208 protein-coding genes and 3 pseudogenes (2 of these 211 only partly in view) are annotated in these 230,686 nt (G+C 66.2%); 111 read left to right on the plus strand and 100 right to left on the minus strand.

Features of this window, described 5'->3' with window-relative positions; translation table 11 throughout:
* From IBX18_RS06515 to IBX18_RS06530, 4 genes are all read right to left on the minus strand, one after another.
* Window positions 1-373: the 5' end (the start) of a hypothetical protein gene (locus tag IBX18_RS06515; RefSeq protein ID WP_194832829.1), read on the minus strand. Its footprint begins 521 nt before the window's first position; only the first 373 of its 894 coding nucleotides appear in the window; the start codon lies at window positions 371-373; its stop codon lies off the left edge, out of view.
* Entirely contained in the window at window positions 370-681 is a 312-nt protein-coding gene (locus tag IBX18_RS06520) for a type VII secretion target (protein WP_194832830.1), read from the minus strand. Before IBX18_RS06520 ends, IBX18_RS06515 begins: the two co-directional genes overlap by 4 nt.
* Complete coding sequence (locus tag IBX18_RS06525; RefSeq protein ID WP_194832831.1) at window positions 671-1,237, minus strand: hypothetical protein; 567 nt, start codon at window positions 1,235-1,237, stop codon at window positions 671-673. The genes IBX18_RS06520 and IBX18_RS06525 overlap by 11 nt, the downstream gene beginning before the upstream one ends.
* A gap of 757 nt (window positions 1,238-1,994) precedes the next feature.
* Window positions 1,995-2,360, minus strand: coding sequence for a helix-turn-helix domain-containing protein (locus IBX18_RS06530; RefSeq protein ID WP_194832832.1), 366 nt, complete (start codon window positions 2,358-2,360; stop codon window positions 1,995-1,997).
* Window positions 2,361-2,427: 67 nt separating this feature from the next.
* On the opposite strand from IBX18_RS06530, the gene IBX18_RS06535 reads away from it, so the two are divergent.
* The gene (locus IBX18_RS06535) at window positions 2,428-2,802 is read left to right on the plus strand and encodes a VOC family protein (protein ID WP_194832833.1); all 375 of its coding nucleotides are present in this window, start codon (window positions 2,428-2,430) and stop codon (window positions 2,800-2,802) included.
* 85 nt (window positions 2,803-2,887) lie between these two features.
* Here the strand turns inward: IBX18_RS06535 and IBX18_RS06540 are convergent, their stop codons facing one another.
* Window positions 2,888-3,346, minus strand: a complete 459-nt coding sequence (locus IBX18_RS06540) for a nuclear transport factor 2 family protein (RefSeq protein ID WP_194832834.1) — start codon at window positions 3,344-3,346, stop codon at window positions 2,888-2,890.
* 9 nt (window positions 3,347-3,355) lie between these two features.
* Complete coding sequence (locus tag IBX18_RS06545; RefSeq protein WP_194832835.1) at window positions 3,356-3,940, minus strand: NADPH-dependent FMN reductase; 585 nt, start codon at window positions 3,938-3,940, stop codon at window positions 3,356-3,358.
* 133 nt (window positions 3,941-4,073) lie between these two features.
* Between IBX18_RS06545 and sigJ the strand changes: the two genes are divergently transcribed.
* Entirely contained in the window at window positions 4,074-4,964 is an 891-nt protein-coding gene (gene sigJ / locus IBX18_RS06550; RefSeq protein WP_194832836.1) for an RNA polymerase sigma factor SigJ, read from the plus strand.
* A 42-nt stretch (window positions 4,965-5,006) separates the two neighbouring features.
* Here sigJ and IBX18_RS41945 read toward each other — a convergent pair.
* Window positions 5,007-5,417, minus strand: a pseudogene (locus IBX18_RS41945) (nuclear transport factor 2 family protein); the annotation flags it as partial.
* A gap of 223 nt (window positions 5,418-5,640) precedes the next feature.
* On the opposite strand from IBX18_RS41945, the gene IBX18_RS06555 reads away from it, so the two are divergent.
* On the plus strand, window positions 5,641-6,090 hold the full coding sequence (locus IBX18_RS06555; RefSeq protein WP_194832837.1) for a nitroreductase family deazaflavin-dependent oxidoreductase: 450 nt from the start codon (window positions 5,641-5,643) through the stop codon (window positions 6,088-6,090).
* 16 nt (window positions 6,091-6,106) lie between these two features.
* On the opposite strand, the gene IBX18_RS06560 is transcribed toward IBX18_RS06555, so the two are convergent.
* Window positions 6,107-6,733 (minus strand): histidine phosphatase family protein, encoded by a 627-nt coding sequence (locus IBX18_RS06560; RefSeq protein WP_306796172.1) that lies wholly within the window; start codon window positions 6,731-6,733, stop codon window positions 6,107-6,109.
* A gap of 116 nt (window positions 6,734-6,849) precedes the next feature.
* Between IBX18_RS06560 and IBX18_RS06565 the strand changes: the two genes are divergently transcribed.
* The 5 genes from IBX18_RS06565 (at window position 6,850) to IBX18_RS06585 (ending at window position 11,403) form a co-directional block, all read left to right on the plus strand.
* Complete coding sequence (locus IBX18_RS06565) at window positions 6,850-7,710, plus strand: LLM class flavin-dependent oxidoreductase (protein WP_228540569.1); 861 nt, start codon at window positions 6,850-6,852, stop codon at window positions 7,708-7,710.
* A 296-nt stretch (window positions 7,711-8,006) separates the two neighbouring features.
* Window positions 8,007-8,561 (plus strand): GNAT family N-acetyltransferase, encoded by a 555-nt coding sequence (locus IBX18_RS06570; RefSeq protein WP_306796173.1) that lies wholly within the window; start codon window positions 8,007-8,009, stop codon window positions 8,559-8,561.
* Window positions 8,562-8,808: 247 nt separating this feature from the next.
* Window positions 8,809-9,204 carry a VOC family protein gene (locus IBX18_RS06575; RefSeq protein WP_306796174.1) on the plus strand — a complete coding sequence of 132 codons (396 nt, stop codon included), beginning with the start codon at window positions 8,809-8,811 and terminating at the stop codon, window positions 9,202-9,204.
* A gap of 243 nt (window positions 9,205-9,447) precedes the next feature.
* Window positions 9,448-10,584, plus strand: coding sequence for an alkaline phosphatase PhoX (locus tag IBX18_RS06580; protein ID WP_194832840.1), 1,137 nt, complete (start codon window positions 9,448-9,450; stop codon window positions 10,582-10,584).
* A 363-nt stretch (window positions 10,585-10,947) separates the two neighbouring features.
* Window positions 10,948-11,403, plus strand: a complete 456-nt coding sequence (locus tag IBX18_RS06585) for a PASTA domain-containing protein (RefSeq protein ID WP_194832841.1) — start codon at window positions 10,948-10,950, stop codon at window positions 11,401-11,403.
* A 192-nt stretch (window positions 11,404-11,595) separates the two neighbouring features.
* Here the strand turns inward: IBX18_RS06585 and IBX18_RS06590 are convergent, their stop codons facing one another.
* A complete protein-coding gene (locus IBX18_RS06590) occupies window positions 11,596-11,823 on the minus strand; it encodes a hypothetical protein (RefSeq protein WP_194832842.1) in 228 nt (75 codons plus the stop codon).
* Window positions 11,824-11,880: 57 nt separating this feature from the next.
* Complete coding sequence (locus tag IBX18_RS06595) at window positions 11,881-12,327, minus strand: hypothetical protein (protein ID WP_194832843.1); 447 nt, start codon at window positions 12,325-12,327, stop codon at window positions 11,881-11,883.
* 460 nt (window positions 12,328-12,787) lie between these two features.
* Between IBX18_RS06595 and IBX18_RS06600 the strand changes: the two genes are divergently transcribed.
* From IBX18_RS06600 to IBX18_RS06610, 3 genes are read left to right on the plus strand one after another with little or no spacing between them, the layout of a single operon-like run.
* A complete protein-coding gene (locus IBX18_RS06600) occupies window positions 12,788-13,804 on the plus strand; it encodes an iron ABC transporter permease (RefSeq protein WP_194832844.1) in 1,017 nt (338 codons plus the stop codon).
* On the plus strand, window positions 13,801-14,838 hold the full coding sequence (locus tag IBX18_RS06605) for an iron chelate uptake ABC transporter family permease subunit (protein WP_194832845.1): 1,038 nt from the start codon (window positions 13,801-13,803) through the stop codon (window positions 14,836-14,838). The genes IBX18_RS06600 and IBX18_RS06605 overlap by 4 nt, the downstream gene beginning before the upstream one ends.
* Window positions 14,839-14,849: 11 nt before the next feature.
* Window positions 14,850-15,689, plus strand: coding sequence for an ABC transporter ATP-binding protein (locus IBX18_RS06610; RefSeq protein ID WP_194832846.1), 840 nt, complete (start codon window positions 14,850-14,852; stop codon window positions 15,687-15,689).
* 22 nt (window positions 15,690-15,711) lie between these two features.
* On the opposite strand, the gene IBX18_RS06615 is transcribed toward IBX18_RS06610, so the two are convergent.
* On the minus strand, window positions 15,712-16,908 hold the full coding sequence (locus IBX18_RS06615) for an IS110 family transposase (protein WP_306796175.1): 1,197 nt from the start codon (window positions 16,906-16,908) through the stop codon (window positions 15,712-15,714).
* A gap of 241 nt (window positions 16,909-17,149) precedes the next feature.
* Between IBX18_RS06615 and IBX18_RS06620 the strand changes: the two genes are divergently transcribed.
* Window positions 17,150-18,169 (plus strand): ABC transporter substrate-binding protein, encoded by a 1,020-nt coding sequence (locus IBX18_RS06620; protein ID WP_194832847.1) that lies wholly within the window; start codon window positions 17,150-17,152, stop codon window positions 18,167-18,169.
* A 101-nt stretch (window positions 18,170-18,270) separates the two neighbouring features.
* Here the strand turns inward: IBX18_RS06620 and IBX18_RS06625 are convergent, their stop codons facing one another.
* From IBX18_RS06625 to IBX18_RS06650, 6 genes are all read right to left on the minus strand, one after another.
* On the minus strand, window positions 18,271-19,779 hold the full coding sequence (locus IBX18_RS06625) for an NAD(P)/FAD-dependent oxidoreductase (RefSeq protein WP_306796176.1): 1,509 nt from the start codon (window positions 19,777-19,779) through the stop codon (window positions 18,271-18,273).
* A 482-nt stretch (window positions 19,780-20,261) separates the two neighbouring features.
* A complete protein-coding gene (locus tag IBX18_RS06630) occupies window positions 20,262-20,660 on the minus strand; it encodes a hypothetical protein (protein WP_228540570.1) in 399 nt (132 codons plus the stop codon).
* A gap of 166 nt (window positions 20,661-20,826) precedes the next feature.
* The gene (locus IBX18_RS06635) at window positions 20,827-21,339 is read right to left on the minus strand and encodes a hypothetical protein (protein WP_194832849.1); all 513 of its coding nucleotides are present in this window, start codon (window positions 21,337-21,339) and stop codon (window positions 20,827-20,829) included.
* An 86-nt stretch (window positions 21,340-21,425) separates the two neighbouring features.
* On the minus strand, window positions 21,426-22,022 hold the full coding sequence (locus IBX18_RS06640) for a hypothetical protein (RefSeq protein WP_194832850.1): 597 nt from the start codon (window positions 22,020-22,022) through the stop codon (window positions 21,426-21,428).
* A gap of 56 nt (window positions 22,023-22,078) precedes the next feature.
* Window positions 22,079-22,657 carry a hypothetical protein gene (locus IBX18_RS06645; RefSeq protein WP_194832851.1) on the minus strand — a complete coding sequence of 193 codons (579 nt, stop codon included), beginning with the start codon at window positions 22,655-22,657 and terminating at the stop codon, window positions 22,079-22,081.
* A 617-nt stretch (window positions 22,658-23,274) separates the two neighbouring features.
* The gene (locus tag IBX18_RS06650) at window positions 23,275-23,922 is read right to left on the minus strand and encodes an MspA family porin (RefSeq protein ID WP_228540571.1); all 648 of its coding nucleotides are present in this window, start codon (window positions 23,920-23,922) and stop codon (window positions 23,275-23,277) included.
* Window positions 23,923-24,397: 475 nt separating this feature from the next.
* Between IBX18_RS06650 and IBX18_RS06655 the strand changes: the two genes are divergently transcribed.
* On the plus strand, window positions 24,398-25,345 hold the full coding sequence (locus tag IBX18_RS06655) for a D-alanyl-D-alanine carboxypeptidase family protein (RefSeq protein ID WP_228540572.1): 948 nt from the start codon (window positions 24,398-24,400) through the stop codon (window positions 25,343-25,345).
* 23 nt (window positions 25,346-25,368) lie between these two features.
* Here IBX18_RS06655 and IBX18_RS06660 read toward each other — a convergent pair whose 3' ends face one another.
* Window positions 25,369-25,851: a sigma-70 family RNA polymerase sigma factor gene (locus IBX18_RS06660; RefSeq protein ID WP_228540573.1), complete on the minus strand. Its 483-nt coding sequence runs from the start codon at window positions 25,849-25,851 to the stop codon at window positions 25,369-25,371.
* A gap of 240 nt (window positions 25,852-26,091) precedes the next feature.
* On the opposite strand from IBX18_RS06660, the gene IBX18_RS06665 reads away from it, so the two are divergent.
* Both IBX18_RS06665 and IBX18_RS06670 read left to right on the plus strand, forming a co-directional pair.
* Complete coding sequence (locus IBX18_RS06665; RefSeq protein ID WP_194833772.1) at window positions 26,092-26,664, plus strand: AraC family transcriptional regulator; 573 nt, start codon at window positions 26,092-26,094, stop codon at window positions 26,662-26,664.
* A 142-nt stretch (window positions 26,665-26,806) separates the two neighbouring features.
* Window positions 26,807-27,262, plus strand: a complete 456-nt coding sequence (locus IBX18_RS06670; protein WP_194832853.1) for an ATP-binding protein — start codon at window positions 26,807-26,809, stop codon at window positions 27,260-27,262.
* A 9-nt stretch (window positions 27,263-27,271) separates the two neighbouring features.
* Here the strand turns inward: IBX18_RS06670 and IBX18_RS06675 are convergent, their stop codons facing one another.
* From IBX18_RS06675 to IBX18_RS06690, 4 genes are all read right to left on the minus strand, one after another.
* Entirely contained in the window at window positions 27,272-27,637 is a 366-nt protein-coding gene (locus IBX18_RS06675) for an STAS domain-containing protein (RefSeq protein WP_194832854.1), read from the minus strand.
* Window positions 27,638-27,710: 73 nt separating this feature from the next.
* Window positions 27,711-28,037 (minus strand): DUF3618 domain-containing protein, encoded by a 327-nt coding sequence (locus IBX18_RS06680; protein WP_194832855.1) that lies wholly within the window; start codon window positions 28,035-28,037, stop codon window positions 27,711-27,713.
* Between the two features lie 140 nt (window positions 28,038-28,177).
* Complete coding sequence (locus IBX18_RS06685) at window positions 28,178-28,603, minus strand: hypothetical protein (RefSeq protein WP_194832856.1); 426 nt, start codon at window positions 28,601-28,603, stop codon at window positions 28,178-28,180.
* Window positions 28,600-29,412 carry an Imm49 family immunity protein gene (locus IBX18_RS06690; RefSeq protein WP_194832857.1) on the minus strand — a complete coding sequence of 271 codons (813 nt, stop codon included), beginning with the start codon at window positions 29,410-29,412 and terminating at the stop codon, window positions 28,600-28,602. Before IBX18_RS06690 ends, IBX18_RS06685 begins: the two co-directional genes overlap by 4 nt.
* A 177-nt stretch (window positions 29,413-29,589) precedes the next feature.
* Here IBX18_RS06690 and xylA point away from each other — a divergent pair, with 177 nt between their 5' ends.
* Both xylA and IBX18_RS06700 read left to right on the plus strand, forming a co-directional pair.
* Complete coding sequence (gene xylA, locus IBX18_RS06695) at window positions 29,590-30,771, plus strand: xylose isomerase (protein WP_194832858.1); 1,182 nt, start codon at window positions 29,590-29,592, stop codon at window positions 30,769-30,771.
* A gap of 115 nt (window positions 30,772-30,886) precedes the next feature.
* A complete protein-coding gene (locus IBX18_RS06700; protein WP_228540667.1) occupies window positions 30,887-32,017 on the plus strand; it encodes an ROK family protein in 1,131 nt (376 codons plus the stop codon).
* Between the two features lie 850 nt (window positions 32,018-32,867).
* On the opposite strand, the gene IBX18_RS06705 is transcribed toward IBX18_RS06700, so the two are convergent.
* Window positions 32,868-33,224, minus strand: a complete 357-nt coding sequence (locus IBX18_RS06705; RefSeq protein ID WP_194832860.1) for a hypothetical protein — start codon at window positions 33,222-33,224, stop codon at window positions 32,868-32,870.
* A 463-nt stretch (window positions 33,225-33,687) separates the two neighbouring features.
* Between IBX18_RS06705 and IBX18_RS06710 the strand changes: the two genes are divergently transcribed.
* Both IBX18_RS06710 and IBX18_RS06715 read left to right on the plus strand, forming a co-directional pair.
* Complete coding sequence (locus IBX18_RS06710; protein ID WP_194832861.1) at window positions 33,688-34,905, plus strand: hypothetical protein; 1,218 nt, start codon at window positions 33,688-33,690, stop codon at window positions 34,903-34,905.
* Window positions 34,906-34,917: 12 nt separating this feature from the next.
* Entirely contained in the window at window positions 34,918-35,409 is a 492-nt protein-coding gene (locus tag IBX18_RS06715; protein WP_228540574.1) for a hypothetical protein, read from the plus strand.
* Here the strand turns inward: IBX18_RS06715 and IBX18_RS06720 are convergent.
* A complete protein-coding gene (locus tag IBX18_RS06720) occupies window positions 35,380-36,831 on the minus strand; it encodes an MFS transporter (protein ID WP_194832863.1) in 1,452 nt (483 codons plus the stop codon). The genes IBX18_RS06715 and IBX18_RS06720 overlap by 30 nt on opposite strands.
* A gap of 248 nt (window positions 36,832-37,079) precedes the next feature.
* Between IBX18_RS06720 and IBX18_RS06725 the strand changes: the two genes are divergently transcribed.
* From IBX18_RS06725 to IBX18_RS06735, 3 genes are read left to right on the plus strand one after another with little or no spacing between them, the layout of a single operon-like run.
* Window positions 37,080-38,036 (plus strand): isopenicillin N synthase family oxygenase, encoded by a 957-nt coding sequence (locus IBX18_RS06725; protein ID WP_194832864.1) that lies wholly within the window; start codon window positions 37,080-37,082, stop codon window positions 38,034-38,036.
* Entirely contained in the window at window positions 38,033-38,773 is a 741-nt protein-coding gene (locus tag IBX18_RS06730; RefSeq protein WP_194832865.1) for a hypothetical protein, read from the plus strand. Before IBX18_RS06725 ends, IBX18_RS06730 begins: the two co-directional genes overlap by 4 nt.
* Window positions 38,758-39,687, plus strand: coding sequence for a methionyl-tRNA formyltransferase (locus tag IBX18_RS06735; RefSeq protein WP_194832866.1), 930 nt, complete (start codon window positions 38,758-38,760; stop codon window positions 39,685-39,687). Before IBX18_RS06730 ends, IBX18_RS06735 begins: the two co-directional genes overlap by 16 nt.
* A 529-nt stretch (window positions 39,688-40,216) precedes the next feature.
* Here the strand turns inward: IBX18_RS06735 and IBX18_RS06740 are convergent.
* The 7 genes from IBX18_RS06740 to IBX18_RS06770 form a co-directional block, all read right to left on the minus strand.
* Window positions 40,217-40,834, minus strand: a complete 618-nt coding sequence (locus IBX18_RS06740) for a hypothetical protein (RefSeq protein ID WP_194832867.1) — start codon at window positions 40,832-40,834, stop codon at window positions 40,217-40,219.
* Window positions 40,835-40,952: 118 nt separating this feature from the next.
* Window positions 40,953-41,366 (minus strand): hypothetical protein, encoded by a 414-nt coding sequence (locus tag IBX18_RS06745; protein WP_194832868.1) that lies wholly within the window; start codon window positions 41,364-41,366, stop codon window positions 40,953-40,955.
* A complete protein-coding gene (locus tag IBX18_RS06750; protein WP_194832869.1) occupies window positions 41,363-48,178 on the minus strand; it encodes a putative T7SS-secreted protein in 6,816 nt (2,271 codons plus the stop codon). The genes IBX18_RS06745 and IBX18_RS06750 overlap by 4 nt, the downstream gene beginning before the upstream one ends.
* A 2-nt stretch (window positions 48,179-48,180) precedes the next feature.
* On the minus strand, window positions 48,181-48,801 hold the full coding sequence (locus tag IBX18_RS06755; protein WP_194832870.1) for a type VII secretion target: 621 nt from the start codon (window positions 48,799-48,801) through the stop codon (window positions 48,181-48,183).
* A 21-nt stretch (window positions 48,802-48,822) separates the two neighbouring features.
* Window positions 48,823-49,209: an SseB family protein gene (locus tag IBX18_RS06760; RefSeq protein WP_135231533.1), complete on the minus strand. Its 387-nt coding sequence runs from the start codon at window positions 49,207-49,209 to the stop codon at window positions 48,823-48,825.
* 220 nt (window positions 49,210-49,429) lie between these two features.
* Window positions 49,430-51,382: a GMC family oxidoreductase gene (locus IBX18_RS06765; protein WP_194832871.1), complete on the minus strand. Its 1,953-nt coding sequence runs from the start codon at window positions 51,380-51,382 to the stop codon at window positions 49,430-49,432.
* A 218-nt stretch (window positions 51,383-51,600) separates the two neighbouring features.
* Window positions 51,601-52,482, minus strand: coding sequence for a M23 family metallopeptidase (locus tag IBX18_RS06770; RefSeq protein ID WP_194832872.1), 882 nt, complete (start codon window positions 52,480-52,482; stop codon window positions 51,601-51,603).
* A gap of 692 nt (window positions 52,483-53,174) precedes the next feature.
* Here IBX18_RS06770 and IBX18_RS06775 point away from each other — a divergent pair.
* The 3 genes from IBX18_RS06775 (at window position 53,175) to IBX18_RS06785 (ending at window position 54,956) form a co-directional block, all read left to right on the plus strand.
* The gene (locus tag IBX18_RS06775; protein WP_194832873.1) at window positions 53,175-53,639 is read left to right on the plus strand and encodes a hypothetical protein; all 465 of its coding nucleotides are present in this window, start codon (window positions 53,175-53,177) and stop codon (window positions 53,637-53,639) included.
* Between the two features lie 131 nt (window positions 53,640-53,770).
* Window positions 53,771-54,175 (plus strand): hypothetical protein, encoded by a 405-nt coding sequence (locus IBX18_RS06780; protein ID WP_228540576.1) that lies wholly within the window; start codon window positions 53,771-53,773, stop codon window positions 54,173-54,175.
* Window positions 54,176-54,518: 343 nt separating this feature from the next.
* On the plus strand, window positions 54,519-54,956 hold the full coding sequence (locus tag IBX18_RS06785; RefSeq protein ID WP_373889179.1) for a (2Fe-2S)-binding protein: 438 nt from the start codon (window positions 54,519-54,521) through the stop codon (window positions 54,954-54,956).
* A gap of 29 nt (window positions 54,957-54,985) precedes the next feature.
* On the opposite strand, the gene IBX18_RS06790 is transcribed toward IBX18_RS06785, so the two are convergent.
* Entirely contained in the window at window positions 54,986-55,429 is a 444-nt protein-coding gene (locus tag IBX18_RS06790) for a nuclear transport factor 2 family protein (RefSeq protein ID WP_194832876.1), read from the minus strand.
* Between the two features lie 549 nt (window positions 55,430-55,978).
* Between IBX18_RS06790 and IBX18_RS43040 the strand changes: the two genes are divergently transcribed.
* Entirely contained in the window at window positions 55,979-59,263 is a 3,285-nt protein-coding gene (locus IBX18_RS43040; protein WP_194832877.1) for an MMPL family transporter, read from the plus strand.
* A gap of 46 nt (window positions 59,264-59,309) precedes the next feature.
* On the opposite strand, the gene rph is transcribed toward IBX18_RS43040, so the two are convergent.
* Window positions 59,310-61,898, minus strand: coding sequence for a rifamycin-inactivating phosphotransferase (gene rph / locus IBX18_RS06800; protein WP_194832878.1), 2,589 nt, complete (start codon window positions 61,896-61,898; stop codon window positions 59,310-59,312).
* Between the two features lie 411 nt (window positions 61,899-62,309).
* Here rph and IBX18_RS06805 point away from each other — a divergent pair, with 411 nt between their 5' ends.
* Both IBX18_RS06805 and IBX18_RS06810 read left to right on the plus strand, forming a co-directional pair.
* Window positions 62,310-63,209, plus strand: coding sequence for an acetoacetate decarboxylase family protein (locus IBX18_RS06805; protein ID WP_194832879.1), 900 nt, complete (start codon window positions 62,310-62,312; stop codon window positions 63,207-63,209).
* A gap of 87 nt (window positions 63,210-63,296) precedes the next feature.
* Window positions 63,297-64,841, plus strand: coding sequence for a GMC oxidoreductase (locus IBX18_RS06810; RefSeq protein ID WP_194832880.1), 1,545 nt, complete (start codon window positions 63,297-63,299; stop codon window positions 64,839-64,841).
* A 394-nt stretch (window positions 64,842-65,235) separates the two neighbouring features.
* Here the strand turns inward: IBX18_RS06810 and IBX18_RS06815 are convergent, their stop codons facing one another.
* Both IBX18_RS06815 and IBX18_RS06820 read right to left on the minus strand, forming a co-directional pair.
* Entirely contained in the window at window positions 65,236-66,441 is a 1,206-nt protein-coding gene (locus IBX18_RS06815; RefSeq protein WP_194832881.1) for a glycoside hydrolase family 76 protein, read from the minus strand.
* Between the two features lie 109 nt (window positions 66,442-66,550).
* Window positions 66,551-67,411, minus strand: coding sequence for an SGNH/GDSL hydrolase family protein (locus IBX18_RS06820; protein ID WP_194832882.1), 861 nt, complete (start codon window positions 67,409-67,411; stop codon window positions 66,551-66,553).
* A gap of 100 nt (window positions 67,412-67,511) precedes the next feature.
* On the opposite strand from IBX18_RS06820, the gene IBX18_RS06825 reads away from it, so the two are divergent.
* From IBX18_RS06825 to IBX18_RS06860, 8 genes are all read left to right on the plus strand, one after another.
* Complete coding sequence (locus IBX18_RS06825) at window positions 67,512-68,081, plus strand: QsdR family transcriptional regulator (RefSeq protein ID WP_228540577.1); 570 nt, start codon at window positions 67,512-67,514, stop codon at window positions 68,079-68,081.
* Between the two features lie 147 nt (window positions 68,082-68,228).
* On the plus strand, window positions 68,229-68,813 hold the full coding sequence (locus IBX18_RS06830) for a dihydrofolate reductase family protein (RefSeq protein ID WP_194832883.1): 585 nt from the start codon (window positions 68,229-68,231) through the stop codon (window positions 68,811-68,813).
* Window positions 68,814-69,696: 883 nt separating this feature from the next.
* Window positions 69,697-70,740 carry a ParB/RepB/Spo0J family partition protein gene (locus IBX18_RS06835; RefSeq protein ID WP_194832884.1) on the plus strand — a complete coding sequence of 348 codons (1,044 nt, stop codon included), beginning with the start codon at window positions 69,697-69,699 and terminating at the stop codon, window positions 70,738-70,740.
* A 290-nt stretch (window positions 70,741-71,030) separates the two neighbouring features.
* On the plus strand, window positions 71,031-71,909 hold the full coding sequence (locus IBX18_RS06840) for a CoA ester lyase (RefSeq protein WP_194832885.1): 879 nt from the start codon (window positions 71,031-71,033) through the stop codon (window positions 71,907-71,909).
* Window positions 71,910-73,145 (plus strand): aminotransferase class I/II-fold pyridoxal phosphate-dependent enzyme, encoded by a 1,236-nt coding sequence (locus tag IBX18_RS06845; protein WP_194832886.1) that lies wholly within the window; start codon window positions 71,910-71,912, stop codon window positions 73,143-73,145.
* A gap of 23 nt (window positions 73,146-73,168) precedes the next feature.
* Window positions 73,169-73,699, plus strand: a complete 531-nt coding sequence (locus tag IBX18_RS06850; protein ID WP_194832887.1) for a MaoC family dehydratase — start codon at window positions 73,169-73,171, stop codon at window positions 73,697-73,699.
* Between the two features lie 156 nt (window positions 73,700-73,855).
* Entirely contained in the window at window positions 73,856-74,827 is a 972-nt protein-coding gene (locus tag IBX18_RS06855; protein ID WP_194832888.1) for an ornithine cyclodeaminase family protein, read from the plus strand.
* Window positions 74,824-76,212 carry an MFS transporter gene (locus tag IBX18_RS06860; protein ID WP_194832889.1) on the plus strand — a complete coding sequence of 463 codons (1,389 nt, stop codon included), beginning with the start codon at window positions 74,824-74,826 and terminating at the stop codon, window positions 76,210-76,212. Before IBX18_RS06855 ends, IBX18_RS06860 begins: the two co-directional genes overlap by 4 nt.
* A 141-nt stretch (window positions 76,213-76,353) precedes the next feature.
* Here the strand turns inward: IBX18_RS06860 and thiL are convergent, their stop codons facing one another.
* Both thiL and IBX18_RS06870 read right to left on the minus strand, forming a co-directional pair.
* Window positions 76,354-77,403: a thiamine-phosphate kinase gene (thiL, locus tag IBX18_RS06865; RefSeq protein ID WP_228540673.1), complete on the minus strand. Its 1,050-nt coding sequence runs from the start codon at window positions 77,401-77,403 to the stop codon at window positions 76,354-76,356.
* A 2-nt stretch (window positions 77,404-77,405) separates the two neighbouring features.
* Window positions 77,406-77,990 (minus strand): HIT domain-containing protein, encoded by a 585-nt coding sequence (locus IBX18_RS06870; protein WP_194832891.1) that lies wholly within the window; start codon window positions 77,988-77,990, stop codon window positions 77,406-77,408.
* 435 nt (window positions 77,991-78,425) lie between these two features.
* Here IBX18_RS06870 and IBX18_RS06875 point away from each other — a divergent pair, with 435 nt between their 5' ends.
* Both IBX18_RS06875 and IBX18_RS06880 read left to right on the plus strand, forming a co-directional pair.
* Window positions 78,426-79,049, plus strand: coding sequence for a hypothetical protein (locus tag IBX18_RS06875; RefSeq protein WP_194832892.1), 624 nt, complete (start codon window positions 78,426-78,428; stop codon window positions 79,047-79,049).
* Window position 79,050: 1 nt separating this feature from the next.
* Window positions 79,051-79,656 (plus strand): class I SAM-dependent methyltransferase, encoded by a 606-nt coding sequence (locus IBX18_RS06880; RefSeq protein WP_194832893.1) that lies wholly within the window; start codon window positions 79,051-79,053, stop codon window positions 79,654-79,656.
* On the opposite strand, the gene IBX18_RS43380 is transcribed toward IBX18_RS06880, so the two are convergent.
* Window positions 79,653-80,171 carry an HIT domain-containing protein gene (locus IBX18_RS43380; RefSeq protein WP_194832894.1) on the minus strand — a complete coding sequence of 173 codons (519 nt, stop codon included), beginning with the start codon at window positions 80,169-80,171 and terminating at the stop codon, window positions 79,653-79,655. The genes IBX18_RS06880 and IBX18_RS43380 overlap by 4 nt on opposite strands.
* A gap of 138 nt (window positions 80,172-80,309) precedes the next feature.
* Here IBX18_RS43380 and IBX18_RS06890 point away from each other — a divergent pair, with 138 nt between their 5' ends.
* Window positions 80,310-80,999, plus strand: coding sequence for a d(CMP) kinase (locus IBX18_RS06890; RefSeq protein ID WP_194832895.1), 690 nt, complete (start codon window positions 80,310-80,312; stop codon window positions 80,997-80,999).
* Between the two features lie 23 nt (window positions 81,000-81,022).
* Here the strand turns inward: IBX18_RS06890 and IBX18_RS06895 are convergent, their stop codons facing one another.
* From IBX18_RS06895 to IBX18_RS06910, 4 genes are all read right to left on the minus strand, one after another.
* A complete protein-coding gene (locus IBX18_RS06895; RefSeq protein WP_194832896.1) occupies window positions 81,023-81,295 on the minus strand; it encodes a hypothetical protein in 273 nt (90 codons plus the stop codon).
* Window positions 81,296-81,447: 152 nt separating this feature from the next.
* Window positions 81,448-82,131 (minus strand): DUF2306 domain-containing protein, encoded by a 684-nt coding sequence (locus IBX18_RS06900; protein ID WP_228540578.1) that lies wholly within the window; start codon window positions 82,129-82,131, stop codon window positions 81,448-81,450.
* 55 nt (window positions 82,132-82,186) lie between these two features.
* Complete coding sequence (locus IBX18_RS06905; RefSeq protein WP_194832898.1) at window positions 82,187-82,993, minus strand: SDR family NAD(P)-dependent oxidoreductase; 807 nt, start codon at window positions 82,991-82,993, stop codon at window positions 82,187-82,189.
* 158 nt (window positions 82,994-83,151) lie between these two features.
* Window positions 83,152-83,838, minus strand: coding sequence for a helix-turn-helix domain-containing protein (locus IBX18_RS06910; RefSeq protein ID WP_306796177.1), 687 nt, complete (start codon window positions 83,836-83,838; stop codon window positions 83,152-83,154).
* A gap of 140 nt (window positions 83,839-83,978) precedes the next feature.
* On the opposite strand from IBX18_RS06910, the gene IBX18_RS06915 reads away from it, so the two are divergent.
* Together IBX18_RS06915 and IBX18_RS06920 are read left to right on the plus strand one after the other, a co-directional pair.
* On the plus strand, window positions 83,979-85,415 hold the full coding sequence (locus tag IBX18_RS06915) for an MFS transporter (RefSeq protein WP_194832900.1): 1,437 nt from the start codon (window positions 83,979-83,981) through the stop codon (window positions 85,413-85,415).
* A gap of 262 nt (window positions 85,416-85,677) precedes the next feature.
* Entirely contained in the window at window positions 85,678-86,436 is a 759-nt protein-coding gene (locus IBX18_RS06920) for an LGFP repeat-containing protein (RefSeq protein ID WP_194832901.1), read from the plus strand.
* A 101-nt stretch (window positions 86,437-86,537) separates the two neighbouring features.
* Here IBX18_RS06920 and IBX18_RS06925 read toward each other — a convergent pair whose 3' ends face one another.
* The gene (locus IBX18_RS06925; RefSeq protein WP_194832902.1) at window positions 86,538-86,990 is read right to left on the minus strand and encodes a MarR family winged helix-turn-helix transcriptional regulator; all 453 of its coding nucleotides are present in this window, start codon (window positions 86,988-86,990) and stop codon (window positions 86,538-86,540) included.
* 63 nt (window positions 86,991-87,053) lie between these two features.
* Here IBX18_RS06925 and IBX18_RS06930 point away from each other — a divergent pair, with 63 nt between their 5' ends.
* The 4 genes from IBX18_RS06930 (at window position 87,054) to IBX18_RS06945 (ending at window position 90,412) form a co-directional block, all read left to right on the plus strand.
* Window positions 87,054-87,422, plus strand: coding sequence for a VOC family protein (locus IBX18_RS06930; RefSeq protein WP_194832903.1), 369 nt, complete (start codon window positions 87,054-87,056; stop codon window positions 87,420-87,422).
* 95 nt (window positions 87,423-87,517) lie between these two features.
* Window positions 87,518-88,165: a hypothetical protein gene (locus IBX18_RS06935; RefSeq protein WP_228540579.1), complete on the plus strand. Its 648-nt coding sequence runs from the start codon at window positions 87,518-87,520 to the stop codon at window positions 88,163-88,165.
* A 175-nt stretch (window positions 88,166-88,340) separates the two neighbouring features.
* The gene (locus tag IBX18_RS06940) at window positions 88,341-88,964 is read left to right on the plus strand and encodes a TetR/AcrR family transcriptional regulator C-terminal ligand-binding domain-containing protein (protein ID WP_194832905.1); all 624 of its coding nucleotides are present in this window, start codon (window positions 88,341-88,343) and stop codon (window positions 88,962-88,964) included.
* Window positions 88,961-90,412, plus strand: a complete 1,452-nt coding sequence (locus IBX18_RS06945; RefSeq protein WP_194832906.1) for a hypothetical protein — start codon at window positions 88,961-88,963, stop codon at window positions 90,410-90,412. The genes IBX18_RS06940 and IBX18_RS06945 overlap by 4 nt, the downstream gene beginning before the upstream one ends.
* 11 nt (window positions 90,413-90,423) lie before the next feature.
* Here IBX18_RS06945 and IBX18_RS06950 read toward each other — a convergent pair whose 3' ends face one another.
* Together IBX18_RS06950 and IBX18_RS06955 are read right to left on the minus strand one after the other, a co-directional pair.
* Window positions 90,424-91,305, minus strand: coding sequence for a HAMP domain-containing sensor histidine kinase (locus IBX18_RS06950; RefSeq protein WP_306796178.1), 882 nt, complete (start codon window positions 91,303-91,305; stop codon window positions 90,424-90,426).
* A 186-nt stretch (window positions 91,306-91,491) separates the two neighbouring features.
* Window positions 91,492-92,187 carry a response regulator transcription factor gene (locus IBX18_RS06955; protein ID WP_194832907.1) on the minus strand — a complete coding sequence of 232 codons (696 nt, stop codon included), beginning with the start codon at window positions 92,185-92,187 and terminating at the stop codon, window positions 91,492-91,494.
* Between the two features lie 89 nt (window positions 92,188-92,276).
* On the opposite strand from IBX18_RS06955, the gene IBX18_RS06960 reads away from it, so the two are divergent.
* Entirely contained in the window at window positions 92,277-92,963 is a 687-nt protein-coding gene (locus tag IBX18_RS06960) for a M15 family metallopeptidase (RefSeq protein ID WP_194832908.1), read from the plus strand.
* On the plus strand, window positions 92,960-94,297 hold the full coding sequence (locus IBX18_RS06965; RefSeq protein WP_194832909.1) for a DoxX family protein: 1,338 nt from the start codon (window positions 92,960-92,962) through the stop codon (window positions 94,295-94,297). Before IBX18_RS06960 ends, IBX18_RS06965 begins: the two co-directional genes overlap by 4 nt.
* Window positions 94,298-94,319: 22 nt before the next feature.
* Here IBX18_RS06965 and IBX18_RS06970 read toward each other — a convergent pair whose 3' ends face one another.
* Together IBX18_RS06970 and IBX18_RS06975 are read right to left on the minus strand one after the other, a co-directional pair.
* On the minus strand, window positions 94,320-94,919 hold the full coding sequence (locus IBX18_RS06970) for an isoprenylcysteine carboxylmethyltransferase family protein (protein ID WP_194832910.1): 600 nt from the start codon (window positions 94,917-94,919) through the stop codon (window positions 94,320-94,322).
* Between the two features lie 46 nt (window positions 94,920-94,965).
* Window positions 94,966-96,405 (minus strand): hypothetical protein, encoded by a 1,440-nt coding sequence (locus tag IBX18_RS06975; protein WP_194832911.1) that lies wholly within the window; start codon window positions 96,403-96,405, stop codon window positions 94,966-94,968.
* Window positions 96,406-96,864: 459 nt separating this feature from the next.
* Between IBX18_RS06975 and IBX18_RS06980 the strand changes: the two genes are divergently transcribed.
* On the plus strand, window positions 96,865-97,344 hold the full coding sequence (locus IBX18_RS06980) for a hypothetical protein (RefSeq protein WP_228540580.1): 480 nt from the start codon (window positions 96,865-96,867) through the stop codon (window positions 97,342-97,344).
* A gap of 77 nt (window positions 97,345-97,421) precedes the next feature.
* Here the strand turns inward: IBX18_RS06980 and IBX18_RS06985 are convergent, their stop codons facing one another.
* On the minus strand, window positions 97,422-98,366 hold the full coding sequence (locus IBX18_RS06985) for a GlxA family transcriptional regulator (protein WP_194832912.1): 945 nt from the start codon (window positions 98,364-98,366) through the stop codon (window positions 97,422-97,424).
* 183 nt (window positions 98,367-98,549) lie between these two features.
* On the opposite strand from IBX18_RS06985, the gene IBX18_RS06990 reads away from it, so the two are divergent.
* From IBX18_RS06990 to hppD, 3 genes are all read left to right on the plus strand, one after another.
* Window positions 98,550-98,951, plus strand: coding sequence for a hypothetical protein (locus tag IBX18_RS06990; RefSeq protein ID WP_194832913.1), 402 nt, complete (start codon window positions 98,550-98,552; stop codon window positions 98,949-98,951).
* Window positions 98,952-99,115: 164 nt separating this feature from the next.
* Window positions 99,116-99,658 carry an EF-hand domain-containing protein gene (locus IBX18_RS06995; protein WP_194832914.1) on the plus strand — a complete coding sequence of 181 codons (543 nt, stop codon included), beginning with the start codon at window positions 99,116-99,118 and terminating at the stop codon, window positions 99,656-99,658.
* Entirely contained in the window at window positions 99,655-100,788 is a 1,134-nt protein-coding gene (hppD, locus tag IBX18_RS07000; RefSeq protein ID WP_194832915.1) for a 4-hydroxyphenylpyruvate dioxygenase, read from the plus strand. The genes IBX18_RS06995 and hppD overlap by 4 nt, the downstream gene beginning before the upstream one ends.
* A 58-nt stretch (window positions 100,789-100,846) precedes the next feature.
* Here hppD and IBX18_RS07005 read toward each other — a convergent pair whose 3' ends face one another.
* Together IBX18_RS07005 and IBX18_RS07010 are read right to left on the minus strand one after the other, a co-directional pair.
* Window positions 100,847-102,232, minus strand: coding sequence for an FAD-binding oxidoreductase (locus IBX18_RS07005; RefSeq protein WP_228540581.1), 1,386 nt, complete (start codon window positions 102,230-102,232; stop codon window positions 100,847-100,849).
* Window positions 102,233-102,384: 152 nt separating this feature from the next.
* Entirely contained in the window at window positions 102,385-102,756 is a 372-nt protein-coding gene (locus IBX18_RS07010; RefSeq protein WP_194832916.1) for a hypothetical protein, read from the minus strand.
* A gap of 240 nt (window positions 102,757-102,996) precedes the next feature.
* Here IBX18_RS07010 and IBX18_RS07015 point away from each other — a divergent pair, with 240 nt between their 5' ends.
* From IBX18_RS07015 to IBX18_RS07025, 3 genes are all read left to right on the plus strand, one after another.
* Window positions 102,997-104,220, plus strand: coding sequence for a cytochrome P450 (locus IBX18_RS07015; RefSeq protein WP_194832917.1), 1,224 nt, complete (start codon window positions 102,997-102,999; stop codon window positions 104,218-104,220).
* A gap of 560 nt (window positions 104,221-104,780) precedes the next feature.
* Window positions 104,781-105,764 carry a LysR family transcriptional regulator gene (locus IBX18_RS07020; protein ID WP_194832918.1) on the plus strand — a complete coding sequence of 328 codons (984 nt, stop codon included), beginning with the start codon at window positions 104,781-104,783 and terminating at the stop codon, window positions 105,762-105,764.
* Between the two features lie 107 nt (window positions 105,765-105,871).
* On the plus strand, window positions 105,872-107,020 hold the full coding sequence (locus tag IBX18_RS07025; RefSeq protein WP_194832919.1) for an MCE family protein: 1,149 nt from the start codon (window positions 105,872-105,874) through the stop codon (window positions 107,018-107,020).
* A gap of 16 nt (window positions 107,021-107,036) precedes the next feature.
* Here IBX18_RS07025 and IBX18_RS07030 read toward each other — a convergent pair whose 3' ends face one another.
* From IBX18_RS07030 to IBX18_RS07040, 3 genes are read right to left on the minus strand one after another with little or no spacing between them, the layout of a single operon-like run.
* On the minus strand, window positions 107,037-108,410 hold the full coding sequence (locus tag IBX18_RS07030; protein ID WP_194832920.1) for a serine hydrolase: 1,374 nt from the start codon (window positions 108,408-108,410) through the stop codon (window positions 107,037-107,039).
* Between the two features lie 21 nt (window positions 108,411-108,431).
* Entirely contained in the window at window positions 108,432-109,877 is a 1,446-nt protein-coding gene (locus tag IBX18_RS07035; RefSeq protein WP_194832921.1) for an AarF/ABC1/UbiB kinase family protein, read from the minus strand.
* A gap of 50 nt (window positions 109,878-109,927) precedes the next feature.
* On the minus strand, window positions 109,928-110,602 hold the full coding sequence (locus tag IBX18_RS07040) for a TetR/AcrR family transcriptional regulator (protein ID WP_194832922.1): 675 nt from the start codon (window positions 110,600-110,602) through the stop codon (window positions 109,928-109,930).
* 186 nt (window positions 110,603-110,788) lie between these two features.
* On the opposite strand from IBX18_RS07040, the gene IBX18_RS07045 reads away from it, so the two are divergent.
* From IBX18_RS07045 to IBX18_RS07080, 8 genes are read left to right on the plus strand one after another with little or no spacing between them, the layout of a single operon-like run.
* The gene (locus IBX18_RS07045; RefSeq protein WP_194832923.1) at window positions 110,789-111,646 is read left to right on the plus strand and encodes an SDR family NAD(P)-dependent oxidoreductase; all 858 of its coding nucleotides are present in this window, start codon (window positions 110,789-110,791) and stop codon (window positions 111,644-111,646) included.
* Window positions 111,643-112,503, plus strand: coding sequence for an SDR family NAD(P)-dependent oxidoreductase (locus IBX18_RS07050; protein WP_194832924.1), 861 nt, complete (start codon window positions 111,643-111,645; stop codon window positions 112,501-112,503). The genes IBX18_RS07045 and IBX18_RS07050 overlap by 4 nt, the downstream gene beginning before the upstream one ends.
* Before the next feature lie 7 nt (window positions 112,504-112,510).
* Complete coding sequence (locus tag IBX18_RS07055) at window positions 112,511-114,055, plus strand: NAD(P)/FAD-dependent oxidoreductase (protein WP_194832925.1); 1,545 nt, start codon at window positions 112,511-112,513, stop codon at window positions 114,053-114,055.
* Window positions 114,052-115,107: an alpha/beta hydrolase gene (locus IBX18_RS07060; protein ID WP_194832926.1), complete on the plus strand. Its 1,056-nt coding sequence runs from the start codon at window positions 114,052-114,054 to the stop codon at window positions 115,105-115,107. The genes IBX18_RS07055 and IBX18_RS07060 overlap by 4 nt, the downstream gene beginning before the upstream one ends.
* Before the next feature lie 28 nt (window positions 115,108-115,135).
* Entirely contained in the window at window positions 115,136-116,689 is a 1,554-nt protein-coding gene (locus IBX18_RS07065; protein WP_194832927.1) for an NAD(P)/FAD-dependent oxidoreductase, read from the plus strand.
* A 27-nt stretch (window positions 116,690-116,716) separates the two neighbouring features.
* The gene (locus tag IBX18_RS07070; RefSeq protein WP_194832928.1) at window positions 116,717-117,346 is read left to right on the plus strand and encodes an SRPBCC family protein; all 630 of its coding nucleotides are present in this window, start codon (window positions 116,717-116,719) and stop codon (window positions 117,344-117,346) included.
* Window positions 117,343-118,959, plus strand: coding sequence for an NAD(P)/FAD-dependent oxidoreductase (locus IBX18_RS07075; protein WP_306796179.1), 1,617 nt, complete (start codon window positions 117,343-117,345; stop codon window positions 118,957-118,959). Before IBX18_RS07070 ends, IBX18_RS07075 begins: the two co-directional genes overlap by 4 nt.
* Window positions 118,960-119,018: 59 nt before the next feature.
* Window positions 119,019-119,807: a nucleotidyltransferase domain-containing protein gene (locus IBX18_RS07080; protein ID WP_228540582.1), complete on the plus strand. Its 789-nt coding sequence runs from the start codon at window positions 119,019-119,021 to the stop codon at window positions 119,805-119,807.
* Window positions 119,808-119,826: 19 nt separating this feature from the next.
* Here the strand turns inward: IBX18_RS07080 and IBX18_RS07085 are convergent, their stop codons facing one another.
* Entirely contained in the window at window positions 119,827-120,423 is a 597-nt protein-coding gene (locus IBX18_RS07085) for a TetR/AcrR family transcriptional regulator (RefSeq protein ID WP_194832930.1), read from the minus strand.
* 144 nt (window positions 120,424-120,567) lie between these two features.
* On the opposite strand from IBX18_RS07085, the gene IBX18_RS07090 reads away from it, so the two are divergent.
* Together IBX18_RS07090 and IBX18_RS07095 are read left to right on the plus strand one after the other, a co-directional pair.
* Complete coding sequence (locus IBX18_RS07090) at window positions 120,568-122,142, plus strand: carboxylesterase/lipase family protein (RefSeq protein ID WP_194832931.1); 1,575 nt, start codon at window positions 120,568-120,570, stop codon at window positions 122,140-122,142.
* 48 nt (window positions 122,143-122,190) lie between these two features.
* On the plus strand, window positions 122,191-123,195 hold the full coding sequence (locus tag IBX18_RS07095) for an alpha/beta fold hydrolase (RefSeq protein WP_194832932.1): 1,005 nt from the start codon (window positions 122,191-122,193) through the stop codon (window positions 123,193-123,195).
* Between the two features lie 76 nt (window positions 123,196-123,271).
* Here IBX18_RS07095 and IBX18_RS07100 read toward each other — a convergent pair whose 3' ends face one another.
* The 4 genes from IBX18_RS07100 to IBX18_RS07115 all read right to left on the minus strand — a co-directional run bounded on the left by IBX18_RS07100 (window position 123,272) and on the right by IBX18_RS07115 (window position 128,369).
* Window positions 123,272-124,603: a UDP-glucose/GDP-mannose dehydrogenase family protein gene (locus tag IBX18_RS07100; RefSeq protein ID WP_255528032.1), complete on the minus strand. Its 1,332-nt coding sequence runs from the start codon at window positions 124,601-124,603 to the stop codon at window positions 123,272-123,274.
* A 113-nt stretch (window positions 124,604-124,716) separates the two neighbouring features.
* Entirely contained in the window at window positions 124,717-125,859 is a 1,143-nt protein-coding gene (locus IBX18_RS07105; RefSeq protein WP_306796180.1) for a hypothetical protein, read from the minus strand.
* A gap of 73 nt (window positions 125,860-125,932) precedes the next feature.
* Window positions 125,933-126,952, minus strand: coding sequence for a Gfo/Idh/MocA family oxidoreductase (locus tag IBX18_RS07110; RefSeq protein ID WP_194832935.1), 1,020 nt, complete (start codon window positions 126,950-126,952; stop codon window positions 125,933-125,935).
* A gap of 1 nt (window position 126,953) precedes the next feature.
* Entirely contained in the window at window positions 126,954-128,369 is a 1,416-nt protein-coding gene (locus IBX18_RS07115) for an FAD-binding protein (protein WP_228540583.1), read from the minus strand.
* A 336-nt stretch (window positions 128,370-128,705) separates the two neighbouring features.
* Here IBX18_RS07115 and IBX18_RS07120 point away from each other — a divergent pair, with 336 nt between their 5' ends.
* Window positions 128,706-128,879, plus strand: a complete 174-nt coding sequence (locus IBX18_RS07120) for a hypothetical protein (RefSeq protein WP_194832936.1) — start codon at window positions 128,706-128,708, stop codon at window positions 128,877-128,879.
* Between the two features lie 201 nt (window positions 128,880-129,080).
* The gene (locus tag IBX18_RS07125) at window positions 129,081-130,097 is read left to right on the plus strand and encodes an RICIN domain-containing protein (RefSeq protein ID WP_228540584.1); all 1,017 of its coding nucleotides are present in this window, start codon (window positions 129,081-129,083) and stop codon (window positions 130,095-130,097) included.
* Between the two features lie 46 nt (window positions 130,098-130,143).
* On the opposite strand, the gene IBX18_RS07130 is transcribed toward IBX18_RS07125, so the two are convergent.
* Complete coding sequence (locus IBX18_RS07130; protein WP_194832938.1) at window positions 130,144-131,520, minus strand: AarF/ABC1/UbiB kinase family protein; 1,377 nt, start codon at window positions 131,518-131,520, stop codon at window positions 130,144-130,146.
* A gap of 106 nt (window positions 131,521-131,626) precedes the next feature.
* Between IBX18_RS07130 and IBX18_RS07135 the strand changes: the two genes are divergently transcribed.
* The gene (locus tag IBX18_RS07135) at window positions 131,627-132,262 is read left to right on the plus strand and encodes a TetR/AcrR family transcriptional regulator (RefSeq protein WP_194832939.1); all 636 of its coding nucleotides are present in this window, start codon (window positions 131,627-131,629) and stop codon (window positions 132,260-132,262) included.
* 256 nt (window positions 132,263-132,518) lie between these two features.
* Window positions 132,519-133,727, plus strand: coding sequence for a CdaR family transcriptional regulator (locus IBX18_RS07140; RefSeq protein ID WP_194832940.1), 1,209 nt, complete (start codon window positions 132,519-132,521; stop codon window positions 133,725-133,727).
* A 40-nt stretch (window positions 133,728-133,767) separates the two neighbouring features.
* Here IBX18_RS07140 and IBX18_RS07145 read toward each other — a convergent pair whose 3' ends face one another.
* The 3 genes from IBX18_RS07145 to IBX18_RS07155 all read right to left on the minus strand — a co-directional run bounded on the left by IBX18_RS07145 (window position 133,768) and on the right by IBX18_RS07155 (window position 136,342).
* The gene (locus IBX18_RS07145; protein WP_194832941.1) at window positions 133,768-134,457 is read right to left on the minus strand and encodes a hypothetical protein; all 690 of its coding nucleotides are present in this window, start codon (window positions 134,455-134,457) and stop codon (window positions 133,768-133,770) included.
* A gap of 96 nt (window positions 134,458-134,553) precedes the next feature.
* Entirely contained in the window at window positions 134,554-135,519 is a 966-nt protein-coding gene (locus IBX18_RS07150) for an alpha/beta hydrolase (RefSeq protein ID WP_194832942.1), read from the minus strand.
* Between the two features lie 265 nt (window positions 135,520-135,784).
* Window positions 135,785-136,342: a helix-turn-helix domain-containing protein gene (locus IBX18_RS07155; protein ID WP_306796181.1), complete on the minus strand. Its 558-nt coding sequence runs from the start codon at window positions 136,340-136,342 to the stop codon at window positions 135,785-135,787.
* 134 nt (window positions 136,343-136,476) lie between these two features.
* Between IBX18_RS07155 and IBX18_RS07160 the strand changes: the two genes are divergently transcribed.
* Window positions 136,477-137,727: an oxygenase MpaB family protein gene (locus tag IBX18_RS07160; RefSeq protein WP_194832944.1), complete on the plus strand. Its 1,251-nt coding sequence runs from the start codon at window positions 136,477-136,479 to the stop codon at window positions 137,725-137,727.
* On the opposite strand, the gene IBX18_RS07165 is transcribed toward IBX18_RS07160, so the two are convergent.
* The 3 genes from IBX18_RS07165 to IBX18_RS07175 all read right to left on the minus strand — a co-directional run bounded on the left by IBX18_RS07165 (window position 137,627) and on the right by IBX18_RS07175 (window position 140,570).
* Window positions 137,627-138,961 carry an MFS transporter gene (locus IBX18_RS07165; RefSeq protein WP_194832945.1) on the minus strand — a complete coding sequence of 445 codons (1,335 nt, stop codon included), beginning with the start codon at window positions 138,959-138,961 and terminating at the stop codon, window positions 137,627-137,629. The genes IBX18_RS07160 and IBX18_RS07165 overlap by 101 nt on opposite strands.
* Window positions 138,958-140,070: a PLP-dependent cysteine synthase family protein gene (locus IBX18_RS07170; protein ID WP_194832946.1), complete on the minus strand. Its 1,113-nt coding sequence runs from the start codon at window positions 140,068-140,070 to the stop codon at window positions 138,958-138,960. Before IBX18_RS07170 ends, IBX18_RS07165 begins: the two co-directional genes overlap by 4 nt.
* Before the next feature lie 101 nt (window positions 140,071-140,171).
* Window positions 140,172-140,570: a hypothetical protein gene (locus tag IBX18_RS07175; protein WP_194832947.1), complete on the minus strand. Its 399-nt coding sequence runs from the start codon at window positions 140,568-140,570 to the stop codon at window positions 140,172-140,174.
* A 189-nt stretch (window positions 140,571-140,759) separates the two neighbouring features.
* Between IBX18_RS07175 and IBX18_RS07180 the strand changes: the two genes are divergently transcribed.
* Together IBX18_RS07180 and IBX18_RS07185 are read left to right on the plus strand one after the other, a co-directional pair.
* Window positions 140,760-141,440, plus strand: a complete 681-nt coding sequence (locus IBX18_RS07180) for an ATP-binding cassette domain-containing protein (RefSeq protein ID WP_194832948.1) — start codon at window positions 140,760-140,762, stop codon at window positions 141,438-141,440.
* Complete coding sequence (locus tag IBX18_RS07185) at window positions 141,437-143,380, plus strand: YhgE/Pip domain-containing protein (RefSeq protein WP_194832949.1); 1,944 nt, start codon at window positions 141,437-141,439, stop codon at window positions 143,378-143,380. The genes IBX18_RS07180 and IBX18_RS07185 overlap by 4 nt, the downstream gene beginning before the upstream one ends.
* 71 nt (window positions 143,381-143,451) lie before the next feature.
* Here the strand turns inward: IBX18_RS07185 and IBX18_RS07190 are convergent, their stop codons facing one another.
* Together IBX18_RS07190 and IBX18_RS07195 are read right to left on the minus strand one after the other, a co-directional pair.
* Entirely contained in the window at window positions 143,452-145,002 is a 1,551-nt protein-coding gene (locus IBX18_RS07190; RefSeq protein WP_194832950.1) for a matrixin family metalloprotease, read from the minus strand.
* Between the two features lie 255 nt (window positions 145,003-145,257).
* Window positions 145,258-146,187 (minus strand): alpha/beta hydrolase family protein, encoded by a 930-nt coding sequence (locus IBX18_RS07195; protein WP_194832951.1) that lies wholly within the window; start codon window positions 146,185-146,187, stop codon window positions 145,258-145,260.
* Window positions 146,188-146,374: 187 nt separating this feature from the next.
* Here IBX18_RS07195 and IBX18_RS07200 point away from each other — a divergent pair, with 187 nt between their 5' ends.
* Window positions 146,375-147,226 (plus strand): phytanoyl-CoA dioxygenase family protein, encoded by an 852-nt coding sequence (locus IBX18_RS07200; protein ID WP_194832952.1) that lies wholly within the window; start codon window positions 146,375-146,377, stop codon window positions 147,224-147,226.
* Here the strand turns inward: IBX18_RS07200 and IBX18_RS43385 are convergent.
* Window positions 147,210-147,335, minus strand: a pseudogene (locus tag IBX18_RS43385) (DUF6374 family protein); the annotation flags it as partial. The gene IBX18_RS07200 and the pseudogene IBX18_RS43385 sit on opposite strands and share 17 nt — an antisense overlap.
* A 140-nt stretch (window positions 147,336-147,475) precedes the next feature.
* Here IBX18_RS43385 and IBX18_RS41955 point away from each other — a divergent pair.
* Entirely contained in the window at window positions 147,476-147,772 is a 297-nt protein-coding gene (locus IBX18_RS41955) for a DUF6300 family protein (protein ID WP_228540587.1), read from the plus strand.
* A 31-nt stretch (window positions 147,773-147,803) separates the two neighbouring features.
* On the opposite strand, the gene dnaE is transcribed toward IBX18_RS41955, so the two are convergent.
* From dnaE to IBX18_RS07215, 3 genes are all read right to left on the minus strand, one after another.
* Entirely contained in the window at window positions 147,804-151,364 is a 3,561-nt protein-coding gene (gene dnaE, locus IBX18_RS07205; protein ID WP_194832953.1) for a DNA polymerase III subunit alpha, read from the minus strand.
* Between the two features lie 188 nt (window positions 151,365-151,552).
* The gene (locus IBX18_RS07210) at window positions 151,553-152,428 is read right to left on the minus strand and encodes a LysR family transcriptional regulator (RefSeq protein WP_194832954.1); all 876 of its coding nucleotides are present in this window, start codon (window positions 152,426-152,428) and stop codon (window positions 151,553-151,555) included.
* Window positions 152,429-152,713: 285 nt separating this feature from the next.
* Window positions 152,714-152,851, minus strand: a complete 138-nt coding sequence (locus IBX18_RS07215; protein ID WP_194832955.1) for a hypothetical protein — start codon at window positions 152,849-152,851, stop codon at window positions 152,714-152,716.
* A gap of 48 nt (window positions 152,852-152,899) precedes the next feature.
* Here IBX18_RS07215 and IBX18_RS07220 point away from each other — a divergent pair, with 48 nt between their 5' ends.
* The 3 genes from IBX18_RS07220 to IBX18_RS07230 all read left to right on the plus strand — a co-directional run bounded on the left by IBX18_RS07220 (window position 152,900) and on the right by IBX18_RS07230 (window position 156,280).
* A complete protein-coding gene (locus IBX18_RS07220) occupies window positions 152,900-154,294 on the plus strand; it encodes a M14 family zinc carboxypeptidase (RefSeq protein WP_306796231.1) in 1,395 nt (464 codons plus the stop codon).
* A gap of 212 nt (window positions 154,295-154,506) precedes the next feature.
* Window positions 154,507-155,703, plus strand: a complete 1,197-nt coding sequence (locus IBX18_RS07225; RefSeq protein WP_194832957.1) for a diguanylate cyclase — start codon at window positions 154,507-154,509, stop codon at window positions 155,701-155,703.
* Between the two features lie 37 nt (window positions 155,704-155,740).
* Window positions 155,741-156,280 (plus strand): biotin/lipoyl-containing protein, encoded by a 540-nt coding sequence (locus tag IBX18_RS07230; protein WP_194832958.1) that lies wholly within the window; start codon window positions 155,741-155,743, stop codon window positions 156,278-156,280.
* Window positions 156,281-156,312: 32 nt separating this feature from the next.
* Here IBX18_RS07230 and IBX18_RS07235 read toward each other — a convergent pair whose 3' ends face one another.
* Together IBX18_RS07235 and IBX18_RS07240 are read right to left on the minus strand one after the other, a co-directional pair.
* A complete protein-coding gene (locus tag IBX18_RS07235) occupies window positions 156,313-157,062 on the minus strand; it encodes a cyclase family protein (protein WP_194832959.1) in 750 nt (249 codons plus the stop codon).
* Window positions 157,059-157,901: an aromatase/cyclase gene (locus IBX18_RS07240; RefSeq protein WP_107657108.1), complete on the minus strand. Its 843-nt coding sequence runs from the start codon at window positions 157,899-157,901 to the stop codon at window positions 157,059-157,061. Before IBX18_RS07240 ends, IBX18_RS07235 begins: the two co-directional genes overlap by 4 nt.
* Window positions 157,902-158,169: 268 nt before the next feature.
* Between IBX18_RS07240 and IBX18_RS07245 the strand changes: the two genes are divergently transcribed.
* Window positions 158,170-158,556 (plus strand): helix-turn-helix domain-containing protein, encoded by a 387-nt coding sequence (locus IBX18_RS07245; RefSeq protein ID WP_194832960.1) that lies wholly within the window; start codon window positions 158,170-158,172, stop codon window positions 158,554-158,556.
* A 19-nt stretch (window positions 158,557-158,575) separates the two neighbouring features.
* Here IBX18_RS07245 and IBX18_RS07250 read toward each other — a convergent pair whose 3' ends face one another.
* The 6 genes from IBX18_RS07250 to IBX18_RS07275 form a co-directional block, all read right to left on the minus strand.
* On the minus strand, window positions 158,576-159,331 hold the full coding sequence (locus IBX18_RS07250; RefSeq protein WP_194832961.1) for an AfsR/SARP family transcriptional regulator: 756 nt from the start codon (window positions 159,329-159,331) through the stop codon (window positions 158,576-158,578).
* A 328-nt stretch (window positions 159,332-159,659) separates the two neighbouring features.
* Complete coding sequence (locus IBX18_RS07255) at window positions 159,660-160,586, minus strand: alpha/beta hydrolase (RefSeq protein WP_194832962.1); 927 nt, start codon at window positions 160,584-160,586, stop codon at window positions 159,660-159,662.
* Window positions 160,583-160,972 (minus strand): lipocalin-like domain-containing protein, encoded by a 390-nt coding sequence (locus IBX18_RS07260; protein ID WP_194832963.1) that lies wholly within the window; start codon window positions 160,970-160,972, stop codon window positions 160,583-160,585. Before IBX18_RS07260 ends, IBX18_RS07255 begins: the two co-directional genes overlap by 4 nt.
* 5 nt (window positions 160,973-160,977) lie before the next feature.
* Window positions 160,978-162,342: an acetyl/propionyl/methylcrotonyl-CoA carboxylase subunit alpha gene (locus IBX18_RS07265; protein WP_194832964.1), complete on the minus strand. Its 1,365-nt coding sequence runs from the start codon at window positions 162,340-162,342 to the stop codon at window positions 160,978-160,980.
* 3 nt (window positions 162,343-162,345) lie between these two features.
* Window positions 162,346-164,091 carry an acetyl-CoA carboxylase, carboxyltransferase subunit beta gene (accD, locus tag IBX18_RS07270; protein WP_194832965.1) on the minus strand — a complete coding sequence of 582 codons (1,746 nt, stop codon included), beginning with the start codon at window positions 164,089-164,091 and terminating at the stop codon, window positions 162,346-162,348.
* Window positions 164,088-165,254 (minus strand): acyl-CoA dehydrogenase family protein, encoded by a 1,167-nt coding sequence (locus tag IBX18_RS07275; RefSeq protein WP_194832966.1) that lies wholly within the window; start codon window positions 165,252-165,254, stop codon window positions 164,088-164,090. Before IBX18_RS07275 ends, accD begins: the two co-directional genes overlap by 4 nt.
* 180 nt (window positions 165,255-165,434) lie before the next feature.
* Between IBX18_RS07275 and IBX18_RS07280 the strand changes: the two genes are divergently transcribed.
* Entirely contained in the window at window positions 165,435-167,327 is a 1,893-nt protein-coding gene (locus tag IBX18_RS07280) for an NAD(P)/FAD-dependent oxidoreductase (protein WP_194832967.1), read from the plus strand.
* Between the two features lie 22 nt (window positions 167,328-167,349).
* Here IBX18_RS07280 and IBX18_RS07285 read toward each other — a convergent pair whose 3' ends face one another.
* On the minus strand, window positions 167,350-168,894 hold the full coding sequence (locus tag IBX18_RS07285) for an FAD-binding protein (RefSeq protein WP_306796182.1): 1,545 nt from the start codon (window positions 168,892-168,894) through the stop codon (window positions 167,350-167,352).
* Window positions 168,895-169,124: 230 nt separating this feature from the next.
* Here IBX18_RS07285 and IBX18_RS07290 point away from each other — a divergent pair, with 230 nt between their 5' ends.
* A complete protein-coding gene (locus IBX18_RS07290) occupies window positions 169,125-169,550 on the plus strand; it encodes a nuclear transport factor 2 family protein (protein WP_194832968.1) in 426 nt (141 codons plus the stop codon).
* Here IBX18_RS07290 and IBX18_RS07295 read toward each other — a convergent pair.
* Window positions 169,545-170,849 (minus strand): LuxR C-terminal-related transcriptional regulator, encoded by a 1,305-nt coding sequence (locus IBX18_RS07295; protein ID WP_194832969.1) that lies wholly within the window; start codon window positions 170,847-170,849, stop codon window positions 169,545-169,547. The two genes, IBX18_RS07290 and IBX18_RS07295, sit on opposite strands and share 6 nt — an antisense overlap.
* Before the next feature lie 175 nt (window positions 170,850-171,024).
* Here IBX18_RS07295 and IBX18_RS07300 point away from each other — a divergent pair, with 175 nt between their 5' ends.
* The 6 genes from IBX18_RS07300 (at window position 171,025) to IBX18_RS07325 (ending at window position 175,847) form a co-directional block, all read left to right on the plus strand.
* On the plus strand, window positions 171,025-172,293 hold the full coding sequence (locus IBX18_RS07300) for a beta-ketoacyl synthase (protein ID WP_194832970.1): 1,269 nt from the start codon (window positions 171,025-171,027) through the stop codon (window positions 172,291-172,293).
* Window positions 172,290-173,582, plus strand: a complete 1,293-nt coding sequence (locus IBX18_RS07305) for a ketosynthase chain-length factor (RefSeq protein WP_194832971.1) — start codon at window positions 172,290-172,292, stop codon at window positions 173,580-173,582. The genes IBX18_RS07300 and IBX18_RS07305 overlap by 4 nt, the downstream gene beginning before the upstream one ends.
* On the plus strand, window positions 173,567-173,827 hold the full coding sequence (locus IBX18_RS07310; protein ID WP_206055172.1) for an acyl carrier protein: 261 nt from the start codon (window positions 173,567-173,569) through the stop codon (window positions 173,825-173,827). The genes IBX18_RS07305 and IBX18_RS07310 overlap by 16 nt, the downstream gene beginning before the upstream one ends.
* A gap of 12 nt (window positions 173,828-173,839) precedes the next feature.
* On the plus strand, window positions 173,840-174,322 hold the full coding sequence (locus tag IBX18_RS07315; RefSeq protein WP_147128372.1) for a flavin reductase family protein: 483 nt from the start codon (window positions 173,840-173,842) through the stop codon (window positions 174,320-174,322).
* A gap of 89 nt (window positions 174,323-174,411) precedes the next feature.
* Window positions 174,412-175,632, plus strand: coding sequence for a cytochrome P450 (locus IBX18_RS07320; RefSeq protein ID WP_194832972.1), 1,221 nt, complete (start codon window positions 174,412-174,414; stop codon window positions 175,630-175,632).
* A 26-nt stretch (window positions 175,633-175,658) separates the two neighbouring features.
* On the plus strand, window positions 175,659-175,847 hold the full coding sequence (locus tag IBX18_RS07325) for a ferredoxin (RefSeq protein ID WP_107657095.1): 189 nt from the start codon (window positions 175,659-175,661) through the stop codon (window positions 175,845-175,847).
* A gap of 8 nt (window positions 175,848-175,855) precedes the next feature.
* Here the strand turns inward: IBX18_RS07325 and IBX18_RS07330 are convergent, their stop codons facing one another.
* The 3 genes from IBX18_RS07330 to IBX18_RS07340 all read right to left on the minus strand — a co-directional run bounded on the left by IBX18_RS07330 (window position 175,856) and on the right by IBX18_RS07340 (window position 179,299).
* Window positions 175,856-176,725, minus strand: a complete 870-nt coding sequence (locus IBX18_RS07330) for a universal stress protein (protein WP_194832973.1) — start codon at window positions 176,723-176,725, stop codon at window positions 175,856-175,858.
* A gap of 106 nt (window positions 176,726-176,831) precedes the next feature.
* A complete protein-coding gene (locus tag IBX18_RS07335; protein WP_194832974.1) occupies window positions 176,832-178,577 on the minus strand; it encodes a GAF domain-containing sensor histidine kinase in 1,746 nt (581 codons plus the stop codon).
* 59 nt (window positions 178,578-178,636) lie between these two features.
* Complete coding sequence (locus IBX18_RS07340; RefSeq protein ID WP_194832975.1) at window positions 178,637-179,299, minus strand: response regulator transcription factor; 663 nt, start codon at window positions 179,297-179,299, stop codon at window positions 178,637-178,639.
* Between the two features lie 259 nt (window positions 179,300-179,558).
* Here IBX18_RS07340 and IBX18_RS07345 point away from each other — a divergent pair, with 259 nt between their 5' ends.
* The 5 genes and pseudogenes from IBX18_RS07345 (at window position 179,559) to IBX18_RS07365 (ending at window position 184,207) form a co-directional block, all read left to right on the plus strand.
* Window positions 179,559-180,356, plus strand: coding sequence for an NAD(P)H nitroreductase (locus IBX18_RS07345; protein WP_194832976.1), 798 nt, complete (start codon window positions 179,559-179,561; stop codon window positions 180,354-180,356).
* Window positions 180,357-180,632: 276 nt separating this feature from the next.
* A complete protein-coding gene (locus IBX18_RS07350; RefSeq protein ID WP_194832977.1) occupies window positions 180,633-182,336 on the plus strand; it encodes a SulP family inorganic anion transporter in 1,704 nt (567 codons plus the stop codon).
* A gap of 66 nt (window positions 182,337-182,402) precedes the next feature.
* Entirely contained in the window at window positions 182,403-183,302 is a 900-nt protein-coding gene (locus IBX18_RS07355) for a universal stress protein (RefSeq protein ID WP_194832978.1), read from the plus strand.
* A gap of 99 nt (window positions 183,303-183,401) precedes the next feature.
* A pseudogene (locus IBX18_RS07360) lies at window positions 183,402-183,722 on the plus strand (ArsR/SmtB family transcription factor); the annotation flags it as partial.
* A complete protein-coding gene (locus tag IBX18_RS07365; RefSeq protein ID WP_194832980.1) occupies window positions 183,719-184,207 on the plus strand; it encodes an SRPBCC family protein in 489 nt (162 codons plus the stop codon). The pseudogene IBX18_RS07360 and the gene IBX18_RS07365, both read left to right, overlap by 4 nt.
* Before the next feature lie 180 nt (window positions 184,208-184,387).
* Here IBX18_RS07365 and IBX18_RS07370 read toward each other — a convergent pair whose 3' ends face one another.
* Window positions 184,388-185,377 (minus strand): hypothetical protein, encoded by a 990-nt coding sequence (locus tag IBX18_RS07370; protein ID WP_194832981.1) that lies wholly within the window; start codon window positions 185,375-185,377, stop codon window positions 184,388-184,390.
* Between the two features lie 244 nt (window positions 185,378-185,621).
* Here IBX18_RS07370 and IBX18_RS07375 point away from each other — a divergent pair, with 244 nt between their 5' ends.
* The 3 genes from IBX18_RS07375 (at window position 185,622) to IBX18_RS07385 (ending at window position 188,643) form a co-directional block, all read left to right on the plus strand.
* On the plus strand, window positions 185,622-186,581 hold the full coding sequence (locus tag IBX18_RS07375; RefSeq protein WP_194832982.1) for an acyl-ACP desaturase: 960 nt from the start codon (window positions 185,622-185,624) through the stop codon (window positions 186,579-186,581).
* A 243-nt stretch (window positions 186,582-186,824) separates the two neighbouring features.
* Window positions 186,825-187,661: an alpha/beta fold hydrolase gene (locus IBX18_RS07380; RefSeq protein ID WP_194832983.1), complete on the plus strand. Its 837-nt coding sequence runs from the start codon at window positions 186,825-186,827 to the stop codon at window positions 187,659-187,661.
* A gap of 49 nt (window positions 187,662-187,710) precedes the next feature.
* Window positions 187,711-188,643, plus strand: a complete 933-nt coding sequence (locus IBX18_RS07385; RefSeq protein WP_194832984.1) for an alpha/beta fold hydrolase — start codon at window positions 187,711-187,713, stop codon at window positions 188,641-188,643.
* Between the two features lie 61 nt (window positions 188,644-188,704).
* Here the strand turns inward: IBX18_RS07385 and IBX18_RS07390 are convergent, their stop codons facing one another.
* Entirely contained in the window at window positions 188,705-189,598 is an 894-nt protein-coding gene (locus IBX18_RS07390; protein WP_194832985.1) for a LysR family transcriptional regulator, read from the minus strand.
* 286 nt (window positions 189,599-189,884) lie between these two features.
* Between IBX18_RS07390 and IBX18_RS07395 the strand changes: the two genes are divergently transcribed.
* Together IBX18_RS07395 and IBX18_RS07400 are read left to right on the plus strand one after the other, a co-directional pair.
* Window positions 189,885-191,546, plus strand: a complete 1,662-nt coding sequence (locus IBX18_RS07395; RefSeq protein WP_194832986.1) for a protein-arginine deiminase domain-containing protein — start codon at window positions 189,885-189,887, stop codon at window positions 191,544-191,546.
* Window positions 191,547-191,909: 363 nt separating this feature from the next.
* The gene (locus IBX18_RS07400) at window positions 191,910-192,416 is read left to right on the plus strand and encodes a hypothetical protein (protein ID WP_194832987.1); all 507 of its coding nucleotides are present in this window, start codon (window positions 191,910-191,912) and stop codon (window positions 192,414-192,416) included.
* On the opposite strand, the gene IBX18_RS07405 is transcribed toward IBX18_RS07400, so the two are convergent.
* Window positions 192,403-193,044 carry a TetR/AcrR family transcriptional regulator gene (locus IBX18_RS07405; protein WP_194832988.1) on the minus strand — a complete coding sequence of 214 codons (642 nt, stop codon included), beginning with the start codon at window positions 193,042-193,044 and terminating at the stop codon, window positions 192,403-192,405. The two genes, IBX18_RS07400 and IBX18_RS07405, sit on opposite strands and share 14 nt — an antisense overlap.
* A 108-nt stretch (window positions 193,045-193,152) precedes the next feature.
* Between IBX18_RS07405 and IBX18_RS07410 the strand changes: the two genes are divergently transcribed.
* Window positions 193,153-194,208: a medium chain dehydrogenase/reductase family protein gene (locus tag IBX18_RS07410; protein ID WP_194832989.1), complete on the plus strand. Its 1,056-nt coding sequence runs from the start codon at window positions 193,153-193,155 to the stop codon at window positions 194,206-194,208.
* A 54-nt stretch (window positions 194,209-194,262) separates the two neighbouring features.
* Window positions 194,263-194,862, plus strand: coding sequence for an ABC transporter permease (locus IBX18_RS07415; RefSeq protein WP_194832990.1), 600 nt, complete (start codon window positions 194,263-194,265; stop codon window positions 194,860-194,862).
* 57 nt (window positions 194,863-194,919) lie between these two features.
* Here the strand turns inward: IBX18_RS07415 and IBX18_RS07420 are convergent, their stop codons facing one another.
* From IBX18_RS07420 to IBX18_RS07430, 3 genes are read right to left on the minus strand one after another with little or no spacing between them, the layout of a single operon-like run.
* Window positions 194,920-195,816: a 2-dehydropantoate 2-reductase gene (locus tag IBX18_RS07420; RefSeq protein ID WP_306796183.1), complete on the minus strand. Its 897-nt coding sequence runs from the start codon at window positions 195,814-195,816 to the stop codon at window positions 194,920-194,922.
* A 20-nt stretch (window positions 195,817-195,836) separates the two neighbouring features.
* Window positions 195,837-197,108 (minus strand): glutamate synthase-related protein, encoded by a 1,272-nt coding sequence (locus IBX18_RS07425; protein WP_194832992.1) that lies wholly within the window; start codon window positions 197,106-197,108, stop codon window positions 195,837-195,839.
* Complete coding sequence (locus tag IBX18_RS07430; protein WP_194832993.1) at window positions 197,105-198,097, minus strand: asparagine synthetase A; 993 nt, start codon at window positions 198,095-198,097, stop codon at window positions 197,105-197,107. Before IBX18_RS07430 ends, IBX18_RS07425 begins: the two co-directional genes overlap by 4 nt.
* Before the next feature lie 564 nt (window positions 198,098-198,661).
* Between IBX18_RS07430 and IBX18_RS07435 the strand changes: the two genes are divergently transcribed.
* From IBX18_RS07435 to IBX18_RS07465, 7 genes are all read left to right on the plus strand, one after another.
* Window positions 198,662-199,771, plus strand: a complete 1,110-nt coding sequence (locus IBX18_RS07435) for an LLM class flavin-dependent oxidoreductase (protein WP_194832994.1) — start codon at window positions 198,662-198,664, stop codon at window positions 199,769-199,771.
* Window positions 199,772-199,866: 95 nt separating this feature from the next.
* Window positions 199,867-201,141, plus strand: coding sequence for an MFS transporter (locus IBX18_RS07440; RefSeq protein WP_306796184.1), 1,275 nt, complete (start codon window positions 199,867-199,869; stop codon window positions 201,139-201,141).
* Window positions 201,138-201,626 (plus strand): cobalamin B12-binding domain-containing protein, encoded by a 489-nt coding sequence (locus tag IBX18_RS07445; RefSeq protein WP_147128393.1) that lies wholly within the window; start codon window positions 201,138-201,140, stop codon window positions 201,624-201,626. The genes IBX18_RS07440 and IBX18_RS07445 overlap by 4 nt, the downstream gene beginning before the upstream one ends.
* On the plus strand, window positions 201,626-202,864 hold the full coding sequence (locus IBX18_RS07450; RefSeq protein WP_194832995.1) for an ATP-grasp domain-containing protein: 1,239 nt from the start codon (window positions 201,626-201,628) through the stop codon (window positions 202,862-202,864). Before IBX18_RS07445 ends, IBX18_RS07450 begins: the two co-directional genes overlap by 1 nt.
* The gene (locus IBX18_RS07455; RefSeq protein WP_194832996.1) at window positions 202,861-204,348 is read left to right on the plus strand and encodes a hypothetical protein; all 1,488 of its coding nucleotides are present in this window, start codon (window positions 202,861-202,863) and stop codon (window positions 204,346-204,348) included. Before IBX18_RS07450 ends, IBX18_RS07455 begins: the two co-directional genes overlap by 4 nt.
* A 1-nt stretch (window position 204,349) precedes the next feature.
* A complete protein-coding gene (locus IBX18_RS07460; RefSeq protein ID WP_194832997.1) occupies window positions 204,350-205,597 on the plus strand; it encodes a methylaspartate mutase in 1,248 nt (415 codons plus the stop codon).
* A 20-nt stretch (window positions 205,598-205,617) separates the two neighbouring features.
* On the plus strand, window positions 205,618-206,859 hold the full coding sequence (locus IBX18_RS07465) for an ATP-grasp domain-containing protein (protein WP_194832998.1): 1,242 nt from the start codon (window positions 205,618-205,620) through the stop codon (window positions 206,857-206,859).
* A 25-nt stretch (window positions 206,860-206,884) separates the two neighbouring features.
* Here the strand turns inward: IBX18_RS07465 and IBX18_RS07470 are convergent, their stop codons facing one another.
* From IBX18_RS07470 to IBX18_RS07485, 4 genes are all read right to left on the minus strand, one after another.
* Window positions 206,885-208,990: an AMP-binding protein gene (locus IBX18_RS07470; RefSeq protein WP_194833690.1), complete on the minus strand. Its 2,106-nt coding sequence runs from the start codon at window positions 208,988-208,990 to the stop codon at window positions 206,885-206,887.
* A gap of 315 nt (window positions 208,991-209,305) precedes the next feature.
* Window positions 209,306-210,703: an aminotransferase class I/II-fold pyridoxal phosphate-dependent enzyme gene (locus tag IBX18_RS07475; protein ID WP_194832999.1), complete on the minus strand. Its 1,398-nt coding sequence runs from the start codon at window positions 210,701-210,703 to the stop codon at window positions 209,306-209,308.
* A 63-nt stretch (window positions 210,704-210,766) separates the two neighbouring features.
* The gene (asnB, locus tag IBX18_RS07480; RefSeq protein ID WP_194833000.1) at window positions 210,767-212,755 is read right to left on the minus strand and encodes an asparagine synthase (glutamine-hydrolyzing); all 1,989 of its coding nucleotides are present in this window, start codon (window positions 212,753-212,755) and stop codon (window positions 210,767-210,769) included.
* A gap of 52 nt (window positions 212,756-212,807) precedes the next feature.
* Window positions 212,808-214,112, minus strand: a complete 1,305-nt coding sequence (locus IBX18_RS07485) for a glutamine synthetase family protein (protein ID WP_194833001.1) — start codon at window positions 214,110-214,112, stop codon at window positions 212,808-212,810.
* A gap of 422 nt (window positions 214,113-214,534) precedes the next feature.
* Between IBX18_RS07485 and IBX18_RS07490 the strand changes: the two genes are divergently transcribed.
* The 4 genes from IBX18_RS07490 to IBX18_RS07505 all read left to right on the plus strand — a co-directional run bounded on the left by IBX18_RS07490 (window position 214,535) and on the right by IBX18_RS07505 (window position 218,591).
* Window positions 214,535-216,004, plus strand: coding sequence for a cytochrome P450 (locus tag IBX18_RS07490; protein ID WP_194833002.1), 1,470 nt, complete (start codon window positions 214,535-214,537; stop codon window positions 216,002-216,004).
* Between the two features lie 174 nt (window positions 216,005-216,178).
* Window positions 216,179-216,748 (plus strand): hypothetical protein, encoded by a 570-nt coding sequence (locus IBX18_RS07495; RefSeq protein WP_194833003.1) that lies wholly within the window; start codon window positions 216,179-216,181, stop codon window positions 216,746-216,748.
* Window positions 216,729-217,664 (plus strand): hypothetical protein, encoded by a 936-nt coding sequence (locus IBX18_RS07500; RefSeq protein ID WP_194833004.1) that lies wholly within the window; start codon window positions 216,729-216,731, stop codon window positions 217,662-217,664. The genes IBX18_RS07495 and IBX18_RS07500 overlap by 20 nt, the downstream gene beginning before the upstream one ends.
* A 372-nt stretch (window positions 217,665-218,036) precedes the next feature.
* Window positions 218,037-218,591, plus strand: coding sequence for a hypothetical protein (locus IBX18_RS07505; protein ID WP_194833773.1), 555 nt, complete (start codon window positions 218,037-218,039; stop codon window positions 218,589-218,591).
* Window positions 218,592-218,697: 106 nt separating this feature from the next.
* Here the strand turns inward: IBX18_RS07505 and IBX18_RS07510 are convergent, their stop codons facing one another.
* From IBX18_RS07510 to IBX18_RS07525, 5 genes are all read right to left on the minus strand, one after another.
* Window positions 218,698-219,117, minus strand: coding sequence for an anti-sigma factor antagonist (locus IBX18_RS07510; RefSeq protein ID WP_194833005.1), 420 nt, complete (start codon window positions 219,115-219,117; stop codon window positions 218,698-218,700).
* Between the two features lie 259 nt (window positions 219,118-219,376).
* Window positions 219,377-220,120 carry a metallophosphoesterase gene (locus tag IBX18_RS07515; protein WP_194833006.1) on the minus strand — a complete coding sequence of 248 codons (744 nt, stop codon included), beginning with the start codon at window positions 220,118-220,120 and terminating at the stop codon, window positions 219,377-219,379.
* Window positions 220,121-220,125: 5 nt separating this feature from the next.
* The gene (locus IBX18_RS41960; protein ID WP_228540589.1) at window positions 220,126-220,395 is read right to left on the minus strand and encodes a BON domain-containing protein; all 270 of its coding nucleotides are present in this window, start codon (window positions 220,393-220,395) and stop codon (window positions 220,126-220,128) included.
* The gene (locus IBX18_RS07520) at window positions 220,396-220,959 is read right to left on the minus strand and encodes a nucleotidyltransferase family protein (RefSeq protein WP_228540590.1); all 564 of its coding nucleotides are present in this window, start codon (window positions 220,957-220,959) and stop codon (window positions 220,396-220,398) included.
* 28 nt (window positions 220,960-220,987) lie between these two features.
* Entirely contained in the window at window positions 220,988-225,586 is a 4,599-nt protein-coding gene (locus IBX18_RS07525; RefSeq protein ID WP_194833007.1) for a cation-translocating P-type ATPase, read from the minus strand.
* Between the two features lie 132 nt (window positions 225,587-225,718).
* Between IBX18_RS07525 and IBX18_RS07530 the strand changes: the two genes are divergently transcribed.
* Together IBX18_RS07530 and IBX18_RS07535 are read left to right on the plus strand one after the other, a co-directional pair.
* Window positions 225,719-226,483, plus strand: a complete 765-nt coding sequence (locus IBX18_RS07530) for a beta-phosphoglucomutase family hydrolase (protein WP_194833008.1) — start codon at window positions 225,719-225,721, stop codon at window positions 226,481-226,483.
* A 4-nt stretch (window positions 226,484-226,487) separates the two neighbouring features.
* Window positions 226,488-228,833, plus strand: coding sequence for a glycoside hydrolase family 65 protein (locus IBX18_RS07535; RefSeq protein WP_194833009.1), 2,346 nt, complete (start codon window positions 226,488-226,490; stop codon window positions 228,831-228,833).
* Between the two features lie 90 nt (window positions 228,834-228,923).
* Here IBX18_RS07535 and bla read toward each other — a convergent pair whose 3' ends face one another.
* On the minus strand, window positions 228,924-229,844 hold the full coding sequence (bla, locus tag IBX18_RS07540; RefSeq protein ID WP_194833010.1) for a class A beta-lactamase: 921 nt from the start codon (window positions 229,842-229,844) through the stop codon (window positions 228,924-228,926).
* A gap of 125 nt (window positions 229,845-229,969) precedes the next feature.
* On the opposite strand from bla, the gene IBX18_RS43045 reads away from it, so the two are divergent.
* Window positions 229,970-230,686, plus strand: partial view of a LysR family transcriptional regulator gene (locus IBX18_RS43045; RefSeq protein WP_194833691.1) — the 5' portion only. It continues 165 nt past the right edge of the window; the window shows 717 of its 882 coding nt (coding positions 1-717); the start codon lies at window positions 229,970-229,972; its stop codon lies beyond the right edge, outside the window.

The following is a 230,686-nucleotide window of genomic DNA, read 5'->3' on the forward strand; positions in this document are numbered from 1 at the left end:
TGGTGTCGGCGAAGTCGCTTCCTGCGGCGATCACATTATTCTTGAGGTTGCGCCAATCGTTCGCGACGTCGATGAACTTCACTGGAACATCCAGATCTGGTTCGAGCGCCTTGAGTTTTTGCCAGGTTTCTCGAATGGCAACATTTGCCTTGTCGCGTTCGGCCCAAATCTCGTCGACCATATCTTCTACGCCCCCGGTCAATACCCCCACCGGATTGACAACGACGCCGGCATACCCGTTCGCCCGAACGAGCTTGACAAGGTGTCCGCAGGCTGAGTCGACCTTTGCCGGCAGGTCTCCCACTTCGATTACCTTTGCGCGCAGATACGATGACTTTTCGAGCAAGCTTCGCTTGTCATCTGCGACCGTCATAATTCCCCCTCGATTTTCGCCAGCTTTCCTTTATTGGCGAGGTCTTCCGCTTCATATGTGTCGGCTGCAGTTTTCAGGACCTTGCCGATGTCCTCGAAAACGGTGACACCTTCATTCAGCCTGTCTCGGAAGTATCCGGGGGCTGGTTGATACTTCGACAGGGCTTCTGCGAATGTGCCTGCTTCTGACGCGGTGATTTCAAGTCTTTTTGTTGTCTCAACTCCGGCCTCGAGGTTTACGGCGGCTTCACCCCAGCTCGTGGCGGCCAACCTCATCGCTCTCAGGTTCAGTGTCAGCTTATCTGCCATTGCCCATCCGTTCTTCTAGGAGCCGCAGCCGATGGTGGTCCAGCTGATATTCCAGATCACCGTCCGAAGAACGCGAATGGTCTCCCCGTACGATGTACTTCGGTCGCATGGAACGGATTTGATCGGCGCACCACATGATTTCGTCTACGATCCGATCAGGCTCCGCAGTCGCTGCCCACTCATTTTGCACCTCGATCGACAGCAGTCGGGATACGTCAGCGGTGATCCTGACGGGATGTTGTCCGTGAAATATGACTTGACCTGACGCTTCGAAATGGCCGCTGTTGATCATACTGCTGGACACGATGCTGTATTCATCCCAGGTTCGCGTCTCGAGCAATACCATCAGCATTGTCCGGTGATCCGGGATCGCTGCCTCCGAAATCTCTTGCGGACTCGGCCGACGACCAGATGCGTACAACTGGTCCAGGCGCCTCTCCACGGCAGCTCTGTAGGCCGCCATAAGTTCGTCGCCTACCTCTTGCGGGGCGACATAGCGGCTCCACTGTGGACGTATCAGAATGCGGATCGGGAGGCATCCTCGGTCGAGTTCCATCGAGGCGAAGGATGACCCGGGACGGGTGGGTGTTGCGGATGAGTCGGCCACCGCGAAGGAGTCCTCAGCCGGTGGCGGCGTCGGCCTGGTGACGGCCGGCGCTGGTCTCAGCTCGACCGGGGATGGCACCGAAGCGGGCCTGGCGGCGTTGGGCCTCGTCGGTACAAGTGGCTCTTCGTCCCAGTACTCATCGGGATCGTCGTAGTGATTGAAGTATCCCCCGGCCGCCCTCACATCACCGCATAGCCTTCTGACCACAGTGCGGGACTATGCCCTGCTGTGGTTGGTAATGACATCGAAACCCCTCCTGCAGTTGGCCACGCCCCACGGTGACGACTGCCTGCCACCCTCTCGGGCGTCGTCCTGTTTGTCAAGATGACGATGATCTTTCTCATCATTGAAATTACTTGGCCACCAGATTAATTGCGACTCCAGCTGGGTACCTGAAACGCTGAGCCATCATTGTGACGTTAGCCGTTCGGGCGTTTGGCAGTGGTCCGGCGCGGCACGTCGCGCCGTTGCTTAATTCGGTGACCGAGTTGTTGTCCTCGATGAAGGTCCGGCCTCGGGTCGTCGTGCTTAGCCGGCCTCACCGCCGAGCTCGGGCACAACCGGGCCTACAGTTCGGCCAGTCACTCGAGCAGTCGGCTATGCACAGTCGCGTGCGGGTCGATCAGATCCACACTCGAACATCGCCGATGCAGGGCTTTAGACATGATTACAGAGCGGGGCAAGGTGTCTGCGCGGTAGGCACAGGTCAGCCGGCTGCCGGTGCGTCGGACCGATGTGCGGGGGCGGCGAGTAGCTGGTCCAGGTGGGCACCGGACCATCTACACAACCCGTGGATGGTCTGCACGAGTCCTTCCCCTGCCGCGGTGAGGGTGTAATCGACCCGCGGATTGGCGGTGTGGTGGTCGTATCGAGTTACGAGACCGTGGTTTTCGAGTTCGCGCAGCGTCTGGGTGAGCATCTTGTAGCTGATGCCCTCGACGGCACGGTGCAGCTCGCGGAAGCGATACCGGCCCGCACCTATTTCCTCGAGGACACGCAAACCCCACTTCGTCGACACCGCGACGAACACCCGCCACGCGACGTCTCGCCCGAGTTGCTCCGCATCGCCCATCGACAACCACCGCTCACCTTCAAGTGCGTACTGCCGCTTCCGCCAACTCCACCGTAACTTCGCCTTCGTGCAGATATTGAAGACCTACGCCCGCCTGTTCGTAGCCGATCTCGACGCGGCGCTACCGACCTACGAGAAACTCGTCGGCACGTCCGCCGATCTCCGATTCGTCTTCGAGCAAGCCGAAATCGCCGCGATCGGTGACTTCCTGCTCATCGCAGGCGCACCCGAGCACACCGACCGATACCGCGCGACGATCGGCCCGGTGGTCGTCGACGATCTCGACCAGGTGATCGCCGAACTCACCGCCTCCGCGGCCACCATTGTCGACGGTCCCCTCCACAGCGAAACCGGACGATTCGTATACCTCCGCCACGCCGACGGAGCGGAAGTCGAATACGTGCAATGGTCCCCACAGGTGCGGGCCCGAGTACTCGGCTGAAAGCTCGGCGGACTGGTCGAGATCGACGGCGACGAGTTCGTCGTCCCGCCGTCTGACGATCCGGCGCCGGTGGCCTGGTGGCGTTTCAGGGTTCGAGGTCGACCACGCCTCTGCCACTGTGCATCTCGAACGGAACCGAGGCCTGGTCGTGCGCGATCAACCAGGTGGAGTCGATTTTTCGCATGCCGAACGTGGCCCGGACCCACATTCCTGTCGTTGTCGCCCCGTTCGCCAGCGTGCCGTGCAAACGTGCGAAGGCGTGACCGAACGCCACGTCAGCTCCTACGGTGAACGTGAGGTCGCGGATCTCGTAGTCCACTGTCTCGAAGAGCAGAAATACTCTCGCCCAGTTCTCGAGTTTGGCGGCGATTCCGACATGCTGGAGCGGCGGTTCGACATCGAAGGACACGACATCGGTCGTGTACTGCCGTTTCACGCCTTCGAGATCCTTGGCGCACAGCGCTTCGACCAGCTTGTCGATTTGCCGGCGAAGCTCTACTTCATCGAGCTCAGCGTTGGACTTAAAGGTGTTGGGAATAGTCATGTCCGCTCCTCAGGAATCGATGAGAGTGGTTTCGGTGGCCTCGCGCAGCGGCGCCAGCGCGGTGCTCCAGGAGACGACCTGATCGAGCATGGTGCCCAGCGCAGCGCGGTGGTGGTCGCGCGGTGTGAAGGTGGTGTGGTTCTCGAAATCGGTGAGCACCGAAATCTCCACCGGGCGGCTCACATCGGCCATCCCCAGCGTGCTGCACACCATCCGCAGCTGCACCACGGCGCGAGCACCGCCGCTCACGCCGTAGGAGACGAAACCGACCGCCTTGTCGGCCCATTCCCTGCACAGGTGGTCGATCGCGTTCTTCAGCACTCCCGGTGCGCCGCCGTTGTACTCCGGGGTCACGAACACGAAGCCGTCGAATGGGGTGATCCGCTCCGCCCATTCGCGGGTGTGCGGATGAATCGACGGTCCATGCATCGGCGGCATGGGCTCGTCCAGATGCGGGAGGGGGTGGTCGCGCAGATCAATCAGTTCGAACTCGGCGTCGCCGCGCTGCGCTGCCGTATTCAGGACCCACTGGGCGACCTGCGCACCCTTACGGTTGGGCCGGGTACTGCCGAGGACGATGCCGATTCTGCTCATGGCCGGAACTCCTGGTTCGCTGAAAATGTCATGACCTTCCGACGACACAGCCGCCCGGAATGTCAGGCCGCCTCACAAATCGGGTCGCTGATTCGTCGATTCGGTGAGCGCGCACAGACCGAAGGAGCCGAACATGACCGACCCGCACCTGCCCGAGGTGATCAAGGAGCGCCGTCAGCTGATCAATGTGGCCTACCGGCTGCTCGGCTCGCTGGCCGAGGCCGAGGATGTGGTGCAGGAGACCTACGCGCGCTGGTACGCCCTCGCCGAGCGGCAGCGAGCCGAAGTGACGGTGCCGGGTGCGTGGTTGACGACAGTCGCAAGCCGCATCTGCCTCGACCTGCTCGGCTCGGCCCGTGCCAGGCGGGAAAGCTATGTGGGCGAATGGATTCCGGAGCCGCTACCCGACCGGTCCGAATCGAGCAATGGTGGCGCCTGCGTCGATCCGGCCGACCGGGTCACCCTCGACGAGTCGATCGGCATGGCCTTCCTCGTCGTGCTGGACTCCATGACGCCGGCCGAGCGAGTGTCGTTCGTGCTGCACGACGTCTTCCGCTATTCCTTCGCCGAGGTCGCCGCCATCGTCGGGCGCTCCCCGGCGGCTTGCCGCCAGCTCGCCTTCAGTGCCCGCCGCCGCATCGATACCTCGCGAAGACCATCGGGCACCGAGCGTGCCGAGGTCGTGCGTGATTTCAAAAAAGCTTGGGAGACAAAGGATATCGAGGCACTGATCGGCCTGCTCGACCCGCAGGCGATCGCCACCGCCGACGGTGGCGGCCTGGCACTCGCCTTCCGCGACCCGATCAACGGCGGCGACCAGATCGCCCACGCGTTCATGGAAATCGCCACCTACGGTCCCGCCGTCACCCTGCTGGAACGAACGGTCAACGGCCAGCCCGGTCTAGTGGCGCAACTCGACGACACCATCGTCTCGGTCTACGCCTTCGACATCACCCACGACCGAATCAGTCGCATCTGGGCGATCCGGAACCCGGAGAAGTTGCGTTCCTGGACGGCCCCCTGAACCGAAGGATCGCACAGCCCTGATGCGTTTTCGGTGAGATCGGGCAGGTCTCATGGTCGCCATGGTGCGCTCGCTCTCCCAGAAGGCGCGCACGGCGAGGATCTTGCCCGACTCGTCGACTTTATAGATGAACACGCCCACGGCGTCGATCACTTGACCGCCGGCGTGGCTGCGGACCTTGCCGGTGTAGGCGACTTCGTTCCCGCAGGCGAACGAGTCCTCGAACAGGAACTCGATCGACTCGTTGTGCGCAATAGCCTTGTCCCAGAACGCCGAGATGGCGTCGCGCCCCCGGTGTCCCGCACCTTCCGGATCGAAATGCGAAGGGCCGACCGGGTCTTCGACGATGGCGTCCACGGCGAACAGATCCAGTCAGGCATCCTTGTCGCCCGCCCGGACCGCGGCATGCAAGGCTTGGCTGGCGGTGCGCGCCGGATGGGTCGCGGTGGTCATGGTGTCCTCCTGCTATTGGGCGCCCCATGGATAGGTGACCAGGTGGTCGATCATGAAGCGGCAGTGCGTTCGGGTGTGCCACCACTGTGCTGGCCGCGCGGATTACCCGCGTCGGTAGTTTCCGCCTATTCCCCTGTCGACTTACCACGACAGTGCCGCGCAAGAGCGACGCCAGAACACTCAGCGACCATCGTCGCATGCCTGAAACCGCCAAGGACGAACCATGACTCGACAGCCGGAATGCCTGCGCCGCAACATAAATCGACTGAATAGGTTTGTAACCCTGCTCCAAAAACGGGGCGTCGCCTTCTCGGACATGCACATCCTCACAGTCGTCGGCCGACGCACCGGCGAGTTGCGTGAAGTGCCGGTCTCGGTACTCCAGCTCGCTCGAGCACGGTATGTCTTCCAGGCATATCCAAAGTCCGCCTGGGTAGCCAACGTTCGCGCCTCACCGACGGTCACACTGGCCCGTGGCCGACGCTCCTCAACGGTGCGAATGGTGGAACTCCCTGTAGAAGAACGCCGTTCGCTGCTACGCGACCATGTCGCGAACAACCCGGCAAAGCTAGACGAATGGTTCGTCAAGACCGGCCTGATCGAAGAAGCCACCCCAGAGGCGCTGGCCGCCGCAGCTGAGCGCATCGCGATCTTCCGCGTCGAACCCACCTGACCGGCACCAGGCGAGGTCACGGCATCGAAACTCCCGAAGTCGGTAACGCGGGCCACGATCGACACTGCCAGGATCTGCCGTCCCACTCGACAAGAAACGGCGCGGCATGCGGCAGGGGGTGGCCCCACACCCGAGCGCCGAGACCGCAGAGCTGCGCCAATGTCACACTCAGACTTGCCACATGACCGACGAGCACAACGGACTCACCCTCATGTGCCCGCCTGATCTGCTCCAAAGCCGTTGTCATCCGAGCCAATACCTGTGTTCCGGATTCACCGTCGGCTACTCGCCGCTCGAGCTGCCGGTCGACTATCCACCGCCGCAACACTTCTGCGGTCTGCCGCCGAACGTCGGGATCGGTCGTTGCCTCCGCCGCGCCGATCCCGACCTCGACCAACTCGGGCAACGCCACGGTGTCGATGCTGCGGCCCTTGCACAGGGCGGCGGCGGTCTGTCGAGTACGTAGCGCAGTGCTGCAATAGACCCCGGTAATCGGCTCGTCTGTTTGAACGCGGGCTGCCACCTCGGCTTGGCGAAAACCGCAGGATGTCAACGGCGACAGCGGCACAGCTCCCGACACACCCGCGACAACATTTTCCGATTCAGCATGACGCAGGCACCACACCCGTACGAAACCACTCACGAAGCAATCTTGCTCTTGAAGGGACCGGGGGTCGACCTCCCCATTCGCCGAATTTCACGGGACCAAGGGCATACCATCGGATCCGTCCAGCGACCGACCACGTGCGGAGAAATCTCTTGACTGGCAATCACCTTCGTTGCGGGGTCTACCTGCCGCCGTTCGGCCCGTTCGGCGATCCGCACCGTCTCGTCGACCTGGCGGTCCGTGCCGAAGCCGCCGGTTGGGACGGCGTATTCCTCTGGGATCACCTACTGGGTGAGACCATGCCGATCGTCGACCCTTGGACAACCTTGGGCGCAATCGCCCAAGTCACCAACCGGATTCGACTCGGCACCACAGTCACACCCCTCGCGCGGCGACGCCCCTGGGTCGTCGCACGTCACGCGGCCACATTGAGCAACCTGTCCAATGGACGATTCATCCTGGGCACCGGCCTCGGCTCGGACGAGTCCGGCGACTTCAGCCGGTTCGGCGAACCCGACGACCTGCGAACCCGATCTGCCATGTTCGACGAAGGACTCGACATAGTCCGCGCGATGTGGTCTGGAGAGACCTACCGGCACACCGGCCCGCATTACGAGGTCCGCCTCGAGGCAACGACACCAGAACCACACCACATCCCGATCTGGGTGGCGAACTCGACCAACAACCCCAAGGTGATCCGCCGAGCCGCCCGCCACGACGGGATCTTTCCCCACCCGGAACGTCACACACTTACTCCGGACGAACTCGTCGGCATCGTCGCAGCGGTGGACAGCGCCGGCCGCTCGACCGAACGCCGATTCGACGTTGTTGTTGCCGGCAACGCCAGTCCCGCCTGGAACGAGCCGACCAATGTCGACCTCGCCGGACTTACCCAAGCAGGAATGACCTGGTGGATGGAATCGCTCATCCATTACGACCCGTTGGAGTTGTCGCTCGAGATCGTGGACGCCGGACCTCCTCAGACCCACGCTGGGCCTGCCACGTCATACTGATTCGATGAAAGAGGAAGGCGCACCGACGATCTCGTGGATCGTCGACCTTCCGAGTTATCCGCCATCGAAGGATTCACTGGCGCGCGTCATCGACGCTGATGGTGGGGGTGATGAGGCAGAGAACTCCTATTACGAAGTCTGTGCGGATCCCAGTTATGTTCGACGCGAGGCCGCTCAGCGCCGATTCCGCGGTCAGTACCTTCGGAGACTTCGTCGATTGGCGAACCGCGATCGCGGTCCCCGGCCTGGAGCTACCCGTCCGGAATGAGACGCGTCAGTAGCCGATGATGGTCTTTGTGAAGATCATCCTGTCTGTGCCGCGGACCGGCAGTGCGGCGGCGTTGCGGCTACGCCCATGGCGATTCGACGACGTGCCGGCTTTGGTTGCCGCACATCGCGATCCGGGTTTGCGTCGCTGGCTGGCCGGCCACCTGGTCGACGAAACCGCTGCCCGGAATTGGTTGGACGCCCAAGTCGACGGCTGGATGGATGGCACACGGTTCAGTTTCGCCGTGGTCACCGCCGCCGACGATTACTCGCCCGTCGGCCATGTAGTGGTGAAGATGACCACGGCCGGGGTGGCCGAAGTCGGGTATTGGACCGCAGCCCAAGTCCGCGGTCGCGGTATCGCTGCCCGTGCCGTCGAGACCGTGTCCCGGTGGGCCCTGGCTGAACAGGAATTGGTCCGACTGAACCAGTTGGAGCTGCTACACGCAAAGGACAACCATGCCTCCTGCCGAGTGGCGAACAAGTGCGGATACACCTTGCAGAACCTGCTCCCCGCCGCACCACCCACCTTCCCGGGTGATGGGCATCGACATGTGCGTAAAGCAGATGAGAACTCGATCTGACAGGCGCATCAACCGCTTCCACACACGTGCGAGCTTTCGGACCAGACCCGCTGCGATGCGAGACATTCGCTGCCGCCGAATCTCGAGCAGCCCTATGCGCGCGTCGACCAAGTCAGGTGGTTGCGAACTCGGGCGGCAGTGAGAGCAACTGCGGCTCGGCGCGGGCCACGCGCAACTCGTCGGGATGGATAGGTTGGATTGTGGTGTTGGGATGGAGGTGTGGCCGGAATATTTGAGTGTGGGGGCAGTGCGGTTCGCACGCCCTACGGCGCGGTTCGACGATGTGGTGGCGTTCTATCGGGATGATCTCGGGCTGGCGGTGCTGGCGCAGTGGCGTAATGACGACGGATACGACGGAATCGTGTTCGGGCTGCCCGATGCCGGGGTGCAGTTGGAGATCACCCAGCACGGGTCGCCACCGGCGATACCGCCGCCGCATCCGGAGAATCAGTTGGTGCTGTATTTGCGGGGCGAACAGGCGCTGCGGGCTGCGGTGGATCGGCTGAGCGCGCGCGGGCATCGGCCGGTCGCGCCGACCAATCCGTACTGGGCGCGGGGCGGCGCAGTGCTGTTCGAGGATCCGGACGGGTGGCTAGTGGTGCTGACGCCGTGGGTGTTCGGCGAAGATTTGTCAGCCGGGTAAGGCATCGGCGAGCTCATCGACTAGAGCTGCGGACCGCAGTTCAAGCATTGTTCCGTTGATCGACTTCTCGAAACGAAATGCACACCAACCGAATTCGGTAAACTGACTGTACCGTGTTCCACTCCGTTCGAACCTCGGCTTACCGCAGACGACTACACTGCGACACCGATTGATGGGGTGACGGCACTACCGGCCGCACTGGCGCTCTGCCGGGCTGGATTCAATCCGTGTTGGAGGTGCTTCGTGGACCGACGAAATTTCTTGCGGGTGAGCGTGATCGGTGGGGGCGGCGTGGCGCTCGGTGGAGCGGCATGGCTGGAGGCCTTCAGTGCGGGTGCCGTTTCCGGCGAGTCGCCGTATGGACCGCTGTCGAAGACGCCCGACGCCAACGGGGTGTTCCTGCCCTCGGGCTTCACCAGCCGGATCGTTGCCCGCTCGGGACAGCGGGTGGCGGGATCGAACTACACTTGGCATCCCGCCCCGGACGGCGGTGCCTGCTTCGCGGACGGCACGGGGTGGATCTACGTATCCAACAGTGAGGTTGACCGTACCGGCGGTGTCGGCGCGATCGTCTTCGGCGCGGATGGGACTATCGTCGGCGCGCACCGCACGCTGTCGGGTACCAGCCGCAACTGCGCTGGTGGCGCCACGCCGTGGAACACATGGCTGTCCTGCGAAGAGGTGGACAAGGGTGCGGTTTTCGAAACTGACCCGTGGGGTCGCAACACCGGTACCCGTAGACCGGCGATGGGACTGTTCACACACGAGGCGTGCGCTGCGGACCCGGATCGCAAGGTCATATATCTGACCGAGGACCGCCGCGACGGCTGCTTCTATCGATTCGTCCCGACGTCCTGGAGTGACTTGTCGAGCGGCAAACTCGAGGTGCTCGTCGAGTCCTCGGGAAATCTCAGCTGGAAACAGGTCCCGGATCCGTCGGCGCGATCCAGGCCGACTCGGCAACAGGTGCGCGGAGCGAAGGTCTTCAACGGCGGCGAAGGCTGTTACTACGCCGGCGGCACGTGCTGGTTCACCACCAAGGGCGACAACAAAGTCTGGGCATATAACGCTGCAGGCAACCAGCTTTCGATCACCTACGAGCCCGGAAACGGTGCACCACTGTCCGGAGTGGACAATGTGACCGGGGCGTCGAACAACGACCTGTTCATCGCCGAGGACGGCGGCGACATGCAGATCTGCCTCATCGCTGCCGATGTCGTCGCACCGTTCCTCCAAATCGCCAACTCGAGCGGTTCGGAGATCGCAGGCCCGGCCTTCAACCCGGCAGGCGACCGACTCTATTTCTCCTCGCAGCGCGGCACCACAGGTTCGAGTAGCGGCGGCATCACCTACGAGGTGACCGGCCCCTTCCGCCGCTGAGAACGTGGCAGGTTAGATCATTTGAATGACTTCCGGCGCTGCGACGTGGCGTGGCAGGCTTGGGCGGTAATGCTGGGTGGCGCCAACGCCGACCGAGATTCCTCGGTGATCGCCCAGCCGATGTCTCGACACCGACCCGGGATGCCTGGCGGCACTTAACTTTCGGTTGAGAACAGCACTGCCCGGTTCCTGATGTCGGCCGGTCTATCTGCGGGCAACGGCTGGGTTGGTGGGCGCTGCCTGGCGGTGGCCGATCCGTGCCACCGATGTCGAAGGGGATTTTGCTCTATGGCCAATCAGCCGCCGCAGTATCCGCACGGCCCGCAACCGTATCCTCATGGCTCGCAACAAAATCCCGCGTGGGTGGCCCAGCCGCGCCCGCCGATGCCGCCGAGGAAGAAGCCGTTGTCGGCGTGGGTGTGGATCGCCGCCATCGTCGGCGGACTGCTGGTGGTCGGGATGATCGGCAGTGCGGCAGACGGGAATTCCAGAGACCGTGCCGCGCGTGTTACCACCTCCGCTGCGGCACCGGTCGCGGCAGCGGAGGTGAGTGCCGCGCCGTTGGCCAGAACAGCGACGACGGTGGCACCAGTTGCCGATATCGCGATTCCTGATGTGGTCGGAAAGAACGGCGCGATCGCCGACGACGTGTTGGAGAAGGCCGGTTTCACCAAGGTCAGGCATGCCTCGGCCACTGCGGGCGTCAGTCTTGTTGTGCTGCCGGCCAATTGGACTGTGGTATCGGTGGAGCCCGGTGTGGGCACGGTCGTGAGTTCGGATTCGGTTGTCGTGGTCACGATGATCAAGAAGAACAGTTGACTCGGCGGCGAAAAGAAATAGCTCGTCCGTTTGACGGTCGGGTCATCGAGCTGAGCGTGGAGAAGCAGTGGCTGAAGCTCCGCACCACTGCCTCACCTACGATAATCACCAGTTCGTGACGGGTGAATCACGTTGCGCTACTGACGATTCAGTTCGAGCGACCTCGACCGTCAGCCTACGACTTGTCCCGGATCATCCGCCGGCCGAGCGAACCCACAGTTGCCAGCCGCTGCCCTGCTGCCCGTACACGCAGTCGGGCCAGGTGTCGGAGCTGCGGTACTGTTCCCCGGCCGCCACGCATTCCGCGTTGGTCTCGAATTGGTCGATGAACACACCTTCGGCGGTTGCGTTGCCGGCCGCCGCGCCGAGAACGAGCATCGTTGCGGCACCGATTGCCAATGATCCCCATACTGTTCGCATGCCGGAGATCATGCCAGGTGGTACGACTTTGCCGTTCGCGAACCGACGGGTCCGCACTTAAACCGGCTCGAGCAACGCCGATAGTTTGGCGAGACGTCCGGCGGCGTCGAACTCGAAATGCAGGTAGTGGTCGTTCACCTCGTACCTGTCGAAGTTCGGTCCAGTGCGCTCCGGTTGTCCCAGCAAAGTTGTCACTTCGGTTCGAGTTGCGGTGGGGGACAGGCCGTTTAACAGTTCGTCCGGCCGCGGATACAGCCCGTAGGTCTCGTCTTCGCTGTCCGGCTGGGTCCGCACCATCGCCGATACGAGCACCTCGTCTTCGAAAAGCAGCTCCGTCCCAGCCTGGCGGAAGAGGTAGTACGTCGACTGCACGTCGCCAAAGTTGAACTGCTCGACCTCCATTGAGGGACCGACGAGCACGATCACATCGAGAATCCGGTTGTCTCCCTTGCGAAATCCGAGAACGTTCAGCATCGCGGCCATCTCACCCGTGACGATCGGCATATCGTTTCCTTCGATTCAGCTCGCGCAGCCGCGCGAAAGTGCTGCACGCCACCGTTGTAGCCGATGCTCGAGCCATCCGTCTCGCTGACAATCAGTCGTTGAGTCTGGCACGGAACCAGTCCGGACACGCATCGGGTGAAAGGACCCACTCGGCGCAGCTCCTCCTGGTTCGTTGACCGCCGCGGTGGGGTGATCCACCGAGGTACCTCGGAGCGGCTGGGTTGTCAGCCTCGCGCGACCGATCTGTTCGATGCCCAAGCGGGCGCTGAACCGCGCCGGGCCCGCCGACGTCGACGAACCGCGGCCGGGCCCGCCGACGTCGACATGACCGGACCCCAGCGGGTTCGATCGCGGCACCGTGCTGGACCCAACGAATGTTGCCAGCCGATGGCTCAGAGCCCCCACCGGTCAATTAGGGTAGGCAAACCGTATTGATCGAATCCGAAGGTGACCGACACAGATGGATCGCGCCCGCACCAGGACGCTCCCGCTCGCAATGGGGCTGGTGCTGCTACTGGCAGTGCTCGCGTTCGCAGTGGTGCTGAGCATCAGCGTCGGCTCGCGCGCGTTGACCTTCACGACCGTGCTGGACGCGTTGCTCCGCTACAACCCGGTCGATGTCGATCACGCCGTCGTGCGCGATCTGCGGCTGCCGCGCACCGCGGTCGGCGTGCTGGTCGGTATCGCGCTGGGACTGGCCGGATCGATCATCCAGGGAGCGACGCGCAACCCGCTCGCCGATCCCGGGCTGCTGGGTGTCAACGCAGGCGCAGCCTTGTTCGTCGTGCTCGGGATCAGTGTGCTCGGCGTGACCTCGGTGACCGGCTACGTGTGGTTCGGCTTCGCGGGCGCCGCGGTCGCGGGCGCGGTCGTGTATCTCGTCAGTTCACTCGGCCGCGACGGCGCCACGCCGATGAAACTCGCGCTCGCCGGAGCTGCGGTCACCGCCGCGTTGCAGTCGGTGACCAGCGGGTTGCTGCTTACCGACACCACCACCTTCGACCAATACCGCTTCTGGCAGGTGGGCTCCCTCGCCGAGCGCGACCTGCCGACCGTTGGGCAGGCAGTGCCGTTTCTCGCGGTCGGCATCCTGCTCGCGGCGATGTCGGCGCGAATGTTGAACGCGCTGGCACTCGGCACCGACGTGGCCCGCGCGCTGGGCCAGAATGTGCCGGTCGCCCGCGGTGTCGCCGCGCTCGCGGTGGTGGTGCTGTGCGGCGCGGCGACGGCCCTCGCCGGACCCATCGCCTTCGTCGGCCTGATGGTCCCGCACGCGGCCCGGCTGATCACCGGCCCCGATCACCGTTGGCTGCTGCCGTACTCCGCGGTGATCGCCGCGATCCTGCTGCTGGTCGCGGATGTGGTCGGCCGCGTCATCGCGCGACCCGCCGAGGTGCAGGTCGGTGTCGTGACCGCCGTCCTAGGGGGGCCGTTGCTGGTCATGTTGGTGCGCCGCCGGAAGCTGGTGAAGGCGTGACCATCGATACGGCCTCGCTGGCTGCCGTCGTCCACGCTCGACGTAGCGGCACCGCTCGCGCACGGCTGGTAGCGCTTGCATTGTTCCTGGCGCTGGTGGTGGTTTTCGCGCTGTCACTCACCGTCGGCTCGTATTCGGTTCCCCTGGGCGAGATTCCGAACATTCTGCTCGGTGGCGGCGGCGGGCAGGACGCATTCGTGGTCAGGCAGCTGCGGTTGCCGCGCGCGGTCGCCGCCACGCTGGTTGGTATCGCTTTCGGCATCGGCGGCACGCTGTTTCAGCGCTTGCTACGAAACCCGCTGGCCAGTCCGGATGTGATCGGGATTTCCCAGGGTGCGAGCGCGGCGGCCGTCGCCGGACTGATCGTCTTCGGACTGTCCGGCGCGGCGTTGTCGCTGGCCGCCTTCGTCGGCGCGGTCGTCACTGGCGCGGTGATCTACGGTCTCGCGCGGCGCGGCGGAGTGAACGGTTTTCGTCTCGTGCTGATCGGCGTCGGTGTCGGCGCGGTGCTGACCAGCATCGTGTCGTACCTCATGACGTGGGCCGATGTCGCGCTCGCCCAGCAGGCGCTGGTCTGGATGATCGGCAATCTCAATGGCCGGAGTTGGAACGCGGTCGTGCCGCTGGCGATCGCGCTCGTGGTGCTGGTGCCCGCCGCCGCGCTGCTCGCCCCCGCGCTCAACGGATTGCAGCTCGGTGACGACGTCGCGGCAGGTTTGGGCCTGCGGGTCGAGCGCACGCGGCTGCTGTTGCTGCTGATCGCCACCGCCAGTGTGGCTTTCGCAACCGCGGTCGCCGGTCCCATTGCGTTCGTCGCCTTCGTCGCGAACCCGATCGCCACCCGGCTGACCGGCGGTGGTCGCACGGCATTAGTGCCGGCCGCGCTCACCGGCGCGCTGGTCACGCTGCTCGCCGATTTCGTCGCACAGCATCTGCTCGGCAACCCACTGCCGGTCGGGGTGGTCACCGGCGCTGTCGGCGCGCCGTATCTGCTGTGGCTGCTCGCCGCGGCCAACCGGGCCGGGCGAGTCTGAAGGGGCCGGGCGTGTTTGAAAGGGATGTCGTGACACCAACTCTGCACACGGAGAACCTGCGGCTCGGCTATGGACCGGTGACGATCGTTAACGACCTCACCGTGCGCATCCCCGAGGGCCTGGTGACGATGATCGTCGGCACCAACGCGTGTGGAAAGTCGACGTTGCTGCGCGGCTTGGCGCGGCTGCTCGCGCCCACCCATGGTGCGGTCTATTTGGGCGGTGAGCCGATCTCCTCGCTGCGCAGCAAGGATGTCGCGCGGGAGTTGGGGCTGCTGCCACAATCCCCGGTCGCGCCCGAGGGGATCACCGTTGCGGATCTGGTCGGTCGCGGACGCTATCCGCACCAGGGCATGTTCCGCCGCTGGTCGCCCGAGGACGACGCGGCGGTCGCGCGCGCCCTGCAGGTCACCGACACCGTCGAACTGGCCTCGCGCTCGGTCGACGAACTGTCCGGCGGCCAGCGCCAGCGGGTGTGGATCGCCATGGCACTGGCCCAGCGCACCCCGATCATGCTCCTGGACGAGCCGACCACCTTCCTCGACATCTCCCATCAGGTGGAGGTGCTGGACCTGCTCGCGGATCTCAACACCACCGACGGCACCACCGTGGTGATCGTGATGCACGACCTCCACCTGGCCGCCCGCTATGGCGATCACCTCATCGCCATGAAAGCCGGCGAGATCGCCTGTGAGGGTGCACCCTCCGACATCCTCACCGCGGAGTTGGTCGAGGACGTCTTCGGCATTCCGTCGCAGATCATCCCGGACCCCGTGTCCGGCACCCCGATGGTCGTTCCCATCGGACGACATCGCTCCGGCAGGGCCGCCGTGCCCGCCACTCAGTCCTAGGAAAGGATTCTCAATGAGGCTGTCAAGCCGCCGCAGTGGTGACCGGTGCCTGGCTGGTCCAGGTTCGGTTGTCGCGCATGAGCGCGAACAACACGTTCGTGCGGCGGCGGGCCAGGCAGACGACAGCTTGGATGGGACGCTTTCCCTCGGAACGCTTGCGGTCGTAATAGATTCGCGATTCTGGATGGCAGCGGACGCTGGTCAGGGCAGACATGTAGAACACCCGTCTGAGGGCACGGTTGTAGCGCATCGGGGTTTGCAGCCGACCGGTGCGTTTGCCCGAGTCCTTGGGCACCGGCGCCAAACCTGCCCAGGCGGCGAGATGATCGGCGGACTCGATCTGGCTGGGATCGCCCACGGCGGCGAGGAATTCTGCTCCGAGCCGGAACCCCATGCCCGGCAGGCTGGTGATCACCTCGGCCAGTCGGTGGCGGCGAAACCGCTCCTCGATCGCGGTATCAGCGAGCTTGATCCGTGCGTCGAGGTCGATCACCCCCTTCGCCAGCTCGGACACGAGCTCGGCGGCGACATCCTCTCCGGGCAGGCGGACAGTCTGGGATTTGGCGGCAGCGACAGCGGACTGGGCGATGGCGGCAGCGTTGCGGACGCCGGCGTCGGCCAGCATGCGCGTCAGTCGGTCGACCCCGGCGCGGCGGATCGCCTTGGGGCGTTGATATCTGGCCAGCAAGATCGCCCAGCCGCGATGTTGGGTGATCTCCGCGGTGCGTTCCAGTGCCGGGCAGACCGCGCCGAGTTGCTGGCGCAGTCGGTTGATCGTGCGGGTGCGGTCGGCGACCAGGTCGGCGCGGTGGCCGGTGAGCATGCGCAGCTCAGCGATCAAGTCCTCACCAGGACGCAGCTGGGGCAGGTCCGGGCGCATCCGCGATTGGTCGGCGATCACCTTCGCATCACGGGCATCGGTTTTGCCTTCGCCTCGATACATCGCCGAGGCCTGGTGCACCGACCGGCCTGTCAGGTAGTGCACCGCGTGCCCGGCCTGCCACAAGACACACAACAGCAGGGCAGCGTAGGCGGTGGTCAGATCAACCGTCCACGACACCTCATCGGCCAGGTTCACCACCTCGCCGACCACCGAGGCGATCGCGGATTCATCGTTGAACACCCTGCGCGACAACACGGTTCGCCCGTCCGTGTCCACGGCCACTACCCAATGGTGCTCCTTGCCGACATCGATTCCCGCCCACACTCGATCTCGCACGCCACCGTCCTCACGTCGTCGTTGCGGTTCTCGCCCACGGACTCCCTCGCCGTCAGTTCCTTAAAGCAGCGACAAATTCGCAGATCTCAATCAGCGGCCAGAGGAAGTCCAGGCAGGTTGGGCGGCCAATCCTTTCAAGCCGCACCAACAGGCAGCCGGACAAACCACGACAAGAGCCACACCCAACCCACCCGGGTTGCAGCACAACCTAACTGCACCTACGAACTTAAGGAATCACATAATGGTCCGATGGACACAAGCGGTGGTCGCCGTTGCCGCCGCCGCGCTGCTCGCCGCATGCGGCACCGATCCCGCCACCACCCCCGCGAGCGCGGGCGATACCGGTCACGGTGACAAGAATGTCGCCACCGGCGGGGCACTGTTCGCCACCGCCGATACCGAGACCGCCAAACTCAAAGCGGACGTCGGGCCCGGCGTATTTCCGCGCACGGTCACGCAGGCAATGGGACAGACGCGCATCGAGAAGAAGCCCGAGCGGGTAATCGTCCTCGACTCCGGCGAGTTGGACGACGTCCTCGCACTCGGCGTGACACCGGTCGGCATGGCCACCACCGCTGGACAGCAAGGCGTGCCGTCGTATCTGGCCGACCGCGTGCAGAACATCGCGACGGTCGGACCGACCAACACGCTCGACCTCGAGAAGATCGCGTCATTGAAGCCAGATCTGATCCTGGGCAGCAAGTTACGCGTCAACGACCTGTACCCGCAGCTGTCGGCCATCGCGCCGACCGTCTTCTCCATCCGACCGGGCTTCCCGTGGAAAGAGAACTTCCTGCTGGTCGGCGCCGCACTCGGCGCGGAGGAACAGGCCACCAAGCTGCTCAACGAATATCAAACCAAAGCCAATCAGGTGAAATCCAAACTGACTGGCGCACCGACTATTTCGCTCGTTCGCTTCATGAGCGGGAATATCCGCCTGTACGGCAAGAAGTCCTTCATCGGCGTCATCCTCGCCGATATCGGCCTGCCGAGACCGGCGAATCAGAACGTCGACGAGCTGGCGGTGGAGGTCTCGAAGGAGAACATCGACCAGGCCGCCGGCGACTGGATCTTCTACTCGAGTTACGGCGCGGATGTCTCACCGGACCAGAAGGCCGTGACCGAGGGCCCGATCTGGCGGAACATGAGCGCGGTCAAGGCCGGGCACGCCATCGCGGTCGATGACGAGGTGTGGTTCCTCGGACTCGGTCCGATCGGCGCGATGCGGGTGCTCGACGACCTCGGCAAGTTCCTGGGCTGAGCGTCGCAGACGGGTGCATTCGAGGTAAGCCGAAACCCTTTGCAGAGAAAGGGTTTCGGCTCTTCTCGCTCCTGGGTCGGCTATCGGTTGACCGGCGTCGTTCAACAAGCAGCGCGCGGCGGCGAGGACACCGCGGCTTCGGTCATGTCGATGTCCCGCCGCTTGTTCGCGGCACGGAAACACGATTCCGGGCCGTAGCTGTCCAGCATGCGCCTATAGGTGCGGGCAGACGCCGGCCACGGGTTTGTGACGCGCCCGCTGCGATGCCGATACCAGCTGGACGCGGGCGGCCATACCGTCGTGGCGATCGCCTGTTCCAACCATCGCTGGTAGTTCTCCATTGCCGCCTCGGTGACCTCGATTGCGGCGGCGTCGATCCGATCACGCCAGCGCAGGCAGTGCACTATGTACTGCATCTGGAGCTCTTTCATCGCAGGATTGCTGCCTGCGCTGTTGAAACTGTTCGGGCCGGCGAGCAGAAACAGATTCGGGAACCCCGGGATCGCGATACCCAGGAAAGCGCTCGCGCCCTCGGTCCACTGTTCTGCCAGCTCGACCCCGCGACGGCCGCGCACCCGCATCGGCACCAGAAATTCCGGAGCCTTGAAGCCGGTGGCATAAACGACAGCGTCGGCCCTGTGTTGCGCACCATCGGTGGTTTCGAGTCCATTCTTCGTCATCTTGGCGATCGGTGCGGTGACGAGCTCGACATTCGGATATGCCAGTGTCGGGTAGTACTCGCTGTCGAGGACGATGCGTTTGCCGCCGATCCGATAGTCCGGTGTCAGCGCCGCGCGCAGGGCCGGGTCCGAGATCGCGTGGCGCAGATACCAGCGCGCAAGCCATTCGACAGGTCGCGCCGACCAGCCGCGCCACATCACCGGGGCGAGCACGGTGTCGGCACCGTAATGCAGTGCGCGCCGGTACAAGTGGTGCCCACCCGGTAGTGCCAAGACCACCCGGGCGAGACGTCCGAAATCCTTCGACGGTTTCGGCAGCACCCAGTGGGCGGTTCGTTGAAAAACACGAACATGGGCAGCGGTCGCGGCCAGGGTGGGCAGAATCTGGGCCGCACTCGATCCCGTGCCGATCACCGCGACATCGAGACCGCGTAGATCATGTCGGTGATCCCACCGCGCGGTGTGGAACGCCGGGCCGGCGAAGTCGGCTCTGCCGGGAAACTCCGGCAGATGCGGGCGATGAAGTTGCCCGACCGCGAAGATCACCACATCAGCCACCATGCGCAGCCCCGCCGCGGTGATCACCTCCCAATAGCCCTGATCTTCCAGATAGGTGGCCTCGCTCACCGGACAACCGAACCGAAGATTCGGCAGCAGGCCCTGATCGGCGGCGACCTGGCTCAGATAATTCAGGATCTGCTCCTGCCCCGGATAGCGAATGCGCCGATCGCGGTAGGGAGCGAAGGAGAACGAATATAAATGAGACGGGACATCGCAATTGCAGCCCGGATAGATATTGTCCCGCCAGACGCCGCCGACCTCGTCCTCCTTCTCCAGGATCACGAAATCGTCGATACCGGCCCGCTTGAGCGCAACCCCCATCCCGATCCCGCCGAACCCCGCCCCCACCACAATCGCCGTGTAATGCACCGCAGCACCACGCCTTTCATCAGGGATACGCGAGCGACGCGCATCCACAGCACCGGGAAACAATGAAGGTTTCGGCGGGCTGAGACGTTCGCCCACCAACGGATTTTGAGACGTGTCGCGGAGGTTATTGCCGGTAATCGGCGCGCCACCTCCGCTGTCGATAGTTTCTTACCACACTTCCGTCCGGAACTTTGTCCACCTCGCATGGGTGGGTCGTACATCAATGGGCACGTTAATAGGAATGGCCGCCGCTCGCCCCATGGATATCAAGAAGCTGGCGCGGCTATTACTGCCGTTGTCCCCGGCGAAGCCCATGATTTCGCCGCCGGCGCACTCGTCGGCCGCGTCCGGCATAAAGCCGCGTCGCCTCTTCGCCCCGCTCGCCGGTCACGCCGATCGCGGTCGGCCTATCGGCGTTCGATCGCAGTGTTCCGAGCCCAGTGCGGTGCACGGCTCCATCGCCGCCGGGCTCGCGAGAGTTATCAGCTGCTGGCCTCGGCGGGTATCGGGGAGGCGAGCGAGTCCAGGTATGTACCCCAGCGTTCGTTGACGACGAAAAATACAAGCGTTATCCACGGAACAATGAAGATCCAGGCACTCGCCCAGCCAGACCAAGCTATAACCCCCGCGAGAATGTACAGCGCTGCGCCATAGACGAACACTGAGTTCCAGAACTCGCGCGGCTTTCGTTTGCTGTAGGTCGACATGCCCCACCACGAGAACGTGAACACCAGCGCGAAAATCAGGTAGTTCAGTGCGGTTCGGAGGATGCTGGCCGAGCCCAAGTTCTCCGCTATCCAACTTCCTGAAACCGCCAGCGTCATGGCAGCCCAGAAGATCAGCGGCACCAGGTTCGCCACCTTTTCCTTGGTGTTGAGCATCAGCTGCACCCCACTGTGTAGTGTTCCGGCGAGATGGCGACCGCTGGCGGATAAACCGTTGCCGTGCCACGGATCTTCAGTGCCGAGCATTTGTCTTGCGCTGCCGCGGCCCAGGTGGTGACAGTAAGGCTGTTGACCGCCCGACTACCCACCGACGGCAGTTGACCTATCGGTGCTCGATGACAGTGGGCAGGGGAGTCGCGGTTCCGGTTGCTGTGTTCGGGAAACAGGGCGAGGTTCCAGCAAGCGAGAGCCCGTCCTGACCGCTGCCATTGCCGGCTTGGGCGCGGGCGACAGCGAGTAGGTACCCATCGTTGGTCACGGCGTTCGATTGCTCGTCCGGTTTGATCGGCCACACCTGCCACAGTCGGTCGCTCCAGATCCGCACGACCGAGTTGAAGTATTCCGCGGCTTTGCCTTTGGGGATGCCAGTGATGAAGTAGAAGACCTGTGCCTTCTTCGGACCAGTGGTGCTGTCGGGGTTTCCGTCGCAAGGGACCGCCGGCAGGTTCGCTAGGTCGAACTCGACCTTCTGCCCGTTCGCTTCGGTGAGCGGAGCCGACAGGCTGACTCCCGGCGGCAATGCGTTCAAGGTCTCGGTGAGGTATCGCTGGATTGCGGTTTGAGCGAGCGATTCGTTCAACTGCTGGCCCGGTATGGCCGATGCGGACGGGGTCATCGAATTCGTTTGGCCGCCACTGCATCCGGTGAGAACAAGACCACACACCACAGCAGTAGCGAACTGTGTCCTCGGTCCGGGCACGTCTACTGAACCCGGATGGTGGGGCCGGTGCCCGGCCGGAGGGCGGTCATCCCTGAGACCCCGAAGCTGCACCCTGGCAGTGTGTCATCGAGGGTGCCTTGAACAAGGCCCGCGAGTTGTTCGGGCCCTACGGTGTCGGAGCGCTGCACGCCGAAGACGACGAAGTTCACGGCGGGTTTCTGCCCAGCGGCGAGTTTGTCGTTCGCGGCAATTTCGTCCAAGGTCTGACTGCGGAAGCACACCGCGACCACGGTCCATGCGCTGGTGTCTTCGGGCATGGCCATGATGGTTCGTGACGGACCGCCGGACGCATCGACGACCCAGACGTCGCCAACGTGGTCAGAGAACACCGATTGCGGATAGGCGACCTTGGTCAGCGCGTTCTGCAATGTCTGGCCACGCAGGTCGGTCTTGGTGACAGAGAAGATCTCCTGGTTCAATTCCACGCTGACCCGCGGCGGCGGTGCCGGTTTGAGCCAGTAGTACCCCAGTGAACAGGCCAGGGCGAGCACGATCACCGCGAGCGCGGCCAGGATGTACCGCCGTCGGCGACCACGCGGCTCGGCAGTCGATGCCGGGGAGGTATCCGTGTCGGTCATAGCGACTCCTGTGCTGGATGAGGATCCGGAACGGTGTCAGCGAAGTCGTGCGACATTCAGTTTCCTCCGATCGGGTGCGGAGTGATCGGATTGGGTTCGACCGGCAGTATCTCCGGTGGGGGTGCCGGGAAGCCATTAGGTGCGCCGGTCGGCCCGATGCGGTAGGTGCTGCCGTCGGGGAACAGCGCCTCCTTTTGCTCGGTGAACATGTACTGCCCGGTCTTGGCGTCGTAGCGTTCGACTTCGTATACGACGCGTTGATAGGTCGGGTATGCCGAGAGGGTTTCCCCAGCCTTCATCGGTATAGAGGGGGCCTTGCCGCCGGTTTCTCCGATGGTGAGTGACTCGGTATCAGCCACCGACTGTGATACCTGTCCGCTGGCTTTCAACGCGCCGATCGTCGCGTCTACTCCGAGCTGGCCGGTCTTGGTCACCGTCCGCGATGTCGTCGTTGTCTTGGTGACCGAGCAAACGATGCCATCGCTGGCTGCCGAGCAGTTGTCGTACGGGGTTGCGCCCGTTGGTGTATAGCCCGGCTGGGACTGTTTCACGGTCACTTTATAGGTGTAGCTATTGTGGCAGCCCTCGCTGAACGACCATTCTCGCTCCTCTCCGCAGCGGGAAGCGGGGCGCACGGGAAGTTGATCACGGATCGGCCGAGGTGAGTGCTCCGGCGATGGGACTGCGGGCCGAGCAGGCGGCAGTGAAGGAATCAACGGTGCGTCAGGCTCGGGTGCTGTGCCGGGCGCGCCACCGGGGTTTGCGGTGTTGTCCGGCAGTGTCGTCCCGGGTTGCCTCTGCAGCGGTGGTTGGGGTGCGTCATTGCCCGGCGGGAAATCCTTACTGCCCGGCGCCGGGACGATGGGTATTCCGTTGCCGGGACCGACCGGTGGGGGCGTGAGTGCACCCGCGCGAGACCCGCCGCCGGTGCCGGGCTGGTTCGGTGCCCAGGTCGGCAGCGGCGGTTGTGAGGGGGCGGGAGGTTGGGAGGGTTCGGGGACATCGACGCACGGCCAGCCCGGATGCATCTGCTGCCACTGCTCACACGGAATGTAGGGCCCTGCGGACGCAGGCGGGGCGGCGGGATCAATAGTGGTGAGTACGGCCAAGCCCACCAGCAGCGACCCTGTCGTAGCGAGGGTGGCACCGGTGCGCCGCCATGTTCTCCAGCGTCCCCGGCGGCTCACGGTCGCCTGGTATATCGAACGCCCGCGCTCCTGAATGCGGTTGGCGGGCAAGGTCTTTGCGCTGCTCACAGGTACACCGGGTCGCCGTAGACGGTGACGGAGTTGTCCGCGGCAGGGGTCGAGATCCGCGCGGTGGCGTAGGAGCGCAGACTCACCGGACCCATGCAGGCGTCGATTTTGACCTGGACTTGTTCGGCGGTGATCGACGCGCGCGGGCCGGCCAGGGGTTTGGTGCCGAAGTCGATGGTGGCGATGGATCCGGGTTTGAGGGTCGTGGAGATGTTCGGTGACACCGACGCGCTCGCACCGAGGCTGACGCTAGGCGGCCAGCTGATGTTCAGTGAGGCGTTCGGGCCGACCGAGAACCCCATGCCCAGGGTGAGACCCGTGGACACATCGACCTGGCAGCCGATCTGATACCCCAACGCCAGCGAACCGGCCGAGACCGGCGCAGTTCCCGCGCCGGTTATTTCAGCGATCGCCTTGAGGCTGACAAAGCCCTCGCGGGTGAACATGGTCGAGGCCAGATTCGGATACCGATCCAGGTTCTCCTCGGTCTTGGTGACCGCGAGAGTCCACCCGTCATCGGTGACAGTTTCCCGATGCTTGTCGGCCACCGAGTCCGCACCGGCAACACCCGCAGCCCACATCCCGGCCAGCAGCACGGTACTGCTCGCGGCGGCGCACGCCACGGTTCGCACAGTCCTCCCCATCAGTCCCTCCCCTTCCGAAATCTCGCCAGCAAATTTGTAGCTATCTTGCATGATCGTCATTTCAAATGGCGCGGAATGTGAGCACTGCCACTGTTGACGGCCGGTTCACGCTTAGGTCGGGCGCGACGGCCGATTGACGTGAATAGAGCTCTGGCTTTGTGGGATTGGACGGGACCGATAGCCGCCGATGGGCTGGAAACCGAGGTGAGGGTGTTCGAACCGTTACCGACCGCGATCTAGGCGATCTTTGATTGCGGCTGTCGCCGTGGACGATACCGTCCGGTCCGCGCGGCAGGGAGGGTGCGTGATGGCGAACAGATGCTCTTCGCGTCGGCCCGACGGCGGCATTTGCTGCGACCATCGAACGTGTCCGGGGCGACAGCGCTGAATTGACGCTCGTCGGATGCGGAAACGCGGGTCGATTCGGGCGATCAAATCCCGCTGATCTGCGAAGTAGGGCGGCAGAATGTCGGCCATGCATACATTTGCCCGATTGTTGCAGAGCCTGGTCGCCGGAGTGCTGCTCGTGGCAGTCGGGCAGGGCGTCGCGGCTACCCCCGCGCAGAGCGAGGTGTTCTGGCCGCAGCTGCCGCAGGGCCAGGTGTCCTGGCCGCAATTGCCGTGGACGAGTACCGAGCCGGATGGCGTGCAGGCGCCGGCGGCGGCGCTGGCGGAGGGGATCGCCGGTACGGTGCTGTGGTCGCGGCAGCCGAACACGGTCGTTCCGATAGCCAGCATCACCAAGGTGATGACGGCACTGGTGGTGGTCAACGCCGGGGACCTCGAACGGACGATCACCGTGCCGCACGAGAGCATCGCCTACTGCGTCAGGCACGACGGAAGCACCGCAGGTCTTGCCCCCGGTGAGGTGCTCACCGCACGCCAGCTCCTCTACGCGATGATGCTGCCGTCGGGCTGTGACGCCACCTACGCGCTGGCTGAGGCGTTCGGTCCCGGCCAGCACGGTTTCATCACCAAGATGAACGACACCGCGCGTCAAATGGGCCTGGCGGGAACGCATTTCACCGATCCCAGTGGTCTTCCCGTCCCGAACGACGACTCCAATTCCTCCACACCGGCGGACTTGGTGACCCTGGGCCTGCGCGCGATGAGCCAACCGGTGTTCCGCGACATCGTCGGGACGCACAGCTATCACCTGCCCGCCGGCCCCGGCAACCGCGAGCACCACTGGCGCACCACGAATCTGCTGCTGGGCGACTATCCCGGGGCCGTCGGCATCAAAACCGGATACACCGACGCTGCGGGAACGTGCCTGCTGTTCCAGACGGTCCGCGCCGGAATACCGTTGATCGGTGTGGTCTTGCACAGCTCGACCCACGGCGCCGTCGCCGCGAAGGACGATGCCGAGCGCATGCTGGACTGGTTTTATGGCCCGATCTTCAGCGCGCTGCCGATTGGTTAGCGGTCCAGCGGTACTGCAGAAAGTCAGTCTTCTCGCGGCAGCGCGCGTGCTCTGAGCTGAGCCAGCGTTCTGCTGATGATGCGGGAGACCTGCATCTGCGAAACGCCCAGGCGCTCGGCGATCTGTGCTTGGGTTTGGTCGCCGAAGAACCGTAGATGCAGCACGAGCCGCTCGCGGGGTGGAAGTTCATCGAGCAGCGGAGCGAGCGTGAGCGCCTCCTCGGTGATCCGGTAGCCGCAGTCTTCTGCGCCCAGGGTGTTGGCCACGCTGGGCGCGTACTCGTCATCGCTGTCGTAGGCGGAGGTGTCGAGCGAGTCGCTGGTGTAGGCGTTGGCAGCGAGCATGGCCTGGGTCGCCTCGAGCAGGTCGACGTCGAGTTCGATGGCGATCTCGATAGCGGTCGGCATCCGGGACAGCCGATGGCACAGCGTTTCGATGGCCGGGGCCAGGGCCAGCATCGGCAACGGCGGTCGGCGCGATGCGTCGGCGCATATTCGACGCGACATGCTCGGCCCTGTCATCTTGGATCAGTTGGATCTCGGATTCGACATGAGTTACGACGCCGATCGGCTCGGGAAGGTATGTCTGTGTGCCGTGCATACCGGCACGATCGAGCAGGCTTACCGCGAATCGGGCCGGAACGTGTTGAACGCCGGGGAGATCGGGTTGCTGAGCGCACCGGACCTGCCGCACCGCGGGCTGATCCGCTCGGCCCGGTACAGCATCACCATGTTCGATGCGCCTTGTTGGCCAGGGTTGGCGCGCCCGCCGAGGCGGGACTGCCCATTCAATTGTCCGGGCGTCGGCCGCTCACCGCAGGTGCGGGACACCGCCTGGCTCGAGTGGTCGAGCATCTGCGGCAGGTCGCGGCGGACCCGGCGGCGGGCGATCTCGTCGCGGCGACCTCGGCGGACTACCTGGTCGCGACCGTGCTCGACACCATGCCGACCACGGTTGCGATCGAACCGACCGCGGCCGACCGGCGGGACGCCCACCCGGACGCGGTGCGCCGCGCCCTCGCCTACCTCGAGTCCCACCTGCGCGACGACCTGTCCGTCGCCGATATCGCCACGGCCTCGTCCGTCACGGTGCGGGCACTGCAGTTGGCATTCCGCAGACACCTCGACACCACGCCCTTGGCGCACCTGCGGCGGCTGCGCCTGGATGCGGCCCGTCAGCAACTCCGTGCGGCCGGTCCTGGTAACAGCACCACCGTGACCGCTGTCGCGTACGACTGGGGATTCACGCATCCGGGACGCTTCGCGGTCGCCTACAAGCGCACCTACGGCGAGCACCCGAGCCGAACCCTGCACAGCTGACCGATCGTCCAGCTGGGAGCGAGTTTGCCGTTTGGAGAAGCGGCGGTTGGGCCGCCCGCGCCGGGCGAGAGCTAGGTTTCCTGGCAGGCTTCATGGGTAGCCAGACGTTATCTTTGGCCAACGGCGAGCGGAGGAAGCCGGAATGAGGACGCCCGCGTGGCCGATCCCGAGCGGTGATGAGCAGGGCTTGGAGTTCGATCTCGACGTCACGCCGGACTGGCGGATTCGGGATGCGGTACGGACGCTGCTCGCACCTGACGACAGTGTCGTCGTCGAGGACGCGGTCCTGGTCACCGATGAGATGGTCGCCAACGCTCGCGAGCATGCCCGCCCACCCTGGCGATGCCGCCTCACGGTGTTCGCGGGCTCGGGTCGGCTGCGGATCGAGGTCGACGACAGCGGACCGGGGGATCCCTATGTGCGCGAACCAGACCTCACCGGCGGGCGCGGGATGCTTCTGCTCGACCGCCTGGCCCTCGCCTGGGGAGTCGTGCACCATCAGCGATTCAAGACGGTGTGGGCTGAGCTTCCGCTCGATCGCCCCCGGCTTTCACCCGTGGCCCCGGCGCCAACGCCCGATCCGGCACCCGGTTCATAGACGTCCGAGTCACGCGGCGAGGGCGTCGTCCACGCTGTGGTAGAGAGCCAGGAACCGCTCGAGACCCGAGATTTCGAGGGGACGGATGACCGGACGGTTGGCGTCGACGACGATCCGCAGCGGCTCCTGACGGTTCTCAGCTTCCCTGCTGGTCGCGGCCAGGGTCGTCAAGCCCGCGCCACCCAGGAATCGCACATCGGTCAGATCGAGCACGCAGAACGCGGCGCGGGTGCGATCCAGCCCGGCCCGGACCGCCGTCGCCAACTGCGCAGCCGTGTCGGTGCCGACCTCACCTTGTATCGCTACCACCGCAACCTCGCCGACCATCCGATGCTCGACCCGCAACGGCGACAACTCCCGCTCACGCTCAGTCACCTGGGCACTATAAAGCCACCGTCGGCGCGAAACTCGAACTTTGCCTGCGCCGCGATCGGCTTACTCGTCCACCTCATCTGCTCCGGCGGTCGCGCAGGATCAGCCATCCGACCAAGGCCGCGACAACTACCGCGATTGCGGCGGAAAGTGGCACTCGCCTGCTGTTTGCCACGGCCGCGAGCTGGACTGCCCTTTCTTGGGCGACGCAGGTTACCCCGGTCGCTTTCGCGCGGGCGGTTTCGGCGGTTTCCCGCAGTCTGCCCTCGACCCTTCCGCGAACATCGAGCTTGTCGGTCAGTTCCGCGATGGTCTGGCCCAATTCCTCGCGGGTCAGGTCGCGGTCGGCCCGCAGCAGTTCCGTCTCGGGTGACTCAGCAGACGGGTTTCTCTTATCGTTCATCGCTGTTGTCCGTTCTCGATCGCCGGGAAGCGGCTCGTACAAGACCGAAATGGCCCGCTGCGCGATTCCCAAACCCGGCGTCTTCGCCGGGTCTCGACCGGCACGGCACGATGCCGCCGCATGGTGTGGCCACTGTGTGGTCAGAGCGGGTTCACCACGGCCCGCCAGCCGCCGTCGTACTCGGCCGAGAATCGACCCGACGGTGCGTGACTATCGGCGACGGCGAGTGCAGCGGCGGTCCGGACCGCGGTCTCCTCGATGTCGGTGAGGTTGAGCTGAACATGGGTGACGTGGACAACCAGGTCCGATACGTCGACTCCGATTCGGGAGAGCAGACCGAGCCCGTCCTCGGCCCCGCGCAGCGCCGCGTCGACGAGTTCCGGGTCGAACCGCGGTTGGATCGAGCTGGTATCGGCTTGGTCTACGGCCCAAAAAGTCTGGCTTCGAACGGGTTTCGTTCCGCCGCGCACCGCCACCGTCACCTCGCCGAAGTAGCCGATCCCGCCCTTTTGGCGCTGCAACCGGTAGTGCCCGCGCTTGCTCGGGAACTCGATCGGATCGGTCATGACTTCCAGTCGACGAATCGCCTTGGTAGATAGTCGGATTCGACGGCTGCCGGGAGCTTCAGATCATGTGCCAGCGCGGCGAGTGCCAGCAGCGGCCAGGCGATACGGGACCGCGGCGGGTTGCCCACCGCGTCGGCGAGCTCCTGGCTGATGTCCTTCTTGGCGGCGAGTCGCTCGATGATCCGGATCCGCGGCAGCCACGCCGAATCTGCCGGTGCCTCGGCGATCCGCTCCAGTGCGGGCGGGAGCAATTGGGCGACAGCGGCTTTGACGTCCTTGTTGCGTGGCCAGCGGGCCCGCTGCAGCAGCGCCGACAGGGCGGCGGCGTAGGCGTAGGGCACGCGCAGTTCCGCGGCATCGGTCGGTGTCCACAGGTTCGGGTGGTACATAGTGTGGAACTGGCTGCGCAGGTAGAAGTCACGCGGACCGTTGCGGCAGATCAGCGTCAGTTCGAAGGCTTCGATCCACTCGTGCACCGAGGGTGTGCCGAGCTCTTCGTCGCGGCCCGTGGTCACCGACATGCGTAGCAGCGGTAGCTCGCACCGCGCCGTATCGGAGGTGTGCCGTAGCCGCGCGCCGAAATATGAGCTGGTCGCGTTCGACAACGTCAGCACGGCGGGCCGTGCGTGCCGGTGCGTCATTGCCGGGTCCTCGGCCGCCATCGCTTCGAGGTAGTTCCACAAAGCCTCGATCATGGTCGGCAGTCCCGCCGCGCCGACCCGATCCGTCGCTCCCGCAGCACGATCCAGCTCGTCGTACAACGCGGTCAGGGTGGCACTGTCGGTTCGTGGTGAGGGGGCGGCACTCATGCGACCAACATAGTGGGTGGAGATGCGCCACCGATCCGGCGATCGACGCAGCTCGCGGTGCCGACCCCAAATGGCCTGTCGCACAGACAAATGACTTCGATTCCAGCATCTGAGGGCGAGGCGGCCGGTACGCTCGAACGTACTTAGTTCAATATCTGAATTAACTCTAGGATCGATATGGTTGCGCCAACTCCTGCCGACAAGTTCTCCTTCGGATTGTGGACGGTGGGGTGGCAAGGGAGGGACCCGTTCGGGGACGCCACCCGACCGGAACTGGACGCGGTCGACGCGGTGCATCGACTCGCGGAGCTGGGCGCCTACGGCCTCAGCTTCCACGACGATGACCTGATCCCGTTCGGCGCGTCCGCCACCGAACGAGACCGCCGCATCGCGCGACTGCGGACGGCGCTGGCGGAGACCGGGCTCGTGGTGCCCATGGTGACCACCAATCTGTTCACCCATCCGGTGTTCAAGGACGGCGGGTTCACCAGCAACGATCGGCAAGTGCGCCGGTTCGCGATGCGCAAGGTCCTGCGAAATGTGGAGTTGGCGGCCGAGCTGGGCGCGCGGACCTACGTGCTGTGGGGCGGGCGCGAAGGCGCGGAGTACGACAGCGCCAAGGATGTGCGCGCGGCGCTGGACCGCTACCGCGAAAGTCTCGATGTGCTCACCGGATTCGTGCGCGACCGCGGATACGACCTCCGGTTCGCGATCGAGCCCAAGCCCAACGAGCCACGCGGCGACATCCTGTTGCCGACCGTCGGGCACGCGCTGGCGTTCATCAGCACGCTCGCGCATTCCGAGTTGGTCGGGGTCAATCCCGAAGTGGGGCATGAGCAGATGGCTGGATTGAACTTCGCGCACGGCGTCGCGCAAGCGCTGTGGCACGGCAAGCTGTTCCACATCGACCTCAACGGCCAGCGCGGCATCAAATACGACCAGGACCTGGTCTTCGGGCACGGTGACTTGATGAACGCCTTCGCCTTGGTCGACCTGCTGGAGAACGGCGGGCCGGACGGTGCCCCCGCCTACGACGGGCCACGGCACTTCGACTACAAGCCGTCACGAACCGAAGACCTTGCAGGAGTGTGGGAGTCGGCCGCTGCCAACATGCGGACCTATCTGCTGTTGCGCGAGCGCGCCCGTGCCTTCCGCGCGGATCCCGATGTGCGAGAAGCCTTGGCGACCGCAGGTGTCGATGAGCTGCGTACCCCGACGCTGGCGGTGGGGGAGACCTACGCCGACCTGCTGATCGATGAGGAGTTGGCGAAGTTCGACGCCGACCGCGCGGGGGAGCGCGGATACGGCTTCGTCCGGCTGAATCAGCTTGCGCTCGAACACCTTATCGGCGCGCGGTGAGCGCTGAGGGCCAGTGGTGCCGGGCCACTCGGTTCCGCGAGCGATGACGCGGCTGTCCAGCCCTGTGCACCTGCGACAGGTGCGGACCGGGAACTTCCAGGCGGTGCTGGTGGCAATGTTGGACGGCCCGGCGTCGCGGGCCGAACTCGCCCAGCGCACGGGCCTCACCAAAGCTACCGTCGCCAGCCTCGTGGAACCCCTACTGCAGCAACAGATTCTCGCCGAAGGCGCCGTGCTGAACACTGGACGTGGCCGGCCGTCCCGGCCACTGCACTTCGCCGCCGCAGGACCCGTCGCGATCGGCGCGGAAATCAACGTGCGGCACCTCGCCGTCACGGTGCAGCGGCTGGACGGCTCGACCGAATTCGAACAGCGAATCGAGGTGGACAACCGCCACGCGGCCGCAGCCGACATCGTGCCCCGGCTCGCCGACCTGATCCGCACCGCGATCGCCGCATGCGGCCGGGACCCACTCGGAATCGGTCTCGCCGTACCCGGCATCGTCCAGGACGGAACCGTCGTGTATACCCCGAATGTGCCTGGCCTCAACGGAATTCGACCAGGCGACCAGCTTGCGGCTGATCTCGGACGACCGGCGACGGACGTGGCGGTGGACAACGAAGCCAATCTAGCCGCCCTCGCCCACGTTTGGCCACACCGAATGTCCGGCGACGACTTCGTCTACGTCTCCGGCGATGTCGGCATCGGCGCCGGAATAGTGATCGGCGGAGCCATGTTTCGCGGCCGAAGCGGTTTCGCCGGCGAACTCGGCCACGTCACCATCGCCCGCCCCGGCCGCCCGTGCCCCTGCGGCAGCCACGGCTGCGTGGAGCAATACGCCGGACTCCACGCCATCCTCCGCACCGCAGCCAAGCGCAACCTTGACGCACTCCTACACGCCCTGGACCACGGCGACATCCGCGCCCTCACCGCCGTCGAGACCGCAGGCGAGGCCCTCGGGGCCGCCCTCGCCTCCCTGATCAACATCTGCGACGTCGCAACCGTAGTCCTCGGCGGCAGCTACGCAGCCTTGTTCGACCACCTCGCCCCTGCCGTCCGCACCGAACTCAGCACCGGCGTACTCGCCGCCACCCGCCGCCCCATCCAGCTCACCCTCTCTGCCTTCGGCAGCACCGCCGTCACCCGCGGCGCAGCCGCCCTCATCACCCGCCGCTCCTGCCTCGAACCAAACCTCTTGCTGCCGCCGAAGCAGTTGACGACCGGAGAACTACTGGGAGAGTCCTGATATCGATCAACTGGACCCACGCCTGACGTGTTCAACGAGAAGACGAGGAACTCCTAGGCATGGCTACGACCCGGAGTTCCGCCCGGTCACCTCGACCGCCCCGTGCACGGCCGACGGATCCGAGATAGTTGCGCTGTACGCCTCGGAGCAGGCCGTTACCGGCGGCGGCGCTACGGGACTCACGCTGGTGAAGTTCCGGACCGCGGACGGCACACGTACGGAAACAGCGCTGACGATGCCCGGCTTCACCTGGGAGACGCATCGCAGTTCGCTTGCGGTGCTGGACGACAAGCTCTACCGGGTCGCCAGGGACGGTGATGTGCTGTCCGTGCCACTCGTCGGGTCGACCACGGTGACGAAGGAGTGGACGTTGCACGGCCCACAGGAAGGTCGCGCTATCCGTACGCGGGCAGACGATCTCGACCATCAACTACGGAGAGAACGCCGAATTCTCCCAATACGACCTGGCTTCCGGACGCAAATCTCACGGCCCGATCCCGCTCGTCGGTCTATGACCGATCCACCTGTGTGCGACCGATGCCGGTAACCATCGGCGATCGCCACGCAGTCCAAGTGCACTGGGATGATTCGGAGGGATGGTGTGTCCTGGCATTCGAGGTGCCTCGGGAAGCGAATCTTCCTGATGCCGGCGGCCAAACGCTCATTTTCGAAGCCTCGTTGACCGCGCAACGATCCCGAACCGAGCTCTGTGACGAGTTGATCCGAGTGACGACCGCGGTAGCAGACTTCCTACCGCCGACTACCTGAGCAGTTGCGCCTTTCGATAGCCTGCGTCTGGTGAAGCGGCAGATCGCCGTCGCCGCGTCCGACCGCGACAGTTGGCTGGGTGTCAACTTGCGGCGAGGATTACCGCGCCGAGCATCGCCAGGCCGAAAGCGGTCAGGATGGCTAGCGCCAGTGCGCGGATCAGCCCTGGCCCGAGGGCGCGTGCGATGAAGTACCCTGCGCCGCCGCCGAGTGCCGCCAGTATGAGTCCCTCGCCTTTGACGAGGTAGTACACCGATGCCATTGCGGCATTGCCGAACTCTGCGATGCCGCGCGCGTCGTCACCGAACGGGACAGGGAACCGGTAGACGAGCCCGACCAGGGCCGCGGCAAGCGGAGCGGTCAGGACGGCGGTGATCAAACCCCACACGGCCACCGCACACAGCGCGGGCACACTCGTTCGGCGTTCTTCGATCTGCATGCTTGCCCACTCTCTGATCTCCGTAGGTGAATCGTAGAGTTTGCTGAACTTTTTCGACCGTGCAGGCAGCGAGGATCCACTTCCTCGGTCGAGGTGGAGGGGATAGCGGCAAGGCCCGATCTCCGGGCATCACCGCAGGTGACGAAGCCTTACGACTGGATCGCGCAGACTGTCATGCGATTTGGCTATAGAAACTCCGCTCGGTGAGCGAAAACATACACCAGGCAATCTCTTTACTCATGCTTTACCATGGGCGCTGCAAGCAGGTTCCATCGATCGAAGGGAAGCGCCATGAACGATCTGATCAAGACCCTCGCTCAAGATGCCAACTGGGAGAAGTGGGTCGAGGTGAACTCGGAGTCCGGGGCCAAGGACGGATGCATCTCCAAGGCGGGCTGCATCTCCTAGTCGCAAGCCGCGGGCCGGGCTGCTTGCTCGGCTCGGCCCCGGCTGCCCGGACACTATGACCGACACTCGTATCACGCGCCCGCTTCCGCACGAGTTCGTCGAGGCGACCCGCGACATCCCGTTCTACCGGGAATGGGCGGCGGCGAACTCCTTCCCGATCATCACGAAATCCGATCTCGCCGAGACCTTCCCGGATTCGTTCATGACTCCGCAGGTCCGCTCCGCACTGGAAACCGGTGCGGCGCAATATGTCTGGTCTACCGGTACGAATCACGCCCGGATGCCGCTCATTCGTCCCCCGCTGTTCTTGCTGAAGACCTATTACGCGGTCTGGCGCGATCATCCGGAGATCGGCGACACGTTTGCCGCCGGGGTGCCCCGAGTCTCTGTCACCACGCGGCTGGCGACCGACCATGTGGCGCGGGTCAACGAAGCCAAAGGTGGCGAGCCCTCCGATATCGCGCGGCGGTGGCTCGATGACCGGACCGTGTATGTCAATCAGGAGCTGGATCCGGCCGGCTGGTCGTCGGAGGCCGTCGATCGGATGGTCGAAGAGATCGATGCGGTTCGCTCCGAAAAGGGCGGCGGCCGTTACCATCTCGACTGCTCGTCATATCACGCCGCGTATCTGCTGCGTGCGGCGGGCGACCGGTTCCCGCACCCGGTCAGCGCGATTCACGGTTATGAATTCACACCCCGCAACGTCCGCCGCTTTCTTGCCGAACGGCTCGGCTGCCCGGTCGTCGAGCTTTTCGGAAGCACCGAGCTCGGTTATCTGTACTACGGCGATACGCAGGGTCGCTACCACCCGCACCTGATCGACATGGAGGTCGAACTGCAGCCGATCCCCGGCAGCCGTGGCATCCACAGCCTGGTCGTGTCGAGTATCCGCAACCCGTTCATGCCGTTGCTCCGGTACAACACCGGCGACTGTGTGCACACCGGCGACGGTTCAGCCGACCCGCGGCAGATCGTGCGATTCTGTGGCCGCGAGAAGGAACTCCTGGTCACCGACACCGCCATCACCTCGCAGGCGGAGCTCGACGATGTCATCGCCGACATCGGCCCGCAGGTGTTCGTTTACCAGCTGCGAGTCGACGGTTCGCAGGCGGAGCTGGCCTACACCACCTTCGACGGCACGGCCCTCGACCGTGCGTCCGCCGACGAGCTGGCAACTGCGGCAAGCGGATTGACCGGCGCGACGGTAGTGGTCGTGCACCGTACCCACATTCCGATCGGTAAGTCCGGCAAGTACGCCTGGCTGGTCCGCTGAAGGAGCATGCCGATGACCGAACAAGAGATTCTCGGCGACCTGTACGAGGAGACGGTTCGCTATGTGCGAGAACACAATCGGGTCGATGAGCCCACCGCCCGCATTCAGGTCCGTGAGGCGGTGCGTTACCTGACTCTCGTGTCCGCGCACCGCGACGAGCTCAGCGGTCTGTTCCTGCCCGTCGAACAGGCGATCGACGAGGTGTGGCACTACCTGATCCTGCAGACCCGCGAATACGTCGACCTGTGCGAGAACCGGCTCCCCGGCGGCTATTTCATCCATCACCGGTCGATCTCCTACGGTGACTACGGTCGGCAGCAGCCCTCGCGTGAGGTCATGATCGAACAGTTCTTACGTTGGATCCCGCTGTACTGCAGCAGATTCGGCGAGTTCGACGCCGAAGGTGGCAAGTGGTGGACGATGGTGCGCTTCCTGAACGAGCAGATGGGCCACAGCCTGCACGAGATCTCGTCGCTACAACCGGTCGACGCGCCCGGCACCTGATCGAAGACTTGCGATGATCACCACCGCAGCCAGCAGCACCTGCACCACCAGCACCGTCACCATCGCCGTCTGGTGCCCGGACGCCTGAACAACCACCCCGAACAGCGTTCCGAGAACTGCTGCGCCCGTAGCAATGGATACCTGCTGTGCGGTGAGCAGCACACCGCCACCCATCCCGGCCAGCTCCGCGGGCACGAGTGACAACATGTGCGCGTTCATCGAACCGAGCGTGATGCCCTGCCCGGTCCCGATCAGCAGCATCGCCACACATATCAGCGGCGCGTTCGCCGCGGTCACGCCGACTGCCATGCCTGCCAACCCGACGCCTTGTACCGTCGCCCCCAACGCGATCGCCCGGACACCGAGCCGACCACGGATCCGCGGCACCGCGAACGACGAAACCAGGAATCCCAGCGCCATCGGCGCGGTCAGTAGTCCGGCGACGACAAGCGAATGCCCCAGCCCCTCCTGCAATGTTTGCGGCAGGGCATAAAGGAATCCGCCCGCTCCCGCGAAGAACGGCAGCATCAGGGCCAGCGCCCATCGGAGGTCGGGATTGCCGAACATGCCCTCCGGCACCACGGCCGCCTTACCCGCGGCGGCGCATCGACGCTGATGGGCGAGCCAGGCCCAGCCGATGGCAACCGTGGCCACCGCGAGGGCGATGGTCCCCGCGCCGAGGATGGTCGACATCGACAGTGTCAGTAGGAAAGAGAGCACCGTCAGCGACAACAGTGCCGCGCCGCGCCCATCGATATATTGGCCGACATTCGGTTCGGTATCCGGAACCAGGCGGGGCAACAGCAGCAACGCGATGACCCCGACGGGAATGTTGATCAGGAACAACCACCGCCACGCACCACTGCCGCCCGCGAGCTCGAGCAGCGCACTGCCTCCGATGAGACCGACCAGCGCGGAAATTCCGCTCATGGACGAGTACCAGCTGATCGCCCGTTCCCGGCGCGCGTCGGCATGCGCGGTCACCAGTCCCAGCACCTGAGGCATCACGAACGCCGCCGTGGCGCCCTGCAGTATTCGGCTTCCCACCAGCACTTCGAAACTCGGTGCCCACCCACAGAGCGCCGAGGTGACCAGGAATCCCGCGACCGACACCCACAGCACTCGGCGACGTCCGAAGCGGTCACCGACCCGTCCACCGACAATCAGCAGCGAACCGAATGCCGCGATATATCCGACCAGCACCAGACTCAGCAGCGCCGACCCTTGCTCGATACCGAAGTCGCGCCGGATTCCGGGTAACGCCACACCCGCGATGAAGGTGTCCATCATCGGCACGAACGCGCAAGCCAGGATCAGCACAATTCCCGAAGTGCGCAATACTTGTTCGTCGTTTTTGCCTCCGGAGAACGAACCGGCCTGAAAATTCAGGTTGCGCAACACGTGCGAGTATCTGCCCACCACGCGCCGAACGCTACCCGCAGCAGCAAGAGAGCGCCGACTCTCCCCGGCCCGCCGTAGGGCGGCAGGCCGCGTCGAGTCGATCTGTCGTGACGCGGGGGCTGTATCCCTGAACTTCGGTGATCTCCAGTGAGCGGAAGGCTCTGGCGGCGACAATGGTGGCTTACGCGTGAGCCGGGTGGACATTGCCGTCCAGAACCGCTGGCGCGGTGGGTGTCTCGCCCACCTCGGAGCTTCGGAGGTGTTCGGGTATGGATGTCGCGACGGTGGACCTGTCTCGCAACGATCCGGCGGCGCGTAGGGATCTGCTGGCGGCGGCGCGCGATGTCGGGTGTTTTCGGGTGACCGGCCATGCCGTGCCTCGCTCGGTCACCGCGGAGATTCTGGCGATCACTCGGCGACTCTTCGCACTGCCGAGGGAGCGCCTGCGCGAGGTGGAGAACGTGAAATCGCCGCAGTTCCGCGGGTATTCGCGAGTCGGCGGGGAACATACGCGCGGGCGGCCGGATTGGCGGGAGCAGTTCGATGTCGGCCCGGAACGACCGCCGCTGGATCTGGGGCCGGACGATCCACCCTATTTGCGATTGATCGGGCCGAATCAGTGGCCGACGGCCTTGCCGGAACTGCGGTCCACGGTGCTGGCGTGGCAGGACGCGTTGCAAGCCGTCGGGGTGCAAGTGCTTCGCACCCTCGCCGCGATTCTCGGACAGCAACCGAGTTGGGTAGATCGGTGGTTCGACGACCAGGCAGCGGTGTACCTGAAGCTGCTGCACTATCCCGGTCGTGCCGAGACCGGGGATCGGCAGGGCATCGGCGTGCACCGCGACTACGGATACCTAGGGTTGTTGCAGCACGATGATGTCGGTGGACTCCAAGTGCGCACCCGCGACGAACGATGGCTGGATGTGCCACCGCGCCCAGGAGACTTCGTGGTCACCATCGGTGAGATGTTGGAGCGGGCCACCGGCGGCTATCTGCGGGCCGCACCGCACCGCGTGATCAGCCCGCCCGACGGTCGGGACCGCTACAGTGCGGCGTTCTTCCTCGCACCTCGATTGGACGCGGTGGTCGAGCCGATGCACCTGCCGCCCGGACTTGCGCAGCCGGTCTCCGCCGACCGGCAGTGTGCCTATGGTGAATCGGCGCTGGCAGGCTGGCTGCGGTCACATCCGAATGTGGTCGAGCGCTGGTACCGGGCGGTGCCATGAACACGACGGCACTGCTGGCAGCGCTGACCGAGCGGTTCAGTGCACTCGCCGAGACAGCCGAGCTCGTTCGCGCCAGCCGCGAGTTCCGTGAATCGGGCTTCACCACAATTGGTTTCCTCGCACCCGATACGGTGAAAGCAGCCGTCCGCGCCGAGGCCGAAGCGCTGATTACCGCACATGGGATTCGACGCGAACTCCGTCTCGCCGAAACCGGGCACACGCCACGGCGCATGCGTAACACGCGGCGCAGCGAGATCCATCGGCACGGCACCGTGATTCCCGCTCTCTACGAGTCCGAAGAACTGCGCCACGCAGTGGCCGCGATTGCCGGAGAACCAGTACTGCGCTGTCCTTACGAGCCCGAGCAGTTCGTCATCACCGAGCTGACTGCCTCAGGCGACACGCACGGATGGCATTGGGACGACTACAGTTTCGCTCTGGTGTGGGTCCTGGATTGTCCGCCCGTCGAGGAGGGTGGTTTCGTGCAGTATGTGCCGAATACGGTGTGGAACAAGGAGAATCCACGACTGCACAGTCAATTCATCGGCCGCTCGATTATCTCCGCTGAGCTGCGGCCAGACGATCTCTATCTGATGCGCACCGACACTTCGCTGCACCGGGTCTATCCGCTGCGCAGTGGTCGTAGGCTCATCCTCAATATGGCCTACGCCGCCCACCGCGATCTGGACAAGACCCTCAGCCACGAAACGATGGACACGTTGTGGGCACCGTCATGAAGGCAGTGTTCTTCGGTTACGGCGAAATCGGCGCGACCGTGCTGGGGCCGTTGGCTGCCCGGCACGAGGTGTCCGCCGTGGTCACCCATCGTCCCGAATTCGGCGGCTTGGGCGCCGGGCACGTGGCTGCGATCGCACATCAGCTCGGTCTGCGCACCTTGATCGCCGACGATCTGGCCGACGCACCGGAAGTTGTCCAAGCACTGCGCACGCTCGCACCCGAGGTGCTGGTCTCGGCGAATTGGCGGACCCGGGTGCCCGAAGACGTGCTGGCCATACCCTCGCTGTGTCCGCTCAACATTCACGATGCCCTGCTGCCCGACTATGCCGGATTCGGCTCGGTGAACTGGTCGATCCGCAACGGCGAAACCGCCATCGGCCTGACCGTGCACGTCATGGAACGGGATCTCGATACCGGTCCCATCGTGCATACCGTCACCGTGCCTATCGCATCCCAGGACACTGCGACTGTGGTGTATTCCGCCTTGTTGAAGGAATATCCGCATGCCGTGCTCACCGCCTTGGACCGCGTCGCCGCCGGTGTCACACCCGTCCCGCAGCGCGCCGGAGGGTCGTTCTACCACCGCATCACCGAAGCCGACACCCGCATCGACTGGACCCAGCCCACCACCCGGATCCTTGACCTCGTTCGCGCGCAAAGCGATCCATTTGTCAATGCGTGGTGTCTACTCGACGGCGGCAAGCTCTATATCAAAACCGCCACCTTCCCCGCCCGCACCTACCGAGGCACGCCGGGCCGGGTGGTCGCCCACGTCGGGGGTGGCGTCGCAGTGGTGTGCGGGCACAGCTGGAGCCCCGACGCGCACGGCGTCGTCCTGCTCGAGGTCGCCCGGCCGGGGGAGCCTGCTGGACCGGCGACCGACATTCTTGCCCCGCGGGCACGGTTGTCCTGAGCCGGCGCAGCCACGAGCCCCGCTGAGGCAATCGCCACGTAACTGCCCCCTGGCCCTGGGGATTCTCGCGGCGCTGTCGCAATGCATGCCGAGTTCCACCCGCCGACACGCGCGGCCGTGGTGACGCGCGGCCGGCAGGGCGAATCAGGATCGCAGCGGTCCTGATTCGCCCAGCGATCGCCGAACTGAAGGCTTACCTCGATCGCACCCGCGAGGTAAGCGAGGCAGCCAATACTCGATACCACGGGCTGCTGGACGAGAACAAGGACGGCCAGATCAGTTTCGCGGAGTTCGAAAAGTCGTTCCTGGCGCGCGGCTAAGCAGCGCGACCATCCCGAATACTGCCCCACAGCAAGTCTGTAAGTCGAGAAGCGCGTGTCCGTTCGGATGCGCGCTTCTCTGCATGAGCTGATTTTCCGCACCCTCGCTGCTCATGAATACCGGAATCCGCGCGGGGCTGATCCATGGGGTGCTCAGCCGTTCCTTTCTCAGCGCTTCCGGTTCGCGCAAGGGAAACAGCGGAATGCGTTCAGCCGGGTCGTCTATCCGAAAGGAGTTGTCGCCATTTCGCTTCCAGTTCTTCTGCTGGCACCATCGGCGTGCATTGCTGGTCGAGCAGGGACAGCAGCTCCCGGCTTGCGGGAATCGGGATTCCGCCACCCTCGCGAAGAATGCCCATCAGCTCGATCTTGTGGCCGTTGAACTCACCCGTAGATTTCAAGTAGGACAACAGATTGTCCCACGTCGTGCCGCTTTCGATGAGACGGCCAACCTCGGGGTAGACGACGCTCTGCTTGCGATCTACGGTCTCGAAATCGTCAGGAAACCTGTGGGTGATGATCCAGTACTCGTCTTCCTCCCGTGACGTCGCACAGATTTGCCTACCGTCGAGCGACATCGCAATGAACTCCGGCTGGTTCGTGATCGTCGCGATCCGAGATGGCAGCCTTTCGCACACCGTATCCCGGACACAGAGCCAGCCCCCGCGGCTGCTGCCCGGTCCCGGAAGTACGAGGAGAAACTCGCCGGTGTCCGTGTAGAGCGACACAGCGTCGGCTTCGGCATGCCACAGCGTGTCGAGATCGCCAGGCACCTCGCCTGATCGGTAGGGGACTGTTGCCTCCGGCTTCACTTGCCAGCCGTTCACCGCCTGCATCGCCTGTCGAGGTGAAGGGACGCTTGCTGTTTCACCGGTGCAGGCAAGAAGTCCGATTGCCGCCAGCGAACCGAGCAGCTCTGCGGGCGGGGCATTGTCGCGCCAGCGGTCAGCCGCTGTAATGGTCGTACGCTTCGAACTCGCCGAAATCGTCTCGTAGCCAACCCAGATCGCGCCAGGTCCCCGAGCCGTCCATGGGACCTTCGTAGACGATTTCCAGATAACTGCCTGGCTGGTCGTCGAGCCGCAGGCGGCGACCTCGGCTGTACAGGAACAGCGAGACGCTGACGCGCGGCCGTCCGTCGGTGTAATGCATACCGAGCACTCCCTCCCAAGTCACCTGGAAGGATGGACTGGACGGCTCAGGACCTCGCAGGAGACAGGAGAATGCATCCTCCATTTCGCCCGCGTCGACCACGTTCACCTGCTCGCCGAGATGAGTGGCGAGACTGTCGGCGAGGGCGTTGATCGCCGGCAGCCACCGGACTGCCGGGCTGTCCTCGGCGCCATCGTCTACCGTCACTGCCAGTCGTTCCTTTCCCAGCTCTCCCGGTTGGGAAACACCACTTCGTGGGCACCGTTATTGGTGCGGATCTCTACGTAATGCGGGTTGCCCGCCCAGTTATCCACTTTGACCCCCTTCGGCTTCGGGATCCTCCTGTCGATCAAACCATAGGCCGTGATGACGGAGTTCTTGTTACCCGCTTCGGTGATTACCACGGAACCCCTGTTGGGGTCTCGGGAACCTTCCCGGTAGTAGACGTCGACCTCGCGGGTGTAGGGCTGACCGGTGATGTAATTCTCGCCATGGTAGGTCCCGGAGAAGATCCGATCGGGGTTGTTGAGGATGGAAGCCTGAACCTGGGGGGTGACGCGGTGTTTCGAATACGCGTGTCCTTCGTCGCCCCCTGGATATGGGGCAGGCGCACGTTCGAGCTCTCCTGGAGTGACCTGTCTATGGAAGTTGTCGAACCGCTCGCACGCTCTCGGTGTCAGGCCGAGCGGGTCGATGAACCTGAGCGGGTTGGTGGTGTAGGCGTAGGGGTTTGGTGCGGGGGTCAGGCCAAGGGGGTCGGGCGTGAGGTACTGACCGGTGTCCGGGTTGTAGTACCGGAACATGTTGTAGTGCAGCCCGGTTTCGGGGTCATGGATTTGCCCCGGGAACCGTAGCGGCGAGTTTGTTTTCCCGCGCCAGTTGGTCCGCCCCCAGAGGTCGGCGCTGGCGGTGGCCGCGGGCTCGGCGGTGCCGGGATCTATCAGTTCGGTAGGAGCGCCGACGAGGTCGGTGATGATCGCGTAGAACTCGCGGTCGATCGTGGCATCGTCGGTGGTCTGGGTGAGCGGCGTGTGCGAGCCGGGTTGGTACTGCCAGCGAATGGTGCCGGTGCTGGTGGCCTGCTCGATGAGATGGATGCCGTCCCAGTGGTAGTCGATGCGTTCGAGGACGGTGCCGTCGTGGGCGAGGTGCTGTTTGGTGGTGCGGCGACCGAGTGCGTCGTAGGTGTAGTGCCACCACTGGTTGTCCGGGGTCCAGACGTCGGTGAGTTCATCGAAGGCGTTGTAGCGGTAGTGCCACACGTCGGGTTTACGCGAGAGGCGGACAGTGGTTTTGCGAATCAGCCGTCCGGCGGGGTCGTAGTGGTAGCGCGTTCGACCGTCGCGAATGAGGAGATTGTCGCGGTATTCGCGGCGACCGTCGTCGGCCGGGTGCGGCGGTGCGGCAGCGGGTGTCGGAGCCGGCGGGTTGCTGGATACGGTGGAGTTGGTGATGTTGCTGAGCGCGTCGTAGGTGTATCGCTCGGTGGGGGCGCCGTTGGTGGCGACGGTGGTGATACGACCGGCGGCGTCGAGGCTGTAGTCGCGCTGTAGGAGGTCTTGCTGAGTGCGGTCGATGGTGTGCGTGGTGAGGTAACCGTCTGCGCGATAAGTGAATTCGTCGCGACGGACTCGGTGCGGGGCAGGCCGGGCGGACAAGCCGGATCCGAGAGACAGAGCTCGGGCGGGGAAGGCGGTCACCTCTTGGTGGGTCACCTGGCCCATCGGTGTGATACCGCGGGTGACCGCAAGTTCGCCGACCCGCCAGCTGGTCAGCCGGCCGAGGGGGTCGTAGTCGAAGGTGATGTCGTGGTCGTCGGCGCTGAGATGGTCCAACCGGCCGGAGACATCGTGGTGCCAGGTTGCCACGGCGCCGGAGGGCGTCGTCCGGCGGATCCGGTGGCCGCGCTGATCGTGCTCGAACAGCATCGGCTGCCGGGCGTCGAGCCGTTCGGACGCCACGCCTCCGACTGCGGTGTAGGCGAATTCGAGGGAGTGCGTGCGGTCCGCTCCGATGCCGTTGACGGCGGAAAGAGCGCGCCCCGCAGGATCGTAGGTGTAGCGGATCCACTCGTCATCGGCGGCGATCTCGGTGACTCGACCGAGTATGTCGTAGCGATGGTGGCGAGTTGTGCCGGTGGCCGGAGTGACCGCGCCGATTCGTCCGGCTCGGTCGTAGGTGTATCGGGTTGTGGCCCCGGCGTAGTCGGTCTCGGCGATAATCCGTCCGGCACTGTCGTATTCGTAGGTCCAGCTTTGCCCGATGGGATTGTGCACGGCGGTGATGCGGCGTTCGGAGTCCCAGGTGTATCGGGTGATCGAGCCGTCGGGGTCGATGCGGGAGTGCAGGAGATCGAAATCGCCGTAGGACAGCTGGGTGACACCACCCGCGCGGTCGGTGTGCGTGCGGATGTTGCCTTCGCCGTCGTAGGTCCACGACTCGGTGTGGCCGTCGGGATCGGTTCTGCGGAGCAGATTTCCGGTCGGGGACCAGTCGTAGCGGGTCACTGAGCCGAGGGGGTCGGTGATGTGGGTCGGTCGGCCTGCGGAGTCGCGTCGGATGTGGGTTATCGCGCCGTCGGGCTGAGTGACTTGAATCAAGAGACCAGCGGCGTCCACCTGCATGGTGGTGCGGGCACCGTTGGATTCGACGATGGTGGCCAGGGCGCCGTTGGGGTGGTAGGTGAACTCGGTACGGTTTTCGGCGGGGTCGATGACGGCGGCGAGGTCGCCGTCGGTCGTCCATTCGCGGCGCGAGACGGAACCGTCGGGGAAAGTTATCTTGCTGGCCCGGTGCCGCCAGACGTATTCGATCTCGGTCGAATTTCCGTCGGGGCGAATGACTTCCGTTCGGTCGCCCGCGTCGTTGTACACGTAGCGGGTGATTGCACCGTCGGGCTCGGTGATGGTCAGTGGCCTGCGGTCGGCGTTGTAGTCGATGTGGGTGCGGGCGCCGATCGGGTCGATGAGGTCGCGTAATTGTAGTTCGCGGTCGAAGCCGTGGGCGGTGGTGGCGCCGAGGGAGTCGGTGACGGTGGTGAGGCGGCCGGAGCCGTCGGGGAGTTGGAGGTAGTCGTAGTCGCAGTTGAGGATTCCGGCGGTGCCGCGTTGGAAGACGACGCGGCCGGATTCGTCGTAGGTGTTGACCATTTGGTTGCCGTTGGAGTCGGTCCACGATGTCATCCGGTGTTCGGCATCGTAGGTGTAGCGGGTTGCTGCTCCGTCGGCGTTGATTACTGCGGCCAAATCCGCGTCTGTGTAGATGAATTCCATTACCGGGGTGGCGAATTCGCCGAGGTCCGGATCGTCGGTGATCAGGGAGAGGCCGGTGATTCGCGCACGATCCGAGTGGATCCGGACTCGATATCCGCCTGAGTGCGTGACCTCGGTCGGTACACCGTCGGCGTCGTAGTGGAAACGGATGCGGTTGTGGTGTCGGTCGGTGATGGCGGAGACCGCGTAGTTGCCGAACTTGGCTTCGATGCCGTCCAGTCCGAGTTCGGGGGCGAAGTGCCAGATCACCTCTCGCCGTTGATCTCTCACGCGGTAGCCGCCGGCATCGGTGCGGGTCAACGACCATTGCTGACCCTCGTTGAGCGGGTGCACGGGTACGCCGACCTCAGCGTGCGGGTAGGCGAGCATCATCGCGTTCTCGCCGATGAAGGTGACGCCTGCTTCCTCTACGACGATCCGGGCGTCCAGGGTGCTGGACCATGATGGGCTGAACCAGCGACCGAACCGGTAGTTCGAATGGTGTGCCCGCTGCAGTGTCAGCGGCAGGACGCCGGGGAGGTCGAGATCTGTGTCGGGGAGCAGGAATTCGCCGGTGCTGATGTCGACCGGGTCGGTGGAGCAGGTCTTCTGCTCCGGGGTTCGGTCGGACTCCGGGCCGGAATCGCGAGCGTGCTCGTGGGCATTGCGGTCGGCGTCGGCTCGGTCCTGCGCCGTGGGGTGGTCAGGGTCGGGATCGCGGTCCGGTTGACGGTCGTTGTCTGGTTCACGGTCGCGGTCCGGTTGACGGTCGCGGTCCGGTTCGCGGTCACGGTCAGGCTGGCGGTCGCGGTCGGGATCACGGTCATGATCCGGCTTGCGATCGGGTTCGCGGTCGCGGTCGGGATCGCGGTCACGGTCCGGCGTGTGGTCGGGTTCGCGGTCGCGGTCTGGCCGGCGGTCGGGATCACGGTCATGCTCCGGCGTGCGGTCGGGTTCGCGGTCATGATCAGGCTGGCGGTCGCGGTCCGGCTTGCGGTCAGGTTCGCGGTCACGGTCGCGGTCCGGCTGACGATCGCGATCCGGTTCGCGATCGCGATCCGGGTGACGATCCCGCGGCGGGTCCTCCGGTCCGCGCGGACGGTCGTTGCCGTCGCTGCGATCGGGTGACCGGTCCGGATCATGATGTGGCGTACGCGGTTTCGTGTCACCGTCCGGTCCTCGGCCGGAAGGCGGATCCGTATCCCGCCTCGGTGCATCCGGGTCGGTTCGCATCGGTGGATCGGTGTGGGTGCGCTGCGGGGTGTGGTCCGGAGTCGGCCGCGCGTGCAACGGCGAACTGGGTTGCGAGCGGGCAGCAGGTGACGACTGCGGGTCGGCGCGGCCCGCCGGCACCGGATCGCGATGTGGTCGTGCGACCGGCGCTTCCGGATGGGGGCGCGTCGCAGGCGTCGGGTCCGGATTCGCGCGTGGTGCAGGCGAACGATCGGGCTGCGGACGGGGCCCGGGTTCGGGACGCGCCGGGGCGTCGCTGTGCGGACGTGCCGGATCGGGCTGCGGACGCGTTCCCGAGGGGGAGTCCGATTGTGTGCGCGGTTGCGGTGTCGGGCTATCGGCGTGGGGTGTCGCGCCCGGATGCCATGCGGGGCCGGGGGTTGGTGTGGCACTCGAATTCGGCGTTGCGGCTGGGCGGGCGTCCGGTGTCGGGTCTGTGCGAACCGGTGATGTCCCGTCGGGATCAGCATGTGCCGCGGGTGGTCGGTCGGCGGACGTGGTCGGCGTCGTGTCGGGTCGGGTGTCCGGCGTGTGGTCTGCGTCGGTACGAACCGGCGACGGCGCATCGGACTTCGCTTGCGGAGACGGTGTCGGGTCGATTTCGGTGCGTGGGTTTGGTGTGGAGTCGATTTCGGTGCGTGGGTTTGGTGTGGAGTCGACTTCGGTGCGTGGGTTGGGTGTCGAATCGATTTCGGTGCGTGGGTTTGGTGTGGAGTCGACTTCAGTGCGTGGGCTCGGTGTGGAGTCGACTTCGGTGCGGGGGCTCGGCGTCGAATCGACCTCGGTGCGCGGGGACGGCGCAGTGTTGTCCACCGTCGAAGCCGGGCGAACCTCCTCGGGCCGAGGATCGATCCGCGTCGGCCCGGGATCCGGGTCCGGCCCCGGCCGGGCGGCAGGCGACGGCTCGGGATCCGCACGCGGCGGCGGTGCGGTGTCCGTGTCCGGTCGCTGGGTGGGTGCAGGTTCCGGGGAGGGATCGGGGCGAGCGGTGGGCGAGGGATCGGCATGCGAGGCCGGCGACGGCGTGGGGTCGGTGTGCGTGGCAGGCGTCGGATCCGGGTCTGCCTGACGGGTCGGTGCCGGGTCCGCCTGACGGGTGGGCGCCGGATCGGGGGAGTTGTTTTCCGGACTGGACGAGGACGGCTCCGAGCGCTGCGTGCTGGGCGGTTCGGAGGTCGAGTTGTTGCCCCCGGTGTTCTCCGTCCGCGGGGCAGGGGACTCGGGTCGGCTGCTCGCCTGGACCGGGTTGTTCTCGGGACTGTGCCCGGGGTCGACCTGAGCGGGGCCGGGCCGCTGGGTGGTGTCCATCGACGCATGCGACGGCGTCCCGAACTGGCTTCCCGGATCAGGCGAGGACGTCGAGTTCGGCGTGTGCGTGTTGGGCAGCCGCCCGAGGTCACCGAGATTGTCGGCACCGCGCGCGAGCCGACTGGCATCCGTCGCCTTCCGCAGCGCGCTGAGCGCGACCTTGGCGCTACCGCCACCACCGGTGGCCGCGGTGAGCAGCGCGTCACCGGTCAAAGCCCCGAGGAATTCGAACGGATTCTTTCTGGCGTCGGACAGTATCGCGTTGACCGTCGCGCCCGGATCCGCCACTGCGACAACCAATCCCGTGCCGAGATTGGACAGACCGGTCGCGTACTCGGCCGGATGGGTCAGGTTGTAGATGTCGGTCGGGTTGACCTGGCGCACGAACTGCACGAGCCCGGTGAGACTGGTGAGCAGGCCCGAGGTGAAGTTCAACGCCCCGTGTTCGAGCACCCCGCCCATATCCGAGATATTGGCGATCCAGCGGTCGGTGAACGGTGGTTCCTTGGGCGCCTTCTCGGTAGCGGCGGCGAAGGCGCTCACCGCGATGGAGGCACCGTTGTCGCGCTGAGTTCGTGCGCCGCGCAATATCTCTCGCGCCTCGTTGCGCATGCTGGTCCAGGTATCGACCAGCGTGGTCTGCGCCTGCTGTTCCCCGGTGAGCGAGTTCCACCAGTTCTTCTGCCTGCGTTCCTCCGCGTCGGCGGCCTTCCATTTGTCGATGGCGTCGGCGGCCTTGTCCTGCGCGGTTTTCACCTCGTTGTGCCAGGCCTCCATGGCCTTGGCCGCCGAGGTGAACGCGTCGGCGGCGTCGAACCACAGTTTCGGCTGCTTGTCGTAGACGGCGTTGAACGCGTCCGCGCCTTGGCCGGACCAGTCGGCGGCGTCGATCTGTTTGAGCGCCTGGCCGGTGGAGTCGATGGCGGTGGCCATCTTCTGCAATGTCTCTGCGGTGGAACTGATTTCGGTCGGCTCGCCGCGGACGAGTTCCTTGGGATCCTCGGTCTCGCCGAGTTGTTCCTCGTCGACGGCGCCGCCGGTGCCCGAGGCTATGTTGTCGCCGAGGTCGTCCAGTCCTTCGGCGAGGTCGTCCAGGCCGACATATTTCGCGCCGTCGGACAGGACGTCCAAACCGTCGTCGATGACCTGACCGGCGCCTTCGACAACCTTTTCGACGCCCTTCTCGATCGCATCGCCGATATCGTTGACGACATCCCAGAGTCCCAAAGCTACTTGCCCTCTGCATCCTTCATGATTTTCGCCGCCTGCTCCGACGCGCCGGTGTTCCAGCCCGGTGTCTGACCGGTGAGCAGACTGCCGGTGACGGGGGAAATGTTGGCGAAGGCCTGCGGGCCGACCGCTTCGATCACCTTGAAGTTCGTCTGTATCGTCTTGTTCGCTTTCTCGAACGACTGCATGCTGTAGTCCGCATTGCGAATATGGTTGAACGAGTTGTCGGCGAACGTATCTCCCCACGACCGTTTGGTGATCTGCTCATCGGTCAGGTGCGGGTTGCCCGCCAGGTGCGTCCACATCTTCTTCAGCATGCCCTCGGCTTTGGCGTCCATCTCGTGATACCGACCGGCCGCCAAACCCAGCGTTTTGGCGATCGAGTTGCCTGCTTGCACCAGTGCTCGCACGCCCCAGGACCACCGCTCGGTGAACTCCTCGAACGTCTTCTGGACCGTGTGCTTGCCCGCCTCCATCGTCGACAGCGTCAGCAGCGAGAACCCGCGCCCCATGTTGCCGGTTTCACCGATGCCCATGCTCGACAGTTCACCGATGGTGGCTTGGATCCCTTTAGCGGCCTGCTGCAATACCGCAGGGTCGATCTTTACCTGCTGCGTCACGACGCCCCCTCGATTCGGTTGTTACTCGGTTACTTCGGGCGGAAATGCCATGGGGGTCGACCCGATGATGTCGACCGCGACGCCGGTGGGCTGGTCTCTCGACTCGGCGTAGTCGAGGAGCCGCCAACCGGACAGCGTGTGATATCGATACTCGCGCTCGGCCTCGATGCCGCCCTCGGTCAGGTAGCCGCGCGTCATCATGAATCGGGCGTACTCCTCGATGCTGGTGAATGCACACAGCCAATCGATGCCGCCCAAGTGCGAAATAGTGACGCGTTCCTCGTCGGTCACCGGCACGAACAGTGCCGCCTGGCGAAATGCGGCCTGCAAGGCATCAGGCTGACCGAAACCGGCATAGAACGCGTGGATTTCACTGCGCAGAGTATCCCGGCCGTCGGTATCGGACATCCCCCGAACCTTCCCTGTGTCACTGTCCGCTGAACGAGCTCATCAAAGTGTAAGCATGCCCGCCAGTGCACCGGATACGCCAGTTGTTTGCTATTGCGTCCACAGTTTCCGTGGTGCAGCCGGTCTGAGCTGGGACGCAATACCCGGTGACCGGTTTTGGCAATTTTCGGGCATTGGCTGATGCCAATGGAACTGGGGGCACAGACGTCCCCGTTTCCGCTCAGGTCAACCGGGCTGCCAGCCTCTTCGCGTTCATGTAGGCGATCGCCTCGATGGAGATCATCGGGTTGACGCCGGAGGCGGTGGGGAAGCAGGAGCCGTCGGCGACGACGATATTGGCGACCTCCCAGGTGGCGCCGTCGGGATCGGTGGCCGAGAGTTGCGGAGAGCCGCCCATCCGGGCCGAGCCCATGATGTGCAGGGCGCCCATCGCGCACTGCCCGGGTCCGTAGCCCGCGTCGCGGCAGGAGGCGGCGAACTCGGCGTGCGCGCCGCGGCGGCCCGGTTCGTAGGCCACGCCGGTCTGATGGCCGGAGAAGATGCGGCGTGCGCCCGCTGCCTCCAGAATGCTTGCGGCGCCTTCGATTCCGGTGTGCAGGTGGGCGGCGTCGTAGGCCGAGAGGCGGTAGTTGACGATCGGTTCGCCGGATTTGTCGACGGTGACGGTGCCCGAGTCGCGGTCGCGGGTGATGACGCCGATCGGGGTGGTGCGGGCGAAGTCGAGCAGCGTGCTGCGGTGCGCGTCCGCGCCACGCCAGCCCATGAAGCCGATGGCCAGGCCGGGATGGACCGGGCCCGTCTCGTAGATGACGCCGTAGCCGTTGCCGTCGAGATCCGCGTGCTGACGGCAGATGCGACCCTGTAGCGCGCCCTCCCAGCCGCGCAGCTCCTCGTCGAAGACGCCGAACACCGCGGCGGCCGGATGCAGCCGCAGGTGACGGCCGATGTTCTCGTTGCGCAGACCGGATCGGCGCAGCAGCGCCGGCGTCTGCACCGCACCCGCCGCGACCACGACGGCGCGGGCCCGCACCTCTATCCGAGCTCCGGACGGAGTGATCGCCGAAACGCTCTCGGCACGACCGTTTTTCACCTCGATGCGACGGACGTTCGCGTCGATGACCAGTCGTGCGCCTGCCGTGGCGGCATCCGCGAGCCAGGTCTTGGTGACCGACTGCTTGGCGCCGAGACGGCAGCCGTAACCGCAGCTACCGCATTCGGTTCCGGCATCGCAGGCCTCGGAGACGTTGCGCGGCAACGCGTCTACTTCCCAGCCGAGTCCGCGCGCTCCGCGTTCCAGGACGGCGTCGCGGGCCGACAGCGGCGAGCGGGTGTCGGTCACGGCGAGTCTGCGGCTCACCGCCGCGAGGGCCGCGCTGAACTCGGCCTCGGCGAACTGCGCCGCACCCAGTTCGGCCCATTCCGTGCGGACGTCATCGGGGGTGGGCAACGAGGTGCTCCAGTTGACCACCGTGCCCCCGCCCAGGCAGGTTCCGGCGACCAGGGTGATCTGTCCCTCGGACGAACTGGCGCCGGGGGCGTAGAGCTGTTCCAGGGCGGCAAGTTCACCCGCGCCGAAATCCTTGTCGTCGTAGTAGTTTCCGCGTTCGAGCATGATCACGTCGAGACCGGCCTCGGCCAGCACGGCCGCCGCGGTGCCGCCGCCCGCGCCGGAGCCGACGATCACGACATCGCAATTGAGCGTGGTGTTCTCGGTATACCGCACCGGTGCGAGTGTCGGCTGTGGCGCGGTGCTGAGCGGGCCGGTCGGTGCCGGATAGCCGATCTCTTTCCAGAGCGGGTTGGTGCCGGTGGGGCCCGGAGTCACGTTGTAGGACAACAGCGCTGCCTGTTTGAGCGCTTGGAAGATCGCGCGCACGGGCGCCAACCGTGAATCGCCGAGGCGCAGCAGTGCCCGCTCCCGCTCTTGTAGTGACAGCGTGGAGAACCGGCGCGGGCCCGCGCCGAGGAGCAATCCGGTGAGGCGAGAATCCCACCAGCCCAACAGCATTGCCAGCTGCTTGCGATCGGCCTCCCGCGGGCTGCGGCTCAACAGCCGGAAGACGGTGTCGACCGCGCCGAGCTCGCTCGCCGGCGGCAAGGTCAATCCGTCGCCGGGAACGAAGGTATCGCAGATCATGCTCAGCGCTGCCCGCTGCGCGGCCGTAGGCTCCATGTGAAACTCCCCTTTTCCAGTGGCGGTCGAGTTAATCATGTCGGCCCGACTTGGCGCACTGATTGGCGTGAAGATGCAGGTGGGAGCGCTGCGGTAGTGGAATGGCAATTCACTTACTGGGTGGACTCGCGTCGATCCGGGTCGCGAGGACGGTGGTTGACGCAGAAGGCTGAGGCGTGGCGCCGAAGAGGTGCCACGCCTCAGTCATCTCGGCTCGGTCAGCGGACGGAGCCTGCGGCGGGAGCGCCGTAGTTGGTGAGCCGGCCGCCGGTGTTCACCCGAACGCCGTTGCGTTCGGCATAGCCGGCGTAGGCCCTGCTGCCTTCGTAGAAAGTCCAGCCACCAAGGGTTTTGCCGTTCACGGCGACCGCGCCACCGTTGGTGTTGTACAGCGACATGTGCACATGCGCGCCGCTGGCGCTACCGCCACACGGCAGCTGGGTGCCGATCCTGCCGAGGTAGGTGCCTGCCGCGATTTGGGTACCGTCCTGGGCGTTGATCAGGTTCGTCATGTGGTAGTAGGTGGTGGTGTAGCCGTTGTCGTGCACGAGTTTGACTTCCGCGCTGTTGGCGCGCACGCAGGTCTTGTAGACCCGGCCTGCGCGCGGGGCCAGTACTCGCCCGTCACCGCCGTTGAAGTCGATCGAGTTGAAGGGGCGGCTGTTGCCGCTGTAGCCGTGCGGTCCGCCGCCCATGTACCAGCTGTCGCCCTGCCGCCAGGGCAACGCCATTCCGATGTTGATGCCGCGGGTCTGTGGCGCCGTGAAAGCTCTCTTTTCGCCACTGCTCACGACGGATTCGGGCGCGCGCTGGACCATGCTGCCGAACTCGGCGGTCCCTTCCAGCGCTACCTTCCATTTGTCGCCGCTGCGTTCGGCGACATACAGCGAGGAGGTCGGTGCCTCGTCGGCGTTGCCGACAGGGATCGTCGCAGCGCCGAAGGCCCAGTTGCCCTGCTCGCGCATGTGGTCGATCACCGGCGCCGGCGTACGCGAGCGATCGGACTTCTTCTGCTCGAGCACGGTGGCGGTGACTGCTTCGTCCAATCCCGGTGGCGCGGCGGTGACCTGGGCGGTGGTCAGCGGTAGGAACATCGCCATCGCGATGCTCAGTGTCAGAATTATGCTGCGGGTAAGCCGCCTGGTGGATCTGCGGTTGTTGAATTCCATTGTCTTGCACGCTTTCTGGAGGGTGCGTCGTTCGGTGTAGGAATGATGTTGTGCCGACCTGCAATTCGCGTATTCGAGCCGCTTGTTCGGTTGTCACGTCAGCCCTGCACTCGGGCGAATATGCCCGGTCGGGGACATACCTCACTGTAAATCTCCGGTGCGCGTTCGAAGCTCCCCAATGGAAGTGGGGAGTATTCCGAAACGGCTCGGCTGCTATAGGATTCGCGCACGTTTCAGTGACTGTGATGAGGCGTGTAGTCATTCGTTTATGTCTGCGGACGCGCGCATTTCGCGCGGAAGCAGAATTTCGCATGTTTCGGCGACGGTATGACGCCTGATCCGACAGGGAGGCGCTGTTATCTGACGAGTGCGCCGACCTGACGACCGGCGGAGCACTGTGCTGCCGCCTGGCCACCGTTGGCAGCTCTCGGACCGTCGACGCGGACCGAGCTGAAGTAGTCTTGTACGGGCTAGGAAATCGCCTGTGCCAGTGGAGCACGCAGACGCTAGGAGCGCGTCTTCGAGTGGAAGGTATAGGGGTGGTGGGAGCGCAGCCGGCGGACTACTCGGCCGTGCCGATTGTTGTGCGTCCGTTCGGGGAGATGATTCGAGCCCGGCCTGAAATGTACTTCGGCCGCTGCCACCGTGAGCATCCCGGGCTGGCCGGTGCGGTTGTCGATGCGGTGGTGGCGGATACGCTATCGGTGCCGGATCAAGAGGCCCTCCAGGTTGACGTGGTGATCGAGTCGGACCACCGGTTCACCATCACGGACAACTGTGTCAACGAGATGGGCAAGCTCGACGAGTACGGCTTGCCATTGAACCGATGGGCACTCGGCGCGTCGCTCGCGGTCAGCGCCCGAACCTGGATCGAGATCCGAACCACGGATCGACACTGGCTGCAGGAATTTGCGGGGACAACGCCCGTCGAGCCCTCGCGCAAACAAGAGCCGACAGTGCGCTTCGGCACTCGAATCACCTGCGAGCTCGACCGCGACTATTTTCCAGCGACGACGGTGCTGCCCGCTGCCGAAGATCTTCTGTACGCACGGGACGAGCGGGTGAGCGTCATGGATCTGCGGGATTAGCGGCCCACCCGCCGAGCCTGGCCGTAACCGATGGCGAGGAGTTGTCATCTGCGGCCGCAGCGCTCGTCCTCGCTCCGTCGAACCCGTGCCTAACGCCGTTCATGTCCGCGAACAAGTTGGAGGAGTACCCAGTGGAAGTACGGGATTCGAGCAACGCCACCGTGCTGTCGATCGGCTTGGCCCCCAGCGCCATCGACTACAGTCGCTACCCCGGTCTCGACGAAGCGACACTCACCGCCCGCATCGAGGCGGGCGAAAACGCGCTCCGCGCAGCGGGATTCGACCTCGTGTCCTGCCAGGTACCCGCGGACCCCGACGCTGCCGAGGCGAAGCTGCGCGAGTCCGCCGCGGGCAGCTTGTTCCGGGTCGCCATGATCGGTGCGGGCGTGCGTATGGCACCCGAGCACACCCTGCTGTTCGAACGTCTGGTGAACGTGATCACTGAGATCGATCCTGGAATTCGGTTGTGCTTCAACACTTCTCCGGAAACCACGATCGATGCTCTGCGCCGCTGGGTCCAGCCCGTCGAGAGCTGAGCGCGGGCGAGGTGGTCTCGGGCCGACCGCAGGACCGGCGTCTGCTGTGCCTGCGGCGATCCTCCGGTCAGAAGCGCGACCGCTGGATCAATTCGGTGGCGCCGATTATCGAGCGGGCACCATGATGACCACTATGAGACCCGCGGTCGGTGCCGCTCTGCTGCGATGCGACGAGTGCGGCGGATACGAATACGGCGGTGCCCCCGACTGCCGTCGATGTCGGCTCCTCGTCGACGACATCATCGAGGAGCAGTGGCGGCATTTCTTCGATCAGTGGCAGGGCGAAGACGAGCACGACGTAGCCCGGCTGATAGTCGCCGAACCCGACCGGCACGACTGGCGAATCGTCGACGCCGCGCTCGACCGTATCGTCTGCGACGAGTGGTTGCTGTGGGTTCTGCGAGACATTCTCGGCGTACGCGGGCCCAAATACGGCTGCGGCATCGAAGTCTGCCACGCGTGCACCTGTCTACTCGATTCCGACACCCGCCTAACCTGTCAACTTCCGATGGACCAGGTAGCCGGACGCACAGTGACCACCATCGAGGGGCTCGCCGACGGTGACACCCTCCACCCGGTGCAGCAGGCCTGGATCGATCTCGACGTAGCGCAATGCGGGTACTGCCAACCCGGGCAAATCATGAATGCCGTCGCAATGCTGAAACGCATACCCGACCCCACCGACGACGACATAGATTCCATCGAAAACGTCTGCCGCTGCGGAACTTACTACCGGATCCGGCAAGCTATCAAACATGCCGCCCAGATGCGGACGGACTGAGAGATGAAGGTGCGCGGCCTATTTCGTGATCACTCGGGTTCGGTCGGCGCGGCGGCCGCGACCACGGTCTGGTAACCCTTCTCCACAACACGTTCCCGGATCCACCAGCGGTCGTCTACGCGGACGAAGGCGTCCAGATACCACAAACCGCAGAGCATCAGAGTTTGCTCGCCCGTCGGCATCATGGGGTTGTGGCACATAGTCCGTGCGGTCGCGGTGTCCCCGTCGACCTTGATCACCGGATTGCTCATCAAATGTTGGTACGCGGCGAAGCCCGGCATCACGGTGGCGAGGAACTGTTTGATCTCGGACAGTCCGCCGGCGGCGCCACCTAACGCCGTGTAGTCGATCCGCGCCTCCGGGGTGAAGATCTCGTCGAACAACTCCCACTGCCGCGAATCGACCACGGTCGAATAGCGCACCATCAGGTCCTCGATTTCGAGTCGATCCGAAATCTCCTGTAATGACAACATCTTTCGCCTCCCAGCGCTTCGCCCGTTCGGGCGTTCACGACGGTAGCTACTGCGGACCGAGCGGCGAACCCGCCGTCCGGCTGGAGACGACCGCCACTCGGCGGGATCGGTAAACGGAGGCGTTGATCCGCCGGGCTGGCGGTGTGCTGGTGCGGCGCCGCGGCGGGAGTGCATGGGTCGTGGGGGAATTCGGATGAATCCACCGAAAAGCCGAACGCAGGGACGCTGGATCTGGTACAACATCGCCGTGGTGACTGCCAGCGGTTGGCTGGGTCCGGAAACGGGTCCGGCCGGGTCGGCCGGTGTCGGTGCGATGGTTGCGGGTCGTGCGGTAGTGGACTCGGGCGGCGAGTCTGGTCCGGCCGCGGGCAGTGTTGATTGATCGTGCGTTAAGCTCTCGGAACTTGAGGTTGCTCCTCCGTTTACGGCTGTGTCTGCACGAGGTGGATAGCGGGCGTCGGGGGAGTCGTTCGCATGCACAGCGGGCCGCGAAGGTGCTGTACGGGCCCTGAACTCAGCACTACCCGGTACCTCTAGGAGAACCCATTCGTGTCCGTATACCTCTATCGGTGGGGCAAATTCGCCTTCCGCCGCAAGTGGATCGTTCTGCCGGTGTGGCTCGTGCTGCTCGGTGCGCTCGGCGCCGCGAGCGGTGTGCTGAGTACGGCGATGAGCGACGAGTTCAGCATGCCGTCGCTGCCGTCGGAACGCGCCACGCAGATCTTGGACAAGCAGTTTCCGGGCATGTCCGATCAGTTCAGCATCGACGCGGTCAGCGGTACCTACGTCATCAAGGCGCCCGAAGGTACCAAGCTGACGGACAAGAAGAACAGTGCCGCCATCGATGCGCTGATCGCCGACTTGAAGGCGCTGTCGGTAGCGGACCATAAGCTGCTCGCCGAGAAAGACGCTGCGGCGCTGAAGAACCCGGTCGCCGCGACCGAGGCGATGGGCTGCCTGAAAAACGCCGACCCGGCCGTGTGCGCCGGCGCCCCGCTCAATGTGCTGAGCGCGGACGCACCGGCGACCGTCGCCGTGCTGTCGGTGCAGTTCGACATCGCGTCGTCGATGGACATCAGCGACGAAGAGCGCAGCGCTGCTTACGATGTGGCGAACCCGGCCCGCGAGCAGGGTTTGATCGTCGAACTCGGTGGAGCGATCGAGCAGCAGCAGGAACAGCCCAGCGGCCAGGCCGAGATGATCGGCATGGGTGTGGCGCTGGTCGTCATGGTGATCGCCTTCGGCGCCATCGTGGCGGCGTTCGTGCCGATCATCACCGCCGTCGTCGGCCTGGGTGCCGCCATGTTGCTGATCTCGCTGAGCACTTCGATCATCGAGGTGCCGAGCTTCACGACGTTCCTGGCGTCGATGATCGGTATCGCGCTGAGCATCGACTACGCACTGTTCATCGTCTCGCGCTACAAGCACGAACTGCGGGTCGCGGCCAATCCCGAAGAGGCGGCGGGCATTTCGGTCGGTACCGCCGGGTCCGCGGTGGTGTTCGCCGGCCTCACGGTCATCGTCGCCCTGGGTGCGCTGAGCATCGTCGGGGTGAACTTCCTGACCTTCATGGGCCTGGGTGGCGCCGTCGCGGCCTTGTTCGCCGTGCTCACCGCCATCACCCTGATGCCCGCGCTGCTCGGCGCCTTCGGCCGCTTCCTGTTCAAGCCGAAGCTCCCGCTGGTCGCTCAGCACGATCCGGAGGACGACACCTCCGTCACCAACGGCATGCGGGTGGGCCGGCTCATCGGTAGACGGCCGTGGATCGCACTGACCATCGCCGTGGCCGCCCTCGCCGCACTGTCCATTCCGGCGCTCGGGTTGCAATTGGGTCTGCCGGGCGAGGACAGTTTCCCGCCCGAATCCACCGTCCGCCAGGCCTACGACATCCGGACGCAGGGCTTCGGCGAAGGCAGCAACGGCATCCTGACCGTGGCCGCCGACCTGGAAAACGTGCCGGACAGCGCGCGCGCAACCGCGGTCACCGCGCTGCGCGACCGGCTGGCCGAGTTCCCGGCGATGGACTACGTCACCACGCCGCAGTTCAGTGCGAACAAGCTCGGCGTAATGCTCAGCGGTGTCCCGAAATCGGGTCCGAACAATCAGGACACCAAGGATCTGGTGCGCGACGCCCGCGCCGCCGAAGGCGCACTGACCGAGCAGTACGGCATCGAGTACGGAATCACCGGCACCACCGCTATTTACGCCGACATGGACCAGGTCCTGCTCGGCAAGATCGTCCCCTACCTGGCGATCGTGGCGGGTGCGGCCTTCGTACTGCTGATCCTGGTGTTCCGGTCCATCCTGGTTCCGCTCACCGCCGCCCTCGGTTTCCTGCTGTCGATGGCGGCCACCTTCGGTGCGACCGTATTGATCTTTCAGGAGGGTGCCTTCGGCCTGATCGCCGATCCGCAGCCGATCGTCAGCTTCCTGCCGATCATGTTGATCGGCTTGGTATTCGGGCTCGCGATGGACTATCAGGTGTTCCTGGTGACCCGCATGCGTGAAGAATACGTGCAGGGCCAGTCGCCGAGATACGCCATGATCTCCGGCTACCATCACGGTGCCCGGGTGGTCACCTCGGCGGCGATCATCATGATCTCGGTATTCGGTTCGTTCCTGCTGGAATCCGACGCCACCGCCAAGTCCATGGGCTTCGCGTTGGCCTGCGGTGTCGCCATCGACGCCTTCGTGGTGCGTATGGTGCTGGTCCCGGCGCTGCTGGTGATCATGGGCAAGGCGTCCTGGTGGATACCGCGGTGGCTCGACCGCATGCTGCCGGACATCGATGTGGAGGGGGCCAAGCTGCGCGAACTGCGCTCCGCTCGCACCGAGCCCGAACCCGAACCTTTGCGCGAGTCGGTGTTCGGACCGATTGTCGCTGCGGACTCCGAGCCGCTGGAGTCGGTGCGGGTGGGGGAGGAGATCTGGGAGCCTGCCGCGCCGGCCATCGCCGAACCGGAGCCGGTGCCGGCCACAGCTGCCCATGAAGCCACGAACAATATTGGGGCGCAACGGCTGTCGAGCGTCGCGACCGAAAAGTCCGTCGCCTCGACAAGCCGCCGGACCATCGGCGGCTGCATTCGCCGGGACGATGGGCACCCGGTGCCGGACGCGGCATTGACGCTGATCGACCAACGTGGACAGCAAGTTTCGCGCAGCACTGGTGACAGCGACGGCAATTACCACATCGAACCGCCCACGCCGGGCAGCTACGTCCTGATCGTCTCGGCGAACGGGCATCAACCGGCCGCGGTGAACGTCACCGCCTCGGGCTGGGCTGCGCAGCACGTCGACGTCACGCTGCAAGGGGCAGGCGAGTTGTCGGGTGTGGTGCGCACCGCCGCGCGCGAGCCGGTGTCGGATGCCACGGTCACCGTGACCGATCTGGCCGGCGAGGTGGTCGGCTGCGCCGTGACGCAGGCCGACGGCGCCTACGCCTGCAAGGGTGTGCTGGCGGGGACCTACACCCTGGTGGCGGTGGCCGCCCGGATGCGGCCCACCGCAACGACATTGACCGTTCCGGACAGCGGCCGGTTGCGTTTCGACGTCGAGCTGGCGCCGATGGCGATGCTGTGGGGGACGGTGCGGGCCGGTGACCGGGCGGTGTGCGACGCCCGGGTCACCGTGCTCGACTGGTCCGGTACGGCTGTCGGCACCGCCCATACCGACGAGAACGGCCGGTACGCGGTGACCGACCTGCCTGAAGGCGAATACACCGTGCTGACTCGCGGTTATCCGCTGGTGACCGGCCGCGTGACCATCACCGGCAGCCGAGTCGACCACGATGTGCGGCTGGGGTTCGACGTCGATGAGTACGTGAATCAGCTGTGACCCCGGCGTATCTCGCGCAGGACGGGCGTCGGGAGCGCACGTCCCGTTACGACAGGACCTCGACGTATCCGTCCGTGCCGTTCACGCGGATGCGCTGCCCGTCGCGGATCAACTCGGTGGCGTGCTCCACGCCGACAACGGCGGGCAGACCGTACTCGCGGGCGATCACCGCGCCGTGCGTCATCAGGCCGCCGACTTCGGTCACCAGACCTTTGATCGCGACGAACAACGGCGTCCAACTCGGATCGGTGTAGGCGGTGACCAGGATGTCGCCCGCCGCGAGATCGGCCTGCGCGATGTCGGACAGGACGCGGGCGCGGCCCTCGATCGTCCCGGCGGACACCGGCATACCGGGCAGCGCACCCGATGGCAGGTCCGCGCGTCGATATGTACCAGTGAGGGCCGCACCGTCGGAGGTCAGCACGCGCGGCGGGGTGAGTGCCTGAAACGCGCGGAACTCGTCTCTGTGCTCGTCGATGAGCTCGGCACTCGCGCGCTGGGTGCTGACCACCTCGCGGAGCTCATCGAATCTCAGATAGAAGATGTCGTCGGGCGCACGAAGAACACCGGCCGCCACCAGGCGCTCGGCCTCACGCAACAGGGCCTGCTTGTAGACGAAGTAGCGGCTGATCATCCCGTACTTCGGATACTCCCGATACCCGGAGAACGTCCGTACGCGGTCGATCATCCGCTCGGTCTCTTCCGCCTTCTGCGCGCCATCCGGCAAGGCGCGCAAGCGTTTCAGGAGTTGCTCTTTCTTCTGCTCGGCGTCGCGCAACCCCTCCTCGAAGCGCTGCCTGCCCGCGCCGGGCCCGAAGTTCTTGATATTGCCGAGAATTGTCGGCACGAGGGTGCTGGGGCTTTCGCTCCAGCGTGGCCTGGTGATGTCGATCTCGCCGGCACAACGCATGCCGTACTTGTCGAGGAAGTCCTCGATCGCGGCTCGTGCCTCGTGGCCGCCGGGATATTCGGCCAGCTCGTCCAGGAAGTCGTCTTTCGCGTGCTGCAGGTAGGCCACCACGTCGGGATGCGGGCGGATGACATCGGCGACGTCCAGCAGTGCCAGGCCCATCTCCGATGTCACGTTTCCCGGCACCGATTGGGTGAGCGCATCGGCGGCGTTCTTCTCGCCCAGCCATTCCCGCAGCCGATCGTTGAGCCACTCGGAGGCGTCCATCGCGGCGGTGATCACCTGTAAACCGCGCGGTGTGAACAGGACTCGGCGCAGCTCCTGGATATCGGCTTGGATGAAGTCGAGCAGCGCCGGTCCGGACTCGGTCCGGATGTCGCGTTTCAAGGCGGTGAGGGAGGCCTCGCTGTCCGCGATCAGCTCGGTGACGATGTCGGGATCGGTCTCGATGGCCGGGGGTGTGGCCGGGGGCGGCGGTGCTTGGGCTGAATCTTCTTCCGGCACTTGGCGAACGAAGTCGCGGTCGATTACGGCTTGCAGCGCGTCCCCGATCAGGGGATCGGACTTGCCGAGTGCCGAGACCAGTCCGGAGCTGGTTGCCGGCGACGACAGTGCTGTGGTGACATCTACGAACAATCGGCCGCCCGCGTCCCGCATGGGTGCCCGGCTGGTGAGCTGCCACAGCGAGATGCCCAGGGGCTTCATCGCATCGGTCATCATCTGCTGGTGGCCGACCGATACGTAGACGCGGTTCTCCTCGTCGGCGGCTATGGGAATTGGGAACAGTGTGGTGATCGGCCTGCTCTGCACGATGCGGATATCCGCGCCGTCCAGACACCATTCGATGTCCTGTGGGCTGCCGAAATGTGCTTCGATACGGCGGCCCAGTTGTGCGAGCCGCAGCACCTCGGCGTCGGAGAGCACCGGTTCGTTGCGGTGCTCCTCGGCGATCTCCCGCACCTGTGTTCCGCCTGCCGGTGCCGGCTGTACAGCGAGTTTCTTGGTGGCGATCGTGCTGCTGATGATGGTGTTGTCGCGAACCTGGTAGGCGTCGGCGTTCACGAGGCCGGACACGAGGGCCTCGCCCAGGCCGAAGCCCGCATCGATGGAGACGACGGTCCGGTCGGAGGTGAGCGGGTCGGCGGTGACCAGGATGCCCGCGGCGCGCGGGAACACCATCCGTTGCACGACCACCGCCATGCGAATCGCTTTGTCACCGAATCTGTTTCGTAGGCGGTAGGTGACGGCCCGCTCGGTGAACAGCGAGCCCCAGCAGCGGCTGACGTGTTCGAGGATCGCTGCGGATCCCACGATATTGAGATAGGTGTCCTGCTGGCCTGCGAAGGACGCGGTCGGCAGATCCTCGGCCGTCGCGCTGGAACGGACCGCGTAGGCGTCCTCCGCGCCGAGCCGGGCGTGCGCGCCGATGATCTCGGCGGCGATGTCTTCCGGAATGGTGAGTTCTTCGATCGCGCATCGGATCTGCGCGCTCAGCACGCGGATCGCTTCTTGATCGTGTGGTTCGAGGCGTGACAGCTCATCGATCCGGTCCGCGATCGACGGCGTGCCCGCGACGGTCCGTGCGAAGGCGTCTGTAGATACACAGAAGCCGTCGGGCACCTCGACGCCGTCGATCCGGGAGAGCTCACCGAGGTTCGCACCCTTGCCGCCGACGATCGCGATCTGTGTCCGGTCGATCTCCCCGAAGCCGAGCACATAGGCCATCCCGCTACTCCTCACCTGGTGGTTTCGCATATCGCGAGCGATTATGGACTACAAATCGGCGGCTCATGAGGACCTGGGATCGTGTATAAAATAGAAGGGGAGGGGGACGATGCTTTCGGCCGTGTCGGTACCGGCTGCCTCAGTCTGGCCTGTCGTGGGTGTGAGCTCGAGGTCGTAGTAGCCGTCCACACTTCCGGGCAGATCCGTTGAGGACGCAGTTATCGCTGTGCGGCTGTGGTTTTCATGGATGCAGACTCTTCTGCATCGTCATTATGGCTCCAGCATGTGGTGGAATTTAAGCTCAGCTTCACTCCATCAATCGCCGAACTAATTATCCCGCCTCGATTGGAATTCAGCACTGCATGACGCTGTAGAAACTGTTACGTTCGTTACCCAAGGAAAGGAGTGTGGGTGACTCGCAACACTACGGTGCGTGGACAGGGCCGCCGGTATGCGCCGCGCCGGAATCGTCGGATCGGAAACATCATTGCCGCAGTCCTACTGGCCGGCTTCGCGATGAACACAACGAGTCCGGCCGCGGTCGCCGCGCCGAATCATTGTGAAACGAACGCTTGGGAATCGATAACCTCTACCATTCCGGAGGCGCGGCTGACCGATTCGATGCGGCAGCAGATCCGCAAGGGACCCGATGTCGGGGGATCGTGGGATCTGAGCTCGACCGACGGGTTCGTCATCTGGGCGATGGCGCCCCGGTTGGGCGGGCCGTCGCTGCTGCCGAAGGAAGTCGCCGACGGCGCGCTGCCGCTGGCGAAATATGGCTTCGCCACCAGGTATTCGAACACACCCGTCGGTCCCTACAACGAGATCACCGGGATGCTGTCCTACGCGCGCCTGCGCAACCCCGGCATGTTCGCGCACTCACCATTCATGGTGGTGGACAGCCCGGAGACCGCGAAGAACGGACGTAACAACTGGGGTTTCCCGAAGTCGCTGGCCGACTTCGTCGGGACCCCGCGCATCGGGGAAACGCTCACCGCCAGTGGTGAAGGCTGGTCGGTGTCGGTGTCCTCGAAGCCACTGCTCTTCGATATCCATATGACGCTCCCCGAATTCCTCGGTTATATCCAGATGCCGGAGCAGATATCGTTCGAACAGCCATCGCCCGCGTGCGGCACGAAGAAGATGCGCAGTCTGCGTCTCGGTGGGATGTCGGGGTCGGTGCAAGTCGCGCTGATCACCGTGAAAACGGAAGGCAGTGACGAGCTGCGTGCGTTGCTGCCAAGCGGTGTATATCCGGGTGGGTATATCACTTTCGATCATCTGGGTTTCGACAAGCCCGGTATGAATTAGCACATCCCGCAGGACTGATCGGGCGGCAGCGGTGCGCCGCCTGATCAGTCATGCCCAAGTGACGTCTCAGGAGAGGCTCCGATCTCGATGCACCGATCATCGTTGACCCGCCGCACCCTGCTGACCCGTGGGGCGGCGATCGCCGCCGCGACGTGGACTGCTCCGCTACTGCTTCCGGCACGGGCGCGGGCGCAGTCGCGGACGCACCACGACGCGATCGTCATCGGTAGCGGCTTCGGCGGGGCCATCGCGGCGTATCGGCTGGCGACGGCAGGCGTCGATGTCGTCACCCTCGAGCGCGGCCGCGCCTGGTGCCAGAGCGACGACGCGATCGTCTTCGACTCCGCCCTGGACTACCGCGACCCCCGGTGGTTGTGGGAGCCGAAGTTGACCAGGACATCAGGCCTGATGCAGCCCTACCTCGCAGGCTCCGTCGGGATCGCGACCACGGCATGTGTCGGCGGCGGGTCCATCATCTACGCGGGCGCGACGGTGCCGCCGGTCCGCCGGTATTTCGAGAAGATATTTCCGTCGGCACTGAGCTACGACGAACTCGAAACGGTGTACTGGCCAAGGGTTCTCGCGCGCCTGGACGCGACGCACGCACCGGCCGACCTCCTCGGCAGCGCACCCTTCGCGCACGTACGGTCGGCCGACGCGCAGCTGACGCGTGCGGGAATGGTGACCGAGCTGGTGCGGTCCACGTTCGACTGGGACATCGTGCGACAGGTATTCGATCGCCCGGGTGGGCCGCGTACCGCCGACGCAGCGGGGTGCTCCTGGAACAGGAACTCCGCGAAGAAATCCGTGACCCGGAACTATCTCTGCTGGGCCGCCGATCGCCCCAACTGGAGTTTGTTGCCGTTGCGGGACGTGCAGAACATCGCTCGCGAGAACGGCAAGTTCGTTATCGATGTCGCGGTGATCGATGAGGCCGGCGGCAGCGAAACCTACACCTGTAACCACCTTTTCGTCGCTGCCGGCTCCATCGGAACCACTCGTCTGCTGCTCCGGTCGCGGGCACGTGGCGGCCTGCCCGACCTCAACGAGCACCTCGGCACAATGGTCGGCGACAACGGCGACCAAGTGACCTGGCGCGTCGCCGATGAACTGGCCGCCGCAGGCCCGCAAGCAAGCGCGATCGTCACCTCGGCCCTCGTCGACGACGAACCCGACCACCCGCCGATCCGCGTCGAGTCGATCGGTCTCCCCGGACCTCCCGGCGAAGCGCCGATCCTTGCCCAATTGTCGACCACCGCGGACTGGGAGAACCGAGCCTCCTGGACCATGCAAGGCTCCGAACCGACCCTGTCGTTCTCACCGGACAGTTGGCGCGATTCCCTGTCCGCCGCCCTCCGCGTGCACGATCGGGTAGGCGCGACCGCAAGCGCCCTGTCCCGCGCAGGCGGAGCACCTTTCGTCCCCGGAATGTCGCTCACCGCCCACCCCCTCGGCGGCGTCCCGATCGGCCGCGCAACGGACATCGACGGACGCGTAATCGGCTACCCGAACCTGTACGTCATCGACGGATCATTGATCCCGGGCAACTGCGCAGCCGCCAACCCGTCACTCACGATCGCCGGTATCGCGGAACGAGTAATGGATCGAGTGATCGCCGACGTCGTCCGATAGCGTCTCGCAGTTCCAGCGCCGCCGAGATCGGGATGTCCGCCTCATCGAAACCCCTCTGCCGCAGGCTTTTTCATCGTCCGTCCTCGATCGTGTACCGGAAGTTGCGGCGGACGATCGTGACGGTCGAGTCCGAATTGGGGGTTGACGGGTCCGGCTGATCGGCCGGGGTGGCGGTGATGGTCAGCTGGGATGGATCGACTGGATGTCTCTGCGCCAGCGCAATATTCAACTCGTCCCTCGCGGAAGGGCCGCCGTAGCTGCGAAGTGGCATTTCAGCGCGGGCGGTGATCCCACCTTGATTTGGACGGCGTTGATCCACCGGATACTGCTGGTACTGATCCCCTGCGGCGCCGAGACGTTCCTTGTCTCGGCAGGCGGCCGTATTCGCCGTGGCTCAGTACCCCGCAGCGGTGAGCTGATAATCCGCTTCGAGCAGCATCCACCCGCTCAGCTGTACCGAGAGGTCACGGCTGAAGTTCGCCGACGAAGCGGCGGACGAATGCATCAGCTGGGGAAAGACTCCCGAATGCTCGGGCACCGTGACGGGGCGGCCCCAATCCACACCGAACAGCGGTAGCCCGTCCACCTCGGCGCGGTGTTCCCAGGCCGCCCGCGCGGAAGTGTGCACGATCTTCGCGGCGGTGCGATCGCCCAGTGCCAGTGCGGCTTCCGCGAGAAACCTGGCGAGGATGCCCATGAACAACCCGGAGTCGTCCCCGCCGGCCGGTGCGATGACTCCAGTGTGGGTGAGCCCTTTCTCGGCGGCGGCAACCAGGGCTGCCGCGCGCTCGCGATGCTCCGAAGCCCGGGTGCGCACTGCCAGTTCGGTTTCCAGCCCGATGGCCACACCCTGGTTGTAGGTAAGGACCGTGCGCTCTACCCGTCCGCCGGGCTCGTGGACACCGTCGAGGATCAGGCCGGTGTCGGTGTCGCGCAGCCGGGTGTGCAGGAAGTAGGCCAGTTGCCGGGCCCGCGGCAGCTCACCCAACCGGGCCATCGCGAGACCGGTCGGACCGATCGCGGGGGTGTTGTAGTACTTGTCGCCGGACCGCCAGGGCACCGCACCGACGTCCGGGTTCCAGCCATCGATCAACTCGGCGGTCAAGTCGCCGACCGCGTCGCCGAACCGGACACCGAGCAATCGATCCGCGCGTTCGAGCGCCAGCACCAACCACGCCATATCGTCGTAATACCGGTTGGTCCAGCCGGTGATATTGCGCGCCCGAATACCGCGGGCGATGGCGCCGACCCGGGCGATGCGTTCGGGGGTGCGGGCGCGGTACGCGGCGTCCACCGCGCAGTCGACCAGGTGGGCCTGCCACCAGTAGCACCACTTCACGAACGACTCGTCCAGCAGCGACGAGGGCCAGACCAGTGCGCCGAGCCGCACCTGTGGCTGGCCCCAGACTGCGCGCACGTGCCGTTGCACCAGTGCCTGTTCCGCCAGGTCTGCCCGCTGCGCGGGGTCCTCGGGCCCGGCGGACGTCGCCCGAGTGATCGTCACTGCCGCCGTCGGCTGCGCCATGGGGGTGAGCGCGATCGAGGCCCCGGCCGCCATCAGCACTCGGCGTCGGCTGATCCCCGTGTTCCGGCGATCCATTCGCGCGGACTCCCTCTTTTGAGCAACGAGCAGTTGAGCCGGAAACCGTGCAATTAGATGCTATCTCGGAACTACCGGCACGGCGCGGCGTCGACCGCTCGCCGGTGGACTACCGGCGCAGCGTGGCGATGACCTGCCGGGCCTGGTCCTGTGCACCGAGCTCGTTCGGATGAATAGGGGCGGCCAAGTCGGTGGGGACGGGTCCTTCGAGCCATTTCGTGCCCGGCGCCTGGCACATGTCGTGGCCGATGCTGCTGGTGTAGGTGTCCACATAGGTGGCGCCGTGGCTGGTTGCCTGCTCGCGAAGGACTTGGTTGAGCAGTTTGGTCTTCTCCCGCAGGAACGGCACGTCGCCGTCGGAGATCGGGACGATCGGCCAGCAGCCGTTTCCGGTTTCGGGCAGCTGCACCGGATAGCCGATCAACAGCACTTGGGCCTTCGGCGATCGCCGGTGGACACCGTCCAGCACCGCGCCGACTTTGGGGCCGACCGCGCGGACCTGCTCGGCCAGCGTGTCGACGCCGTTTCTGGTGTAGAAGTCCTTGCACGGGGAGCCGTGCGGCACCGATGCGCCCCGCACCGCACAGTTGAAGACGGCCTCGAACGCAGGCACATCGTTGCCGCCGATGCCGACGGTGACCAGTGCGGTGTCCCGCTTCAGCGCCTCGAATTGCGGCGGATTGCCGGTGGGCGATTGGGCGTCGGTCATGGCCTTGGTGGTCGCGCCGATGCAGCTGACATCGGTGAAGGATCCGGGTTTGATCGCAGCGGCGACCAGGCGGGGATAGTTGCGGTCGGCCCGGCCGCAGCGGGGCTCGACCACGGGTAGGAACGCGCCGGCGGTGTAGGAATCACCGAGCGCGACGTAGGACGGGTATGCGGGCGGGGGCGCCGCCGAAACGACCGGCGCGGCAACGGTGCCCGCGACGAGGGTTGTCAGGATGGCCGTGAAAATCGGTCGCTTGTACATCGAAATTCTCCTGTGCATTTCAGTGCGAAGTGTTGTCGGCCCGTGCGATCGGCCGGACTGGGACACTCATTCAATGGTGTCCCATGTCACACTAGGATCGATGACCGCTCGACCGCCAGAGTCCCCAATTCCCCAGTTGACCTCGGTCGATGCGGTGCTGCGCGCCGCCGTGGAAATGTTCCTGCGAGACGGCTGGATCGACGCCAGGGCGCTGGCCGCCGCAGCCGGTATCGGCCGGTCGACGTTGTATCGGCGCTACGGCGACCGCACCCGCATACTCGGCGAAGTAATCTGGGTCATCGCCACCGCAGGATTCGAGGACATCCGCCGGGAGTGCGGTGGTCAGGGTGCGGCCGGAGTCGCCGAGATCGTCCGGCGCAGCTTGCATTTGGCTGCCGGCTACCCGGCCATGCGGACCTTCGTCGCGCAGCACACCGACACCGCACTACGGGTCCTGACTTCCCGCGACGGTGTCATCCAGCGACGGTTCGTGGCTTCCATCGCGCAAGTCATCCGCGAGGACGTCGGCGAGCCCGACGACATCGACGCCCACACCCTCGCCTACGCCATCGTGCGGATCGGGGAGTCCTTCTACTTCCGCGAACTGATCACCGGCGAACCCGACGACATCGATGCGGCGGCGGCGGTCATTCGGCGGCTGCTCGAATAGGTTCGGGCACTGGAATGTGTTGTGGGGGTGTTGGATCCACCAGGCGGAATGGGTGGACTCGATTCCAGGAGTCCGGCAGCGATGAGTTTCGCCGAGGTTTCCGGTCTGTATGGGTACATCCGATCAATCGCACTCGAGGAGAAGCACATGGCCGCTACCTACACCTTCGACGTTTTCACCAGTCTCGACGGCTTCGGCTCTTGCCGCGACGACGGCGACTGGGGCGGCTATTGGGGCAAGCAGGGGCCCGAGCTGCTCGAACATCGCCTTGCGGTGTATGGCGCGGAGCAGCGAATGGTGTTCGGCGCCACGACCTATCGGCAATTCGTGCAGATGGTGGCCACGAGTGCGGCAGATTCCGAGGTGTTCGACCCGTGGGTCACGCGGATGTGGAATCTGCCGGCCACGGTGGTGTCGCGCACGCTGGAAGGACCGCTCGACCGGCCGGACGCGACGGTGGTCAGTGGTGATGCGGTCGACGTTGTCGCTCGGCTCAAGGAGGAATCCGCGGTGCCGTTGCGCTCGCACGGCAGCTTGTCGATGAACCGGGCGCTGATGGCTGCTGGTCTGGTGGACCGCGTCCATGTGACGGTCTTTCCGGTGATCACCGGTCGGACGGGAACGGACCCGATTTTCCAGGGCGCTGCCGACTTCGACCTCGAGTTGCTCGAGAGTCGAACGCTCGATGGGCGCACTCAAGAGCTTATTTACCGGCCCACGTTGCATAGCTGAGTCGATATAGCGGACTGAGGATTACGTCGGTGGCTACGAAGAATTGTTGCTGATCGGCGTCATTGCGAATCGGGGAAGGAAACGACGAAATACCTGGGGTCGTCGCCATCAGTCACATTATGGCGGCGCCCCGGAGGGGTCGTCATGCCCAAGGTTGTGGGGGATTGCGCACCGAGGTGCTCGGCGGGCAGTTGGGGTGTGAACGAATCCTGTTGGGGCGCAGTGAAACCCGCAGCAGATTCGGGCGCCCCGGGTGTTGACGTTGCGACCACTCGTGTGACCCTACTGTAGGGGTTGCCACTCACAGCCGTCCTGCTGTAGCCCAAAGGTGTTGGCCAGCAAAGGAAGCGGGTTGTAGTCAGTACCCCGGCGCCGATGCAGATGGCCCTGTGCAAGGCGGCTTGCGCAGGGCTAACACCCTTGTTAGGCAGAGTGGTTGACAAGCGACGCCGGGCCTGGCAACTTGGCGAGCGCCGGTCGTTTGTATCGCCTGAGCGACCATCGGCTCGGGGAGGACAAGCTGTGGAACTCGGAAGTCTCCGTCTTTATCCAGCCGTCGCCGAACATCATAACGTCGGCATGGCTGATAAATGGCTGTCCCGTCGCGTGCTGGAAAGTGGTCTCGGCGGCGCGATGCGGTCGAGCTTTTTTCACTTGGAAACGATTAGGGTGATAAATGTGCCCGACCGGCCGTCTCTTCCGGCTACGGGTGGTCCATGACCGGCACCACGGCTTAGGCAACTCTCGGCAGCACACGCGACGGCCCGCCCGGCATCGTCATCGCTCAGGGGACCGCTGCTGTGGCCGCAACTATGGATCCGCAGGGGGATTCTCAATGAGCAACGAAATGAATGCTGGTTCGTCCACAGACAGAACCCGTTCGGTGCTGGACACAATCCAGGGACTGCCGCACTGCTCGAACATCGTCGACCTTCCGATCTCCGCGGTGTTACCGGCGGACGCGCCGCCGCGAACAGCGGGCCTGAACACCGGTCACATACGCATGCTTGCCGACTCGGCGACCGCGCTGCCGCCGATCGTCGTGCATCGGGCAACGATGCAGGTGGTCGACGGCTGGCATCGGCTGCGCGCGGCCGAGCTGCGCGGCGACACGAGCATCGCGGCGGTGCTCTTCGACGGCGGCCTCGCCGAAGCGTTCGTGCTGGCGGTGAAACTCAATGCGGCACACGGCTTGCCGTTGTCGCTGGCCGATCGGAAGGCCGCCGCGCTCCGCATCCTGCAGTCGTATCCGGACTGGTCCGACCGGTCGATCGGCGCCATCACCGGGATCTCGCACAAAACCGTCGGCGCGATCCGCACCCGGTCGACTGGGAAATCTACCCAGTCGACCGGCCGGATCGCGCGTAACGGCGTGCTGCATCGGTCGGCCGGGCGACAGGGGCGCCAACGAGCTGCCGAACTGTTCGCGCTCGACCCGACCGCATCGACGCGGAAGGTGGCCTCGGCAGCGGGCATCTCGGTCACGACCGCCAAGGACGTTCGAAGACGGTTGCGGGACGGGACGCAATTGGTGTCGGCCTGCGAATCTGCCGGTGCGACGGCCGCACCCGGGCCGGTGCCCGCACCCGTTCCCTCTGCCGGTGCGACGGCCGCACCCGTGCCGGTGCCCGCACCCGTTCCCACGCCGGTGCGTGCCGGGAACGTTCGGGCGGTCCCGTCGCAGCCGGTCAGCACCGCTGAAGCGCTACAGCGACTGCGCAAAGACCCCTCCATACGCTTCAGCGAATCCGGGCGAAAGCTGTTGCGCCGGTTGGAGACGCCGTTCGACGACGGCGTCGATTGGAAGAGTGTCGTCGGCAGCCTGCCGAATCACTGCACCCGAACCATCGCCGAGCTCGCCCGGCAACGCTCCAGGGAGTGGCAACGGTTGGCGCACCTGCTCGACGAACGGTCATCGGCGGGCTGAACTCGACACGTTCGTTCTGTTGCCACCGCTCGGCTCGTCGATGAGAATTAATGACAGTGGCCAATGGGGGACTGATCGTGCTGGGACCCTGCGGACACTAATTATCTTCCCGTTCGTGCGGCGATGAATAGCACCCGGCACGCAATGGCGGCAGATGTTTCGATCGCTGCCGAATTACCCATCAGATCAGGGGGGCTCATGCCTGTCCAACCAAAACCCATTCGAAGATGGGATCTGATAGCCGGTCGGTCCATGGTGGCCCGGTCGGAAATGCCCGGAGCGGTCGCTCGATGAAGTACACACGCTATTGTCGTTCGTTTCTCTCCACGCCGGCGTTGGCCGAGGGCCGCTACTCTTCGGGGCATCAGGCGGGCGCCGATATGTGCGTCGTCGACCTGGAAGACTCTGTCCCGCCGTGGGATAAAGAGCAGGCGCGATACCAGGCGGAGAAGTTCTTCGCCGCCCCTACGGCGTCGGCCACGCGGTGCGGGGTGCGCATCAATGCGGTGACCGAACCGGACGGCCTGCGGGATCTGCTTGCCATTCAGGAGTATGTCGTCAAGCCGGCCGTGGTGGTCATCCCCAAGGTCGAGTCGGCCCGTGATGTCGAAATCGTGGCGAAGGTGCTCGGCCCGGTATGCCCTGACCTCGAACTGTTCGCCGTGGTGGAGACGCCACGCGGCCTCGAGAACGTCGCCTCGATCGCGGCCGGATCGCGCCGACTACGGGCGCTGATCTTCGGCGCCGCCGACTACTCGTTCGAAGTGGGCGCGCGCCTGTCCTGGGACTACCTGGTGCACGCCCGCGGTTGCGTGGTGAACGCGGCCCGCGCAGCGGAGATCGAAGTTGTCGACGCTCCGGTGTTCGATATCAACGACATCGGTGGTCTGCGCGAGGAGAGCGCGCGGGCCCAAGCCCTGGGATTCAGCGGCAAAATCGCGATACATCCGCGGCAGATCCCGGTTATCAATGAGGTTTTCTCGCCTGACGCAGGCACGTTGGAAAAAGCGAAGCGGATCGTCAGCGCGGGCCTGTCGACCAATCGTCGGATCGCCGTCGTCGACGGCGTGATGATGGGGCTGCCGTTTTTCGAAGCGTCGCGGCGCCTGGTCGAGGATTTTGGAAACGCCAATGAGTCGGCGGTGCCGGCAACTTTCGAGGAGCGATAAATGAGCGCTGGTATCCATGTCGAGCCGAATGTCCTGGGTCCTCGGCGTTATCGAAACAGCGAGAAGATGCTGCAACAGTCCGATCCGGCGTGGCGAGCGGCGGCCGAGGCCGGACTGATCAGTGTGCATGTCGACGCCGAGTCGAACAACCGGCTCGTCGTGCAGGAGACCGGGCACGAGTTCGTGAGTATGTGCTCGAGCGCGTACCTAGGCCTGAACTTTCACCCGAAAGTTATTCAGGGAGCGATCGATTCGCTCGAGGAGGCCAAGGCCACCGGGTTGATGGTGTCGAACGCGCGGATTCGGCACAACCTGCTGGCTCGGCTCGAAGCAGACCTCGGCGAGTTGTTCGGTGCCGACATATTGACCGGAGTCTCGTGCAGCGTCCTGTCTTTCGGCATTCTGCCGTTGCTCGCATCCGGGCATTTGACCGGGGACGGCCCCCGGGTGATGGTGTTCGACCGCCACAGCCACTTCTCGATGGCCTATGTGAAGCCGATCTGCGCCGACGAGAGTCTGGTGCTGACCAGCCCGCACAACGACCTGGACTACTTGGAGGACATCTGCCGCAAGTACCCGCGGGTCGCCTACATCGCCGACGGCGCCTACTCGATGGGTGGGGCGGCCGCATTGGAAGGGCTGGTCGAACTCCAGGACAAATACGGGCTGTTTCTCTACCTGGACGACGCGCACTCGCTGTCCATCGTCGGCGAACGCGGTGAGGGATTCGCCCGGTCGCGCCTGGAGATGAACCCCTTGACGCTCATCGTGTCGACGCTGCACAAGGCGTTCGGCACGGCAGGCGGGGTGGCGATGCTGGGCCGGCCCGAGTGGTTCGGGTTCTTGCAGCGGCACGCGGGTCCCGTGGGCTGGTCGCAGAATATGGAGATACCGATCGTGGGTGCCTCGCTGGCGAGTGCCGCGCTGCACCGCACACCCGAGCTCGGTGAACTGCAACGCACGCTGCAGAGCAACATCGACTACTTCGACGAACTGCTGCCCACCACGTTCGCGGGGAATGGGCTGCCGATCCGCGTGGTCCGGGTCGGCGAGGCGGACAGAGCGGTCGAACTGTCGAAAGAGCTGTACCGGCGCGGCTACTACAGTTCTGCGGTGTTCTTCCCGATCGTCCCGAAGGGCGAGGCCGGCCTGCGGGTGATGATCCGCGCGGACATCAGCCGGGAGCAGATCGCCGACTTCGTCAGCCACGTCAAAGAATTGACCGGAACGCCGTGACGGCTCAGCAGCCTGGAGTCACCATGGACAAACTCGGATTCAGCGGATACCGGCAGGTCGGTGCCCAGCGTTACCGGGAGACACTCGGTTTCCTTTACGAGCAGTTCACCGTGGGGGATGTGTTCGAGCATCGGCCCGGTCGCACCGTCACCGAGATGGACAACGTCCTGATGAGCATGCTCAGCATGAACACCTCACCGCTGCACATCGACGCGGCCTATTGTGAACACACGCAATGGGGTCGGCCGCTGGTGTCCAGCCTCGTGACGCTCAGCATCGTGGGTGGCATGGCAGCCCGCAGTACCAGCGGCCAAGCTATTGCCAACCTCGGCTGGGACAACATCCGGTTGACCGAGCCGGTGTTCGCCGGCGACACGTTGTATGCCGATAGTGAGATCACCGGAAAACGGTTGTCCAAGAGTCGACCTGGCGACGGCATCGTCAGCTGCCGCACAAGGGGGGTGAAGTCGACCGGCGAGGTGGTGCTCACGTTCGAACGAAGTTTCCTGGTGCCGACCCAGGCCACCGGGATCGACGAAAAGACAGGGTACTGAGAACTATTCGGGATTCGCGTGGCTGCTGTGCTGTGCCCAGCGGCCACGTGAATGTTGGCAAGGTGCTGTGGGATCGGTGTGCGTAGCCGGAACGTCGCTCACTGCACGAGGTTTCGCTGTGTGCTGCGCGCAGGACGGACGCTTGGGAGGGCGTAGATGAACAAGGCTGTGGAGTCACAGGAGTTGGCCAGTGCCCCGTCGGGGCCAGTGGGTGACCGCATGCAGCCGATGACCGAGGCGCAGGTGGCTGCTGCCGTCGATCTCCCCGCGCTGGTGGCCGAGCTGGGGGAGTCGTTGCGGGCGGGGCAGCGACATCAGGCGGTGACGCCGATCAAGTTCGTGAGCAAGCGCATGGAGCCGTACAGCGTGTTCGGTGCTATGCCGTCGATCAGCACTGCGCACGGTCTGTTCATCACGAAGGTCGCCGCACTGGTGAAGTTGCCTGGCACCAGGACCATCAATGCTGTCGTCGTCGCATTCGACACGGGCACCGGTGATCTGCGCGCGGTGCTGGATGGTGCGGCGCTGACGGATATCAAGTGTGCGGCGGTCACGGCGCTGGTGACCGATCACTGTGCGATCGGTGACGCGCGCAGGCTCGGTGTGGTGGGTGCGGGAGTTCTTGCCTTGCAACAGATCCGCGGTGTCGCCACGGTGCGCGAGCTGGAAGTCGTCACCGTGTACGGGCGCGACGTCGGCCGCACCGAGGCCTTCGCCGACCGGGCGCGGGCGTTGCTGCCGCGCACGACCGAGGTGCGGGTAGCGCGAGACCTGCGTGCGGCGGTGGAGGGGCAGGATGTCGTCTGTACCGCCACCACGTCGAGCGAGCCGATTCTGGGCGGGTTCGAGCTCCGCGCGCCCGTGCACGTCAACTGTATGGGCGCACATACGCCGCGGTCGCGGGAAGTCAGCACCGAACAACTCGCCGGCAGCGTGGTGATCGTAGAGGACAGGGATAGCGCCGTCACCGAGTCCGGCGAGTTGCACAGCGCCGCTCTGGAACTGGAGGACATGCTCGGCGCCGGGGATGACTTGCGGGCGCAGCGAACGATTTTCAGCTCGAACGGTCATTCCTTTCTCGACCTCGTGACGACCGCCCATGTGCTGGCGTCGGCAAAGCGCCGATGACCGGAACTGTCGTCGCGCCGGTACGACGGTCGCGCCTGCTGCTGGCTGTGCTGCTGCTGGCGATGATCGTGGCACCGATGGCGCAGACTGCCGTCATGCCGATGCTGCCCGCTCTGGCAGGCGAATTCGGCGTATCCGCCTCCGCGGTCAGTTGGGTGATGACCGCGAATCTGTTGGCGGCGGCGGTGGGGACACCGTTGTTCGGCAGGTTGGGCGATCTGCGCGGCCGCAAGCTGGTGCTGATCCTGTGTTTGTCGATCGCGGCAGTGGGTGCGCTGCTGGCTGCGCTCAGCGATTTCTACGGGCTGCTGATTGCGGCCAGGGTGCTCCAGGGTGCCGGAGCGGGCGTGCTGCCGCCTGCGATCAGCGTGATCCGGGCTGAGTTGCCGCCGAAGCGGGTGGCGAGCGGGCTCGCACTGGTCAGCGTCAGCACGGGAGTCGGCGCCGCGTTCGGCATTCTTGCCAGCGGGGTGCTGATGGTGCGGTGGAATTACCAGTCGGTGTTCTGGCTGCTGCTGATTCTCAGCCTGCTCGCGCTGGTTACGGTCGTGTGGGGACTGCCCGCCGACCGGGTTCCCGGCACCGAGCGTGGCGCGGATCCGTGGGGAGCGCTCACGCTGGCTCTGTGGTTGCTGGCGTTACTCATCGCGATCAGCCAGGGCAACACGTGGGGCTGGACGGACTGGGTGGTGCCCGGCTTGCTATGCGCCGCAATGGTATTCGTGATCCTGTGGTGCGTGGTGGAGCGGCGGGTCCGATTCCCGGTGATCGACATGACGCTGCTCACGATGCGCCCGGTCGCGTTCGGCAATATCGCCGCGGCGCTGAGCGCTTTCGGCATGTACGGATCGTTCATCGCCATCAGCAGCCTCGCGCAGACGCCGAGGGAATCCGGTTTCACCACAACGGCATTGGGTGCAGGCCTGATGCTGCTGCCGAGCGCCGCGGGAAACCTGCTCGCGGGGATGACCGGTGGCCTGCTACTCAACAGGTTCGGATCCCGTCCGACACTGGTGCTCGGCGGCATACTCAGCGCGGCCGGAGTGGCTCTCCTCGTCATCAAGCAGAACACGGAACTCGACCTCTACCTGGCCAGTGCGCTGTTCGGTATCGGCACCGGGTTCGCCTTCACCGCGATCCGCGCTTACATCAACGATGCGGTGCCGCTGGACCAGCTGGGCGCTGCCAACGGAATGAACGTGGTGTTCCGCACCATCGGCGCCGCCGCGGGCAGCGCCGTCACCGGTGCCGTGCTCAGCAGCGATCAGGTACTGGGCACCCACTGGCCGACCCAAGCGGCCCACGAAACCGCCTTCCTCATCGCGACCGGCACCTTCCTCGCCACCGCCATCCTTCCATTCCTGATATTGAAACCCCGACGGTGAGCTCATCGGACAGCCAGTGGTGGTCCGATCAGCCAAGCAGGGTTGCTACTGCTGGGCCGATCGCCTTGCGGAGCAGCAAACGTGGCAATTGCCCTAACCCCGCTTGAAGCTGCGGGGTTAGGGCAAGCAGACGGCAAAACTTCAGGTGTGCCGCCACGAGGCACCTGGAATCTCGGTTGTGCCGTGATCGCGCAGCAGGACAGCGCCGGAACCGGAGTCGAGTCGGCCGATGACATGAAGATCCAGTCCGGCCTCCGCGCACTGCTCAGCCAGTGACTTCACTGCGTCCGCGTCGACAGTCGCCACCAGTTCGAAATCGACGGAGTCGCCGAAAACCAGGTCGAGTACATCGCAGTTCAAGCGAGTAGCGGCTACGCGTACCGAGTCATCGATCGGCAAATTTTTCTCTTCGACGACAATGGAGACCTCGCTGGCATGAGCAAGTGTTTCGATTGCGCCTTTAAGTCCATCAGAAGTATCAATGCACCCCGTCACTGCCGGGTTGCGTGCAAAAATTCGGCCGTGTGCCACCCGCGGGCTGACTCGCATCCATTTCGACAGCAAGGCGGAGTATTCATTGCGAGAGATGTCTTCGCCACTGTTGGCGAGCTTCATTGCGCTGCCCGCGAGCCCTGTCGGTCCGGTAACGCAGAGCATCTGGCCTGGCTTGGCACCCGTGCGAGTGAGTAGGTTCGCAGGCTCTACTACGCCGAACGCGCTGGCTGACAAGATGATTCGCTCAGCGCTGCCGATGTCGCCACCGACGTTGAGCGCTCCCGCAGCTCGCGCACCGTCACGTATCCCCTCGATCAGCTCGGTGAAGTCGCTGTCCGGAAGATTCTTCGGGTACCGGACGACCGACAGCAGGCCGAGGGGGATCGCACCCATAGCGGCGACATCGCTGATATTCGCGCCGGCGAGATACCAGCCGATGTCGTAGTTTCTGATGAAGCCTTTCTCGTAGAGGCTGAATTTCGGGCCGCGAACATAATCCGTTCCAGTGACGAGGACTTGAGCGCCATCGAGGAGAAACGCGGCACAGTCGTCCTGTGCTTTGGCGCCCAACAGCAGTTCTGCGGTCGCACCGTTGGACAGGACAGCGCTCAGTGCCTCCTCTCCCATCGTTGGTACGATAATTTCGGCGATCTTGGATGGTTCGTCCAACGGGGTGTCCGTGTTCAATGCGTGCATGGTCACAGCATCACTCCTTCATTGGCGGCGCCTACCGCCCAGCACTGTAAAGTCCGGTGAAAGAACTCGCGTCGTACCACAATCGCCCAGTCGCATTCCTCGGGCGGCATCGCGACGCTCGCTCCAGCTACCACCCTGAGATATTGGTTGATCATGCGATGCTGGGGTCGGGCGACAAAGAATCGGTTTCCGTCTGCGGCAAGATAGTACGGCGACTCTCCGGCGCACAAATCGGCGACTTGCTGCCAACTGTCCAGTATGGAAAGTTCCAGTCCATCACCTGACATGCGTCCGATTATGGGTTCCAAAGCGAGCGGCAGTATGTGTAGATGGGCGTGGCTGATACACGTGGTCGGCATAGTCGCCGTCGATCCGTGCTCGAGGATGGTGAACTCGCCGAAGATGCCTGCATACCGTTGGAGAAATTTGACCAGAAACACTCGGAAGTCACATTCGGCGTCTGCCAGCGTTTGCGCACCGCTGAAGTAGTGCCTGCGCGGACAGACCAGCACGTGACCGACGGTCAGCGGGGATAGATCGACGATTGCTACGCTGTCGGAGGTCTGCGCTAGGTACCGTCCGGTCATCGGAAAGTATGTGCGGGTGAACTCGGTATCTGTTGCTCCAGAAAATTCCGCGCACAGATCCGATCTATCACATGTTTCAGTTGACCCCACCCGATGAGCGTAACAGTCGACTCCCGGCAGCGGTGGCGAAAACTGTTGGGGGCGATAGGGATTGACAAGTCATCTAGCGTGTTAACTCCTCTCGGAGCAAACAGCCCGGTCGTTCTGTGGCGCCGGTCACTCTCTAGGAGTAGCATTCGCGCCCGCGTGTTGATGAAGGTGTCGGGTGCTAGGGAAATCGGCAGGTAACCGAAGGTGAGATCGAGGGCGGCTAGTGCGTGGGACAAAGGTATCGCGACCGCGGCGCTCGCAGCACTGGGAGCGAAGAGTCAAGGGTTCCCTGACCAGCGGGTATGGGACGACGCCACGGACCGGGTTCCTGGATTGATACCGGCGTTGCTGATCATCGCCGCGGTCTTCACCCTGGGTCCGTTCGCCGCCCGGGCGCAGCGAAGCCTGGTACTTCGACGCATCCAACTCGAACGCGAGGTATTCGTCCAGTTCGGCAGAATGATCCGAGAGGCAGACCGGGTGATCCAAGATTTTCAATTCGAGGATCTCGGGTTACACGCCTGGCAGGTGAAGCGGTCAGGATGGTTCCTCCGGAAGAAGCGACTCAGGCGGGTCGCGACCTATCGGTTGGGAGGAAAAATCGTACTTCGCAAGTTCGAGCCGAGGCTTGGGCAGGGTGTCGTCGGCATGTGCTGGAAGCGCAACGCTGAGGCCTCCTTCGACGTTGCAGGGTTGGCCGCACGGGCAACTACCAAGGCCGAATTCGACGCCCTCAGGGCGGCGAAGGGGGAGGAGGCGGTGATGGGATTGGCGTGGGATGAATTCAGCCAGATTTGCCACCGCGGGGCGGTGTTCGCGTCCCCCATCCGCGATGACAACCACAACTTTCGCGGCTGCTTGAGCCTGGATGCGAAAGATCAGTTCGCCGCCATTGCCTCATCAGAGGTACCAGAGCTGCTGAACGAGTTGGCATTACGGATGCAAGCGCACGGATTCGACGAGATGTGAGATGGACCGAGACACCCTGTCCTGGTATGAAAGGCACGCTGAGCACTACATAGCGCGTACCGACTCGTTCGAGTTCTTCGGCGGCCTCGAACAGGATCTGCTGGTGTTCGCCGGCCTGTTGCATCGTGATGTGACGGTGGTTGATCTGGGTTCCGGGGCGGGCAGGGATGCCCGGCTGCTCGCCGAATCGGGGCATGTTGTCATAGCGGTAGATGCAAGTCTCTCCCTGCTCAGGCGATGTATCGTGGCAGCCGGCCCGGCACGGAAGATCTTGGGTATCAACGCCGATCTGCTCGCTTTGCCCTTGGCGCGGGCCTCGGTCGGAGGCATATGGGCATGTGGAAGTTTGCTGCATCTACGTCAGGACGAGATTCCCGCCGTACTGCTGCAATGCTTCGAGATATTGCGGCCAGGCGCTCCGATCGGTGTGAGTATGAAGGAAGGGGTGGGCAGCGAGCGTCGTGACGACGGACGGCTCTTTACGTATACCAGTAAGCTGGAGTTGCAGGATTGGTTGTCTGCGGCCGGTTTCGAGCAAATTTCGATAACCGGACCCTCGCGGAATGAATGGTTGCTGGCTCTCGCTACCAAACCGACGCGGGGTTAACTCCAGGAGTCCGGGTCGCAGTCGGAAAATACCCGACGTATGCCACCGCGTGGATCCGGAACATCTCCATGCCAGCGCGGGATTATATGGAGATGCAGGTGCGGGACGGTGCGACCAGCGGCTGAACCGTCATTGACGCCAATGGTGAAACCGTCGGGTTGGTACATGGCGTCCAATGTGTCACGCATGGATTGTGCGAGGATATGGAGATCTCGCGTTTCCCTGTCGTTCATGTCGAAGAACGATAGAACATGCCGGAACGGCACTATTTCAACGTGTCCCGGACTCGCTGGAAAATTGTCCCATCGGGCATACATGGTGCCACGGCGGCGAACGACAGTATTTATCGCAGGGTCTGCGTGACGGCAGAACAGGCAGGAAGGGTTCGGGACTGACGGGTCATCGGGCCGTACCGAATAATCCGACCGTACGGATTCATGCGGGTAGTCGAGTGGCAGCAGTAGCTGTTGGGACACGATCGGATCCACGGTAACCGCGTGATCGCTACTGGGCATGGCTGACGTCCTACCGTCGTGGTGTCGGCAAAGGGCAGAAGCGTAGCAAAGGCAGGGCAGGCGAATATCGACTCCTCACCCAGCCCCCACGATCGCGCTTCTCCTGGCAAGAAGACCCCGCGAACCTACACTTCTTGTGTGGAAATTCAACCATGTCGCACCCCGAGCCGCCTTGTCGTGGCGGTCGACGGGGGTGTCGCCACCGGCAAGTCTTCGGCGTGTACCGCTGTGGCACAACGACTTCATGTCCCCTACTTCAACGCGGGCTTGCTGTATCGAGCGCTGGCACTGTGGTGTGTCGGTGAGCGGATTGCCTTGGACAACGTTGACGGCAAGGTGGAGAGTGCGGCACGGAACTTTCCAATTGATGTGTCACTGGATAGCGGAACCACGGCGATCTCCTTGGGTGGATCAGACGTTTTCGACCAGCTGAAGACCAGTGAAGTGAGTAGGGCGGTGCCAGAGGTGGCCCGTCATCTGACAGTTCGGGAAGTGATGACCGCGCGCCAGCGGGCGATCGTGCGATACGCCAAGCGCGAGTTCGGTGGTGTGGTGATCGATGGCCGGGACGCGACTACTGTTGTTGTGCCGGACGCCGACGTGAAGATCTTGCTGGTCGCCGACGAGAAGGCACGAGCACGGCGGGTCGGCGCGGGCGAGGGGGTGCTTCCAGCGGCGAAACGCGATGCAGCTGATGGGGCGAGCAGCAATTTCCTGCGTCCGGGATCCGACGTTGCTTTGCTGGACACCAGCGCTCTCGATGTCGGTGAGCTTGTTTCGCGGGTTCTGGCCCTCGTGTTCGAACAGATTGATCTGAGGCATCTATAGGTGATCAAACGTCAGTGGTCGGGTCAGGTCAGGGGTCTTACGCGTACCAGCAGCATGATCGGGCATTCCGGCAGCGTGCTGCCCTCCAGCCACAATTGGGTGCATTCAGTGGGCTGGGTGTGCTCGACGGGGGTGCTGTAACCGGTGTGCTCGAGCGCTATGACGATTCCGCCGATGGTCAGTGCGAGCGCCGCCGCCGCACCGATCAGCGGCCGCAACAGATTCAGTGGTCGCTGCGAGGTGAGCCTGGTGCACCACGCTCGCGTCAGTTGCCATCGTTGCCATAAGCGCCGCATCGGCGATAGTCCACTTATGTCCATTCCACAGTCCTGCCCTCGCCTGTGGGATGAATCGCGATGGGGAACAACATGTTACGTGGCGACACGCCGGGACTGGCCCCAGCTCGATTCGATGCTGGCAACGGTTCGGCATACGCTGCGGCGAGTGATCAGCGGTTCACCGGCTGCGGCAGCCCGGTGAGCGTTGTGTTGCTCCGGCGGATCAACGGGGCCAGCGTGCGCTGGACGATGAAGTACTCGGCGACAAGCACGTTGCCCAGGAGTGATGCCCAGGCGCTGGCGGTATAGATGTCCCGGTATTCCAGCGACGGAATGATTTTCGCCAACTGCGTACCGGTGAGCAGGTAGAGACGTAGCGTCACGGCGGCGAAGGTGAGTGCGTAGTTGCGGATCATCCAGATCCGGTGCAACTGCACCTCGCGGCGCCGGATCGTTCGATAGGCCTGCGCGGCCGAGTACAACCACGCGACCACCAGCAGGTAAAAGGCGACCTGCAACGGGAACCCGCTCGGCGTTACCGCTGCGGCGTACGACGCTGCGGCTGCGGCCGCCACGACTGACACCAGATACACCCGGCCTGCCATCCGGTGCCATTGCGGAAATCGAGTTCGCAACTGCGGCAAGAACTGCCATGGTCCGATGAGCAATGCCAAGCCGGCCGGGGCCGCATGCACCACCAGGCTCACGTAATACCCAGGGATGGTTGTGTCGATCGGCACGGTCGAACCGCCGGTCAGGTACGGCGTTACGAAGAAGACCGCGATGTAGATCGCCAGCACGGCCAGCAGGCTCCACAGGAACCACCACCAGCGCCGGCGGACGGTCCGTGACATGACTGCGGACATAGAAGAATCTCCAATACTGAGAAAAGGCAGCGACCCGCCGGGGTCAGTTGCCCTGCGCTGCAATAGAAACCGTCTGCCATTCGGTCCACGTGGCGAGCCGGGTTTCGTATTCCTCGGTCACGATCCGCAGCGCTTCGTCTCCAAGTAGCAGGCGCAGCGGGGGCTTATCGGCGTCGACCAGAGCAAGGACGGCGTCGCGGGTCGCGCTGGGAACGCCGAAGCGTTGCGCTGCGTAATCGGGATCGGCGCGAACCTGGTCGTACGCCGGATTCTCGGTGGCGAAGGTTGTCAACGTGAATCCGGTGTCGTAGCTGGCGGGTTCGAGCAGGGTGACGTGTATGCCGAAACCCGCGACCTCCGCGGCCAGCGACTGTGTCAACCCTTCCAGCGCCCACTTCGACGCGTTGTACGCTCCGACATTCGGCGATGCCACGATCCCCCAGAGGCTGGAAACCTGGATGATGTGGCCGCTGCCCTGCGCCCGCAGAATTGGCAGCGCCGCCTGCGTAACCCACAGCGTGCCAAGGAGATTCGTCTCCAACTCGGCCCTGATCTGCTGCTCGGTGAGCTCTTCGACCATGCCGAACTGCATGAACCCGGCATTATTCAGCACCACATCGAGCCGCCCGAAATGCCGCGCGGCCTGCTCGACTGCGGCGAAATCAGCGGCCCGGTCGGTCACTTCCAATGACAACGGCAGGAACGTTTCCGGGAATGCTGCGGCCAGATCGGCCAATGCGGCGATGTCGCGAGCGGTTCCGGCCACCCGATCGCCTCGTTCCAGCGCGGCCGAAGCCCACTCCCGGCCGAGTCCCCTCGACGCCCCGGTAATCAACCACACCTTGCTCACGTGACCTGCCTCTATCCGTCCGACTCAATTGAGCTAACGCCCGTAAGGCTACGCCTGTAATTCGAGCTGAGGCAAGAGCTAACGCCTGTAAGTTTTCGATGCAAGGTGACAGCGCTGCCTACGCTGCTCGGCTTATTTCTCGCGAAGTGCGTGAGCCGTCAGTCGTCGGTCGCCGACAGCTCGGTGGCGGCGACCGCCCGTCCCGGCGGAAACGCCCTGCTGAGGATTCGCTTGTCCCCGTGCAGATTTCCCACGGCGAGCGCCTGGTCGATCGTGAGCCCGCCCGCCGCGAGCCCGACGACGACCTCGGGCGCGGCGGTGAAGACCGTATCCGGCTGCTGATCGGGTGCGGCGGTCGCGCTGGGCCCGTTTTCATCGATGCGCAGGACCATGCGGAATCCGTCCGTGTCGATGCCGAGCTCCACCGGCGGCGTCGCGGTGATCCCGCGGAGCAGGGCGGGGAGAGCGAGTGCCAGCCAGCGCGGCTGGAACGAATCGTCGTTACGCCCTGTCATCAGCAGCGGCGCACCCCATCTGCCGAGCGCCTCCATGGGCTCGCGGAGGCTCGCACCCCACGGCGTCAGGGCGTAAAGAACTCCCGCATCGCCGAGCTGCCGCTGCACGATGCCGTTCGATTCCAACGTCCGCAGCCGCTCCGCCAGGAGATTGGTCGCGATCCCCGCGAGCGAGTTCTTCAGCTCGTTGTAGCGCATCGGGCCGGGAAGCAGCTCGCGCACGATCAGCAAGGTCCAGCGCTCGCCCACGATGTCGAGGGCGCGCGCGAGGGCGCAGAACTGCCCGTAGGAGCGGGGACTCTTCGATTCGTGCTTGACTTCATCCATCATGGTTGATTATATCAACTGCAAGGATGAACCTCGAGCAGAGGAGATCCGCATCAGCTGACCGGCCGTCGTGGTGTCTGGCTGAAAACGGTACTGGGGACACCTGATTCGAAGAACTTTCACCTGAGAAAGAGCACCTTGTGATGACACGCGCGGTGGAAAATTCGTCTGTTCTGTCGACCAGGCGCGGCAAGTTGGTTCTGGCCCTGCTGTGTTCGATCGGTTTCCTGGATTTCATGGACGCGGTGATCGTGAATGTTGCGTTGCCGTCGATGCAGCATCAGCTGGGATTCTCCGAGCAGGGCTTGCAGTGGGTGGCGACGGGTTATTTGTTGACCTACGGCGGTTTCATGTTGCTGGGTGGGCGCGCAGCGGATTTGGTCGGGCGCAGGCGGGTGCTCGTTGCCGGGGTGGTGGTGTTCGCCCTCGCATCGCTGGTCGGTGGGTTCGCTACTACCGCGGAACTGCTGGTCGGTGCGCGCATTGTTCAGGGTGCGGGTGCGGCGTTGATGATGCCCGCGGCATTGTCGCTGGTGACGACCTCGTTCAAAGAGGGAACAGATCGGCATCGGGCTCTCGGTGCCTGGGGTGGCATGATCGGGGCGGCTTCGGCGAGCGGAGTGTTGCTCGGTGGGGTGCTGACCGAGTATTTCGGTTGGCGTTCGGTGCTTTTGATCAATCCGATCATCTGTGTGTTGCTGCTGGTCGCGATCTATGGATTGCTGCCTGATGATCGGCGCAGTGCCTCGCGGGCGAGTTTCGACTTGCCGGGTGCGGCGCTGGGGACCGGGGGCATGCTGCTGCTGGTGTATGCCATCGTTGAAGCGCCGCATACGGGATGGGACTCGTTGAGCACGATCGCTCGTTTCGCGGGTGCGGTGGGGCTGTTGGTGGCGTTCGTGGTGAACGAGCATCGCAGCCGGAATCCGTTGATGCCGTTGTCGATTTTCCGGGTTCGTGGGCTCGCGGCGGCTGATGCGACGCAGTTGATCGCGATCGCGGGGTTCATGTCGATGTTCTTTTTCCTGAGCCTCTATATGCAGAACGTGCTCGGCTATTCGGCGTTGCGGACCGGGATCGTGTATCTGCCGGTCACGATGGGAGTCGGGGTCGGTGCCCTGGTCGCGACGAAGCTGATCCTGCTGGTGGGGACGCGGCCGTTGATCGTGGGTGGGTCGGTGGTCGCGTCGGTGGGGGTGTTCTTGTTGTCGGGTTTGCCGGTCGATGGTGACTATGTGACCGATCTGCTGCCGGGCATGATGGTGATGTCGGTGGGTTTGGGGTCTGTGATGGTGTCGGTCACCAACGCGGCCAATGCTGGTGTGCCGGCGGACAAGGCGGGGTTGGCGGCGTCGTTGTTGAACAGCTCGCAGCAACTCGGTGGCGCGTTCGGTCTGGCGGTGCTGACCACGGTGGCGACCTCGTACACAACCGGTTTGCTGGCCACCGGTACGGCTCCGCCGGAGGCGCTGGCCTCGGGATTCAGTCGTGCTTTGCTGGCCAGCAGCATCGCCATCCTCGTCGCGGCGGTGATCGGGCTGGGTACCTACAACACCCGCAGCAACGACGCACCCATGTGACCATGACCGCGGGTGGGCGGCCACACCGAAATGCGGGTTAGCCCAGCGGAAGCCGAACGCCGCCGTTGCCCGCGCGAAAACTGTTCATTTCTACCCTCATCGCATTGCTGCTGTGCGAATTACGCACTGCGCGAATCGAACCGATGTGGTGGCGGAGTTGGTTTTCGCAGTGCACCCACCTGTCGAGTGGGGGTTTCGGCACTGTCGAAGACGCTCAGCCGCAAGTAATATGGCTGCCATATACGGCGCGCAAGGAGGGGCTATGTCACCCGATCCGCGAAATCAGCAGCACGGGCGGCGCCGGTCTGCCCGAGTCGTCCGAGCCGCCATCGTTCTCGCGGCGCTGAGCATCCTGGCTGCACCCCAGGCCGTCGCGCAGCCGTACCCGATCTACGGCGCGATCCGAGTCGAATACGACGAGGCCGGTGGTTTCGTCTTCTTCGGCAATGCGATCAACCCGGAGTCCGATGCCGCCCGCGGCGGCCGTTGGCAAGCGTTCGAGAAGGACAGCTCGATCTATTGGCATCCGCTGGTTTCCGGCGGTCACGCTAATCAGATCGGCGGTGCGATCCGCGCCAAATGGGGCGAACTCGGCTGGGAGAACGGCGCGTTGCGCTATCCCACCAGCAGAGAGCTGCCGACGCGTAAACCCGGTCGTTTCGGCCACTTCGAGGGCGGCACCATCCACTGGTCCCGGGCGACCGGTGCGCACAACACCTGGGGAGCGATCCGCGACAAGTGGGCCACCCTGTCCTGGGAGGACGGCAGACTCGGCTTCCCGGTGATCGACGAGTTCCGCGCCAAGAACAACGGCGCCGGACAGCATTTCGAGGGCGGTTCGATCTACTGGTCCATCGACACCGGCGCCCGCGTGGTAGCCGGGCCGATCAGAGACATCTGGGCGAGCCAGAACTGGGAGAACGGGCGCTACGGCTACCCGATCAGCGACGAATACGACTACAACGACGGCCGCGCCCAGGATTTCCAGGGTGGGCGTATCGAATGGCGTCCGCCCCGCTGATCGAGTCGCAGCGTTGGTCACGGACTTCCGCATCGTCGCTGCGCGCCAAGGGTTTTCGCCGGGACTGACCGGACACGTGGGTTGCCGTGCCTCGAGCGGAGCTAAGCACCGTCGTCGCCATCGCGCAGGGAATGGATCATGCTGCGCAGGATCCGGAACGCGGCGGACTGCTCGGATTCGGACAGCCCGGCCAGCATTCTGAGCTCGACGGACCGGACCGCTGCGCTCGCTTTCTCGAGTTTCCGTCGGCCGCGCGGCGTGAGCCGGGTGGGAAGAACTTTCCCGACGGGTGCCTGCGCAGGCCTGGTCACGTGGCCCTCGCGTTCCAGGGCCTGGAGCAGCACGTTCATCGACTGCCGCGTCACGAACGCGCCCCGCGCGAGCTCGGAGTTCGACAAGCCCGGTCGTTGCGCCAGCAGTTCGAGGCAGGAGTAGTGGGTCACGCTCATCCCGAGCGGCCGCAGCGCCTCCTCCATGGCCGCGCGCAGCGCGCTCGACGCCTCTTTCATCAGATAGCCCAGCGATTTGTCCAGGTCGACGGCGTCTTGACTCATGTCAGTATTCTGACATACATTGATCCGTGTCAGAAGACTGACACGCAAATAAGGAGTAACGCCATGCCCGCCACCGGCCCCGACTTCATCTCGCTGCAAGCGCGCGACCTCGCCGCTTCGCAAGCGTTCTACGAGCAGTACCTCGGCCTCGTCCGCTCGGCGGCCGGACCGCCGCACGCCGTCGTCTTCGAGACCAAGCCGATCGCCTTCGCGCTTCGCGACGTCCTTCCCGGCACAGACCTCGATTCGGTTGCCCAGCCTGGCATCGGTGCCGCGATCTGGCTGCACGCCACCGACGTGCAGGCCATTCACGATGCTCTCGTCGCCGACGGTCACCCCATCGTCGCCGCGCCGATCGACGGCCCCTTCGGCCGGACCTTCACCTTCGCCGACCCCGACGGCTACCAGATCACGCTGCACGATCGCACCTGACCGGCCGAAGGCCGAACCATTTATGCATCCTGCGCATATGTCGGCGCGTCGAGGGTAGGCGGTACTAGCAGCTACTTCGACGAATGGAGGCTCTGATGAACGTCGACGAGAAAGTTTCCGCAGACCGCGGTCCGGCGCTCAGAATTCCGCGTAGCCGGGGAGCCCTTGGCGGGCTCGCGGTCTTACTCCTGGGAGTTTGGGGTGCGCTGATTCCGTTCCTCGGACCGTACTTCGATTTCGCATTCACGCCGGATGACGCCTGGGTGTGGACCTCGGCGCGCGGCTGGCTCGAGGTGCTTCCCGGCATCACCGCGATCGTTGGCGGTTTGCTGATGCTGGCAAGTCGCAACCGTCTGGTCGCCGGCTTCGGTGGCTGGCTGGCCGCGGCGGCGGGCCTGTGGTTCATCATCGGACCGTTCCTGACGGACCTGCTGAACATCGGCACCCTCGGCGATCCGGTCGCGACGTCCGACCTGAAACGCGCTGTCCTGCAACTGACCTTCTTCTACGGCCTCGGCGCGCTGATCCTGTTCTTCGCCGCAACTTCCCTGGGCCGGCTGTCCGTGCGGAGCGCACGCGATATCGCCTTCGCGCGCCGCGAGGTCGATGCCAAGACCGCCGCTCGGACCGACACTCGGGGCGCCATAGTCGAGCGGCCGGAGCCGGTGGACACCACCGAACGGCCCGCCTTCGGCACTCAACCCCAACTGCACAAGCCGGGACTGGGTGGCGGGCACGCTTGACCCGCGGTACTGCCGCAACCAATCACTGAAAGCCGAAATCCCTTGCAGGCCAGGGATTTCGGCTTTCGGCATTTCACGCCATCATGGCACGGGGACCGGGCGACGCGCTCCTTCGCTAGCTACATCCACATAGCTACGGTTGCGGAGCTACGGATCCGTAGCTAAAGTCTGCGGCATGCCCGAGATCGAAGAGCAACCCGGACGCCGCCGCTCCCTCGCCGATGTCCGGAATGCTTGCCGGACAGCGGTAATCGCCGAAGTAGCCGAGACGGGACTGGGGCGGCTGTCGATCGAAGGGATCTCCCGCCGAGCCGGGGTGGCGAAGACCTCGATCTACCGGCATTGGCCGTCGATCGAGGAACTCCTGCTCGACGCACTCGACCACGCCCATCCCGTCGAGACGGTCGACCTCGACGGCGGTGGTCTGCGCGCGGATCTGCTGCGCTCGCTCGAACAGCTGGTCGGCTGGCTCGCCGGACCCAACGCCTCGGCCGTCGCGGCGATCCTCGCCGAGCGCCAGCGCCGACCCGAACTCGTCGAAGCCCTCTACACCCGAGTATTCGACACCCACGGCACCCGATTCACCCGCACCGTGATCGAGCACTACGCCGAACGCGGTGACATCGACGCACGGCTGGTCACCCCGATCGTCGTCGACATCGGCGAAGCACTCGTGATCAAACACCAGATAGACACCGGGAATCTGCCCGATGCGCACACTCTTGCCGCGATCGTCGACCAGGCGATCCTGCCTGCCCTCGGCCTCGCGCGCACGTCAGAAGAAGGAAGCCCTGAATGACCACCATCAATCCCGTGGCACCGCCAGCCACGGTGCAGGTGAATTGGGAAGAGACGATCGGCACCTCCCGGACGACACTCACGACCCACCTGTGGACGGCACCACCGCTGCGCCGCGAATCCCCGATCCACGACAAAGCATTCGACGCCCTGCGCGAGCTGCGCGTCGATTTCGCGCGCTTCCTGCCCTGGTTCAGCCATCCGCGGGTCGCGGTGCCCGAGCTCACCCCGCCGACCGCCACCGAGACGTCATGGAACTTCGAGCTGCTCGACCCCTTCGTAGAGGACTTCGTCGCGGCCTCGGAGGGCAGGCCGATCGTGGCGAATTTCGCCACGATCCCGACCTGGATGTTCGTCATGCCGGAGCCCGTGGCAATTGCCGAGGATCCCGACGAAATCCACTGGCACTACGAGCAGGGCTCCGAGTTGCGCGACCCCACCTGCGCTGAAGTCGCCGACTACTTCTACCGGCTCGCCAGCTGGTACATCGCAGGCGGTTTCACCGACGAGCTGGGCCGATGGCACGAGTCGGGCCACCGCTACCGCTTCGCCTACTGGGAGGTGCTCTGCGAACCCGACATCGGCCACCGGCTCTCGCCGGAGACCTACACCAAGCTCTACGACGCCGTCGTCGCGCGCCTGGCCCCGCTGGACCCGGACATGAAATTCGTCGGACTCTCCCTCAGCCACGTCCACCATCAGCCCGAATACTTCTGGCACTTCCTCGATTCGGCCAACCACGCCGACGGCGTCCGAATCGACGCGTTCTCCTATCACTTCTACGCCCAACCCGAGATCGTCAATCCCTTCGGTCCAGAGGGAAACGCGCCCAGCGAACACTGGCGCGACATCTTCTACGCCCAAGCCGACGCCTTCCTCGACCAGGTCCGCTTCATCGACTCCATCCGTCGGCGCCTGGCGCCGGATACCGCGACATTCATCAACGAGTTGGGCACCTACCCGGCCGACGTGATGAATCCGGCACCCGAAATCCCCGACACCTACTGGGCATTGAGCGCCTCGGTCCAGTCGTACCTGTGGTGCAAGCTTGTCGAATTCGGCATCGACTTGGTCGGCATCGCCGAGTTCATGGACTACCCCGGCATGATCCCCGGCGTCAGCCTGCTCGACTGGGAAACCGGCGCCCCGAACGCCCGCTACCACGCGCTCGCACTGCTACTCCGGCACTTCGACAAGGGGGATGCCATGGCGGCCACCACAACTGGTGCCTTCCCGGACCCCCGGATCCACGCCCAAGCCTTCGTCACCGCCGCAGGCCGCCGCAAACTCTTCCTGGTCAACAAGACCGCCGAGCCGGTCACCGTGGTCGTCCCCGACGTAGGCGGGGGAGCCGACTTCGAACAGGTCGGTGCCGACGGGCATCGAATCACCCTGGCGGACAACACCGCTGTGCTCGAGGCCTTCGCGACCTCCGTCGTTTCCTACTGACCCACACCGCACTACTGCGTGGGTAGTCGCACCGTGACGCAGAGGCCGCCGGCCGGTCGCGGCGTGAGGGTGAGGGTTCCGGCGTGTGCTCGGGTGATGCTTTTGACGATTGCCAGTCCGAGACCGACTCCCGCATGGTCGGTGCGGATGCGTTGGTTCCCGCGCTGAAACGGCTCGACCAGCGTGGAAACCGCGTGGGGAGTGAGCTTTTCGCCGGTGTTCTCGACAGTGAGCACCGCGGACTCGGGGTGAGCGGTGGTGGTGACCCACACGATGCCCTGCTCGGGCAGATTGTGCACGATCGCGTTGTGCACGAGGTTCGTCGTCAGCTGCAACAGGAGGGCGCGGGAGCCGAAGGCGTTGGCCATGTCGCCGGACGTCTCCAGGATGACGCCGTGCTTTTCCGCGAGGGGAAGCAGAGTTTCGGTCGCTTCTTCCGCGAGGAGGGACAGATCGACAGGTTCGCGGGCGAAGGACCGTTGATCGGCGCGGCTGAGCACGAGCAAGGCTTCGGTGAGGTTGATCGCTCGGGTGTTGACCGCGTGCAGCAGGGCCAGCAGTTCGCCGGTGTCGCGATCCGGATCGTTGCGGGCCACGTCGAGCAGGGTCTGCATGATCGCCAGCGGGGTGCGCAGTTCGTGCGAGGCGTTGGCGGCGAATCGCTGCTGTTCGGCGACGTGTGCTTCGAGCCGCACGAGCATGGTGTCGAAGACGTCGGCGAGTTCGCGGAACTCGTCTCGGCGGCCCGGCAGCCGGATCCGGTGGGAGAGTGTGCCATCCGCGGCCGTGCGGGTGGCCTCGGTGATGCGGGTCAGCGGGGCGAGCATCCGGCCGGCGAGCAGCCACCCGCCCAGGAGGCCGAATACCAGCAGGAAGGCCAGCACCCAGGCCATGAACGGAGCGAAGGCGCGCACCAGAACCGAGCGGTTGATCCAGAGTTACCGGTGGTGTCGAGCCAGCCGTCGGGCATGAAGTAGAGGTAGAAGACCAACCCGGCCGCGAGCACCAAGGTACCTGCGAGCATGAGGAACCCGGCGTAGCTGAGGGTGAGTTTGAGCCGGACGCTCAAACCCGGTGCTCTATCCACGGACACCCGCTGCCCGCCCGGTGTCCGGCTGGGTGTCGATGCGGTATCCGACGCCGGCCACGGTGGCGATGATCCAGGGTTCGCCGAGGCGTTTGCGCAGCGCCGAGACCGTGATGCGCACGGCGTTGGTGAACGGGTCCGCGTTCTCGTCCCACGCCCGTTCCAGTAGCTCCTCGGCGCTGACGACCCCGCCTTCGGCCGCGATGAGGACTTCGAGCACCGCGAATTGTTTCCTGGTCAGCGCGACGTAGCGGTCGTCGCGGTAGACCTCCCGGCGGAACGGATCCAGTCGCAGGCCCGCGAGCTCCCGCACGGGTGGTCTGCTGTGCGCGCGCCTGCGGTCGAGTGCTCTGAGCCGGAGCACGAGTTCGCGCAGATCGAAGGGTTTGGTGAGGTAGTCGTCGGCGCCGAGCGCGAACCCGGTCGCCTTGTCGTCGAGCCGGTCGGCCGCGGTGAGCATCAGGATCGGCATGCCGCTGCCGGACGCGACGATGCGTTCGGCGATCTCGTCGCCGGAGGGTCCGGGGATGTCGCGGTCGAGGACAGCGATGTCGTAGGCGTTGATGCCCAGCAGCTCCAGCGCGGTGTCGCCGTCACCGGCGATGTCCGCGGCGATCGCTTCGAGTCGCAGGCCATCGCGGATGGCTGCGGCCATCAGGGGTTCGTCCTCGACGATCAATACGCGCATAGGTTCTCGATTCTCCCAGCCGGGCCATATCGCCGGCGTATCGAAAACCGCATACGGGCCGGCAACACCGCGCTGTCTTGACTGACGGCATGAGCAACAGCAAACCAGCACGCACGGCGTCTCGCCGGGTCCGCTCGACCATCCTCGCCGGTCTCGTAGTCGTCAGTGCGGCGCCTGTCGGTGTCCTCGTCTACCAGTCGTTGAGCTCTCTATCGACCTCTGCCGCATGGTCTTTCGACCTGCCGTTCGGTGACCGCCAGGGTCCACCTGGTGCGGCGCGCCCGCATTTACCGTGGCTGAACGGCGAGCCCGAGCCCGGGGGCACCGTCGCGGAGGGCGCTGTCCCGAGCGGCCTGACGGTATTCGACGACGAGATTCCGTCCGTGGCCAACCTCGACCCCGACCTGCTCGCTGCCCTGCGCAGCGCCGCCACGGATGCCGCGGACGACGGGATCGAGTTCGTCGTCAACAGTGGCTGGCGTTCCCCGGGGTACCAGGAACGGCTACTGCGCGAGGCGGTTTCGAAGTACGGCTCGGAGAAGGAAGCCGCCCGGTGGGTGGCCGATCCCGAGACGTCCGCGCACGTGTCGGGGGAGGCAGTCGACATCGGGCCCACTGCGGCCGCGGCGTGGTTGTCCAAGCACGGCGCCGGCTACGGGCTGTGCCAGATCTACACCAACGAGCCCTGGCATTACGAGCTGCGCCCCGAAGCCTCCGTGCGCGGCTGTCCGGCCCGGTATGCCGATCCCACCCAGGACCCGAGGATGCATCAGTGAGCAGCACCGTCACCGCCCGAACCGACACCGCCTCGGCCGGCTGGCCGCCGCTGACGCGGATCGCGTTCCGATTCTGTGTCGTCTACTTCGGCCTGTACTGCCTGCTTCTCGCTATGGTCCCGTTCGCGCTGCTCGGTCCCCTGAGTCGCTCGCTGCACGGATTCATCGGGCCGTGGGGGGTGACCGCGTTGATGAACCCGGTCACCCGTTGGGTGGGCACCACCGTCTTCGGAGTCGACGCGGTGCTGCGCCAGGACTCCGGAGCAGGCGACCAGACGGCCGTCTGGGTACAGGTCTTCTGCATTCTGGTCGCCGCGGTGGCGGCCACCGCGGTGTGGACGGTCCTCGACCGTCGTTCCTGCTACCCGCGCCTGCTGGCTTGGTTCACGCTGTTCCTCCGGGTGTGTCTGGGCGTACAGATGGTGGGGTTCGGGTTCGCCAAGTTGATCCCCACGCAGATGCCCGCTCCCACGCTGGCGCAGCTGTTGCAGCCGTACGGCGATCTGAGCCCGGCTTCGGTGCTGTGGTTGCAGGTCGGCAGCTCCTATCCATATGAAATGGCGCTCGGCGCAGTGGAAGTTGTGGCCGGGCTGCTGCTGTTCGTGCCACGGACCGCGATGCTGGGCGCCGTGACGAGCCTGGTGAGCACGGCGCAGATCCTCCTGCTGAACATGACGTTCGATATACCGGAGAAGCTGCTCGCCGCGCATCTGCTGCTGATCAGCCTGGTTTTGCTGGCCCCGTACCTGCGGCGACTGGTCGATGTGTTCGTGCTGCAACGTCAGTGCGAGCCGCTGGCGCAACCCGCGCTGTTCGCCGACGACCGGAAGAACCGCATCGCCGGGTGGATTCAGGTAGCCCTCGGCATCTGGATCGCGCTGGGCGGTGGCTATGACCGCTGGGTGGTGTGGCAGGACCAGTACGGCGCCGCCAGCCCCAAGTCCGAGCTCTACGGAATATGGAACGTGCTAGAATTCACCGTCGACGGGCAGCCGTTGCCGCCGCTGACGACCGACGAAAAGCGTTGGCAGCGTGTTGTTTTCGACGACCCGGAGCAGGCCACTTATCAACGGATGAACGGTGAACTGGTGCCGGCGTATGCCGACTTCCGCCCGAACGGACAGCTGGAACTCGCCACGCTCGACGGAAAGGCAGAGCCGCAGCCACCATTCGCGACGTTGACCAGCGAGCGACCCACCCCGGACCGGCTGTTGTTGCGCGGGAGGCTGCAGGACCAGACGGTGGTGATCACCCTGGAGCGCATGGATCTGAACAGTTTCACCTTGCGCAGCCGCGGATTCCGCTGGGTGCAGGACTATCCGTACTTCCGCTAGCCGAGTCCGAAGCGCGCAGTCTTCAGCGAAGACGCCCCAGCCAGGGTAGGAACCGGCCGGTGCGCGCTGCGTAGGCGGCGTAGTCCTTGCCGAGGACCCTCAGTAGATACGGTTCTTCGACGAGGCGAACCTGAATCTGCAAGCCTCCCAGAATGATTGCTAGCGCCGCCAGGGCAACCGGATTGGGCGTCATGAGTGCCAGGCCGATAAAGGTGGTCGCCACACCGGTGAGCACCGGATTGCGTACCCAGCGAAACGGGCCGTCGGTGACCAGCGTGGTCTGTGCGTCTGGATTGACGTCGGCGCGCCACGCGGTGCCCATCGCGAACTGGGCCGCCGCGGTGAGCGCCGCACCGAGAACCACCAGCCCCACGCCCGCACCTCCGATCGCGGCCCGGTCGAGTATCGACAATGGTGGCAGCCCGGCCAATTCCGCGATCGGCGCGGCGACCAGCGTCAGGAACCCGACGCTGCTGGCGATCTTCGCCCACCATTGCGTGGTGCCCGGCGGGTCGCGGAACCGGATCTCGGCCCCGCCGGTCCGGCGGAACTGCAGCGCGCCGCGCAGCCAGACGACCACCGTCAGCCAGACACCGATCAGGACCAAACTCGTTACAGCCATCAGGAATTCGCCAATCTGGAGTGCACGGCGTAACTACCGTATTGCGCTACCGGCACGGAGTGGCGCCGGGCACGATGCGATACTCGATGCCGCTCGGTCGCATTCGGACATTGGTGATCCGAGACGGGTCACCGGTCGGCGTTTCTCTGTCGCCGATGAGGAAGCGGCCCGCCGATTGGCCGATAATCCAGATCGGTTGCTCGCGACCGTTGTCGATGAGACAGGCGGCGTACCGGGTGCCGCCCGGGGTGACGGATTGCTGCTGCACGATCAGCTCCGCCGGTCTGCCCGCTTCGACCATGGCGCTCAACATCCCGACGGTCGCGCACATGAGTAACAACAGCGCAAAGGCCGAGCGCCACACCGGGGTGATGCGCGGCGAGAACAGCCAGTAGATCGCGATCAACGCTCCCGATCCGAGCGCGGCCATGATGAAGCCACGCGCGTTGACAATGACATCGTGCCAGCCGATTTCGAAGGCGAACGCCGGATAGCCGAGCGGTTGGTAGAAGAAGTAGGACGGCAAGCGCACCATGGCCCCGCCGACTCCCGCCAGCAGCACCGAGGCGGCCGTCCGCCGTACGATGAGCCGGGAGCCCGCACGTTGGCGTGGACGCACCGCATCGATGACCAGAATCCAGGCCAGCAGCAGGCCGACGGTCAGCAGTGTCGCGGCGATCAGCCGCGAGTTGAACCAGATCGTCTGCACCGAAAGGAAAAGCAGCGCCCCGGCGCCCGCCATCGCGATCATCCGCAGCACGAGAGTGCCTGCCGTCCAGCATATTCGGATGGCATGGTGGCGTTCCGCGCCGATCAAACGCGCCACGTCGGTTCGGTTGGCGTTCGCCCAGCGCTCCGCTTGCCAACGCGAATAGCCCTGGGGCAGTGCGGCATCCGCTCGGTGCACGGCGACTCGAGTGAACAGGTTCAATGCGCCGAGAACGAGCAGCAGCACAGTCGAAATGCCGATGAGTCCCAGCGCGGGCTCCGGGCCGGTCGGCCGGTCGGGGAACCGGTCGGCAACGGCCACCCCGGCCGCCACACCGAGACCGCCGCTGGCCGTGAGCAGCCCGAATCGAACCCAAATATAGCGTGCGGAGTCATCGGCGATGACCCGAATAGCCTGCTGGCGGAACCATTGTGGCGTTGATCGCCGAAACATCCGGGCGATGACTCTGGCGCCTTTTTCGAGACAGTCATACCAGAAAGTCGGTATCCGAGTCAGTCGCGCCAGCAGGGTGCTCGGCGGGTGAACAGGTGGCGGCTGTGGCTGCTGGACGAGGGGAGTGATTGGTGCAGCCGAGATCTCGGCGAGTGCGTCGACCCGCTTGCCATCGTGCTCGAGCGGTGCGGGCCGGTGCGTGAAACGTAGGCCCGCATAACGGATGCGCTCCAGCGAGGCCTTGTCGATGGCGGCCCGGGAATGCGTATCGACGATGTGCGTGTGGACGTGGCGCACCACTTCCTCGATCGTGCTGCTGGACAACGAACCTCGAATATCCCGTACGTAGGTGTCGCTGTCCGCATGCGCCACCGCCGACCAGCCACCCGCGACTAGCGCATCGCGCGCCCGCCGGCGGTCGTCGGCGGAACCGGAAATATCGACTCGGCATCGGACCCGCGCCAGGAATACCCCGATCAGGTACTGACCGCGATAGGACGAAAAATTCCGAATCGCATTGACGCCCAACACTTGCCCCTATTGCTCGCTCAATTCGACGAGTTGACCGCAGGATACCGCTGCCTGGTCGCGCCTCCGGTGCTGGTTGGATGCCCAATTCGTACCGGTCGCACTACGATTCGAACGGCCCCGTCGATAGTAGCGAGATCCCGACCGGTCGGAATGTGAAAAATCGAATTGATTATCCACCGAGATTGCATCGCATGGGTTTTCGGGCATCGGGTATCCGCCGGGCATATCCCCACCCCTAGAAAGGTGTTTTCAATGGCAAATCGGCTTACTCGCTTCGCTTTATCCATGGCTATCGCCGGGGCGGCGGCGGTTGCGGCGACCGGGCAGGCGGCGGCAGCGCCCGCCAGCGTGTCGATCAATGGCAACATGCAAGTGCTCGGCATGAACGTCCTGCATATCGAGGCGCAGGGGCAGGGGGACGGGCCCGCGACCGGAACCTACTTGGCCGTTGGTCAACTCGGGAACATGCCATTGCCGGTCAAGGTCACCGGCCCGGTCACGTGCCTGACGGTCGTCGGCAACACCGTGTCACTGGTCTACCCGATCAGCACGGCCCAACCCGTGATGGTGTTCGCGCCCGACGCGATGGCCATCCAGATCACCGTCACCAAAGGTCAAGGCGGTCAGCCGAACATGATTGGTTACGGCCTGCCGATGCCGACGAACATGCTCCGAACCTGTAACCCGGGTCCCACCCCGATGGTCTTCGACGGCACGATCGACATCCGCTAGCCCGAACAGCCCTGCACCGGAACGTATCTCGACGAGGCAGTGGCGCACGTCGGGATACGGTCCTTCGTTGGGCACCGTCAGCGGAATGCGTTGCGGTAGGCGCGTGGCGCGGTGCCGATTTCGCGAGTGAAGTGGCGGCGCAAGGTCATCGCGGTGCCGAAACCGGCGGCCTCGGCCACCTGGTCGATGGGCAACTCGGTGGTTTCCAGTAGTCGACGGGCCCGGTCGAGGCGGGCGTGCAGCAGCCAGTGCTGAGCGGTGGTGCCGAGCTGGTCGTGGAAGTGTCTTTGCAAGCTGCGCACCGACATTCCGGCCGCGCGCGCGATCTCGGTTTGCGCCAGGGGGCGTTCGAGATTGTGCTCGATCCACGCCAGCACCGGCTGCAGCGCCGACCGATCGGTGGGCGGCGGGGTGCGCGGGATGAACTGGGCTTGGCCGCCGTCGCGCTGCAAGGGCATCACCAGGTATCGGGCGGTCTCGGCGGCGATCTCGGCACCGTAGTCGTTGCGAACCATGTGCAGGCACATATCCATTACCGCGGCCGACCCGGCGGAGGTGAGCACCGAGCCGTTGTCGACGAACAGCACCGTGGGGTCGACCTCGATCTCCGGATAACGGTCGGCGAGTTCGGCGCAGGCCAGCCAATGGGTGGTCGCCCGCTGCCCGGCCAGCAGCCCGGTGGCGGCCAGCGCGAACGCGCCGGTGCACAACGAGGCGATCCGCGCGCCGCGCTGGGCGGCTCGACGCACGCGATCGAGCTCCCACTGTTCGGTGTCGTACGGCGGTTGTCCGCTCGCAATCAGCACCGTATCCGCTTCGTCGAGCGCCGACGACGGCCATGACGGGCGCAGACCGAAACCCAGCTGGCCACGAGCCATGGCGGTCGTTTCGCCGTCTCCGCAGACGCGGACTTCGTAGAGTTTGGTGCCGTCGGCCCGTCGAGCTACCGCGAAAACCTGGAGGGCGAGCACCAGGTCGAACACCTCCACCCGATCCGGAAGCGCGGCCGCCACGACATGCATCTCGCCATCGTATGGCCAGGTAACGGCGGTGCAGCCCAACGCGCCGCGCCATTGGCGCGATCTGATCGGATAGTGGCGCTTGCTGATCTGGAAACCCGATCATGGTCAGTCGACCATGAGTACGGCAAATAGTTAGCAAATTCGAAATTGCCCACCCCTGACCTCTAGTCGAAGGAGAACTCCATGCGTAAAACGATTCTCGTCTCGGCCGCTTTCGCCACCCTGATCAGCGGATACACCTTGGTGGCAGCCGGTGCCGCGAGCGCGGCAGACCGCACAGCATCCTGCGCCGAGATAGTGCAGATCTCGAAAAAGTTCAACAGCGACATCGACGCCCTGAACGGCGACGACCCGCAATACACCGCCAAACTGAAAACGGTCTACAAGGGTACGAGCGCCTCTTTCACCGACGTGGCGGCCAAGGCGGACGACGGCGAACTGAAGCACACCATCAGCACGGCTGCCGACCAGATGAATCGGCTCAGTTCGGAATCCGACGAGGTTTTCCTCAAAACTCCGCAGGACAAGAACTCCGAATTCATGCAGGCCTTGCTGAAGCTCGACAACGCCTGCCCGACCTCCTGACCACCTCGCAAGCGTCAGGGTTCGGTCGACGGCACCGGTACGCCGGAGCGCGAACAGCGGCGGCTATTGATACTTCGGGAAACCGGCGGCAAACATTTGGTCGGCTCGTTATGCTCGATTCCGCTGTGACCTGTCTCGCTCCCTAGTGGAAGGCGATCGGAATCATGAGCAATGACGCAATGAGTGATGCCGCTTCGAGCAGGCTCCGTATGCGGTTCGACCTGCTGGATGCGAACGGGAACGGCGTGCTGGAGGAGGAGGATTTCCAGCTGCTGGCCGAACGTATCATCACCGGTCTCGGTGAACCGCCCATCTCGGCGAAGGCGCGGGCATTGGTGGCTTCGCATCAAGGGTATTGGCAAGGTTTGTCGGCCCACGCCGATACCAACGGCGATGGCGTAGTGAGCATCGAGGAGTACTTCGCCGCGGTCACCGACCCTTCAGCGAACACGGCGTACCTTCGACCGTATGCGGAGGCGGTCGTCGCGATATGTGACCGCAACGACGACGGCATGATCGACCGGGCCGAGTACACCGATTACATGCGGGTGGTCGGGTTCGACGCCGACAAAGCCGCCGCGATGTTCGCGAAACTCGACACTGCGGGTATCGGCGAAATCCCCGCAACGGAGTGGGTCGAGGTGATCTGCAGGTACTACTCCAGTTCCGCGCAGGATCCGGTGGCCGACCTGCTTGCCAACGCTTGAACGCCCCGGTTGCCGTAGCCACCGCGACCACGAAGGGGCCGTTCGACGTACTCGGCTTCGGCGCGATCGTGTTCGCGGTGGGCAATGCGTTCCAGTCCGCACATTTCTTCGCCAGTGCCTTCGGGATGTCACCGGTGGCGTATCGAGGGCCGGAGACGGGGTGCCCGGATGAGTGCTCGTATGTACTGCGTTCGGGCACAGCCTGTTTCGTGGTTACCGGCGCGGCCCGAGCGGGCACGGAACTGGGCGAGTTCGTTCATCAGCATGGCGATGGGGTGGTCGACGTCGGTCTGGAGGTGTCCGATGTCGGTGCCGCCTACGACCACGCACTTTCCCAGGGCGCGCGCGGGCTCGTCGAGCCGCACCAGATCGGCGATGCGGAGGGGACTGTGCTGCTCGCGTCGATCGCGGCATACGGGCAGGTCCGGCATACCTTCGTCGACCGGTCCCGCTATCGAGGCGTTCATCTGCCGGGCTACGCGGCAGCGACATTCGCGATGTCCGGTGCTGCGGTTCCGTATTTTCATGCGGTCGATCACTGCGTGGCCGCCGTGGAGGCAGGCCGCATGGACGAATGGGTGGACTTCTACCGGCGGGTCCTCGGCTTCGCCACGATGGCAGAGTTCGTAGACGGGGAGATCTCCACGAAATATTCGGCGCTGCGCTCCCGAGTCGTCGCCGACCCGCGGCGGCAAGTGAAATTTCCGGTGGTCGAGCCCGCGGAATCCGCCCGCAACAGCCAGGTCGATGAGTTCCTTCAGTTCTACGGTTGCCCCGGAGTGCAACACGTCGCGCTGGCCACCGACGACATACTGGCTGCCATCGATGGCATGCGCGCAGGCGGTGTGGAGTTTCTGCCGACACCGGACACCTACTACGACGACCCGGAACTGCTCGACCGCTTGGGGCCGATCACCACACCGGTCGCCGAACTCGCCCGGCGCGGCGCGTTGGTGGACCGCGACGAACACGGCCACCTCCTGCAGATCCTCACCCGACCGCCACTGGACCGGCCGACCGGGTTCTTCGAACTCATCGAACGGCACGGCTCGCAGGGTTTCGGCGTCGGCAATTTCGCCGCGCTGTTCCAGGCGATCGAACGCGAACAGGACCGGCGCGGAAACCTGTGAACCCGGCGTCAGGAGCGCAGGATGGCGAAGTGGTCGCAGGCGACGGGCGGGTTCGGTGTTATATGTCGAGTACCTTGCCCGGGTTCAGCAGGTTGTCGGGGTCGAGGGTGCGTTTGATGGCGATCATGAGATCGACGGCGGCACCGTGTTCTTCGCGCAGGTACTTCTTCTTGGTGAGGCCGATGCCGTGTTCGCCGGTCGCGGTGCCGCCTACGGACAGGGTGTGGCGGACCAGCGTGTCGGAAAACTGTTGTACGGCAGCATAGTTCAGGTCGGTATAGGGCACGATGGTGTGCACGTTGCCGTCGCCGATGTGTCCGGCGACGCTGACCGTCAGGCCGAGTTCGTCGCCGAGCCGGGTCGCGGTGTCGACCGCCGCGGCGATCTGCGAGTAGGGGACGGCGGTGTCGGTCACCATGAAACGGCTGCCGGGGTGGCGCGCCTTGAGTGCGAAGAAGAGGTTGTGCCGGTCTTCCCAGAGTGCGTGCCGTTCGGTGTGCGAGCGGGCGGCGGTGACGTCGAGGGCGTTGTGCGCTGTGACGATCCGCTGGATCTCCTGCTCTTCGGCGACGGCAGCCGGTTCCGACGACGACTCGATATCGATGAACAGTGCCGGTGTCTCGGCGTAGTGATCGGCGCCGCGAAACGCGTTGAGCGCGGCCATGCCCGGGGCATCGACGAGTTCGAGTCTGCTGACCGGCAGTGCGGCACCGAGCATCTCGACGGCCGCGTCGACCGCCGCCGCCACGGTGGGGAACGAAACGCGCAGCGAGCGTAGGCATTCCGGGATCGGATGCAGCCGAACCGTGAGTTCGGTGATGATACCGAGCGTCCCGGCCGAGCCGATAAGCAGATCTTTCAGGTCGTAGCCGCTCGACGATTTGCGGACCGCGCGACCGAGCCGCGCCACCGTGCCGTCGGCGAGTACCACCTGCAACGCAAGCACATTCGCGTGCATGCCGCCGTAGCGGACGGTGGTGGTACCGCTGGCATTGGTCGCCGCCATGCCGCCCAGCGACGCGTCGGCGCCGGGATCCACCGTGAACTGCACACCCGATGCCACCGTGGCGGCGTTCAGTTGGGTGCGGGTGACCCCGGGTTGGACCGTCGCGGTGAAGTCGGTGGGGGAGACGTCCAGAATCGAATTCGACTGCGACAGGTCGACGATGAGCTCGTTGCCTTGCGCGAGCAGGTGACCTTCCAGACTGGTTCCGGCGCCTCGGCAGATGAGCGGCGTCCCCGTGGCGCGCGCCCACCGGACCGTCGCGGCCACCTCGTGGACGTCTGCCGGGTACACGACGCCGCGCGGGCGTTGCCCGGCCCGGCCCGTCTCATCGATCGTGTACTGGTTGAGAATCGCTGGGCGAGTGTCGATCTCGAGGGGCGGTCCGTCGAACGCGGTGGTCATCGCGGAACCGACATCGTGCGCACCATGCTCCTCCATCCGGGCCGCCCTCGCTCGACCCCGTGTTCGCATGGTAGATCCCGCGCGTCGGCCGCCGCTGGCGATCGGCGTCGCGGAACAAAACCTGAGCGTCGATGGAGGCGGGCCGGGTGGGGCCCGTCAGAGGTAAAAGCTGCGTCGGTCAGCCGGTATCAGGGCACGTCCAGCACGGTCGCGGGGACACCGTAGGGCAGGAACCGGACGCGACGGTTCTCGTCGGTATTGTCGCGATGCGCACGCAAGGCCTCGAGTTCGCTCGGGAACACCTGCTCGACCCTGGCCTCGCCGGCGTCGTCGACGCGGTAGATGACCCATACCCCGCTGCCGGTCTCGCCGGTGGTCTCGTCCTCCGGCTTCGGCGGCTGCGCGCGCTCCGGCTGCACGAACTGGCCGAACAGCGACGCCAGGGTATTCACGCCGGTGCGGTCGACCTTGCCGAGGAAATCCCGGATTTCGATCCCCGCCTCCCGCAACGCGCGTTCGAGGTCTTCCGGACCGATCCCAAAAGGTCTGTCAGGTGCCATCACATTGCTCCTCGAGACGGATTCGTCGCTTCGCCTTCAGTGTCCTCGCGTAACCGCGATTTCGCCACGACCGGATCGTTCCACCCTTGCCGCGGCGCGGATGTTCTATTCGGTTGGCGCCGCGGTTCAAGCGTGCGCCGGGCCGATCTTTCTAGGCTACGTCGATCGCCCGATCGAAAATTTGCAGCACCTGTGCAAATGCCGAGCAGGCGTGTGAGCCAAGAGAATTCGGAGCTTTCCATGGAAGACCAGCCCATCGTTCTGGACGCCACCGGCGTCGATATCCAAGGCGAATCGGCGCGGATCCGCCGGCGTGGCCCGATCACCCCGGTCGTGCTGCCCGGTGGCGTGCCCGTGTGGTCGGTGACCGACACCGCGCTGCTACGCGCCCTGCTGACCGACTCCCGGGTATCCAAGGATCCTCGTCAGCACTGGACAACCTTCAGCAACGGTCAGATCGCCGAGGATTGGCCGCTGCGCTCGTGGGTCGCCGTCGACAACATGTTCACCGCCTACGGCCCCGCGCATCGGCGGCTGCGGAAGCTGGTGTCCCCGGCGTTCACCCACCGCAGGTCGATGGCGATGCGCGCACGGATCGAAGCGATCACCGCCGATCTGCTGGACCAGTTGGCCGCGCTCCCGCCCGGGACCGTCGTCGACCTGCGGGAGCGGTTCGCGTATCCGGTGCCGATCCGAGTGATCAGCGAAATGATCGGAGTCCCGGATGAACTGATCGCCCCGATGCGCTCGTGCGTCGACCGGTTCTTCGACACCTCGCGTACCCCGGAACAGGCGGTTGCCGGCTATCTCGAGATGTACGGACTGGTCGGCGAGCTCGTCTCCTACCGCAGGGGCAGGCCCGGTGACGACATCACCAGCCTGCTGACCGTCACCTACGACGAAGACGGCAGCAGGCTGACCGAGAAGGAACTGGTCGACACGCTCATGCTGATCATCACCGCCGGCCATGAGACCACGGTGAACCTGCTCGACCACGCGATCTTCGCGCTGCTGACCCAGCCGCGGCAGCGCGCCGACGTGCTGGCCGGACGATCGAGCTGGGCCGACGTGGTGGAGGAGACGTTGCGCCACCAAGCGCCCATCGCGCACCTGTTGCTGCGGTACGCGACCGAGGATCTCGACCTCGGTGGCGTCCGAATCCCGAAGGGCGAGGCGATCCTCGCGTCCTATGCCGCGGCCGGTCGCGACCCCGAGGTGCACGGGCCCACCGCCGACGATTTCGATGTGCACCGCGGCACCAAGGATCAACACCTCGCTTTCGGCTACGGCACCCACCACTGCCTCGGTGCGCCGCTGGCCAGGTTGGAGGGGCAGATCGCGCTGCCTGCCTTGTTTGCCCGTTTTCCGGAGCTGCGGCTGGCCGTCGAGCCTGCCGAGATGGCGCCGTTGGGCAGCTTCATCTCGAATGGGCATGCACGACTGCCCGTTTATCTCGTCGGCTGAGCCGCGTCGTCCGAATATCGGGAGGGACTCGATTCCTGTCCAGCACATTCTCGGAGCCATCGATAGGCGGCTTTGATAAAAGTGCATGAAGGCAAGTTCGCCCCTTTGTGTTTCTGCACATATGCGCGCTCGGTAATGAGAATGTCGGCTTACCGCCATTGAGCTCCACTTCATATCGGATGACGCCGCCGTAGTGGACGCTTGACCAATTCGGCAATTGGCAAAATAGTGGCATCCGGTTACCTTGCGCGGCAACGAAACCGGGCGCAGAGCAGCTGAAACCCGACCTCACAAATCGGCGAGCCGGAAGGTGGGATATGAATAGATCCGACGATTCGGCCCCGAGCCGAACGGTGATCCGGGCAACAGTCGAATTTAGTGTTACTCGAGGTTTGACTAACAGTCATCTCCAGTAGATACTGCTTGCGCAAGCCGGAGTAACAACTCGACGGCGGCTCCGTCGAGGACTCGCTATTCGAATTCATAGGATGAACGGCGCGCAAAAGAATTCGAATGGACCGTGGCTGTGGATTGCCGATGGCTCGACACGAAGGTTGCCGATGTCTGAAAACCCTGTACTCAGTTCCACCGCGATCACGCTGCGACAGTTCGACTACTTCGTGCACGCGGTGGAACTGGGTTCGCTGTCCGCGGCGGCGCGGCGGTTCGGCATCACGCCGTCCGCGATGTCGCAGCAGATCGATGTGCTGGAGACCTCGTTGGGCCGCAACGTGTTCGATCCGCAGTCGCGCCGATCCAGGCTCACCGATTTCGGCAGGGCGTTCTTCGTCCAGGCCTCCAAAGTCGTCGAATCCGCCCGGCAGGCGATGGCCATGGGGGAGTCGTTCGGCGACGGCGTGATGACCGTCGGCACCACGCCGACCATCGCGCAGAAGCTGTTGCCGCCGCTGGTCTACCGGATGCGCCACGAACGCCATCTCGACAGCGTCGAGGTCAGGGCGTTCACCGATCTCCGTGAGCTCGACGCGACGTTGGAAGAGGGCGGCCTCGATCTCGCCGTCGGACCGCTCGGGCAGGCAGGCTCGCGCCTCGTGCACTGCTTCGGCGAGGAAGAGCTCGTCGTGGTGTGTCACCCCAGCCAGCGCGGCAACTTCGACGGCTCGTGGAAGCAACTGGTCGAGGCGCCGTGGATCCGCTGCGGCGCGAACTCCGATCTCACCGACACGTTGCTGCGCGAGGGAGCCCGCGCGGGGGTGCCGATCCGATTCGCGGTCCGCGCACCCGACGTGTCCACCGCGTTGAGCATGGTGGAGTACGGCGTCGGCATCGCACTGGTGCCGAGGATGGCACTGCACGGTTCGGCCAGGCTGCTGTCGGTCATCCGGTTGTCTCGTCCGGTCCGGCGCGAATTGGCAGTTCACGCGCGAGACAAGTCGCCTCAGGTCGTGAAGTTCCTCGAGGTCATCAGCGATCCGGAGCTCATCCGAAAGTTCGGCGTCGCAGGCCTGTTGGCGACCCGGACTTCCGATCACGAAGCGGCGCAACATCGCCCGACCATGCCGATCGGGCCGCTGCCCATCTAAGGTACGAACGCTCTTCTGCTGTGGGAGAAGAACTTTCGCAGCCACGATTTGGGCACGGAGTGTGCTTCCGACTGGTAGTTTCAGGCTACGGTCGGGGGGAGTCGTGAATGAGTGCAGAGCTCGAAGTCGATGCGCTGGAGCACGCGAACCCGGAAAGCGCACAGACCAACCTTGTTCGCCGCCGCGTCCGAACGACGATCATGGCGTTGGTGGCGATCGTCGCGGTGACGGTCGGCTCCGGGTGCGGTCTCACGGTGCAGAAGCTGCCGTTGCCCATGCCGGGTGTGTCCGGTGAAACCTACACGGTGCACGCGATATTCGAGGACGCGCTGAGCTTGGCGGATCAGGCGAAGGTGCGGATCGGCGGCTCGAATGTCGGTGTGGTCACCAAGATCAGCACCAAGGACTTCCGGGCGATCGTGGACCTGACCATCAGCACGGACGTCGATCTGCCGGAGGGCAGCACGGCCGAACTGCGCCAGGACACCCCGCTCGGCGAGATATTCGTCGCGGTGTCCACGCCGCCCGCCGGACCGGGTGCGCCGATGCTCCGCGACGGCGCCACCCTCGGTCTCGACAGGACGTCCTCGGCCGCGTCCGCCGAACAGCTGCTGATCTCGATCTCCTTGCTGTTCAACGGCGGTGGAGTGGCCGCACTCGCCGAGCTGACCTCGGAGCTGGACGCGATCGTGGGTGGTCGAGGCGGCCAGTTGTCCCACCTGATCACCGAAATGACCGGTGTGGTCCACAGTTTGAACGTCAACAGTGTCCGAGTGGACGCCGCGCTCACCGAGTTCAGCACGCTCGCAGGCAGTATCGAGGCCCGGCACGGCGAACTGGGCCGGGTGGCGGGCGCGCTGCCCGACCTGCTCGGCACGCTCGCCGAAAACAACAGAGCCATCGGCGATTTGCTGACGAAGGTGTCGGCGACCAGCGCGGCGCTCGGCGATTACGCCGATACCACCGGTCGGCACCTCGCCGACCTGCTCGACAACACCCGCCGGTTGATGGGCGAGCTGGCTGCGGCCGGTGACGATCTCGGTACGATGCTCGACCTCATGCACACGCTGCGCCTCAGGCTCGATACGGCCGTCCGCGGCAAGAGTATCGGCATCTTCTTCACCGTGACCGCGCTGGACGTCAGCGTGCTGACCGATCCCCAGGGTCAATTGCTACCGGATGCGCAGGACTTCGTCGGCAGCCTGATCCAGGTGCTGCAACTCGTGCAGTCCCGAGTGCAGGGCGGCCACCGATGATCAGCGCGGGGACGTCCTAGCCTCGTCCTTGCCAGCCCGCCGGGTCGACACCACCGGGGATGGGCTCGACCGGCTCGTAAGGCGCGCGGGTGAACACATAGCTCACGAGCTCCAGCCGCTGTGCCACGCCGTCGGGGCCACGCACTACTTCCATGCGCTCACCGGCGTAGTACCCGTCGAGTCCGGTCCAGGAGCCGTCGGAGTCGGGCCGGAACCGTGACTCCCGCCCGCCGTGCGCGAGGGCTTTGAGTGACAGCAGGCCATCGGCGCTCAGGTGCAGCGCGATCGAGGCGGTGCCCCAGTACCAGGTTCCGGTGAGCGCCAACAGTTTCGGGTCGACCTCGGGCGCGGGCAACCACTCTTCGGGCAGGTTCGGTTCGTGCTCGGCCAGGATGTCCAGCATCGCACCGGTCAGCTTGCCGCGGATGCCGCCGTAGGTGGTGTTGGACAGGAACAGCACACCGGTGCGGTCCTTCGGGTCGGCCCAGACCTCGGCGATGAAGCCGGGCATGGCCCCGGTGTGTCCGGCCAGCCGGCGGCCGTCGCGGCGCTGCAACTGCAGGCCCAGCCCGTAGCCGGCGTCCCACCGGTCGCCGTCCGTGACGATGGCGGGCTCGCGCATCTCCGCCAAGGTGTCTGCGGCGAGCACGTCGCCGGTGTCGCCGCCGAGGAACGCCGCCCAGCGGGCCAGGTCGGACACCGTGGACCACAGCTGACCCGCCGCGCCCATCGCCCCGTGGTCGTGTGCGGGCTCCGGCAGCACGACGTCGGCCCAGGGATGCACCGCCCAGCCGGTGGCGTGCGGCGCGGCGGGCGACACGGTCGTGCGGCCCATGCCCAGCGGGACGAGCACCTCGGCGCGCAAAGCCTCGAACCAGCTCCGGCCGCGCAGCTGCGCGACCAACTCGCCGAGCGCGGCGAAACCGACATTGGAATAGTGGAATCGGCGGCCCGCCCGATGCAACAGTGCTTTGCTGCCCGGGTCGCCGTTCATGCTGTCGGCGAGATCGGCCCAATCCCCGCCCTCGGTGCGCTCCCACCAGTCGCCGGGCGACTCCGCACGCAGGCCCGCGGTGTGCGAGAGCAGTTGGGCGACAGTGCGATCCCCGAGCGGCGCGCCGGGCACGTGCTTGGTCAGCGGGTCGGCCAGGTCGAGCTTGCCCTCGTCGCGCAACCGCAGCACCATGGTGGCCACCATCGACTTGGTGATCGAGCCGATGCGGTACTGGGTATCGATAGTCGGCTGACTGCCGTCGACCCGGCCCCTGGCCCCCGACCACACCAGCTCGCCGTCGCGCACCACGGCGGCGATGAGCGAGGGCACCCGGTACTCCGCTTGCTCGACGGCGACCCGGTGCAACAACGCCCGCTCGGTCGATGGCAACAGCATCCTGCGACTTCCTTTCAGTACTTAGGACAGATCAGCGTTTCCCGCGACCGGCAGTGCACCGTCGGCCGCCGATCTGTTCCGCTGGGTCAGCCAATCATGTTCGAGCACGCCCAGTTCGGTGCGGGGTAATTCGTGGTAGCACCATTCGCGGGCGATGCGGTGCCAGTTGCCGCTGGCGCGGAGCTTGCCGAGCAGGGCGAGGGTGCCGTATTCCACCCGACGGGCGAAAGCATGTTCGGCGGGCGCGTATTCGCGCCGCCAGCGGTCGAAGTAGCCGCGGCGTGGGTCGACGAAGGCGAGCACGGCGTGCGCCGCGGCGTCCTCGGCGACCCGGATCTCGGCGTCGGTGAGCAGCCAGCCGGAGACCTCGTGCACCAGGCGCAGGCAATCGTCCGCACTGGCCAGCGAATCCTGCTCCAGCACACCGTATTCCACCAGTAGCGCGCGCAGGTCGGCGCCGCGGTACTCGGCGGCGGCTCGGACACAGTGCAATTCGAATTCGACTGCGGCCTCGTCCATGTGCTTGAACAGGCCGAAGTCGAGGAAGGCGACCTTGCCGTCGGCGGCGAGCAGGATGTTGCCCGGGTGCGGATCGCCGGAGAAGCAGCGTTCCCGCGCCATGGCGCCCAGGTAGAAGCGGTGCAGGATCTCGCCGACGCGGTCACGCTCCGGATCGGGCAGCGCGACGATCTCGGCGAAACTCAGACCCTCGACCAGTTCGGTGACGAGCACCCGGGCCGTGCACAGCTCGGTCACCACCTCGGGGATGCGGATGAACGGATGGTCGCGGTAGCTGTCCGCGACGAGCCGGTGATGCTCGGCTTCGGCGCGATAGTCGGTCTCGTCGGCGAAATGCGTGGTGAGCTCGCGGAACAGCGCGTGGTCGGCGACCGCGGGCGCGACCGTGCGCAGCATCCGCATGACCAGGCTGAGGTTCTTCAGATCGGCCCGGACCGCGACGTCGATGCCGGGGTACTGCACCTTGACCGCCACCGCGCGGCCGTCGGTGAGCCGCGCGCGGTAGACCTGGCCGATCGAGGCCGCGCCGATCGGCTCGGACTCGAACGCCGCGAACACCTCGCCGATCGGGCGGGCGTAGTCGGCCTCGATGACCGTGCGCATCCGCGCGAACGGTAGCTGCGGTGCCTGGTCGTAGAGGGCGGCGAGCTTGCGCTGGAATCGTTCGCGCTGGGCAGCGGGCAGGGTCTCGATGCCGAACGCGGCCAGCAGATCGAACATCGACAGCAACTGGCCTGCCTTCATGGCCAGCCCCTTCATGCTGCCCAGCACGGTGACGATGTCCTCGGCCGCGTCGGCGAGTGCGCGTTCGGTGCGTGCGATTCGCTCCGCGTCGGTGTCGCCCACCATCGACAGCTTGACCCCCGCACCGCGAACCGCCTGTCCGGCAACGAGTTTGCCGAACACGGCGCCGCGCCGCACTCGTGAGGTGGGTATCTGCTCCGCCATCGAACGCCCTTCCGCAGGGATCGGCCGAGATTAGCAGACGACTACGTCGACTAATTCGCCGCTGGCTGGGGGCCGCGCAGGCCGGGGGTGAGCACGGCCAGCACGGTGTCGGTGTACCTGCGCCGGTCGAGCTCGCCGCCACCTTGCAAGGTGCGCATCACCGGGGGGATGGTCAGCGCCATCAGCATCCACGCGACATCGGTGGTGTTCACGTCGGCGCGCAGGACGCCGGCGTCGACGGCGCGGGACAGGAAGCGCTCGACCGCGGCCGCGAGGATGCCGCCGAGGCCGATCAGCCGAGTGTTGAGTTCGTCGTCGATGCCGGGCAGTTCGAACAGCATCGCCTGCATCAGGGCCGGGTCGGATTCGGCGATCCGGCACATCCGGTCCACCGCGCCGGACCAGGTCTGGACCAGCCGATCGACGGTCATCTCGGACTCGATCGACGCGGGCTCGAACACGTCGTCCGCGATCTCGGTGAGGATGCGATCGAGGCCGTAGTCGACCACCTCGTCGAGAATCGCTCGCTTGCTGTCGAAGTAGCGGTAGAAGGTGCCGTAGCCGATGCCGATCGCCGCGGTGATGTCCGCGGTCGACGCCGCGGCATAGCCCTTCGTGGTGAACACCTGGTAGGCGGCGGCGATCAGCTCGCGCCTGCGTCGCTCGGTGTTCTGTTCGTCGCGCGGCCTGCCCGGCCCGCGGCCGCGCTTGGCTGCTTCGGTCATCCCGCACATCGTATGCCCTGGCGGCGGACCGTCTCTTGCGCTTCTGTCTGAGACAGTTTACTTTTAGTGACATCAGCGTCGGTTAATTGATCGCTGCTCGATCGGCTGTTCCGGCAGAGGACGACACAGGAGTCGCGGCATGATTCATTTCCCCTTGTTCGCCAGTGCACGACCAGGTTGTCGATCATGACCGTGACCGTGGTGACCGGGGCCGGTAGCGGGATCGGCCGGGCCACCGCCCTGCGGTTCGCGAAGCGCGGCGCGACGGTGATCGTCGCCGACATCGACGAACGCGGCGGAAAAGAAACGGCTGGGCTGGTCCGCGCGGCGGGCGGGCAGGGGGAGTTCTACCCGCTCGATGTCGCCGACGCGGCCGACCTCGCGGTGTTCGCCGCGCAGGTGTCGCAGACACACGGCGTCCCGGATGTGGTGGTCAACAACGCCGGCATCTTGATCTCGGGCGGCTTTCTCGAGCAGACCGGCGACGACTGGCGGCGCATGATCGCCATCAACATGATGGGTCCGCTGCTGGGTTCCAGGCTGTTCGTGCAGCAGATGGTCGAGGCGGGCAAGCGCGGCGCCATCGTCAACATCTGCTCGGTCGGCGCGTTCCTGCCCACACCGCTCGCGCCGTCGTACGTGACCGCGAAAGCCGGTGCGTGGCTGGGCACGCAGGCGCTGCGAGCCGAATTCGCCGGTCGCGGTATCCGAGTGAGTGCGGTGTGCCCCGGGCTGATCGATACGCACCTGTCCGCCAACGGAACCCGGGCGGGCACGGACGAGCAGCACGGGGCCGAGTGGGCCGTGAAACTCGCGCGCGGGCAGCGGATCTTCGGCCGATCCCCGGACCGGGTCGCCGCGGCGGTCGAGCGCGCGGTGCGCTGGAACCTCGCCACCGTGCCGGTAGGTCTCGAAGCTTGGGCCGGTTGGTATCTGGCGCGCCTGTCGCCGGGGCTCATGCGCGGCATCGTCGGGCTGGCCCGGATGCCGTTGGCGGAGCGAGCGGTTCAGCTCTCCGATCGAGTGCTGGGTGGGCGGCGATGAGAACAGCGATCGTCACCGGTGGTGGCGCGGGGATCGGGCGCGAGACCGCACTATTGCTCGCGGACACCGGATATCGAGTGGTAGTGGCCGATATCGATGAGCACACCGCGCAGTCGGTGGCCGACGAGATCGTCGCCGCGGGCGGGCGCGGGCATCCCTATCGGCTGGATGTGGCGAGCGAAGCGCAATGGGACACGTGCGCCGAGTGGGTGCGCGGCGAGTTCGGACCTGCGCACATCCTGGTGAACAACGCGGGAGTCATGGATACCGGCGGGTTCTACGAAACCAGTGCGGCACAGTGGCAGCGCACCGTCGACATCGATCTGATGAGCGTGATCTACGGGTCGCGGGTGTTCGCCCGGCAGATGATCGATGCCGGTATCGACGGGCACATCGTCAACGTGTCGTCCGGGGCCGCGTTCTTCCCCGCCAAGTACATCCCGGCCTACGCGGCGGCCAAAGCCGCGGTGCTGATGGCCAGCCAGGCGTTGCGAGTGGAGTTGCGGCCCAAGGGCATCGGCGTCACGGCCATCTGTCCCGGTGCCATCCGGACCGACTTGCTCGCGCACGGTGAGCGCGCGGGGCTCGACGCCGATCAGCAAGCGGCCTGGCGCGCGGACATCGGCCGGGTCCAGAGCCTGTCCTTCGCCGGGCCGGACAAGGTCGCGCGCGCCATCGAACGTGCGATCCGCCGGAATCGGGCGATCGTGCCGGTGAATCCGGAGGCCTGGCTCGGGTACGGGCTGTTCCGCCTGTCGCCCGGCCTGATCCGCACGGTGGGCAGCATCGGGTCCTTCGATCTGGCCGACAAGCTGCTACCCCGCATCCAGCCGTTGCTGAACCGAATCACGAAGTGAGACAGCCATGAACGACACAGCAGAGCCACAATACGAGGTCGCCGTGATCGGCGCGGGCCCGGGCGGTATCGCGGCCGGGGTGAAACTGCGGCACGCGGGCATCGACGACTTCATCGTGCTGGAGCGCTCCGACGAGGTCGGTGGCAGCTGGCACGAGAACCACTATCCCGGTCTGGGCGTGGACATTCCGGCGCTGGCCTACCAGTACTCCTTCGCCCGCAAGGCGAACTGGAGCCGGGTGTTTCCGCTGGGGCCGGAGGTCAAGCAGTACCACGTCGACGTCGCGAACCGCTTCGGCGTGCGCGAGCGGGTGCGCTTCGGCGCCGAGGTCGATCGGGAAGAGTGGGACGACGACTCGGGGTACTGGAAGCTGCGCCTGACCGACGGCTCGGTGGTGACGGCGCGCTTCGTGATCAGCGCGGTCGGCGCCTTCGTCCGCCCCAAGGACGAGGTCGGCATCCCAGGTACCCGATCGTTCAAGGGGAAAGTCTTGCGCCCCAGCGATTGGGATCACGACTACGACCTGTCCGGCAAGACGGTCGGCATCATCGGCACGGGTGCCAGTGCGGTGCAGATCATTCCGTCCATCGCGCCCGAGGTCGGGCAGCTGACCGTCTTCCAGCGCACGCCGGTCTGGTCGCTGCCCAAGCCGGACTTCCGGATTCCCGTTGCGCTGCAACGGGTTCTGGGTGTGCCCGGTATCCAGCCGATGCTGAACGGCGGCGCGCTGGTGGTGGTCGATCTGGCGTTGCGTGCCATCGTCGGCCTGCCCGGCGGCGTGGTGCATCCGGTGATGGACCGCTTCGACGCGGTGTGCCAGGCGCTGTATCGGCGCTACCTGGCGCGCGTGATCACCGACCCGACCACGCGAGAGGCGCTCACCCCGAACTTCGGGCTGGTGGCCAAGCGCCCGACCCTGTCGAACAGTTATCTGCGGGCCTACAACCGGGACAATGTCGCGCTGGTGACCACGCCGATCGAGAAGATCACGCCGACCGGGGTCCGCACCGACGACAAGGCGCTGCACCGGTTCGACGCGCTCATCCTGGCCACCGGCTACGAAGTGTTCTCCGACCCGGAGACCTACCGACCGGGAACAGTATTGGGCCGCAACGGTTTCGATCTGGCCAAGTTCTACAGCGAAGAAGGCTTGCAGGCGTACCAGAGCGTCTCGGTGCACGGTCTGCCGAACCGGTGGACGCTGGTCGGCCCGTATTCGTGGACCGGCTCGGGCTGGCACGCCTTCGTGGAGATGACCGCCGACCACGCGGTGCGGGCCATCGGCGAGGCGCGCCGTCGCGGTGCGGTGTGGTGTGAGGTGCGCAAGGAAGCGGCCGACGCCTATCATCGCGAGATCCACCGCAGGGGCGAGTCGCTGCGTTACTACCTGGCCGACCTCAACGGTCATGTCCCGACCTACTACCGGAACTCGCAGGGCGACAGCACCTATGTCCGGCCCTCGGGGTTCTTCGAGGCGCGCCGGGGTAGCCGTCGTTTCCCGCTCGATGACTACCACTATCAGGTTCCCGCACTGGCGGGAGCGTCGGCATGACCGCCGCACCGCTCGCCCTGCCCACGACCCGCGACGGCGTGCACGTCGAGTTCGCCAGCAAGGCCAGTCTGCGGCTGCGCCTGGCGCACGCGCTGCTGCGTGGCACGCTGCGGCCCGCCGTCGACCTCCTCTGCGTTCTCGCTGAGTCGGCTGCGCTGCGCGGCAGCCGGGCGTTCCGGATAGCCAATGTGGCCGACCTGCTGGCGATCCCGTTGCGACCTGCCCGTGGCACCAGGCGCCGGGCCGTCCTGTTCCCGGACTTCCGCGCCGAATGGCTCTGGCACCGCGACCATCTCGGTCCCGACGACACCGCGCAGGGTGCGGCGATCCTGTACTTCCACGGTGGCGGGTTCCTGGCCGGAGGCCTGCACAGCCATCGCAGGCTGGCCGCTCGGATCGCCCGCTCGGCCGGTGTCGCGCTGCTGAACGTGGACTACCGGCAGCTGCCGAAGGGGCATATCACCGACACCGTCGACGACGCGATCACCGCCTATCGTCATCTGCTGAACAGCGGGTTCGCCGCCGAACGCATTGTCTTCGCCGGTGATTCGGCAGGTGGCGGTATCGCCTTCGCCGCCGCGCTCGCCACCCGGGCCATGGCGCTGCCCATGCCCGGGGCCATCGCGGCGATCGCGCCGTGGGCCGATCTCGACCCCGGCATTCGGCGGGAGCACCCGAACGATCGGCGCGACGCGATGCTGTCGGCGCGGGCCCTCGCGGTGCCCGCCTTGATCGGCTTCGCCCGCGAGGGCGTGCTCGATCCGGCTTGGTCGCCGGTGAACCATGACTTCGCCGGTCTGCCACCGACCTTGATCCAGGTGAGCAATCTCGAAGTGCTGCTGCCGGATTCGGAGGCGCTCGCCCGCCGTTGCGCCCAAGCCGGTGTGCCGCACACCTTGCAGATCTGGGACAACGCCATCCATGTCTTCCACGCGGGCGCGGACCTGCTGCCGGACGCGCGCGCGGCCATCGCCGAGATCGGTGCGTTCCTGCGCCGCGTGCTCGACGCGTCGGCCGCGAGCCCGGCCACCGACCAGACCACCGCGGCATGACCGGCCGCACGACCACGGGTAGGTTTCCATGAGCTCCACCAGCATTCCTGAGCACGACGTGCTCGTGATCGGCGCGGGATTCGGCGGTATCGGCACCGGGGTGGCGTTGCGCCGCGCGGGTGTCGAGAACTTCCTGATCATCGACAAGTGGCATCGGGTCGGCGGTACCTGGAACGCCAACACCTATCCCGGTGTGGCCGTCGATGTTCCGTCACCGATCTACAACTTTTCTTTCCAGCAGCGCTCGCGCTGGTCCCGATTCTTCGCCCCCGGCAACGAGATCCAGCGTTATGCCGAGGAAGTGGTGGACCGGCAGGGTTTGCGCGGCAAGCTCCGGCTCGGGTGTGGCGCGGTCGAGGCACGGTTCGACGAAATCGCCGACCTGTGGCGGGTGCGCACCACCGACGGCGATGAGATCACGGCTCGTTTCCTGGTGAGCGCGGTCGGCGCGCTCGAACAGCCGAAACCGCCGGCGATTCCGGGTATAGCCGACTACGCGGGCACCCTCATGCACACCGCGCGCTGGGACCACTCCTACGATTATCGCGGCAAACGCGTCGCGGTGATCGGCACCGGAGCCACTGCCCTGCAAGTGATTCCGCAGTTGGCCGCGCAGGCCGAGCAGCTGACCGTGTTTCAGCGCACCGCCATCTGGGTGGCACCCAAACCGGACTTCCCGCTGGGCAGACTGAGCCACCGGGTGCTCGACCTGCCGCCCGCCCAGCAGGCCGTCCGGCTGATCGGGAATGTCGCCGTCAACGCCTTCCTCGGTGTCGGGCTCGCGCTGTCCGACTATCCGCGCCTCACCTCCGCGGTGCTCGGCGCCGGCGAAGTGGCGTTGAAGGCCTATCTGTTCACCCAGGTCCGCGATCGCACGCTGCGGCGCGCGCTCACGCCCACCTATCGGCTCGGCTGCAAGCGACCGTCGATCTCCAACAACTACTTCAAGACCTATACCGAGCCGCACGTCGATTTGGTCACCACGGCGATCGAGCGGTTCACCGAGCGCGGCGTCGTCACCGAGGACGCGGTGCATCGCGAGTTCGATCTGGTGGTGACGGCCACCGGATTCCAGGTGATGGACCGGGGCGCGACACCGCCGTATCCCGTATATGGCTGCACCGAAACCGAATTGGGCGAGTTCTGGGACACGAACAGGTATCAGGCCTATGAGGGCGTGTCCGTGCCCGGGTTCCCCAATATGTTCCACATCTTCGGGCCCTACGGTTACGCACCGGGTTCGGTGATCCCGCTCATCGAAGCCACTGCGGCGCACAGCGCACGGGTCATCGGTGAGGCGTTGCGCAGGGGCGCCACCCGCGCGGAGATCCGCCGGGAACCGCACGACGAGTACTTCACCCGAATGTATGCCCGCAACAAGAACACCTACCTGTTCAAGCAGGGCTGCGCGGAGTCACGCACCTACTACATCAACTACCAGGGCGACGGTCCGGCTTTCCGGGCCACCACACAGCTCGGAATGTACTGGAGCAACCGGCATTTCCCGCTGGACCACTACCGGTACACGACTACCCGGCCGGTCGACGCGGACGCCGCGCCCCGGCACGCCGTCGCCCGCTGAGCACTCTTCCCCGAATCGGAGACGACCTTGAGTATCACCTCGTTCTTACACAAGCAGTATCCCGCGGTACAGCCCGTCGACGATTCCGTCTTCGACACCGCCGCATTGGTTTTCACCGTCGAAGGTGTCTTCGACGCGCCGCGATGGGCAGTGTGGACCGCCCTGGACGACGAGCACGCGTGGCGGTGGCTGCCGATCCCGCGCACCGGCGTGCGCTACGACTCGCCGGCTCGCGGTGTGGGCGTGGTCCGCGAGATGGGTTCGGTCTTCGCGCCGCTGCGTGTGCTGTGGGTGGAACGCGAGCGATTCTGGCGTTATGAACCGAACAGCCGCATCACTTTCGGCGTGGTGAGCGCCACCTGGCTGCAATATCTGCTCGTCCGCCAGTACGCCGAGAACATGACCTTCGACGACGTCGGTGCCGAGCAGACCAAGGTGGCATGGACAGTCGCGGTCACCCCGCGCCTGCCGCTGCGCTTCGCGACCTGGTTCCCGCCGCTCTGGCGGGCGGCTTATCGAATCGCCGGACTGGGTCCGCTCTTTCGCCGTCGCGTCGCCGAAGTAGTGCGCACCGGCCAGCCGCCGCGCGACATCGCCACCAACGGCCGGACTGCGGCTCAACCGAGTGCTCAGCGTGCCGAGGAAGGTGCCCAGTGACCGAAACGAACGGTATCGCCGCGGAATTCGTGGACACAGTGCAGGCGCCCCAGTATGAGGTCGTCGCGATCGGCGCGGGCATCGGCGGCATCTGTGCCGGCGTGAAGCTCCAGGAGATCGGGATCGACAACTTCCTGATCGTGGACCGGATCGGCGGGCTCGGTGGCACCTGGTACAGCCACAGCTACCCCGACGCGGGCTGCGACATCCCCAGTACAACTTATCAATTCTCCTTCGCACGTAAACCGGACTGGGACCGATTCTTCGCCAAACGCGACCAGATCTTGCAGTATCTCCAGGAGGTCGCCGCCGAGCACGACCTGCCGCGCCGAATGCGCTTCCACACCACCATCGTTCGCGAAGAATGGGACGACGACCACGCGCTGTGGCGGCTGCACACCGATACCGGCGAGGTGATCACCGCCCGGTTCGTGATCAGTGCGGTGGGCGCCTACATCAACCCGAAGACCGAGCCGAACATCCCCGGATTGGCCGCTTACACCGGGGTTTCCATGCACCCGGCCGACTGGAACCACGACTTCGACTTCACCGGCAAGCGGGTGGCCATCATCGGCGTCGGCGCCAGCACCATGCAGATCGCGCCGAAGCTGGCCGCGCAGGTCGACCGGCTCGACATCTATCAGCGCACGCCGCAGGTGTACCTGCCGAAGCCGGATTTCGTCCTGCGCCCCTGGATGCAACGGCTGCTCGCTTTGCCCGGCGGTTCCGCCGCCGTCAACGGGATAGCCCAAACGGTCATCGACTCGCTGTTGCGCATCGCGGTCTTCACGCCCGCGCCGCTGTGGAAATTGGGCGCCCGCCTGGTCGACGCCGTCGGACGCGCAGCGTACGCGGGGTGGCTGCGAATCAAGGTGCAGGACAAGGAGATCCGGCGCGTGTTGCGACCGGGCTTCGGCATCGCGTGCATCCGTGGCGGTGCGGGCGGCGACTATCTGCCGACGCTCAACCGCGACAATGTCGAGCTGATCACCGCGGGCATCGCCGAGATCCAGCCGAACGGCATCCGCAGCGCGGACGGCGTCGAGCGGGAGATCGACGCGCTGGTGCTGGCCACCGGCTACGAGGTGTTCTCCGACCCCGAGAGCTACAAACCCGGAACCGTCATCGGCCGAGACGGATTCGACCTGGGCGTCTTCTACAACACCGAGGAACTGAAGGCCTACTACAGCACCTCCGTCGCCGGCGTCCCGAACCGCTTCATCATGATCGGCCCCTACTCCTGGACCGGCACCGCGTTCCACTACTTCGTGGAGAACGCCATGCGCCACATCGCCACCGTCATCGACGAGACCCGGCGGCGCGGCGCCACCACGGTGGAGGTGCGGCCCGAAGCGCAGGAGCGGTTCCATCAGGAGATGCTGCGTAGCGGCCGGAATCTGTCGTACTACTTGGAAACTCGCTGCGAGGGGTCGAACAGCTACTTCGTCAACTCCCAAGGCAAGTCGCCGTATATCCGTCCGTGGTCGTTGCTGAAGACCTACCGCAAGGCGGTCCGTTTCGACCGTGACGACTACAGCTACCGCCATGCCGTCCGCTACGACGACCCGATCGACACCTCGCCGGTCGAACTGGCCGACGCCGAACTCGGGTAGCCCGGCCGCGCCCCTCCGCCCAACGGCTGGGCGGAGGGGCGCTGATGGATACTGGCCGCATGGCTCTCGTCGATCCACACGCGGTGCCCGCCGAGGTGCGTCAGTACCTCGCAGAGCTCGTGCAGCGGGCGCACAAGACCTGCGGGCCGCAGCTGCGCAGCGCCATCGCGGTCGGATCGATCGCGCTGGCGGATTACCGCCACGGGCGCAGCGACATCGACGTGATCCTGGTGGTCGAACCGTCGCTGCCCGCATCCGCGATACGCGAACTGGCCGAAGTGCTCGCGCACCCTGCCCTGCCATGTCCTGCGGCCGGGCTCGAATTGGTCGTCTACGACGCCACTTTCGCCGCCCAGCCCTCCGCCGCGGCGGGGTACCTGCTGGATCTCAATACCGGTCCGCAGCTGTCGAATCGCGCCGGCTTCGATCCGACGCAGTCACCGGCGTTCTGGTATGTCATCGATCGGTCGATCGCCTATCAGTCGGGCTGTCTCCTGTACGGCAGCCCGGTGCGGCAGGTGCTCGCGCCACCCGCACCGCATGACCTTTTCGCCGCGCTGCTCGCCTCGGTCCGCGAGCACGCCACGGGGGAGGGACACCTGAGCGACAACCAGGTACTCAACGGCTGCCGCTCGGTGGCGTTCCACCGCACCGGCCGGTGGCTCGCCAAAAGCGAAGCCGCGCAGCTGATCATGGCATCCGAGGCGGACTTCCGGGCCCTCATCGACGCTGCCTTGCGCAGCTTCCAGCGCCCCCGCACAGCAGCGCTGACGCTACCCACCGCCGACGTGCAGACGTTCCTGGCATGGGTGCGCGGGCAGGTCGAAAAAGCCGCGATCGACCGATGATTCAGCCGGGTACCTACGGCTAGGTCGACCGCGGAACGCCCACACCGCCGAGGAAAGTGCGAATCGCGTTGTCCGCGACCGCATGTGAGGGCGCGGTACCGCGCTGGGCGGCTTCGGCGGCGAGGAAGATGTGCGCGTTGTAGACCCCGTCGATCCACTCCGTCGGTAACTCGGGGTCGAGCGTGCCCTCGGCCTGCGCGGCGGCGATGAGCGTCCGCACGCTCGCATCGCTCGCATCGCCCCAGTGCGGGTTGCCCGCGAAGCGGCGGGGGTCGGCGAAGAGGAAGACCACGCGGTCGCTGACTTCGACGAGGGACCGCAACAGATAGATCAGATGGTCGAGCGGGGCGCGGGTCCCGTTGTTGGCCGCGGTGGCCACGGCATCGACCACTTGCAACGAATCGATGAGGACGGCATCGACGAGATCTTGCCGCTCCGGGAAGTAGCGGTGCAGGGTGCTGCGGCTGACGTCGGCGCGGTCGGCGATGTCGGTGAGCGATGCGGAGAAGTCGCGCGTCCACGCCGCGAGCGCGGCGGTCATGATGGCGGTCCGGGTGCGGCTCCGGGGGCCGCTCGACGGGGTGGGCGTCGCGTCGACGTGTCCGCGGCTGACCATGGCCGAACATTAGCACCCCCAAGGAATCGATGGGACGACTGCGGTTGTTAATGAGACAGGCATGTCCTATTTTGGAGTTTGCCTGTACTGGACAGGCGTCAGACCGCCGGCCGAGATCAGCCGGACATCAGGAAAGGCCGTCCGATGAAGCCACGTCTCGCTGCCGGAAGTTGCGCGCTCGCCGCGGCGCTGATCGCAGTCCTTTTCAGCGCGTGTGCGCAGGACCGAGCCGACCCGGCGGTGGTGCACACGACAGGTGGCGCTGTTCGCGGCACGGTGTACCCCGATCATCGTGTCTTCCAGGGGATTCCGTTCGCGCAGCCACCCGTCGGCGAACTGCGTTGGCAGCCACCGCGACCCGCACCGGCCTGGACGGGCGAGCGGGACGCGACCACACCCGGCTCGTTGTGCATGCAGAATCCGGCCGATCCGTCCGAGGGCCCGCAATCCGAGGACTGCCTCTACCTCAACGTCACCACACCGGCAGCGAAAGCCACTCGTCCGCGACCGGTGATGGTGTGGCTGTACGGCGGCGGTTTCTATCAGGGCAACGCGGCCGAGTACGGCGCGGCCCGGCTGGCGACCCAGGGTGACGTGGTCGTGGTGACCGCCAACTATCGCCTAGGCATCTTCGGCTTCCTGCGCCTACCCGGTATGTCCGGCGGCGGCACGTTCGGACTCCAGGACCAGCAATTGGCCCTGCGCTGGGCCGTGGCCAACGCGGCGGCATTCGCCGGCGATCCCGGCAATATCACCCTGTTCGGCGAGTCGGCTGGCGCGATGAGCACCTGCGCGCAACTCACTTCGCCCGCCGCGACCGGTCTGTTCCACAAGGCCATCATGCAGAGCGGAACCTGCATGTCGGAGTGGCCACCCTACGCCGCCGACGGCACCGGCAGCACCGCGTTCGATACTCCGGCATACGCCGAACAACAGGGTCGCGCAGTGTCCGAGAGCCTCGGCTGCCCGCCGGACGGTAGCGACCTCACCTGCCTCCGGCGTGCCCCGGCCGACCGATTGCTGGCGGGCCAGCCACTGTTCGGCCCCAGCTACGGCAACGCGCTGCTACCCGATCACCCGGCAATCGCGTTGCGCGAGGGCCGATTCGCGCGCATGCCGATCATCCTGGGCAACAACCGCGACGAGGCACGCGTGTCGATCGTCGGTACGGTGCCGTCACCGTTGACCGCGGCCGAATACCGGCGAGTGCTCGACGCCGACTTCGGCACCCACGCCGACGCCGTGGCCGCCGCCTACCCCGCTCAGCCCGGCGATAACGCGAAGACGCTGGCCCAGCTCAACACCGATCGCACCTGGGCGTACCCGACCAGGAACGCCCGCGACGCCCTGGCCCGGTCGGCGACCGTCTTCGCCTACGAGTTCGCCGACCCGGCGCCGCCGCAGTTCACCGACCTGCCCGCCGCACCGTTTCCTTACGGCGCGTACCACGGCTCCGAATTGGCCTACCTGTTCGACCTGCCCGGTCTGGCGCGCGGCCTCGATGACGCGCAACGCGAGCTCGCCGATGCGATGATCGACTACTGGTCGGCGTTCGCGCACGACGGTGTGCCCGCTGTCCCGAACCGGCCCGCGTGGGCACCGGTCGCGGGGGAGCGGCCGTTCGTCCAGTCGCTGGCCCCCGGGCCGGGCGGGATCGGACCCACCGACTTCGACGCCGGACACCACATCGACTTCTGGATTCGCCTCGGGCACCGGTGACGCAATCAGGTGCTCCGAACTGCCACGGCCCCCCAGGGAAGGTGCTCGATGAATGACGAAAAAGACCTCGCGCCCAACACAACTCGGTCGCGTTGGAGTAAGCGGCGACTGCTGACGATCACCGCGGGGGTGGTCACGCTCGGCCTGGTGGCCTGGCTCGCGGTCCGTGACACCTCCCCGGTCGGGCACTTCACCTCCGCGGCGGGTCACGACCGATTCTTCGACGCTTACACCCGCGCGATGCGCGAGCTGCCCGCACCGAACGCGACGCTCGATCTGCGGACCGACTACGGCGTGGTCCGGGTGTATCGCTTCGACGGCGCCGACCCGGCCGCGCCCCCACTGGTTTTGCTGCCCGGACGCGCCGCCGCGACACCGATGTCGGCGGACAACCTGCCGACGCTGACCAAACTGCGCACCGTCTACGCCATCGACCTGCTCGGTGAGCCCGGCGCGAGTATCCAGACCCGCCCGATCGAGCACGACGACGACCAAGCGCGCTGGCTGCACCAGGCGCTCCGGCAGTTGCCCGAGAAACAGCTGTACCTGCTCGGCGTCTCGATCGGTGGCTGGACGGCCACCAATCTCGCCATCCGGCAACCGGACAAGATCGCGGGCGTCATCCTGCTCGATCCGGCGATGACGTTCGCGGGCATGCCGTTTCGCACGATCATCCGGTCGATACCGGCCTCCGTGCGCTGGCTGCCGAAGAGCTGGCGCGACGACTTCAACAGCTGGACCGCGGGCGGCGCGCCGGTCGAGGATGTCCCCGTCGCGGACATGATCGAAGCCGGCATGCAGACGTATGCGCTGCACCTGCCCGCGCCGACGGAATTCTCCGATGATCAGCTGAAGAGCCTGAAGATGCCCATCCTGGTCGTGCTGGCGGGCCGGTCGGTGATGCACGACAGCGCGGCGGCGGCTCGGCGGGCCGAGTCCGTGCTCGCCGACGCCACCGTGCGGGTCTATCCGGACGCCTCACACGCGATCAATGGCGAGTATCCCGACGAGATCGCCTCCGACACAGCTGGATTCCTCGAGAGAGTGCGCTGAGAGGATCGCAATAGCGCGAAAAGGCCCGGAACCAGGGCGGTTCCGGGCCTTTCGCGTCATCCCGCGAGATCCTCTGTCAGCCTGCGAGATCCAGATCGGACAGCTTCGGACTCCCTCTACCGACACGTTCGCAGGACAGTCCCGCGAGGTGCAGGACCAGCGGGTCCAGGTGATTGCGGGCGTCGATCACCGAGCGGCCGACGAGCAAGCCCGCCATCCGCTTCCAGTCCAGGTCGCGGAACTCCGGCCATTCGGTGAGCACCATGATCGCGGCCGAACCGTGTGCCGCGTGGTACGCGGTCTCCATGACCCGCACGCCATCGGTGCTGCCCGGCACCGCTTTCCGGACGCTGGGGTCGTAAGCGCGTAAGTCCGCGCCCTCGGCGACCAGCCGCTCCGCGATCGCCAACGCCGGCGAGTCGCGCAGATCGTCGGTGCCCGCCTTGAACGTCAAGCCAAGCATGCCGATTCGGACCCCCGCCAATCGGCCGCCGACCGCATGGCGAACTTTGTCCACCACCAGCTCGTGCTGCCGGGTATTGGTGTCGATGGCGGCCCGCAGCAGCGGGAATTCGCAACCGACGGTCTGCGCCGATCGCAACAGCGCCACCGTGTCCTTGGGCAGGCAGGACCCGCCCCACCCCGGGCCGGGCCGCAGGAATTCCTTGCCGATCCGCTGGTCGTACCCCATGCCCATGGTCACGTCGCTGATGTCCGCGCCGAGATACTCGCACAACTCGGCGATGGCGTTCACATAGGACAGGCGAGTGGCCAGATAGCAGTTGGCCGCGTATTTGATCATCTCCGCGCTCGCCGAACCGGTCAGCAGAACTGGCGCGTCGAGCCGCCGGTACAGTGCGGCAACACGTTCGGCGGAGTCCGGATCGTCCGAGCCGACCACGATCCGATCGGGATTCAGGAAGTCGTAGATCGCGGAACCTTCCCGCAGGAACTCCGGGTTGGACACGACCGTGACATCCTCGCGGCCGATCAGATCGTTGATCCGCACCGCGGTACCCACCGGCACGGTCGACTTGTTCACCACGACACAACCGGGCAGCAGCTGGTGCCGCAACTCCGCCACGACGGACTCGAGCGTGCTCAGATTCGCTGCTCCATCGCGCCCCATCGGTGTCGGGACGCACAGGATGACGAACTCCGCCTCGGCGACCGCCGCGCTGGCGCCGAGCACGAAATTCAGTCGCCCGGCGGCCAATCCGTCCACGACGAGCTCGCACATGCCCGGTTCCGCGATGGTGGATTCACCGCCGGATAATGTCTTCACCTTCGCCGGATCGACATCCGCGCAGATCACTCGGTGGCCCAGCGAAGCCAGGCACACCGCCGTCGTCAGTCCGACGTAGCCGGCGCCGACCACGGCGACAGTTGTATTGAACACAGCATTCATCTCCTTGTACTTCTCACCTCCCAGCACCGAGCAGTGAACGAGTGACACGCGGGGCCTACGGGCAGAGAAAATCTCACGAACTAAGGGGTAAAGCGGAATACGGACGGCCGGGCTCAGAGCGGAATGGCTCGAATGCCCTTGAACGGAGCCTCTTTTCCGAGATAGTCGACGGTTTCGAACAGACCGACCGCGTCCATCGGGAATCGGGCACCGGCCTCGGCGGCGAAGATGCACGGCTGGATCGTCTTGCGTTCCGAGGCGCCGGAACCACCGCTCTTGCGAATGTGCTTGTGCGTGTGGATCAGGATGGGCATGAACCCGCCGCCGAGGAACGAGCCGTTCTGCAGGATCGCACCGCCGACGCAGTCGATCACCAAACCCTTGCCGAGAATGGAATCGCGACCCTGGTAGTAGTAGGACGGTGTCGCGAGGGTGCCGTGTTCGACGTGGAAGACACCGGCCGAGAGGCCGATGATCGAGCGGCCGCTGATCCGCAGGACGGACTTGTAGAAGTCCACCAGGATCGGTCGCACCTTCGCGTCGGGCAGCTTGAACTCCGGGCACAGCAGGACGATTCGCATCAGTTCCGCGAGCGTGATCCCGGCGCCATCCGGACCGGGAAACTCCTGGTCCCAGGGCACCAGGTAGTCCGACGGGGCGATCATGGTCGTGCCGGCATCCTCGACGATGAGACGTTCCGCGTCCGTCGTCGCGGCCGGCACCTGGGTGTGCCCGAGGACCCGCCCGGCGAGCAGGTACCGGCTCTCCAGTGTCTTCGCCTTGCTCGCGGTGATCAACAGGTCGATCCGCGCCTCGGCGGTGTCCGGAATGGTGAACAGGTGATCGATGCCGTCGGTCGGCACATTGATCTTCGCCTCGAGACTGCGTGACGGCAGCGGTGCGTAGGAGTCCACGACCTCCTGGAATGCGCCGGCGAACTTACCGAGCCCGAGCCGAACCAGTTCCTCAGCGGCGTGCGCTCGATAGTCGTAGGGGATGGACATCGAGGTCGACAGCACGACGCCGGCCAGCAGGGCCCGGTGCCGATCGTCGTCCAGCGACTCCGCGGCCAGTTCCAGCGACAGATACGCCGACCGTTCACCGGGCCGGTGCACCCAGCTCACGGTGTAGGGGTGCTCGAATCGGCAAGCCTGCGCGAACAAGTCGTATGCGGACTCCTCGGCCTTGATTTCGGTCGCGATCCGCGTGCGGGCCGACTCCACATCCGTGACTTCGGGCAGCATGTCGGGGGCCACGCGCAAGAGTGTCGAAACTTCCTCGAAGGTTTGCATGGTTGATCTCTTTCGATCGTGCGAATTATCGCTTTTTCTAAACTTTGCTGAATTGACCGCCGAGGTCTGCCATGAACTGATGCTCCGGCAGCCGCAGCGGGGGAGTGGATACCGCAGTGCGGCACAATAGATCCAACTGGATGAGCAGCGCCTCCTTGAAATGGTTTCCGGAGACCGTGAACCGATGCTGCGACGCGGCATCGCGGATATGGACGGCGTGTTCGTTCTTGTAGTCGACCGCCACGCCGTAATGCGGTTCGAATACCAGGGTCACGTGCCTGCCGGAGGCGAACTCCACGTCCGCGAAGCGGTAGCGCAGCTCGTCGCCGTAGGGGATCAGGGCACGATGAATGTGGTCCTTCGCGATATCTCCGGAGAAGGCGAAACCGGCCAGGTCCGCGAACCCGATCACGCCTTTGGACGAGGCGTAGATCTCGACTTCGGGCAAGCCCGGTATCGACGTGCATACCCGCATCTCGGGTGTCACCGATATCGGCACCGTGCGCAGGTAGGTCTGATATTGGTCGACCGGCAGGACCGAACGAAGAATGCTCAGCATGTGGAAGAACTCGTAACCGGGCTCGCCGTACTGCGTATCGACGAACCTGCCGTTCGCGACGTCGCGCTCCCGATTCTTGGTGAACTCGATCGTGATCTTCCTGATCTGATCCGATGCGCGGAACTGCCGCACCGACTCCGTGAAGCGCCGCACGGCCGCGCTGTAGGCGTAGACGTCGTTGACGACGATTCGCGCGCGCGGATACCGCCGGACCAGGCGCGTCAGATCGGCGAATTCGGTCGGATAGCACGCGGGCTTCTCGAGCAGAATGCGTGCGTCCCGTTGGTAACTCAGCACCTCGCCGAGCACCGGGAGATGCGTGGCGGTCGGCGTGGCGACGACCCAGGCCGCCACCTCCGCCGGGTCGGGTACCAGCGCCAATCGGTCGAAGTCCGCCGCGGCCTTCTGGTCGACGGTGCTGACCTGGTGACCCGCCTGCGCGAAGTACGCGGCGTGCCGTGCGCCGATCATCCCGGCGCCGATGACAACGATGCGCATGTCAGATCGCCCTGGTGCGAAGGGCGTATTCGGCGGCGTGCGTTCCGGCCGCGCGGCCGAGCACCGCACCGGCCATCAGTCCGGTGCCCGCTGGATAGCCTTGGTCGTACAGTCCGCCGACAATGACGCCGGCCGCATACAGTCCGTCGATCGGCTCGCCACCGCCGCGCACCTCGGCGTTTTCCGTCACCGAGAGCCCGCCATAGGTGAAGGTCAATCCGGAGACCACCGGAACGAAAAGGAACGGCGGCGCGTCGAGATGGGTGACCGCTTGCGGGTCACTGTTCAGGCGTTTCACCTCGTCGAGCAGCTGGCCGGCCTCGATGCCGAGTTGCCGGGCGCCGTCCTCGAGCGTCGGGGTGATGATGGACGCGGGATCGCTGAAATAGCTGTCCGGCAGCAGCCCGGCATTGATGACCTTGCTGTCGAATATTTGATAGGCGATCTTGCCCGGCTGGTCCATGATCTTCTGCCCGAGCGTGACGTAGGCCAGATTGCTGTATTCGGCGCACTCGTCGAAGAATCGGCGTCCGGATCGGTTGACGACGATGCCGTGCGGAAAGGCGTAGCGCGTCAGTTCATGCGACCTCGACATCTGCCCTGGCAGCAGGTAACTCGGCAGCCCGATGCCTTGCGGCGTCGTGTGACATTTCCGCCAGTTGCCCGCGGTATCCGCGCCGACCGCGATGGCCGCCGCCAGCGGAAGTCCGTCGTTGAACGGCACGCCGCGCAGTTTCACCTCGCGCCACGGATCACCGAGGTGGTGTCCGCGCATCTGCGCGTTTCCCTCGAATCCGCCGGAGGCGAGGATCAGCGCATCGCAGACGACGGGAAACGCCGGGCCGGAACCGTGCAGGCGGTACTTCCCGCCGACCGGCTCGATGCCGGTCACCGGACTGTCGTAGCGGACGACACCGCCGAGGCGTTCGTACTGCTCGAAGTTGCGTTCTTGCAGGCCCTGTCCGCCGCCGTCGAAAACCACGGGTACGTCGCCGGGCAGCGGATTCTTCCTCGGTACCCACCGCTGGCCGAGGCCGTGCAGCCAGGTAATGGCGTTGTTGGCGCGATGAATAATGGACTCGATCAGCGCGGCGTCGACTTGGCTGCCGGAGACGCGGAGCCAGTCGTCGAGATAGTCGTCCTCGGTGTATTCGCGCCGCCCGGCCAGCAGGTCATCCACGCGGTGGTCGTCCGGCTCGCCGAGCAGGGTGGCGATGTAGGAGCGGTCGTGCCAAGGAAAACGCACGCTCTTCGTCAAAGCGCTGTTTCCGCCGCGCAGTTCTTTCGGTGCCGACTCGAGTACGGCGACAGAATGCACGCCGGCCTGCAACGCCGCTATTCCCGCACAGAGACCCGCATTACCTGCCCCGACAACAACGACCTGCCATTCATGTGGCATACTTTTTTGGGCATTCATTCAGGACCCTCCTTTAGGTGAATTCCCCTGGGGCAGTAGGTGGCATCGCCGAATAGCCCGTAAGCGCCGTGACGACGCACGTCTTCTGCTCGAGTGGGGATGGGTTGTCGCTCGCAAACCGCAATGTGCGCGGGCGGGCCCATCGTGGGTGAACCGATGACCGGGGTGGATATCGCTGGTCCAGCGGGCGCGGTTCCGTCGGGGGTTCGAGATCCCTCCGACATCCGAACTCCGGCGGGGCGGATGGCAGCGGTGTTTGGTCGTTTCAGTCTTGCGGCGGCTCAGCGGCCCGACAAGCGTTCGCGCTGTTCAGGCCATGTTCGGGACAAATCGGACATGTTCGTGAACGTGCTCGAACGCCCGCAGGCCGCCTCGACTCGCCCCGGCTACCAGCACCGACGCGCGGTTCCGGCAGCCGCGGTTCCGGCGGTGCGCGCCCCCTGTCCGAATTCGGGCGTGAACGAACGTCCGGCCCGGCTCGGGCCGCTCGTGCTCGCAAAGTATGTGTGAAATACGGTGCCGGACAACGCTATGTGGTCAGCCCCGAATGGGGGGTCTTGGAAACACAAGTGGTGCAGTGAATTCGAGCAACAGCAAGTACCTGCTACTAGGCACTTCAGCGCAATCCGTTGCGCACCAATCGGTTCGGGACGTTAAAGACGGGTGAAGTTGGGTATACCGATTCGAAAAACTTCTGCCATGCTGGAGGCTATGGAGCGTGAGGAGGGGGAACCCGCCCTATCGTCGACCTGCCTACCCGAGCCGGAAGGGGTCGGTTCTCCCACGGAGTTCATCACCGCACTGCGGCTGTTGAAGGCATGGTCCGGGTTGGCTTACCGGCAACTGGAAGGCAAGGCCGCGGCGTCCGGCGATGTGCTTCCGTCCAGCACGATCGCGACCACGCTGGGGCGCGACACCTTGCCCCGGGAACGATTCGTCATCGCGTTCACCCACGCGTGTGGACTCGACGACGACCAGGTGAAGAAGTGGCTCGATGCCCGCAGGCGGATCGCGGTACGAGACCAGTCGCAGCAGGTCAGGGCCGCCGCCGAGAGTGTTCCCGTCGACGAGCCGGAGGCGGTCGCCGAGACATCGGAAGGCCCGCCGGGACGCCGTTTTTCGCGCTGGTGGCAGTTCGTCAACCTCGTGGTGGCCGCGGTACTCGGCGTCGCGGTCACCCTCAGTGTGCAGGACCTCGTGTTGCACTCCCGCGACGACACGGTGCCCACGGCGAGTCAGCCGGTGGCGGGCTTGGCGCTCGCCGATGTGGGGAGTTGGGTACGCATCCAACCGGCCCGCACACCGGAACTGTGCCTGGCCGAGGGGCGCGATCGCACCCAGCGCTATCCCACCGCCATCGCGGCGCAGCGCCCCTGCTCGCAATCGTCGCCGCGCGTCTACCTCGACCCGATCGACGAGGGCGTGGTGCAAATCCAGTGGCACCACTCGAGATACGGCATCGGCTGCCTCACCGTCCTGGTCGAGGGGCCCGGCGACAATTTGCTGGAGCCGCGGGACGACTGCGCCGACGACAACCCCGCCCAGCAGTTCCGGATAGAGGCGACGGGCCCGACGACCGCGGCACGCTTCCGCATCCGCACCACCGCCACCAACCACTGCCTGGCGCTGCGCGACCAGGATACCGTCGACGGCGCGGAGATCGTGCAGGGCAGATGTTCCGGAGCCCGAGACCAGGAATTCCTGATCAACCTGATCCCGCCCGCGTAGGCGAGCGGTTGCGTAGTCGGACTGAAATCCGGCCCCGCGCAGCGGATTACGGCTGCGCACCGGCGCGCCAGCGCGCCGTCTCCCGCCCGATCTCGGTGACCGGCGGCTCGTCGTAGAGCCACTCCCTGGCGATCCGGTGCCAGTTGTTGGTGATCTCCAATTGGCCGAGCGCGGCGAAGGTGAACAGGTCGGACCGGCGCGAGAACACATGCTCCGGGGGTAGTCGCTGCTGTCGCATACCGCGGAATTCCGCGGCCCTGGGGTCGACGGCGAGAATCAAAGCGCCGGTGGCGAGTTCGGGCGTGATGGTGATCTCCTCGTCGAGGAGATGCCAGCCGGCCGCCGCCCACACGTATTCGAGGCATTCCTGTGCGGTGACACCGGATTGGGGGTCGACGATGCCGCGCTGGACCCACATGTCGTACAGATCGTCGCCGCGGTACTCGCCCGCGGCTCGCAGGCACGCCCGCTCCAGCTCGACATGCACCGGGTCCATGCTGTGGTAGAGCCCGAAATCCACGAAACCGAGCTTGCCGTCCGCCGCGAGCAGGACATTGCCGGGATGCGGATCACCGCAGAACTCGAAGTCCGTGAAGAGTGAACTGATGTAGAAGCGATAGATCAGCTCGCCGATCCGATTGCGTTCCGCGTTCGGCAGCGCCCTGATCCGTTGGTACGGTTCGCCTTCCAGAAACTCCGTCACCAAAACATGTGGCCCGCAATATTCTTCGATGCTGTCCGGTACCGTGACGAACGGATGGCCCCGATACCGCCCGGCGACCCGGTGCTGGGTCCGCGCTTCGCGCACATAGTCGAGCTCGCTGCCGATGTTGCGCGCGATCTCGTCGAGCACGTCGGTGTCGGCCGCGCTCGGCAGCATGGACTTCCACAGCCTGCTGAACGTGGCCAGATTGCGCATGTCCGCCTCGACGGCGTCGTCCACGCCCGGATATTTGACCTTGACCGCGACCGCACGCCCGTCGTGCAGCCGGGCCCGATACACCTGACCGATCGACGCCGCGGCGATCGGCGTCTCGTCGAAGTCGGCGAACACGCGCGCCATCGGCCCGAGATCGCCCTCGATCACCGTCCGCATAGCGGGGAACGCCACGGTCGGTGCTTGGTCGCGCAGCTCGGCGAGCTTGACCCGGAACATCTCCCGATGCGCTTCCGGCAGCAGGTCCACGTCGAGCACCGACAGCATCTGGCCCAGCTTCATCGCCGCGCCCTTCAGTCCGCCCAGCACGGTGACCAGCTGTTGCGCCGCTTGCAAAGTCGACCGTTCGGCGAGCACCTGCCGCGCCTGTTCGGTGCGGCCGATCATCGACAACCGCGTGCCCATCCCGCGCAGCGCCTGGCCCGCCGCCAATCGGCCGAGCTTGCTTCCGCGCGCGAGACGACTCTTCGGCACCCGATCGCCCACTGTCGTACCTCCATCGGCCCACCGGCCGCTCGTCGCGGTGGCATCACTCTCGCACATTCGACGCCCGGACTAAACTGAGCAAAGCTCATTTCGTAAGGAGTACGCCATGCCGCCGAAAGCTGTGGGTCAGCGCCGCCGTCCCACGCAGGAACGGGCCAAGGCGACCCGCGAGCACATCCTCGACACTGCCGCGCAGCTGTTCGGCGAGCGCGGCATCGCCAATACCTCGACCAACAAGATCGCGGCGGCGGCCGGGGTCAGCATCGGCACGGTCTACCGGTATTTCGCCGACCGCTCGGTCATGGTCGAAGAACTGCTGCGTCGCCTGCTGGAGAACATCGAACAACGGTTCTCCCAGCGGGTATTCGGCCTCGGCGAGAAGCCGAGCGTCGAGGTGATCACCGGGATCCTGGAGGTCATCGCCGACGAGCTGGTGGAGAACGCCCAGCTGGTGCGGGCGCTGGTCGCGGGCGTGCAGTTCTACAGCAGCGGGATCCCGGAATTCGAACCACGGCTGCGGCTGCTGGTGAAGGTGATGGTGATCCAAATGCTCGGTCCGGGCGACGATCACGAGTACGACGTGATGACCTTCGTCATCATCAACACCGGCTTCGCGGCGGTGCTGCGGGCGACGGCGCTGGAGGTGGACAGCGCGGCGCGGGCGGAGGCGCTGCAGATGACGGCGCGGATGATCGGGGCGTGGGTCGACGTGGAGACCCGAGCGGTACACGGCAAAAAGTGAGCACCTCGCTATCTACTGTCGAGCTCGCCGCGCCACAGGCCTGCTACTGATTCGGTATTTCGCCTGGTGAGCGGATCGGAATGCCTTCGGCGACGAGCGTTGAAAGAGGAGTAGAAGGTGAGCGGGAGCTCGGTTTACCGTTGCTTCCACACAGCAAGAGTCCGATAACAGCGAAGTTCTCGGCCGTGGCAGACGCTCAGTTGCTTGCGGCCGGCCCCCCAGTCGCTGCGGTTCACGGCAGAGAAGGAGGCCACCGGTGACGATCGAAAGTCTCGACCGACCCGAGCTCGGTGTGCTCGAGCGACAGATTTCCTCGACGGCGCGCGATCTCGATGAACTGACCCGCGCCGTGCTCGACCACGTCGCGGCGTCCGGGCCGTTGCCCGCGGCCGCGCTGCACGGCGAGGTCAAGGTCGTGGTCCGGATCTGCCTCGGCTGGCTGATCCACCGGTTGAACGGACACCCGGTGCGCGCCGCGACCGACGGGCTCGAAGCCGCGGCGGCAGGCTGTGCCCGGGCCGGTGTTCCCGTCGATACGGTGCTGCACGCCGTCAACGTGGGCTGCAAGATGGGGCTCGACCTGATCGCGCGGTCCGGTCCGGCGGACATGCTCGGCGTCGTCACCGGCATGGGCCGGGTCGTCGACCTGTCCAAGCTGGTGACCGCCACGGTGTGCAAAGCCTATGTGCGCGAACACAAAGCCGACGCGGCCGAACATCACACGGCCACCCACAACTTGACGTCGGTGTTGCTCGGCGGTCAGCCGATGCCGCCGGAAATGCGGTTCGCCGCAGAGTATTTCGTGCTCGCCATCGCGCTGCCCGCGCACCCCGACGAAAGCCGTCCCGGCCTCGATCGTCAGGTCGTCGCCCGGCGTAAATTGCGCCGTCTGCAATCGGCGCTCGCGACGCTGCTCGGCGGCGAGGCACTGTCGCTGCTGTCCGTCGACGGGGGAACGGTGCTCGTGCCGACAACCGCGCGGACCGACGCCGAACTCGATGACCTGGTACCGGCTTTGGCCGAGGCGGCGTGCGTGCCGATCACCGCCACCGTGGTCACCGCCCGCCCCGACGAGGTGTCCACCGCGGCGCGCCAAGCCCACGAACTCCTCGATACGGCGCAACGGATGGGCCTGGAGCCCGGAGTGCACCGATTCGCCGAATTGGCGCTGCAACACCAACTCAGCCGCCCCGGTGCCGCCCGTGACCTGCTCGGCGACCACCTCGCCCCATTGGACGACCACCCCGAACTACGCGAGACCCTGCAGATCTACATCGACACCGATCTGAGCAGGCTGCGGTCGGCCGAACGCCTCGGCATCCACCCGAACACCGTCGACTACCGCCTCCGCCGCATCGGCGAACTCACCGGTTTCGACCCCGCCCGAGCCAGCGGAGTGTGGTACCTGCGTTCGGCATTGGTTGCCCGGATGGGCGCGTCGCACGGTCGGCGGCGTTCGCCATAGCTCGGCCGCGCCGATGTGCCGCCAGGCGAACCGAATTCGTTCACGGCTGGGTCAGACCGAGCATGAGTCGCTTCAGGTAAGCGTGTGCGATGAGAGTGCAATAGTGCTGCCCTTTGAAGGCTTCCGGGATGCCGGGAGTAGTGAACGGCACATAGAGCGATTTGGATCCTAGGTGTAATGTTCCTGCGGAATCCAGTGTGGCGGCGGGAAATTCGGCCAGCCAATCGGGGCCGTTGACTGCCTGGGTGTCGGAGTCGATCAGAATGGTGTTCGGTCGGTGCACCAGGGCGTCACGTTCTGGAGGAGTGAGCATTCTCGCTGTCTCGGCAACGGTCTGGCGGTTCGCCTCAGCGCAGGTACCCTCCGGTCCCGCGAGATCGGCACCGTAGACGGCGGTGAGGTGATCGGCGGACTTCCCTTTGCACCGCACTTGTTTCGGCTGCGTCGCCGCCGCGTCCTCGTAGCTGGTGTAGCGGGCCACGGTCAGTGGTCGAACCAGGGGTTTGGCGGCGGCGAAAGAGGCGAGGTCTGAATACACAGTCTTTTCCAGAGATCCGCCCGCACGTCGAAACGCGACCACATTCAGGTTCGCCGTCTGCGACTGCGTCCGAATACACAAGTCGCCGAACATCGTCGGGTCGGGGGGAGCCGCGTCGGCGGTAACGGGGCTCAGTAGGCCGATCATGCCGACGGTGAGGAGCAATACCAGGCGGCGGGTGGACAAGAACATCGTGGGCTCCGATTCTCGAGGATTCTTCGAGCACGTGGTGCCGGACTCGGTCTGGGGGCCAACGGGTTACGTCGACCCCCGGTCGAGTTGTGTGGGCTATTGCAGGGTTTGGATAGTTCCGGCGGAACGCTGGGCTTCGTAGTAGGTGCCGCCGGGGTAGTAGTCGGCGGTTGTCGCGCCGGTGACGAAGTCGCCCGCCCATGCCGTGGCAAGCGTTTGCAGGGCCGAGACGTTCTTCGTCTGCGGTGTGCCGCAGGCGGTTTTGTCCGGTCCGGGTGCGCTGGACGCCTCCACATCGATATGCGATCCGGTGGTGAGCCGGACCCCCAGGAAAGGCCGGGAGATCTGCCCGAGCAGTTCCTTGGTGCCGGTGCCGTCGCGGTTGCAGCTGTACGGGGGAGCGGAGATGGCCAGGATCGGTAACGCGGTGTTGCTCAGATGATTGAGCGAACTGCTGAGGTTGTTGCCGACGAAACTCTTCGCGGGGTCGAACAGGATGAGCCCACGGACGGCGGCGAATGCGGCCGCATAATCCGACCGCAGCACCTGGGCGACATACGGTACGGCCTCGCCGGCGGCGGAATGCCCGGCGAACACCATGGCCTTCGGCAGCGCCAGATCGGGCCGCCCCGCCTTCTGCTTCGCGTCGGCGAAGCTGCGGCCGAGTTTGTCGCCCGGGTCGGCGGCCTTGCCGAACAGATCGGCCACGTTGTGCAGGAAATTGGTGTTGTTGCCGAGGTTTTCCACAGTGCAGCCGAAGGCGTTGGCGGTGGGCAGGGTCGGGGCGAATACCAGAAAGCCCTGCGCGGCAAACTTTCTCGCGGTCTCGTCGACCGCGTCGTTGGAACTGGCGAAGCCGTGCTGCAACCACAGCAGCGCCTTGGGGGTGCCTGCGGGGAAGAACCAGTCGCTGCTCCGGCGCAGCATGGTGAACGCGCAACGGACTTCGACGGTGTTCTCCACCTTGGTCGCCGTCGATTGGGCGTGTGTGGCGGGAATGGTGAATGCGGTGGCGGCGGCGATCAGGCCGATGGCGACCAGCAGACGTTGGATGATGACCAACGTGACTCCTGTGTTTCACTGTGAGAAACGGTGTTTCGTATCTCGGAAGATAAATTTGGGGCCGCGAACCCCACTGCGTCAAGGGTGTGGCCCGAAAGGAGTTGGTCTGTTGTCCATTTCGGTTCGGCGCCGGCTTGTTCCTCGTGGGTCGCTCCCGATCGGCGCGTCGCTGGTCGGAGGCTCGAACCGTGCTGAGGGACAACGGCATCGCGGGCCGCAGTGGAGCCGGATGCTGGCTAGGGGACTGGACGGCGGGTTGGCCGAATCAGCCGTTCTGGCGTCGCGCGACGGCGTCGAGCCAGTCGCCGATCATGTCGGCGGTTTCGGTGATCAGGAGATCGCGGTTCAGGTTCGGGGTGGGGCCGAGTGCGAATCGCAGGCACGCCGCCAGGCCGGCGTTGACCATTACGAAGGCTCTGACCTCGAGTTCTTGCTGTGGTGTCGGGCCGAGTTGGTGCAGCAGGTAGGCCCGCGTGAGCAGTAGTAGGCGGCGTTCTAGGTCGGGCAGGCCGACGCCGTGCGCGGTGGTGTCGGCGGCGAGGGCCCGGACCAGGCCTTCGCGCTCGGACACCACGTCCAGCACCGCGGTGAGGCTGCTCGCCACCGCCTCGCGCGGGGTGACGGTCACTCCGGTCACCACGGTTTCGGCGAAACGCTCCTCCAATTCGGTGAGCAGGTCGGCGCGGAGCACGTCGATGATGGCGTTCTTGTCGGCGAAATAGCGGTAGAGCGATCCGATGCTGATGCCCGCTCGGGCGGCGATGTGATTGGTCGACGTCTCGGCGATGCCGCGTTCGGCAAAAAGCTGAGCGGCGTTGGCCACGATATGGTCCCGGGTTTCCCGGGAGCGCGCTTGCTGCGGACGTTTCCGCTGATCAGTGCGGTCACTCGGCGTCATCGCACGGCCGTCACAAACTGGAGTAGAAGGTGAGCATTTACTCAACTTACAGTCTATTCATGACGATCGACGCCGAACGGGCCCCCGCCGAGTTCCGCTACTGGGCGCGCATCACCGATCCGCGCGTACAGCGGATGCGCCGGCTGATCCGGCGCGTCGCACGATTCGATCCGCAACCGGACGAGGAGCTGGTCCGGAATTTCGCCGCCGCCTACTATCAGGCCGACCCCGTCGCCGAGGCCTTCGTCGACGAGGTGTACCTGGGCGATCTCGGCCCCAAAGCAGGCCGGGCGATGCTCGATCAAGCCCTCACCCACGGCATCGACGCGGTGCCCGACGCACCGCGTTCGCTGGTCCGCCTGTTCGAGGGGTTCGACACCGCGCCACCCTGGTTGGATCAGGACCTGGTGGACCTGGGCGCCCGAGTCTTCCGTCGTTGGGGCACATCGGTATTCAGCTTCGCCACGACGAGCACTCTCGAAATGTACTCGGAGAGCTCCATCGCCAAACCGCTGTCCTACACCGGCGGCTACGCCGGCGAACGCGCCCACAAGCGACAGCTCGAAACCGTCCGATTCTGGATCGATGTCTCCGACGCAGGCGGCCTGGCGCCCGGCGCCCGAGGACGCCAGACCGCGATGCGAGTACGGATCATGCACGTGTTCATCCGGCGCAAACTGATGCAGCGTCCTGAATGGGACCTCAACGCGTGGGGCGTACCGATCAGCGTCGGCGACGCAACCCTCACCCTGATGGCAGGCAGCGTGGTACCCGGCCTGGCGCTCTGGAGCCTGGGCTACCAGACCACCATTCGCGAGATCGAAGCGACCATGCACTTCTGGCGCTACGTCGGCCACCTCCTCGGCGTCCAACCCGACTGGTACCCCACCGATTTCAAGGAGGGCGCCCAGCTGATGTTCGCCGCGATGGTCAAGCGCGCCAACACCGCGGGCACCGACGGCGCCGAACTCGTGGAGTCCTACCTCCCCGCCTTCGCCCCGAAACCCGGCACCTCCTGGCGCAAACGCCTCCGCGACGAAATCAACTACCGCATCCAAATCGGCTACACCGCAGTCTGGCTACCACCCACCACCTACGCCAAACACGCGATGCCCCAACGCTTCCCATGGATCCTCCACCCGATCGCCCAAGCCCCCCTCATCTTCGCCTGGGAAACCCTGCGCCGCACGCTCCCCGGGATCGACAACCTCACCGACCGGGTCCAGTGCCGACGACGCGAGGCGTGGTACCGCCACGAGGTCGGGGATCGGCACTCGGAGTTCCGTCCGATCGAGGAGTTCCGCCGCTGACAGCCGAGCGGTTCAATCCCCACAGGGCGGTGGCGCAGGCGGCACCGATGAGGGTGAGGGCGGCCCAGATCAGTGACGGGTAGCCGGATTCGGTGAGGTAGTCGAAGACGGCTCCGGTGGTGAGGTTGCCTAGGAGGATGCCGATTCCGACGATGGTGTTGTAGAAGCCGTAGTGGGTGGCGACGAGGCGGTTGCGGGCGAGGGTGACGACGGTGTCCATCTCGCAGGGGAATACGGCTGCGGTGGCTAGGGCCAAGAGTGCGGCGCAGGTGAGTAGGGCGGTGGTGGCGACCGGGATGCCGCCGGGGATCGTGGCGTTCGGGGTGAGGAGCAGGGGAACGAAGGCGGTCGACATGAGGGCCATGCCGAGCACCAGGCCGCGGCCGGAGCCGCCGCGGCGGGCTAGCCATCTGGTCATCGGCAGTTGTCCGGCGATGGCGACGATGCTGCTGACCGCGAAGATCGCGGCGATCAGTCCGGTGTCGGATCTGCCTGGGCCGACGACGATTCCGGCTTGCAGCGGCAGGGCGAGGTACACCTGGAAGGACAGCACGTAGCAGCCGACCATGACGACCGAGAACAACAGGAACGGCCGGTTGCGCACCACCAAGCGCCAATTGGCGAGCACCGAATCGCGCACGCCGGTGCGGTCGGTGTCGCGGGTGGTCGGCAACCAGCGCAGCTGCACCACCGTGAGGACGGCGAACACGACGGCGGCGACACCGGCGGTGGCGCGGAAATCCCACGCCGTCAACGCCAATCCGACCAGCGGTCCCGCGAGGATGCCTGCCTGATAGAAGATGTTGAACATGGCGAAGGCCGCCACCCGGCGTTCGTTGCCGGCGTCGGCGGCCAGGTAGGCGCGCACGGCGGGATTGAACAGGGCACCCGCGAATCCGGTTGCCGCTACCGCGATCAGCACGGCGGGCAAGGTGTCGGCGAGCGCAAGCAACGCGAAACTCGCTGTGCGCAAAGCGCATCCGGCGACGATGAGCGGCTTGTAGCCGAATCGGTCGGCCAGTGTGCCGCCCACCAGAAACATGCCCTGCTGGGTGAAGTTTCGCACGCCGAGCACGAGACCGACTGTCCAGGCGGCCATTCCGAGCCCGCTGGACAGGTGCGAGGCTAGGTAGGGCATCAGCATGTAGAAGCCCAGATTGATGCCGAACTGGTTGACCATCAGCACCTGGCTCGGCCGGTCGAAGACGGCCCAGCGCCGCCACAATCCGCTCATCGCGACACCGCCGCGGTCGGTGCGACGACCGTGGTGCAGCGGGTCCAGCGCCGTACCACCTGCTCGCTCGGGTCGCCGACCACGTCGGGTTCGGCCGGCACCGGCAGGTCGAAGAATCCGTGCTCGGTGCAGTAGTCGTCGTTGTAGACGGTGTCGGTGTAGCGGTGCGGTCCATCGGGAAACACCGCGGCGATCCGGGTGCCCACCGGCTGGGTGCGCGCCAGCCACCCCGCGACCAGTGCCACCGCGCCGACGCTCCACCCGCCACTGCAATAGTGCGTGGACGCCAAAGTCCGTGCCGCCCAGACAGCTTCGTGCGGAGCCACCCAGTGCACCTCGGCGAAGGCCGGATAGTCCACGTTCGCGGGATGAATGCTGGAGCCGAGCCCGCGCATCAGCCGGGACGCCGCGGGTTGCCCGAAGATGGTCGACCCGATCGTGTCCACCCCGACCAGCCGGAGCTCGGGCTGGAAGCGGCGCAGCACCCGCGCCACCCCGGCCGAATGGCCGCCGGTGCCGACCGAGCACACCAGCACATCGATGTGCCCGAGCTGGGTGAGCAGCTCCAGCGCCAGCGACTGATAGCCGTCGACATTGTCCGGGTTGTTGTACTGGTCCGGACACCAGGAACCCGGATAGGTGGCCAGCAACTGCGCCACCCGATCGCGACGCGCCTGCTGCCAGCCGCCGATCGCGCAGGGCTCGGTGACCAGGTCGACGGTCGCGCCGTAGGCGGTCAGCATCCGCCGCAGCATCGGCTCCATGCCAGGGTCGGTCACCAGGGTGACCGGATGGCGATGCGCGATACCGGCCAGCGCCAACCCCAAACCGAGTGTGCCACTGGTAGATTCGATAATTCGTGCGCCCGGCTGCAGCGTGCCGCGCGCCACCGCGCGTTCGACCATGTGCAGCGCGGGGCGGTCCTTCATCCCGCCCGGATTGTGACCCTCGAGTTTGGCCCAGAACCCCCGGCCGGCCATGGCGAACGGCTCCCCGATCCAGAGCACCGGGGTGTCTCCGACGAGCGTCGCCGGGCGGCGGCGCGCCTGTTCCTGAGCGTGGAGATGATCGGCGGACAAGACGACACGATCGACAACGGCACTGCACATGCGTGAACTCCTAGCATCGAATCGGCATCCGAGATGCCGGGTGAGTATCGGACGAACCCGCGCGTCGGCCCGCCGTTAGCGGGCGGCCGACCGGGTGCCCGTCAGCACCGATCGATACAGAGATTTCGCAAAATGCCACGGCCGTCCGGCGCGGCGATCCGCCACGGCCCCCAGCCGGCGAATCGCGGCCGCCGGCTCGTATCCGTTTGTGCGTCAGCGCTATCGAGTTCTGCCGAAGTAGTGTCGACCTCGGGCTCGGCCTCGCGCTGCGGTGTCCTGGCCAGACAACCCTGCTCGTGGCCCTCGGCGGCCGGATCCGCATGGGTGGTCGCGCCGAGCGACTTCTCCGCGGCGACGAGGGTGGGCACCGGCTCGGCCGTCCCGGAAACGCCGGGTAGCCCCAGCACGCACATGAACAGCGCGTGGGCCAGCAACAGCGCGGCCGCCGCGAGCACGACGGCGATGCCACGCCTGCGTGGTGCCTCGACTCGCACTGTCACGAAAATCACGATAGCGGAAAACAACGCTGTACCAAGGTCGGTGGCTCCCCAGTTGCTGCCGTTTCACATTGTGTTCGGCGAGCCGTCACCTCCAGCGCACCAACCCATCTGTACAAGATTGCTGGCGGATGAATCGTAGGGGTGCGGCGTTGCCGCTCGGCATACGGAACGGTCTCTATGATTAGTCGAGTGACATGGGTGGGTGTTGATGTCGTGGCCGACAATCTCGCTGCACGCGGGTCGTCGGGGTGTGCGTTCGAGAACGTCGATCTGACGGTTGCGGCCGGCCAGTTGGCGGTGATCGTCGGGTCGGCCGGTTCGGGCCGCACGTCGCTGCTGTGGGCGTTGTCGGGGCGGATGCGGCTGGTCACCGGTCGCCTCGTCGTCGGGGGCCGCCGCTACGACGAACAGCCGGGCGCGATCCAGGACTCGGTAGCGATAGCGCGGCTCGATCCCGGCTGTGTGCTCGATCCGTGGCTGCGGGTCGAGGAGGTGATCGCCGAGCGCGCGCTGATCGGCGGACCACGGTTCACCGAGTCGGCCTTGGCGGCGACCTTCGCCGCGATGGGGGCGGCCGCACCCGCTGGTCAGCGGCTGGTGGGGGAGCTGGCGCCAGGCGAAGCGCTGGTACTCGCGGTGGCCTTGGCGGCCGCTCAGCAGCCGGGCGCAGTGGTGGTCGACGATGTCGGCGCGGGCTGTACCAGCAGCGAGACGCGGTGGGTCTGGGAGTGCCTGCGGGAGTTGACCTTTCACGGCTGCACCGTCATCGCCGCAGCCACCGCGCCGCCGCCGTTCGACGACATCACCGTGCTCACCCTGACCCCACCGCGCGCGGCCGACGCGCGGGCCGACCTCCAGGAGAACGCGTGAAGGCACTACGGCTGGCCCTGCTCGAGTTCCGGCGGTTCCGCGGTCCGCTGCTGCGCAAGCTCGTGCCGATCGGGCTCGCGCTGATACCGCTGCTGTACGGCTCGCTGTATCTGTGGTCGAACTGGGATCCCTACGGTAAAACCGATCAGATCCCGGTCGCCGTCGTCATCGAAGACCAGCCGGTCACGGCGAACGGGCAGGTGGTCGACGCGGGCAAACAGTTCGAGCAACAGTTGCGTGCCACCCCGAAGTTCCAGTGGCACTTCGTCGATCGGCACGCCGCCGAGGACGGCCTCGTGCACGGGCGCTTCTACTTCACCATCACCGTCCCGCCGGACTTCAGCCGGAAACTGATCAGCGCCGAAAAACCGATCCCGGAACGGGCCACCCTCGGCATCACACTCAACGACGCCAACAATTTCATCGTCGGCGTGGTCGCCGATGTGGCGCGCTCCGAGCTACAGAACCAAGTGAACAGCGCCGCCCACGCGGCCTACGCCAAAGCCATCTACGGCGACCTCACGCTGGTGAAGCAGCAACTCGAGGTCGCGGCAACCGGCGTACACGCGCTGGTGGACTCGTCGGTGCTCGCCCAGCAGGGCACGGCGGCGCTGGCCGCGGGACTGGACGGGTCGACTGCCGGCACGGCCCAGATCTCCGACGGGGTCGCGCGACTCGCGCAGGCGAGCAACGAGGTCGACACCGCGGTGACCCAGCTCGTCGACACCGGCACGGCGACCCTGCCGACGGCCGCCGGGGCGCTGTCCAACGCGACCGGTGCCGCCGCGCAATCACTCGAACTCGTCAGGGGCGGTGCCGATCTGGTGCGTCAGCAAGCCGATCAGGGCAGCGCCGACCTGCGCCAGCTGGCGGTCGCGCACCCCGAACTACTGCTCGACCCGACGTTCCGTCAGGCGCTCGACCACGTGCAGGCCGTCGGGTCGACCGCGGGCAACGTCGCCGACACCGCCCGGCAAGCCCATGATGCCGCGGCGCAGGCCAGCAACCAGGCGGGTCAGCTGGCGGGCAGCGTCGATATCGTGCGGCAGAATCTGCGCGCCGCCGCGGCACCGTTGCACGCCCTGACCGCGGGCGCCTCGACCGTGTCCGGTGGCGCCATCCAGATCACCAACAGTCTTGCGTCCTTGCAGGCGAGCAGTCGGACGTTGCAGACCGGTGCGGACCAATTGCATTCCGGGGCAACCAAAGTCGCCGACACCGTCGACTCGGCGTTGGTGAAGATTCCTGATACCAGTCCTGAGCAGACCGCGGCCGCGGCGGATGTACTCGGCTCGCCGGTGGGTATCGTCAGCCACAATCTCAATCCGGCGGGGTTGTACGGGCGTGGCTTGACGCCGTTCTTCTTTGCGATCGCCCTGTGGGTGCTGGGGCTGCTGGCTTATCTGTTCATCCAACCACTCAATCAGCGCGCGATGGCGAGCCGGATCAGTCCGTGGACCGTGGCGGTCGCCGGGTGGCTGCCGGTGGCGGGTATCGCTGTTGCGGGTGGTCTCATCCTCTATGGGGTGGTTCAGGTGGGGCTACGGCTGGACCCAGTGCGTCCGATACAGACGGCGGGGTTGATGATCCTCGCGGCAGCGGCTTTCGTTGCGATCGATCACTTCCTTCGAGTCGCGTTCGGTGTTGTCGGAGAGGCGCTGTCGCTGGTGCTGCTGATCTTGCAGCTGACTTCTTGCGGCGGTTTGTATCCGATCGAAACAACGCCTGCGCCGTTCCGGATCATCCATCCGTTCCTGCCGATGACCTACCTGGTCGATGGGCTGCGGGTCACGATTTCCGGTGGGCTCACCGGTAATCTGTTGCGGGACTGCGTGATCCTGCTTGCGTTCTTGCTCGGATCCCTCGCCTGCACCGCTCTCGTGGTGCGTCGGCAGCGGGTCTGGACGATCAACCGCCTGCACCCCGCTGTCGAGGTCTGAGTGGTGGTAAGACCGGACTCCCTTGCGGTACAAGGGAGTCCGGCCTGCTGCGTGCTCGAAATGTCTACCGGCTAGAAGAGGCCGCCGTCGAATCCGCCGCCGACGCTCGCGAGATCGCCGAATCCGCCGCCGCCGAAGAGATCTCCGCCGCCGGACTGGTTCCGCCGGCCACCACCGCCGAACCAATCGAAGTCGTCACCGCCGCCGGTGCTGAACAGGTCGCCTCCGCTGCTGAACAGGTCGCCGGTGTTGAACATGTCGCCGCTGTCGCCACCGCTGAACATGTCGCCGACATCGCTGAACATATCGCCGCCGGTGCTGAACGTATCGCCGCCGTCGCTGCTGAACATGTCATTGTCACCGCCGGTGCTGAACATGTCGTTATCGCCGCCGGTGCTGAACATGTCGTTGCCATCGCTGCTGAACATGTCGCTGTCGCCGCCGTCGCTGAACATATCGCCACCGTCGGAGGAATCATTGGTCCAGCTGTCGTCGGACCAGTCGAATCCGTCGCCACCGTCGCCGTCGCCGAACAGGTCACCGCCGTCGCCGCTGTCGTCACCGAACGGGTTGCCGCCGTCGCCGCTGTCGTCACCGAACGGGTTGCTGCCGTCGCCGCTGTCGTCACCGAACGGGTTGCTGCTGTCGTCACCGAACGGGTTGCTGCTGTCGTCGCCGAACGGGTTGCCGCTGTCGTCGCCGAACGGGTTGCCGCTGTCGTCACCGAACGGGTTGCTGCCGTCGCCGCTGTCATCGCCGTACGGGTTGCTGTCGTCACCGTAGGGATTACTGTCGTCGCCGAACGGATTCCCACCGTCGGTGGCGTTGTCGCCGTCGCCGGACGGATCGGACCCGTCACCGGGCTGGCTCGACTGATCATCCCCGCCGTCTTGCCCCGGCTGACTCGGCGAGGGTTTCGGGCGCTGATTGTTCGGACTACCCGGCTTGCTGCTGTCGCCAGGTTTTGTCTGGTCGTTCGGCTTATTCGGCTTGGACGGGTCGCTCGAATTACCGGGCTTCCCAGACTTATACATACTGTTCAGCTGATTGATCTCATTCTTGCTCAGCGGTGTCGGGCCATTGTTGCACCGATTGACCGAGCTGGCCATGATGCTACAGCCGCTGTCATTGTGATCGAGACCGATGGAGTGGAGCAGTTCGTGCGCGGCGACCTCGGTGCGGTCGGCCGGATCGTAATTGCGCGTCTTCGGATCGAGTTTCACGAACGGGCCGTTGTCCCACCCGCCGAGACCGGCCACATCACCCTGGAATTGTTCGTTGCTGATGTCGATTGCGCCGTTGCCCGTTCCGGGTTTCAAAACGAAGTTCAGGCCCGGCGTCGAGTTCAGGTGTTTGACGGCGTTCTCGATGCCGGCGTCTTTGATCTTGTTGTTGTAGTGGATGATTGCCTTGCCGTCGGAGTCATAGCCCTGGATCTTCGCTCGGAAGCCGAAGCTGGGCGCCTGAGCTGCCGCGGTGGCGGTGCTGGTCAGGGTGAGCGCGGCCGGCCCGATCAGGGTGCCTGCGACCAGTGCAGCGAATAGCCTGGGTGTGGCATTCGTGGGTGACTTCTTGGCGCGATGTTTTCCGCGGTAGTGGCGACGGTTGGCAGCGGGCGGCATAGCGCGGAGACCTCCGATGAGTGCTAAAGGTGGGATTTCTGCCGAGCCCGAATAGCGGCTGATGCCGGAACTATTATCAGCCGCGAATCATGAAGAGCGCGTTATGTGCTCGTGATCGGCACGGACGACTGTACCGAGGAAACGGCGAATGAGCACAGCATGTAAGGGAGGTCTTAGCTGGTGAAGATATATCTACGGAGCAGTTAAGCCTGCGTTGCAAGATTTGTTAGTTCGATTGCGGCGCAGTGATTTCGGCTACCGGGTGCCGAGCGCACGGGCCAGCTGCGGCCACGAGTTGCGCAGGTCCGTTTCGAACAGACCCCAGGTGTGCGACCCCGTCCGGCGGTCGACATGGACGGCGGGCACACCGAGCGCGGCGAGTCTGCCCGCGAAGGCGGCGGTGCACCTGCTCGCGATCGCCTCGACCGGTGGCATGGGGAGGCCGCTGCGGTCGATCACGCCGGGGATACCGGACGCGGCCGAGAGGTAGATGGCTTTGCCGGCGAGCGCACCCGCCCGCGCGAACGCGTCATGGGTGCGCCACCCGTCCGAGCCCGGCGCACCCCACATGTTCACCGGATTGCCGCCGCCGCGCAGCACCTGTGCGCTGATCATCGCTACCCCGAATACGTCTGCGGACCACGGGCATCCGCTGTACGCCGCAACGGCTTGGTACAGGTGCGGCGCCTGAATCGCGAGATCGACCGCGGAGCCACCGCTCATCGACACCCCGGCGATCGCGTTCCGGCCGGTCGTGTGCAGGTAGGCATCGACGATCGCGGGAAGTTCGCGGGTGAGGTAGGTCTGCCAGCGGGCGCGCCCGATGATCGGATCGTCGGCACGCCAGTTGGTGTACATGCTGAACGCACCGCCGATCGGCAGCACCACATTCACGTTCTTATCGGCGAAGAAGTCCCGGACCTCGGTGTTGTGCCACCACGAGATGCCGTCCTCGCCGCCACCGATGCCGGTGAGCAAGTACAGCGTCGGCGCGGGGCCCTCTGCCGCCCGGATCACATGATTGCTGACAACCTGATCCATCGACGGTGAGTAGATGTCGAGGCGGGTGACGGCCCGGGTGATCGGCGTTTCGCTGATCACGCGGACCTCGTCGGGAGCCGCGGTGGCGGGCGCCGAGACGGCGGTGACCGCGACCGCGGTCACCAGCAAGCTGACGAGTGCCATCCAACACCGTGAATTCGCCATCCCCTCGGTTATACCGCCGCACGAATCGCTGGTCGGCGCCGAACACGCGCGTCATGTCGCAGTGTTATCGAACGGCTATGCACTGCTTGACAGTCGGTGACCCGGGGCCTTGACCGGGTATGCCGTGAGAAATAGGCCTTCTCCACACAAAGTGAGGTTCCGCGCAATGCTCGAGGCAGAACACATCACCAAGTTCATCGAGAACGGATTCGTGCACGTAGCCGGAGCATTTTCTCGCGCAACCGCCGAGCGCTGTATCGAGATCATGTGGCCGGGCACCGGATGTGCTCCGCACGATCGGACCACCTGGACAAAGCCACTCGTCCGCTTGCCCGAATACATCGACGAGCCATTCCGCACCGCCATCCAGATGCCCAGCTTGGAAGAAGCTTTCGACCAGCTGGTGGGCCCTGGTCGGTGGCGGCGCAGGTTCGGTATCGGCCCCATCCCGGTCCGTTTCCCGCACACTGAGTCCCCCGGCGACGACTACTGGCACTTCGAGGGCAGTTACCTCCCCGAGGGCTGGAAAGGGCACTCGTTCACCAACTACCGTTCCCGTGGCTGCGCGCTGCTCATGCTGTTCTTGTTCACCGATGTCGCGGAGTCCGACGCACCGACCAGACTTCGTATCGGCTCCCACCTGGCCTTACCCGGCCGACTGCGCCGCTACGGAGACGAGGGCATCGACGCCACCCGCATCGACGAGACCGGCGTACTCGAGGCCACCGCCGACCTGCCGGTCGCGTACGCCACCGGCAGCGCCGGCGATGTCTACCTGTGTCACCCGTTCCTGATCCACGCCGCCCAGCCCCATCACGGCGATACGCCACGCTTCATGGCGACCCCCACCCTGGAACCCGCGGCCCCGCTGGAACTGGAACGGGCCGACGGCACCTATTCACCTGTCGAGGAGGCCATTCGGGTGGGGCTAGGTAGGCAGGAGAGCGACCGTCCTCGGCGAGAATCCGCAGCGTTTCGCCGAGCTTCGCGGCGAGGTGCTCGAGTTGGTCCGGCGTAATGCTCTTGCCGAAGGCCGCGGTATCGAGGAGCTGACGCCGCACTTCGTCGATCTGCGCCTGTGCGAAAGCGATTCGAGAGGGTTCGAGCGCCGGGGGAGTGGTTCTCATCGAGGGATCCGTTCTTTCGATGCGTGCTGTTCACAACTGCTGGTTGGGGATTGGGGCGTGTTGTTTGTTGGACACCGGGTCGCGAATCGAGTCGAATCAACCTCGTGTCGGGTCTGGATTGTGAGCTGCTATTGCGGGATATGCCATGCCATCGGTGCGGTGACGCTTTGCTCTGCGCAGTGCGGGCGCCACATTCGTTTTTGCGCGCCGACGGTACCGAGGTGAGCGGGACTCGCACGGTAGGGCTTTGCGCCGGCTGCGACAAAGAAAATCCGGCGGCCCGAGCGCTCATCGACTATTTCGCGGGATGTGGCGAGGTGGCGAGTGAGCCCGAGGCGGCGACACTGCTCGGGGACTGGCTGCGCGAGGTCCTGCCCGCGCGGATCGACGATGCTCAGCTGGCGATGCTCCAGACCGACGGCACCGTCCGCACCTGACGGTCGGCGCGGGCGGTGCCGAAACTGCCTGTCATGTCCGTACTTTGACGCCGCGCACGGCCCGCAGCTCACCGAGCAGGGCCGAACTGACCGTCACCGGATAATTGTCGACCGCGAGCGTGGTGCGCCGGTCTCGGTAGCACAGCACGAGGCGCACCGGGGTGCCGCCGCGGTGGGACCGCAGCGCCGATTTCAATTCCAGAACACTGTCGCGACGGGTGGACTCCGCGTTTATTTCCAGCATCAGTGGAGGCGCGTGCTCGCCACGTTCCACGGAACTGATATCGAGCGGAGCTAGGTGGGTGCCGAAGATACCCATTCTGTCCTCCCGCCAATTCACTCGGCCTTCCACTGCCACAACGGCGTCCACGACGAGGTCGGTGGTGAACAAGTTGTAACTCTTCGGGAAGAACAGCACTTCGACCGAGGCGTCCAAGTCCTCGATGACCGCGATCGCCCAGCTTTCACCCTTTTTGTTGACCCGGCGTTCCAGGGCGGAGATCATGCCCGAAATCACGATCGTTCCCTCCCGAGGCGCGTTGGCCAGGACATGGGCGATGGGCTTCGGTGCGGCCTTGCGGAGTATGTGATTCGTGCCGTCGAGTGGATGCCCGGAAACGTAGAGTCCCAGCATTTCTCGCTCCAACCCGAGCAAGATCTTGCGCGGCCACTCTTCGCCGTCGAATTTCAGATGGCTCAGTGGTGAGGAATGACTGGACGTCTCCTCGGCGCCGCTCTCGACCCCGAACAAGTCGAACTGCCCCATCGCCTCTTGGCGCTTGAGTCCGGTGACGGCGTCCACCGCTTCCTCGTGCACGTCGATCAGCGCCTTGCGCGGATGATCGAACGAGTCGAACGCACCGGCCTTGATGAGCGACTCCAGCACGCGCTTGTTGCAGCAGACCAGCTCCGACTTCTCGATGAAATCAGCGAACGAGGTGTACTTGCCCTTGGTGGTGCGGGTCTTGATGATCGACTCGACCACATTGGCCCCGACGTTGCGGATACCGCCGAGCCCGAACCTGATGTCGGTGCCCACGGCGGAGAACCGCAGCGACGACTCGTTGACATCCGGCGCCAGCACCTCGAGGCCGAGCTGGCGGCACTCGGCCAGGTAGATCGCCGACTTGTCCTTGTTGTCGGCCACCGAAGTGAGCAGGGCCGCCATGTATTCGGCCTGATAGTTGGCCTTGAGGTAGGCGGTCCAGTAGCCGACCAGCGCGTACCCAGCCGCGTGCGACTTGTTGAACGCGTATCCGGCGAACGGCAGGACGGTGTCCCACAGGGCCTGCACCGCTTCGTCGGAAAACCCGTTCTCTCGCATGCCGGCGCGGAATCCCTCGAACTCCTTCTCCAGGACCTCGAGCTTCTTCTTGCCCATCGCGCGGCGCAGCACGTCGGCGCGGCCCATCGAGAAGCCCGCCACCCGCTGGGCGATCTGCATGATCTGTTCCTGGTACACCACCAGGCCGTAGGTCTCGGCGAGGATGTCGCGCAGCGGCTCGGCCAGTTCCGCATGGATCGGCTCGATCGCCTGCCTGGCGTTCTTGCGGTCGGCGTAATTGTTGTGCGTGTTCATCGCCATCGGCCCCGGCCGATACAGCGCGTTGACGGCGATGATGTCCTCGAACCCGTTGGGCCCCAACCGCCGGAGCAGTTCGCGCATCGCGTTGCCGTCGAGCTGGAAGACGCCGAGGCTGTCGCCACGACCGAGCAGCTCGTAGGTCTTCGGGTCGTCGGTGCCGAGTGAGTCGAGGTCGACTGTCTCGCCGCGGTTGGCCTCGATGTTCTCGATCGCGTCGCCGATCACCGTGAGGTTGCGCAGGCCGAGGAAGTCCATTTTGAGCAGGCCGATGGCCTCACAGGACGGGTAGTCCCACCCGGTGATCATCGAGCCGTCCTCGCGCCGCCACAGCGGGATGACGTTCGCCAGCGGCTCCGAGGACATGATCACCGCACAGGCGTGCACGCCCGCGTTGCGAATCAGGCCCTCCAGGCCACGCGCCGTCTCGAAGATGGTGGCGACGTCTTTGTCGGTCTCGATCAGCGAACGGACCTCGGCCGCTTCGGCATAGCGCTCGTGCTTGGGATCGACGATGCCCGACAGCGGGATATCCTTCGCGGCGACCGGCGGCGGCAGCGCCTTGGAGATCCGGTCGGCGATGGCGAAACCCGGCTGGCCGAAGTGGACCCGCGCCGAATCCTTGATCGCCGCCTTCGTTTTGATCTTGCCGAAGGTGATCACCTGGGCGATGCGGTCACTGCCGTATTTCTCCGTCGCGTAGCGCACCATCTCACCGCGGCGGCGATCGTCGAAGTCCATATCGATATCGGGCATCGACATGCGCTCGGGATTGAGGAATCGCTCGAACAGCAGGCCGTGGTGGATGGGGTCCAGGTTCGTGATGCCCATCGCATAAGACACCAGTGACCCGGCTGCGGAGCCACGCCCGGGGCCGACCCGAATGCCTTGCTGGCGTGCGTAATTCATCAGGTCGGCGGTGATCAGGAAGTAGGCCGGAAACCCCTTCTGCACGATGATGTCGATCTCGAACTCGGCGCGGCGCAGATACTCCTCGGGCACGCCGCCGGGCAGTCGCCAGGCGAGGCCGCGCATGACCTCCGTGCGGAACCATGAGGTCACGTCGTAGCCCTCGGGTGCTTCGTAGATCGGCATCCGGTCGGTGTGCTCCCACACCTCGGCGTAGGACTCGACCCGTTCGGCGATCAGCAGGGTGTTGTCGGCCGCGCCGGGCACCTGGGCATCCCAGTACGCTCGCATCTCGTCCGCCGACTGCAGGTAGTAACCGTCGCCGTCGAACTTGAACCGCGCGGGATCGCTGAGTGTCTTTCCCGCCTGGACACACAGCAGCGCGGCATGCGCCTCGGACTGATCCTTGGTGACGTAATGAGAGTCGTTGGTGGCCAACGGCGGAATGCCCAGCTTCGCGCTGATCTCGAGCAGCCCGTCGCGGACCGACCGCTCGATGGGCAGACCGTGGTCCATCAGTTCGACGAAGAAGTTCTCCTTGCCGAAGATGTCGCGGTAGTCGGCGGCCGCCTGGATCGCCTCGGCGTGCTGACCGAGCCGCAGCCGGGTCTGCACCTCGCCGGACGGGCAGCCGGTGGTGGCGATGATGCCCTCGGCGTGCCCGGCGACCAGTTCCCGGTCCATCCGCGGCTTGCGGTAGTAGCCCTCGATGCTGGCCAGCGAGGACAGCTTGAATAGGTTGCGCAACCCGCGTGCGTCGCGCGCGAGCATCGTCATGTGCGTGTAAGCACCGCCACCGGACACGTCGCCGCCGACGCCCTCCCCGTTCGACCCGCGCTGATTCGCCTGCCCCCAGAACACCGGCTTCTTGTGAAATCGGCTGCCGGGAGCGAGATATGCCTCGATCCCGATGATCGGCTTGATGCCCCTCTTCGTGGCGACCTGATAGAACTCGTCCGCCCCGAACATGTTCCCGTGATCGGTCATCCCCACCGCGGTCATCCCGAGCCGCCCGGCCTCCTCGAACAGCGGCTCGATCTTCGCCGCACCGTCCAGCATCGAGTACTCGGTGTGCACATGCAGGTGAACGAACGAGGACAACGGAGGCCTCCAGGCGCGACTCGGACTCGGATCGGCCTATTCGAGCCGAGCGAGCGATCGCGGGTCAAACAATCAACACGCACCTCACGACAACCAGTGGTTGTCATGGCTGGCCTTGTGCCCCAACCGATTCCGTTTGCAGCCCCAAAGTGTCGGTGCCGACTGCCTTGCCCGTGAACGGTTGTCCGTCAAGCGGATCGGCCCCAGCTGTCGCTGCGGATCTCGGTCTGCGGGAGCCAGTGGCGTTCGGGGTCGAACGGGTCGAGGTAGGTGGTGATGTGGCTCAGGAGGCGGGGCAGCACGGGATGGCGATTGCTCCGGAGCCAGAGCATGGAGTGCGGATAGCAGGGTGTCGGCTCGGTGAGCGGGATCCGGTGGATATCGGGATGCCAAGGCACACGCAGCAATTCGCCGGAGAAGAGGTAGCCGTCGGCGGATTCGGCGATCTCGTCGTAGAACTGCGCCCATTCGCTGCCGGGCTCGTTGCCGGGCATCCGGGCGATCGAACCCGCGAGGTCGGCAAGAGTGACCCGGCGTCGATCGGCCAGGTGGTGTTTGTGGCCGACCAGGATGTGCAGGGGTTCGAGGTACGCGGGCATGTGGTCGATAGCGGGGTCCAGCGCGCCGACCACTCGCGCGAAGGCGACGTCGATGGTGCCGTCGACGAGGGCGGGCCGGCCGCTGCGCAGCCCGCTGGACGTCACGATGTCGATCTCCACCCCGCGATGGGTCTCGTGGAACGTCCTGATCAGCTCGGTCGGCGCGAGGCGGGTACCGAGCACGTCCACCCGCAGCGGGCGGTCGTTTCCCTGTATCGAGGCGACGGCCTGATCGGCCAGTGCGATCAGAGCGCGGGCATGGACGAGAAAGGCAGCCCCGGCCTCGGTGACGTCGCTGCCCTGGCGGGTGCGGTGGAACAGTGCCGTGCCCAACGAGGCTTCCAGCTTCGCGATGCGCTTGGAGACGGCCTGCTGGGTCAGTCCCAAATGATCTGCCGCCGCGCCGAAGTGCTGGTGATCGGCGAGGACGAGGAAGGCCCGGACCGCGCCGAGATCCAGTTCCAACTCCGGTTCCTTTCACAACAAGGGGTTGTCGGCCGAAGAGCCACACTAGGCGCGTCGGGCGTGGACGGCCAGCTCCGGTGGGCGGGCGAAATGTTGCCGGGTGCGGCTGTGCATCGCCGAGGGGTGCAGCGTCTTTCGGGCAACACTTTTTCTGGGGAACCTGTATTCCCCACTCGTCATCTGGGGTTTCACCCAGCCGATGCCGCGGCTTAATCTCCGCCCATCGGGAATTCATACGTCCCTTTGGAGGAGCCGATATGTCCCGTATCTTCCGGCCGACTCGATTCAGGTGCCCGGGGCCTCGTGCCGGGCGGCGTCCTGGGTGCGGGCGCGGCGGGCATCGGGACAGGCGAAGTCCGCGTCGGGGACTGCGAACAACGTCGCGCCGCGTAATGCGGTGGCGGGCGGTTGCGCGAGAGACAAGGGAAGTCCATGAGCAGAGTACGCAATATTCTGGCATCTTTGACCGCGGTGACGGTGTGCGGTTTTTCGACGCTGGCCCTGAATCCGGCGACGGCGAACGGCCAGGATGATTCGCCCTACTACTGGGAAGTTCCGGTGCCGACCCAGGCGCAGAAGGACATCATCGCGGAGGCCGGGATCGAAATGGTTCCGGCGGGTCCGGGGCAGGTGACCATCGCCACGGACGAGGCGACCGCCAAGGCGCTGCGCGAACGCGGACTCCAACCGAAAAAGGGCGCACCGGTATACAAGTCGTTACCGCAGGAGCGAAAAGCTCCGGACGCTACGTATTACGGCGGCTATCACACCGCCGCGGACCTGCTCAAGCACGCCTCGGATGTGGCGGCCAAATACCCGGGCATCGCCCAGGTGCACGACATCGGCAAGAGCTGGAAGGCCGAACGAGGCACCGGCGGGCACACCATGAAAGTCATCTGCCTGACCGGAGTCGCGAAGAAGGCCACCGATCAGGAGAAGGCCACGGCGAAGACGACGCTCGCCCCGAACGGCTGCGCGATGTCGCCCACCGCCTCCACCAAGCCGCGTTTCCTGCTGACCGCGCAGATTCACGCCCGCGAGCTGGCGACCGGCGAACTGGCCTGGAAGTGGATCGACTACCTCGCCAACGGCTACGGCACCGACGCCACGGCCACCTCGATCCTGGACAACACCGAGATCTGGGTGGTCCCGGTGACCAACCCGGACGGGGTCGACGTGACGGCCAGCGGCGGCAACCGGCCGAAGATGCAGCGTAAGAACGTCAACAACACCCAGACACCCTCGTCCTGCTCGGTCGTCGACGGGTCAGGCAACGGTCCGGGCGTTGATCTCAACCGCAACTTCACCATCCGCTGGGGTGGCGCCTCGCGGAACGCCTGTTCGCAGACGTTCCAGGGCCCGCGCGCCGCTTCCGAACCGGAAACCCAAGCGGTACAGCGACTTTACGCGAGCCTGTTCACCAATCAGCGCCCTGCGGGCAGCCGGGATGTTCCGGATACCGCCAAGGGAATCGTGATCGATCTGCACGCGTACGGCAATTACGGGATCATTCCAAGCGCCGCCACCCCGACGAACGCGACCCAGTTGCGCGCATTGGCCAGGAAGATCGTTCCCGGGTTCACCGTCGGCACCTCCGAAGAAACCGTCGGATACTCGACCACCGGAACGACCGACGATCAGGCACACGGCGCATTGGGACTGGCCAGTCTCACCATCGAAATCGGCCCGAACAATTCGTCGTCCTGTGGCGGCTTCATGCCCCGCTACTCCTGCGTGAACGACACCTTCTGGCCGCAGATCAAGCGGGCGTTCACCACCGCGGCGCAATCCGCGGGCGCACCGTACAAGCAGACACAGCCGAGTCCGGCCGATAACCAGACACAGCAGAGTCCCGCAGGCAACTGATTCCATTCCGCGCGCCGACCTGGTCCCTTGTGGCCGGGTCGGCGCTCGGCTGTGCGTGCCGGGTGTCGGGAACGGTGACGTTGGTAACTGTACAGATTCTTCCGAATGTAAAGCTGATAGCTTGTGCTGGCCATGCTTGCGCCACGCGGGCGATCGCCCCGGTAGTCGAATTCCGGTCATGATCTCACCGCCGATGTAAGGGCGGTATCGCGATGACCAACAACCGCTTGTCATTTCGGTCCCGGTGGCAATACCGGGTCGATTACCACTGGGTGGTCGATTTTCTCGAATACCATTCCGTGCTCGGCCGGATCAAGGTCGTGATCGGCGCGGGTGGCCTCATGATGCTGGTGAACGCCATGCTGATGGCGGTCTCGCCGGCCGGTGTGCACGGGAGGGCCGGTACCGCGGTAACCATGTTGTCCGCCGTTGTCGGCGGTTCGTGGGCCGTGCGCTGGTGGGCGCTGCCGTGGCCGCGCGAGTCCGAATCGCTGGTCTGGATCGCCGTCATCGACGTCGTCACCACCGTCGACAGCATGCTCGTCCAGGACCGTGTCCTGGGCGCCCTCGGGATCCTCATGCTGGTCGCGACGGGCACCTACGTGGCGGTCTTCCACAGTCCGCGGATCCTGGCCCTGAGCCTCGGCTGGTCGCTGCTGTCCATCCTGGTGCTGTCGGCGACGATGGTGCTCGGCACCGGACGCTGGCGCGGCGATATCGCGCTCGGCATCGCGGTCGTGGTGGCCAATCTCGCCGTGATCGGTGTGGTGCTGCCGACCGTGCAGCTCTCGCACTGGCTGCTGCGGATGGACGCGCTGTCCGATCCGCTCACCAGACTGCTGAACCGGCGCGGTCTCGACTCGCACTGGTCGGAACGCGCCGGATGGGCCGGGCGCCCAACGGGTTACGCGATCGCGCTGGACCTGGACCGGTTCAAAACCGTGAACGATACGTTCGGCCATCCGTTCGGGGACGAGGTCTTGCAGCGGACCGCGGATCGGCTGCGGTCGGCGGCCGACTCCGATGCCCTCATCGCGCGCACCGGCGGCGAGGAGTTCGCGGTGGTCGGCTGGGTGCGTGACGTGCCGGCCGCCGTGGTCGCCGAGCGGCTGCGTGCCGCGATCGCGACGATGCCCGGCCTGCCGATCACCATTACTGCCAGCGTCGGCGCCGCATTGTTCACGGCGTCCCGGACCGGCGAGCTGCCGCCGCATCAGCACGTCCTGCGTGCTGCCGATGCGGCGATGTATCGAGCAAAGCGACTGGGCGGCAATACCGTTGTCGTCACCGAGGTGAGCCGAAGCGCGCAGGCAGCCGCGCCCGATCCGGACCCGAGCCGTTTCGCGCAGGCCGGCGCCGAGGTTTCCAGGCTCACTCGACCGCGACACGAGCAGCACCGCCGATCCTGACCTCGTACGGTCTACCCACGAGGAATGGATAACAGCGATGACAGCAGTGTCCGACAACGTCAGGCCCGCGGCCGACAACGGTCGTGCCGGACCACCCGACGCCGCCGAGGTGGCGCAACTGAACGACCTGCTCGATCATGTCCGAGCCAACGCGCTGCGCCTGCAAGCCGACTTCGGTGTCCCGCCGAGCGTGCTGCGCATCCGCGCGGGGGAGGTCACGGTGGAGGCGGAGTGGCCGCAAGCCACCACGCCTGACCTGGGTGTCGCTACGCACCAGCATGTTTCGAGCTCCACTGAGAGCGAAGGAGCGGTGGTGGTGGACTCGCGCCATCTCGTACGCGCTCCTTCCGTAGGCGTGTTCTACCGGGCTCCGAAACCTGGTGCCGCGCCGTTCGTCGCCGTCGGCGACCATGTCGAGCCGACAACTCAGGTCGCGATCGTGGAAGTCATGAAGCTGATGATCCCGGTGCACGCCGGAGTCGCCGGACGGGTGGCCGAGGTGCTGGGCCCGGAGGGTGGCCCGGTCGAGTTCGACGAGCCGTTGTTCGCCGTCGAACCGGATGCGGCCACCGCCTGAACACTTCGTTCAGGCGGTGGCCGCGGGGGAGCTCAGGCAGGCACGATGGCGACGACGCGAGTCCAGCCCGCGCCTGCCCCGCCCACCGGTATCGGGAAACACGCGATGGTGAACCCGGTAGCGGTGGGCAGTTCTTCGAGATGTGCCAGCTTCTCCAGTTGCAGATATTCGCGTTGCCGCCCGTAGATGTGGGCGGGCCACAGCGCGCGGGGATCGCGGCTACGGCGGTACTCCTCGATCATCTGCCGCATCGGCCGGTCGAGACCCCATGCGTCGATGCCGATCACCCGAATGCCTTGCTCCACAAGGAATTGCGTGCCTTCACCGCTGAGGCCCGGAAAGTGGTCCAGGTAGGCCGCCGTACCCCAGAGCCGGTCGGCGCCGGTCCACAACAGCACGATCTCACCGGGGGTCAGCTGGTGGTCGATGCTGTCGAGCGCACCCGCCAGATCCGCCGGGGTGATCGCCTCGCCCGCGGGCACGGCCCGCAGGTCCAGGCGAACGCCGGGACCGTAGCACCACTCGAGCGGCACCTGGTCGATGCTGCGGGCAGGCTGCCCCGCGCAGAGCGGACCGTAGTGCAGCGGTGCGTCCATGTGGGTTCCGGTGTGCGTGGTCAGCGTGACGGTCTCATTGGAGATCGCCATTTCGTCCGGAAAGTCCTCGGGCGCAAGGCCGAGCACGGTCGCACCGCTGCGATGATCGAGCAGATCGATCTTCACCGGCGTCGCCTCGCTCGGCGCGTCCCGGAGCACCACACTCAGATCGATCAGGCGAGTCATGCTGCGGTCCCGGCCAATTCCGCGGTGATCCGCTCCGCCTCCATCTTGACCGCGGCGAGATCGGCGACGCTGTTGCGCTCGACCGCGGCCTGCAACATCTCGTCGGCCTCGGCGTAGGTGTACTTCCCGGCGACCTTGCCGTCGACGGGTTCGCGCGCCACGAAGTCGTGGGTCAGCACCAGTTGGGTGCGGTCGTCGTCCAGCGGCAGCGCCCGCCACTCACCGCCCATGTGCCCCATCAGCGGCGCCTTCTCCAGCTGCTGGTAGGCGATGACGTGCCGGTCGGCGTCGAGGTCGCGCCGGGAGACCCACGACTGGTTCGCCCCGCTCACCTCGACGACGAGCCGGGCGATCTGGTGCGTCGGCGACTCCTCGAGGATGGTGACCTGCTGGGTCGGCGGGAAGATCTTGGCGTATCCCTCGACATCGGCGAGGACGCCCCAGACGACGTCGACCGGTGCTTCGACGGTGACTGTGTGCTCGGTGTGGTGCATGGTGGCTCCGTTCGTCGGTGTGCGGCGGGCGAGGAGATCCTCGTGGTTGGCGTAGGCGGCGTCGTAGGTGATCTTGGAGCGCCACTGGGAGATGAAGCCGTGGACGTGCGGCAGTTCGGAGAAGGTCCGCAGGTCCGCGATGGTCCGGCAGGAGAACTGCGCGATGGCGTCGGCGGTGACGCCCTGGGCGCCGTCGTCGACGGGCAGCCGAATGTGTGGGCCGTGGCCGAATTGTTCGATCAGGTCCGAACTTTCGGCGAGCGCGCGTAGTCCGGTGAAGAACTGGTCGCGGTCCTGTTCGCTGACCGAATTCGCGAAACGGTAGATGATTGTGTGGATTATCAAGCGAGCCTCCGCTGGTCGAGTGCTGTCACGCTCGATCGTGCGCGGGCGGGCTCGAGGTTCACTCGGACGCGAGTTGAGGCGGCGCGGCAGGCACCGGCCCGGCCGGCCGACCACCACAACCCCTCACGCGCTGCGTACGGAATGCTCCGTACGCAGCGCCGCGGTGGTCGGCCGGTCGAGGTGCCATCGGTCCTGCCGCACCGAACGCCGACGGTAGTCCCGCCGATACGCACCAACAGGTGCCTAACGGCTTGGCAGGCTGAGAATCATGACGACGCCAGCCGATTCCCGGTACACCTCGTCCCACGACGCTGTCGCGGGCCGTTGCCCGCCGGGGCTGGTGGCCCCCCTGTTCGGCAACTCCTGGCTGACAGTCACCGCGTACGCGCTGCGCGACGGGCCGCTGCGCACGGGTCAGTTGCGCCGCAGCATCGGCGGCATCAGTCAGAAGATGCTCACCCAGACGTTGCGGCGGATGGAAGACATGGCCCTGGTCGAACGCCGGCGTTATCCGGAAGCCCCGCCGCGCGTCGAATATCAGCTCACCGAGGCGGGGAAAGATTTGTTGCTTCCCATTTTCGCATTGGGTGGGTGGGCGCACCGCCACGGTGATGCGGTGCGCTCCGCAATGGCCGAGCATCCCGCCGGGCGATAAAGGCCCGGCGGGATCGCTGCTAGTAAGCCACCCGGTCCTCGGTCAGCAGTTCCTGCTGGATCGACTGGAGCTCCGAGGTCGGCCGCACACCCAATTCCGCGTCGAGTACCTGCCACAGATCGCGATATGCGGCCAGCGCCTCCGCTCGGCGGCCGCATTTGTGCAGCACCTTTATCAATTGAGCGTGCAGATTTTCGTTGAGCGGATTCTCTGCCACCAGTAACCGAAGCTGCGGAATAAGCCCTCGGTAATTACCCGTGCGCTGCTTGATTTCGATATCGAGTTCGAGCGCGGTGAGTCGTACTTCTTTCAGATAGGTGACGTAGGCGTCGAGTATCTGTCCCTTCGGAATGCCGACCAAGAACGGCCCGCGCCACAATTTGCGGGTCGCGTCCAGATGATCGATCACCGATTCCACATCGCCGAGCGCGTACGCTTTGGTGGCCTTGTCGACATGCGCGATGTACGCCCGCACGTCGACCGACTCGTCGGCCACCTCGATCGCGTACCCGGACGGCCTGGTGACGAGGATGTCCTTGCCGCCGGACAGCGCCGCGAACATCTTGCGGGCGTGGTAGACGTAGGTTTGCAGGGTGGTGAGCGCGCTGCGGGGCATGTCCTCGCCCCAGAGCTCCTCGATCAAGGAATCCACGCTCACCGTCTCGCCGTTCTGAATCAATAACAAGCCGAGTAGTTGGCTTATTTTCGATTGTGTCAACAGGATCGGCCCTTCGTCGGCGACGATTTCGAACTGGCCGAGCAGCTTGAACCTCATTTTCCATTCCCCCCCGGGGTGTCGGACATGCGTCAAGACGGTCAACGTCGCACTGGTCGTAGCTGACCGTTGAATGTGTTCGAACCAAGAGTACGCCGCGCCCCGGCCGCGACGGCTCCAATACTGACACCGGGCGGATTGAGGAATTATCGCTCGATTCGACCCGAATCGTGTCGCTCGAATGCTATCCCGACTATTCTGGGTACCCCAAGCCCAGACTTCTGTGGTCGGCACCTACGGGTGCTCAACGATAGCCCGAGTTTCACATTTCGATTCGGTTACACAATACCTATCGTCCGAAAGGGTCATGCCCTGTTTATCTGATTCGTCACCGTAAACCGTGCCGCAGCGCGGCGATCTGGTCGCGTACCATGCGTTGCGACACGGCGGCATGCGCGAGTCCGATCGACGCGTGGAACGTGCCGAGATAGTGCACGATCTCGGTTTTCCCGCCGGCCTGAATCAAGCGGTGCGCGAAGGAAATTCCCTCGTCGCGCAGCGGGTCGTACTCGCAGACCCCGACGAACGCGGGCGGCAACCCGGAAAGGTCCACGGCCCGCGCCGGTGCCGCGTACGCCGACGGCGGGCCATCGCTCAGGTAGTGCCGCCAGCACTGGGTGAGCGCGGTGCGGTCGAGCATCGGCGTGTCCGTGAAGGACCGCGCGGAGACGGTGGCGAGGCGGTCGTCGAGCTGTGGAAACAGCAGGTACAGGAACGTGATTCGGGGGCCGTGCCGGTCCCGTGCGAGCAGCGCGACCCCCGCGGCCAGCCCGCCGCCCGCGCTGAAGCCGCCGACGCCGATCCGGTGTGGTTCCACCCCTAGTTCCACTGCCCGGTCCGCCGTCCATTCCAGGGCGGCGTAACAGTCGTGCAGGCCGGCCGGGAACGGATGCTCCGGCGCGAGCCGATACTCGGGGGACACCACGACCGCGCCGACCTGATCGGCGATCCGGGACGCGAAGGTCTGCGCGGTATCCAGATCCCCGGTAACGAAGCCACCCCAGTGCGGAAAAATCAAGGCAGGCAGGGGTTCCGGCCGATCGACCGGACGATAGATCCGCACGGTGACCGGCCCGGCGCCGGGTGGGCCCGGTATCGGCCGGTCCACGATCGTCACCCGGGACGCGGCCTCGTAGGCGGGCTGACGAGCCATCACCGCGCGCAGATCGGCGCGGGCGGCCACCGGATCCGAATAGTCGAGCGGTCGTAGCCGCGGCACGAACGGCGCCAGCTCAGGGTCGAAATCGTAAGTCACCGGCCCACTCCCGTCATTCGTCGCCACCGCAACAACCGTCGCCCGGCCCGGCCGGATGCCGCGGGCGCCACCGCATGCAGGGTCAGCCGATCGCCGGCCAGCTCGGCGTCACGGTGTTGCCGGGTCCCGACCAGATAATCGTGCGAGCTGACCAACACCCGGTGGATCACCTGCCTGCCGGACAGCTCCCAGGTGCCCGCGTAGCCCATGAAGCCGGAGCCGGTGCCCGGCGAGCGCATCATGGTCACCGACATGTGACCGTCCGCGGCGTAGAAGAGCAGGCCGCGCGGGTCGGCGCCGAGTGGCCCCTCGTGCACGCCGCCGTCGTCGCCGATACTGCGATAGGCCTCCAGCCACCAGGTGCCGACGAGGTCCGCCGCGCGCATCCCGCTCACCCGCCGACCGACGACGACGTCATGAGGATCTCGTCGACCAGCGCGGTGGTGTGTGTAGCCGACCGGAAGCGCTCGTGGTCGAGCACCTCGGCGAGGAACGCCGCCGTGGTGTGCAACTGTGGCCCCGACATCCGGAATTCGTCCAGCGCGCAACGCATTCGGGCGATCGCGCCCTCGCGGTGCGGCGCCCACACGATCAACTTGGCGAGCAGCGAGTCGTAACTGGCCGGCACCACGTACCCCGGATAGACGTGCGTATCGACGCGCACGAAAGGTCCACCGGGCGGTACGAATTCGGTGATGGCGCCCGGCGCCGGGGCGAAGCCGTGCGCGGGATCCTCGGCGTTGATCCGGCATTCGATGGCGCAGCCGGTGGGCACCACATCGGCCTGGGACAGACCGAGCACGCCGCCCGAGGCGATATCGAGCTGGGCGGCGACCAGATCGATGCCGGTCACCATCTCGGTCACCGGATGCTCGACCTGGATCCGGCAGTTGACCTCCATGAAGTAGTAGTTACCGTCGGGCGCGAGCAGGAATTCGAAGGTGCCCGCGCCGACATAGCCCGCGGCCAGCGCCCCGTCCACCGCGGCGCGGCCCATCCGCTCCGCCAACCCGGTCGGCAGCTCGGGCGCCGGGCTTTCCTCGATGAGCTTCTGATGTCTGCGCTGCACGGTGCAGTCGCGCTCGCCGAGATACACGCCGTTGCCGTAGCTGTCGCAGAGCACCTGCACCTCCACGTGCCGGGTCTGCGGCAGATACCGCTCGACGTAGACGCGGCCGTCCCCGAACAAGGCCTGCGCGACCGCCTGCGTGCGATGGAACGCCTCGTCGAAGTGCTCGCCGTATTCCACCACGGTCATGCCGCGCCCACCGCCCCCGGCGGACGCCTTGATGATGACGGGAAACCCGATGCGTGCGGCCAACTTCCGGGCTGACGCGTGGTCCAGCGGCTCGATGCTGCCCGGCAGCAATGGAATTCCCACGTCCGTCATCAGCGCCCGCGCGGAGGACTTGTCGCCGAGCTTGTCCATCACCGATGCGGGCGGGCCGATGAGTGTGATACCGAGCGACTCGCAGGCCTCGGCGAAATCCGCTGACTCGGACAGGAATCCGTAGCCGGGATGGATCGCGTCGGCGCCGGTTTGTTCGGCCGCCTGCAGCACGGCGGCGGCATTGAGATAGCTGCGGCCCGGGGGAGCGGGCCCGATCTGGACCGCCTCGTCGGCGAGACGGACCACCGATGATTCGCGATCCGCGGTCGAATGCACCGCGACCGTGGCGATGCCGAGCTCGCGGCAGGCCCGCGCGACCCGCACCGCGATCTCCCCACGATTGGCGATCAGTACCTTGGTGAACATTTCCTATCTCCGCCTGGCCCAGTCTTCGATGTCGGCCAGCTCCGTCTCGACCGCGACCGAGGCGCCGAAGCCGCGGAAGCGGGCCCGTCGTGCCAGCCGCAGCTGTGTCGGTGCCAACCCGCCCAACTCGTGCAGCGCGGCGGTCAGCGCGGAACGGAGGGTCTCGGCGGCCCGGACCGGATCCGCGCCGACACCGCCGTCCGGCTCCGGCAACACACCATCGACCACGCCGAGCCGCAACAGTTCTCGCGCGTTGAGGCGCAACGCCTGCGCCGCCGCGGTGACTGCCGTGTCGTCCTTCCACACGATGGCCGCGCAACCCTCGGGACTGATCACCGAGTACACGGCGTCGGAGAACATCAGCACGCGGTTCGCGACCGCCAAGGCCAGCGCACCGCCGCTGCCGCCCTCGCCGATGATGACGGCCACCACCGGCACCGACAGCGTGGCCATCAGCCGCAGGTTCTCCGCGATGGCCACCGCCTGGCCGCGCTCCTCGGCGTCGGCGCCGGGGTAGGCGCCCGGGGTATCGATGAGGGTCACGATCGGCACGCCGAGCTTGTCGGCCATGCGCATCAGCCGTGCCGCCTTGCGATAGCCGGCCGGGGAGGCCATGCCGAAGTTGCGCTCGGCCAATTCCCTTGGCGTGTGGCCTTTCTGAGTGGCCAGCACCATGACCGGCAACCCGTCCAGGCGTGCCGTTCCGCCGATCAAGGCCGGGCACTCGCCGGAGATCCGGTCCCCGTGCAGCTCGCGGAAGCCTTCGAAGGCGGACCCGAGATAGTCCAGCGCGGTGGGCCGATCGAGTGAGCGTGCCTTGCGCACCTGGTCCCACGGATAGGCGTGCGGCAGCTGATCCGGGTCGGTGACTATGGTGGACGAGCGGTCGGCGCGCCGGGCGGGGATCCGGGGCCGGTCACCGGCGCCGTTCAGTCGCAACAGGTTTCCCAGCTCGGCGCACAGTTGTGGCCTGGGCACGATCATGTCGATGAAGCCGCGCTCCAGCAGGAACTCCGCGGTCTGGAAGTCCGCCGGAAGCTGTTGCCGGATGGTCTGTTCGATGACCCGTCGCCCGGCGAACCCGAGGCGGGCACCGGGCTCGGCGATGATGACGTCCCCGAGGGTCGCGAACGAGGCCGCCACACCGCCGAAGGTCGGATCCGCGATCAGCGAGACGCACAGCACGCCCGCCCGATCGAGGTCGCTCATGGCCGCACTGGTCTTGGCCATCTGCATCAGCGACAGCGCGCCCTCCTGCATCCGTGCGCCACCCGAGGAGGTGACCAGCAGCAGCGGAACACGTTCGGCCAGTGCGGTTTCGATCGCCAGGGTGATCAACTCACCGACGGCGGTGCCGAGGCTGCCGCCGAGAAACCGGAAGTCCATCACCGCCGCGATCACCGGTTGGTCGTCGATGGTCAGGCGCGCGCAGAGCACCGCCTCCGCCATTCCGGTTTGCGCCTGGGCCCGGGACAACCGCTGCCAGTAGGGCACCGTGTCGACGAAGCCGAGCGGATCGGTATTGGTCATCTCGAACGGCAGCAACGTGAATCGGCCGTCATCGGCGAGCTGCGTCAGCCGTTCGCGGGCGGTGACCGGCAGATGCGCGGCGCACTCGGGGCACACATGGAGATTGCGGCGCAACCGCCTGCCGTAGATCGGTGTCGCGCAGGCACGGCACAGCACCCACTCGACGTCGGCCGCCGGATCAGGCTCCGCGACAGCAGGGTTCATGACAGTTTCGGTCATCGTGCTTCCTCAGGGTTGTCGATCACCTGATGGGAGAAGGCGATCGCGGCCGACTCGACCTGCAGCGCCTGATGTCCGGCCACCGAGTTGATGTCGCGCCAGAAGCGCTGCACCGGGTGGCCCGCGGCCTGACCGCTGGTGCCGACCGCGCGCAGCAGCCGGTTGGCGACGCCGACGAGCAGGTCGGTCGCCACCGCCACGTCGCGCCAGTTCCGCATGGTGTCGTACGTGGAGATCGGTGGGGCGTCGGCGGTCGCTGCCGCGCGGCCGAGCAGCAGTTCGGCTGCCTCGATCTCGGTGGCGGCGCGGGCCAGCGTGACATCGTGGGAGGTGCGGTTGAACGTCGGCATGCCGGGCAGGGCCGGCTTCGGCTGGTTCGCCGCGGCGCGGATCTTCGGGGTGATGTGGTCGAGCCAGCCCTGCAGCGCGCCCTTCGCCGCACCGAGCACGGGGTCGGCGAACATCATGGTGGTGGCCTGCATGGGGACCGAATGACACGGCGCGGCAGAGTCGTTCGCGCGTCCGGCGAACAGTTCGGCGCGCGCGATGGTGCGCGCCTCGGGGACGAAGACGTCCTCGACGATTACCATATTGCTGCCGGTCGCCGCCATCCCCATGTTGCGCCAGGTGTCCACCGTCCGCATCGACGCGCGGGGCACGGCGAGCACCCTGGGCTCGGGCTCGCCGTCGCGCGGCACCACGGCCGTGAGCATGCCCCAGTCGGCGTAGTCGATCGCGCTCACGAACGGCCAGGTGCCCGACAGCCGATAGCCGCCGGGGACGGGTTCGGCGGTGCCAGAGGGAGACAATGCCGCTACCAGCAGGGCATCCGGTCCGTCGGCCCAGATCTCCCGGTATCCCGCGGTGGGCAGGTGCGCCGCCATCCGCGAGGTGTGTGCGGCCAGCGAGGCGCACCATGCGGTCGCGGTGCAGCCGGTACCCAGCGTGGCGACCGCCCGGCCGAGGTCGGCGAAGGTGCCCATGGTGCCGCCACACTCGGCGGGCACGAAGTGCCGTGGAAAGCCCGCGACGACAAAGGATTTCACCACGTCGGGAGCCAAGCGCCGATTCGCCTCGGCGGTCGTGGCTTCGGCGGCCGCGGCGGCCGCGACGTCGTGCGCCGCCGACTGCAACAAGGTCGGGCTGTTCTCGGACTCGGACATGAATTCTCCTCGGCTCATGGGTGATTCGGTGGGCGTCGGTCCCGGTTCGCACCGCGGCCGTCCGGCACCTCGGAGACCACGGTCGCAGCGGCGAGTCGAGATCCGCTCGATGCCCGCTGGGGCACCCGGCACCAGCCGGATTCGACCGGAATCCGAGCGGGCACCGCGACGCTGAGCGTCATGAATCCGGCGATCACCGCGGCCGACGACGAGTTGCGTGCGTTTCTCGACCATGCGGAACTTCCAGCGATGCTGATGACCGTTGCCCACCTCACCGGCGACCTGTCAGTGCTGCGCGATGACCTGCGCGCACCGGGCTGGCTGTTCGCGCCGCAGGGTGGCCTGACCGACGCCCAGCAGGCGCAGGCCCGCGAGCTCGCCTTCGCGGCGTTACGGCGGCTGCGCGACAAGGGATCACCCGCGGCACCGCCCGACCCGGCCCTGCTGCGGGCGATCACCACCTGGGCCATGGGCTCGGACACCTCGGACCTCATCGGACTGCTCACCGAGGAGATCGCGCTACCCGAGCACGATCCGAAGGCGCCGCGCTGGACCGCGAGCGGCTCGGTGGCCCCGTTCAGCGTGGCGATCGTCGGCGCGGGCTTCAGCGGATTGCTCGCCGCGTACCGGCTCGCCCAAGCCGGTGTCGACTTCGTGATCTACGAGAAGAATCCCGAGGTCGGCGGCACCTGGTTCGAGAACTCCTACCCCGGCTGCCGCACCGATGTGGCCAGCCACCTGTACAACTATTCCTTCGCGCCCAATCCTGATTGGCCCGAACACTTCTGCACGCGGGACGTGGTGCTGGACTACCTGCGCGACTTCGCCCAGGAGTACGGCCTCACCGAGCGCATCCAGTTCGCGACCGAGGTTCGCGAAATGGCCTGGGACGACCGGGAACTGGTCTGGCAGCTGACCACCCACGGCCCCGACGGCGAGGAGACCGTCCGGCACAACGCGGTGATCAGCGCCGTCGGGCAGCTGAACCGGCCGCGACTGCCGGACATCCCGGGCCGCGACGAATTCGCCGGACCCGCTTTTCATTCGGCGTCCTGGGATCATTCGGTGGACCTCACCGGCGCGCGGGTCGCGGTGATCGGCACCGGGGCGAGTGCCTATCAGCTCGTGCCCGAGCTCGCCGGCACGCCCGCGGAAATCACTGTGTTCCAGCGCAATCCGCCGTGGCTGCGGCCGACCCCGCACTATCACGACGCGCTGTCCGAGGGCGCGCAGTGGCTCTTCGCGCAGGTGCCGTATTACCTGCAGTGGTATCGCTTCTGGCTGTTCGCCCCGGGTCTGCGGGGGATTCTGGAGGGCTGGATCGTCGACGAGGACTATCCGCCGAGTGAGCACGCGGTGTCGGCGCGGAACGAGGAGTTGCGGGCATCGTTGTGGCAAGCGATGCAGGCTCAGCTCGATGATGCGCCGGAACTCGTGGACAAGGTGATCCCGAAGTATCCGGTCGGCGCCAAAAGAGTGCTGCGCGACAACGGGCGCTGGCTGGCGACACTGAAGCGACCCGATGTGCGGCTCGTGTGCGACCCGATCGAGCGGATCAGCCCCGCCGGCGTGGTCGCGAACGGCACCGAGTTCGACGCCGACGTCATCATCTACGCCACCGGTTTTCGCGCCTCGGAGTTTCTGCTGCCGATGCGGGTCACCGGCCAGAGTGGGGTCGATCTGCACGAGATGTGGAACGGCCAGTCGCGGGCGTATCTCGGTATCACGGTGCCGCAATTCCCGAACCTGTTCTGCCTGTACGGGCCGAACACGAATCTGGTCGGGCAGGGTGGCAGCATCGTGTACTTCTCCGAATGCGGCGCGACCTACATCCTCGACGCGATCCGGATGCTGCTGGCGAACGGGAAACGCGCGCTGACGGTCCGCAAGGACGTGCACGACGCCTACAACGCCAGGGTCGACAACGGCAACCGCAACCGCGCCTGGCAGCGGACGACGGTGGGCGGCTGGTACAACGAGAACGGCCGCTCGGCGGTGAACTGGCCGTTCACCGCCCGCGAATACTGGTCGCGCACCAAGCGGGTGAATCCGGCGGATTACGATCTCTGCTGATCGCAACCCGCCGGAACGCGGCCTAGTCGGGCAAGCGGATCGAAAAGGAATGCCGGAACACGTCATTGGGGTCCCACGTGCACTTGGCTCGCTGCAACCGGTCGTAGTTGTCACCGAACATGAAGGTCGGCCAGGCGACCCCGGACTTGTTGTACCGGTCATCGAAGATGTCCGGGTCCGGCGAGTTGATCTGGCAGCCTTCGTAGCGATCGCCCGGCACCGGATATCCGCCTGTCGACGCGAACGTCTGACCGTAGATATCCCGGACCCAGTTGATGTGCATGTCGTCGTCGGCGGCCTCGGTCCAGTAGGCCTGGAACCAGGCGAAGAAGGCCGAATTCCGTTGGAACACCGGCATTTCCGTCGGACTGAACGAGTTGACCTTACCGCCGGCGATCGCGCCGAGCTGCAGCACCGCCGCGCCGGGTGGCGGGGCCTGGTAGTCGGAGCGGGTCATGTTCCGGTAGATCGCCGCGATCTGCTCGTCGGTGAAGTTCTCCCGGAAATAGGCCGCTTTGACCGTGCTGCGCAATGTCGCGTTGGTCATCACCGTCGGATTGCTCGTGTCCACCGTCTCGGTGGAGGCCCACCACCCCAGCCTGCGGCGCGGGAACGGGCCGGTGATGCCGGTGCCCGCGGTGACGGCGGCGAGGTAGTCGTCGAGCAGCTTCTCCGCGCCGGGCACGGTCGCGTCGACCTGGGTGAGCATCCCGATGCCGCCGCCGGACACATGCCCGACGAAGATCATGCCCGCCACCTCCCGGCCGGGGGAGTCCGGATGCTTGTTGTCCACATGCCATTGCCCGTGATTGCGGAGCAGATTCGCGAACTTCTCCTCGTCCAGTACCGCCCACGGAATGAACTGCGTGTGGATGAGAACTTCGGCAGGTGGTTGGGGGAGTTGCATCTCCGGATCGTCGCCGAAGGCATCGCGCGACCGGAACCAGAACCGGGTGATCACGCCGAAGCTGCCACCGCCGCCCCCCGAACACGCCCACCAGAGATCGTTCAGCGCGCCGGTGTCGTCGCGGCAGGCGACCACCGCCCTGGCGCAGCCGTCGGCGTCGACCACGACGATCTCGACCGCCTCGATCAGATCGCTGACATTGCCGTGCAAGCGGGACAGCAGCCCGTGGCCGCCGCCGGTCGCGTGACCGGCGATACCGGTCGACGGGCATACGCCGCCGGGCAGCGTGACACCCCAACCGCGAAACAGCGTTTCATAGATTTCCATGAGCAGTGCGCCACTCTCGATCGCGAATGCGCAGCGGTCCCGGTCGTAATAGATGGCGTTCATCTGCGACATGTCGAGAATGATCTCGGCGTCGGCATGGTAAACGAGATCGCCGTACGAATGGCCGCCGCCGCGAATGGATATTCGTTTGCCGGAGTCGACCGCCTCCTGTACGGCCCGCACGACCTGCTCGGTGTTACCGACCAGCCAGACCGATTCCGGCGCGGCGACGAATCGCCTGTTCCAGCCGACGACCATTTGTGGATAACGTTTACTGTCGGGCGTGATGATCACCGGCCCGAATTCCGTTGCAGTCGACGTGATTTCCTGCACAGCACCCTCCCGTAATGCTCGCATAAACATCCGGCGTCCGGCCGATCGGTCGCGGACGCCAAGGCACAGAAAAGAAATCCATCCCCTTGCGGTGAGGTTATCGCCAGGCCGGGCGGGCGGACAATCGCTCGAAGGTACGGGTTCGGCTACTCGACCGGCTAGTTCTGCCGGCCGCGCGGAAGTGTGAAGATGGGAGGGCGAACAGGTTCGAACGTCGGCAAGGGAGGGCCATGCAATCGAACAGCACGACCGTGGTGGGGGAAGACGCGCTGGCGCCGCAGAAGACGCTGGTCAGCGATTTCATCCGGCTGTTCTACAACGAGAAGAACTTCGACCGCGCCGCCGAACTGCTCAGGCCGGATTTCGTCAACCATCATCCGGGCGTGGGAGTGGGGCGGCAGCGCACCGTGGACACCTTCCGCAAAGAGGTCGGTGATCCGTTTCCGGAGTTCACCTTGACGATTCGGCGGATGGTGGCCGAGGACGACCACGTGTGGACGCACGGCTTGGTGCAGCTCGAACCGGACGGCCCCGTCGCGATCGTGGTCGACATCTGGCGCATCGAGGACGGGCTGCTGGCCGAGAAATGGGACGTGCATCAGGGGGTGCCGGAGGGTTCGAGCATCGCGGAGATGCTGTCGGACTGGCCGTCATGATCTAGGTAAGGCCGCGGTCGGGAAGCCCAGCGATCGGGCGATGGCCGCGGCCTCACCGCGTGAACCCGCGTTGAGCTTCTTCAAGATCCGCGCCACATGGAACTTCACCGTGTGCTCGCTGATGTGCAGGTCGTCGGCGATCGCGCGATTGCGGTGCCCGAGCACGAGGTGGCGCAGCACATCGACCTCGCGCGGATTCAGTGTGCTGCGCAGGTCGGAGCGCGGTATCTCGCGGACCAGCAGCGGTAGCCGGATGGTGACGGTGGCGCCCCAGCCGGGTACCGCGTCGAGTTCGAGCGACCCACCGAGCACGGCCACGCGATCGGTGACCCGGTGCGGGGTGAACGACTCGACAGTAAGCGTGCCAGGTCCGTCGTCGCGGATCGTCATCAGCAATTCGGTGTCGGCCAGGTCCCAGCACACCCGGATCCGGCTGATCCCGTCCTGCGCGAGCATCGACAGGACGCAGCCGCGCGCGACCGTCCGCGCGATCTCGGTGACATGCGACGGAATGTGGCGCTGACCGCCGTCGAAGGCCGAGTATTCGAGGGTGACGGCGCCGTAGTGCGAGAGCATGCCGAGCATGTCCGACAGCCGGGTGTAGGCGCGGTCGGCCCGCTCCTCGCCGAGGATGTCCGCGACCCGGTCAACGTCGTCGACCGAACGGTGCCGGATGATCGCGGAGACCGCGATGTCGACGGCCGTCCGGCGGGCCGTCGCGTCGTCGAGATCGCGGGCCCGCAGGGCCGCCAGCAGCGTGGACAGGGTGGCGGCGTGCTCGTCGGCGAGGTCGGCGATCGCGCGGACCCGATCGCCGCCGGCGAGGAGCCCCGAGGACTCGACGGGCGCGACCGTCTGGATCAAGTCGCGGATGCGTGCCGTGGTCAGGTCCCACAGCTGCTGCACCGTTTCGGTGGTCGCCGCGGGCGGCTCGGTGTCGCCGTCGGTGACGACCGCGAGCAGCGCGCCCGCGGAGTTGGGCGGAGACGCCGCGAAGGCGAGCACGTCGCGCGGCGCGCCGGCCAGCACCGCGCGCCCGAACCGCGGCGTGCCGACATCGACTTCCCGTGCCAGCGCCGACATTTCGGTCGTGCTGACGCACTCGGTGAGCTCGGCGTCGCCCGTCGCCCACAGCGGTGATTTCGGGCAGTCGCCGGTGAGCATGATCAGCGCGCGATGGTCGATCAGCTCCAGGAGAATGGTCGACAGGGTGGCCAGAATTCCGCTCAGTGGCGAACGCATCAATTCGTTCGCCGACGCCAAGGCCCTTGCCGAATTTCCCCAAGCCCCGCCTGCCATATGCCCGAGAATACGTCGCGCGGCCACGGGTGTCGCCGGTATCACCGAGCCGCGACCGAGCTGTGCTCGACCGTGGCTCGAGCCGGGCGGCCCAGCATTACTCCAGACATCAACCCTGGAGAGAGGTCGTGTTGAGCAAGATGACCATGATCACCGAGCCCGTTGGTTCCGTGCGATGACGCCCCGCGTGGTGATTACCGGAATAGGGGTCCGTGCCCCTGGCGGCAACGGCATCAAGGAATTCTGGAACCTGCTGACCGAAGGCCGCACGGCTACCCGGCGAATTTCGTTCTTCGATCCGTCGCCCTACCGCTCCCAGGTCGCCGCCGAGGCGGATTTCGATCCGGTGTGGGAAGGCTTGAGCCAGCGCGAGATCCGCCGGATGGACCGGGCCACCCAGTTCGCGACGGTGTGTGCGCGCGACGCGGTGGCGGCCAGCGGGCTGAACTTCGAGTCGATCGATCCGCATCGGGTCGGCGTCACCCTCGGCAGCGCGGTGGCCGCGGCGACCAGCCTGGAGCGCGAGTATCTCGTGCTGTCCGACTCCGGCCGGAACTGGCTGGTCGACTACGAGTGGCTGTCCCCGCACATGTTCGACTACCTGGCGCCCAGCGTCATGCCCGCGGAGGTGGCCTGGACGGTCGGGGCCGAGGGGCCGGTGTCGTTGGTCTCCAACGGATGCACCTCCGGACTGGACTCGGTGGGTCATGCCTGCCAGTTGATCCGCGAGGGCAGCGCCGACGTCATGCTCGCCGGCGCCACGGACACCCCGATCACGCCGATCGTCGTGGCGTGCTTCGACGCGATCAAGGCGACGACGACCAACAACGACGATCCCGAGCACGCCTCGCGGCCATTCGACCGCTCCCGCAACGGTTTCGTGCTCGCGGAGGGGGCGGCGATGTTCGTGCTGGAGCGTTACGAGCATGCGCGGCGCCGCGGCGCGCACATCTATGCCGAGATCAGCGGGTACGCCAGCCGGTGCAACGCCTACCACATGACCGGCCTGAAGACCGACGGTCGCGAGATGGCCGAGGCCATCCGCGCCGCCTTGGACGAGGCGCACATCGACGGCACCGCCATCGATTACATCAACGCGCACGGCTCGGGCACCAAGCAGAACGACCGGCACGAGACGGCGGCCGTGAAACGTGCGCTGGGCGAGCACGCCTACCGGACGCCGGTCAGCTCGATCAAGTCCATGGTCGGGCATTCGCTCGGTGCGATCGGTTCGGTGGAGATCGCCGCGTCCGCGCTCGCCCTCGAGTACGGGGTGGTGCCGCCCACGGCGAACCTGTACGAGGCCGATCCCGAATGCGACCTCGACTACGTGCCGCGCGTCGCGCGCGAACTCGACGTGCGGACCGTGCTCACGGTGGGCAGCGGGTTCGGCGGATTCCAGAGCGCGATGGTGCTGCGCCGTCCGGAAGGAACGACTCGATGAGCACCGGCAATCCCGTGGTGACGGGCATCGGCGTGGTCGCGCCGAACGGCCTTGGGCTCGAACAGTTCTGGGACGCGACGCTGCATGGCGTCAGCGGCATCGATCGGCTGACCCGGTTCGACGTGACGCGCTATCCGGTGCAACTGGCGGGCGAGATCACCGGCTTCGACGCCGCGGACCACCTGCCCGATCGGTTGCTGCCGCAGACCGACATCTCGACCCGGCTGGCGCTCGTCGCGGCCGACTGGGCGCTCGCGGACGCCGAGCTGAAGTCCGGCGAACTGGTCGACTACGACATGGGCGTGGTGACCGCGAACGCTTGCGGCGGTTTCGAATTCACCCATCGGGAGTTCCAGAAGCTGTGGTCGCAGGGTCCGCAGACGGTGAGCGTCTACGAGTCGTTCGCGTGGTTCTACGCGGTCAATACCGGGCAGATCTCGATCCGCAACGGGATGCGCGGCGCGAGCAGCGCCCTGGTCGCGGAGCAGGCCGGCGGGCTCGACGCGATCGGGCACGCACGGCGGACCATCCGGCGCGGGACGCCGTGCGTGGTGACCGGCGGCGTCGACTCCGCACTCGATCCCTGGGGCTGGGTTTCCCAGATCGCCGGCGGGCGCCTCAGCGACGCGACCGATCCAGCACGTGCGTACCTGCCATTCGACTGCGCGGCACAGGGTTTCGTGCCGGGGGAGGGCGGTGCCATCCTGATGCTGGAGGATCCCGATGCGGCCAGGGCGCGTGGTGCGAACCACGCGTACGGCGAGATCGCCGGGTACGCATCGACTTTCGATCCGCCGCCGGGTTCGCCGCGGCCACCCGGCCTGCAACGCGCGGCCGAGCTGGCGCTCGCCGACGCGGGGATCACGCCCGCCGAAGTGGACGTCGTCTTCGCCGACGCGGCGGCCGAACCGGGCGCCGACCGTGCCGAGGCAACGGCCATCGGCAACATCTTCGGCCCACGCGGGGTACCGGTGACCGCGCCGAAAACGCTGACCGGACGGCTGTATTCGGGCGGTGGACCGCTCGATGTCGCCGCGGCGCTGCTCGCCATCCGGGACGGCGTGCTCCCGCATACGGCGGGCTCGCACGACGTGCCCGACGACTACCAGCTCGATCTGGTGCGGCAGGTGCCGCGGCCGGCTCGGGTCTCGACCGCCCTAGTACTCGCCCGCGGCCTGTGGGGTTTCAACTCGGCCGTGGTCGTACGGCGGGCGAGCGGCTGGCCCGCCCGTCCCGCCGTGTCCGAACACCATGCACAATCAGAGGAGACATCATGCGCAAGATCATGACCATCGACGACCTGCGACGCATTCTGATCGCCAGCGCGGGCGAACCGGACCGGCCCGTGTCCGACACCGAATTCGCGGACACCCTGTTCGAGGACCTCGGCTACGAATCGCTGGCGCTGATGGAGTCGGCGGCCCGGATCGAGCGGGAGTTCGGTGTCGGCGTGCCCGACGATCGGCTCATCGACCTGCGCACGCCGGGTGAGTTCATCGCACTCGTCAACGAGGCCGCCTCGGATGCGGCGTAGGCGGCCGTCTTCATGCCTGCCACCGCCGATACGGCCGTGCTCTTCCGTGATGTGATGGCGCGCTATCCGAGTGGCGTCACGATCGTCACCACGACCGACGGGCCCCGGCCGGTCGGCTTCACGGCCAGCTCGTTCTGTTCGGTCTCCGCACAGCCACCGCTCGTGCTCGTCTGCCTGGCGCGGAAAGCGAACTGCTATCCCGTCTTCGCGCACGCCGACCGGTTCGCGGTGAGCATCCTGGCCACCGGCCAGGGTGCCCTCGCGAGCCGGTTCGCGAGCAAGAACGGAGACAAGTTCGGTGCGGGCGGTTTCGTGCCGACCGCGCGCGGCGGGCTGGTGGTCGCCGACTGCGTCGCGGCGCTGGAGTGCACCGTGCACGACCGGCGACCGGCCGGCGATCACCTGATCATGGTCGGTGCGGTGGAACAGCTTTGCGCCCCGAGCGAACTACCGCCTGCCGTCTACTGCGACCGCAGGTTCGCCGACTTGGTGTAGCACGAGCGGTCGTTCAGCTGCGTTGCCCGGTAAGTCGTTCTACTCTCAAAGAGAGTACGCAAGAGCATCTTACGAGCTCGAGGGGAACGATGTCCGACACTGTTGCGCCGCCCCGCACCGATCAAGCTCCGGCCTATCCGAGCGACCGGACCTGTCCCTATCAGCTACCCGAGCCGTATTCCCAACTCCGGGACGGCGACGACTCGCTGCGCCGGGTGACCCTGTTCGACGGTCGCCCGGCCTGGGTGGTCACCAAGCACGAGACCGCCCGCGCGCTGCTCGCCGACCCGCGGCTGTCCTCGGATCGGTCGCATCCGAACTTTCCCGCGGTGTCGCCCCGCTTCCGGATGTTCCGGAACGGCCCGCGGGTGTTCATCGCCCTCGACCCGCCAGAACACACCGCCAAGCGACGGATGCTGATCAGCGAGTTCACCGTGAAGCGGATCAAGGGGATGCGCGCCGACATCGAACGCATCGTGCACGGCTGCCTCGATGACCTGCTCGCCGCGGGACCGCCCGCCGACCTGGTCGGCCGGTTCGCGCTGCCGGTGCCGTCGCTGGTGATCTGCCGACTGCTCGGGGTGCCGTACGCGGACCACGAACTGTTCCAGGACGCGAGCAGGCGGATCGTGCAGGGGACCACCGCGGCGGAGGCGATCGGTGCGCGGGCGGAAGTCGAGGCATACCTCGACGGGCTGATCACCACGTTGCAGAACCAACCAGGTCCCGGGCTGCTGTCCGCGCTGGCCGCCGATCAACTGGCGCACGGCGGTATCGATCGGGGTGAACTCGTCGCGACCGCGATGTTGCTGCTCGTCGCAGGCCACGAGACGACGGCATCGATGATCGCGCTGTCGGTGATCACCCTGCTGGCCCATCCCGATCAGCACGCCGCCCTGCGCGCCGACCCCAGCCTCATTCCGGGTGCGGTCGAGGAACTGCTGCGCTACCTGGCCATCGCCGACGTCGGCGGTGGTCGATTCGCGACGGCCGACATCGAGATCGACGGCCACCTGATCAAGGCGGGCGACGGCGTGCTCGTCAGCAACGCCATCGCCAACCGCGACGGTTCGGTCTTCGCCGATCCGGACACCTTCGACGTGCACCGCTCGGCCCGCCACCACCTCTCATTCGGCTACGGCGTGCACCAGTGCCTCGGCCAGAACCTGGCCCGGCTGGAACTCGAGGTAGCCCTAGCGGCACTGTCCGAACGCGTTCCGACGTTGCGCCTGGCCGTGCCCGTGGAACAACTGACCCTGCGGCCCGGCTCGACAATCCAAGGCGTCAACGACCTTCCGGTCACCTGGTAACCGGCGCAGGCTCGAAAGGAGACCCCATGCGGATAACCGCCGACCGAACCGTCTGCGTCGGCGCAGGCCTGTGCGCACTCACCGCGCCCGCCATCTTCGACCAGGGTGACGACGACGGCCTGGTCGAAGTACTCGACCCCGCCGCCGCCGACGACCCCGCGGTCCGCGAGGCCGTCGACCTCTGCCCATCCGGTGCCATTGCGCTGACGGAGTAGTTGCTCGGTCAGCCGGCGGATCGGGCGATGATGACGGGGCAGTCGGCGCCGTGCAGGACGGCCTGGCTGACCGACCCGAGGGTCATGCCCGCGAAACCACCGCGACCGTGGCTGCCGACGACGATCAGCTGCGCCTGTGCGGCGGCCTCGAGCAATCGCTGGGCGGGTCGGGCCTCGGCGACCATCCGGAGGACCTGCACGTCGGGGTACTTCTCGCCATAGCCCGCGACGTTTTCGGCGAGCAGTTCCTCGGCCTCTTTCTGCATGTCGTGGCGGGGAATGTAGCGGTTGAATTCGGACCAGGTGAGGACGGTGATCAGCGTGACCCGGCGGCGGGAGGCCTCGTCGAAGGCGATATCGAGGGCGAGCTCGCTGCTGGGTGAGCCGTCCACGCCGACCACCACGGGACGGCGGGAACTCGGCGCGGGCTCCTCGGGGATGACCGCGACCGGGCAGTGCGCGTGCCGCGCCACCGAGGTGCTCACCGAGCCCAGCAGCCCGCGGCGGAAGGCACCGAGCCCGCGGGTGCCGACGACGAGCAGTCGCGCATCCTTGGAGCGGTCGCACAGCACCGGGATCGGCGGCGCCTCGGCCACGACCGTGGTGATGTCGAGGGGATGGACGGGTTCGGCTGCAGCCCTTGCGGTTTCCGTCGCGGCGGCGACCGCGGCGGCCCCGGCGTTGCGGTAGGCGTCGTAGTCGAACTGATCGAAGGCGAGGCCGGGGCCGAAGTCCATCGGCGCACCGATGGCGTAGACGATGTGCAAGGGGGCGCCGTGGCGGGCCGCGTCGAGCGCGGCCCAGCGCACCGCCTCGGTGGCGGTGGCCGAGCCGTCGGTGCCGACCACGACCGGGGGATTGATGCTGTTGCTAGACATCTGAATTGGCGCCTCTCTGCCTTCGGAACCGTTGTTTTCCGGTACCCGTAGATTAGGAATTCGGCACGTCCGGGCTCTGCTGGCGTTGGTCCCGAATCGAGAGGTCTTAGGGCAGCGGTGCGGACCAGCGCAGCACGGTGCCGCCGCCGGGTTTGGTGTCGATGCTGAAGGTGCCGCCTGCCTGTTCGGCGCGGGCGGCGAGGTTGGCCAGGCCGCTGCGGCGGGTGTTGCCGGCGGGGACGCCGGTGCCGTCGTCGGCGACCTCGATGGTGACGTCGTCGCGGATTTTGAGTTCGACCGCGACGGTGGTGGCGGAGGCGTGGCGGACGACGTTGCTGACCGCTTCGCGCAGGACGGCTTCGACGTCGTCGGACAGGGGTGGGGCGAGGACGGTGACCGGGCCGGCCAGGCGAACGGTGGTGCGCAGGCCGGTGTCGGCGGTCATGTCGACGATGATGCCGTGCAAGTGTTTTCGGTATTTCGAGGAGTCGGCGGCGGTGTTGCTCTGCAGGTCGAAGATGGAGTGGCGGATGTCCTGCACGATCGCTTGCACGTCGTCGATGGTTTCGACGAGCCGGGACTTGACCTCGGGTGTTCGTGCGCGCTGCGCGGTGCCTTGCAGGGACAGGCCGACGGCGAAGAGGCGTTGGATGACGTGGTCGTGCAGGCCACGGGCGATGCGGTCGCGGTCGGAGAGCACGTCGAGTTCGCGGCGCTGGCGCTGGTTGTCCGACAGTTGCAGGGCCAGGGCCGCCTGATCGGCGATGGCGGCCATCATCGACTGGGCCGCGGTGTCCAGTGGCGGTGCACCGGTGGGCCGCAAGGTGGTGAGCACGCCGATGACCGACTGGCCCGCGCGCAACGGAAGGACAAGGGCCGGACCGAAAGTGGCGGTGGAGTCGGAGAGGTCGGTGTAGGCGAGCTTGTCGACCGCGACGGTATGCCCGTCCCGGAACGCGGCGCCGGAATGTGAGTCCTCGACCGGGATTCGTTGTCCGAGCAAGGCTTCCGCGCCGGTGCCCGCGGCGGCGACCACCACCAACTCGGTCACCTCGCCCTGCGGAATGTCCGGGTCCTCGGGCAGGGCGAGGAAGGTGCACGACGACTCGGTGAGCGTCAACGCGCGGTTGGCGACCAGCGTCAGGACTTCGTTCGGCTCGCCGCCCGCCAGCAGTTCGGTGGCCACATCGCGGGTCGCCTCGAGCCACTGCTGGCGCTGCCTGGACTGCTCGTAGAGGCGGGCGTTCTCGATGGCGATGCCCGCGGCCGCGGCGAGCGCCTGCACGACGACCTCGTCGTCCTCGGTGAACTCTTGACCACCGGCCTTCTCGGTGAGATAGAGGTTGCCGAAGACCTCGTCGCGGACCTGGACCGGTACGCCGAGGAAGGTGCTCATCGGCGGATGGTGCGCGGGGAACCCCACCGAGGACGGATGATCCGAAAGATTGGACAGCCGAATGGGTTTCGGCTGTTCGATCAACACACCGAGGACGCCGTGGCCGCGCGGCAGATCGCCGATCATCACGCGGGTCCGGTCATCGATGCCCTCGTAGACGAACTCCGACAGCTGCAAGCTCGCCTTGTCGGTCTCGCGGACGCCGAGCGCGCCGTAGCCGGCGTCGACCAGTTCGATGGCGGTGTGCACGATCGAGCGCAGCGTGTTGTCGAGGTCGAGTCCGGCGGTGATCACCAGCATGGCCTCGATGAGGCGGTCCATGCGGTCGCGGACGTCGACGATCTGGGCGATGCGATCCTGGACTTCGACCAGCAGCTCGCGCAGCCGTAGCTGCGACAGCGTTTCGGTCACCGGCGTCCGGCCGCCGGCGGCTGTGACAGGCGGCTCGCGATCCATACCCAGGATTCTTTCACGCTCGGACGTTTCGAATTCCTCCCGCCGGTGGGATAGGCGGCTTATCGCTCCAGGTCCGGCTGGTTCAGTTTCGAGGCCAAGACGGCGGCTTGGGTGCGCCGTTCGACGCCGAGCTTGGTCAGCAAACGGGAGACGTAGTTCTTCACCGTCTTCTCGGCCAGGAACATCCGGCCCGCGATCTGCCGGTTGGTCAGGCCCTCGCCGAGTAGGGCGAGCAGTACGCGTTCCTGGTCGGTCAGGCCGGCCAGCGGGCCGGTCTTGGCCTCGGCTTCGGAACGGAGTTTGGCCATCAACGCGGCGGCGGCGCGGTTGTCGAGCAGGGATTTACCGGCGCCGACCTCGCGGATGGCTTCGATGAGTTCGAGGCTCTTGATGTCTTTGACGACGTAGCCGCTCGCCCCGGCGAGAATGGCGTTGAGCATGGCCTGTTCGTCGGTGAACGAGGTGAGGATCAGGCAGCGCAGGTCCGGGTTCGCGGAGAGCAGTTCGCGGCACAGTTCGATGCCGTTGCCGTCGGGTAGTCGCACATCCAGCACCACCACGTCGGGGCGCAGCGCGGGAATGCGGGCCAGGGCTTGGGAGAACGTGCCTGCCTCGCCGATCACCGCGAGGTCGGGCTCGAGAGCGATGAGGTCGCCGACGCCGCGGCGGACGATTTCGTGGTCGTCGACCAGGAACACCTTGATCGTGGGCAACTGCGGCATTCCTCCAGGTTACGGAGCAGTCGGGCGCGGGGCGACGGAGTTGGACCCTGTTCTGAGGACCTAAGTCCCTTGACTCATCGAGTTCGGTCGAAGTCGAAATTCGCGACCTCGTTTTCGGTACGGCTGGTGGCCGCGACTCCGAAGGCAGGTGGACCGGGGCGATCGGCGTCGGAAGTCCTACGGGCAAGGGCCGTCTTCCCCTTACCCGGGCCGCTACGCCGGTGCGACGGTGGGTCGACAGGAGACGGAGGCTCGCGACATGGATTACGGATTGCCCGACAGCAGCACCCTCGAGACAGCATTGGCACTCGCGGCGCGAGCGCCGTCGGTCGCCGACACCCAGCCGTGGCGCTGGCAGATCGGCAGTCGCTCCCTACACCTCTACCTCGATCCGGCACGGGCGGCCGATCCCGATCAGCGCGGGCCGGTGCTGAGTTGTGGTGCGTCCCTGCATCATTTGCGCGTCGCCCTCGCGGCCCTCGGCTGGTCCGCGGTGGTCCGTCGACTACCGAACCCGGCCCAGCCGCACCATCTGGCGTCGATGCGGTTGCTACGCCATCGATCGACGCCGGTGGAACTCGCACTCAGCGCCGCCATTTCGCGCCGACACACCGACCATCGGCACTTCACCTCCCTACCGATCCCACCCGGCTGCCTGGGCCTGGTGACCGAACGCGCCACCGCACTGGGTGCGCTCGTGCGCCGAGCCACCGATCCGGCCCGTTCACCTGTGCTCGACCCGAGCGACCGAGCACCTGATCCCGACTTCGCCGAGCTACTTGTCATCGGAACAACCGCCGACGACCGAACGTCCCGTCTGCGTGCCGGCGAGGCACTGAGCGCAGTCCTGCTGACCGCCACCAACATCGGCCTCGCCACCGCCCTGCTGGCCCTCGAAACCCCGGAACTGCGCCGCACCGGAGTGCTCGACGGCGCCGCCCACCCCCAGGCCATCGTCCGCATCGGCTGGGCACCGACCGGCATCGGATCGCCGGAGCCGACTCTCGAGGACGCGCGCAGCTGGGCCTGCCGCAGGAGTCACGCGGGTCCCTGCTGAATGTGCCGGACAGCAGTATGGCGTCGGCATGTGCCCGATTCCACACTGGAGGATCATGGCCCGCCGTCGTCGGCACCGGGCCCGACGGGTCCACTACGCGGCGCTGCTCGACGCGGGGCACCGCGTGGTGCTGACAGGCAGCGCGGCCGAGCGGACACTCAGGAGGTGTCGGCCGCCGTCGTGCTCGCAGGCGTACGGGTGCCGACGCGACACAGGGCGAGGGACCTCCGGCAGTTGGTCCCCGCAGCGTCCTGCGGAGGGCACAATGCTGGGACAGTGCTGGCACGTTTTCTGCCGGGGCTCCGGCAATTCGACGGCTACCAGCGGGCGTGGCTCAGGTCCGACCTGGTCGCCGGTATCACCGTGGCCGCGTACCTCGTTCCGCAGGTGATGGCGTACGCGACTGTGGCCGGGTTGCCGCCGGTGGTGGGGTTGTGGGCGGTGCTCGGGCCGCTGGCCGTGTATGCGCTGCTGGCTACTTCGCGACAGCTGTCGGTGGGGCCCGAGTCGACGACCGCGTTGCTCACCGCGGTCGCGCTGGCTCCGCTGGCCCTCGGTGATCCCGAGCGATATGCCGCGCTCGCGGCGGTGCTGGCGTTGCTGGTCGGCGGGGTGTGTCTGCTCGCCGCGGTCGCACGGTTGGGGGTGCTGGCGGATCTGCTGTCCAGGCCGGTGCTGATCGGGTATCTGGCGGGCACCGCGGGGATGATGATCGCCAGTCAGCTCGGGCGGGTCAGCGGGGTCGCGGTGACCGGGGAATCGATTGTCGCGCAGCTGCGTTCGTTCGTGACCCAGCTGGATCAGTGGCACTGGCCGACCAGCGTGCTCGCGGCCGCGGTGCTGAGCGGGCTGCTGGTGCTGGCCTGGCGTGCGCCGCGGGTGCCCGGCCCGCTGCTGGCGGTGCTGCTCGCCACCGGGGTGGTGGCGGTGTTCTCGTTGCAGCGCTACGGCATTCGGGTCGTCGGGACGATACCCGCGGGCATCCCGGTGCCCGGCCTTTCCGCGGTCGCGATGGCCGATGTGGCGGCGCTTATTCTGCCGGCTGTCGGCATCGCGGTCGTCGGCTTCTCCGACAACGCACTCACCGCAAGGGCTTTCGCCGCACGCAACGGCTATCGCGTCGAGGCGAACACCGAACTGGCCGCGCTCGGCGCGACCAATGTGGCGGCCGGGGTGCTGCACGGGTTCCCGGTGAGTTGCAGCGGCAGCCGGACCACGATCGCGGATGCGATGGGCGCGCGCACGCAGTTGTATTCGGTTGTCGCGCTGGGCTGTGTGCTCGCGGTGCTGCTCGGTGCGCGCGACATCCTTGCGGCGTTCCCGTCGGCGGCCTTGGGAGCCTTGGTCATCTACGCGGCATTGCGGCTGATCGACGTGGCCGAGTTCCGGCGGATCGCCCGATTCCGGCGCAGCGAGCTGGTTCTCGCCCTGGGCACGGTCGCAGCAGTGCTGGCGCTCGGCGTGCTCTACGGCGTGCTGGTGGCGATCGCGCTGTCGACCCTCGACCTGCTGCGTCGCATCGCCCGCGCGCACGATGCCGTCCTCGGCTTCGTGCCGGGCTTGGCGGGCATGCACGACATCGACGACTATCCCGGCGCGAAACCCGTTCCCGGACTGGTGATCTACCGCTACGACGCCCCGTTGTGCTTCGCCAACGCTGAGGACCTGCACCGCGGGGCGCTGGCGGCGGTCGACTGGTCGAGCGAGCACGGCGGCGAGCCGGTGCGCTGGTTCGTCCTCAATGTCGAAGCCAACGTGGAGGTCGACCTCACCGCCCTCGACGCCGTCGAACAGCTCCGGGCCGACCTGGCCGCGCGGGCCATCGTCTTCGCGATGGCCAGAGTGAAGCGGGATCTGCGCGACGACCTGGACGCCTTCGGGTTGACCGCCGCGATCGGGGAACACCACCTCTATCCGACCCTGCCCACCGCGGTGGCCGCCTACGAGGCGGACCGCGAGAAGCGGTCGCCCGATGGGTGACCTTGTTCTCCGCCGCTGACAGCGCGATGCTCGAAGTCGATGGCAGACCCTCCGAAAGGACCGACCATGGCAGCCGAAAGTCCCTCGAACGCAATGCAAGACCCGACGATTCTGGTCGCCGTCGACGGCTCCGCGAGCTCGTATCAGGCGGCGGCGTGGGCGGCGGTCGAAGCCGTGCTGCACAACTGCCGGCTGCACCTGCTCACGTCGATGGCGATCCAGCCCGGCTTCGGACCCGGCCTCGGGTTGGGTGAGACGGATCTGGACTGGTTGCGTGTCGACGGGGAGCGAATCCTCACCGAGGCCGCCCGGGTGGCTCGCACGGCAGCACCAGGTGCGGCGCCGCACCTCACCACCGAGGTGTCGTTCGAGCTGGTCATCCCGATGTTGATCGAGCGTTCGGCACAGGCGCGCATGTTGGTGGTCGGCAGCCGGGGGATCGGTGCGTTCCAGCGTGGGCTGCTGGGTTCGGTCAGTACCGCGACCACTCATCATGCGCACTGCCCGGTCGCGGTCATTCATGGCAGTGCCGCGATCGACGCCGTGTCGGCGACCCAGCCGGTCCTGGTGGGTGTCGATGGCACCGACAACAGTGTGCCCGCGGTGGAGCTCGCGTTCGAGGAGGCGTCACGTCGTAAGGTCGGGCTCACCGCGTTGCACGCCTGGAGTGACACCAGCGGTTTCGATCTGCCGGTCGCGGGCTGGGATGCCGCGCAACAGTCCGCCGAGGCAGTGCTCGCGGAGAGTCTCGCGGGTTACGCCGACCGTTATCCCGATGTCGCGGTGCGCCGAATTGTCGTGGCCGACAGGCCCGTTCGATCCCTGCTCGACGAATCGTCCAACGCCCAACTGGTTGTCGTCGGCAGCCACGGACGCGGGGGATTCGCCAGCATGGTCCTGGGCTCGACCAGCAACGCACTGCTGCACTCGGTCGAGGTGCCGATGATCGTCGTGCGCGAACGCTGACCGCACCGTCGGGCGCGGGATCGAGAGCACTCGGCCCCGCGCCTTGTTGTCCCGTCGGAGCCTTGACAACTCTCTTCGGTAAGCGAAGACTTACGGTTCGTAGACACTTACCAAGCAGGAGATGAATGGGGTGCGCTCGCAGATCGAATGCGACGCACGATCTTGGAGCGCCTGGCCGAGAAGCCACAGGCGGTCGGTGAGCTCGCGCGCGAGTTGCCGATCAGCCGCCCTGCGGTTTCCCAGCATTTGAAGGTGCTCAAAGATGCGGGGCTGGTGCTGGATCGGGCGGTCGGTACGCGCCGGATCTACCAGTTGAATCCGGACGGGATGGGCGCGCTGCGTGCGCAACTCGACCGGTTCTGGAGTCGAGCCCTCGCGACGTATCAACAGGTAGTCGAAGAAGATCAGGAGAAGTCATGACCAAGACCGAAGTCGAACCGGTGCAGCAGCAGATCATCGTCAACGCACCATTGGAGCGTGCGTTCGCGCTGTTCACCGAGCGCTTCGACGCGATAAAGCCGCGCGAGCACAATCTGCTGGCGGTCCCGATCGCCGAGACGGTGTTCGAGCCGCGAGTCGGCGGGCACATCTATGACCGGGGCGAGGACGGCAGCGTGTGCCGGTGGGCGCGGGTACTGGCCTACGAGCCGCCGAACCGGGTGGTGTTCAGCTGGGATATCAACGGGCGCTGGGAAATCGAGACCGACCCGGACAAGACCAGTGAGGTGGAGATCCGGTTCACCGCCGAGGGTGCGGACCGCACGCGCGTCGAGCTCGAACACCGGCATATCGAACGCCATGGCGACGGATTGGAGGCCGTGCGCGCCGGTGTCGACGGCGAAGGTGGCTGGCCGCACTACTTGCAGCGGTACCTCGAGGCTGTCGACCGGGAGGCACGAGGCTGACCGGTTACGCCGTGTGTTGAACGCTCTCGCATCGGCGTCGGCACCTGCCGGTGCGAGCGGGCCGCGGCTGGGCGGCTTGCCGCGGCCCGCTCGATCAGCGTGCCCGTCAGCGGTCCGTGCGGGTCAGGGTCCTTGGTCCCGTGGCGACCGGACCAAGGTCGCCGAAGGCGGGAAGGACGTTCATCCACGTCGCGCGGTGAACACGTCGGGCAGTGGGCGTCGCGGCGTCGGGGGCGGTTCGAGGTCATCCGGTGCCGTGCCGATGCGGATGACCACTTGAGGCAGGCCCGCATGGGGGATGAGCCCGGCGAGCAGTCGGCGTCCGGCGGGCAGCTCGGTGATGTGGGTGAGGGCGCAGGTGTTCAGTCCGGCGGTCGTGCACTCGAGCAGCACCACCGACAGCGCTTCTCCGGTGTGCAGCCACTGCATCGCGGAATCATCAGCCGAGCTGAGCACGATGAGTCGTGCGCGGTCCTCGATCTCAGCGCGGCGCATCGAATGTGGCACCGGCGGAAATGCCCGACCGACGCCGACCCTCGCGAACTCGGCATCGGAGACCATGGACGCCGGTGGGATGCCCTCCGGCATCTCGTGATGCCCGGTCCACCAGTGCAATTCGGCCTGGTACTGCATGTCGTAGCGGCGTAACGCGGCGGACTGTTCGGAAGCGGTCGACAGCCGTGCTCGCGCGCTCTCATCGAGCACGTCGAGCTCGATCGCGTGCGGCGACACCAGCTTTCGCAAGGAGTGCACGATGTCGTCCCAGCGTTGCGGCTCGAGCAGCGGCAGCCGATCGGTGTAGCGGCGGTCGATCGCATCGGTGCGGGCATGGATTCCGTCGGGTGGGTCGGGCCACGGCCGGAACTCGATGGTCGCCAGGTGCTGCGGTTGAGCGGGGTCGGGCAGGCGCACCGTGTCGGTGTGCCAGTGACAGGCGGCGAAGGCGCTGCGCAGATGATGCAGCCCGGCGCCGCAGCTGACCAGCTGCTGGCGCCCACGGGGATCGGTGGCCAGTAGTTGGCGGTCGGTGTCGGTGTAGAGGTGCAGCCGGGTTCCGTCGAACACCCAGCGCCACGGCTGCGTGTTGTGCACCGACGGCGCGCGGCAAGCCAGCCGCATCGCCGCCAGCATCGTCGGGTGGTCCGGCGCCTCGGGGTCTTTGACGGTCATATCGCGAGTTTCGTCCGGTCCTGGCGCCGCCGATACGGCCTTTGCGCCGCTGATCCGGGGACCTCTGGCCCCAGTTCCGGCGGGTGCGGTCGGCAGGGTCCCGCTGAGGCAATCGGACCCTACGGCCTCGGGACCTTCGGCCCTGCCCGCCCGCCGCGCGCGGTGGTGACATGGGAGCCGCCGGAAGCCGGTCGAGTCGAGGGCATTCCGCCGCATTCATCGAAGCGAAGGGTAGGGAACACTGTTGCCGCGCGATCTGACACAACGCGAAATCCTGACCGACCTCGAACCGATCGCCGAGGACTGCGTGCACCGGCACCTGTCGATGACCAAGGACTGGCAGCCGCACGACTACGTGCCGTGGGACGAGGGCCGCAATTTCGCCGAGTTGGGCGGGATCGATTGGGAGGCAGGTCAATCGCGGCTCAGCGAGGTCGCCAAGGCGGCGATGGTGACGAACCTGCTCACCGAGGACAACCTGCCCTCCTACCACCGTGAGATCGCCGAGAACTTCTCCCGCGACGGCGCCTGGGGCACCTGGGTCGGCCGCTGGACCGCGGAGGAGATGCGGCACAGCACCGTGATCCGGGACTACCTGGTGGTGACCCGCGGCGTCGACCCGGTCGCGCTCGAGCAGGCCCGAATGATCCACATGACCAACGGTTTCGCCTCCGGCGCCACCGCGGCCGACGTCGCCAGCGGCGCGGGCTTCCTGCATTCCGTTGCCTACGTGAGCTTTCAGGAACTGGCCACCCGCGTCACCCACCGCAACACCAGCCGGGTCTGCCACGACCCGGTCGCCGACCGGATGTTGCAGCGCATCGCCGCCGACGAGAACCTGCACATGATCTTCTACCGCACCATCTGCGGCGCCGCCCTCGACCTGGTCCCGGACCAGGCGATCGAGGCCATCGACGCGATCGTCCGGAACTTCCAGATGCCCGGCGCGGGCATGCCGAACTTCCGGCGCAACGGCGTGCTGATGGCCAAGCACGGCGTCTACGACCTGCGCCAGCACCTCGAGGATGTGCTCGCGCCGGTGCTCCGGCAGTGGAACATCTTCGGCCGCACCGACTTCACCGCCCGCGGCGAGCAGGTCCGCGAGCGCCTCGCCGCCTACCTCGACGACCTGGCGACGGTGCAGATCCCGAAATTCGAGGAGCAGCGCGACCGTTCGCTGGCCCGGGAGCGCGCCCGAGCCTGAGTACCGCTCGGTCTGATCCTGCACTGGGGGAGCCCGCCGTGATCGTTGAGCAGAACTACACCCCGCGTTGCTGAGTTGTCGCTTGTTGCGCTGATCGGCCTCGGTGAAGATCATGGTGCGCCATTCGGCGTCCGTGATGTAGGTCACGGGTCGGGTGCGGTTAATTCTGTTGCGCGGCGCTGTCTTTATGGGTGAGCGCGCAGGACATCGCCGCGGTAACCAGTTGCTAGGAAAGGTAAGACCTTGGAGACGATCACCACGCCTGGGGGAATCGAGCTGGCCTTCGATCGTGTCGGCGGCGGCGACGCCGGAACGGTCATTCTGATCGGCGGGGCATTCAGCTACCGCACCTTCCCAAAAATGGTGGAGCTGGCCGAGAAATTGGCCGAACGCTACGGGTTGACGGTGGTGAATTACGACCGGCGCGGCCGGGGCGACAGCACCGATTCGCCCGGCGTCTATGACGTGGCGAACGAGATCGACGACCTGGCCGCGCTGATCGAGGCGGTCGGCGGCGAAGCCGCGGTGTTCGGCTGGTCCTCGGGGGCGGGTTTGGCGTTGGCGGCGGCGGCCTCGGGGCGCGTACCGGGCATCACGAAGGTGGTCGCCTTCGAGCCGCCCTTCGTGACCAACGACGAAAACTTCGTGCCGCCAGCGGATCTCGCCGATCGGCTGCACGTGCTGATCGCCGAAGACCGGCGGGCCGAGGTGGTGCGGTACTACATGACCAAGGGGATGGGCATGCCCGCCTTCCTCGTTGCGATGATGCGCGTCACCCCGTTCTGGAAGCACCTGCTGGCCACCGCTCCGGCCACCGCGCACGACTGGGCGATCATGGGCCGCTTCATGCGTGGCGAGGCGTTGCGTCCGGCGGATTGGGCCGGGGTCGACGTGCCCACGTTGGTTATTTCCGGCGGCAAGAGCGGTGCGTTGTTGCGCACCGCCGCGCGCGCCATTACCGAAGTGCTGCCGAAGGCGCGGCACGTGGAAGTGGCGAAGTTGAGCCACAACCCGAATGTCGAACTCCTGGTCCCGGTCTCGGGCGAATTCCTCGTCGGCGCGAGCCGATTCGTGGCCTGACTCACCGGCCCATTTTCCACACCACACCTATTTCCGACGGAGCTTCGTCATGACCGAAAACACCGGACTTATCTTTTCGCGCAACGGCGTCGCGCGCTCGTTTGCTGCCCTGACCGCCGTGGCCTTGTCGGCCATGCTGGTCACCGGCTGCGACAGCGCCGAGGCCACCGACCGCGCCGCCACCTCGGCGGTCCGCCCCGCGACCGACCAGGCGTCCGCCGACGGCAACGGCCACTACGCCGCGGTCAACGGTGGCCGGCTCTACTACGAAACCCACGGCACCGGCCAGCCGCTGATCCTGTTGCACGGTGGCCTCGGCACCGGCGAATCCACCTTCGGCGCAATGATTCCCGAACTGGCCAAGAACCGCCGGGTCATTGCGGTGGACCTGCAGGCGCACGGCCACACCCCCGACTTCGCGCGACCGTTGTCCTACGAGGCGCTGGCCGATGATGTCGCGGCCCTCATCAACCATTTGCAACTAGGTAAAGCGGACCTGCTCGGTTACTCGCTCGGCGGTGGCGTCGCCCTCCAGGTGGCTGCCCGCACCCCGGACCTGGTCGACCGGTTGGTAGTCGCCTCGGCGCCCTTCCGTTCCGACGGCTGGGTGCCGGAGACCCGCGCGGGCATGGCCGCCATGAATCCGGATGCGCTGCGCGAAACCCCGTTGTTCCAGCTCTACAGCGGTGTCGCGCCGGACCCGGCGGGTTGGCACGGTCTGGTCACCAAGACCAGGGACCTGCTCACCAAGGAATACGACTGGACCGCGCAATTGGCACAGGTCCGAGCACCCGCGCTCGTCCTGACCGCCGAGTCCGACGCCCTGTACCGCGACCACGCCACCGACATGGTCGCCAGGCTCAATGCCGGTAAGGCCGCTTCCCGGCTCGAAATCGTGCCGGGCACAACGCATTACGACATCATGTACCGGGCCGATCTGTTGCTGCCGCTGATCGGCACTTTCCTCGACACCACCCGATAACCGCCCACCAGCGAGCCGCGATCGATACCTCGGTCGCGGCTCCGCTGTTGCACCAGGCCGGTCACCCCAGCACGGCCGCCTCGGCGATGGTCTCCAGGAAGGGGTGCACGAGTGGGTTCTTGCCCGCGACCGGCCACATCAGTCCGTAGTCGATCGTCGCCGCGTCGTGGAAGGGAACGAAGACCACGCCCGGCCGGGAATGGAACTGGGCCGCGCGCAGCGCGACGGTACTGACACCGACCCCTTGGCTGACGTGCACGAGCACCTCGGGCCAGAAGTTCGTCGCCGGTCCCTGCGGAATCGGGCGCCCCAACGGTGTGTGGCGCGGGAAGTAACGGTCCATCCAGTAGCTCGGGATGAGTTCGTCGGCGAGGGTGACCAGCGTGGCGCCGGCGAGATCCTCCATCGATACCGATTTCCGCGTCGCGAACGGATGATCCTCGGGGACCATGAGCGCGCGCGGTTCGGCGAACATGACCGGCCCGGTCTTGATGTCGGGCTCGGCGATCGGGAACTCGGTGAGCTGGAGATCGACTGCGCCCGAACGCATCCGGCCGAGCGGGTCGGTGAGCTGGATCTCCTCGATGTCGACCGCCGTGTCCGGGTAGCGGATGCGGAACATCTCCGTCGCCTGCACGATCAGGTTCCCGCACCACGGCGCGGAGAACCCGACCGTGATGGCCCGTTGGGCGCTGTTGCCCTTGCTCGCCGCGGTGACGCTGGCCGATATCTGGTCGTAGGCCGGGCGCAGCTCGTCGCGCAGCTGTTTGCCGAGTGGCGTGAGAGTCACTGTGCGGCTGTTGCGTTCGAACAGCGGTGCGCCGATGCGACGTTCCAGCTTGCGAATCGTCTGACTGATCCGGCTGGTCGTCACGTGCAGGCGCTCTGCCGTCCTGCCGAAATGTAGTTCGTCGGCGAGCGTGAGGAAGGCCTCCAGCTCGAGGCGTTCCAGCATGCGTGTTCCCTCGTATCGTTGAGCGAGGCTCAACGTAGCATGCTCGATTCGGCCCTTGCGCTATGTGCCGCGACCTGGAACCGTGCGCCGACGGCGGTCCGCGACGGCCAGCCGGTCGGCGGTGATCGGCAGGCTGTCGGCAGTGCATTCCGGACCTTTGGGGGGAGGTGGCGGGTCGAGGTCGTGCGTAGCGTAAATCGGCGTGAATATGGCCTTTTCGAGAAAGCGCGTTCGTAGGATTTGGCTGCTCGCGGGCGTTTCCGCGTTGGTGCTGGGTGGGTGCGCGGTGTCGGCTGCGGACAGTTTTGCCGCGGATATTCGGGCCGACAGTAATCGGGACGGTGTTGTCGACGGCAACGATGTCGGCGGTCGGATCGAGAAGGATAAGTGGACAGCGGAATACGGCGCTGTTCTGTTGCCGAATATCGGTGACGTGGCGCGGCGGTGTCCGTCGAGTAGTAGCCAGGTATCCGACGATGAGCTCGCGGCCTGTCATGACGCGGCCGATGATGTGGCGCGCGCACCTGATTATCTGGCACCGATGGTGACCATGCCGTTCGGGCGGTCAGCGAAGGGAGCGACCGGGCGGGTGGCGGCGGTGGGGGTCGGAGCCGACAAGATCCGGATATTTGTGAAACGTGCGGAGGCGTGGGTTCTGCTGGGTCCGGGCGCGGCGCTGACCGAATCCGAACTGCGGCACGGCGCGACCCTCGGGATCGATTCGCGGGATGTCGTGCGTGATCGGGCGGTGTGGGATGGGTCTGTCACCGTCCGCTTCACGGTCCAGCGCGGTGACCGGACGGTCACCGATGAGGTCGCCCTTCGCGTGGCGCCGGTTGTCCTGCATCACCACAACCAGAGCGTGGAGACCCTGCTGGTGTCCGAGAGCGGTGACGACGAAAGCCATGCCCGGTTCGTTGGCGAATTGGCTTCGGCGGCGCGCGCCAGTGGGTTGAACGCGCCGCTGGTTCGGCTGAATACCACCGATACCTGGGGTCAGGACTTCCTGGAGTTCGGCTATGTGTCGATGCCCGGCCGGGGCGGCAAGAGTATTTCGATGCGCATCGCGATCCGTTCCCCGCAACCCGAACGGGAAGGCGGCCGTGCGGTTTTCGACCTCAGGGGTCCCGGCGTGGGAGCGATTCAACTCGGCGGAGCCGGCAGCGACCATGTGGACGGGTTCGGCAATGTCGAGACGATACCGCCGCACACGCACGCGGGACGCGAGTTCCCGGCAGGTCGGGTAATCATCGGCACCGGAAACGTGGACAACCCCGCCGCGACAAGCGTGGAACTGCAAAAGTTCTTCAACGCCCAGCAGATTCAGCCGCCGGTGATTCTGGACGCCTCATGGCTGATCGTCGGACACGTCGACGAATTCGTTCAGTTCTTGCCGACGGCTTCCGGTCGCGGGTGGCGGCCCGCGGTCACCGATCCCCGGCGCGGTCTCCAGGTCCTGCGCGACCAGCAGCGAGCCGGGCATGGCAGCGCGCCGGCGTTCTCCCGCCCTGGCGTCTCCGATCGAACCATCGACGACATTTTGGCCGACCAGAAATTCGTCGCCGACAACGAACGCGCGTCGCAGAAGATCGAAGCGAACGTTGCGCGGCTGCACCAGGAGGCCGGGCTGAAACCCGAGGAGTTCGTGCGCATTCCGGGTCTCTACAAAGGCGGCGACATACCGGAAGCACCGGACGCGCTGACGAGCTTCTATCCGGGCGCGGTCAACGGCGTCCTGATGAACGCGACGAACTACATCTCGGCGCGGCAGTGGGGCCCGATCGTCGACGGACGGGACGTGTTCGAAGCCGCGGTGACCGAGGCGTACCAATCGGCCGGAGTCGCGGTGCACTACGTCGACGAGTGGGAGGCGCTGCACCTGGGCGGTGGTGAAATCCACTGCGGTACGAACGTCATGCGACAGCTGGGCAGTCCGCCGGTTAGGTGAAAACTACCGACGCGAACATTGCGCTGTCCCCGTGACGATTGCTGCATGCGACGACAGTACGTACCCATCTCGACGAGCGATCCGTCATGAGTCTGCGCGACCCAGCCGATCGGCCGGAAAGAACAGCTCGTCGGGGGATAGGTCCGAATACGCACCGCCACTTAACGTCAGAGCCCGGTGATCAGCCGCACGGACTGCCCTCCGTTGTCGCTGTCGGGTGGCACGGCCGATCACCGCACAGGTCCGCCGGTCTCGGTAATCGCTCGCCAGGCACCAATCCCTCGAACCTGGCCCGAGACCGGCGGACCGATTCCCGCCCCGCCACCGCACCGCCCGCATGGCCGTACCACCCCTGGAGACGTAATGCTCACCGCAGACCCGGAACTCGTGTCGTTCCGCACCTCGGCGATGCTGCCGATCGTGTTCTTCCTACCGCCGCTCGTCAGCTTCGCGGTCGCGCCGGGAGCCGCCTGGGCCGAGTACCCCGGCATCCTGTTCCATCTCGCGATTCTCGTGCTCATCGCGCGGATGGACGCCCCGGAATGGGCCAGGGCAGCGGGTTACGGCTGGATCGTGATCGATGTGGTCACCGGCGTCCTGGTGATCAACGAGGTACCCGAGGACATCACCTGGCCGATCCGCCTGGGCGGGCACGTTCTCGCCGGCGTCTGGATGATCGCGGCGTCGCTGCTCGCCGAATCGAAGGCGGTCCGGATCGCCGGAGTGGTCGTCGGCAGCTGGCTCGCCCTCTACAGCTTCGGCAGTCACTACCTGCCCCGGCCGTTCCTGTACCCCGCCAGCATCCTCACGGTCGTCTGGCTCGGGCTGCTCGCCGCGTACTACCGGCCCGGGGAACCTACCGCTCGGTGAAGTGCGCCAGCGTGTCGATGACCCGTTCCGCGATATCGGCAGGCCACGGAAAAGAGGGTGCGGCGGCGTGCTGGTGGGCGAGCCCGTGCAGACCCAGCCAGAGCGCTACCGCGTCCGCGGCGGGGTCGTCGCTGGTGGCGTCGCCCGCGGTGACGCACTCCGCGAGGCTGTCGGCGAGCAGTTGCATGCTCGTCTGCCCGAGGGTGGCCACGTCGGCTGCGGTCACTGAGGACTGGTCCAGGTCGGGCACCCACAGTCCGCCGAACATGGTGCGGTAGCGCCCCGGACGGTCGCGCGCGAACTCCAGATAGCCGTAACAGACGGCCAGTAATCGCTCGCGCGGCGTCGTACCCGCAGCATCCCGGGCAGTGCGCAATCGCTCGTCCAGCTCGGCGAAGGCGTTCTGCACCACGGCCAGCATGATGGCCGGCTGATCGGCGAAGTGGCGATAGATCGAGGGGGCCGCGATCCCCGCGCGACGCGCGACCGAACGCAGGGTGATCGCGCTTTCCTCACCGGTTTCGTCGAGCAGTGCGACCGCGGCCGCCACGATCTCGTCGCGCAATCGAGCGCCCTCGCCGCGGGGGTTGCGCGTGCGGACCGGGGTCGCGACCTCGTTCTTTCCCATGCCGTCAGCTTACATCACAAAACTTACAGCTGTTAGCCCTTGCGCAAAGTCGGTTTACAGCCGTAGCCTTACACTCGTTATCTCAACCGATCCGGAATGGACCACCTCATGGAAAACAGCACCGTCACCACTACCGTCACCGCGGTCGTCCTGCCGGGCAAGGTCGAGCCCGACGGCTTGCAGGTCACCCGCCGCGGCCTCGCCGCACCCGCCGCCGGCCAGGTCGTGCTCGGCATGGAGGCGACGGGCGTCTCGTTCGCCGAGCAGCAGATGCGCCGCGGCAAATACTTCGACCAGCCGCCGTTCCCCTTCGTGCCCGGTTACGACGTGGTCGGCACCGTCACCGCGACCGGCCCCGGCGTGGACACCGCGCTGATCGGGCGCCGGTTCGCCGCGGTCACCAAGGTCGGCGCCTGGGCCAGCGCGCTGCTGGTCGACGCCGCGGATCTGGTGGCGGTGCCGGACGGCGTGACCCCGGCCGCCGCCGAGACCGTGGTGGTCAACGGCCTCACGGCCTGGCAGCTGCTGCACCGGTCGGCCGAAGTGCGTTCCGGCGCGACGATTGTCGTGCTCGGTGCCAACGGTGGCGTCGGCTCCACCCTCGTGCAACTGGCTCGCCATGCCGGGATCACGGTGATCGGCACGGCCGCGCCACGGCATCACGCGGCCCTGCTCGAGCAAGGCGTGCGCCCGGTCGACTACCGCGATCCCGAAATGTACCGCCGGATAAGGGAACTCGCGCCCGACGGCGTCGACGCGGTGTTCGACCATGTCGGCGGCGCCGGGGTGGTCGAGTCGTGGCGGCTGCTGCGCCGCGGTGGCACGCTGGTCTCCTACGGCACCGCGTCGACAAAAGACGTGGACGGCAATTCGCAGCTGCCGGTGCTGAAGTTGTTCCCTCGGTTGCTGATGTGGAACCTGCTGCCTAACGGCAAGAGCGCGCGCTTCTACAACCTGTGGGCGGGCCAGCGGCGCCGCGACGCCTTCCGTAGCCGGCTGCGCGAAGACCTCACCCAGGTGCTGCGGCTGCTCGCAGACGGCGTGCTGACCCCGCAGATCGCCGCGGAATTCCCACTCTCCGAAGCGAGTTCGGCCTTGGCGCTGGCGGAGTCGCGCACCGTCGCGGGCAAGGTCGTCATCGTGCCGGACGCCCGCCACTCCTGAAATCCACTTTTCCACTTCGTGCGCACCCGCACCGATACCTCGAAGGCTCCAGCCATGACCACCTATGTCGCCACCTCGATCCCCACCCTCCCCGCCGTCACCCGCAGCGGTGACGTCGACAACCGCGCCACCTACATCAGCTTCGGACTCGCCTACATCCTCGGCCACGGCGCCGCCGCGCTCTCCCGCGGCGACAGCCCTCTGGTCGCCCTGCCCGGATGGTTGCCGATGACGCTGCTCGGTCTGGGTTTCGCGACTGGCACCGTGTGCGCCACCCGCGCCGCTCTGCACGCCCAGCGCGGCGCCGACAAAGCCGAGGTGCTCGGCGGAAAACTGCTCGGCCTGTCCTGGGGCGTCGGTTTCGGGGCGCTGATTCTGGCCATCACCGGCCTCTCGTCCACACTGGCCGTACCCGAACTGCAAACCTTCCTCTGGCCCGCCGGTTCCGGCCTCGTCGTCGGCCTGCTCTACCTGGGCGAGGGCGCCGCGCGCCGCAACGTGCTGCACTACGGCCTCGGCGGCTGGCTCGCGCTGATCTCCACCGCCGCACTGTTTTTCAGCGTCCCCGGCTTCTTCGGGATCCTCGCGGTCGCCGGTGGCGGCGGCTACGCGGTGGCCACCGTCCTCGAATTCCGCCGTCGCGGCCTGCTCTGATCACCACAACGCCAACCCCCGGCACCGGTCCGGGGGTTGAGCCATGTGGTCACCCGGTCAGGCCGGAGCCGACCCCCGGCTCAGCCGAGCCAGGTCGGCGACCAGCCGCTCGGTCAGCGGCATCGCCACCGAGTGCTGCTCGGCGATACGCAACAGCGCCCCGCCGATCGCGTCGAGCTCGAGCGGCCGTCCGGCCTCGGCATCGCGTTGCATCGACGACTTGGCTTCCGGCGGAAAGGCGTCGTAGAACCGCAGAGCCGCATCGACATCGGCGGGCACGCCGGCCGCGCGGCTGAGTGCCGCGACCTCCGCGACCAGGTCGACCAGCTCCGCGCGATGCACGGTCCGCATCTCGCCGACGGGACACTTGTGATGCGTCGTCATCAGCGCGAACGGCGCGAGGAAGAACAGCTTTCCCCACAGCATGGCGGCTTCGTCGTCGCGTGTCGTCGCGCGCACGCCCGCGCCGTCGAGCACCGCGACCAGCTCGCCGAGTCGCTCGGATGACGTGGTCGCACTTGCCAGATCGATCTCGACGAACGGACTGCCGTGCTCGACGATCCCTGGTGCGACCCGCGTCGACGCCACCCGAATCACGCCGGGCACCACCAATTCCGGGCGATACCGCGCGCGCAGCGCCGCCGGATGCTCGATCCCGTTGAGCAGCGGAACCACCAGGCCGTCCCCGAGCGCGCCGGGGGACACCCGGTCGAGGGCCGCGCCGAGGACGTTCTGTTTGACCGTCACCAGGCACACGTCGACCGGCTCGCGTAACTCGGTGTCCGCCTCGGCCTGCACGGTGAAATCACCGAACATCCCACTGCGCACCTGTATTCCGTGCTCCCGCACGGTCCGTACAGTCTCCTCGCCACCGAGGAACGTCACCTGATGCCCGGCCCGGGCCAGCAACGCTCCCACCAGCCCGCCGACTCCGCCCGGGCCCAGTACTGCCACACGCCACGGTCGCCCTGTATTCATCGCGTCCTTTCGTTGGTAGCGGGGAACCAGATGTCCTCGGCGGCCAGATCCGCGATCCGGTACTTGCCGAGCGCGCTGATCAGGAGCCGCAGCTCCAGCTCGAACGCGACCAACAGGTTCGTCAGTCCATGATCGGCATTCTCGTCGGCGGCCACCAGCGCCGCCCGGCCGAGTCCGACGGCGGAGGCGCCGAGAGCCAGGCACTTCACGACTCTCGTTCCCTCCCAGCACCTTCCGGACACGAGCAGGCTGCTCCCTTGCCGGTCGCGGTCGGTGACCCGGCGTAAGCATTCGGCCAAGGGCAGGCCGACGTGCTCGAGAAACCCGTGCGGCGCCCAGCCGGTGCCCGCCTCCGCGCCGTCGACGGTCACCGCATCGGCGCCCGCCGCCCAGGCGACCTCGGCCGCGTCGCCCACATCCCGGGCCGGCGGCAGTTTCACCCAGATGCGGCAGCGCGGATAGTTGTTGCGCATCAACCGAATCTGCTGGCGCAGGATCTCCGGGGTGAAAGTGCCCGGGGTAGCCGAGCGCAGCATCGGTGCCGCCGCGCCGTCGTAGATATCCAGCATGTCGTACTGCGCCGACAGGTGTGCGGCCCGATCCGGCGGGAGCAGGGTCATGCCGCCGAGACCAGGCTTGGCCCCTTGGCCCACCTTCAATTCGAAGGCCAGGCGACCGCTCGTCAGCAGCTGTTCGCTCGCCGGATCGCTGTACACCAGGTTCCACACCTCGGCGTCGGCGTCCTCGGTGCTCTGCTGGACGATCACACCGCCGGTGTCCTCGGCGGCCATTTTGGTGTATTCGGTGAGCCTGCGCAGCAGCGAGCTCTGCTCCTCGTCCGCCATCCGCCCGTAGCCGGACACGGGCACGATGTTCTCGCCGATCACCATCGGCACGCCGGCGGCACCGGCTTGCCCGGCCACCGCGACACCGAGATCGCCGTCGGCCACGGCGGTGGACCCGAACGCCGAAACATACACCGGCAGTGTCGATCGCAGACCGCCGATGGTGGTCGTCAGATCGACGTCACCGGCCAGCGGCTCCCTGCCCAGATCGAACATCATCTCCGCGCGCAGCGGCACGAACACGGGCGGAACCAGCCTGGCGTGGTCGATCGCGTCCAGGGAGTCCGGTGCGGCTGTCGGTTGCCCCTGCCCGAACAGGGTGGAGCCGTACTGCGCGTTGTCGGGGAACACCGAACCCGCCGCCGTCCGCGCTCGCGCCCGCACCTCGCGCTCGGGGAATCCGGGAGCCGACAGCACACTCATGGCCGGAGCTCCCCCGGAATCTTGGGGTAGGCGCTGGCCTGCCAGACCGCGTCCAAGCCGCCGAGGAACCGGGTGAACCGCTCGACGCCCAGGCCGAAACCCGCACTGGGCGAAAGGCCGTCGCGGGCCAGGGTGAGGTACCACTCGTATTTGGCCGGATTCTCACCGGTTTCCCGCATGCGGGTGAGCAGCGTGCGGTAGTCCGATTCGCGGGCGCTGCCGCTCATCATCTCGCCGAATCCACCGGGAAAGATCAGATCGAAGTTGCGCAGCGTGCCCGGCTCGTCGGGGTTCTCGCTGTCGTAGAAGCCGCGCGAACCCTTCGGGTAGTCGGTGATGAAGAACGGGCGAGTGGCGGCCGCGGAGATGATTTCCTCACCCTGCCAGTCGATTTCGGTGTGCTCGCGCTGGTCGTGCCCGAGGCCGCGCAACTGCGCCACCGTCGCCGAGTGCCGTTGACGGTCGTAAGGGCCAGCGAGGACCTGCTTCAACTGTTCGAGGTCGCGGTCCAGGACCTCCAGCTCGCGCTGGGCATTGCTCAGGACGTGGTCCACGGCGTATTTCGTCAGCCGCTCGGCCACGTCCATGGCGTCTTCGCGCGAGCCGTTCGCGATCTCCACATCGAGCTGATGGAACTCCGCGAGGTGCCGATGCGTCACCGCGGTCTCCAGCGGCTCGAGCCGCACATTCGGCGCCACGTGGAAGATCTTGTCGAAGGCGAGCAGCGAGGCCTGCTTGTAGAGGATGCCGCTGGTCATCAGCTTGTAGCGGTGGCCGTAGTAGTCGATGTCGACCTGTTTCGCGCCGCGTGCGCCCGGGTCGGTCACCGGACCGATGATGGGCGGCAGCAGCTCGGTGAATCCCTCTGCGGTCAGAAATTCGCGCGCGGCGGACAGGAATCGTGCCTGCACCGTCAATGCCGCGACGGTTCGTTTCGACGTGAGATGCGCACGCGGTAGTGGGGGCGCGGATCCGGTCGGTTCAGTCACTTCAGGCAAAGTTCGATCCGTTCAATAGTCGTGCGAGGGTGGTCGAATTCCGTGGCGCGGATATTCGCCATCGGAAATACCTGGACAAGCCGATTGTGGTGCCCGATATTCGACGATTCCTCGTATGCAATTGGTCTACTATCGACTAACGTATCTATCCACGTTAACTGTTCTCGCGTGATCGACGCGAATACGCGGTAACTGGTGGGAAACTATTGCTTGACGGCCTTCGTCGAACCCCCCTAACCTGTCGAACTGTCCTGCTAACGCACTGGTAGCGGCCCTATTCTCCCTCGTTCCGGCGGTGTCGTCCACCCCCCGAATGGGGGGTATTCCGGTCGTGAAGATCGTTTAGCAGCCCTGTTCGAGGCCCCCGATAGGGGGTTGCCGAATAATGGTGTCAACGGCGCGGTGCAGGCAGCTTATACCCCTTTGACAGCGGCGGGAAGTCGATGTAACTTTGCCTTAACAGGGCAGGGGGAGTTGGACGGGGTGCGACTTTCCATTGATGCTGAGAATGTTCTACTGTCTCCGTCGCGATAACTGGAAGTGAATCCCGAGAAAATGAACTACGACCGTACGAACTTCGCCCCGCTGTCTCATTCTCGAGTCGAGTCCGGCGAGCTGAGGTTCCACTGGTGCGCGCCGCTGGACAGTGGCCAGCAGAAGGCCACCGAGAAGTATCGAGTCGGCGAACTCGACTTCGACGGGATGGTGGACTTCTGTCAGGAGGCGGACGCGCTCGGCGTCGACTCCCTGCTGATGGGCATCGCCGACTACATGCCCGACCCGTTGCCGATGATCGGCGCGCTGGTCCGGGAGACCGAGAACGTCACCTTCATCCTGGCCTACCGGCCCGGCCTGCTGTCGCCGACCTTGTTCACCCAGGTCGTCAACACGATCTCCTGGATGTCGGACGGGCGCATCGCGCTCAACCTGGTCGCGGGCATCTCGCCGGCGGAGCAGGCGGGCTACGGCGATTTCGTCGCCCATGACGGCCGGTACGCCCGCACCCAGGAATTCCTCGATATCTGCCACCGGTTCTGGGGCGGCGAGAAGCCGCTGTCCTACGAGGGCGACCACTACGTCATCAAAGAGGCCGCGCTCGGCCTGGGCTACAAGAGCGGTGGCCGGCCCGAGATCTACCTGAGCGGTGCGTCGGGGATCGCGCAGGAGACCGCCGCCATGTACGGCGACTGCTGGCTGCGCTACGGCGATACGCCCGAGGGCATGGGTGCGGCGGCGCGACCGGTCCTCGACAAGGGCACCCGCGTCGGCACCCGAATGCACGTGCTGGCCAGGGAAACTCGCGCGCAGGCGCTCGCCGATCTCGCCGCCATGCAGGAGAACCCCGACGAAAAGCATCGCGAATGGGTCGCGCAGATTGTCGCCGCGTCCGATTCCGAAGCCGTGAAAACCTCCTTCCGCCTTGCCGAACAGGCCGCCGACGACTGGCTGTCGCCGATGATCTACTCCGGTTTCGTGCCGTACCGCGGCGGGCCCGCGCTGTGCGTGGTCGGCAGCTATCAGGAGGTGGCCGATTACCTCTACCAGTACAAGGCGGCCGGGATCAGCGAGTTCATCTTCTCTGGTTGGCCGACCCGCGACGAGATGCGCATCTTCTACACCCATGTCCTGCCCCTCATCCGTGAACGCGAGAGACGGCTGGGATGAAGCAGCGGGCGGTGGCTCGGCGCTCGGGGATGGCAGGCGGCGGAGCCGACGGGGTGGGTAAGCGCCGCCGGAAAGCAGTAGGCGGAGCCGACGGGGTGGGTGAGCCCAGTGGGAAGGCGCAAGGCGGCGACGACGGCCTGAATAAGCTCAGCGTGCTGTTCGCCACCGGTGTTCTGCTCGGACTGGTCGCTGAACAAGTGGTGCTGTTCGCGGTGCCGCTGTTGATCTTTCACGACACCAAGCAGGTCTCCGCCCTCGGCTTCGCGTTCGCGCTCGAGTGGCTGCCCGCCCTCATCGCCTACCCGTTCGCAGGCATGCTCGCCGACCGGGACGGCGGCGCCAGGCTGTTCACCCGCGTCGCGACGATGCGCGCGCTGATCCTGGTCGCCGTCGTGCTGGTCTGCTTCCTCCGGCCCGGCTGGCTGGTGCCCGCCTTGATGACCGGTGGCGCTTGCCTTTCGGTGTGTGTCGCACCCATCCGGATGTCGATCGAGCGGATGGTGCCGCAGCTGGCCCGCGACTCCCAGATCGCCACGGTGCAGTCGCTGGTGCAGAACATGGAGTTGCTCGCCATGGCGCTCGGGCCCGCACTCGCGATCGTGGGCGCCGCCTTGCTCGGCAAGCTGCCGCTACTGCTGGTCGCCGCGGCCGCGTTCGGCATCAGCGCGTTGACCTGGCTGCCACTGCCACGGCCCCAGGTGCGGGCCGCCGTCGGGTGGGTGGCCCGGGAAGTGCTCGCGGAGTTGGCCACCGGATGGCGACTCATGGTGCAGATCCGCCCGGTCCTGCTGCTCGGCATCCTCAACTTCACCATCAACCTGGTGGTCGGCGTGCTGATCGTCTCGAACGCAGCCCTGGTCACCGACGTTTTCAAAGCACCCGACTCGGCCTACGGTCTGCTCAACGCGGCCGTCGGGGTCACCGGGCTGCTGAACCTCCTGCTGATGCCCGCGCTGCTCCGTCGCGTCGGTGTCGGGCCCATCGGGGTGACGGGATTCTGGCTGATGTGCGCCGCGTTCCTGATAGCCGCTCTCGCACCGTCCTATTGGGTCTACGCCCCAGCCTTTGTCGCGATGCTCGTCGGCGACGCGCTCTACAACATCTACAACCGCACCCAGCGGGTGAAGGTGATCCCGATCGAGCATCTCGGCAAGGTGATGGGGCCGTTCTATCTGCTCAACCTGTTGTCCTATCCGATCGCGGGCCTGCTGATCGGTGGTCTGGGTGCCTCCATCGGCCCGCAACGGCTGGCGCTGTGGCTGGGCATCATGCTCTGCCTGATCGGCGCGGTTCTCCTGCCGTTGACGATGGCCAGTTTCCGAAAAGCCTTGCTGGCCCGCGAGAACGCTAACGTTGAGGTCGTGACATGAACGTTCGTTTCCGGTGCGTGCTGAGCACCGTGGAGTCCGATTCCCATCTCTGGAATCTGGTGTACCTGCAGAAGTTGCTCGAGGAGAACGGTGCCTCGGTGCACAACCTCGGCCCATGTACGCCGGTCGAGAGCGTGGCCGACGCCATCCGCGCGGACCGGCCCGACCTGCTGGTCGTGTCCAGCGTCAACGGCCACGGTTTCCACGGCGCGCAGGTGCTGCTGTCCGGTCTGCGCGAGCGCGGACTCGAGGTGCCGTGCGCCATCGGCGGCAAACTGACCACCGCGGTCTCCGACGACGACCGGGTCCGCCGCGAACTGCTCGACCTGGGCTACACCGACGTATTCCTCGGCGACGACGCCATCGCGCGCTTCCGCGGTTTCCTGCGTTTCGGTCTCGCCCAAGGGTTTTCGGCCTGGCGCGCGGACCCCGCGCTGATCACGCCGTGGGACAGCGCGAACTCCGTGACCCGAAAGGTGTCCTGATGCATATCGTCATCGTCAATCGGTGGCCACGTTTCTTCGACGGGACCCGCTGGGACAACGAGCTCACCCGCTACGAGGAGTTCATCGACCACGACGCCAACCAGGTGAGCTACGTGGTGGACGGTCCCGGGGCCGAGGGCGTGCTCGCCGATCCGGCGAAGATCGCCTGCCAGGTGCGCGTCGAGGACGTCAACGACGTGGCTGCCCTAGGCGCGGCCGTCATGGAGATCACCGAGCGGGTCGGACCGGTGGACGAGCTGATCGCCCTGTCGGAGTTCACCCTGGAGATCGCGGCCAAGGTCCGTGAGGACCTCGGCATTCCCGGACCGACCCGCACGGAGGTCGCCGTATACCGCGACAAGGTGCGGATGAAGCAGGTGCTGGACGAGGCGGGAATTCGGGTGCCGCGCTTCGATTCCTGCGTGAGCGCCGAGCAGGTGCGCGCGTTCGCGGCGTCCTGTGGCTATCCGCTGATCCTCAAGCCGGTCGCCGCGGCCGCCAGCATCGGGGTGCGCCGGGTGGACAACGCCGCGGAGTTGGACGCCGCGCTGGCCACCCTCGATCTCGGCGACTACGAGATCGAGGAGTTCATCGCGGGGCAGATCTACCACGTGGACGGCTTCGTCGATGACGACTCCCGCATCACGTTCCAGGCGACCTCTCGCTACATCAACGACTGTCTGTCCTTCACCCATGGCGCGCCGCTCGGGTCGGTGTTGATGAGCCCGTCGCCACGGCGGACGCTGATCGAGGAGTTCTCGCAGCAGATCGTCACGGCACTCGGGTTGCGCCGCTTGCCCTTTCACCTGGAGGTGTTCATCACCCCGGCCGGTGATCCGGTATTCCTGGAGATCGGCGGCCGAGTGGGCGGCGCCGAAGTTCCGCACCTGATCTATCGGGTCTTCGGCGTCAACCTGTACGAGATGTTCCTGCGGGTGCTGTCCGGTGGGCCGGTCCCGCCGGTGCCCGACCTCATCGACTCCTCCGGGGGTTGGCTGATCATGCCCAAGTCCGCCGCACAGGCCGAGCGAGTGCTGCGGGTCGCCTCCATGCGCGACCAGGTGCCGATCGTCTGGCGGGAGTTGCTGCCCGAACCCGGCCAGGTGCTGGCGCCGGGCGGCGCGTACGACGCGCTGCACCGCGGGCGCTTCATTCTGCTGCACGAGGATGAGCACGTCGTCGAGGCCGGCATCCGAAAGATCATCGAGAACTTCGACTTCGAGGCGGAATCGCTGTGAACAGTGCACATGATGCCAACGACGACCGGGCACGCTACGAGCAGCTGATCGGCTTCCTCACCGAGGAGGAGCGACTAGGGGTGGCGGCCGTCGGCGACAAGTTGATCGAAGCCGCGGGCGGTCGCCAGAAACTCGCCGACTACAAGGTCATGGTGGCCTACGGCGGCGGCAAGGACAGCACCTACGTCGTCGCATTCGTGCGTGCTGTGCAATTACGTCTGCAGCTCGCGCACGGCAGCACCTTCCTGATGCGGGTCGCGAACATGCGGCACGCCGGTGTGGTCGGCGCGGTGATGGAGAACATCGATCGGGTGTATTCGGCACTGGGTCTGCTGGACGACGAGCGAGCCGAGCTGCTCACCATCGACCACACCGAGATTCGCCGTTTCCGGGTCGATCTGCCGCTGCCGGAGAAGCTGGTGGCCATCAACCGGCTCGACGTGCTGATGAACGGGCACCGCTCCGCAGGCGACGGCCGCCCCACTTTCTGCAACAGCTGCAATCTTGCGGTCGCTGATTTCTACGGGCGCGCCGCGTGGTGGCGCGGCGGCGTCGACGCGATCATGACCGGCGACTCCCGCCGGGAACAGGCCCTCTACGCCGCGTGGATTCTGCGGCTGGCCAAGGGCATCGGCATCGACGTGCAGCGCAAGGGCATGACGTTCCAGGATCTGCTCGCCGCGCTGCGCGGCGTCGGCGACGCCTACTTCCGCGAATTGTTCGGCGACGACCGGCACGAGCCCGCCGAACGCGAGGTCGCGGTGGGGGACCGGTCGGTGCAGCCCACCTTCGTCTCCATCTACGACCTGGTCAGCTACCGGGTGCACGACCACTGGGACCTGATCGTCGATTTCCTGGGCTTCCGCTTCGACGACCTGGCCTTCAGCTTCACCGAATCCGACTGCGCCAATCCGACACTGATGGCACATTTGCGTGGACTGCGCGTCGAGTACGTGGAGGGGCGCAGCTATGCGGCGGGCATCACGGAGTACCTGGAGTTCGCCGAGACGATGATGCGCAGGAAGGAAATGCCGGACCGGCTCATCGATCTGGCCCTGGCCCGCTACAACTCACCCGAGAAGATCGCCGAACGGCGCGCGGTGGCAAGTGCGTACGCCGAGAATGCCTTCGGGCTGAACGAGGACGCGTTGGTCGCGATGGTGTTCTCGCCGTTCACCGACAAGGGCGCGCGGCTGCCGCAATTCATCGAACGCTGCCACCCCGAGCGGCGCGATGAGATCCCGGCCCTGCACGCCGCGCTGCTCGCCGAGGAAGGCAGCGATCATGCCGCCGCCTGGTTGGCGGAGGTGTCCGGGCTGTCCATCACCCATCTGCGCACGCTCTATCGCAGCTCGCTGGTCGACTTCGCGGCCGGGGACACCGTGATGGCCAGGGTGCGCGCCGGTGATCCGCACAAATCTCAGGTGCACACCGTCGACGCGCAGTCGGGACTACCCACGCTCGAACTGATCTCGGGTCGGTGACGTGGCAGGGTTTTTCGACAGTTTTGTGGCGGACCGAGCCGATGCGGGGCAGTTGGTCGTCCAGCCCCGCATGGGTTTCGGCAGCCTCTCGGCGATGCGGGCCGGTCTCGCCCGAGTCGCGCACCTGGATTTTCCGGTGATCGGCACCATCACGCTCGACAGTTACACCCGCGTCGGCGATTACCGGACGCCGCTGGAACGCCTCGCCGTCGGTGAGGAATTGAACGGGTACCCGCTGGTCTCCCATTCGGTCGCGGACACCGAGAAGGTGCTCGCCGGCTTGTACGGGCCGACGTTTCCGGTGCAGGCGCGCCACGGCACCGCGCTGCCGTTGCGCGTCTTCCAGCGATTGGTCGAGGTCGGTCTCGACGCGACCGAAGGCGGCCCGGTCTCGTACTGCCTGCCCTACAGCAGATTGCCGCTGCGCGACGCAGTCGAAGCCTGGTCGGAGAGCACGCGATTTCTCGCGGGGGAGACCGAGTTCGGGCATATCGAAAGTTTCGGCGGGTGCATGCTCGGCCAGCTGTGCCCGCCGTCCCTGCTGGTGGCGCTGGCGGTGCTGGAAGGCTGTTTCTTTCGCCAGCACGGCCTGCGCTACATGTCGCTCAGTTACGCGCAAGGCACGCTGGCCGAACAGGATCGCGGCGCGCTGCGCGCCTTACGGACCCTCGCCGACGCCTACCTCGGCGACGTGACCTGGCACGTCGTCTTCTACACGTACATGGGCCTTTTCCCGAGGACCGCCGACGGCGCGACGCGGCTCATCCGCGACAGCGCCCGCCTGGCCATGGCCACCGGCTGCGAACGGATGATCGTGAAAACGGTGTCCGAAGCCTGGCAGATCCCCTCCGTCGCCGAAAACGTTGCGGCGCTGCGTATCGCGGCGGAGGAGGCCGCCGGGCCGCTCGACCCGGCGTCCCCGGCCGAGGCGGAGTATTTCGCCGAGGTGCACGACGAGGCGCGGCTCCTCATCGACACGGTGCTCGACCTCGACGCCGATGTAGGGAAGGCGTTGCTGAAGGCGTTCGCCGCCGGCCTGCTCGACGTGCCGTTCTGCCTGCACACCGATAACCTCGGCGCCACCACCTGCGTCATCGACGAGCAGGGCGCGCTGCGCTGGGGGTCGCTGGGCCGGCTTCCGTTGCCCGCCACCGCCGGTCGCGACGATCTCGCCCGGCTCGGCTCCGACCAGCTCTACGGGATGCTCGACCATGTCGCGAACAGCTATGACAGCAGGCTGGTCCCGTGACTACCCCGAGGGGATCTTCGATGTCCGAAGCAGATTCGCCCACCGTTGTGCTGGTGGACGCGTTCTCCACCGGAGCGCTGCTGGCCCGCCAGGCGCGGCAGCACTACCGGCTGATCCACGTCCGGTCCCGCGCCAACCTGTCCGCGACCTTCGCCGCGAGTCTGCCCGCCGAGTTGTTCGACGCGGACCTCTCCTACGCTGACCAGGCCGACGACGTGCTGCACCGACTGGCCGAACTGGCACCGGTCGCGGTGATCGCGGCCAGCGAGTTCGGCGTCGAGGTGGCCGACGAGATCGCGGCGAAATTGGCGTTGCGCGGCAACGATCCGGCGCTGTCGTATGTGCGGCGCGACAAGTTCCACATGGTGGAAGCCGTGGCTGCCGCGGGCCTGCGCACCGCACGGCAGCGGCGCGGCACCGACGCGGTGGCGCTACTGGACTGGCGGCGCAAGGCCGGCCTCGGCCGGACCGTGGTGAAACCGCTCGACAGCGCCGGCTCCGACGATGTGTTCATCAGCGACTCCGAGGCGGAGATCCACGCCGCCGTGCACGCCATCATCGGCAAGACCAACCTGATGCTGCGCACCAATGCCGCTGTGCTGGCCCAGGAATACCTCGTCGGCGACGAGTACATCGTCAACTCGGTCAGCCGCGACGGCAGGCACTGGTTCACCGACGCGTGGATCAGCCACAAGGTGACCGTCCGCGACAACCGCAGGATCTACGACTACGAAGACCTCCTGTCGCCGGCCGACCCCCGCTGCACCGAGATCCTCGACTACGTCTCCGGCGTCCTCGACGCACTGGGCATCGCGAACGGCCCCGCCCACACCGAACTCATCTACACCGCGGCAGGTCCCGTTCTCTTGGAGACCGGCGCCCGCATCTCCGGCCTGGCCAACCCCCCCGCCCTCGACCGCTGCACCGGTGTGAACCAGGTGGGCCTGACCATGGACTGCTACCTCGGCGAAGGCCGAGCCTTGGCCGCCCAACCCCCTGTCTACACCCGCCACGAACACGCCCGCTGCGTCAATCTCATTGCCCACCGCGAACTCCCACTCCCCGCCCAGCTCCTCCGCACCGAACTCGAACAACTCCCCGCCATCGAAAGCATCCGCTTCCGTATAGCCGACCAAGCCACCACCAGACCCACCGTCGACCTCAACTCCTCCCCAGGCGTCGTCTTCCTCGTCCACCAAGACCCCGCCGAGATCGACCGCTCCTACCTCAAACTCCGCCAGCTCGAACACGACCTGCTGTAGTCGTAATGCCGGATCGCCAAGCGACTCAGGTGATTACGTGCGGGCCGCCGAGTGGGGACGGTAGCGGTGCTTCGCCGGAGTGGGGGCCGGTGAGGAGTTGTTTGATGATCTTGCCGGTTTCGCCGCGGGGGAGGGAGGCGAGGAAGGTGACGTCGCGGGGGACGGAGAAGCGGCTGAGGCGGTGGCGGATGTAGGAGCGGATCATGTCCGAATCCAGGCCCGAGTCTTCGCGTTTCACGACGAAGGCGGCGAGGCGCTGGCCGAATTCCTGGTCGGGGACGCCGACCACGGCGACCTCGCTGACCTGGGGGAGATGGGCGAGGGCCTCCTCGACGGGGCGGGGGAAGACGTTCTCGCCGCCGGAGATGATCATCTCGTCGTCGCGGCCCGCGATGAACAGTCGTCCGGCGACGTCGAGATAGCCGAGGTCGCCGGTGTCCAGCATGCCGTCGGATTCGTCCGGAGGCGCCGAACTGACGTAACCGTCGAACAGCATATGGTTGCCGACGTAGATGTTTCCGGTGACACCGATCGGGACCGGGCGCCGATCGGGGCCGAGCACGGCGACTCTGGTGCCCAGCGGCGGCTTGCCCGCGGTGGTCGGCGCGGTCCGCAGGTCGTCGGGGGTGGCGATGGTGGCCCAGGAGACTTCGGTGGAACCGTAGACGTTGTACAGGATTTCACCGTAGACATCCATGAAGCGCAGCACCGTCGCACCGGCCAGCGGGGCACCGCAGCTGACGACGGCGCGCAGGCTCGACGTGTCGTAGCGGGCCCGCACCGCGGTGGGCAGATCGAGGATGCGGTTCACCATGGTCGGCACGACGATCATGCTGGCGACCTGGTGTTCGGCGACGAGCCGCAGGCATTCCTCGGCGTCGAAACGCTCCGGCAGCACCACTGTCGCGCGCAGTGGCGTACTGATCTGGAGTCCGGCCAGCCCCCAGGTGTGGAACAGCGGAGCGGGGATGAGCATCGGCTGTTCCATGGGCAGCGGAATCCGCGACAGCAGCGCGGCGATGGTGCCGAAGCCCTTGGGTTCGGGGCGGCGCGCGCCCTTCGGCGTGCCGCTGGTGCCGGAGGTCAGCACGATCAACCGGCCCGGCCGGGTCGGGCGATGAAAGTCCCGCTCGCCCTGCGCGATCAGATCGTCGATGGTGGTCCGGTGCGGCACCGGCGGGTGGCCGTCGATGTTGAAGCGCGGCAGGTCGGTGTGCAAGTAGCAGACCAGCTGCTCGAGGTCGCCGTCGACGAACAGCGCGGCGATCCGGTGCCGCTGCACGATGTCCTCGATCTGCCGCCCGGACAGCCCGACATTCAACAGCGCCACGTCGACGCCGAGTTTGCCTGCGGCGACCATGCATTCGACCATGCCGGCGTGGTTGCGCGAGAGCAGCCCCACCGTATCGCCGAAGCCGAGGTCCAACCGGGCCATCGCACCGGCGAGTGCGCTTGTCCGAGCGTGCATCTCGGCGAAGGTGCGGGTGCCGGATCCGTCGATCAGCGCGATCCGATCCGGATCGTAGGCCGCGGCCGCCGCGTAGCCACCGGCCAGGTTGAAGCCCCATTTCGCCAGGGAGCGAGCCTGTTTCACGCCGATCGCGAGATTCGTGGTGCGCCCGACGCCGACGGTGACCATCTGTTTGGCCACGCTGACCTGCCTGCGCAGCGGGGCATTCTCGGCATTGATCACCGTCGAGGTCCGCGCGCCGCGGATGACATCGACCGCCCGCCGCAGCCCGCTCTTCACCCATGCCACCACGGCGGCGTTGGACTGCTCGGCGATGTGCGGATGCCACCGGCCCGGCGCGAACACGGTGACGACGACCTTGGTGCGCTCCTGGTCACCCTGCAGCTTGACCGATACGAAGCTGCCGGTCCCCGGGCACTGCAATTCGAAGCTCTCGTACCAGCGCCACACGGTCAGCCGCAGCTGATGCGTGCGGATACCCGACTCGGCGGTGCCGATGCGCACCTGCGCGATCCGGCTGTCCGGTCCGGTCTCCACCAGCTCGCAGGCGCCGATGCCCGCGAACAACCGTGGGTAGGTCTGCGGTTCGAGCAGCAGATCCCACAGCGCTTTACGGGCGACCGCGAAGTCGGCGCTCACATCGATGACGTCGGTTACCAACTCACGCACTTCTCGTCGGCCGGTTCGAACAACTCGGGGCCGGCGGGTGCCCCTCGATTCGCCGGTCACCCGTGCGGCCGATGCGTCAGCGAACCGGCAACCTGCAATCGACCCCAGTATGGGACGCGATGGCGGTGTTGCCCACCATTTACCGCTACATTGTGCGCCGCACCCACCCGGAGTCGACCTTGATGTGAACTCGCCCAACGCGCAACGGTTCCCGGCCGGTGCGTCGGTCGACCTGAATCATCGTGCGCACGCACCAGCATCGGTGCGCAGGCAACGACGCACGGAGGGACCCAGCCGCGCCGAGAATCACGCCTCGGCGACCTTGACGATCACCTCCAGCAGGTCGTTCAACGTCTGCCGGTCGGTCGTCGGCGACATGAGCGCGGCGCGCAGATAGGGACGGCCACCGAGCGCGAAAGACGAGAGATAGAACCGACCGTCCTGGATGAGCCGGGACCGCAATTCGAGCTGCCGGTCGCCCCACGGCTCATACCGGAAGCAGAGGATATTGCTCTGCGGCTGGTACGGCGCGGTGAAATCGGCCCGCTCCTGAATGAGCTCCCACAAATCGGTGGCGAGGCCGTATTGCCGCTCGACATAGGAGCGCAGGGAGGCTTCACCGCGATAAGCCAGGGTCAGCAAGATCTTGAGACCGAGTGGCGCCTTGGAGGTTTCGAAGGTGTATTGCCCCGGGTCGACATCTTCGGCCTCGGGTCGATAGAGATAACTCGCGTCCTGCTTGAACATGGTGTCGAGATAACGCTTTTCGCGGAACAGCACCCCGGTGCACAGCGCCGAGGTCCGCAGCATCTTGTGCCCGTCCCACACCGTCGAGTCGGCACGCTCGATACCGGCCAGCAGGCCGCGGTGGCGCGGCGAGATCAGCGCGGCGGCGCCGTGCGCGCCGTCCACGTGGAACCACAGGCCGTTGGCCTCGCAGAACTGCGCCACCTCGGCGATCGGGTCGTACAGGCCCGTCCCGGTGGCGCAGCCGTTGGCCACCACGGCGACCGGCCGCTTGCCCTGGGCGCGCACCTCGGCGAGCGCGGGCTCGAGCTCCGCCGGATCGATGCGGCCCAGCACGTCGGTGCGCAGCGGGTAGACCCCGCGTTCGCCCAGCCCCATGACGGCGGCTGCCTTGCGCACGGAGTAGTGACTGGTCGCCGGGGCGAAAATGACGAGATCGCCCGGGTTTCCGTCCCGCCACGCGGTGGCGTCGGCGTGCGAACGGGCGGCGAGCAGGGCGGTCAGGTTGCCCAGCGTGCCGCCGTTGGTCATCGCCCCGAGGCCGGTCGCGCCCCAGCCGACGTTGTCCAGCATCCACCGGCACACCGCCCGGTCCACCGCCGCGGCGGCCGGGGCGAGCTCGTACACCAGGGGAATGTTGTTGGTCATCGCCTGGAGGAGATCGGCGACCACACCGGGGGTATCCGACGGCGCGATCTGATGCGCCATGTACCCGGGGTGGTGGTGGCCGGCCGAGATGTCGCTGTAGGTGGTGACGAACGACAGCAACTCGGGCAGCGTCATCCCCCCTTCCTCGATCCACCGGCGCAGCTCCAGCCGCTTGGCGACCGTATCGATATCGGCCGAGGACACGACCTCGCCCGCTCCGGTCCTGGCCGTTTCGATATGGGCGGCAAGGGTTTCGAGGACCGCCGTCCCTACTTCTCGCACATCGTCGACCAAATCGACATGAGACATGTTGGATCCTCTCTGGACTAACTCTGGAAGCTCGCCCGGCCCACGTCGGCGAGCGCGCGTCGATCAGCGCGCGGCCGTACCCACCGGGTCGTGGTCGCCGTCGATGTTGCGCATCATGATTCGGTCGATATCGACCTCGGGCACCTGGAAGTCGTGGATCAGGAACTCCTCCATCAGCAGCACGCTGAGCAGGTGCACGTACGCGTCGCCGAACGGGTACGGCACCCGCGGCGCCTCCGATGTGCGCACCTGATCGACGAGCCGGTCCACCGCCTCGGGCACCAGGAATCCGACCCGGCGAATCGCGGTGGGGGACAGGATGTCCGAGACCCAGTCGTTGCCGTCGGGCAGCAGCGCCTCGGCGCCGGGCAGCCGCATTCCGAACTTCGGCCGGTTGACGATCCCGTGCGGCAGCCGGTCGGCATAGGCCTCGCGCAGAATGTGTTTGGCCCGTGCGCCGTTCAGCTTCCACTCGATCGGCAACGACGCCGCGTACTCGACGACGTTGGAATCCATGAAGGGGTACCGGCCTTCGACGCCGAACCCGGTTCCGGCGCGGTCGCCCAGGCAGGTCATGCCGTAGCCGATCAGGAAGGTGTGCATGTCCACCAGCATCGATCGGTCGATGGCCGATCGCTGATCGAAGTCGGGGAAGTCGGCGCGCAGCCGGCCCAGTAGCACGGCGTGGTCGTCGAAGACGTCGCCCGACGCGTCGATGAGCTGATCGACGGGTTCGGTTTCGAAGCGCCGCAAGTGCGCCCCGAGGGTGAAGTCGCGGTCGGATCGGTCCGCGTAGAACCGAAGGATCGCCGCGGCATTGGTGGCGTCGCTGTAGCGCATGTCGTTCAGCGCCAGCTCCAGCTCCTCGGCCGCGCCCGCGAATGACCCACCGCGCAGGCAACGTTCGAGGATCATCGCCTCTTTGGCCACGTCGTATCCGGCGAAGAGCTCGTCGGAACCTTCGCCGCCGAGGATGACGCGCACCCCGGCCAGCCCCACCTGCTCGGCCATCACGCCGTAGGCCACCGGAGCGGTGAAGTGCAGCGGCTGCTCACACTGGCGCACGACATGCGGGAACCGCTCACGGACTTGCGCGCGCGTCACCGGTATCCGAGTGTGCTTGCTGCCCAACCGATCCACCATCGCCTGCTGGTACGGCGACTCGTCCACCGGACTGTCGGCGGCGTCGATGGAGAACGTGGTGAGCGGCTCATCGATCAGTTCGTTCATCACGGAGGAGACGACCGCGGAGTCGATGCCACCGCTGATGTAGGTGCCCAGCGGGTAGTCCGTGCGCAAGCGCAGCCGGATCGACTCCTGAATGACCTCCCGCAGCCCGATCTTCGCCTCTTCGAAGGACTTCGGGGCCGGTCCCGCATTCTGCTTGGCGATGCCGTGGTAGTACTTCGTCAGCTCGGGCCGGCCGTCGCGGACGATCAAGATGTGTCCCGGCGGGATCGCGTCGATGCCGGTGAAACAGGTCTCGCCGGGGACCGGGCTCCAGTACCGCATCGCGCGCCGCACCTTGTCCGCGGCGAGCTCACGCGGCACCTCGGGGAAGGCGAAGAGGCCTTTGACCTCCGAGGCGAAGTAGAAGGTGCCGTTCTGCTCGGTGTAGAACATGGGGCGCTCGCCGAAGCGGTCGCGGCCGAGGATCAGCTGCCGTTCCCATTTGTCGTAGAAGACGAAGCCGAACTGGCCGTTCAGGCGCAGCAATGCGTCCTGTCCCCAGTAGGCCAGGGAATGCAGCAGCACTTCGGTATCGGAGTTCGTCTTGAAACGCACTCCGTAGCTTTCCAGTTCGCTGCGCAGCTCGATGTAGTTGAACACCTCGCCGTTGAAGCCGGCGATGTAGCGATTGTCCGGGGTCACCATGGGCTGCTGGCCGAGCCTCGGGTCGATCACCGAGAGGCGGACCGTGCCGAGGGTGAAGGAGGAACTGTCGTACAGGCCCACTTCGTCGGGGCCGCGATGGGCGATCGCCCGAATGCCCCGCCGCACCAGATCCAGTCGCTGGTCTTTGCGTAATCCGCTGTCAATGAATCCGACCACACCACACACGGGTCTATCTCCTATTTCCTCGAGAATTACGGAGCATCGCCGACTACACCGAATCCAGATACCGGGCGCGCTCCCAGTCGGTCACTTCTCGCTGCCCCGCCGCCGCCTCGCTGCGCGCCACTCGGCACAGGTTCTCCACCGTCGACGCGCCGAGTGCGCGCCGGGCGAACTCGCTCTCGCCGAAGAGGTTCGCGGCCGCCCAGATGTTCGTCGGCAGCGGCGGATACTCTTCCGAGACATAGGAATTCGCGGCAGGCGGTGGCGGTTTCAGGTCTTCGGTGACGCCGGCCAAGCCCGCGGTGAGCTGGGCGGCGGCGAGCAGATAGGGGTTGGCGTCGGCCGCGGCGATGCGCGTCTCCACCCGGGTGCCGCCGGCGTCGCGGACCAGGACGCGCACCGCGGCGCACCTGTTGTCCAAGCCCCAGGAGAGGTTCGTCGGCGCGAACGAATGGTCGGCGACGCGTTTGTAGCCGTTGGGCGTGGGGACCGATACGAGCTGTAGCTCGGCGGCGTACTTCAAAAGCCCGGCCACGTAATTGTGGCCGATGCTGCTCAGCGTGCCCGCGTCCCAGAACGCATTGTCTTTCTCCTTGCGCCACATGCTCTGATGGATGTGCAGGCCGCTGCCGGAGAGATCGCCGAACGGCTTCGCCATGAATGTCGCCCGGAATCCGTGCCGGGGCGCGAGTTGCTTCACGGCATAGCGGAAGAAGAGCAGCCCGTCCGCCGCGGTGAGCGGGTCGGACGGCGTGAGGTTGATCTCGACCTGACCCGGCGCGTACTCGGCCCCGCACGCCTCGACCTCGACATCGGCGCTGAGCAGCGTCTGGCAGACGTCGTCGAGAAACGGCTCCAGGTAATGATTGTCGTGCAAGCTGTAGACCGGGTTCCGGTCGCCACGGGAGCGCAGCGTCTCCGCGTCCAGGGCGTAGAACTCGCTCTCCATCGCGATGTAAGGCGAGAGACCGGCCCGCTCGAGTTCGGCGACGGCCCGGCGCAGTACGTCGCGCGGCGCTACCGGGGCGAGCTTGCCGGACCCGTCGACGACGTCACAGAAGACCAGGGCGGTCCGCTGCTTCCATGGCACGAGTCGCAGCGTCGCCAGATCGGGGCGCAGGAAGATATCGGGGTAACCATTGGACCAGCTGTATTCATCGGTCTCGATGACCTCCATCTGGTAATCCCAGGCCAATACCGCCGAGGACAAACCGACCCCACCCGAAAGCCCACTGGTCAAAAACGTTTCGACGGGAATTCTTTTCCCGCGGATAGCGCCTGTCATATCCGGCGTGGCGAGCTCGACCATCGTGATCGAATGCTCTTTCAGGAATTGCTCTACCGCTTCCATATCGATCCTCTCACCCCCCGGCGGCGCGACCCCCCTGACCACTTCACAAACGGGTGGACTCAGGTGACCTCGGCCGTCGGATCGGCCCGGCCCGGGACCCCGGCACATCCCCGGCGGACACGCGGCGGGCAGCGACCCGTCGCACTGGCCGACCCGGAACCAGCTTGGCGCGCAACGTTTCCCCACTGCACCGCGTCGACATCTCGTGCGGCCCCCGCGTGTGCGCGACCCGTTCCAGCATCAGGTTTCGACCGGCATCGTCGCGCATCGGCTCAGTCTGGCAGAGCCCTCCGAGATCCGGCATGCCCCGGATGGGGGGTTGAAATCCGGACGGCCACCCCTGATCTTGGAGAAAACGAGATAGCATCCAGATCTCCCCAATCCTCACCCATTTCGTGTGGGAAATATGGGAAGCGAAAACCGTGACTGAAGTTTCAACCCGTGTCGGCACCGTCGCCGACCCGATGCGCGCGCCCGGGCCCACCGGCTTGGACGCGTTCCGGGCAATGGCGCAAATCCGCAACGATCCCTGCCTGGCCTTCCAGAGCCTCGTCGAGCAGTACGGCGATGTCGTCCGCATAGACATCTCGGGCGGGCAATTCTTTATCGTCAACGACCCCGAGCTCGTCGAAACCGTCTTCGTGGGGCGCCAGAGCAACTACGTCAAAACCCTCAATGCCAAAGTGGCGGCAATGGCATTGGGTAACGGGCTGCTGACCAATGAGGGCGACTCCTGGACCCGGCAGCGCCGGATCATGCAACCGCTGTTCGCCCGGCGTCAGCTGGATCGCTTCGCCGAGTACATGATCAGCGCGGCGGAACGTTCGTTGCAGCGGTGGGAAACTCGGCCCGACGGGGATCAGCTCGATGTCTCCGTAGCGATGAACGCCCTGACGCTCGACGTGACCGCACCCGCGCTCTTCGGTAGCGACCTGTCCGAGGACGCCGCGCACGTGCACGAGGCGCTCGTCGAAATCCTGCGCTGCGTCGGCAAAGCCATGACCTCGCTGCTCACCTGGTTGCCCGCCCGGCTGCCCGGCGTCACCCCGGATATGGCGCTGCGGTTGCAGGCCCCGCGCTGGCGCAAGCTGGACGCTGCGGTCGCCGTGCTCGACGACGTTGTCGCCCGGCTCATCCGGGAGCGACAGGCGAACCCGCAGGAAGACCGGCACGAACTGCTCGGGCTGCTGCTCGACGCGCGTGACGACAAGGGCGCGGCGGCGATGAGCCCGCGCCAGGTCCGCGACGAGCTGGTGACCTTCTTGCTGGTCGGGCACGACACCACGGCCTACTCGCTGGCCTGGACCTTGATGCTGCTGTCCAACAATCCCGAGGCGCGCGAACGGCTCATCGCCGAGGTCGATACCGTGCTCGGCGACCGCCGCCCCACCCCGGCCGACCTCGACCAGTTGCCGTGGACCTCGGCGGTGATCGAAGAGGCGATGCGGCTGTATCCGCCGTCCTGGCTGATCGAACGGCAGGCCGCCGCCGACGATGTGCTGGGCGGCTACGCCATCCCCGCCGGGGCGACCGTGTACGTGGCGTCCTACCTGCTGCACCACGACCCGAAATCCTGGCCCAATCCGGAAGGTTTCGACCCGCGCCGGTTCCTGCCGGAGAACAAGCAGTTCGTCTATCCCGCCACCGGTGCCGGGAGTCCGCAACCCCGCTCCCGCTATGCGTACCTGCCGTTCGGTGCGGGCCACCGCCAATGCATCGGACTGGGTTTCGCGCGCATCCAAGCCAAGCTCATCCTTGCCATGCTCACCCAGAATTACACCTTCGACCTCGCGGCAGGTGCGCGGATCGTCCCCGAGCACACACTGACGCTGCGGCCGCGCAACGGTCTTCCCATGGTCCTGCGGCGTAGAACCCGCACCGAGTCGGTGTAGGCCGCTCCTCGCGCTTGCCCCCTCGCAGGCGCGTCGACGGTGCGAACCGGTAGTGCGCTACCTCTGCTATTGAGGTAGCGCACTACTCATGTGTGCGCCCGCGGACCGGAGGATGCTGAAAGCTGCCGAGAAATCTCGCCGATGGCGAGCGTTTCGGCAGGCAAGGAGTGCGCCATGGACATTCGGCGAACCATAATTCTGGCCGCGGCGGCGGTCGCATTGACGGCCTGCAGCACCTCGATACCCGATCGGGACCCGGGCAATACGACGACACAGCGGACGTCGGAGAGACCCGCGGTCCCCGGAGCGCCCGGACGACCGGAAAAGACCGATGCCGGGAAAGTGCCGGGCGCGCCCATTCGCATTCCGGCATTCACCGAACTCCAAGGACTTCCGCTCGTCACGGTCCGTGACTTGGCCGAGACGCGGATCGCCGAAGAATGCGATGACTGCGTGCGCATCGCTACCACCGTGGACAGCACCGCCACTCAGTACAGCGTGTGCCAGTACGTCTCCTTCCGGGGCGGGCAAGCGGACCCGACGCCGAACGAAGAGTCGCCGAACGGGTCGGTGATCCTGACTCGGGGCTCGACCCTGACGCTGATCACCGGTCCGAGTGCCCCGCAGCAACTTCCTTGCAGCACAGAGGGATACCTGCCGAAGACGTCGGTGACCGACGACCCCGACCCGACTACCGGGACTACGCCTACTACCAGCAAGCCCCGTGTCACACCCACCAGCTGAGCAGTCGACGACCGGGTCGGCGTTCGACGGATTCACGCAGGTTGCGAAGTCCGTCGGACAGGTGGTTGCGCCGACGACGCTGCTGACGGCCCTGCTGTTCTACTTCGGCTGGGCCCACGTCTACTGGTTCTTCCACTACTTCGGTGTCGATTCGACCACGTTGAATCCGAGCACCCGCGAATATCTGATGCGCACGGTCGACACACTTTTCGTGCCGCTGATCGTGATAGGACTCCTCAGCATGGCTGTGCTGTGGGGTTACGCCGCCCTGCCGAATTCTGTGCGCGAACATCGGCCCGCGTGGTGGGTCACCACCGTGGTCACGGTGCTCACGCTGGCGGTGCTGCTCAACGGGGTGTCGCGGGTGTTCGTCGTGACTCCGCTCAATGACGGGCTCTGCGTCGCACCGGTCTCGATCATCATCGGCGTGTTGATGCTGTGGACTCTGATAGTGCAGCGCCGCAACCGGTTACGTGCTCAGATGCCTGAGTCCGCGCCGCCGCGGTCGACGGCGGCCGCGGTCTCCGAATGGGTCATCCTGTTCACCGTGGTCGGTATCAGTCTGTTCTGGATCGCCGCCGACTATTCGGTAGCGGTCGGCCAGACCCGGGCCGGTGAGTGGGCCGCCCAATTACCGACCAGCCCCCAGGTCGTCGTCTACAGCGAAAAGGACCTGCACCTTTCCCGATCGGATGTCCACATGACCTCCTGTCATACCGATCCGACCGCCAGTTCCGCCTATCGATTCCGCTACGACGGACTGGTTCCCCTCAACCGCATCGGCGACCACTACGTCCTGGTACCCCGCACCTGGACCCCCGGCAACGGCGCCGCCATCGTCCTACCCGCATCGCCCCCGGGCGCGATCCGCTTCGAGTTCCGCCTCGCCGGCGATTCCCCGCCCCCCACCTGCTGAGCCGGTATCGCCTACGCGTCATCGAATTCGGCTGAGCCGGTGCGGGATACGCTCGTGTGCTGGTCTAATAGAGGGTGCGGTGCCGTCTCGCGGTCGTTTCCAGGCAGAACCGAATCTCTGAGTCACCCGCGGATCTGTGAGGGCCTGATGTCGTCCAGAAGTTTTGCGAAGTCGGAAGAATTCCAACTGCCGGAGCTGTCCGCCAGATTGCCGTTACTGCTGCACCCGGACGCGCCGCGCGGAGCGCAGCTGGGGGCCGATTGGTGCCGCGAATTCCTGAGGTCCGCTTACCCCACGGACTCGGAGCTCGACCGGTACATCCAACGGCAGACCGGCCTTTGGGGGTCTTACATCGCGCCCCTGGTCGACCCGGTGACGCACCTGCTGATCGTCGATTGGACCAGCGCGTTGTTCGTCATAGATGACGCCTTCGGGCAGCACGGTGTGCTCCCCAGTTTCATGGCGTACGCCGCGGCGCGGATGGCCGGAGCGGATCCGCCGGGCAGCGGAACCGGCTTCGACGCCGCGTTCGACGACCTGTGGTCGCGGACAACCGCGGCGCTGCCACCGCCGCTGGCCGCGCGCGCCGCCCGGCAGCTGCTGGAGTACGGACGCGCGGTAGCTGACGAGGAGGCCTGTGGCGGGCACCCGCAGGCGCCGTCGCCGGCCCGAATTCTGGAGATCCACCGAATAGACACCGCCTTGCGGTTCTACTTCACTTTGATCGAAGCAGGCATGGGCTGCTGTCTGGATCCAGCGGCAGTCGCGGCCACCGGTACCGCCGAGTTGGCAGCCCTGGAGCATATTGCCCTGGTCAACGACCTCTTCTCCTACCGCAAAGAGCATTACGCCGGTAGGAAGGGTGCCGAGGCGCAGCCGACCGAGGCCAAGGCCAAGGGCGGCCAGCACAGCGGCGCGAACCGCTGATCGGCCCCCAGCTCCTGCCCTGATAAGCCGGCAGCCCCTGCTGAGCACTGCTCAGCAGGGGCTGGCTGCTGTCATGGGCCCGGGCTTCGCACCCGGACTGGGCAGGTCAGGCGGGTGGCAGTCGTCGTTCGGCGGCCGCCTCGATCGATGGGTAAGTGGGGAACAGCAGGAATGCACCGGTCACGTCGAGTGCCCGCTGCACGGCGGGATGGTGAAAGACCAGCCGCAGGTCGAGGCCGCGGGGTGCGGCGCGATGTTTGATCTCGACGAGTGCGCACGCGACGCTGAGCGAGAGGAACTCGACATCCCGTAAATCGACGATCACGCAGCCTTCGTCGAGCGAACCCAGCGCCCTGGTAATCCGCTGGCGCAGCACGGGTATGTGGGACGCATCCAGATCTCCGTGTGCGGTGACCACAGCGGTATCGGACTTTCTGGCGCGGCGCCGATTCGTGGTACTGGTGCGCAGCGGCATCTCGTCGGCTACTACTGCGGCGGCTGTCGGCTCGGCGATGGTTTCTGTCATCACTAACCCCTTGCGTCCGAGGCTTGCACTAACGACTCGTCCCGACTGCGGGCGTACGCGTGGGCAGGTGATGAATGAACACACCGCCGCGCGGCAGGCGACCCGCGCATGGGACGCTACGGCTGGCTGTTCAACCTCTTCCGGTTTACCACGACGGCTCGCCGCTGTCTACCGCCCGAGACGTTCCGAAACGTCGCTCATGCTCGGCCGCTACCTGGAGGCAACGAAACCGGGGTGTTCCTCGAGCGGCGGCGTCCGATCAGAACGCCGGGGTGACTGCGGGCGCGACCTTGGGCAGATCCATTTCGTAGATGGCGTAGGCGGCGCGCAGTACCGGCTGGGCGACATTGCGCACCCGGATGCCGCCCGGTGTGGTCCCGCGTTCGGAGCCCGCGTGCGCGTGGCCGTGCAGTGCGAGATCGGCGCCGTTGTTGTCGATCGCTTCGCCGAGCAGGTAGGAACCGAGGAACGGGTAGATCTCCCTCGGTTCGCCGTGCAGTGTGTCGCTGACGGGGGAGTAGTGGGTGAGCGCGATGGTCACGTCGGTGGACAGTCCGGCCAGGGCTTCGGCCAGTGAATCCGCGAGTGCGACTGTGTGACAGGAGAAGTCACGCATCTGGCGCTCGCCGAAGATGCTCGCGCACTTGCCGGCGAAGCCGCCGCCGAACCCCTTGGTCCCGGCGATGCCGAGTGTCCGGCCGGAGATGGTGAAGGTGGTGGCGGTCCCTTCGAGCACGGTGATGCCCTGGTCGACCAGCAGCTTGGTGATGTCGTCCTCGACCTCGCTGTGATAGTCGTGGTTACCGAGCACCGCGACCACCGGCACGCCGAGGTCGGCGAACTCGGCGGCGACCACCTCGGCCTCCTCCACCGTCCCGTGGCGCGTCAAATCGCCTGCCAGCAGCAGGATGTCGGCGTGCTCGGGCAGCTCGCGCAGCGTGGGTCGCCACAGCCCGTGTGAGTCGACGCCGAGATGTACATCGCCTACGGCGGCTATTCGCATGCGGCTCAACTCCTTTCGGTATCCGTCGAACCGAGCGCCTCGCTGTCGGCCGGCGCGCCGGGACGGGTGACGTGCACATCGTTGTGGATCCGCGCTTGCGGAAGCTGTTCGCGCACTATCGTTTCCAGCTGGTGTTTGCGTTCCTCGGTGCTCACCTCGCCGCCGAGGACCACCACGTCGCCGCGAATGGTTACCCCGATGCCGAGTTCCGCGGTGCGCGGATCCTCGGCCAGGGCGCGGCGCAGGTGCGCGACAAGGTATTGCGGCTGCTCCATCTATTTCACCTTTCCGGTGTCGGTGATACCGAGATCGTCGAGCAGCCCGAGAAACGCGCGCGCATACGGTGATTCCTCGGTCTGACGCCGTGCTTCCGCCCAGTCGACCTGTTCGCGCAGGTCGCGCGCGATGTGCAGCAGCGGCGCGAAGTCGAGGCGGTGCGCGTCGAAGACCAGCAGCTTGTCCACCATGAGGTCGGTGCCGCTGACCACCGGCGCGGAGGTCGGCCCGATGCGCATCGGCGTTGCGCGGTCGAGCAATTCGTCGGTGACGTCCCGGTAATTGGGTCGGTAGATCACGTCGATCAGCACGTCGCCGTCGTAGACCTTGCGCAGCCAGTCCTCGGGGGGATCGCAGACCCGCAACCCGGCCTCGGCCAGTGTGCGCACCGCTTTCGCGCAGTCCTCGGGTTTGACGAAGATATCGACATCGTGCTGCGAGGCGGGCCCACCGCGTGCGTACACCGCGCAACCGCCGGCCACGGCGAACTTGATGTTCGTCTCGGCCAGCGCATTGACGGCTCGGGTCAACGAGTGCAGCAATTGATCGATCGTGGCGACCATGATCGGGCAATACCCGGTTACCAGTCGACTATTCGGCGGATTCGAGCGCGCGGGTTTCGCCGGACAACAGACCGGGCAGCAGCGTCGCACCCGCGGTGGCCGCGACGGCCGACCCGGTCGCGATCGTCCAGCCGAACGGCCCCAACGGCCTGCAACCGAAGTAGGTGCACAGCCCGGGTGTCATGACCACGGCACCGAGCACGCCCGCGCTAGCGGCGGTGGTCACCCACACCAGGGGACTGCGATACCCCGACACCAGGGTCTGCCCCAGCTGGGTGCCGATCAGCGCGACCAGCCCGATGGTCGCGGCCCGGCGTTCGGTGCCGGTGTAGCGGCCGAGCGTCCAGGCGACGGAGGCGCCGGTGGCCGTGGCGATGCCGCGGGTGGCGATGGTCCTGGTCAGGTCGGTGCCGAGCTCGGCGCGCGGAATCTCGGTGAGTTGCGCCGACCGCTCGCGGACCGCCGCGGCGCTGTCGGCCGGATCGATGCCGCGATCGTCCGGCGAGAGCGCCAGGGCCAGCGCCGGGAACATATCGGTGAGCATGTTCACCAGGAGGAACTGGCGGGTGCCGAGTGGTCCGCGCCCGCCGACGGCGGTACCGAACAGCGTGAACGCGACCTCGCCCGCGTTACCGCCGACCAGTACGCCGACGGCATCGGTGATCCGCCGCCACATGCCGCGACCCTCGACCAGCGCGTGCAAGATCGCGATCGGGTCCGGATCGGTCAGCACCAGGTCGGCGGCGTTGCGCGCGGCGGTGGATCCCTGTGCGGCCAAACCGATTCCGATGTCGGCGCTGCGGATCGCGGCGGCATCGTTGCCGCCGTCGCCGGTCATGCCGACGACGTGACCGTTGCGGCGCAACGCGGTGACGATGCGCACCTTCTGCTCCGGATTCACCCGGGCGAACACCGTGCTGCGCTCGATCAACTCCGCTTGCTCGCGGTCGTCGCATCGATCCAGATCGGCGCCGGTGACCACGGTATCGACGGCGATGCCCAGCTGGCGCGCCGCCGCGGTGGCGGTCACCGGATGATCGCCGGTGATCATCCGGACACTGATGTCGTTGTCCTGCAGGGCGGTGATCAGCGGCAGCGTCTGCGGGCGCGGGGTGTCGGCGATGCCGAGGAAGCCGAGCAGCGTGAGTTCGCCGACCGCGCCCGCCACATCGTCGGGCTCGGTGGCGAGGTCTCGGCGGGCCACGGCCAGCACGCGCAGGCCTTGCTCGGCCAGATCGCGCACGGTCGTCTCGGCGCGCGCACGCAACTGCTCGGACAGGGCGATGGTGTCGCCGTTGCGGACCTTGGTGCACCGCGGCAGCACGATCTCGGGCGCGCCCTTGACGACCAACCGCAGCCTGCGCGCGGTGTTGCCCAGCGCGGCGGCGTACCCGCGATTCGAGTCGAAGGGGATCGCTTCGATCGGGTGCCAGCGCCCGTCGTCGAGGATCTCGGCGGCCTCGAGCACCGCGCGATCGGTGGCATGGGTGACCGGTCCCTCGTTCGGGTCGGGGCAGGCGCGCGCGGCCGCACGCAGCAGCCTGCGCGCCTCCTCGGCCTCGGCGCCGGGCTCCCACTGCTGGTGCAGGTCGGCGAGTTTGGTCAACCGCAACCGCCCTTCGGTGAGGGTGCCGGTCTTGTCGAAACACAGCGTGTCGACCCGGCCGAGCGCCTCCACCGTGCGACTTGCCCGGACCAGCACGCCGTAGCGGGACAACCGCCGGGTGGCCGCGAGTTGCGCGACCGTGGCGACCAGCGGCAGCCCCTCCGGTACCGCCGCGACCGCGACGGCCACACCGTCGGCGATGGCGGCGCGCAACTCCCGGCCGCGCAGGCCGCCCAGGACGCTGACGATCGCCCCGCCGGTCAGCGTCAGTGGCAACGCCCGGTCGGTCAGCTGGCGCAATTGTGCTTGCACGCCGCCCTTTTCGGGCGGCACCGCACCGGCGGTGGCCCGCCCGACCTGGGTGTCGGCGCCGACCGCGACCACGACGGCCCGCCCGCGGCCGTTCACGACGGTGCTGCCCTCGTAGATCATGCAGGCGCGGTCACTCGGACCGGCACCGGGCGTGGCCGACAGTTGCTTCTCCACCGTGACCGATTCACCGGTCAGCCCGGATTCGTCCAGCTCGAGATCGTCGATGTCGACCAGCCGTGCGTCGGCGGGCACCACCTCACCCGGACGGACGACGATGACATCGCCGACCGTGAGCAGGCTGGCCGGCAGGGTTGTTTCGCCGGCGTCGGGCTTGTCCACGTCGGCCCGGTCGATGACCTGCGCGGTGAGGCTCTCCCGGTCCAGCAGCGTGTGCAGGGCCGACTCGGCGCGCTGGCGCTGCCTGGCCGAGACCACCGCGTTCACGGTGAGGACCGAGGAGAGCAGGATCGCATCGGACGGGGAGCCGAGAATGGCGGTCGCGGCGGCGCCGACGCCCAGGATCGGGGTCAGCGGATCGGCCAGTTCGGTGCGTAGATGGCGCAGGAACGAGGTGGTGCGCGTCAATCCGCCGAACCAGGTGTCCTGCTCGGACGGGGCCGACGTGGCACGCTCCGTCGAGGCGGGCGGCTGCGGTAGTCGAGCGAGCACCTCCTCGGGTTGCAGTGCGTGCCAAGGCAGCAGCACCGACGGCGCGGGAAGCGCCGGTGCGCGCATCGTGCGCAGCCCGGCCAGCGAGCCGTTCAGCAGGCCCGCGAGGTGGGCTGCGGCCATCGGTGATATCTGGGCCCGCCGCGACGGCGACACCGCGAGCAGCAATCCGCCGAGCGCGGCTGCCGAGAGCGCGAGGGACCGGCCTTGTGCGCTGACGTGGCGGGCCGGTTCGATCGCCGCCAGTATTCGTTCGACTTGGCTCAGCTCGCGGCACAGCGCGTCCGCGGTCCACGGCGCCCGTTTGTGGTTGTGCCCGGTGCCGAGCAGCCCGATGGCCACATCGGACCAGGCGAGTGCCTTGTAGGCGTGGGCGCTCACCGTGGCGACCACGTGGCCGTCGCGCTGCAAGTCGTGCACGAGTTTGCTCAACGAGGTCGCGGAGGAGACGAATTGGTCTACGCGGGAACGCAATTCCCCGGCGTCGGCGCTCGCGGCGAGAGTCACGCGCAGACCTGCCTTGCGTGCCGTGGTCAGCAACGAGTGTGCACGCGGGTCGAGTTCCCGGCCGATGAGGACCCGGCCCACCGTGCGGTCGCCGGCGCGCAATTCACGCCCAGCCGGACGGATCGTGGCGCCCCGATCCGGATTTCCGCTCTCGGGGTGCACCAGTCGCAGCTCGTTCTTGCGCGCTGCGCCGTTCCGTTCGGACGCGGCGGGTTCAGCCGAGGAATCCGGGGGCGACCAGAGCAGCCGCTGGGCCGCACTCCAGACGTCGGCGGTGGACCATTCGGCATCGGTGGACTCGGCATCGAGCACTACCCGGCGCGAGGTGAGCAAGGCTTCGCCGTCCACGACGAGTGCGGTGAGGCGATCGAGTCGCCGCCACGCGGTGGGGTCCAGCGTCAGCACGCCCGCGCGGGCCAGCAGCGTGGTGAGGGTCGCGGCGTATGCCTCGCGGCAGGCGCGTGCGGCCTTGGGGGCACCGAGAGCGAGCGCGTTGACGGCGTCACCGGCGTTGCCGAGGGTGGCAATCGCGGTGGCGCCCACCACCATTGCCGATCCCGTCTCGTCGGCGACGCGCTCCAGCGGTCCGGGCGGCAGTTCGGCGGGGCGGGTGTAGCGCGGCAGCGGCTGCGCGACGTCGGGGTTGTCGTGGTGCAGGAGCTGCGGTTCCCAACCGCGCCAGCTGACCCGGCGCGCGACCGCCTCGGTCAGCAGCATGGACCGTTGCGCCGCGTCGAGCAGCAGCGTGGGGATCCCGTCGGTCGCGTTCTCGCCGAGCGCGGTGCCGAGAGCGGAGACCAGGGTCAGCACGAGGTCGGTGCGCGCTCGCCCCAGCCGTTGCTCGAGTTGGTCGCGGACCCGCGGCTGTGTCTCGGCGATCGAGGCGAGGGCCCGCGCCGCGCGCAGCGGCGGACGCATCGGGGGCGCGACCCCGGCCAGCGAGATCGCGACGGCGCACAGATCGCCGGCGACCTGAATTGCCGCCGCTATCACCGGTTCTCGGTCACCCGGGTAGTCGACATCGCAGTCCCAGTCCTGCTCGTCGACCTCGGTATCGTGCTCGATCCGGTCCACCGTGGCGAGCAGTTCCGGCAGATCCGCCGCGCCGCGGGCCAGGGTGGCGACCACCCGTCCGGTCACCGCGTTCACCTGCCACCAGCGCACACCGCCGAGGCTTTCCAGTCGCCGCTCCAGTGCGCGGGCGACGGTGGCGCTGCTGCCGCCCGCCAAACCGCGGACCTCGATGGTCGCGCGCCTGCCGTGCATGGCGACCCGTCGCCGGGTGCGCTTCAGGTGCGGGTCGACCAAGGCCGCCACGTCGTCGCGCAACTGACCAGGCTCGGGCACATCGAGGAGTTGCCCGGCCTCGGCCGCTTTCCCGGCCACTGTCTCGATGGCCTGCAACGGCGCGGCGGCGAGCTGGGTGGCCGCGCCGATGGCGAGTAACCCGCCACGGCGCACGGCTTCGGTCACCGCTGCCGCGGGCGCCTCGATCCACCAGGTAGGTCGTAGATGACGTGTCGATAGGCCCATAACGGGCAGCTACCCCGCAGGTAGCCCGGTAAACAAGGCCGGAGTTGCGCTCGCAGAGAACAGGTTCGGTGGATGGGCCCGCGCTCGCCTCCGGCACAGTTTCTCGGTCGGCATACGGGGTAAATCCGGGGCATGACCTCATCGCGCGACGGCCGGAATGCTCGGCTGGGTTTGCCGGAAACGATCACGGTCGCGCTGTTCGATCTCGACGGGGTCCTCACCGACACCGCGTCGGTGCACCGGCGGGCGTGGACCACGGTGTTCGACGAGTACCTCGGGCAGCGCTGCGGGCCGGACTTCGTGCCGTTCAGTGCGGACGACTATCTGCGCTATGTCGACGGCCGCCCGCGCGCCGACGGCGTCCGCGAGTTCCTGCGGTCCCGGGAGATCACCCTGCCGGAGGGCGACCCGGCGGACGAACCGGGGGATGCGACGGTGCACGCGCTCGGCAATCGTAAGAACAGCGTGCTGCTCTCGCTGATCGAGCACGAAGGTGTCAAGGTTTACCCCAGTTCGGTCGACTATGTGACCGCGGTCCGGGAGGCCGGGCTGAAGGTAGCCGTGGTGACCGCCTCCGCCAATGCCGTTGCGGTGCTGGAGGTTACGGGCATCGCCCGCAGCGTCGACGAGCGGGTCGACGGCAACGACGTCACCAGGCTCGGACTGCGCGGTAAGCCCGCGCCCGACGGATTCCTGGAAGCCGCCGCGCGGCTGAACGTAAAGCCCGAGCAGGCAGCGGTTTTCGAGGACGCGGTCGCCGGGGTAGCGGCAGGGCACGCGGGCGGCTTCGGGTTCGTCGTCGGGGTCGATCGCGTCGGCGACGGCAGGCACGGGCCGGAATTGACGGCGGCGGGCGCCGATGTCGTCGTCCAGGATCTGGCGGAGCTGAAGGAGTAGCGAAATGGCTGTGGACTGTCGCGGTTTCGAGGTGGACCCATGGCAATTGCGGTGGTGCGGGCTGGATGTGGAGGCGCTGCGGCGGACCGAGTCGATCTTCGCCTTGTCGAACGGTCACCTCGGGTTACGCGGCACCCTCGAGGAGGGGGAGCCGGTCGGTGAACCGGGCACCTACCTCAACGGGTTCTATGAGAAACGTCAATTGCCTTATGCCGAAGTGGGTTACGGATACCCGCAGCAGGGGCAGACCGTGGTGAACGTCACCGACGGAAAGATCATCCGGCTGCTCGTCGGGGACGAGCCGATGGACATGCGCTACGGCCATGCCAGGGAGCACGAGCGGGTACTGGATTTTCGCTCCGGCACCTTGCGCCGCAGCACCGTATGGACCTCGCCCACCGGTCAATCGGTGCGGATCCGTTCGGAGCGGCTCGTCTCGTTCACCGAGCGGGCGCTGGCCGCCATCCGCTATGAGGTCGAGCCGCTCGACGAGGATCTGGATCTGGTGATCCAATCGGATCTGCTCGCCAACGAGCCGGTCGTGGCGCGCCAGGGTGATCCCCGGTTCGCGGCGGCGCTGGATCGCCCGCTGGTGGCCGACTTCGCGGCCGCGCGGGATTTCCATGCGGTGCTCGCCCATCACACCAGGCAATCCGGGCTGCGGATGGCGGCGGGGATGGATCATGAGCTGGCAGTGAACGCCACGCCACGGTGCTCGGTGCACACCGAGGACGATCTGGCCCGGCTGACAATCGCGGTCGATGTCGCGCGGGGCGAAACGGTGTGCGTGACCAAATATTTCGCCTACGGCTGGTCCAGTCAGCGTTCGACGCCCGCGCTGCGCGCCCAGGTCGAAGCGGCGTTGGCGGCGGGGCTGGAGACCGGCTGGGACGACCTGCTGGCCCGTCAACGTGCTTACCTCGATGACTTTTGGGCGAGCGCGGATATCGAGATCGATGGCGATCCCGAAATGCAGCAGGCCGTTCGCTTCGCGCTGTTCCATGTGCTGCAGGCGGGAGCTCGCGGGGAGACGCGCGCGATACCGGCGAAGGGGTTGACCGGTCCCGGCTACGACGGCCACTCCTTCTGGGACACAGAGACGTTCGTGCTTCCCGTGCTCACCCATACGGTGCCCGCCGCCGCGGGCGACGCGCTGCGCTGGCGGCATTCGACCCTAGAACTGGCGCGGCAGCGGGCCCGCGAACTCGGTCAGTCGGGGGCGATGTTCCCGTGGCGATCGATCAATGGCGAAGAGGGCTCCGGCTATTGGCCGACCGGCACCGCGGCGGTGCACGTCAACGCCGATATCGCCGACGCGACCATCCGCTATCTGGCCGCCACCGGGGACGAACAGTTCGAACGGGACTGCGGGGTAGAGCTTTTGGTGGAGACCGCCAGGTTGTGGGCGGTCCTCGGGCATCGGGATTCGGCCGGGAACTTCCGGATCGACGGTGTCACCGGGCCCGACGAATACTCCGCGTTGGCCGACAACAACATCTATACGAATCTGATGGCGCAGAAGAACCTGCGCGGTGCGGTCGCTGCGTGTGAGCGGCAGCCCGAGGTGGCGCAGCGGCTGGGAGTCACCGAGAGCGAGATCGGCCGCTGGCGGGACTGTGCCGCGAAAGTCGCCATGCCGTACAACGACGAACTCGAGGTGCACGAGCAGTCGGAGAATTTCACCCGCTACATGCGCTGGAATTTCGCGGATACCCCCGCTGAGCGTTATCCACTGCTGCTGCACTATCCGTACTTCGACCTGAACCGTAAGCAGGTGGTCAAACAGGCCGACCTGACCTTGGCGATGTACCTGTGCCCCGACGAGTTCACGCCGGAGCAGAAGCTGCGGAACTTCGACTATTACGAGGCACTGACGGTCCGCGACTCCTCGCTGTCGGCCTGCGCCCAGGCGATCATGGCGGCCGAAGTCGGTCACCTGTCGCTGGCCTTCGACTACTTCGTCGAATCCGCGCTGACCGATCTGCACGATCTGCACCACAATGTGGCGACCGGATTGCATATCGCCTCGCTGGCCGGAACGTGGAGTTGCTGCGTCGCCGGTTTCGGCGGCATGCGCGAATGCAATGGCGAAGTGCGTTTCGCCCCACGCCTCCCCGAAAACCTCGACCGCCTCGCCTTCCGAATCCTGTGGCGCGGCAGCCGAATATCGGTCGACATCACCCGCGACGCCGCGACCTACTCCCTACTCTCCGGCGACCCCTTCACCTTCCGTCACCATGGCCAGCCGCACACGCTGGACGAGACACCGCTGGAACTGGGCATACCGGACCTACCGAATGTCTCGAAGCCCGAACCCCCGGCCGGACGTGCTCCATACCGCCGGGATTGATTTTGCCCGCCGCTCCCGACAACCGAACTCGCACGGATCCAGCTGCGGGTGAGAGCTATCTTCGCATCGCAGTGTGTCTTTCGCGTCGGGTCATCCGTTGGCGGCCGGGTGCAGGGCCTCGGTGATGGCTTTGGCGGATTGCGCGACGAGCGGGTCGTCGGCGGGGGCGTTTTCCTCGGTGTTGATCGACAGTACGGTGATCACGATCGGCGAGTCACTGTTGGGCGGCCAGGTCACCGCGGCGTCGTTGGTGAGGCCGTAGTCGCCGCCGCCGGTTTTGTCGCCGGTCTTCCAGTCCTGCGGCAGACCGGCGCGGATCCGGTTCAGGCCGGTGGTGCTGCGCAGTAGCCATTCGGTGAGCTGCGCGCGCTCCGGTGCGGGCAGCGCGTCGCCGGAGACCAGCGCGCGGTAGTCCGCGGCGAGTGCGGCGGGGGTGGTGGAGTTGTGCTCGGGGTTGGTGTCGCCGCTGTTGCTCAGTGGCTCCCAGTCGTCGAGGCTGGTGGCCGTATCGCCCAGCGTGCGAACGAATTTCGTGATCGAGGTAGGCCCGCCGAGTAGTTTCAGCAGCTCGTTGGCCGCGGTGTTGTCGCTCTTCTCGATGGCAGCGGCGGCCAGCTCACGCACCGTCATGCCGGTGTCGACGCGCGTCTCGGTCACCGGCGAGTACTTCACCACATCGCCGGCGTTGAAATGGATGACGGTGTCGAAATAGCCGTCGGCCAGCGGATGCTCGCGGAGCAGCGCGGCCACCGCCAGCGTTTTGAAGGTCGAGCCGATCGGAAACCGCTCGTTCTCCCGGTAACCCAGAAAGACGCCTGTCTTCGTATCGACGGCGAAGACACCGACTCGGGCGTGGTGCGCGGATTCGAGATCCCGCACCTGAGCGGTTGCCTTGGCGGCGTCGGGCACCCGGGTGGGTTCGGTCTTGGGCTCGGACACAGAGCATGCGCCGACGAGCGCGACTGCCGTGATCGCGACTGTCAGAACACCGATTCTGGACTTGGCTGTCATGACTGCTCTCCTCTGAAAATGGCTGACAAGCGGGGTGCGACGGAGCATGTCACTCGCTCATTCATGCGGTCCAAGGCTGGAAGACGCTGATTGATGCTGAACTGGCATACTGGCTCGTCGTGGATATGGTCGAAGCCTGCCGAGCGTTCGTGGCGGTCGGCGAGTACGGCAGTTTCACCGACGGCGCCGCCGTGGCGCGTATCCCGCAGTCGGTGGCCAGCAGACGCGTCGCGGCCTTGGAGCGGCGTTTCGGCGCTCGACTGTTCAACCGGTCCACCCGCGCGGTCACCTTGACCTCGTTCGGTCGCGAGGTGCTGCCCTCGGCCAAACGCCTGGTCGAACTCGCCGACACCCTGGACCACAACGCCGAACGCGCCAAACTACGGCCCTTTCGAATAGCGGTGCCCACGATCTGCAGCCCGCTGCAGCTGGCCCGGTTGATCGCCGCCGGGCGGCGCAACGGGCTGAACCTGGACCTGCACGCGGCCGACCCCGGGGAACGCGCGGAGTTGCTGCGCACGATGGAGGTGCGGGCGGCCCTGGTTGCGATCCCGCCCGGCGAGGGCAGTTGGCGGGTGCCGCTGGGACTGGCCGGTGGCGGCGCGCGAAAGAGCCGGGCACTGTATGTGGAGTCGCTGCGGCCGAGCCGCGCCGACCGGGACGCCCGCCGGCGCCGCATCTGGGTGCAACCCGAAGACGATGTACCGCACATTCGTGACCCGCTCACCCGGCTCGGCGCCGCGGTGGGCTTGCAGCCCGCGCAGGTGCTGGTGGCGAACTCGTTCGCCGCGGCGGCGGCGGACGCGCTCGCTTCGGCAGATCTGCTGCTCTGCTCAGCGAGT

Origin of the sequence: Nocardia sp. XZ_19_369, from assembly GCF_015355715.1 — a bacterium.
Taxonomy (GTDB): domain Bacteria; phylum Actinomycetota; class Actinomycetes; order Mycobacteriales; family Mycobacteriaceae; genus Nocardia.

Coding starts and splice junctions, on each gene's coding strand:
- IBX18_RS06595 (WP_194832843.1), bottom strand. CDS start 12,327: ATGCCGATCGTCACGGGTGAGATGGCCGCGATGCTGAACGTTCTCGGA.
- IBX18_RS06775 (WP_194832873.1), top strand. CDS start 53,175: ATGTACTTCGGCCGCTGCCACCGTGAGCATCCCGGGCTGGCCGGTGCG.
- IBX18_RS06730 (WP_194832865.1), top strand. CDS start 38,033: ATGAACACGACGGCACTGCTGGCAGCGCTGACCGAGCGGTTCAGTGCA.
- IBX18_RS06590 (WP_194832842.1), bottom strand. CDS start 11,823: ATGCGAACAGTATGGGGATCATTGGCAATCGGTGCCGCAACGATGCTC.
- IBX18_RS06895 (WP_194832896.1), bottom strand. CDS start 81,295: ATGCGGCGCTTATGGCAACGATGGCAACTGACGCGAGCGTGGTGCACC.
- IBX18_RS07425 (WP_194832992.1), bottom strand. CDS start 197,108: ATGAGTGTGCTGTCGGCTCCCGGATTCCCCGAGCGCGAGGTGCGGGCG.
- IBX18_RS06880 (WP_194832893.1), top strand. CDS start 79,051: ATGGACCGAGACACCCTGTCCTGGTATGAAAGGCACGCTGAGCACTAC.
- IBX18_RS07525 (WP_194833007.1), bottom strand. CDS start 225,586: ATGGGCCTATCGACACGTCATCTACGACCTACCTGGTGGATCGAGGCG.
- IBX18_RS07260 (WP_194832963.1), bottom strand. CDS start 160,972: ATGCGCGCGGCGGACCTCGTCGGCACCTGGTGGCTGGAGGCCTATCGC.
- IBX18_RS06870 (WP_194832891.1), bottom strand. CDS start 77,990: ATGACCGGACGGTACCTAGCGCAGACCTCCGACAGCGTAGCAATCGTC.
- IBX18_RS06980 (WP_228540580.1), top strand. CDS start 96,865: ATGGCAAATCGGCTTACTCGCTTCGCTTTATCCATGGCTATCGCCGGG.
- IBX18_RS07225 (WP_194832957.1), top strand. CDS start 154,507: ATGACCAACAACCGCTTGTCATTTCGGTCCCGGTGGCAATACCGGGTC.
- IBX18_RS06640 (WP_194832850.1), bottom strand. CDS start 22,022: ATGACCGACACGGATACCTCCCCGGCATCGACTGCCGAGCCGCGTGGT.
- IBX18_RS06970 (WP_194832910.1), bottom strand. CDS start 94,919: ATGGCTGTAACGAGTTTGGTCCTGATCGGTGTCTGGCTGACGGTGGTC.
- IBX18_RS06545 (WP_194832835.1), bottom strand. CDS start 3,940: ATGAGCAGAATCGGCATCGTCCTCGGCAGTACCCGGCCCAACCGTAAG.
- IBX18_RS06910 (WP_306796177.1), bottom strand. CDS start 83,838: ATGATGGATGAAGTCAAGCACGAATCGAAGAGTCCCCGCTCCTACGGG.
- IBX18_RS07245 (WP_194832960.1), top strand. CDS start 158,170: ATGACGACGCCAGCCGATTCCCGGTACACCTCGTCCCACGACGCTGTC.
- IBX18_RS41960 (WP_228540589.1), bottom strand. CDS start 220,395: ATGGAGCAGCCGCAATACCTTGTCGCGCACCTGCGCCGCGCCCTGGCC.
- thiL (WP_228540673.1), bottom strand. CDS start 77,403: ATGCACGCATTGAACACGGACACCCCGTTGGACGAACCATCCAAGATC.
- IBX18_RS07310 (WP_206055172.1), top strand. CDS start 173,567: ATGCGCAAGATCATGACCATCGACGACCTGCGACGCATTCTGATCGCC.
- IBX18_RS06520 (WP_194832830.1), bottom strand. CDS start 681: ATGGCAGATAAGCTGACACTGAACCTGAGAGCGATGAGGTTGGCCGCC.
- IBX18_RS06765 (WP_194832871.1), bottom strand. CDS start 51,382: ATGGAGCCTACGGCCGCGCAGCGGGCAGCGCTGAGCATGATCTGCGAT.
- IBX18_RS07110 (WP_194832935.1), bottom strand. CDS start 126,952: ATGCGCATCGTTGTCATCGGCGCCGGGATGATCGGCGCACGGCACGCC.
- rph (WP_194832878.1), bottom strand. CDS start 61,898: ATGGCCTATGTGCTCGGCTTCGGGGAGATCGACCGGACACAGATCGCG.
- IBX18_RS06525 (WP_194832831.1), bottom strand. CDS start 1,237: ATGGAACTCGACCGAGGATGCCTCCCGATCCGCATTCTGATACGTCCA.
- IBX18_RS06915 (WP_194832900.1), top strand. CDS start 83,979: ATGACACGCGCGGTGGAAAATTCGTCTGTTCTGTCGACCAGGCGCGGC.
- IBX18_RS06920 (WP_194832901.1), top strand. CDS start 85,678: ATGTCACCCGATCCGCGAAATCAGCAGCACGGGCGGCGCCGGTCTGCC.
- IBX18_RS07320 (WP_194832972.1), top strand. CDS start 174,412: ATGTCCGACACTGTTGCGCCGCCCCGCACCGATCAAGCTCCGGCCTAT.
- IBX18_RS07010 (WP_194832916.1), bottom strand. CDS start 102,756: ATGGCACCTGACAGACCTTTTGGGATCGGTCCGGAAGACCTCGAACGC.
- IBX18_RS07295 (WP_194832969.1), bottom strand. CDS start 170,849: ATGGCAGGCGGGGCTTGGGGAAATTCGGCAAGGGCCTTGGCGTCGGCG.
- IBX18_RS06830 (WP_194832883.1), top strand. CDS start 68,229: ATGGCCGCTACCTACACCTTCGACGTTTTCACCAGTCTCGACGGCTTC.
- IBX18_RS07040 (WP_194832922.1), bottom strand. CDS start 110,602: ATGACCGAAGCAGCCAAGCGCGGCCGCGGGCCGGGCAGGCCGCGCGAC.
- IBX18_RS06855 (WP_194832888.1), top strand. CDS start 73,856: ATGAACAAGGCTGTGGAGTCACAGGAGTTGGCCAGTGCCCCGTCGGGG.
- IBX18_RS07190 (WP_194832950.1), bottom strand. CDS start 145,002: ATGCCGCCCGCTGCCAACCGTCGCCACTACCGCGGAAAACATCGCGCC.
- IBX18_RS07290 (WP_194832968.1), top strand. CDS start 169,125: ATGCAATCGAACAGCACGACCGTGGTGGGGGAAGACGCGCTGGCGCCG.
- IBX18_RS07355 (WP_194832978.1), top strand. CDS start 182,403: ATGGCAGCCGAAAGTCCCTCGAACGCAATGCAAGACCCGACGATTCTG.
- IBX18_RS07165 (WP_194832945.1), bottom strand. CDS start 138,961: ATGAGCGGATTGTGGCGGCGCTGGGCCGTCTTCGACCGGCCGAGCCAG.
- bla (WP_194833010.1), bottom strand. CDS start 229,844: ATGACAGCCAAGTCCAGAATCGGTGTTCTGACAGTCGCGATCACGGCA.
- IBX18_RS07370 (WP_194832981.1), bottom strand. CDS start 185,377: ATGACCGTCAAAGACCCCGAGGCGCCGGACCACCCGACGATGCTGGCG.
- IBX18_RS07385 (WP_194832984.1), top strand. CDS start 187,711: ATGACCGAAAACACCGGACTTATCTTTTCGCGCAACGGCGTCGCGCGC.
- IBX18_RS06680 (WP_194832855.1), bottom strand. CDS start 28,037: ATGAACGATAAGAGAAACCCGTCTGCTGAGTCACCCGAGACGGAACTG.
- IBX18_RS07005 (WP_228540581.1), bottom strand. CDS start 102,232: ATGGAGGAGCATGGTGCGCACGATGTCGGTTCCGCGATGACCACCGCG.
- IBX18_RS07085 (WP_194832930.1), bottom strand. CDS start 120,423: ATGGTCAGCCGCGGACACGTCGACGCGACGCCCACCCCGTCGAGCGGC.
- IBX18_RS06955 (WP_194832907.1), bottom strand. CDS start 92,187: ATGCGCGTATTGATCGTCGAGGACGAACCCCTGATGGCCGCAGCCATC.
- IBX18_RS07025 (WP_194832919.1), top strand. CDS start 105,872: ATGAGTGCAGAGCTCGAAGTCGATGCGCTGGAGCACGCGAACCCGGAA.
- IBX18_RS06820 (WP_194832882.1), bottom strand. CDS start 67,411: ATGTACAAGCGACCGATTTTCACGGCCATCCTGACAACCCTCGTCGCG.
- accD (WP_194832965.1), bottom strand. CDS start 164,091: ATGACCGAAACTGTCATGAACCCTGCTGTCGCGGAGCCTGATCCGGCG.
- IBX18_RS07060 (WP_194832926.1), top strand. CDS start 114,052: ATGACCGCCGCACCGCTCGCCCTGCCCACGACCCGCGACGGCGTGCAC.
- IBX18_RS07530 (WP_194833008.1), top strand. CDS start 225,719: ATGACCTCATCGCGCGACGGCCGGAATGCTCGGCTGGGTTTGCCGGAA.
- IBX18_RS07065 (WP_194832927.1), top strand. CDS start 115,136: ATGAGCTCCACCAGCATTCCTGAGCACGACGTGCTCGTGATCGGCGCG.
- IBX18_RS07230 (WP_194832958.1), top strand. CDS start 155,741: ATGACAGCAGTGTCCGACAACGTCAGGCCCGCGGCCGACAACGGTCGT.
- IBX18_RS06790 (WP_194832876.1), bottom strand. CDS start 55,429: ATGTTGTCATTACAGGAGATTTCGGATCGACTCGAAATCGAGGACCTG.
- IBX18_RS06670 (WP_194832853.1), top strand. CDS start 26,807: ATGAGGACGCCCGCGTGGCCGATCCCGAGCGGTGATGAGCAGGGCTTG.
- IBX18_RS06690 (WP_194832857.1), bottom strand. CDS start 29,412: ATGAGTGCCGCCCCCTCACCACGAACCGACAGTGCCACCCTGACCGCG.
- IBX18_RS06685 (WP_194832856.1), bottom strand. CDS start 28,603: ATGACCGATCCGATCGAGTTCCCGAGCAAGCGCGGGCACTACCGGTTG.
- IBX18_RS06940 (WP_194832905.1), top strand. CDS start 88,341: ATGCCCGAGATCGAAGAGCAACCCGGACGCCGCCGCTCCCTCGCCGAT.
- IBX18_RS07100 (WP_255528032.1), bottom strand. CDS start 124,603: ATGAATGCTGTGTTCAATACAACTGTCGCCGTGGTCGGCGCCGGCTAC.
- IBX18_RS07520 (WP_228540590.1), bottom strand. CDS start 220,959: ATGGTCGCCACGATCGATCAATTGCTGCACTCGTTGACCCGAGCCGTC.
- IBX18_RS07120 (WP_194832936.1), top strand. CDS start 128,706: ATGTTCGTGAACGTGCTCGAACGCCCGCAGGCCGCCTCGACTCGCCCC.
- IBX18_RS06990 (WP_194832913.1), top strand. CDS start 98,550: ATGCGTAAAACGATTCTCGTCTCGGCCGCTTTCGCCACCCTGATCAGC.
- IBX18_RS07250 (WP_194832961.1), bottom strand. CDS start 159,331: ATGAGGTTCAAGCTGCTCGGCCAGTTCGAAATCGTCGCCGACGAAGGG.
- IBX18_RS07390 (WP_194832985.1), bottom strand. CDS start 189,598: ATGCTGGAACGCCTCGAGCTGGAGGCCTTCCTCACGCTCGCCGACGAA.
- IBX18_RS06700 (WP_228540667.1), top strand. CDS start 30,887: ATGTTGGACGGCCCGGCGTCGCGGGCCGAACTCGCCCAGCGCACGGGC.
- IBX18_RS07015 (WP_194832917.1), top strand. CDS start 102,997: ATGGAAGACCAGCCCATCGTTCTGGACGCCACCGGCGTCGATATCCAA.
- IBX18_RS07125 (WP_228540584.1), top strand. CDS start 129,081: ATGGAGCGTGAGGAGGGGGAACCCGCCCTATCGTCGACCTGCCTACCC.
- IBX18_RS07405 (WP_194832988.1), bottom strand. CDS start 193,044: ATGGGAAAGAACGAGGTCGCGACCCCGGTCCGCACGCGCAACCCCCGC.
- IBX18_RS07160 (WP_194832944.1), top strand. CDS start 136,477: ATGACGATCGACGCCGAACGGGCCCCCGCCGAGTTCCGCTACTGGGCG.
- IBX18_RS07135 (WP_194832939.1), top strand. CDS start 131,627: ATGCCGCCGAAAGCTGTGGGTCAGCGCCGCCGTCCCACGCAGGAACGG.
- IBX18_RS07195 (WP_194832951.1), bottom strand. CDS start 146,187: ATGGCACTCGTCAGCTTGCTGGTGACCGCGGTCGCGGTCACCGCCGTC.
- IBX18_RS07535 (WP_194833009.1), top strand. CDS start 226,488: ATGGCTGTGGACTGTCGCGGTTTCGAGGTGGACCCATGGCAATTGCGG.
- IBX18_RS07475 (WP_194832999.1), bottom strand. CDS start 210,703: ATGTCTCATGTCGATTTGGTCGACGATGTGCGAGAAGTAGGGACGGCG.
- IBX18_RS07325 (WP_107657095.1), top strand. CDS start 175,659: ATGCGGATAACCGCCGACCGAACCGTCTGCGTCGGCGCAGGCCTGTGC.
- IBX18_RS41955 (WP_228540587.1), top strand. CDS start 147,476: ATGCCATGCCATCGGTGCGGTGACGCTTTGCTCTGCGCAGTGCGGGCG.
- IBX18_RS07145 (WP_194832941.1), bottom strand. CDS start 134,457: ATGTTCTTGTCCACCCGCCGCCTGGTATTGCTCCTCACCGTCGGCATG.
- IBX18_RS07365 (WP_194832980.1), top strand. CDS start 183,719: ATGACCAAGACCGAAGTCGAACCGGTGCAGCAGCAGATCATCGTCAAC.
- IBX18_RS06985 (WP_194832912.1), bottom strand. CDS start 98,366: ATGCATGTCGTGGCGGCCGCGCTTCCGGATCGGGTGGAGGTGTTCGAC.
- IBX18_RS06825 (WP_228540577.1), top strand. CDS start 67,512: ATGACCGCTCGACCGCCAGAGTCCCCAATTCCCCAGTTGACCTCGGTC.
- IBX18_RS07465 (WP_194832998.1), top strand. CDS start 205,618: ATGTCCGAAGCAGATTCGCCCACCGTTGTGCTGGTGGACGCGTTCTCC.
- IBX18_RS07495 (WP_194833003.1), top strand. CDS start 216,179: ATGGACATTCGGCGAACCATAATTCTGGCCGCGGCGGCGGTCGCATTG.
- IBX18_RS07300 (WP_194832970.1), top strand. CDS start 171,025: ATGACGCCCCGCGTGGTGATTACCGGAATAGGGGTCCGTGCCCCTGGC.
- IBX18_RS06705 (WP_194832860.1), bottom strand. CDS start 33,224: ATGCAGATCGAAGAACGCCGAACGAGTGTGCCCGCGCTGTGTGCGGTG.
- IBX18_RS07445 (WP_147128393.1), top strand. CDS start 201,138: ATGAACGTTCGTTTCCGGTGCGTGCTGAGCACCGTGGAGTCCGATTCC.
- IBX18_RS06725 (WP_194832864.1), top strand. CDS start 37,080: ATGGATGTCGCGACGGTGGACCTGTCTCGCAACGATCCGGCGGCGCGT.
- IBX18_RS07095 (WP_194832932.1), top strand. CDS start 122,191: ATGAATGACGAAAAAGACCTCGCGCCCAACACAACTCGGTCGCGTTGG.
- IBX18_RS07415 (WP_194832990.1), top strand. CDS start 194,263: ATGACCACCTATGTCGCCACCTCGATCCCCACCCTCCCCGCCGTCACC.
- IBX18_RS06950 (WP_306796178.1), bottom strand. CDS start 91,305: ATGGCCTGGGTGCTGGCCTTCCTGCTGGTATTCGGCCTCCTGGGCGGG.
- IBX18_RS07410 (WP_194832989.1), top strand. CDS start 193,153: ATGGAAAACAGCACCGTCACCACTACCGTCACCGCGGTCGTCCTGCCG.
- IBX18_RS06655 (WP_228540572.1), top strand. CDS start 24,398: ATGCATACATTTGCCCGATTGTTGCAGAGCCTGGTCGCCGGAGTGCTG.
- IBX18_RS07020 (WP_194832918.1), top strand. CDS start 104,781: ATGTCTGAAAACCCTGTACTCAGTTCCACCGCGATCACGCTGCGACAG.
- IBX18_RS07050 (WP_194832924.1), top strand. CDS start 111,643: ATGAGAACAGCGATCGTCACCGGTGGTGGCGCGGGGATCGGGCGCGAG.
- IBX18_RS07330 (WP_194832973.1), bottom strand. CDS start 176,725: ATGTCTAGCAACAGCATCAATCCCCCGGTCGTGGTCGGCACCGACGGC.
- IBX18_RS07305 (WP_194832971.1), top strand. CDS start 172,290: ATGAGCACCGGCAATCCCGTGGTGACGGGCATCGGCGTGGTCGCGCCG.
- IBX18_RS43380 (WP_194832894.1), bottom strand. CDS start 80,171: ATGCCCAGTAGCGATCACGCGGTTACCGTGGATCCGATCGTGTCCCAA.
- IBX18_RS06995 (WP_194832914.1), top strand. CDS start 99,116: ATGAGCAATGACGCAATGAGTGATGCCGCTTCGAGCAGGCTCCGTATG.
- IBX18_RS06930 (WP_194832903.1), top strand. CDS start 87,054: ATGCCCGCCACCGGCCCCGACTTCATCTCGCTGCAAGCGCGCGACCTC.
- IBX18_RS06900 (WP_228540578.1), bottom strand. CDS start 82,131: ATGTCACGGACCGTCCGCCGGCGCTGGTGGTGGTTCCTGTGGAGCCTG.
- IBX18_RS06810 (WP_194832880.1), top strand. CDS start 63,297: ATGCACCGATCATCGTTGACCCGCCGCACCCTGCTGACCCGTGGGGCG.
- IBX18_RS07035 (WP_194832921.1), bottom strand. CDS start 109,877: ATGGCGGAGCAGATACCCACCTCACGAGTGCGGCGCGGCGCCGTGTTC.
- IBX18_RS06620 (WP_194832847.1), top strand. CDS start 17,150: ATGGTCCGATGGACACAAGCGGTGGTCGCCGTTGCCGCCGCCGCGCTG.
- IBX18_RS07335 (WP_194832974.1), bottom strand. CDS start 178,577: ATGGATCGCGAGCCGCCTGTCACAGCCGCCGGCGGCCGGACGCCGGTG.
- IBX18_RS06935 (WP_228540579.1), top strand. CDS start 87,518: ATGAACGTCGACGAGAAAGTTTCCGCAGACCGCGGTCCGGCGCTCAGA.
- IBX18_RS07090 (WP_194832931.1), top strand. CDS start 120,568: ATGAAGCCACGTCTCGCTGCCGGAAGTTGCGCGCTCGCCGCGGCGCTG.
- IBX18_RS07265 (WP_194832964.1), bottom strand. CDS start 162,342: ATGTTCACCAAGGTACTGATCGCCAATCGTGGGGAGATCGCGGTGCGG.
- IBX18_RS07280 (WP_194832967.1), top strand. CDS start 165,435: ATGAATCCGGCGATCACCGCGGCCGACGACGAGTTGCGTGCGTTTCTC.
- IBX18_RS07515 (WP_194833006.1), bottom strand. CDS start 220,120: ATGCGAATAGCCGCCGTAGGCGATGTACATCTCGGCGTCGACTCACAC.
- xylA (WP_194832858.1), top strand. CDS start 29,590: ATGGTTGCGCCAACTCCTGCCGACAAGTTCTCCTTCGGATTGTGGACG.
- IBX18_RS07045 (WP_194832923.1), top strand. CDS start 110,789: ATGACCGTGACCGTGGTGACCGGGGCCGGTAGCGGGATCGGCCGGGCC.
- IBX18_RS07115 (WP_228540583.1), bottom strand. CDS start 128,369: ATGAATGCCCAAAAAAGTATGCCACATGAATGGCAGGTCGTTGTTGTC.
- IBX18_RS07345 (WP_194832976.1), top strand. CDS start 179,559: ATGGATTACGGATTGCCCGACAGCAGCACCCTCGAGACAGCATTGGCA.
- IBX18_RS06635 (WP_194832849.1), bottom strand. CDS start 21,339: ATGACCCCGTCCGCATCGGCCATACCGGGCCAGCAGTTGAACGAATCG.
- sigJ (WP_194832836.1), top strand. CDS start 4,074: ATGACCGACCCGCACCTGCCCGAGGTGATCAAGGAGCGCCGTCAGCTG.
- IBX18_RS07435 (WP_194832994.1), top strand. CDS start 198,662: ATGAACTACGACCGTACGAACTTCGCCCCGCTGTCTCATTCTCGAGTC.
- IBX18_RS06770 (WP_194832872.1), bottom strand. CDS start 52,482: ATGGCGATGTTCCTACCGCTGACCACCGCCCAGGTCACCGCCGCGCCA.
- IBX18_RS06860 (WP_194832889.1), top strand. CDS start 74,824: ATGACCGGAACTGTCGTCGCGCCGGTACGACGGTCGCGCCTGCTGCTG.
- IBX18_RS07080 (WP_228540582.1), top strand. CDS start 119,019: ATGGCTCTCGTCGATCCACACGCGGTGCCCGCCGAGGTGCGTCAGTAC.
- IBX18_RS06600 (WP_194832844.1), top strand. CDS start 12,788: ATGGATCGCGCCCGCACCAGGACGCTCCCGCTCGCAATGGGGCTGGTG.
- IBX18_RS06845 (WP_194832886.1), top strand. CDS start 71,910: ATGAGCGCTGGTATCCATGTCGAGCCGAATGTCCTGGGTCCTCGGCGT.
- IBX18_RS07510 (WP_194833005.1), bottom strand. CDS start 219,117: ATGACAGAAACCATCGCCGAGCCGACAGCCGCCGCAGTAGTAGCCGAC.
- IBX18_RS06850 (WP_194832887.1), top strand. CDS start 73,169: ATGGACAAACTCGGATTCAGCGGATACCGGCAGGTCGGTGCCCAGCGT.
- IBX18_RS07485 (WP_194833001.1), bottom strand. CDS start 214,112: ATGGAAGCGGTAGAGCAATTCCTGAAAGAGCATTCGATCACGATGGTC.
- IBX18_RS06710 (WP_194832861.1), top strand. CDS start 33,688: ATGACCGACACTCGTATCACGCGCCCGCTTCCGCACGAGTTCGTCGAG.
- IBX18_RS06815 (WP_194832881.1), bottom strand. CDS start 66,441: ATGGATCGCCGGAACACGGGGATCAGCCGACGCCGAGTGCTGATGGCG.
- IBX18_RS06530 (WP_194832832.1), bottom strand. CDS start 2,360: ATGGGCGATGCGGAGCAACTCGGGCGAGACGTCGCGTGGCGGGTGTTC.
- IBX18_RS07170 (WP_194832946.1), bottom strand. CDS start 140,070: ATGTGCAGTGCCGTTGTCGATCGTGTCGTCTTGTCCGCCGATCATCTC.
- IBX18_RS06715 (WP_228540574.1), top strand. CDS start 34,918: ATGACCGAACAAGAGATTCTCGGCGACCTGTACGAGGAGACGGTTCGC.
- IBX18_RS07275 (WP_194832966.1), bottom strand. CDS start 165,254: ATGTCCGAGTCCGAGAACAGCCCGACCTTGTTGCAGTCGGCGGCGCAC.
- IBX18_RS07315 (WP_147128372.1), top strand. CDS start 173,840: ATGCCTGCCACCGCCGATACGGCCGTGCTCTTCCGTGATGTGATGGCG.
- IBX18_RS06540 (WP_194832834.1), bottom strand. CDS start 3,346: ATGACTATTCCCAACACCTTTAAGTCCAACGCTGAGCTCGATGAAGTA.
- IBX18_RS07340 (WP_194832975.1), bottom strand. CDS start 179,299: ATGCCGCAGTTGCCCACGATCAAGGTGTTCCTGGTCGACGACCACGAA.
- IBX18_RS06650 (WP_228540571.1), bottom strand. CDS start 23,922: ATGGGGAGGACTGTGCGAACCGTGGCGTGCGCCGCCGCGAGCAGTACC.
- IBX18_RS06960 (WP_194832908.1), top strand. CDS start 92,277: ATGAGCAACAGCAAACCAGCACGCACGGCGTCTCGCCGGGTCCGCTCG.
- IBX18_RS06945 (WP_194832906.1), top strand. CDS start 88,961: ATGACCACCATCAATCCCGTGGCACCGCCAGCCACGGTGCAGGTGAAT.
- IBX18_RS07030 (WP_194832920.1), bottom strand. CDS start 108,410: ATGCTGTTGCCATCGACCGAGCGGGCGTTGTTGCACCGGGTCGCCGTC.
- IBX18_RS06660 (WP_228540573.1), bottom strand. CDS start 25,851: ATGTCGCGTCGAATATGCGCCGACGCATCGCGCCGACCGCCGTTGCCG.
- IBX18_RS07200 (WP_194832952.1), top strand. CDS start 146,375: ATGCTCGAGGCAGAACACATCACCAAGTTCATCGAGAACGGATTCGTG.
- IBX18_RS07400 (WP_194832987.1), top strand. CDS start 191,910: ATGCTCACCGCAGACCCGGAACTCGTGTCGTTCCGCACCTCGGCGATG.
- IBX18_RS06760 (WP_135231533.1), bottom strand. CDS start 49,209: ATGTCCGATACCGACGGCCGGGATACTCTGCGCAGTGAAATCCACGCG.
- IBX18_RS07055 (WP_194832925.1), top strand. CDS start 112,511: ATGAACGACACAGCAGAGCCACAATACGAGGTCGCCGTGATCGGCGCG.
- IBX18_RS06630 (WP_228540570.1), bottom strand. CDS start 20,660: ATGCTCAACACCAAGGAAAAGGTGGCGAACCTGGTGCCGCTGATCTTC.
- IBX18_RS06555 (WP_194832837.1), top strand. CDS start 5,641: ATGACTCGACAGCCGGAATGCCTGCGCCGCAACATAAATCGACTGAAT.
- IBX18_RS06925 (WP_194832902.1), bottom strand. CDS start 86,990: ATGAGTCAAGACGCCGTCGACCTGGACAAATCGCTGGGCTATCTGATG.
- IBX18_RS06840 (WP_194832885.1), top strand. CDS start 71,031: ATGAAGTACACACGCTATTGTCGTTCGTTTCTCTCCACGCCGGCGTTG.
- IBX18_RS07450 (WP_194832995.1), top strand. CDS start 201,626: ATGCATATCGTCATCGTCAATCGGTGGCCACGTTTCTTCGACGGGACC.
- IBX18_RS07235 (WP_194832959.1), bottom strand. CDS start 157,062: ATGACTCGCCTGATCGATCTGAGTGTGGTGCTCCGGGACGCGCCGAGC.